Source organism: Rhizobium sp. SU303 (assembly GCF_021052345.1).
Taxonomy (GTDB): domain Bacteria; phylum Pseudomonadota; class Alphaproteobacteria; order Rhizobiales; family Rhizobiaceae; genus Rhizobium; species Rhizobium laguerreae.
In genome coordinates this window covers 3,917,821-4,146,684 of sequence record NZ_CP088095.1, presented here as the reverse complement: position 1 = coordinate 4,146,684, position 228,864 = coordinate 3,917,821, and the positions used below count along the sequence as shown (strand labels likewise).

Here is a 228,864-nt window from a genome sequence, read left to right as displayed (position 1 = left end):
TATCGTCATGGATGTCTAACCGCGGCCCGTCATCCGGGTCCGGGACAGTGTATGGTGGGTAGTTTGACTGGGGCGGTCGCCTCCGAAAGAGTAACGGAGGCGCGCGATGGTGGGCTCAGACCGGTCGGAAATCGGTCGTCGAGTGCAATGGCATAAGCCCGCCTGACTGCGAGACTGACAAGTCGAGCAGAGACGAAAGTCGGTCATAGTGATCCGGTGGTCCCGCGTGGAAGGGCCATCGCTCAACGGATAAAAGGTACGCCGGGGATAACAGGCTGATGACCCCCAAGAGTCCATATCGACGGGGTTGTTTGGCACCTCGATGTCGGCTCATCGCATCCTGGGGCTGGAGCAGGTCCCAAGGGTTTGGCTGTTCGCCAATTAAAGCGGTACGTGAGCTGGGTTCAGAACGTCGTGAGACAGTTCGGTCCCTATCTGCCGTGGGTGTAGGAATATTGACAGGATCTGTCCCTAGTACGAGAGGACCGGGATGGACATATCTCTGGTGGACCTGTTGTCCTGCCAAGGGCATAGCAGGGTAGCTACATATGGACGGGATAACCGCTGAAGGCATCTAAGCGGGAAACCCACCTGAAAACGAGTATTCCCTATCAGAGCCGTGGAAGACGACCACGTTGATAGGCCGGGTGTGGAAGTGCGGCAACGCATGAAGCTTACCGGTACTAATAGCTCGATCGGCTTGATCGTTCTCATTGACTATGCTCATCTCAAGGCGACCGCAAAGCGGTCGTCCTGACAAGGCGAAGGCGTCAGCCTTTGCCCGGTCCCGGCGAACACGAAGTGTTCGTCCGGTTGGAGCTCTAAAACGTGTTCAAAAACGAAGTCATAGGACTTCACCAGCTTCTCAAAACAACAAAGTTGCGCTTTGCCGACCTGGTGGTTATGGCGGGGTGGCTGCACCCGTTCCCTTTCCGAACACGGCCGTGAAACGCCCCTGCGCCCATGGTACTTCGTCTTAAGACGCGGGAGAGTAGGTCGCTGCCAGGTCTGCAAAACGCAACTATGTAAAACAATCTTCTCATTCACAGCCAACGGCCCAAAGCCGAAACAAAGGGCCGCTCACAAAGCGGCCTTTCGTGTTATAATACCGAAGCAAATCTCAAAGATTTGCACATGGCGCGGGGTGGAGCAGCCCGGTAGCTCGTCAGGCTCATAACCTGAAGGCCGCAGGTTCAAATCCTGCCCCCGCAACCAGATACTTCCCAAATAGACAAACAACAAAGCCCCGGACCGCAAAAACGGCCGGGGCTTTGCTGTTTTTGCGAAATGGCATGGCGACGCAAGATTTGACGTTGGGAACCGCTGCGGCAAACTCAGCCTCGTTCCCCAACTGTCGTAAACGCATGCCCGGTCGGTCCATGGCGTCTTTCTGGTCAGAGACACTGCAGCAAAAAAAATCCCAATGGGCGTATGATCAACTTTCAGGCACGAGTAAATAGTTGATAAAAGTATAATATTCTAATATACGTGGAGCCGGCATTTTAATATTTCCATAACAGCACGCAACGTCCCTCCAATTGGCGGGCGCTGGTTATTCTACTCAGCAAGGCTATGCGATTTCATGGAGTAGATCAGAGATTTATGGGGGAATGAATAAATGCGAAAATGGGCATCTTCTTTACTGACGACTTCGCATGGAAGGGGTCGTCTTCCGTTTGCTATCTCGGGATTGCCAGCTCTCTGCGCAGTGGTGCTCTATGCCAGTGTCGCTTGCGCGCAAGCGCCGACTGAGGAGCAGCGCAATGCGATCAGGGCGGAATGCCGCTCCGATTTCATAGCGCAATGCTCAGGGGTGACGCCGGGCGGTATCGAGGCGCTCACTTGCCTGCAACAGCATAGCGCCACGCTTTCGGCTGGCTGTCGGAAGGCGGTGTCGGCGATAAGCAAACCTAAGTCGACATCCGCGGAGCCGGCTCCGGCTGCGCCAGCAACCACTGGGGCGACCAGCCCGGCACCGGCGACGGGTGTACCGGCGCATCAGCCGACCCAGGCGCAACGCAGCGCTGTCAAATCGGCCTGCCAACGCGATTTCATGGCGCAATGCTCCGGCGTCACACCGGGCGGCACTGAGGCACTCAGTTGCCTGCAGCAGCACAATGCCGCTCTATCGGCGCCGTGTCAGCAAGCCGTTGCGGCCTTGGGAGGATCAGCGGGGGGAGGATCAGCCGGATCAACCCCAGCCAGCGGCGCCGCGGCGACGGTCGCGACCACGCCCGCTCCTCGAGCCATGATGCCGGCCTTCTCGCCGCGCGAGGAACTGATGATCCTGCGTGAAACGTGCGGATCGGATTTTCAGGCGTTGTGTCGCATGGTGCCTTTGGGCGGAGGACGGGGTATGGCTTGCCTCCGAGATAATCTGCAACGCGTGTCGCCTGCCTGTCATAGGGTACTGACCTCGGGACTATAGCGTCTTTTCGAACATCCCGCTGTGAAGTGCCCGCCAACAACCCAGTCCCGCAAACCGCAGACGATCGCGCAAAAAGGTTGTTACAACACCCTTACTGTACCTTCGACACCTCCACCTCAGCGACGGCTGCGGTCTTCGTACGTCCTTTCCAATATTCTTCGAAGCGCTGTAGCACGACGTAGAAAGAGGGTACGAAGAGCACGGCGAGGCAGGTCGAGGCGATCATCCCGCTGAAGACCGATATGCCGATCGATTTGCGGGCGGATGCGCCGGCGCCGGTCGCCAGCACGAGCGGCAGGACGCCGAGGATAAAGGCGAAGGACGTCATCAGAATTGGCCGGAAACGCAAGCGGGCGGCCTCGACGGCCGCATCCAGTATTTCCATGCCTTCCGCCCGCCTTTCCCTAGCATATTCGACGATGAGGATGGCATTCTTCGATGCAAGCGCGATCAGCAGGATAAGGCCGATCTGCGTATAGAGGTTGTTGGCGACACCGGCTGCCATAAGCGCTGCCACCGTGCCGAGGAGAGCGAGCGGCACGGCGAGAAGGACTGCCAGCGGCAAGATCCAGCTTTCATACTGGCCCGCGAGCACGAAATAGACGAGGAGCATGGCAAGTGCGAAGATGAAATAGATCTGCCCGCCCACGGCCTTCTCCTGATAGGACAGCGCCGTCCATTCGAAGCCTGTACCCGGCGGCAGTGTCTGATCGGCAATCTGCTCCATGACGTCGAGCGATTGGCCGGAACTGAAGCCGGCGGCAGGCCCGCCAACGATCGTTGCGGACGGGTAGAGATTGTAGAGGCTGATCAGGGAGGGGCCTTGTGTCGTGGTGACATCGACGACCGTGCCGAGCGGCACCATCGTCCCATCGCCGGCTTTGACCTTCAGGTTGCGGATGTCTTCAGCGCTGACCCGGAAGTCGGAAGCGGCTTGCGCATAGACCTGGAAGGTACGGCCAAATTTGTTGAACTGGGTGACATAGCTCGATCCGACATAGCCGGAGAGAGCGGAGAAGACCTGGCCCACCGTAATTCCCAGTGTCTCCGCCTTGATCCGATCGACGGAAACGGCAAGTTGCGGCACGTTCGAGCGAAAAGGCGTGCTCAGCCTTTGCAGCGACGATTGGGCACTGCCGTTCTTGACGATTGTGTCGGCAAGCGATTGCAGCAGCGGGTAGTCGGAAATGCCGTTCCTGATCTCGACCTGCATGGTAAAGCCGCTGGCATTGCCGACGCCCTGGATCGGAGGCGGTACCACCACCAGCGTCTTGGCGGCGAGCACGCTTTGCAGCGCGCCGTTCAAATGCTGGTAGATCGACAGCAGATCCTGCCCCTTTTCCTTGCCGCGCTCGTCCCAATCCTTCAGCACGACATAGGCGACGCCGGCATTCTGCAGGCTGGCATTGTTGTCGAGAACGGAGACGCCGCTGATGGTCAGTACTTGGTCGACGCCAGGTGTGGCTTCGGCGATCTTGCCGACCTCTTCCATCACCGCGTCTGTGCGCTCCTTCGATGCGCCATCTGGCAGCTGCGCACTGATCAGCACATAGCCTTGATCCTCGATGGGCAGAAACGCAGTCGGAAGACGGGCGAGCCCCCAGACTGCGACACCGATCAGCGCAAGTGCTGCTATGACCATGATGCCGCTGTGGCGGGTCATCGATCCGATCAGCCCTGCATAGCTGCGTTCACCCCTGTCATAGACCCTGTTGAAGCCGCGATAGAAGATGTTGCGTTTCTCGGGCGGGACCGGCGGGCGCAGCCAAAGGGCGCATTGCGTCGGTTTCAGCGTGACGGCATTGATGGCGCTGATCAGTGCCGTGGCGGCGATGACGAGGGCGAATTGCCGATAGAGCTGTCCGGTCAGGCCAGGCAGGAAGGCGGCCGGAATGAAAACCGCCATCAGCACAAGCGTGATACCGATGACCGGGCCGAGCAGTTCCTCCATCGCCTTTTCGGCCGCCTTTCGGCCAGACATGCCGGCCTCGATGTGTCGGGCGACACCTTCAACGATGACAATGGCATCATCGACGACGATGCCGATGGCGAGAACGATGGCAAACAGCGTCGACAGGTTGACGGTAAAGCCCAGTGCCGCCATGGCCGCGAAGGCGCCGATGATGGTGACGGGAACTGTGGTCGCCGGCACGAGCATCGCCCGCCAATCCTGCAGGAAAACGAGAATGACGATGAGAACGAGAACGCCCGCCTCGATCAAGGTGACGTAAACTTCGTCGATGGAAGCGTCGACGAATTTCGTCGTGTCGAACGGCACGTGATATTCGAGACTCGGCGGGAAGCTCTTCGAGAGCTCCTGCATTTTTGTATTCACCGCCTGCGCCACCGCAATGGCATTCGCCTCCGGCAGCTGAAAAATGCCGATACCGGCTGCCGGCCGGCCGTTCTGCATGAAGGATTGGCTGTAGGTCTGGGCGCCGAGTTCGACGCGGCCGATATCGCGGATGCGGGTGACGCGGCCGCCCTGTCCGCTCTCGACCTTGACGACGATGTTTTCGTAGTCGGCCGCCTCGTTCAATCGGCCATTGACGTTCAGCGTGTATTGGAAGACCTGCCCCTTCGGCACCGGCGGAATGCCGATCTGGCCGGCGGCAACCTCCTGGCTCTGCTGCTGCACGACGCTGACCACATCCTGCGGCGTCAGGCCGCGTGCCTGCAGTAGGTTCGGATCCATCCAGATGCGCATGGCATATTGGCCGGCACCGAAAACGGTGACGTTGCCGACACCCGGCAGGCGAGCGAGTTCATTCTGCAGATTGATGACGGCGTAGTTCGACAGGAAAAGGCTGTCATAGCGGCTATCGGGCGAGGTCAGGCTGACGAAGCCGAGGATCGCCGTCGATTTCTTTTGCGTCGTCACGCCCTGAAGCTGCACCGCTTCGGGAAGCGATGACATCGCAATGGCAACGCGATTTTGCACCAGAACCTGGGCCTGGTCCGGATCGGTTCCAATGGCAAAGGTCACGGTCAGGGAATAGGTGCCGTCGCTGGCGCTTGTCGACTGCATGTAGAGCATGTCCTGCACGCCGTTGACCTGCTGCTCGATCGGCAGCGCGACGGTGTCGACGAGGGTCTGGGCGCTGGCGCCCGGGAAGCGCGTCGTCACCTGCACCGTCGGCGGAACGACGTTCGGATATTGCGCCACAGGCAGCTGGAACAGGGCGACCGCGCCGATGAGCACGAAAACCAATGCCAGAACATTGGCGAGTATCGGTCGCTCGATGAAGAAACGCGAGATCATGCTGTTGTCCTTAGACGTTCAGATGAAGCATGGCGGCGGATTCATTGCGTGGTGGTCTTGGCCTTGGCATCGCCGGTGGCAGCTGCCGGTGGATTCATTTCGATCTTCTCGGGCGTGACCTTGCTGCCGGGGATGGCCTGCTGGATACCTTGGGTTACGACCCAGTCGGCGGGATCGAGGCCGGAGTCGATGACACGGAGCGCACCTTCGCGTTGGCCGGTCTTGACCTGCTTCTGTTCGACGACGTCGTCCTTGCCGAGAACAAGCAGGTAGCTGCCCAGCTGGTTTGTCCCGATAGCGTCATCGCGCACCAGCAAAGCCTTGTCGTTATGGCCGACCGGCACCCGAACCCGCACGAAGAGACCGGGCAGCATGGCATGGTCCTTGTTGTCGAACAGGGCGCGCACCTGAAGCGTGCCTGTGGAGGCATCGAGCTGCGGCGAGACGTAATCGAGATGTCCCTTATGCGGGTAGCCTTCCTCGGTCTGCAGGCCGAGCTCCGCCGGAATGCTTGGAAGGTCCGTCTGCTTGAAGGTGCGCCCCTGCCTTGCCAGGGTTTCCTTGATCATCAGCACCTGGGTTTCGCTAACGTTGAAATAGGCATAAAGCGGATCTGTCTGAACGATGCTGGCGAGTTTGGTGGGACCGGATACGCCGACAAGAGCGCCGATATCGACGAGGTGATCGGTGACTGTGCCGTCGAAGGGGGCAAACACCTCCGTATATCCGAGGTTGATCGTCGCGAGATCGAGATTGGCCTGGGCATTGAGGATGGACGCATTCGCCTCGTCGAGCGTCGCCTTGGCGCTGTCGACCGCGGTCTGCGTTGTGACCTGTTGCTTCGATAGATTGAGCTGCCGGTCGTATTCCTGCTGTGCGCCGACCTGAGACGCATGTTGCGAGGCAAGGGATGCCTTCGCCTGATCCAGTTGCGCCTGATAGGTGTTGCGCTCAATTCCGAAGAGCTTGGTGCCCTTCATCACCGTCATGCCGTCCTGGTAGTCGATCGATTGGACGTAGCCTTGGACGCGCGCCTCGATATCAACTGAGTTGAGCGGCACCGTATTGCCGGTGAGTTCAAAATAGAGCGTCACCGGTTGCTGGATCGGCTGGGCGACCCGAACCGGAGGTGGAGGAGGGGCGACGTAAGTATTGCCGCTTTTCTCACAGCCAGCGAGAATTGCCATGCCGGCGAGCACCACAGACAGGTGCAGACCCTGATACAATCTCACACGCATTGCCGCCGCCCCGATGTTTACGAGCTCTTTCAAAGGCATACAGCGTCATTTGCGCGTCTGAAAAAGACGCGCGGCGCTGTAGTCTTCATGCATGCCTCGGTGGAGACGAGCCCTCTCCGAAAAGTTCCGGGCATGCGATATTATGTCGCGGCATTGCTAAAAATTGCAATAGCTGTTGGTGCGCAATTCAACTGCGAGTTCGTCCTCGATGGATGCCATGACGCGGCTACGGTTTCCCGAGCCGTTCGATGGCAGATTGTAATGGTGCGTCCGAAACGCGGATCAGCCCGAGATACGGGTTCGCCATGTCCGAAACCAGGAAGATGGCGCCGGCGACGGATAGGGCGCAGACGAGCAGAATTGACAGCACCGTCAGATTGGCCGGCGCCTGCAGCCCGAAGGTCGCAAAGAGCAGCGAGAGCCAACAGACGAGAACGGTGACAAAGGCCCATGGCAGACCCTCTTCTCCGGATTCGACCAGCAGCCAGTGGGCCTCGGCCATCATGCCGCTCACCTCAACAGCACGCGCTTGGAGAGAGTGCTGCACGGCACCCCTCGGCAACAGGGATCGAAGGACGGCCTGAACCGCCTCGATATCCTGATATTCCCCCGGCGCATTGCCGAATGTTTCGTCGGTGGTCTCGGCAGTCCAGCCGCGGCTCAGCCGTCTCTCTATGAGTTCACGCAGCAATTGACGCGCTTTGTCGGTTTCCGGCCCGTATTGCGCCATCACGCGGTCAAGCAGGAGTACCCGTGCCGCGGCCGTTCTCATCTCCACTTCGGCATTGTCATAGGACGACTTGGCGGATGCAATCAGAAGGCCGAGCGTCAGAGCCGACAGCGTTCCCACCACCGCGGTCGCCAGCCTGATGACGTCCTTGGATTCTGCATTGAGATGGTGATCCGGCAAACGGCCGCGCACCACCAATCCTATCGATGTTGCCATCGACAGAAAAACAAAGACAAGCCCGCCAACCAACAGTGAGCCCAAGTCCGGCCTCCGTATCGCCACGTAGGTCCTGCAGCCACCCTGCAAGCTGTGCAATAGCTCCCGTCATCATAGCGGAAGACGGACCAAGCGCGGAACTCTTAACTTCCAGATCTTGTGCGGCCGTAATTGGGCGGATTTCATTGCTGGAAAATGAGCAGCACGTAAGCCAGGAAAAGCACCAGATGGACCGCACCTTGCATGAGATGCGTGCGGCCGCTGGCAAAGGTGATGATGCTGACGGCCAGAGTGAGCAGGAGCATCACCAGATCTCCATGTTCGAGGCCCAGCTTCACCGGGTGCCCGTAAAGACGGCTGATGACAAGCATTGCCGGCACGGTCAGCCCGATCGTTGACAGCACCGAACCAAGGAAGATGTTGACGGAACGCTGAAGATTATTGGCGATGGATGCACGCACGGCGCTGATTGCCTCGGGCGTCGCGACAAGGATGGCCATGACAACACCGCCAAACGCGGTCGGGGCATGCAGGGTTTCGATAATGTAATCGATCGGCCGCGCAAGCTGTTCGACCAGAAAGACGACGGGGCCCATATAGGCTAAAAGCAGAATGGCATGAGGCCAAACCGGCCCGCGGGGAGGAGCATGTTCACCATGATGCTCGTGGCGATTGCTGTCGTCGGCGAAATAGTCCCGATGGCGGCCGGCCTGAAGAAACAGAAACGTAGCGTAAAGACCGACCGATATTATACCCAGTATCAGTTGTCTCGGTGCGGATGGATGCTGTCCGTCCGGGCCTGCAAGAAATGTCGGCATCACCAGGCTCAGGGTCGCCAGCGGCACGATGACCCCGAGATAAGCGTTGGCGCCCTGCAGGTTATGCTGCTGTTCCGGTCGCCGCCATGCGCCCAGCAGCAAGGACAGGCCGACCATGCCGTTCAGGATGATCATGACGACTGCGAACAGCGTGTCGCGCGCGAGCGTGGGATTGTTCTCGCCGTGAAGCATGACGGCTGATATTGCCATCACCTCGATCGAGGTGATGGCAAGCGTCAGAATAAGCGTGCCGTAGGGCTCCTTCAGCCGCTCAGCCAAATGATCCGCGTGCCGCACGACCGACAGTGCGGAGCCGAGGACGACGGCAAACAGCCAGACGAAAACGACACTGAACCATAGCGGATCGGCAAGCCGGCCGAAGAGCTGCTCCTGGAAGGCAAGAAACGCTAAGCTCGTCACGACGCTGACGCCCAGGAACCATTCCTCGCGTATCAGGCTGCTTGGGCCGACAGCGCGCAATGCCGGACCGTCCGTCATCGAAACCACCCGCCTTCTAGCAAATGCCGCCGCAATGCGATCATCAACACCATGGTGTCCGTCCGCTGTTCTTTTGCCTGTCCCATGAGCAGGCACAGACGACGCTGCCTCAAGGCGAACCGAAGCTCAAGTCAGATCGTAAATCACTGATTAAAACTTGTAGGGCTCTGTCGTTCATCACCCACGGATCTCGACAAGGGAGCAGTCGCCGACGGTCGATCACGCCGCGCCTTGGGTTATTCGCGGCCGGTCGCCGGGATTGCCGCGCCGGTGACGACGGCTGCGGCCGGCGAAATCAGGAAGGCGATGAGGCGGGCTATCGATTGCGGCGATACCCAACCGTCCGTCTTCGCATCGGGCATGGCTGCGCGGTTCTCAGGCGTGTCGATCGTCCCGGGCAGGATGCAGTTGGCGGTGATGCGATCGTCGCGGCATTCGGCGGCGATCGCCTCGGTCAGCCGGATGACGGCGGCTTTCGAGGCGGCGTAAGCGGCCTGCTTGGCGCCGGCCTTCAGGCCGGGCGCGGCGGCGATATGAACGATGCGGCCGTAGCCTGCCGCCTTCATGGTCGGGAGAACCGCGGCGCTGATTGTCAGCGCAGTGCGGGCGTTTGCGGTCATCATCGTCTCCCACTGCGCGGGCGCCTCCGGCCCGACCGGTCCCATCTGGAAACCGCCGACGGTGTTGACCAATGCGCTGACGCCGCCAAAGCGCTTGACGGCCCGGGCGACGGCGGCGGCGCAGGAAGCATAATCAGTGAGATCCGTTCCCGCGATCGACAGAAACTCCGTGGAGGCAGGAAGATCGCCGGCCAAGGCTTCCAGCTCACTGCTCGAACGGTTCATGCAGACGAGTTTCGCGCCGGCGCTGGCAAGCTCGCGGACAACGGCGCTGCCGAGGTTGCCGCCGGCTCCCGTGACGATCACGGCTTTCTGGTCGTTCATGGCAATCGATCTCCTGACGGTGCCCGCGTTCGACGGTGCCGCGCATTGTTGATCCAGGCTGAGCGGCAGCACAAGCCCGCCGGCCAAGACAAGGTCAGATGTTTACGAAACGGCCCGCGGAGCGATCCGCGGGCCGTTCGTCTTTGATCGTCTGCCGGACGTGATTTCAGTGATATTTCGCCCGTTCGCGGTCGAGGATGACAGGCGCGTCGAGGCCAGCGATCGGACGGGTGACATCGGCCGGGATGTCGCCGGTGAGCTGCAGGTCGAGATAGCGAGCGCAGCAGACCCGCAGGAAGGACGTGAAGTTGCCGAGATCGTGGCCGGCATCGATCGATTCATGATGCAGCCGGGTGATCAGCTGGACGACATTCATACCGTCGCGCCGGGCGATTTCCTCCAGCTTCGCCCAGAAGAAGTTCTCCAGCCTGACGCTGGTGACCATGCCATCGATGCGCAGCGACCGGGTGGCGCTTTCCCAGAGCCGAGCATCTGCCTTGATGAAGAGTTCACACATATCGTCCTCCCCGGTGCCGCCCTCCTCAGGCGGCGTTGGTTTCGAGCAGTGCTGCGGCATCGAGCACGGCCATGAACTGGCGTAGCCACGACGGATGCGCCGGCCAGGCGGGCGCCGTGACCAGATTGCCGTCCGAGACTGCATCGCTGATTGATATGTCGGCATAAATGCCGCCGGCAAGCTCGACTTCCGGCCGGCAGGCGGGATAGGCCGAGCAGGTGCGGCCCTTCAAAACGCCGGCGGCGGCAAGCAATTGCGCGCCGTGGCAGATGGCGGCAACGGGTTTTCCGGCGTCGAAGAAGTGCCGGACGAATTTGAGGACGTCGGCATTGAGGCGCAGATATTCGGGTGCACGGCCGCCGGGGATGACGAGTGCATCGTAATCTTCGGCGCGCACGCTGTCGAAGGTGGCGTTCAGCGCGAAATTATGGCCGCGTTTTTCGGAGTAGGTCTGGTCGCCTTCGAAATCGTGGATGGCGGTGGCGACGGTGTCGCCGGCCTTCTTGCCGGGGCAGACGGCATCGACCGTGTAGCCGCAGGCGAGCAGCGTCTGGAACGGCACCATCGTTTCGTAATCTTCGGTGAAGTCACCCGTGATCATCAGGATCTTTGAGGCTGGCATCGTTTCCTCCCTTTGAAACCAACTGGCGGAGATTAGCAAAGAGCTGCCGCGAGCAGGTACTATGGGAATACTACAGGCGAAATTCGCACCCGATAAGGCAACAGCATTAGACCGCCCTGACCTTCACATCAGGCACCGCGCAAGCCTCGCCGCCGCCGAAGAGGCGGGAGCGGGTGAGGAAGCGCTTCTCGCGGCCATTGTCGAGCGAGAACATGCCGCCGCGGCCGGGTACGACGTCGATGATCAGCTGCGTATGCTTCCACGCCTCGAACTGGCTGGCGCTAGTATAGACTGATACGCCGCCGATCTCGCCGAGCCTGACGTCGCTGTCGCCGATCATGAATTCGTTAGCCGGATAACACATCGGCGAGGAGCCGTCGCAGCAGCCGCCGGACTGGTGGAAGAGGATATCGGGATGATCCCGCTTGATTTCTGCAATCAAATCGAGAGCTGCGTCGGTTGCGAGAACACGCAGTTCGCCGTTGACGGTGGTGGTTTCCATGGATGCCTCCTCCGAAGACACAAGGACTTCTCCCCGTGTTGGGGAGAAAGCTCAGTCTGTTGACAAACCTCGCTCTTTACTCGGCGTCATCCTCGGCCTTGTGCCGAGGATCTGCTTGATATCAACCGGCTGCAGATGCTCGGGACAAGCCGGAGCATGACGAAAGAGGGGTTGCCGACTCATCAGCAGCCTAGGCCTTCTCCCGTCGCCGGGAGAAGGCTTTTCAGCATATCACTTATGGACGGCTCTCAGAAGAAGCCGAGTGCCTTCGGGCTGTAGCTCACCAGCATGTTCTTGGTCTGCTGGTAGTGGTCGAGCATCATCTTGTGGGTTTCACGACCGATGCCCGACTGCTTGTAGCCGCCGAAGGCGGCATGGGCCGGGTAGGCGTGGTAACAGTTGGTCCAGACGCGGCCGGCCTGGATCTCGCGGCCGAAGCGGTAGCAGCGATTGGCATCGCGGCTCCAGACACCGGCGCCGAGACCGTAGAGCGTGTCGTTGGCGATTTCGAGCGCTTCCTTCTCGTTCTTGAAGGTCGTGACCGAAACCACCGGTCCGAAGATCTCCTCCTGGAACACACGCATCTTGTTGTGGCCCTTGAAGATAGTCGGCTTGACATAATAGCCATTCGCCAGCTCGCCGCCGAGATCGTTGCGCGAGCCGCCGGTCAGCACTTCCGCGCCTTCCTGCTTGCCGATGTCGAGATAGGCGAGGATCTTCTCCAGCTGCTCCGTCGAGGCCTGGGCGCCGATCATCGTCGTACTGTCGAGCGGGTTGCCCTGCTTGATCGCCTCGACGCGTTTGACCGCCTTTTCCATGAAGCGGTCATAGATCGATTCCTGGACGAGGGCGCGGCTCGGGCAGGTGCAGACTTCGCCCTGGTTGAGAGCAAACATCGCAAAGCCTTCGAGCGCCTTGTCGAGGAAATCGTCATCTTCCGCCATCACATCGGCGAAGAAGATGTTCGGCGATTTGCCGCCGAGCTCCAGCGTCACCGGAATGAGGTTCTGGCTGGCATATTGCATGATCAACCGGCCTGTCGTCGTCTCGCCGGTGAAGGCGATCTTGGCGACGCGCTGGCTGGTCGCCAGCGGCTTGCCGGCTTCGAGGCCGAAACCGTTGACAATGTTGAGCACGCCCGGCGGCAGGAGATCGCCGACGATCTCGGCCCAGAGCAGGATCGAGGCCGGTGTCTGCTCGGCGGGCTTCAGCACGACGCAGTTGCCGGCGGCAAGTGCGGGCGCGAGCTTCCAGGTCGCCATCAGGATCGGGAAGTTCCAAGGAATGATCTGGCCGACGACGCCGAGCGGCTCATGGAAGTGATAGGCGACGGTATCGTGGTCGATCTCGCCGATCGAACCTTCCTGGGCGCGAATGCAGGAGGCGAAATAGCGGAAGTGATCGATCGCCAACGGAATGTCGGCCGCCATGGTTTCGCGGATCGGCTTGCCGTTGTCCCAGGTCTCGGCCTGGGCAAGCAATTCCAGCTTGTCCTCCATGCGCTGGGCAATCTTCATGAGGATATTGGAGCGCTCGGCGGCGGAGGTGCGGCCCCATTTTTCCTTCGCCGCATGGGCGGCGTCGAGCGCGAGATTGATGTCCTTTTCATTGGAGCGGGGAATGTCGCAGAGTTTGCCGCCGGTGACGGGCGTGAGGTTTTCAAAGTATTTGCCTTCGACCGGCTCGCGCCATTCGCCGCCGATATAGTTGCCGTATTTCAGCTTGAATGGCGACTCGACGATTTTCTGATGAAGCATGTCATCCTCCCTTGATGATCCAGGTTTCCAAACGAACCAGTGGGAGGAAAATGTGCATGTTTTGGCGGAGGGAACAGGGTGGGTCTTCCATACCGCAGCGCACAGTGTCGCAGACCTGCGACAGCATCGGGTGGCGATTGCTCAGGAGCGGAACCTTTACCGTGATCAGTGGAGATCGAGCTTATTCATCTTCCTGTGCAGCGTGGCGCGGCTGATGCCGAGCGCGATCGCCGCCTGCGAGACATTGCCACTGGCGCGCGACAGCGCCCGCAAGAGTGCCGCCTTCTCTGCCTCGACGATCTCGTCCTGCTGGGAGACGCCAGCCTCGTGCAGGGCATCGGCCGCCGGAATGCCGGCGGCGATACGTTTGTCGTCGAGCTGCAGCGCGATCCGGGCGGCGCGCGTCGCACCGAGCACCAGATCGTGCCTGTCGACGGCCAGCAGGGCGGCGGCGGAATTGGCGCCGGCCGGGACCATCAGGAAACGGGCGCCTGTAAAGGTCGAGCGGAAAAGGTTGAGCTCGATGCGCATCGCCGCATCGCGCACGGTCTGCGTCAGGATCGCCAGCGTCATCTCGTTGACGTCTTCACGGCATGTGGAGATGTCGAGGGCTGCTGCCACCCGCCCACGATGATCGCGGATCGGCGCCGTCGTGCAGCTGAGGCTGGTATTCGAGCAGAAGAAATGCTGGTCGCGGAAAATGGCGACGGCACGCTCGTCGGCAAGTGCGGTGCCGATGCCGTTGGTGCCGATGCTGGCCTCGGTCCAGATCGAGCCGGTCCAGAGGCCGAGTTCTCGGAATTCCTTGTCGTCGCCGGCAGCCCCCCGGCGCTCCAGCGCGATGCCGTTCTTGTCGGTCAGGAGCAGGCAGCAGCCGGCCCTGCCAACGGTGGTAAAGAGACGATCGAGCTCTTCCGTCGCGCTGGCAATCAGCTGTTCGGACTGCTCGCGCGCACGGTGGAATTCCTGGTCGGTGAGGCGCAGTGGAGCCCGCTGGTCCTCGGGGGCGAGCTGGTGCATGGTCATGCACCGCCGCCATGAGGCGACAACAGGAGAACTGGCTGCCGCAGAATCGCGCTGGGCAGACGTGTAGACGTGCTCGGCATGCGCTGAGTGTTCGTGCATCGGCTCCTCCCACCGAAGTTCAGCATAGTCTGATGGAAAAGCGGCCGGTTTGCAATTGCACGTGTCGCCGGCCATCCTCCCCTTCGCCTCAAGCGATCAGGGCACAATGCTGAAAAGTGTCAGCGATCTTTGCACGACATCATCCGCCATTTCATTGATCTAGATCCGGTTCGAGATCATCGGCATCGACCGTGACAGCCAGGCTTCGATACCACGCGCTGCCGCACGGCCGGTCGCCAGGCAGGCGGTGAGGAGATAACCGCCGGTCGGCGCTTCCCAGTCGAGCATTTCGCCGGCGACGAAGGTGCCCGGCAGTGCCTTCAACATGTAGTTGTCGTCGATGCTGCTCCAGCGGATGCCGCCGGCCGAGGAGATCGCCTCGGCGATCGGCCGGGTTTCGATCACCGGCACCGGCAGCGCCTTGATCATGCCGGCGAGACGTTCGGGATCGGTGCGGTCGCGCTCGAGAGTAAGTTCGCGCAGCAGCGCCGCCTTGACGCCGTCGAGGCCGGCGCCCTTGCGCAGGCGGTTTGAAAAGCTCGATTTGGCGTCCTGCCGGGCAAGGTCGCGGCTCAGCCTGGCGATGGTGCGGCCGGGTGCGAGGTCGAGCGTCAGGACGGCGCTGCCATGGTTCAGCAGCCGATCGCGCAACGCGGCCGTATGGGTATAGACGAGGCTACCTTCGATGCCGCTGCCGGTGATGACGAATTCCCCGGGAAAAGTACCGGCCTCGGATGTTGCGGTGACTGATTTTACCGGCTCGCCGGCAAAACGCCCGCTGAAGTTCCCGCTCCATCCGACGACGAAGCCGCAATTGGCGGGTTGAAAAGTGTCAATATCCACACCCCTGCCGGCCAGCCAAGGCACCCAGGCAGCATCGGAGCCGAGGCGTGGCCAGCTGGCTCCGCCGAGCGCCAGCAGGGCTGCGTCGCAATGGACGATGCTGCGCCCTTCGGGAGTTTCGAAAACATAGCCGTCTTCTGCAAAACCGGTCCAGCGGTGGCGGGTGCGCAGTGTGGCGCCCTGTGCCTCCAGCCGCTTGAGCCAGGCGCGCAGCAAAGGCGAGGCCTTCATCACCTTCGGGAAAACCCGCCCGGACGAGCCGACGAAGGTTTCAGTACCGAGCCCTGCTGCCCAATCCCTGATATCATCGGGGGTAAAGGCATCAAGAGCGGGGCGCAGACGGGGGGAGGCCGCTCCGAAGCGCGTGGTGAAACGGGCATAATCCTCGGAATGGGTGATGTTGAGACCGGACTTGCCCGCAAGCAAGAACTTGCGGGCAAAGGTCGGCATGGCGTCGTAGACCGTCACCGCATGTCCGCAACGGGACAGCAGTTCGGCAGCCGCGAGACCCGCCGGGCCGCCGCCGATGATCGCAATCCGCTTCTGGTTCATTGATGTCTTCGCCCGATTCTCTCTGTATGCAGTTTTGGCGCGGGCGCGGACCGCCTGCAAGGGCAGAGATCAGTGGTGCGGATGCGTGCACTGGCCGTGGTCGGCGAGCACCTCGATGACGCGGCATTGGTCGACGCGGCCGTGGCCGCAGCCTTCCACCATGGTTTCCAGCTCGGCCTTCAGCGCCATCAGGCTGCGGATGCGCTGCTCGACCTCGATGAGGCGGGCCTTGGCGATGGCGTCGGCCGAGGCGCAGGACTGGTGCGGATCGTCCTGCAGGGTGAGCAGCGTGCGGATCGCGTCGATCTCGAAACCGAGTTCGCGGGCGTGGCGGATGAAGGCGAGACGGCTGATATCGGCAGGCTCGAAGGAGCGCTGGTTGCCCTCGCTACGGCTCGGGGCCGCGAGCAGGCCGATGCTTTCATAATAACGCACCGTCGGCACCTTGACGCCGCTCTGGCGGGCAGCTTCACCAATGGTGATCTTTTTCATGATTTTCCTCTTGCACCTCTAGTCGCTAGAGGATGTAGGAGGGATGCTTCTATTTGACAAGGAAGCGGATCATGGCTGAGAGCGAGACACGATACCGGGTTGGCGGCATGGATTGCGCCTCCTGCGCAACCAAGATCGATACGGCGGTCAGACGCTTGACGGGTGTCGCCGATGTTTCCGTTTCGGTGATGGCGGGCACGATGACCGTCCGCCACGATGGCAGCAGCGATCTCAAGGCGATCGAGAAGAAGGTGACCGGGCTCGGCTATTCCGTCGCGCCGTTTGCCGGAACCGCTGCGCCTGCGCATACCCAGGGCGCGCAGCATCGTCACGACCATGGACATGATCACCGCGATCACGCGGGCCATGACCACGATCATCCTCACGATCATGGCGAGAAGGAAATCGAGGGGCTGCACGGACACGACCATGCGCCGATGGCCGGTCCCTGGTGGCAGAGCAGGAAGGGCCGGCTGACCATCCTTTCGGGTGCAGCACTCGTTGCCGCCTATACCGTCGGCCATCTCGTGCCGACGATCGCGTCCTATGCCTTCATCGTCGCCGTGCTGATCGGGCTGGTGCCGATCGCGCGGCGCGCCATCATGGCCGCCTTCTCCGGAACACCGTTTTCGATCGAGATGCTGATGACGATCGCCGCCATCGGCGCCGTCATCATCAATGCCGGCGAAGAGGCGGCAACCGTCGTGTTCCTGTTCCTCGTCGGCGAGTTGCTGGAGGGGGTGGCGGCGGGCAAGGCGCGCGAAAGTATCCAGTCGCTGACGGCCTTGGTGCCGAAGAATGCGCTGCTCGAAGACAATGGCCAGACGCGGGAAGTGCCGGCGGAAAGCCTTGCTGTCGGCGCCATTATCATGGTTCGCCCTGGCGACCGTATCTCTGCAGACGGCATCATCATCTCAGGCGAGAGTGCGATCGACGAGGCGCCGGTGACGGGCGAGAGCACGCCGGTGCGCAAGGGCGTCGATGCCGTCGTTTTCGCCGGCACGGTGAATGGCGATGCGGTGTTGAGGGTTCGCGTCACCGCCGCCGCTGCCGACAATACCATCGCCCGCGTCGTCAAGCTGGTGGAGGAGGCACAGGAATCGAAGGCGCCGACCGAACGCTTCATCGATCGGTTCTCGCGCTATTACACGCCCGGCGTGCTCGTGGTCGCAGCACTCGTCGCGGTCGTTCCGCCGCTGCTGTTCGCCGGCCCCTGGGGCGAATGGGTCTATAAGGGCCTTGCCATCCTTTTGATCGGCTGCCCCTGTGCGCTTGTCATCTCGACTCCGGCGGCAATCGCCGCTTCGCTTTCGGCAGGTGCGCGGCGCGGGCTGTTGATGAAGGGCGGCGCGGTGCTGGAAACGCTCGGCAAGGTGACGATGGTCGCCTTCGACAAGACAGGCACGCTGACGGAAGGCAGGCCTCAGGTTACCGATATCATCTCCTTCGGATTGAGCGGGGCGCAGGTGCTGTCGCGCGCGGCGGTACTGGAGCAGGGCTCCAGCCATCCGCTGGCGCTGGCGATCCTCAACCGCGCCAAGTCAGACGGCGTTCCTGTGCCGCCGGCCTTCGAACTGGAAGCGCTGCCGGGCAAGGGCGTCAGCGGCAAAGTCGGCGGCGAGGCGCTGGACCTGCTGTCGCCGCCTGCCGCCCGTGAGCGCGGGGCACTCAGTGCTGAACAGGATGCACGCATCGCGGCGCTGAACGACGAGGGCAAGAGCGTGTCGGTGCTGCTCGTCAATGGTGTTGCGGCCGGCCTGATCGCCATGCGCGACGAGCCGCGCGAGGATGCCGAGGCCGGGCTCGCCGCCCTCAAATCAGCAGGCGTCAAGGCTATGATGTTGACGGGCGACAACAAGCGGACGGCAGCAGCCGTTGCCGGCATGCTCGGCATCGACTGGCGCGGCGAGATGATGCCGGAGGACAAGCAGCGGGTCGTCGGCGAATTGAAGCGCGAAGGCTTCATCGTCGCCAAGGTCGGCGACGGCATCAACGATGCCCCGGCACTGGCAGCGGCCGATATCGGCATCGCCATGGGCGGCGGCACCGATGTGGCGCTGGAGACGGCGGATGCGGCCGTGTTGCACGGACGTGTCGGCGACGTGGCGCGAATGATCGAACTTTCCAAACGCACGATGCGCAACATCCTGCAGAACATCACCATCGCACTCGGGCTGAAGGCGGTGTTTCTGGTGACGACGATCATCGGGATCACCGGGCTTTGGCCGGCGATCCTCGCCGATACCGGCGCCACCGTGCTGGTGACGATCAACGCGCTGCGGCTGCTTCGGATAAAGATATAACATTCCTGACTTCCTCCCTCCGGCGTTCGTCACCGGGGGATGTCCTATCGACGATTCGGGCCTGATCTTGAATCGAAAATCGCGGGACCGGCCATAGGGTCGGCTCTCTTCGTCGAGGCTTTCTCCACAGCCTGCTTTCCTTAAGCTTTCGTTATCCATGTTTTTCACAGGAACGTAGCGATTTCAAACCTGTCGTAACGCAATGCACAAACCATCCGTTGACGCGAATTTGGATTGGCGTACTATATCTAGTGTTCGAGGTTCCATCGATTCGTAGGGATCGATGGCTAAGACGGGAATTCGGTGCGTTTCGCCATCATGGCGCGGCAATGCCGGAGCTGCCCCCGCAACTGTAAGCGGCGAGCAACTGTCCGATTTCAGGTCACTGGAGCATGATGCTCCGGGAAGGCTGGGCAGGCGCTTTGACCCGTGAGCCAGGAGACCTGCCTCGAGCGAAACGTCCACGGGCGGGGTGTCCGGAAGATTGCGTTGCATGGCTGCGGGGAATCTCCGCATCGCGTTTCGCAGGCCCGAACCTCCGCCGCCGAAACCTTCGTATTGAGCCACTTCGGGGTGAAGTCATGTCAGTATCTCAGTTCAGGCCGCCACCCGTGCTAGGTAGAGGGCGGAGTATGCCCAGCGGCTAAACAGCCGCATCGCTCAAATCATCAGAGAATTTTTCGACGGCTATCGACAGATTTCCGATCGATGTCCTGCGCCCAAACACGTCGTCACGAGGAATATCATGTCCATTACCGTTTACAGCAAGCCTGCCTGCGTCCAGTGCACTGCCACGTACCGCGCTCTGGACCGCCTGGGTGTCGATTATGACATCATCGATATCTCGCAGGATGCCGAAGCGCTCGATCGCGTCCGCAGCCTCGGCTACATGCAGGCGCCTGTCGTCATCGCCGGCGAGCAGCATTGGGCGGGCTTCCGTCCCGACATGATCAGCGCGCTCTCCTGAGCTGAGGACAGACGATGGGGCTGATCGTCTATTATTCCAGCCGATCCGAGAATACCCATCGGTTCGTCGCCAAGCTCGGACTGCGCGCGGCGCGCATTCCGCCAATTGGCGCAGACGCGTTCCAAATTCGCGAACCCTTCGTGCTTGTTGTGCCGACCTATAGCGGCGACGGCGGCAAGGGTGCCGTTCCCAAGCAGGTGATCCGTTTCCTCAACGATGCGGAAAACCGAGGACACATCCGCGGCGTGATCGCGGCGGGCAACAGCAATTTCGGCGAGACATACGGGCTCGCGGGCGACGTCATCTCGCGGAAATGCCAAGTGCCTTATCTCTACAGGTTCGAGCTGCTGGGCACGGAAGACGACGTCGCCAACGTCAAACACGGAATGGAACGGTTTTGGACACGGGAACAACTCTGACGCGGGATGCGGGCGCAAAACCGCATAACACTTTTGCTCATCCCGCCGGCGAACGCCCTTTGAAAGCGGCGGAAGCGCTCGACTACCACGCGCTGAATGCGATGCTGAACCTCTATGACGATGAGGGGCGGATCCAGCTCGACAAGGATCGAATGGCTGCCAAGCAGTATTTCCTGCAGCATGTGAACCAGAACACGGTGTTCTTTCACAATCTCCGGGAAAAGCTCGATTACCTCGTGACCGAGGGCTATTACGAGCAGGAGGTTCTCGACCAGTATTCCTTCAATTTCGTGCGGGATCTGTTCGACCAAGCCTATGCCAAGAAATTCCGCTTCCCGACCTTCCTCGGCGCCTTCAAATATTACACCAGCTATACGCTGAAGACCTTCGACGGAAAGCGCTATCTCGAACGCTACGAGGACCGTATCTGCATGGTGGCGCTGGCGCTGGCACGCGGCGACGAGGGCCTTGCCCGGGACATGGTCGACGAGATCATTTCCGGCCGTTTCCAGCCGGCGACGCCGACTTTCCTCAATGCCGGCAAGAGGCAGCGCGGCGAACTGGTTTCCTGCTTCCTGTTGCGTGTCGAGGACAATATGGAATCGATCGGCCGGTCGATCAATTCGGCGCTGCAATTGTCGAAGCGCGGCGGCGGCGTGGCGCTTTCGCTGACGAATATCCGCGAGGCGGGCGCGCCGATCAAGCATATCGAGAACCAGTCCTCGGGGATCATCCCTGTCATGAAGCTACTCGAAGACAGTTTCTCCTATGCCAACCAGCTCGGCGCGCGGCAGGGGGCGGGGGCCGTCTATCTCAATGCCCATCACCCTGACATCATGCGCTTTCTCGACACCAAGCGCGAAAATGCCGACGAGAAGATCCGCATCAAAACGCTGTCGCTCGGTGTCGTCGTGCCCGACATCACCTTCGAACTCGCCAAGAACAATGAGGACATGTACCTGTTCTCGCCCTATGACGTGGAGCGCGTCTATGGCGTGCCCTTCACCGAGATTTCGGTGACGGAAAAGTATCGCGAAATGGCTGATGATGCCCGCATCTCCAAGAAGAAGATCAAGGCGCGCGAATTCTTCCAGGTGCTTGCTGAAATCCAATTCGAGAGCGGCTACCCCTACATCATGTTCGAGGACACGGTGAACCGGGCGAACCCGATCGCCGGGCGTATTTCGATGAGCAATCTATGCTCGGAAATCCTGCAGGTGAGCGAGGCGAGCGAATATAATGACGACCTTTCCTACAAACATCTCGGCAAGGATATTTCCTGCAATCTCGGCTCGCTGAATATCGCGGCGGCAATGGATTCGGCCGATTTCGGCAAGACGATCGAGACCTCGATCCAGGCCCTGACGGCCGTTTCCGACATGAGTCACATTTCCTCGGTTCCCTCGATCGAGAAGGGCAATGACGAGAGCCATGCAATCGGACTCGGCCAGATGAACCTGCACGGCTATCTCGCCCGCGAACGCATCTTCTACGGCTCCGAGGAAGGCGTCGATTTCACCAACATCTATTTCTATACGGTGACCTACCACGCGATCCGCGCCTCGAATCTTTTGGCGGTCGAACGCGGCACAAGCTTCAAGGGCTTCGAGAACTCGAAATATGCCTCCGGCGAATATTTCGACAAATATACGGAGCAGCGCTGGGAGCCGGCGACGGAGACGGTGAGGGCGCTGTTCGAGACGTCAGGCATTCACATTCCGACGCAGGAAGATTGGGTGGCGTTGAAGAAGGCGGTGATGGCCTCCGGCCTCTATAACCAGAACCTGCAGGCGGTGCCGCCGACAGGCTCGATCTCTTATATCAACCACTCGACCTCCTCGATCCATCCGATCGTCTCGAAGATCGAGATCCGCAAGGAAGGCAAGATCGGCCGTGTCTATTATCCGGCGCCGTTCATGACCAACGACAATCTCGACTATTATCAGGATGCCTACGAGATCGGGCCGGAGAAGATCATCGACACCTATGCGGCGGCGACCCAGCATGTCGACCAAGGCCTGTCTCTGACCTTGTTCTTCCGTGATACGGCAACGACGCGTGACATCAACAAGGCGCAGATCCATGCCTGGAAGAAGGGCATCAAGACGATCTACTACATCCGCCTGCGCCAGATGGCGCTGTCCGGCACCGAGGTGCAGGGCTGCGTGTCTTGTACGCTGTGATTTGATATCGGGCCTCGAGCCAGAAGCCCCCTCACCCTAACCCTCTCCCCGCTGGGGAGAGGGGACTTGGTTGGGGATGACGCTGCCACCAGTCTCTTCTCCCCAGCGGGGAGAAGGTGCCGGCAGGCGGATGAGGGGGCGCCCAGACATATTCCTCAAGAGGGACCACCTAATGAACATGCAAATCAAACCCGCTTGCCGCGTGCGCGCCATCAACTGGAACCGCATCGAGGACGACAAGGATCTCGAAGTCTGGAACCGGCTCACCGGCAATTTCTGGCTGCCGGAAAAGGTGCCGCTCTCCAACGACATTCCCTCCTGGGCGACGCTGACGCCGGTCGAGCAGCAGCTGACCATCCGCGTCTTTACCGGATTGACGCTGCTCGATACGATCCAGAATGGCGTCGGTTCCATCCGGCTGATGGAGGATGCGGTGACGCAGCATGAGGAGGCGGTGCTTTCCAACATCTCCTTCATGGAGGCGGTGCATGCGCGCTCCTATTCCTCGATCTTCTCGACGCTGTGCTCGACGCCCGATGTCGATGATGCCTATCGCTGGTCGGAGGAGAACGAATTCCTGCAGCGGAAATCAGCGCTGATCATGGAGCAATATCGCTCCGGCGATCCGTTGAAGAAGAAGGTTGCGAGCGTCTTCCTCGAAAGCTTCCTGTTCTATTCCGGCTTCTACCTGCCGATGTACTGGTCGAGCCGGGCCAAGCTGACCAACACGGCCGACATGATCCGGTTGATCATCCGCGATGAGGCTGTGCACGGCTATTATATCGGCTACAAATTCCAGCGCGGGCTGGAACGCCTCGGCGACGAGCGGAAGCAGGAGATCAAGGATTTCGCCTTCGATCTGCTGCTCGAGCTCTATGACAACGAGGCGAAATATACCGAAGCGCTCTATGACGGTGTCGGGCTGACCGAGGACGTCAAGAAATTCCTGCATTACAATGCCAACAAGGCGCTGATGAACCTCGGCTATGAGGCGCTGTTCCCGGCAGAGGCTTGCAAGGTCAATCCGGCGATCCTGTCAGCGCTTTCGCCGAATGCCGATGAGAACCACGACTTCTTCTCCGGCTCCGGTTCCTCCTATGTGATCGGCAAGGCTGTCGCGACCGAGGACGAGGACTGGGATTTCTGAGGCTTGATCGCTGTCTGCCTCTTATCATTTGCTCTCTCATCGCCCACATTCAGCGGAAACTAAATTTGGTCCTCGCCGATGATGTGGCGTAGCGGGAGTTTTTGATGCAATCCTTTTCGAACAAGGCCGATATTGCGGACGAAGGCGTGTGGCCGATCCGCAGAAGACGGATTCTCGACTGGCTGGTTAACGAGACGCGCGGTGAGCGGTTCATCGACAATATCCTGGTGGACATGTGCGAGAAGCTGCTGGCGGCAGGGGTGCCGGTGGCGCGGGCGACATTGCATTTCAGGACGAACCATCCGCAATGGGTCGGTGCCCGCATCCTCTGGAAAGAAGGCCTGGCGGAGGCGAAGATCGACACATTTGCCTATGGTATCGAAAACACGCCGGAGTTTCTGAACAGTCCCGTCAACGCCATCCATCAGGGTTCGGAGGAGGTGCGCAAACAGCTGGAAGGCACAACCGATGGCGACGAGGATTCATTCTATCAGGAACTGCGCGATGACGGCCTTATGGAGTATATCGCCTGGCCCCTCGAGCATACATTCGGCAAGCGGCACGTCGTGACATTTTCCACCAGCCGCCCGGGCGGTTTTACCAGCGAGCATGTCGATTTCCTGCGCGACCTGCTGCCGGCATTAACTCTCGTCAGCGAAATCCGGCTGAAGAACATCATGGCGCGCACGCTGCTGCAGACCTATGTGGGACCGCATGCGAGCGAACAGATCCTGTCGGGCGTCACGACCCGCGGCAGCGGCGCGACCGTTGGCGCGGCGATCATGATCTGCGACCTGCGCGACTTTACCGCAATCTCCGATCTCTGGCCGCGCGACGATGTCATCCATCTGCTCAACGACTATTTCGATGCCATGTCCGACCCGATCGAACGGCACGGCGGAGAGATCCTGAAGTTCATGGGCGACGGATTGCTGGCGATCTTTCCGTTAGCCAAGGAAACCGCCTGCCTCGATCTGCTGCAGGCGATCCGCGAAGGGCAGACATCGATGGCTGAGCTCAACGAGCAGCACGTGCGCATGGGGCGCGAACCGCTGCGTTATGGCGTCGGCGTGCATGTCGGCGACGTCATGTACGGCAATATCGGCTCGCGCCGGCGGCTGGATTTCACTGTCATCGGCCCGGCGGTCAATGTCGCCTCGCGGCTGGAAAGCCTGACCAAGGAGGTCAAGCGTCCGGTGCTCCTATCACGAGCCTTCGTCGAAATGGCGGGCTGCGCGCAAGACATGGACAGCCTCGGCACCTTCCCGCTGCGCGGGCTTGGAGAGCCCGTCGATGTTTTCGCCTTTCCGGAGCGTATTGCTGCATAATTTTCAGTGCAGGCGGACTCATACGCCTCGTTTGTTTCCCCAGAGCAGCACGTGCAATTGCGGCAGTACGCGGACTGCAAACCATTTGTCGGCCGTCACCCTTTCGACAAGCCAGTGCATCCGATCCATCACGCCGTCGATATCAATGCGCGCATCGCCGTCTTCGGGCGGCGGCGGCGTATGATTGCCCGGCTGTAGGAACAAGGGAATTTGCGGATAGCGCTGACCCGCCTGCTGGGCGAATGCGTAGTCGGGTTCGTCGAAGACGACGATCTTCAATGCGACCTCCGGTCCGCCGGCCGCCAGTTGAAGACAGGTATCGATCTGGTCCCAATCCGTCAGCATTCCGCTCGATGGCGGTTTGGGGCTGACGACCAGGATGTCGAGATCGCGAAACCAGCCCTGGGCTATGCTTCCCTGTGTTTCCAGGGCAAAGCGGTATCCTTGGGAATGGCCGAGTTCGATCAGCGGTCCTAAGGGCTGTATCGCCGGATTGCCTCCGGAAAGGGAAACCGTCAGCGGCTTTCCCCTGGAGAGCTTCATGACCTCGTGCCAGATTGCCTCAGGGGACATGGGAATCCATTGATCCCGGAACGCGCTGTCGACCGCGTGAAGGCTGTCGCACCAGGAACACCTGTAGTCACAGCCGCCTGTCCTCACGAACACCGTCGGCAGCCCGATCAAGGCGCCTTCACCCTGTATGGTCGGGCCAAAGATCTCGCTGACGCGAATGGTTCCACCACTCACGGCCTGTACTCCGCCCAGGTTTTCGGCGTCTCGCTGACGCGAACGGACGATGTCTCCGGGAAGCGCTGCTTGCACCAGTCGTAGAAGTGCCTTGCCAGGAATTCGGAGGTGACTTTCGAATGACCGAAGACGTCGTTCAGGTGACGATGATCGAAAGTTTCGTCGATATAGCGCTTGAGCGGCGAGAGGTCGTGATAGTCACGAACGAAGCCGTCGTCATTCAGGCTTTCCGCAGCCAGTTCGACGACGACGATGTAGTTGTGACCGTGGAGCCGGGCACATTGATGTTCCGCCGGCAGGTGATCCAATTGATGGGAGGCGGAGAGATGAAACTCCTTGGTGATGCGGTACATCAACGCACCTCCGTGGCCGAGTATCGCGACACGGCCGCCTTCCAGAAATCCCGGTCTTCGTACTCCGTGGGATCGGGAACGCCGGCAAGATCGAACGCTTCGCGACGTTCGACGCAGGTACCGCAGCGCCCACAGTGGAGCTTGCCGCCTTTGTAGCAGGACCAGGTTTCCGAGAATGGCGTGCCGTGTTTTTCGCCGTCAACCACGATCGCCGCTTTGGAAACATCGACATAGGGTGCAAGCAGTTTCACGCTGGCATAACCATCCAGCGCTTCGTTCTGCATGCACTGGAAGGCATCGATGAAGCCCGGCCGGCAGTCCGGGTAGATGAAGTGGTCGCCGCCATGCACGGCGACGGCAACGGCATCTGCTTTTTGCGCAGCAGCCAGACCGAACGCGATTGCCAGCATGATGGCGTTGCGGTTGGGCACCACGGTGGCCTTCATGGTCTCCTGGGCGTAGTGGCCATCCGGAACCTCGACATTGTCGGTCAGGGCCGATCCACTGAGATGACCGCCGATGCCGGCGATGTCGATGATATGATGGGGAACGGAGAGCCGAGCGGCACAGCTGGCGGCGAAGTCGAGTTCCTTGCGATGCCGTTGGCCGTAGTCGAAGGAGACGAGACCGACAAGCTGTTTTTCCGCTGCTACCTTGTGGGCAAGCGTAACGGAGTCCAGTCCGCCGGAGCAGACGACGATGGTTTTCATATTTTGGATCCCTTGTTTTGACCGGGTGGGCTGCGACCGGATTACGCGATGCTTCTAGGACAAAACACACGCCATGCAAACAGTTTTAAAACGTCGGCCATCACAGCCGGGCGGCTACCCGACCGGAAAGTTGATCTGCGGTGACAGCAGGAGCTGCAGATCCTCGGCCTCCGGATTGCTGCCGTGGTTCCGTTAGCAATCCAAAAATTCATATGAAATTCAAGCAGATGTCCTAGTAGTCATATTTTTCTCGGGAGTCGAGAAAGGACTTGACGACAGAAGGCTTATAACGCTTTAAATTGTTAACCGCGCGGAGGAGCGCGGCCGCATGTTGACTACTGCAAGGTGGTAAACATCGGGCGGCGGGGAGGGTCCTGCCGCCGATTTTCAATGGGAGGAAATTCATGCGCAAGTTTTTGAGCTCGGCAGCTGTTGCTGTCGTGATGATGGCTGGCCTCAGTGCGGCCCAAGCTGCTGACGTCAAGGAAGTGCAGATGCTGCACTGGTGGACGTCTGGTGGTGAGGCTGCGGCGCTGAACGTCTTGAAGGAGGATCTTTCGAAGGAAGGTTTTGCCTGGAAGGACGTGCCGGTTGCCGGCGGTGGCGGCGATGCGGCGATGACGGCGCTGAAGGCGATGGTGGCGGCCGGCACCTATCCGACAGCCTCGCAGATGCTGGGCTATACCGTGCTCGATTATGCCGAGGCCGGCGTCATGGGCGACCTGACGGAGACGGCCAAGAAGGAAGGCTGGGACAAGTCGGTTCCGGCGGCACTGCAGAAGTTCTCGGTCTATGACGGCAAGTGGGTTGCTGCCCCGGTCAACGTCCACTCGGTCAACTGGCTGTGGATCAACAAGGCTGTGATGGACAAGATCGGCGGCACTGAGCCGAAGACCTTCGAGGATCTGATCGCCCTGCTCGACAAGGCCAAGGCTGCCGGCGTCATCCCGCTGGCGCTTGGCGGCCAGAATTGGCAGGAAGCGACGATGTTTGATTCCATCGTGCTGTCGACCGGCGGGCCGGAGTTCTACAAGAAGGCCTTCAACGATCTCGACGAGGAATCGCTGAAGTCGGAGACGATGAAGAAGTCCTTCGACAATCTGGCGACGATCATCAAATATGTCGACCCGAACTTCTCAGGCCGCGACTGGAACCTGGCGACCGCCATGGTCATCAAGGGGGACGCGCTGGTGCAGGTGATGGGCGACTGGGCCAAGGGCGAATTCGTCGCCGCCAAGAAGACGCCGGACACCGACTTCCTGTGCTACCGCTTCCCCGGCACCGACGGCAGCGTGGTCTACAACTCCGACATGTTCGGCATGTTCAACGTTCCAGACGACCGCAAGGCGGCCCAGGTGGCGTTGGCGACGGCAACGCTGTCGAAGAGCTTCCAGTCGGCCTTCAACGTCGTCAAGGGTTCGGTGCCGGCCCGCACCGACGTTCCCGATACCGATTTCGACGCCTGCGGCAAGAAGGGCATCGCCGACCTGAAGGCAGCGAACGAAGGCGGCACGCTGTTCGGCTCGCTGGCCCAAGGCTACGGTGCACCGCCGGCGATCGCCAATGCCTATAAGGATGTCGTCTCGAAGTTCGTCCACGGCCAGATCAAGACCTCCGACGAAGCCGTCAAGCAGCTCGTCCAGGCGATCGACGACGCCCGCTGAGACCACTGTCGACTAAAAATGCTTCCCCGCGTGCTCCGCGGGGGAGCTTCAGGCTCCGCGCCGATCATGCAGGGATGATCATGCCCGGACAATGAGAGCCGATCATGCCCGATATCATGCGGGGCCGATTGCGGGAAGGAGATGACATTCCATGAGCACCGTTGCGACCACCGATCCGGTTCTGACGCCGAGGCAATCGACGGGGATCTCGTTGAGGGGCCGGCTGCAGGATGCGCTGCCGAAGATCGTGCTGGCGCCGAGCTTCGTCATCACCATCATCTTCGTCTACGGCTTCATCGTCTGGACGGCCTATCTCTCCTTCACCAATTCCAAGACCTTTCCCTCCTATGCGCTGACCGGCGCGCGCGCCTATCAGCGGCTGTGGCGCTGGACCTTCGAGAGCGATCCGCCGTCCTCCTGGTATACCTCGATCACCAACATGGCGATCTTCGGCTTCCTCTATGTCGGCATCTGCCTGGCGCTCGGTCTGTTCCTCGCCATCCTGCTCGACCAGAAGATCCGCGGCGAGAGCGTGTTGCGGCCGATCTTCCTCTATCCGATGGCGCTGTCCTTCATTGTGACAGGCGTTGCCTGGAAATGGTTCCTCGATCCCGGCCTCGGCCTGGAACAGACGCTGCACCACTTCGGCTGGACGAGCTTCCACTTCGACTGGATCAAGAACAAGGACTTCGTCATCTACACCGTCGTCATCGCCGGTGTCTGGCAGGCGTCCGGCTTCGTCATGGCGATGTTCCTGGCGGGCCTGCGCGGCATCGACGGCGAGATCATGAAGGCCGCCCAGATCGATGGCGCCTCACCATTCCAGCTCTATCGGCGCATCGTCATTCCGCTGCTGCGGCCGATCTTTCTGTCCGCCTTCATCGTGCTCGCCCATATGGCGATCAAGTCCTATGACCTGGTGGTGGCGCTGACCTCGGGCGGCCCGGGCGGTTCGGCCTGGCTGCCGTCCAACTTCATGTATGAATACACCTTCAAGCGCAACGAAATGGCCGTCGGCTCGGCCAGCGCCATCATCATGCTGATGACGATCTCGGCGATCATCGTTCCCTATCTCTATTCCGAACTGAAGGAGAAGGCGCGATGAGTGCGATCATCTCACCGACAGCCGACAGGGCGCAGAACAACAACAATACCCGCTGGATCGGCCGCACCGTCATCTACGGCCTGCTGCTGATCTTCGCCGTCCTCTATCTGATGCCGCTCTTCGTCATGCTGACGACCTCGTTCAAGACCATGGACGAGATCCAGAACGGCAACATGCTGGCGCTGCCGCAATCGCCGACCTTCGATCCCTGGATCAAGGCCTGGGGCGAGACCTGCGTCGGGCTGACCTGCGCCGGTATCAAGGGCTACTTCTGGAACTCGATTAAGATGGTGGTGCCGGCTGTGGCAATCTCCACCATCATGGGGGCGCTGAACGGTTATGTGCTGACCAAATGGCGCTTTCCCGGCCACACACTGGTGTTCGGGCTGATGCTGTTTGCCTGCTTCATTCCGTTCCAGTCGGTGCTGTTGCCGATGGCAACGATCCTCGGCAGTCTCGGCCGCTTCGGCATGACGCTGCAGAACGCCACGGGCTTCAACTTCGGCTTCGGCAATCCGACGGTCAATCTGGTCTTCGTGCATGTCGTCTATGGCTTGGGCTTCACCACGCTGTTCTTCCGCAATTTCTACGAGGCCTTTCCGACCGAGCTGGTCAGGGCCGCCCAGGTCGATGGCGCCAGCTTCTTCCAGATCTTCCGCCGCATCATGCTGCCGAACTCGCTGCCGATCATCGTCGTCACGGTGATCTACCAGTTCACCAATATCTGGAACGACTTCCTGTTTGCCTCGGCTTACGCCGGCACCGGGGAATCCATGCCGATGACGGTGGCGCTGAACAATGTCGTCAACACCTCGACGGGCGTCGTCGAATACAATGTCAATATGGCGGCTGCGATGATCGCCGCCGTGCCGACGCTCATCGTCTATATCCTCGCCGGCCGCTACTTCGTGCGCGGTCTGATGGCGGGCGCTGTCAAAGGGTAATCCATGGCCTTCCTCGAAATCTCCGGTCTCAAAAAGCGCTTCGGCGCCGTCGACATTCTCAAGGGGATCGACCTCGAACTCGAAAAGGGCGGCTTTCTCGTGCTGGTCGGCCCGTCCGGCTGCGGCAAGTCCACCCTGCTCAACACCATTGCCGGGCTGGAGACGATCACCTCTGGCGATATCAGGATCGACGGGCGCGACATCAGCGGCCTGCATCCTTCGAAGCGCGACATCGCCATGGTGTTCCAGTCCTATGCGCTCTACCCGAACATGACGGTGGCGGGCAACATCGCCTTCGGCATGGAGATCCGCGGCGTGCCGAAGGAGGAGCGTGCCAGGGCGATCGCCCAGGTCTCCGACATGCTGCAGATCGGCCATCTGCTCGACCGCAAGCCGAGCCAGCTTTCCGGCGGCCAGCGCCAGCGTGTCGCCATGGGGAGGGCGCTGGTGCGCAATCCGCAGGTCTTCCTGTTCGACGAGCCGCTCTCCAATCTCGATGCCAAGCTGCGGGTCGACATGCGCACCGAGATCAAGCGGCTGCATCAGCGCATGGGCACCACCTTCGTCTATGTCACCCACGACCAGATCGAGGCGATGACGCTGGCGACCAAGATCGCCGTGCTCAAGGACGGCGTGCTGCAGCAGTTCGGCACGCCGGCCGAGATCTATAACAGCCCTTCCAACATCTTCGTTGCCGACTTCATGGGATCGCCGGCGATGAACCTCTTGAACGCCACCGTCGAAAACGGCGCCGGCGGGCTGGAAGTCTCGCTGGAGCGGCCGAATGCCGCCCCGCTGAGGCTCCCGGTCGTCTCAGGCAATAACGGCCTGACTGCCTATACCGGCAAGCAGGTGATCTTCGGCATCCGGCCGGAGGCGCTGACCGATCCCGATGGCGCCGACCGCAAGGCGCGCTCGCTGACTGAGGGCGACTGCCTGATCGAGGTGGTGGAACCTGCCGGCTCCGACACCTTCGCCGTCACCAAGCTCGGCGGCAAATCCGTCGTCGCCCGCCTGCGCGCCGATACCGGCATCGCTCCAGGACAAAACACCCGCCTCGCATTCAATCTCGACAAGGCCGTCTTCTTCGATCCCGATAGCCAGGCACGGATCGCTTGACGACCGTTAGAGCGCCGCGCGTCTCTAAAGACGCGCTAAGGACGCTCTAACACTTTGAGTTTGCGCATAATTCCTTTCCGAAAATCGATTTCGATTTTCGGGGTTATGCGCTAGGCAGCCGTCACGCCGAGCGTCACCGGCGCGAAACGCGTGGAAACCGCTTCGACGGTGATCTCGCCGGTGAACCCCGTCGCCTCCAGCCAGAAACCGGCGGTGCCGCCCTGCAGCGGCACGTTGGTCGGGCCGACGACCCTTGCCGGGCCGTGCACCTTCAGCGAAATGCTGTCGTTCATGAAGGGCAGGCGCTGGCCGCACTGGTCGAGGGCGCGGATGATGACGCGCGTGCTGTCGCGTTCGCGGGCTTTCAACGTGGGGCTATCGGCAACCACTTCCAGGGTCGTCGGCAATGGATCGGCCGCCAGCGTCAGGCTGGCCACCGGCTCGCCGCCGATATAACCGGTGAAGGTGCCGTCGATCCATTCGAGACCCCAGGTGCCAAGCTCGTCGGCAGTGAAATGACGATGGTCGAGCACGACGGGCGGATGTGGCAGATGCGGGTAGTTCTCGCGGTCCGGACCGATGCGCTTGCTGAGCACGCCATATTGCAGCTCCACCTCGTCGCAGTTGGTCAGAATGATCAGCGGCAGCACGCCGCCGATATTGCGTTCGCCGCGCGCCCAGAAGGTCACCGGCTTCATGACGATCTCCTCGGAAGGGTCGCACTGGCTGATATAGGCATAGGCCGCGAATTTCGGCTCGCGGAACATGTCCATGACGCCGTGATAGCAGATGCGGTCGCCGGAGCCGAAATCCTTGTGGGTGTTGTAATCGAACATGCACCAGCCGATGGCGCCGGAGATATCGGGATCGCCATAGGCGGCATTCAGCACTTCCAGGTGCCGGCGCACATGCTCGGCCTGACGCTGCTCCTGGTCATAAATCTTCGTCGGGTGCATGTGGCCGTTGAACTCGGTGATGAGGTACGGCACCTTGTGCGACAGTCCGGTATTTTCCTGCTGGGCGCGCAGCGCGGTGCGCGGGCGGTTGGCGCCCGGCAGCTCTTCATTGCCGAGGATGAAGTCGTTCATCGTGTAGACGTCTTCGAGCAGCTCGCTCTCGGTGAGATAACGCACGCCGCCGGTCTGGCGGGTGCTGTCGAGTTCACGGGCGAGGCGATTGGTCTCGGCGTAGAAATCGTGATTATCCTGCGACTCGTTGATGCGCACGCCCCAGATGATGATCGAGGGATGGTTCCAGTCGCGCTCGATCATGCGGCGGACGTTCTCGATCGATTCCTGCTGCCATTCGGCATCGCCGATATGCTGCCAGCCGGGGATCTCCTCGAAAACCAGCAGACCGATTGCGTCGCATCGGTCGAGGAACCATTTCGACTGCGGATAATGCGAGGTGCGGACGATATTGCACTTCAGCACCGTCTTCATGATGTCGGCGTCGCGCTCCTGGGCGGAGCGGCCGGCGGCATAACCGACATAGGGGAAGGCCTGATGACGGTTGAGGCCGCGCAGCTTCAGCGGTTTGGCGTTGAGGAGAAACCCTTCCGGCGTGAATTCGGCGGTGCGGAAGCCGAACCTAGTCGAGACACGGTCGGAGCCGTGTTCGGTCCTGAGCTCGACGGTGACGTCATAGAGCGTGGGATCGGCGATGTCCCAGAGGGCGATGCCGGTGAGGCCGCCAAAGGAGAGCGTGGTGCGGCTGCCGATCGTTTCGGTCGCGGCAGTGGCGACCACCGTGCCGTCGGCCTGTTTCAGCGTGGCGGTGACGGTCGCCGAGAAGTTGCGGCCCTCGGGGTTGGCGATGTCGACGCGTATGGTCGCCGATTTCTCCGGGCGAAGAACGTCAGTGGTTTCGATCTTGAGATTGCGGATCGAGACCGGGTCGGTGACCTTCAGCCAGACGTCGCGGTAGATGCCGGCATAGGTCAGATAATCGATGCGGCCGCCGAAAGGCGGAATGTCGGGGTTCTCGCTGCCGTCGATCTTGACGGTGACGAGGTTCTCGCCCTTGACGAGCTTGCCGGTGAGGCGGGCCTCGAAGGGAGTGTAGCCGTCCTTATGGGCAATGATTTCTTCGCCGTTCAGGTAGACGACGCTGTCAGCCATGGCGGCGTCGAAGACGAGCGAGACCTCGCGGCCCTCGAATTCCGGCAGCCAGCGCAGCACCTTCTGATAGGTGAAGGCGCGCTGATAGCTGGTCTCGTCGAAATAGCTGAAGGGCAGTTCGACGGCGGTATGCGGCAGGCTGACCGACTTGGCCGCATCGAAAGCTTCGAGCAAACGCTGGCCGAAGCCCTCGTGAAAACTCCAGCCTTCGTTGAAGGAAACGACGGAACGCATTTCAGGCTCTCCCGGTTACGGCATCAGGGATGGTGCGGCGCCATTCGGCGCGTGAAAATTGAGTCATGGTATTCCTCCTTGATGCAATGGGTGCGAGCTGTCAGGCGGTTGAGCCCCAGCGGGCGGTGCAGGTGAGCGTGATGCTGTGCGGACCTTCGATCTCGGCGTCATGGCGTTCGATCAATTCGACGACGGCATCGATGAAGGCGACGTGGTCGAGGCTTAGCGTGGTGAGGTCGTTGCAATCCCAGGCAGCCATGGCAATACCGTCCTGGCCGACGATGGCGATATCATCAGGCGTGTTCTTGCCGAGTACCCGGCGGGCCGCATCGCGTGCGCCGATTGCCATGACGTCGTTGCCGCAGATGATGGCATCGACCTTATCCCGGTGCAGCAGGAGCACGGCTTCCTTGAAGCCGGACTCATAGGAGTAGTCACCGAAGGCCTGTGCCTCGAACGCAAAGCCGCGCTTGGCCAACGCATCGGCGAACCATTTGCGCCTGAGCTTGTCGATCCAGCTTGAATTGGTGCCGGAGAGGTAGGCGAAACGCTTTTTGCCGTCGCGGACGATCTTGTCGATGATCTCGTTGGCGGCCTCAACGCCGTCAATGCGGATGCTGGAGACGTTTTCGTTGTCGAGCGGCTCGAAGGAGACGATGATCGGCTTCGTCGTGTGGAAGATATCGACGGCATCCTGCATCGACACCATGTCGGAGAAGACCACGACGTGATCGACCTGATAGGTGGAGGCAAGGCGCATCAACTGCAGCCGGTCGGAATGATCGGCACAGCAGAGGATGATCGGCAGCAATTGTCTCGCCTGCAGACGGTGGACGAGAAGCTGCTGCTCCTCGGCCTCGCAAGGGTTGCCGATCGCATTGACGACCAGGGCGACGAGGCGCGAGCGCTGATTGTTCAGCGAGCGGGCGATCGCGTTCGGCTGGTAGCCATGTTCACGGGCGACGGCGAGGATGCGGTCGCGCGTGGCGCTGCCGATGCGTGAATCCGGCGAGAAGGCGCGGGAAATGGTGGCGGACGAGACGCCGGCGAGTTTCGCCAGTTCCTTCGAGGTGATCCGCCGTCTGCTCATACCGCTCATCTTCGGCGCCTATTGGGCGACGATCCTGACGGAAGCGCCGTCGGCCGCTGCCGATTCCTTAATTGCATCCCATAGCCTAGCGAATCTGAGGCCCATTTCAACGGAGCCGGAGTTTTCCATCTTTCCCTCGCGAATGGCGAGGAAATTCTTCATCGGATTACCGAGAATCTCAGCTTCCTCGCGCGGCTCGGCTGTGCGGCCGACATTGATCTCGCGCCAGCCGCCCCAGGCGTCGATGCGGACGATCGCCTTCGAATAGAAGAAGGTGATGTAGGAGGCGCAGCCCGGAGGTCCTTCGCCGGCGGCCGTCAATGTCGCCAGCGCGCCGTTTTTCAGGCGGGCGGAGACGGCCGTGGTGATATCGACCTGTCTGCCGTGGTTGTTCATATAGGCCGACACGCTGTCGAAATCGGAATTGGCGAGCAGGCAGACCGTGTTCATCATATGGGCGCCGGTATCGAACATGAAGCCGCCACCGGAGATATCAGGCTGCTGCTTCCAGTGGCCGTCGTAGTTGGACGACCAGCTTTCCCAGATCATGCCCGATATGGCGATCAACTCGCCGAACTCGCCGGTGAGAGCCCGCCGGCGCGTGTCGAGCACCAGCGGCGACAGGCCGCCCTGGAAGGCGGTGACGATGGTGACGCCACTCTTTTTCTGCGCGGCGATCAGCCTCTCGGCTTCAGCGACTGTCGTCACCATCGGCTTTTCCAGGAAGAGGTCGAGGCCGCCCTCGGCGACGGCGGTTGCCTGCTCGGCGTGGAAGGCATGCGGGGTGGAGACGTAGACGATATCGAGTTCGCCCCGGCATTCGGCAAGCATCTGGCGATAATCCTCGAAGCCCTTCGGTTCGGGTGTGCCGGCGGCCAGGCAGACGTCGATCAGGCGCTGGCGCGACGCCGCCGTGGTGTCGGCAAGTGCGGCAAATTCGATCTCCGGCATCTTGACCCAGCTCTCGGCATATTCCGCCGCCTTCAAGCCGGCGCCGATGACGCCGAGGCGCAATTTCCTAGTCATGAAAATTCCTCCCCGAATATGTTGTGCACACGATTACACAAACAGCATGACAATGGCAATATCTAAATAAGCAAGTAATATCAGTAAATTAAAGCTCTTGTTCGAATCTTTTCAAAAACCGTCTTGTCAGCATTTGGAATGCGTGTACATTTTCACGACCGGTGCTGGAGGGCGCCGTGTCTCTACAAAAGGGAGGACTTCCGTTGAAGAAAATGGTTCTTGGCGGCCTATGCGCCATTCTGTTGAGCGCGGTTTCGACGCTGGCACAGGCAGAAACAATCCGCATCGCAAATCATGGTCAGGCCGGCATCGATGCGATGAAGTCGACGGTCGAGCGGATCGAAAAGAAATATGGCGTCACCGTCGAGGTCATCGAATATCCGGCACCCGACAAGGATTATCTGACCAAGCTCCTGACCGAGCTTGGCGCCGGCAACGCGCCCGACCTGTTCTCCATCCCGACGACGGCTGCCGTCGCCGACATGGTGGAAGCCGGTTACCTCGCGCCTGTTACCAAGGAGTTCAAGGCCTGGGACGGCTACGCCAACCTCTATGACGTCGCCAAGGAGCTTGCCGTCAGCCCGGATGGTGAAACCTATGTGATGCCGTTCATGCTCGGCATTCAGGAAATCTATTACCGCAAAGACGTTCTCGAAAAAGCCGGCATCTCCACCGAACAGCCGAAGACCTGGCAGGAACTTCTCGACCGCGCGGCGGAGATCAAGCAGAAGACCGGCGCCTACGGCCTGCTCTTTCCGGCCGGCGTCTCCTGGGGAAGCGGCGCCTTCGACGAAGGCTTCCAGCACCTGCTCGTCGGTTCCAAGACGCCGCAGTTGGTCGATGCCGACGGCAAGCTCGATCTGAATGGCGAAGGCATCAAGGATGTCTTCAACGTCTACAAGGAACTGATTGACAAGGATCTGATGCCGACGCAGCCGTTGCTCGGACCAGAGCCCTGGGTCGTGCCGAAGTACCAGATGTTCCCGGAAGGCAAGCTTGCCGCCACCACCTGCGGCTCCTGGTGCTATATTTTCGATTGGGGTCGCGAAAGCAAGAACCCGATCCCTGACGTGACGAAGGTGGTCGGCACCTGGACGGTTCCCGGCCAGAGCAGCGGCCAATACGTACTTGCCAATCTCGCTGCGCCGTGGGCCGTCAATTCCAAGTCGGCCAATACGGAACTGGCAATCAAGGCGCTGATGGAGATCGGCTCGATCGAGACGCAGGTTTCCTACGCCGCCCGTATCGGCAATATCCCGGCCAGCAAGGGTGCGGCTGACAATGCCGAGTTCCAGAAGCTGACGGAACTGGTTCCGATCCATGCCGCGGCCGGGAATGGCGTGTTCCTGAAGCAGGCCTCCGGTTTCGGTACGGTCTCGGAAGGTGTCGCGCGCGCCACCGAAGCGCTGCTGCGCAAGGAAACCGATGCCGCCGGCGCCCAGAAGATCCTTGTCGACTACGTCAAGGAAACGCTCGGCGACGACATGGTCAAGTAAGCTCCGGCACGCTCTCTTCCGCCACCACGGGGACGCGGCGCCAACGCCCGCGTCTTCCCGCTTTCATTCGATAAGCCGGTTCCATCGATAAGGTTTGTGAGCTTCCATGGCCCGAAACTCTCATGAAAAGCGCGCCGAGCGGCAATGGCTGCTGATCCTGCTGCCCTCGCTGGTGCTGCTTCTGGCCTTCGTCATCTATCCGGCCCTCTATTCGATCTATCTGAGCTTCACCAATGAGGCGCTGACCGGGGCCGCGGCCCTTCGGCCCCGTTTCGTTGGTTTCAGGAATTACACGCGGCTCTTCAACGACGCGAAGTTCTGGAATTCGCTGTTCGTCACCTTCGTCTTCGTCATCGGTTCGGCGGTGATCGGCCAGTTCGTGCTCGGCCTGATCTCGGCAATTGCGTTGCGCCGGCCGATCCGCTTTCGGCGGGTGTTTTCGTCGATCATCCTGTTGCCGAATGCAGCCCCTGAAGTCGTCGCCGGTTTCATGTGGATATCGATGCTGGCGGGCGGCGACAATGCCACACTCAGCCGCATCGTCAGTTTTTTCGGCATCACGCCGGCCGACTGGCTGCAGGTCTTCCCGCTGTCGATGATCATCGTCGTCAACACCTGGCGCGGCATCGCCACGGCGATGATCCTGTTAACGGCCGGGCTCAGCACCATTCCGGCGGAGATCTACGAGGCGGCCCGCATGGACGGCGCGACACCGTCGCAGATGTTCCGACGCATCACCCTGCCGCTGATGATGCCGACGATCCTACTCTATATGCTGATCTCGGCCGTCTCCACCATCGCCGTTTTCGGCCTCGTCTATGCGCTGACGCGCGGCGGACCGGGCGGAGCAACCGAGGTGGTCAGCATCTATATCTACAACCAGTCCTTTACGTCGTTCCAGCTGGGTTATGGTGCTGCGGTCGCCGTCGTCGCGCTCGTCATCTCGCTGATATTGGGTATCGCCTATGTCCGGGCCATGAAGGTGGAGGTCTGACATGGCCGTCGTTTCCCCGAGCGAAACTGCAAACAAGGGTCGCTCCGACCTCATCGCCTATGCGACGCTGTCGCTGATCTCGATCTTCTGCGCGGTGCCCTTCTTCTGGGTGCTGCTCGCCTCGCTCGACGGCAATGCCCAGCTCTTCCTGCATTGGCCGGAGCAGTGGACCTTCGCCAACTATATCAGGGTCTTCACTAAGGAGGACGGGGCGAAGTGGCTGTTCAATTCGCTCTTCGTGGTCGCTAGCGCGACCCTGCTCGTCATGGTGCTTTCGGGGCTCGGTGGTTATGCGCTGTCGCGCACCCGGGCATGGTGGAAGCTACCCTTCCTCTACGCGATCCTGCTCATCCGGGTGCTGCCGCCGACGGCGCTGGTCGTGCCGCTCTACAAATTCCTGCTGACGCTGAACAATGCGGAAGCGGCGATGCTCAGGCCGATCTTCGGCAGCTATGCGCGCGACATCATGCGCTGGACCGGTTTCATCGACGGTTATCTCGGGCTGATCCTGGTGCTTGCGACGATGCAATTGCCGCTAGCGCTCTGGATCATGAAGACCTTCTTCGACGGGCTGCCGAGGGACTATGAGGAGGCGGCGCTGATGGATGGGGCGACACTGATACAGCGCATCCGCCGGGTGTTGATCCCGCTGGCTCTGCCCGGACTTGCCGCTGCTGGGCTGTTCGCCTTCATGTCGGCCTGGGGCGATTTCCTCTTGCCGCTGATCTTCCTGTCGTCGCCGGAGCTGCAGACGCTGCCGCTCGGTCTTTTCCGCGCCTTCCTGCGCATCAACGAGATCGATTACGGCCTGCTGACCGCGCTGGCATTCATCTATCTGCTGCCTGCCGTCGTCGCCTTCGGTTTTGCGCGGCGCTTCCTCGTCCAGACGTTTTCGGGCGGCGTGAAGGGCTGAGATCAAGAAAGAGAAACAGATGATCAATCTCAGAAACGTTCGCAAATTCTACGGCGCGCTCGAGGTCATCAAGGGCGTCGACATCATCGTGGAAGACGGAGAATTCGCGGTTTTCGTCGGTCCGTCCGGCTGCGGCAAGTCCACGCTGCTGCGGATGATCGCCGGCCTTGAAGGCATCGATGAGGGCGACCTCATCCTTAACGGCAAGCGCATCAACGACGTGCCGCCGGACAAGCGCGGCATCGCCATGGTGTTCCAGTCCTATGCACTCTATCCGCATATGAGCGTTGCCGAAAACATCGGCTTTTCGCTCAGCCTGAAGAAAGTGCCGGAGGCGGATATCCGCCGGCAGGTGGAAGCTGTCGCCGAAATCCTGCAGCTCACCGATTACCTCGACCGCCGCCCGGCCGCCCTTTCCGGCGGCCAGCGCCAGCGCGTGGCGATCGGCCGCGCCATCATCAAGAAACCGGCGCTGATCCTGTTCGACGAGCCGCTGTCGAACCTCGATTCGGCGCTGCGCGTGCAGATGCGCGCCGAGCTGCAGCGCCTGCACCGCGAGTTGAAGGCGACAGTCGTGTATGTCACGCACGACCAGGTCGAAGCGATGACGATGGCCGACCGCATCGTCGTGCTGAACAAGGGCGTCGTCGCTCAACAGGGCGCGCCGATGGATCTCTACCATCAGCCCGATAACGAGTTTGTCGCAACCTTCATCGGCTCGCCAAAGATGAACGTGCTGCCGATGACGGCGACGCGCCGGGATGCCGGCAAGGTGCATCTGGAAAGCCCGCTCGGCCTTTCCATCGACCTTTCAGACGCCAATGGCGCCGTGCAGCAGGGCGAGGCGAAACTCGGCATTCGGCCGGAGCATCTGAAGCTCGCACCCCAAGGGCAGGGTGATTTTTCGGCCGAGGTCGTCATCGTCGAGCGTTTGGGCGTGGAGACCTATCTGACAGTCGGTTCGCAGCAGCAGCCGATCGTCGTACGCACGGAAGGCGACATGACCATTCGCCCCGGCGATCGCGTGTCGCTCACTGCCGAGCGCGCCGGTTGCCATCTGTTTGATTCCGCCGGCCGGGTAATCCGTTCGGCAACCGCTTGAAACACATCGAGGAATGACATGACAATCAAGGTCACGATCTGGAACGAAGGACGCCACGAGCAGGTCCACAAGGAAGTTCAGGATATCTATCCTGATCGTATCGATGGAGCGATCGCATCAGGCATTGCCCATCCCGATTTCGAAATTCGTCGCGGCACGCTCGATGATCCTGATGAAGGCCTGCCGGACAGCGTGCTCGATGATACCGACGTGCTGCTCTGGTGGGGGCATATGGCGCATGAGGAGGTCAGCGACGGGCTGATCGACCGCGTGCAGCAGCGCGTGCTGAAGGGCATGGGCTTGCTGGTTCTGCATTCCGGCCATCATTCCAAGCTCTTCCGCCGGCTGATGGGCACCAATGCCAACCTTTCCTGGCGTGAGACGCCGGAAGGCGACCTGGAGCGGGTCTGGGTGGTCAATACTTCGCATCCCATCGCCGAGGGGCTGCCGCCTTATTTTGAGGTCAATGCCTCGGAAATGTATGGCGAGCCCTTCGACATCCCGCAGCCGGACGAGCTTGTTTTCATTTCCTGGTATTCCGGTGGGGAAGTATTCCGCAGCGGCTGCACCTTCCAGCGCGGCCGCGGGCGCATCTTCTTTTTCAGCCCCGGCCACGAGACCTATCCGATCTATCACGACAAGACCGTGCATAAGGTGATCTCGAACGGCATCCGCTGGGCGCGGCAGAAACACACCGATGGCCGCATCCTGGAGAACTGGCACCGCGCCGAGCCGCTGCACGGCCGTCCCGATAAGGCGAAGGCCTAATCTATGGATATTGCGCGCCGGTTGTCTTGATATAAATCGAATAGACCGAACGCGTCGCGGTGATGAAAAGCCGGTTTTTCTTGGGGCCGCCGAAGGTGAGGTTGGACACCGTCTGCGGCACCCTGATCTTGCCGAGCAGCGTTCCGTCGGGCGAAAAGCAATGCACGCCATCGGAGGCACTCGTCCAGAGATTGCCGGCGACATCGAAACGGAAGCCGTCGGGATGGCCGACATCGAGGCTGCAGAAATAGCGACTGTTGGCAAGCGCCTTGCCGTCGGTGACGTCGAAAACGCGGATATGGCGCGGCACTTCATGTTTTGCGGAGCCGGAATCGGCAATGTAGAGCTTCGTCTCATCGGGCGAGAAGGCAAGGCCGTTCGGCTGGATGAAATCCTCGACGACGGCATCGATCGCTCCGCTTACGGGGTCGATCCGGTAGACGTTGCGCGTGGGCTGCTCGGGCTCGGCCTTGTGGCCCTCGTAATCCGACAGGATGCCGTAGGTCGGGTCGGTGAACCAGACCCCGCCGTCGGAGTGCACGACGACGTCGTTCGGCGAGTTCAGCCGCTTGCCCTGGTAGCTGTCGGCGAGAACGGTGATGGTGCCGTCCGTCTCGGTGCGGGTGACGCGGCGGCCGCCATGTTCGCAGGAGACCAGCCGGCCCTGCCGGTCGCGGGTGTTGCCGTTGACGTAGTTGGAGGGCGAGCGGAAAACGGAGACCGTACCATCCGGTGTCCAGCGCATCATGCGTTCATTCGGGATATCGCTCCAGAGAAGGCAGTTCAGGTCGGAAAACCAGACCGGGCCTTCCGTCCAGCGGCAGCCGGAATAAAGCTCCTCGAGGCCGGCGCTGCCGATGACCATTGCACCGAAGCGTTCGTCGCGGATCTCATAAATCGGATTGTCGCCCATGCCAGTTTCCTCCCTGAATGCTGCCGTTCTTTTCCTAGCGGCAAAAAGCTGGAGGTGCCAGAGCCCGGCGATGGAAATGCCGGGCTGCGGTTTCGTCAGAGGGCGGCGACCGGATGCGGCGAGCCGTCATAAGCACCCCAGATCGACTGGTCGAAGCAGATGACTGAGCCGGTCATCAGGCCGGATTCGGACGACGACAGGTAGGCGCAGGCGCGCGCCACCTCGTGCGGATCGACAAGACGGCCGAAGGGCTGGCTTGCCGCCGCCTTCTCCAACCAGTCGGCCGGTGCGCCGTGATATTCGCGCTGAATGCGGTCCTCGCCTTCAGAGGCCATCCAACCGATGTTCAGACCATTGACGCGGATGCGGTTGCGCAGGAGCGCATAAGCGGTGTTCTTCGTCAGCGTTTCCAGCGCGCCCTTGGAGGCGCAATAGGCGGCGATGAAGGGCTGGCCGGCTTTGGCCGACATCGAGCCGATATTGACGACCGTACCCTCGATCTTTTCGCGGCGCATGACCTTCACCGCCTCCTGCATCAGGAAAAACGGCGCGCGAACATTGACGGCGAACATTGCGTCGAAGAGTTCCGGGCTGGTATCGAGGATGGTGCCGCGATCGGTGATGGCGGCGGCATTGACCAGCGCGTCGACGCGGCCGAAGGTCTCGTCACAGGCGCGCACGACATTCTGTGCATCCTCGACCTTGCCGAGGTCGGCCTTGACGTAGACGATCCTGGCGCCGGTCGCAGCCGAAATCTCCGCCGCCCTCGCCTTGCCCTTGGCTTCGTTGCGGCCGCAGATGACGATGCCTTCCGCGCCGCGTTCGGCGAAGAGACGGGCGATGGTTGCTCCCAGCCCTTGCGTGCCGCCGGTGACGATGGCGATCTTGCCGTCGAGGCGACCGTGGTCTGTGCTCATGAGGTTCCTCCTTTGTGATGACGTACGAATGGCCTCCCGCGGGTGCGAAAGGCCTTCGTCGGTGTGGATAGGCAGCTTGCTCCGTTGCCCGTCAGCTCAACTTCTTGCCCGCCTGCTCGGTAAGTGCTGTCGTAAAGGCTTCATCGCTCCAGCCTTCCCGCAACGCCTCGTGCATCAGCTGCGCCTGTGTCTTCGGCGCCAGTCCGCCGAGCGGCGGGTCGCGGTCGAGATTGGTCGGGAAGGAGTAGCACTCGGCGCAGGCGGCGACGGCGTTGGCGATTTCGTCTGGCGAGAGCCTGCCCTGCAAGGTCTTCAAGGCGGGAAACAGCCTGGCGCTCATCCTCTCGCGATGGACGGTTTCCATTGCCCGGCCGAAGGCGGAAGAGATCTGCAGCAGGTTGGCGACACGTTTGATGTCGGCCGAGCGGTTGGTGCCGGCGGCATGGAAGAGGGCGGGATTGAAAAAGACGACGTCACCCTTTTCGAGTGGCAGCTGGACATGGTTGGTCTCGAAATAATCCCGGAACTCCTGCCGCTTCAGTGCGAGATAGCCCGGTACATAGGTCTGGCTGTACGGCAGGAAGAGCGTCGGACCGCTTTCGAGCGGCATATCGCAATGGGCAACCGCGCCCTGCAATGTCAGCACCGGCGAGAGCCGATGCACATGTGCCGGGAACTGCTCGATCACCTTTGAGCACTGAAAGCCGAGATGGTAGTCGCGATGCGCCGACTGCGCCGAACCGCCCGGATTGACGCGGTTGACCTGCGCCGTCATCTGGTAGCTCGGGCCGAGCCAGGCTTCGCTGGCCAGCGCGACGATGGCATTGGCGTAATATTCGGCGAAATTTGCCGGATCGGCGAGGCAATGTTTTTCCAGCGAGTTCCAGATACGGTCGTTGGCGCCAGGCTTGGCGAAGTGGTCGCCGCCGCCGGTCGAGGTGCGGTGCTGTTCCTCGATGATCGCATCGAAAATCGTGCTGGCGCGGTCGATGATGCCGGTGTCTTCGTAAGCGCGCTTGAACACGACGACACCGGGCCCCTCGCCGAAGGCCTCGCAGATTTCCGCCAACACGGCGCGTCGGCCTTCAGGCGTTGCAGCCTCCGTCATCACCTTGCGGCTGTCATAGATCAGCACGTTTTTTTCGAGCGCAGATGCCGAGGGGTAATCGGCAAGTGCAGTCGTCTTTTCCGCAAGGGCGCGAAACTCATCGAGATCGCAGGCGTCTTCGCTCAGCCAGACGCGGTCGGCGCGCAGTTTCTGCTGGTTGTCGGTTTTCATGGCGGGCTCCTCCCTCTTTCCAATGGAGGCACTATACGCCGCGATGCCAGGTGATATAGATCAGAAATCCATCAAAAAACCATCAGGCCGGTCGCATGGCACACCTCTTTCTCGTCAAGGATATTGCCTTCCAGGCAGGGCTCAGCACCGCGACCGTCGACCGGGTGCTGAACGGCAGACCGGGTGTGCGCCGGCAGACCGAGATGCGGGTGAAGGCGGCGATCGCAGAGCTGGAGAAGCAGCAGGCCGGCGCGATGGGCAGCGGCCGCACGCTGGCGATTGATATCGTCATGGAGACGCCGCAGCGTTTCAGCGATGCGGTACGGGCCGCCTTCGAGGCGGAGATGGCGACCTTCCTGCCGGGCATCTTCCGCTGCCGGTTCCATTTCGCCGAGGTGATGAAGCCGGCTGAGCTGGTGCAGCTTCTCGATCGCATCCGGCTGCGCGGCACGCACGGCATCGTGCTCAAGGCGCCTGACGTCGCGGAGGTGGCTGCCGCCGTCGCGCGGGCGGATGCCGCCGGCATTCCCGTCGTGACGCTGGTGACCGACCTGCCGAATTCGGCACGCATCGCCTATGCCGGCGCCGACAACCGGGCAGCCGGAGAGACTGCCGCCTATCTGATCGGCGAATTTCTCGGGAGGGATGGCGGCAAGGTGCTGGTGACGCTGTCGAGCGGACGGTTCCGTGGCGAGGAGGAGCGCGAAATCGGCTTTCGCCGCGTCATCCGCGCCCGTTATCCCGACATCGGCATTACCGAAATCAGCGAGGGGCACGGCACCGATGCTGCGACGGGAACGCTTGCCGCGGCAGCGCTTGCGGCCGATCCCGCCATCAACGCCGTCTATTCGATCGGCGGCGGCAACCGGGCGGTGCTTGCGGTCTTCGACATGGCCAAACGTCCCGTCCGCGTTTTCGTCGCCCATGATCTCGACGCGGATAATCGCGCCCTTCTTGCGGCGCGTCGGATCGGCTTCGTGCTGCATCATGATCTCAGAACCGATGCGCGTTCGGCCTTCCGGGCGATCATGAGCCGGGCGACCGCCTTACCGCGCGCGGTTACGCCCTCGCTTTCATCAGTCGAAATCGTCACGCCCTACAATATGCCCGCGGCCGATTGAGCCAATTGACTTTCCTTCGATGCCGAATTCGGGCTACAGCTTTGACACGAGTTTAGGTGAGCGACATGGATTACAGCGACGTCAGCACGATTGCAGCCTGGATTACGGAGCAGGGACTGAAGGGCGTTTCGGAAGCCGAATTGATGACCGGTTTCTGCTCGGCTTGCCGGGATGCCGGCCTACCGCTCGACCGCGGTCTGGCGCTGATGGATACGCTGCATCCGGTGCATGAGGGCCGCGCCTTCCGCTGGGACAGCATCGAGGAAATCCAGACCGAGTTCGAATATGGTCCGACGATCTCGGGGGAGGCGGCGTCGAACTGGCAGCGGTCGGCCTTCTTTCATCTTTGGTCTCGCAACGAGCGGGAGATACGCCGGCGTCTCGGCTTCGGCGATCCCATCGATTTTTCCATGCTCGATACGATCGCCGAAGCCGGTCACACGGATTTCGTGGCGATGATGCATCGTTTTTCCGAGGCCGGCACGATCGGCGAGATGGATTGCTTCTTCTCGCATTTCGCGACGAAACATCCTGAGGGCTTTTCAGATCACGACCTCGCCATCCTGCGCAAGCTGGTGCCGGTGCTGGGGCTGGCGATCAAATGTATCGCGCTCGGGCGTATCGCCCGCACCATCGCCGAGGTCTATCTCGGCGAGGACGCCGCGCGCCAGGTGATGGAAGGCAAGATCAGCCGCGGCAAATCGGAACGGATTTCCGCGGCACTCTGGTTTTCCGATCTGCTGAACTACACCAAGATCTCCGACAGCGTGCCGCCGGAGGAGATCATCCCGCTGCTCAACGACTATAGCGAGGCGGTGATCACGGCGATCCACGAGTCCGGCGGCAACGTGCTGAAGCTGATCGGCGACGGTGTGCTCGCCATCTTTAAGGGCGAGGTGCCGGCGGAGACGTGTCGCGCGGCGCTGAGCGCCGAATCGTTGCTGCGGGAAAAGCTCACTACGCTGAATGCCGCGCGTGCGGCCGACGGCCGGGCGACGACCGACGTCTATATCGGCCTGCATATCGGCGATGTCTTCTACGGCAATATCGGCAGCCAGGACCGGTTGGACTTCACCGTCATCGGACCTGCCGTTAACGAGGTCAGTCGGATCGCCTCGATGTGTCGTTCCGTCGATCTCAACCTGTTGATTTCCTCCGATTTCGCCGCGGCGATACCGGAGCAGCAGCGTACCGCACTCGCCTGCGTCGGACGCTATGCGTTGCGCGGCGTGCAGCGCGCGCAGGAACTGTATACGCTCGACAGCGCCCGGCTGAACGGCTGAGTTCCTGACTGCAAGGCTATCGCAACAGGCCCTGACCGCCGTCGATCCAGATCGGCGTACCGGTGATGTGTCGGGCGCGGCCGGAGGCGAGGAAAAGGATTGTTTCGGCGACGTCCTCGCTCTTGCCTGCCTTTCCCCCGGCGATCGGGATATCGCCCTCCGGCCAGATGACCGGAACCTCCGTCTCCTCGCGATGGCGGCTATCGGTATTGGCACCGATATTGGTCTCGATCTCGCCGGGGCAGACGGCATTGACGCGGATGCCATGGCGCCCGAGTTCGAGGGCGAGCTGCTGGACCATGGCCACCTGCCCCGCCTTGGTCGCGGTGTAGGCGGTGGCGCCCGGCGTCGTGAAGGTACGGGTGCCGTTGATCGAAGAGACGACGATGATCGAACCGCCATGGCGCTTCAGATACGGAACCGTCAGATGCAGGGTCAGATAGGTGCCGCGCAGATTGACGGCGATGGTCTTGTCCCATTCCTCCGGTTTCAGGTCGTCGATCGGCGCCCAGACACCGTTGATCCCAGCATTGGCGACAACGATGTCGAGGCCGCCGAAGGTGTCGGTCAGTTGCGCGACCGCGCTCCGCATTTGAGCTTCGTCGCTGGTATCTGCGGTCAACGCGATCGACTCGCCGCCGCCGGCCTCAATTTCGGCGCAGGTCTTTTCGACCTCGTCGGCGGTGCGGCTCAATGCTGCGACCTTTGCACCTTCGGCAGCGAGCCGCAACGCGGCCGCTTTGCCGATGCCGGAACCGGCGCCTGTTACCAGTGCGATCTTTCCCTTCAGCTCCATGGGCAGGCTCTCCTTGCCGTTTTGCCGCTAAGCCAATGTTCGGAACGGGCTGTTGGTTCCGAAAGGAGAGCGGATCGTTAGAGCCTCCTGAGCAGGCTGTGTTGCAACGCCCATCTCTCCGGCCCGTGGACGGCGGCAAAGAGCAGACCGGCGAGGAAGGTAAAGTGATCGATGAAGAAGCCGAATTCGGCCTGGTTTTGTTGCCAATGGGACGGACCGTGGAAGGCGAAAGCGAGGAAGATCACATAGATGGCTGCCAGCAGGCTGGCCTCGGTGAAGAAGGCCCCTGATATGAAAGCGAGCGCCAGCGCGATCTCGAAGAAGGCGGCGACCCAGGTAAGGAATGTCGCCATCGGAAAGCCGGCAGCGGTGATATAGCCCGCTGTTGCGCCGATATCGGCGAACTTGAAGCCGGCGGCCATGAAGAAGACGAAGCTGAAGATGATGCGGGCGACGATGATTGCGATTGCTCTGGCCATCCTGAAATCTCCTCTTTGAGTTTCCAGTATGACGGATGAGATCCCCGATATCCGACACGGTGAATGAAAAAGGGCCGCTTGCGCGACCCTATCACTTTGAATTGCGCACAATCCTTTCCGAAAATCGGTTCCGATTTTCGGGGTTATGCGCTCTTACCACTCGGCGAAGCTGCCGTCGGCATGTCGCCAGATCGGGTTGCGCCAACGATGGCCCTCCTTGGCGCGTTCGATGACATAGGCCTCGTCGACCTCGATGCCGAGCCCTGGACCCTGCGGGATCGAGACGAAACCATCGGCATACTGGAACACCTCCTTGTTGGAGATGTAGTCGAGGATGTCGTTGCCCTTGTTGTAGTGGATGCCGAGGCTCTGTTCCTGGATGAAGGCATTGTAGCTGACGGCATCGACCTGCAGGCAGGCGGCAAGCGCGATCGGACCCAGCGGGCAATGCGGCGCCAGCGCCACGTCATAGGCTTCGGCCATCGCTGCGATCTTGCGGCATTCGGTGATGCCGCCGGCATGGGAGAGATCCGGCTGGATGATGTCGACGTAGCCGTCCGAAAGGACCTGCTTGAAGTCCCAGCGCGAAAAGAGCCGTTCACCGAGCGCAATCGGCGTCGAGGTGTGGTTGACGATATCGCGCAGCGCTTCCTTGTTTTCGGAAAGCACCGGCTCTTCGATGAACATCAGCTTGTAGGGATCGAGCTCCTTGGCGAGAACCTTCGCCATCGGTTTGTGGACGCGCCCGTGGAAATCGACGCCGATGCCGATATGCGGGCCGATCGCCTCGCGGATGATGGCGATGGTCTCGACCGCCTTTTCCACCTTCTCATTGGTGTCGACGATCTGCATTTCCTCGCAGCCATTGAGCTTGATCGCCTTGAAGCCGCGGGCAACCACCTCCTTGGCATTGTTGGCGACATCCGAGGGACGGTCGCCGCCGATCCAGGAGTAGACCTTGATACGATCACGAAGCTGGCCGCCGAGCAGGGAATGGATCGGCTGACCGAGCGCCTTGCCCTTGATGTCCCACAGCGCCTGGTCGATGCCCGAGATTGCGCTCATGTGGGTGGCGCCGCCGCGATAGAAGCCGCCGCGATACATCACGGTCCAGTGGTCCTCGATCAGGAAGGGATCCTTGCCGATCAGGTAGTCTTCCAGCTCATGGACGGCGGCCTGAACGGTGAGTGCGCGGCCTTCGACGACCGGCTCGCCCCAGCCGACGATGCCTTCATCAGTTTCGACCTTCAAAAACAGCCAGCGCGGGGGGACGATATAGGTGGTGAGTTTGGTGATCTTCATCGCTGTTCTTTCAGTCTCTTCCCGGGTTTGCGATCGTCGGCGCGTCCGCAGATTTGCCGTGATCGGTCATTTCGTTCTGCCGATCGCTTTTTCGGCGGCGGCAAGATCGCGCACCGCAAGATCGAGCATGCGGTTGGCGCATTCGCGGGCGCCAGCCTTGTCGCGCATGCGCAGGGCCTCGACCAGCTGACCGTGGACGAGCACTGCATCCTCGCGATTCTCGACGCCGATATTGGAGGCATGCAGCGCATATTTCAGCGCAGCGTGAATGGCGCTCGACAGGCGGCGAAAGACTTGATTGTGGCTGGCGGTGAGCAGCACCGTGTGGAACATGACGTCGGCATCGGTGAAGCTTTCCGGGTCGCGGGCGCTGTCGCGCATCTGCCGCCAGGCATTGTCGAGATCGGCGATCTCCTGGGCGCTGGCGCGCTCGGCGGCATATTCGGCGGCTGCCGGCTCGATGGTGCGGCGGGCTTCGAGAATGCAGCCGAGCAGGTCGAAATCCTTGATATAGGGACCCATCCATTCAAGCACGTCGGCGTCCAGGATATTCCAGTCGTCCTTGTCGCAGACGGTGGTTCCGATGCGCGGCTTGCCGCGGACAAGGCCTTTGGATTCCAGCACTTTCAGCGATTCGCGAATGACGGTGCGGCTGACGCCGTAGAGCTCGCAGAGATCGTTCTCGCGGGGCAGCGGCGAGCCCGCGGGATAGCGGTCCGCACAGATATCCTGAGCGATCGCCGCCGTGACGTTGCGGCGTACGCGCGGGCGGCGCTCGATGCGGCGGCTTTCGGCCCCGCTCTGTCGCTCGATTGTTTCCAACTCACCTCTCCGCTCTGTCTCGCGTGCTAGGCAACCGAACCTGATTATCCGAATTCGATCCGCTTTGCGACGCTTCCTCCCGGCACCCCGTCAATAATCCTATTATTCCAATCATCATACATTGGCAATTGACTGGTATGATGATTTATCATAATTCAGTGGACGTTGCCTGGGAGGCAGCGGCTTGGTTTTTGAGAGTTAGGGAGAGAGACATGCGCTTGTTCAAAGCAGCCATTCTGGCTGGCACTTTCGCCATTCTGGCAGCCGGCTCGGCATTTTCCGCGGACGTCAAGATAGGGTTCATCGTAAAGCAGCCCGAGGAGCCGTGGTTCCAGGACGAATGGAAATTCGCCGACCAGGCCGCCAAGGAAAAAGGCTTCACCGTCGTCAAAATCGGCGCCGAAGACGGCGAGAAGGTCCAGTCGGCGATCGACAATCTCGGCGCCCAGGGTGCGCAGGGCTTCATCATCTGCACGCCTGACGTCAAGCTCGGCCCGGGCATCGTCGCCAAGGCCGAAGCCAACCAGCTGAAGCTGATGACGGTCGACGACCGCCTCGTCAGCGCCGACGGCAAGCCGCTGGAAGACGTGCCGCATATGGGCATTTCGGCCACCAAGATCGGCGAGACCGTCGCCCAGGCGATCGTCGACGAAATCAAAAAGCGCGGGTGGGACATGAAGAATGTCGGCGCCGTGCGGGTCTCCTATGACCAGCTGCCGACGGCCGTCGACCGCGTCGAAGGCGCGATGTCGGTGCTGAAGTCCGCCGGCTTCCCGGCCGAAAACATCTATGATGCGCCACAGGCGAAGACGGATACGGAAGCGGCGCTCAACGCGGCGACCACCGTTCTCAACAAACATGCCGACGTGAAATACTGGGTCGCCTTCGGCCTCAACGACGAAGCCGTCCTCGGCGCCGTCCGTGCTTCCGAATCGGTCGGCATTCCGGCCGCCAACGTCATCGGCGTCGGCATTGGCGGCGCGGAATCGGCGATCAACGAGTTCAAGAAGCCGGCGGCGACGGGCTTCTTCGGCACCGTCATCATCTCGCCGAAGCGTCACGGCTACGAGACGGCGCTCAACATGTACGACTGGATCGCCAACGACAAGGAGCCGGCAAAGCTGACGCTGACCTCGGGTTCCCTGGCACTGCGCGACGATTATGAAAAGGTCCGCAAGGATCTTGGCATCGAGTGATCGTCCTTCCAAGATGATATCGTCCGGCGGCCGCTCAGCGTGCCGCTGGCTCTTCTCGGCGGAGCGATGATGGCTTTCCTCGAATTCAGCAATATCTCCAAGGGTTATCCCGGCGTGCAGGCGCTGGCGAACGTGTCCTTCACCGTCGAGAAGGGTGCCGTTCACGGCCTGATGGGCGAAAACGGCGCCGGTAAATCGACGCTGATCCGGGTACTGTCAGGCGATCAGGCCGCCGATACCGGCAACATCCTCATCGACGGCGAGGAGCAGAAATATGCGTCCGTCCGTGACGCCTTCCATGCCGGCGTCATCGTCATCCATCAGGAACTGCAACTCGTTCCGGAGTTGACCGTCGCCGAAAATCTCTGGCTCGGACGCTTTCCGGCCAAGGGCGGCGTCATCCATTCGAAGACGCTGATCGAGACGGTGCGGTCGAAGCTCGAGGAGATCGGCATCGATGTCGATCCGTTGGCCAAGGTCGCCTCGCTTTCGATCGGTGCGCGGCAGATGGTCGAGATCGCCAAGGCCGTCATGCTCGATGCACGGGTGATTGCGCTGGACGAGCCGACCTCCTCGCTCTCGTCGCGCGAAAGCGAAATCCTGTTTTCGCTCATCGACAGGCTGAAGGCGCAGGGAACGGTCATTCTCTACGTCTCGCATCGTCTCGACGAGATCTTTCGACTTTGCGACAGCCTGACCGTGCTGCGCGACGGTAAACTTGCCGCCCACCATCCTCAGATCGCCGAAACCACGCGCGAACAGATCATTTCGGAAATGGTCGGACGTGAGATCAGCAATGTCTGGGGATGGCGCGAACGTCCGCTCGGCGGCATACGTCTGGAGGTCAAGGGCCTGTCGGGACCGAGGCTGCGCCATCCGATCAGCTTTTCCGTCCGCCAGGGCGAGATTCTCGGTTTCTTCGGCCTGATCGGCGCCGGCCGCAGCGAGATGGCGCGGCTGCTTTACGGCGCCGACACCAGGCATCAGGGCCAGGTGGCGATCGACGGCGTTGCCGTTTCGCCGAACAATCCGAAGGCGGCGATCAATGCCGGCATGGTGCTCTGCCCCGAGGACCGCAAGTTCGACGGCATCATCCAAGGGCGATCGATCGAAGAAAATATCGCGATCTCATCACGCCGGCATTTTTCGCATTTCGGCGTTCTGAGCCCGAGACGAGAGGCGGCGCTGGCAGACCGGTTCATCGCCAAGCTTCGGGTGCGGACGCCGTCGCGCAAGCAGGACATCATCAACCTCTCCGGTGGCAACCAGCAGAAGGTCATTCTCGGCCGCTGGCTGTCCGAGCAGGGTATCAAGGTCCTCGTAATCGACGAGCCGACGCGCGGCATCGATGTGGGGGCGAAATCGGAAATCTACGAAATCCTCTACGAGCTTGCGGCCGGCGGCATGGCGATCGTGGTGATCTCCAGCGAGCTGCCTGAAGTCATGGGCATTTCCGATCGCATCATGGTGATGTGCCAGGGCAGGGTGGCGGCCAATGTCGCTCGCCAGGATTTCGACGAGCGCAGCATCCTAACGGCAGCACTTCCCGACAAGAACGCCGCAGGCACTATTGAGGACCAGGAATACGGACGATGAATTCGTTGAAAAAAATTCTTCTTGGCGAGCAGGGGCTGGTAGTGATCTTCGCTGCCGCCTTCGTGATCGTCTCGCTCTTCGTTCCGAACTTCCTGACCGAGCGAAACATGCTGGGGCTGCTGCAGTCGGTCGTCACGATCGGCATCGTCGCCTGCACGATGATGTTCTGCCTGGCATCGCGCGATTTCGATCTTTCGGTTGGATCGATCGTCGCCTTCTCCGGCATGATCGCGGTGATGGTCTCGAATGCGACAGGCTCCATTCCCGTCGGGCTGCTCGCCGCCCTGCTGTGCGGCGCCGTCGTCGGTTTCGTCAATGGTATCGTCATTGCGCGGTTCCGCATCAATGCACTGATCACCACGCTTGCGACCATGCAGATCGTGCGCGGGCTGGCGCTGATCGCGTCCGATGGCCGCGCCGTCGGCATCAATGATCCCGATTTCTACCAGCTTGCCCTGTCGCGATTTCTGACTGTGCCGACGCCCATCTGGATCATGCTGATCCTTTTCATCCTCTTTGGTTTCGTGCTCAACCGCACCGTCTTCGGCAAGAACACCCTGGCGATCGGCGGCAATCCCGAGGCCTCGCGGCTTGCCGGCGTCAATGTGGTCAACATGCGGGTCTGGATCTTTGCGCTGCAGGGGCTTGTCTGCGGCGTTGCCGGCATCCTGCTTGCCTCACGTATCACCTCCGGCCAGCCGAATGCGGCGACAGGGCTTGAGCTTTCAGTCATTTCGGCCTGCGTTCTCGGTGGCGTTTCGCTGGCCGGCGGCCGGGCGGCGATGAGCGGCGTCATTGTCGGCGTGCTGATCATGGGCATCGCCGAAAACGTCATGAACCTCTTGAATATCCAGGCGTTCTATCAGTATGTGGTCCGCGGGCTGATCCTGCTGATCGCAGTGTTGCTCGACAATTTGAGGTCTTCGGCTGCGGGACGGCGCGGATGAACCAGGAACAAGCCGGCGATGACATCGAACTGAGGCACGGCGATCTCGCCGTCCGGGTCAGCCGTCGGGGTGCGGCCGTCACCGCCGCGACCTATCGAGGCATCCCCTTTCTCGTGGCGGCCGGCGGGCCGGATGGCGCGATGGCAAATTTCGCGATGGTGCCGTTCGGGAATCGCGTAGAGGGCAACGCCATGTCCTTTGCCGGACAAGTCCATGCCTTCCAAGCGAATGCTTCCGATCCGCTCTATCTCCATGGCGACGGCTGGCTCAGCCTCTGGCAGCTTGAAGATGTTAGCGCGGAGCATGCGCAGTTCTGCTTTTCCCGGAGCGCCGACGGGGTTTCACCCTATGCCTATCTCACCCGGCAAGAGATCCGTCTCGCCGGCGATGCTCTGGTGCTGACACTTTCCGTGGAAAACCGCGGCGAAACCGCTCTTCCCTTCGGGCTCGGTCAACATCCCTTCTTCGCCCGCACGCTAAAGACGCGACTGACGATTGCGGCCGATCGCTACTGGAACGAGCGGCCGGACCATCTGCCGGAGATGCCTGGCCCTGTGCCGGACTATTTCGATTTCAGATCCGAAAAGCTTTTGCCGCAGAGATGGATGAACAATGCCTTCGAGGGCTGGAATGGGCGAGCGGCAATCGCCTGGCCGGAACTTGGAATTCAGGCGGCGCTGGAAGCCGACGGTGCGCTCGATCGCTTCATGCTGTATATGCCGGTCAGCCGGAGCGACTTCTTCTGCCTCGAGCCGATGAGCCACCTGCCGAACGGCCATCACCTAGCTGATTTCGGTGGGCTCAGGCCGCTTGCGCCGGGGGAGGCTCTTGCCGGCACAGTGACGATCCTTATGTCGGCGCTGCCGGTTCGGTCGGAGGAGGGATAGATGAGCGGCCGCCTGCAAGGCAAGAACATCCTGATAACAGGTGCTGCGCAGGGTATCGGCCTTGCGATCGCAAAGGCTTTCATGCGGGAGGATGCCGCGGTCTTTCTCGTCGATCGCGATGCGGCGCTGCTGGCGCGGGCGGCGAAAGAGCTCCAGCGCAGCGGCGGTCGTCTTGGTTATCTGCCGGCCGATATTACCGATGCCGGGACGATCACGACATTGGTCGCTCAGGCGAATGAAGAAATCGGACAGCTGAACGCGCTCGTCAACAATGCCGGGGTCAATGTCTTCGCCGAACCGCTCGACACGACGGACGACGAATGGAACCGCTGCTTCGACATCAATCTGAAGGGCGCATGGAACTGCTGCAAGGCGGTATTGCCGGGCCTCATCGAGCAGGGCGGTGGTGTCATCCTCAACATCGCCTCGACGCACGCTTTCACCATCATCCCGCACACATTTCCCTATCCGTTGGCCAAACACGCCCTGCTCGGAATGACGAAATCCTTAGGGCTGGAATATGCCGCCCGCAATGTCCGCGTGAACGCGTTGGCGCCGGGCTACGTCTCGACGCAGAAGGTGATCGATTACTGGAACGGCTTCCCTGATCCGAAGGCGGCAAAGGCCGAGACGATGAAACTGCATCCCGGCGGGCGCATCGCGACACCGGAGGAGATCGCCATGGCGGCCGTTTTCATGATTTCCGACGAGTGCCCGTTCATCAATGCCACCTGCCTGACAATCGACGGCGGCCTCAGCGTCCTGCAGCATCCCGTTTGAACGGGCTTCGACCCCCCAATTTTTACATGCCTGTCGTCTTCTCGGCATAGAGCATTATATTGCCCATCGGGAAGGCTTTTTGATCTCCCGCAGGCACGGAGCGGCGCCCTGCCGCTTTCTGAAAGCACAATCGAAAACAGGAGGACGGCATGCAGATCAATCGCACGGCTTCGGCCCATTGGACCGGTGGCCTCAAGGACGGCAAAGGCCTGATCTCGACGCAGAGCGGCGCCCTGAAGGACTATCCCTACGGCTTTGCAAGCCGCTTCGAAGGCATCCCCGGCACCAACCCGGAAGAGCTGATCGGTGCCGCCCATGCCGGCTGCTTCACGATGGCGCTGTCGTTGATCCTCGGTGAAGCCGGCTTTACCGCCGAGCATATGGAAACCTCCGCCAAGGTGACGCTCGAAAGCGTCGAGGGCGGCTTTGCCATCACCGCCATCCATCTCTCGCTCTCCGGCCGTATTCCCGGTGCCGATGAAGCGACCTTCACCGAACTTGCCAACAAGGCGAAAGCCGGCTGCCCGGTTTCCAAGGCGCTTGCGTCGGTTCCGATCACACTCGACGTCAAGGTCGTCTGATTCCTGTTGCCTCAACGGAGTGCCGCGCGCTTCTGCGTCGCGGCACTTTCAGTCTCCTGCTGCCTCATGGCCCTCGAGGCGTTTCGCCCAATCCTCGATTCTCCCGCTTTGGAGCCGGCGAGCAGCATAGTCGCGCCAGCTTGAAGCCAGGCGATCAAGCGCCGCTATCCCGGCGAGTTCGTCGCGATTGAACGGATCGATGTAAAATATCCGCCCGATGCGGGCGATGCTCCACTCCGGCGTGGATCGCTCAACCAGCGCCAGACCGTTCCCGGGCTATGCGAAAATGGCGAGACGTTGACAAATGACGTCTGATATTTTACGACTGACGAAATTCACAAATCGTCAGTCGTAACTCGAGGTATCGAAACTCATGAACGACATTGCGGAAAATACGCTCGACGTCACGCGGCAGGAGAATGTGACCCGCATTCTCGACGCGGCCGAGCGGCTGTTTCGGCACTATGGCTACAGCAAGACGACGGTGGCCGACATTGCCCGCGATCTCGGCATGTCGCCAGCCAATATTTATCGTTTCTTCGCCTCCAAAGTCGAAATTCACCAGGCGCTCTGTGGGCGCATGCTCGCCACTGCCTATCAAATCGCTTACGACATCCGTCATCAGCCGATCAGCGCCAGCGAGCGGCTGCGCCGCTATGTCGAGACCCAGCACCAGTTGACGCTGGATCTGATGCTCGACGAGATGAAGGTGCACGAGATGATCATCGTCGCGATCGAACGCGACTGGCATGTCATCGAGAAACATATCGACCGCGTCCATGATCTCATTGCCGAAATCATCGCCGAAGGCATTGCAGCCGGGGAATTCGCCGAGCAGGACCCGGTCGTTGCTTCACGCTGCTTCGGCGCGGCGACGATCAATCTCTGTCACCCGCAGATGGTGGCGCAATGTCTTGCCAAAACGAACCGCGCAAGCGTCGACGAGCTGATCAGTTATGTGATCAGGGCGCTGAAGAAATGATGGACGGCAGCCGCCGCCGAAACCCCAAACGATCCAGGAGTGCGGAAGATGTTTTCGCTCAAGACCCTCAGCCATCGCATGCCGTCCGTCTCCACTCTCGTGCTCTTCGGCGCCATCGGCATCGGCGTTTCCGCCTGCTCGGAAGAGAAGGCTGAGGTCAAGCAAGTCATCCGGCCGGTGAAGGTCGTCGAGATCGCCAAGGCCGGCGACACCCGCAAGCTCGACTATTCGGGCTCGGTCAAGGCGCGCACCGAGATGAACCTCGGGTTTCGCGTCGCCGGCAAGATCACCGAACGCCTCGTCGATATCGGCGATAAGGTGAAGCCGGGCGACGTGCTCGCTCGGATGGACTCCACCGATTACCAGCTGGCGGTCAAGACGGCGGAAGCCAATCTCGCAGCCGCTGAAAAAGGCGTCGAAACCGCCGATCTCGTGAACAAGCGCAATCAGCAGCTGTTCGACAAGAATGTTTCGCCGAAATCCCAGCTCGAGCAAGCGTCGCTCAGCTACGATCAGGCCGTTTCAAGCCGCGATGCCGCCGTCTCGGCGCTCGATCAGGCGAAGAACCAGGTGAGTTATGCGGAGCTGAAGGCCGACCATAACGGGATTGTCACGACGATCAATGCCGATGTCGGCCAGGTCGTTGCGTCCGGCACTCCCGTCGTCGCCGTTGCCGTCGACGGCGAAAAGGAAGTGCAGATTGCGGTTCCGGAAAACGACATTGCCGAATTCAAGCCGGGCAAGACAGTCAAGGCCAGCTTCTGGGCTGACGACAGGCTGGTGCTCGACGGCAAGGTGCGCGAGGTTTCCGGCAGCGCCGACCAGCAGTCGCGTACCTTTGCGGTTCGGGTGAGCCTGCCGAACGATCCGCAGGTGTTGCTCGGCATGACGGCGACGATCGAGGCCGATGTCAGCAACGGCAACAGCTATGTCTCGATCCCACTCAGCGCCCTGGCTGAGAAAGACGGCAAGCAGATGGTCTGGACCGTCGACCGCGACACGGCGACCGTGCATGGCCGCGACATCAAGGTCGCCGACTTCACCGGCGACGGCGTGCATGTGACCGAGGGTCTCGATACCGGCGATCTCGTCGTTTCGGCCGGCACCCAGTTCATGAGCGAGAACCTGAAGGTGAAGGTGCCGGACCAGCAGTCGGCCCTGGCCGCCACGGACCAGACCGTCCGCTGAACGCGCGATAAAGAGAGAACAGGACCATGGACGCCACCACCAACGAAAAGCGGCCCTTCAATCTGTCGCGCTGGGCGATTGGACATCCGAGCATCGCCCGCTTCCTCTTCGGGCTGATCATCATTACCGGCGTGCTCGGCCTGATGCGCATGGGCCAGCGCGAGGATCCCGAATTCACCTTCCGCGTCATGGTCGTTCAGGCGATCTGGCCGGGTGCTTCCATACAGGAAATGGAAGATCAGGTTGTCAACAAGATCGAGCGCAAGCTGCAGGAAACGCCGCATATCGACTGGGTCAAGTCCTATACGCGGGCGGGCAGTGCGATCATTACCCTGCAGGTCAAGGGTGACACGAATTCGGAAGAAGTGGCCGATGCCTTCTATCAGGTGCGCAAGAAGGTCGGCGATATCTCTAGCGAATTGCCGCAGGGCCTGCTCGGCCCCTATTTCAACGACGAGTTCGGCGATACCTTCATCACGCTGCATTCGATCAGCGGCGAAGGCTATTCCTATCCGGAACTGAAGAAATTCGCGATCCAGGCGCGCGACATGCTGCTGACGACGCCGGGCGTTGAGAAAGCCGTCATCATCGGCGACCAGCCTGAGAAGATCTATATCGACGTCTCATCCAAGGCGCTCGCCGAGCGCGGTCTGACGATCCTCGATCTGCAGAACGCCATCAAGGGCCAGAACAATGTCGATCCGGCCGGCTCGGTCGATACCGGCCTGCGCTCGGTGCGCATATCGGTCGAAGGCGACGTGAAGAAGGCGGCCGATATCCGCGAACTCAGCCTTCGCGCCGGCGGCCAGGTGACGCGCCTTGGCGATATCGCCACCGTCAGTTCCGGTCTCGAAGATCCCTACCAGCGCAAGTACCGTTTCAACGGCCACGACAGCGTTCAGGTCGGCGTGGTGATGGCCAAGGGCTTCAATGTGACCGATGTCGGCAAGGGCGTGGAGGCCACCTATCAGCGCTTCGAGGAGGCGCTGCCCTACGGCGTCGCCGTCGATCAGATCGCCAACCAGCCCGACGTGGTGACGGATGCGGTCAGCGAATTCATGCATGCGCTCGGCGAAGCCCTTATCATCGTGCTGGTCGTCTCGTTCGTGTCGATCGGCTGGCGATCGGGCCTTGTCATCGCCATCGCCATTCCACTGGTGCTCGCCGCCACCTTTGCGCTGATGTACGAACTCGGCATCGACCTGCAGCGCATCTCGCTCGGCGCGCTGATCATCGCGCTCGGCCTGCTCGTCGACGATGCGATGATCGTCGTCGAGATGATGGAGCGAAAGCTGGAGGAAGGGCTCGTCAAGATCGAGGCGGCAAGCTTTGCCTATTCCTCGACCGCCTTCCCGATGCTGACGGGCACGCTGATCACCACGGCCGGCTTCATTCCCGTCGGCTTCGCGGCGTCGACGGCCGGCGAATATGTGCGGTCGCTGTTCTACGTCGTCGGCATCGCGCTTGTCACCTCGTGGTTCGTCGCGGTCTACTTCACGCCGTGGCTCGGCTATATGATCCTCAAGCAGCGCCATCACGCCGGCAAGCATCACGACGCCTTCGATACCGGCTTTTACCGTCGGTTGCGCGGCACGGTCGGCTGGGCGGTGCGCCACCGCGTCATCGTGCTGCTGCTGACGCTCGGCACCTTCGTCACCAGCCTCTGGGCCTTCCAGTTCATTCCGCAGAATTTCTTCCCGCAATCCTCGCGGCCGGAAATCCTCGTCGATCTCTGGCTGCCCGAGGGCACCAGCATCAAGGAAGTCGAGGTGCAGGCAAAGGCACTCGAAGCCAAGATGATGGATGATCCCGACAAGCGGTTCATCGCCACCTATATCGGCGAAGGCGCGCCGCGCTTCTTCCTGCCGCTCGACCAGCAGCTGCGCAATCCGAACTTCGCCCAGCTGCTTGTCATGGCCAACGACGAACCGGCACGCGAGCGGCTGATCGTCAAGCTGCGGACGATCCTTGCGGAAGACTTCCCCGACATTCGCGGCAAGGTCGATCGCCTCTTCCTCGGTCCGCCGACCGGCTGGCCGGTGCAGATGCGGGTCATGGGGCCTGACCGCCAGGAAGTTAGGGAGATCGCCGATCAGGTAAAGGCGCGCTTCCAGGCCAATCCGATGCTCGGCGCCATCCATGACGACTGGCTGGAAGAGGTGCCGGGAATGAAGCTGGTGATCGACCAGGACCGCGCCCGAGCACTCGGCGTCACGTCGCAGCGCGTGCGCCAGATGCTGCAGACCGCCATGTCAGGGGCTGCGCTCGACGATTTCCGCGACGGCGAGGAGACGGTCTCGATCGTCGCCCGCGAGCCGGATGCCAGCCGTTCGCTGCTGTCGGCGGTCAACTCGGTCTATGTGCCGACGGATTTCGGCGGCTTCGTGCCGGTCTCGCAAGTCGCCAAGGTCGTGCCCGTCATGGAGCAGGGCATCGAATGGCGGCGCAACCGCCTGCCGACGATCACCGTGCGCGCCACGCTGCCTGACGATGTGCAGCCGAACGACGTGGTAATGAAGATGTATGCCGACATGAAGGGCCTGCGCGACAGCCTGCCTGCCGGCTACAATGTCGAGATCCAGGGCGGCGCCGAAGATGCGGCGGAAAGCCAGATGTCGATCGCCGCCAAGGCGCCGATCATGCTCGCCGTCATCATCGTGCTGTTGATGATACAGCTGCAGCATTTCGGCAAGGCGATGCTGGTGCTCGCCACCGGTCCGCTCGGGATCATCGGTGCTGCTGCCGCATTGCTGATCAGCGGCGCGCCCTTCGGCTTCGTGGCGATCCTCGGCGTCATCGCGCTGCTCGGCATCATCATGCGCAACTCGATCATCCTGGTCGATCAGATCGACCAGGATATCAAGGCCGGCATGCACCGGCAGGAGGCCATCGTCGGCGCGGCCGTACGGCGTTTCCGGCCGATCATGCTGACGGCGCTGACCGCCGTGCTGGCGCTGATCCCGATCTCGCGCGGTGTCTTCTGGGGTCCGCTCGCCTACGCGATGATGGGCGGCATCCTGGTTGCGACCGTACTCACCATTCTGGTTCTGCCCGCCGGTTACGCCCTTTTCTTCGGCCGGGAGCCGAAGACAAAGGACGAGCCAGGCCAGCATGCCGACGCCATCCAGGAAGAGGCGGATGACAGACATCCGCCGGCGTTGGCAGCAGAGTGAGGACGGCGCGGCGAAAGCCGCGCCGTTTTCCTTGCAGGTCACAGCTACCTCATCAAAGCGCGCTGCTGCTTAGCCCCGGCTCGGCAGGCAGCCTTTGAACGGGTCATTGCTGCCCGCTCCGCCTCGGACCCGGGCGCCGATTTCAATGCCGCCTTGAAAAAGCTAAGCTGCGAAAGCATGCCGGGGGACCAACCGTGATCCCGGCCCACTCAGCGACGAGGCAGGGCACGACCATGGCCGATTACCATCTGGAAGCAAGCTGGAGCCCGATCGAGGGCAGTTTCGGGCGCCTCACCTTCACGCTTTTCAATCTTTCGACCGAGCCGCTGTCCGGCTTCTCGCTCGCCTATACGTCAGAGACGCGGGTTGCCGACAAACATGTCTGCGACGGCGGTAGCCTGAAGCGGCAGGTCGCGCATTTCCACGAATTCCTGCCGCCCGAAGAGCTCAGCGTGCCGCCCGGCGGGCGCTGGCGGTTCACCGTCGAGGGGCTGACCAGGGAGCCGAAACATATGACATCAGGCGTCAAATCGGCCTATCTGACACTTGGCGATGGGCGCCACGTTCCGGTTGGTTTCGGCGATTTCATGCTCGAAGGCCGGGATGGCGGCGTGGCGTTACCGCTTCTGCCGCCGGGTCGGGCCGAGGAACCTTATTCGCTGCTGCCCTGGCCGCTGGCGCTCGGACTGAAGGCGGGAGAGCTGCCGGTCGTCCTTTATCCGGCCGAGCGGACGCGGCCCGATGCGGTCAAGGCGCTCTCGCTGGTTCTGGAGCTCTACCAGCGGCTCTATCCGGCCGACAACGTGCCGTTTTCCATCAGTGCCGTCGAAGGCGGGCGGGCCATTCGTTTCGTCACCGAATCGTCGATCGCCGCCTTTGCCTACGAATTGCGTTTTACCGCGCATGAAATCGTGCTTTCGAGTGCGGATGCCGCCGGGCGGCATTACGGGCTGATCAGTCTGGCGCAACTGCTCCACGGCGCCCGCGCCGATCGCGAGCGCTTCAAATTCCCCAGTTTCGGCACGGTCGCCGACCAGCCGCGTTATGACTGGCGCGGCTGCCATCTCGATGTGTCCAGGCAGTTCTATCCGGTGGCAGACGTCGTGCGGCTGATCGATATTCTGGCTTGGAACAAGCTCAACATCTTCCATTGGCATCTGACGGACGACGAAGCGTGGCGGCTGGAGATCAAGGCCTATCCCGCGCTGACGGAGATCGGCGCCCGGCGCGGGCCGGATGAAGTGCTCGTGCCGCAGCTCGGCGACGGGGCGCAAACGCGCTCCGGTCACTACACGCAGGAGGATGCCAGGCGGATCGTTGCGCATGCAGCCTCGCTGCATATCGAGGTGGTGCCGGAAATCGATATTCCAGGCCACAGCATGGCGACGCTGTTCTCATTGCCCGAGCTCGTCGACGGGCAGGAGGCGCCGGGCAGTTACCGCTCGGTGCAGGGTTATCCGAACAACGCCCTCAATCCGGCGGTGGAATTCACCTATGAATTTCTCGGCAAGGTGTTCGACGAAATGGTGACGCTGTTTCCCGGCGAATATCTCCATATCGGCGGCGACGAAGTGGCGCATGGCGCCTGGCTTTCCTCGCCGCTCTGCAAGGCGCTGATGGAGCGGGAGAAACTTGCCGGCACCGCCGAGCTGCAATCCTATTTCCTGAAACGTATCAAAGCCATGCTGTCGGAGCGCGGCAAGAAACTCGTCGGCTGGAACGAGGTCTCGCACGGCGGCGGGGTCGATCGCGACGGCACGCTGCTGATGGCCTGGGAAAAGTCCGAGGTCGGCATCGAGCTCGCGCAAGAAGGTTACGACGTGGTGATGACACCGGGGCAAGCCTATTATCTCGACATGGCGCAGGCAGAGGCCTGGGCCGAGCCCGGCGCCAGCTGGGCGGGCTACGCACCGCCGGAACATACCTACGCTTACGAGGCCGAGGGCGAGCTGCCGGAGGCGCTGCAGGAGAAGATGCGCGGCATCCAGGCCTGCATCTGGACCGAGAACTTCCTCTCGCGCGCCTATTTCAACCGGCTGGTTTTTCCGCGGCTCCCGGCAATCGCCGAGGCTGCCTGGACGCCTTCGGCGCGCAAGGACTGGGATCGGTTCGCAGCGGTCGTGCGGATGTGGCCGATGCTTTAAGGAATCGCAATTCCGGACGGAAAATCGCTTCGCACTTTTCGTGGAACTGCTTCAGGCCGCCTCGGCCTTCAGCCCCAAAAGCGCTGCGCCGATCAGGCCGGGTTCGATGCGGCATTCGCTGCGCACCACCAGCGGGCGGTCGAACTTGCGCAGGATTCGGGCGCGCACCGCGTGGTCGAGCTCGGCAAGCAGCGGCTCGACATTGGAAAGCCCGCCACCGACCGGCACGATGGTCGCGCCGGTGATGTTGATCGTCAGCGCTAAGGGCGAGGCAACGAGATCGACATAGACGTCGATCGTCCGTGTCGCCTTCTCCTCTCCATGGCGCCACTGGGCGATGATCTCCTCGCTGGCAAGGTCGAGATCGTGCAGCGTCTTGTGCAGGCGCTCCAGGCCGCGGGCGCCGCCGACGGTGTCGACGCAGCCCTTCTGGCCGCAGCCGCAGGCATAGGCGGGAATGGCGACGGGCGGATTGCCGGCCGCAGATGCGATGATCGGCCCGTGACCCCATTCGCCGGCAAAGCCGCCGGCTTCGTTGACGAGGCGTCCGTCGGCAACCAGGCCGCCGCCGACGCCGGTGCCGAGGATGGCGCCGAAGACGATGCGGTGGCCGCGGCCGGCGCCGAGACCGGCTTCGGCCATCGCGAAACAGTCGGCGTCGTTGGCGATCAGCACCGGCAGGCCGAGTTCGGCTTCGAGGTCGGCTGCGAGCGTGCGGTCGTGGATGCAGGGAATGTTGGCGCAGATCAGCCGCTGTGTATCGGGATCGACGACGCCGGCGATGGAAAGGACGATGCGGCTCGGCTGCTCACCGGTCTCGGCTACGATGCCGCGCAGGGTCTCGACGAAAGCGGCAAAATCATTGCTGGGCGTCGGGCGGCGGCCGAGGGGAAGGATGTCTGTCTCGGAGCGGGCGATGCCGCCTTTGATGGCGGAGCCGCCGATGTCGAATGAAATGATCATTGCCACTCTGCCGTTTCTCTGGTCTCCCGCGTCTGCTTGCATTGTTGGCGTGAAATTTCAAGCGCTCATTCGGCGGTGGTGTCGCCGGCTTTATGGTCGTGCCCTGTGCCGCCCCCTGTTCTGCCGGACATCTCTCGCACGGGTGGGGAGATCGGATAGGCGAGACGGGTTTCCATCTTCCATTCCGTCATGGCAAGACGTTGGAGAAATCTGGTGAGCTTAAGCCCATCGGCTCCGATCGCAGCCGCAATTTCTAACCCCGCAAGTCATTCAATTGGCATATTGCATCGCCAGAATCCGGCCCTACACTTTCATCAACTGCCGGACCCACGACCATCGATACGAGAGAAAACAGTACCATCCGAAGAGCACGTCCCAAAGGCCGCCGCCTCTCATCCATTTTGCGGCAGATGGCCGCCGATCACAGCCGCGAACGGATCTCGATCGGCGATCTATTCGACACGATGGGTGACAGGGCGATCAGCGCGTTGATGCTGATCTTCGCGCTTCCGAACGCCTTTCCCACTCCGCCGGGCACCTCGGCGGTGCTCGGGGCGCCCTTGGTCTTCCTGGCAGCGCAACTGACCTTCGGGCTGAAACCCTGGCTACCGAAGGTGATTGCCAACCGTTCGATGCGGCGGGAGGATTTCGAGACCATTGTCGGCCGTATCCACCGCTGGCTCGCCTGGGCCGAGCGCATGCTGAAGCCGCGGCTTGCGATCTTCGCCGAACCGCCGGCGGAATATCTTGCCGGGGCGGCATGCCTGCTGCTGTCGATCGTGCTGCTGCTGCCGGTCCCGCTCGGCAATATCCTGCCGGCGGTCACGATCTCGGTCTTCGCGTTCGGGATCTTGGGCCGTGACGGGCTCTTCGCGCTCATCGGCTTCGTGATGACGGCCGTGTCGCTCGTCGTTGCCGGCGGGGTGATTTACGGTCTCGTGAAGGCGGCGATCTATCTCGTCGTGCAATGGTTTGCCTAAACGGAGTTTGCTTGAGTGATGGCGTTATTTGGCCGACCTCTTTGCAACAGGCTCGACATTTGCCGGAATTTTGTTTTGATCTGGCGCGATACAGACTCAAATCATGTTCGGCGGCGGCACGTCGGCTCATTTTGCGCGGTAGGCAATAGATGGTAAAAAGATCCGAGACCCCTGCACGGCTCGACGATGCGGCGCGTGCCGGCTGGCTCTATTACGTCGCCGGGCGTACGCAGGATGAAATCGCCGCTGCGATGGGCATCTCGCGGCAATCGGCGCAGCGGCTGGTGTCGCTGGCGGTCGCCGAGCGCCTGATCAAGGTGCGGCTCGATCATCCGATCGCCGCCTGCCTGGAGCTCGGCAGTCAGCTGCGGCGGAAATTCGGGCTGAAACATGTGGAGGTGGTGCCGAGCGATCCCGCGTCGTCGTCGACGACGGTCGGTATCGCCGAGGCGGCTGCGGCCGAGATCGAGCGGTGGCTGAAACGGCCAGAGCCGATCGTCCTCGCCATTGGGACCGGCCGCACGCTGAAGGCGGCCGTCGACCAGCTGCCGGCGATCGAATGTCCCAATCACCGCATCGTTTCGCTGACCGGCAATATCGCCCCGGACGGATCGGCGGCCTATTACAACGTCATTTTCAGCATGGCCGACGCCGTGAAGGCGCGGCACTATCCGATGCCGTTGCCGGTGCTCGTCACCTCGGCGGAGGAGCGGGAGCTGCTGCATGGCCAGCAACTGGTGCGGTCGACGCTTAATATGAGCGCGCAAGCCGATGTCACCTTCGTCGGCATCGGCGAGCTCGGCATCGATGGACCGCTCTGCGTCGACGGTTTTCTCGAGAAGGACGAGATGATGGAACTGATGCGCGGCGGGGCCGTCGGAGAAATCTGCGGCTGGATCTTCGATGTCGACGGCAGGTTGATCGACAATCCGATCAACGAGCGCGTCGCATCGGCGCCGATCCCGTCCCGCGACGCATCGATGGTCATTGGGTTGGCCAAGGGCAAGCGCAAATTCAAGGCGATCAGAGCTGCCGTTGTCGGCCATCAAATCAATGCTTTGATCACCGATGAAGAGACTGCTGAGTTTTTGCTCAGGAATTGAGCAAAAAATATCCTAGTTTAATCAATTAGATGAATACACTCTTCGGCATCGCAGCAACGATTGCCGATTGACATTCGTTATCGTTTGTTGAGTAATTGCCCATGAGCGAAGCGAATGCTCACACCCCATCTTCTGGGAGGAAGATTATGACATTGAGAACTTTTCTGCTGGGCGCCTGCTCAGCACTGGCGTTTGCCGGTATGGCTTCGGCCGAAACGCTGACAATCGCGACCGTGAACAACGGCGACATGATCCGGATGCAGAAGCTGACGGATGATTTCAAGGCGAAGAATCCCGGCATCGACCTTGAATGGGTAACCCTCGAAGAAAACGTACTGCGCCAGAAGGTCACGACCGACATCGCGACCAAGGGCGGCCAGTACGACGTCTTGACGATCGGCACCTATGAAGTGCCGATCTGGGCAAAGCAGGGCTGGCTGGTGCCGCTCGACAATCTCGGCGCCAATTACGACGTCGACGACCTGCTGCCGGCGATCCGCAGCGGCCTGACTATGGACGGCAAGCTTTATGCGGCGCCGTTTTACGGCGAAAGCTCGATGGTGATGTACCGCAAGGACCTGTTCGACGCTGCCGGCCTGAAGATGCCCGACGCCCCGACCTGGGACTTCATTGCCGACGCTGCCCGCAAGATCACGGACAAGGACAAGGAAGTCTACGGCATCTGCCTGCGCGGCAAGGCCGGCTGGGGCGAGAACATGGCCTTCCTGACGGCCATGTCCAACTCCTTCGGCGCCCGTTGGTTCGATGAGAGCTGGAAGCCGCAGTTCGATCAGCCGGAGTGGAAGGATACGCTCGACTTCTACGTCAAGCTGATGAAGGATGCCGGCCCTCCGGGCGCCTCCTCCAACGGCTTCAACGAGAACCTGGCGCTGTTCCAGACCGGCAAGTGCGGCATGTGGATCGATGCGACCGTTGCCGCATCCTTCGTCAGCAACCCGAAGGAATCGACCGTCGCCGACAAGGTCGGCTTTGCGCTGGCTCCCGACAAGGGTCTCGGCAAACGCGGCAACTGGCTGTGGGCCTGGAGCCTTGCCATCCCGGCAGGTTCGCAGAAGGCCGAAGCCGCCGAGAAGTTTGTCGCCTGGGCCACGAGTAAGGATTACAGCAACCTCGTTGCCGAGAAGGACGGCTGGCTGAACGCACCTCCGGGCACGCGCGCCTCGCTCTATGCGAATGCGGAATACCAGAAGGCCGCTCCGTTTGCGAAGATGACGCTGGATAGCATCAACTCCGCAGACCCGACCAAGCCGACCGTCAAGCCGGTTCCCTATGTCGGCGTCCAGTTCGTGGCGATCCCGGAATTCCAGGGCATCGGCACGGCGATCGGTCAGCAGTTCTCGGCAGCCCTTGCCGGCCAGCTTTCGGTCGACCAGGCCCTGAAGAGCGCACAGCAGCTGGCCACCCGCGAAATGACCAAGGCCGGCTACATTAAGTAAAACCTCCCGAGCAAGAGGCGGATCCTTGACAATCCGCCTCTCTGGGCCGCCGATTGCCCGAACTGCATCGGCGGCCGCTTTTTTCAGACAAAGCTGCCTTGCGGCCGCTCCCCGCTTCAGTCCAGATCGGTGATTGCCATGGCAACCTTACACACCCGCTCCTCCGCGCGCCTGATGATTGCGCCCTCCGTGCTGCGGCTCTTTGCGTGGATGATCGTCCCGCTGGCGATGACGATCTATTTCTCGCTGCTGAACTACAATCTGCTCAGCCCCGGCATGGAAAGCTTCGTCGGTTTTCTGAACTACGAATACTTCCTGACGGATCCGGCCTTCTTCGCCGCGCTGATCAACACGCTGCTGCTCGTCGCCGGCGTGTTGTTGATCACCGTCATCGGCGGCATCGCCTTTGCGCTGCTGCTCGACCAGCCGATGTACGGCCAGGGCATCGTGCGCATCCTGGTGATTGCGCCGTTCTTCGTCATGCCGACGGTGGCGGCGCTGGTCTGGAAGAACATGTTCATGAACCCGGTCAACGGGTTGTTTGCCCATCTTGCCAAAGCGCTCGGCCTGCAGCCGATCGACTGGCTGGCAAATGCGCCGCTGTTTTCCGTCATTCTGATCGTCGCCTGGCAGTGGCTGCCGTTTGCCACCCTCATCATGCTGACGGCGCTGCAGTCGCTCGACGAGGAGCAGAAGGAAGCCTCCGAGATGGACGGCGCCGGGCCGATCTCGAAGTTCATCTACATCATCCTGCCGCACATGGCGCGTGCCATCACCGTGGTGATCCTGATCCAGACGATCTTCCTGCTTTCGGTCTTTGCCGAAATCCTCGTCACCACCAATGGCGGGCCGGGCACCGACAGCACCAACCTCACCTATCTCGTTTATGCCCAGGCGCTGCTGCAGTTCGATATCGGCGGGGCATCGGCCGGCGGGATCGTGGCTGTTATCCTCGCCAATATCGTCGCGATCTTCCTCGTGCGCCTCGTCGGCAAGAATCTGGAGGCTTGAGATGGCCAGAAAAGTCACAACCAAGCGCAAGCTCATCGTCACCGCGATCGCCTGGACGCTCGGCATCCTGATTTTCTTCCCGATTCTGTGGACGTTTCTCACCAGCTTCAAGTCGGAAGCCGACGCCATCGCCTCGCCGCCGCAGTTCCTGTTCTTCCACTGGACGACGGAGAACTACGCGGAGGTGCAGAGCCGGTCGAACTATCTCGGCCACTTCATGAACTCGGTGATCATCTCCTTCGGCTCGACGCTGATCGGCCTGATCATCGCCATTCCTGCCGCCTGGGCGATGGCGTTTTCGCCGACCAAGCGGACCAAGGATGTGCTGATGTGGATGCTGTCGACCAAGATGATGCCGCCGGTCGGCGCGCTGATCCCGATCTATCTGATGTTCCGCAATTTCGGCCTGCTCGACACGCGCACCGGCTTGGTGATCGTGCTGACGCTGATCAACCTGCCGATCATCGTCTGGATGCTCTACACCTATTTCAAGGAAATCCCCGGCGAGATCCTCGAGGCGGCGCGCATGGATGGGGCGTCGCTGATGAAGGAGATCGTCTACGTGCTGACACCGATGGCCGTGCCCGGCATCGCCTCGACGCTGCTCTTGAACATCATCCTTGCCTGGAACGAGGCGTTCTGGACGCTCAACCTCACCGCCTCGAAGGCAGCACCACTGACGGCCTTCATCGCCTCCTATTCCAGCCCCGAAGGCCTGTTTTACGCCAAGCTCTCGGCGGCATCGACGATGGCAATTGCGCCGATCCTGATCCTTGGCTGGTTCAGCCAGAAACAACTCGTCCGCGGCCTGACCTTCGGCGCTGTGAAATAACATAAAAGGGAGAGAAACATGGGCAGTATTACCCTTCAGAAGGTTTCCAAGGTCTTCGGCGAAGCCAAGGTCATCCCTTCGATCGATCTCGACATCAAGGACGGCGAGTTCGTCGTCTTCGTCGGCCCGTCGGGCTGCGGCAAGTCCACGCTGCTCCGGCTGATTGCCGGGCTCGAGGATGTCTCCGGCGGCAAGATCGTCATTGACGGCAGGGACGCCACCGAAAAGGCGCCGTCCGAGCGCGGCCTTGCCATGGTGTTCCAGTCCTATGCGCTTTATCCGCATATGAGCGTGCGCAACAACATCGCCTTCCCGCTGAAGATGGCCGGCATCGACAAGGCAGAGATCGACCGCAAGGTGAGCGATGCCGCCCGGGTGCTTAATCTCACCGATTATCTCGAGCGTAAGCCGCGCCAGCTGTCCGGTGGCCAGCGCCAGCGCGTGGCGATCGGCCGCGCTATCGTGCGCCAGCCTTCGGCCTTCCTGTTCGACGAACCGCTGTCGAACCTCGATGCGGCGCTGCGCGTCAACATGCGCCTCGAAATCAGCGAGTTGCATCAGCAGCTGAAGACGACGATGGTCTACGTCACCCACGACCAGGTCGAGGCGATGACCATGGCCGACAAAATCGTCGTCCTGAACAGGGGCAATATCGAGCAGGTCGGATCGCCGCTCGAACTCTACAGCCACCCCCGCAACCTCTTCGTCGCTGGCTTCATCGGATCGCCGAAGATGAACTTCATCACCGGCCAAAACGCCGCCGCGCTCGACGCTCATACCATCGGCGTCCGGCCAGAACATGTGCTGCTGTCGATGGAGAGCGGCGATTGGAAGGGCAGGGTCGTGGTCGCCGAACATCTCGGTTCCGACACCTTCCTGCATATCGATGCCGATGGCATCGGCATGCTGACGGCGCGCGGAAGCGGCGATTTCGCTGCCAAAGCGGGCGATACGGTCTTCCTGACGCCGGACCGTTCGCGTATTCACAAATTCAACGAGGGCGGCCTTGCCATCTGAAGCAGGCGGCCGGGCGGGGGGCAGGCATGCGAGCCGGACGATGGCGCCCGGCCGTATCGGCAAGACCTTCAAGAGGACTGAAACATGACGTGCAAACTATCGCTGGCAACGCTTTCGGATGTGGCGCGCACTGCTGCCATCCCTGGATATGACAGGGCGTCGCTGAAAGCCGGCATCGTGCACTTCGGCGTCGGCAATTTCCACCGTGCCCATCAGGCGATCTATCTCGACGAACTCTTCAACGCCGGCACGGATCACGACTGGGCGATCGTCGGCGCCGGCGTGCTGCCGTCGGATGCCGCGATGCGCGAAAAGCTTGCGGCGCAGGATTTCCTGACGACGGTGGTCGAGCAGGACAACAACAAGACGGCGGCGCGGGTCACCGCACCGATGATCGACATCCTGCCGGTCGGCGATGCCGCTGCGATCATCGCCAGGCTTGCCGATCCCGAAATCCGCATCGTTTCGATGACGATCACCGAGGGCGGCTATTTCATCGATGCATCAGGCACGTTCAATCCGGCCCATCCGGCGATCGCCGCAGACGGAGAGAACCCCAACGCGCCGAAGACGGTGTTCGGCCTGATCGTCGCCGGCCTGAAGGCGCGCAAGGACAAGGGCATCGGACCCTTCACCGTCATGTCCTGCGACAACATTCCCCATAATGGCATCGTCACCGCCAATGCCGTCGTCGGCACGGCGGCACTTTCGGACCCTGCCTTTGCCGACTGGATCCGAGCGAATGTCGCCTTCCCGAACGCCATGGTCGACCGAATCACGCCGGCGACCAGCCAGCGCGAGATCGATTTCCTCAGGGACAATTTCCAAATCGAAGACAGTTGGCCGGTCTATTGCGAGGAATTCAAGCAATGGGTGCTTGAGGATAAGTTCACCGCCGGCCGGCCGGCGCTGGAAAAGGTCGGCGTCACTTTCGTTGCCGATGTCACGCCTTACGAGCATATGAAGATCCGCATCCTCAACGGCGGACATGCAGCGATCGCCTATCCGGCGGCGCTGATGGACATTCATTTCGTTCATGATTCCATGGAAGACCCGCTGATCCGCGCCTTCCTCGCCAAGCTCGAGAAAGACGAGATCATTCCGATCGTGCCGCCGGTGCCGAACACGTCGCTGACGGATTATTTCGCGCTGATCGAACATCGCCTGCTCAACCCGAAAATAGCCGACACCATTCCGCGTCTGGCGCAGGACGGCTCGAACCGCCAACCGAAATTCATCCTGCCGTCGACGCTCGACAATCTGCGTCAGGGCAGAGACGTCGTCGGTCTGGCGCTGGTTTCAGCACTCTGGTGCCGTTATTTCGCCGGCAAGACCGACAGCGGCAAGGATATCGTCTTTAACGACGCGAGCGCAGAGCGCCTGCATGCGGCAGCGCTGAAAGCCAAGGACGATCCGTCGGCCTTCCTCGTCTTCGACGATATTTTCGGCGAAGTGGCGAAGTCCGAACTTTTCCGCAAGCGTTTCGCCCATGCTCTCAAAACCCTGTGGGAAAAAGGCACGCGGGAGACGCTACAGCTCTATCTCGACGGCAAGCTCGCAGTGTAAGGAATTCGGTGGCGGTCTCTACTGCCGCCATTCATCCGGCCTAGCGAGTGAAGCGGGACGGTAACGCGTCCGAATTGAACTCAGGTTGGGTCTTGCATGGCTGATGCTGAAACACGGCTGGTGATCTTCGATTGCGACGGCGTACTCGTCGACAGCGAGCCGATCTCGATCAGCGTGCTCGTCGGGGCGATGAACGATCTCGGCGTCTCGATCACCGAGGACCAGGCCTATGAGCGTTTTCTCGGCCGCAGCCTGTCGACTCTCATCGATACGCTGGAAACCGAATTCAACGTCCATGCCGACGAGGAATTCCTCGAGCGTATCCGCATCGAACTCTATGCCCGTTTTCGCACGGAACTGAAGCCGATCGACGGTATCGCCGCGGCGATCGACGGGCTTGGCGTTCGCTGTTGCGTTGCCTCCTCCAGCCAGATGGAACGAATCCGGTTGTCGCTGTCGGTGACCGGGCTTCTCGACAGGCTGCCCGACATCTTCAGCGCAACGATGGTCAAGCGCGGCAAGCCGGCGCCCGATCTCTTCCTGCATGCGGCGCGTGAAATGCAGGTCGAGCCGGCTCATTGCCTTGTCGTCGAAGACAGCCCGGCCGGCATTGCCGCCGCCAAGGCGGCGGGCATGACGGTCTTTGCCTTCACCGGCGGATCACATGCCAATTTCACCGGATATCGTGCCGAACTCGACCGCCTTTCGCCTGATGTGGTGTTTGACGCCATGCCGGATTTGATACACCTTGTCCGCAACCATAAGCTGGACGGGACCAAGACTTGATGCGGGATCATGTGGTTGCGGTGGATATCGGCACGGGCAGCGCGCGCGCCGGCGTCTTCGATGCACGTGGCCGTCTGCTTGCCAAGGCCGAGCATCCGATCGTGATGAACCGGCCGCGCGAAAACCATGCCGAGCATGATTCCGAAGATATCTGGTCGGCCGCCTGTACGGCAGTGCGCAGGGCGATGGAGCAATCCGGCATCGCCGCCGCCGCGGTCGGAGCGATCGGCTTCGACGCCACCTGTTCGCTCGTCGTCCGTGACCTCGAGGGCCGGCAGCTCAGCGTTTCCACAGGCGGCGACCGGCGTTTCGACACGATCGTCTGGCTCGATCACCGGGCGCTGAAGGAAGCCGATTTCTGCACGGCGACGGAGCACAGGGTGCTCGAACATTCCGGCCACGTGATGTCGCCGGAGATGGAAATGCCGAAGCTGATGTGGCTGAAGAAAAAGCTGCCCGCCACATGGGAAAAGGCCGGCTTCTTCTTCGATCTCGCCGATTTCATGACGTGGAAATCGACCGGATCGCCCGCCCGTTCGCGCTGCACGCTGACGGCGAAATGGAACTATCTCGCCCATCTCGAAAAGGGCTGGCAGCAGGATTTCCTGGAGCGGATCGGCCTCGAGGACCTTCAGGCGCGCGGCCACTTGCCGGATGAGACCACGGCTGTCGGAGACAGCGTCGGCCGGCTGACTGAGGAAGCGGCGGAAGCGCTGGGGCTGACTGTGGACTGCAGTGTCGCTGCCGGGATGATCGACGCCTATGCCGGCGCACTCGGCGCGCTCGGCGGTTATGCCGCCGATCCTGTCAAACGCGAGCACCAGCTGGCGCTGATTGCCGGCACATCGAGCTGCCTCGTTACCTTCTCGCGGGAGCGCAAGCCGAGCCATGGCATGTGGGGTCCCTATTACGAGGCTGTCTTCCCGCAATCCTGGCTGGTGGAGGCCGGGCAATCGGCGACCGGCGCGCTACTCGACCACATCGTGCGCATGCATGCGGCAGGCGGTGAGCCGACGGCGCCGCTGCATCAGAGGATCGTCGCGCGGATCGCCGAATTGCGGGCCGAGGAGGGCGATGCCTTCGGTGCGCGGATCTTCGTGCTGCCGGATTTCCATGGCAACCGCTCGCCGCTCGCCGATCCGCATGCGGTCGGCGTCGTCAGCGGACTGACGCTCGATACGTCCTTCGACGGGCTCTGCGCGCTTTATTGGCGCTCTGCGGTGGGGATTGCGCTCGGCATCCGCCATATCCTGGAAATGATGAAGGAATACGGCTACATGACCGATACGCTGCATATCGCCGGCGGGCACGTGAAAAACCCGGTACTGATGGAGCTTTATAGCGATGCGACCGGCTGCAAGGTCGTGGTGCCGAAGATGAACGAGGCGGTGCTGCTCGGCACGGCGATCGCAGCATCCGTCGCCTGCGGCTTGTACAAGGATCTGGCGGCCGCCGGCGAGGCGATGTATCCGGGCGCCGACGAACGGCTTCCCGACAAGGCGAAGCAGGCGCTCTACGACCGCGACTACCGCCGTCTTCTCGCCATGCACCGGCACCGCGTCGAATTGGAATCGATGCAATAGATTTTGGTTTTACGCATGTCGTTGTCGCAAAACCGCCGGCCGTTTTGGGCGACATGCTTTAGTGACTGGCGGTCTCGCCGAGGACGGTCGCGAATTCCATCATGCGGCGGCGGCGAAGTGCCGCCTCCTCTCCGACTTGGAGGATGACGGATTCCGACAGGCAATCGAGCAGCGCGATCAGCGGTGGAAGATTGTCGAGATCGGGGGCGCGCGCGGGCGGCAAGGACAGCATGACGTTCGACTGGTCCGCCATCCAGTCCGCCTGCTGCGGCGAAATGAGTACCACCTTATAGCCGTAGCGCCGCGCCGTTCTGGCAAGCAGCCGTGCCTTGGCGAAGCGGCGACAATCGATGATGACGAGCAGTGCGTCGTCGACCGCCAGCCGGGCGAAGAGTTCCGCAAAACGGTTGTCGGCGGCGTCGAGCGTGCGCACGCCGTCGCGGGCTTGCGTCAGCCGCTGGCAGAAATGATTGGCCAGGCTTGCGAGCCGCGCATGCGTGGCGATCGACACTTCGCGGGCAGTGCTGATCAAGCCGACGGCTTCCGACCAGTGCGGCTGCGCCGTCAGATGATAGATATGATGGAGGGCCTGGATCTGTTCGGCAACCAGCACGGCCAGCGGTTTGCCCTCCGCGGCGTCGGCATGCAGCTCGCTCATGGCGCTCTGTAATTGCGCCGGCGATGTCGTCACGGTCTCGCGAATCTCCACCTTGACGCTGTCCAATCCCTGATAACCGAGCGAGCGCAGGAAGCGCCCGACGGTCATCGGCGAGAGATCCAGCCTGTCGGCAACGGACGCAGCCGTCTCGAACGGCAGGTCGTTCAGATGCTCGGTAAAATATTTCGCGATACGGCGCTCGGCCGGTGTGCCGGTTTTTGCGTATTGCCTGAGTTTTTGCACAAAGTCTTCCACGGCAGCCTCCCCATCTTCCTCAGAGGCGTTCCGTGGATGCGCTGTTGCGACCCCTTGTCTTTGCAACTATTTCGGAAGCTGCTTCTCAGGCCCGTGCGTATTTCATGTATGTCACAATATTATATTAGTATTTGGTTTTCGACAAGTTTTCTATTACTGAATGCAATTTTATTCTCTCTTGTCGGTGGCCCGCATCTTCCCTACATCTTCGGCGCAACCGGAGACGCCTGAGACATGATTCTTGACGCCGCTCGACTTTCGCTCGCCAATCTGTTCGCAACGGAAACACGTTCTGTCTTCTGGAAGGTGCTCGGCCTGACGGTTCTCGTGCTTGTCGGCCTCTGGTTCGCGTTGCGCGGGGCCTTCATGGCCTTTCTCTTTCCCTGGCTCACGAGCTTCTTTCCCGATATGCCGGATTGGGCGGGGTGGTTCGCTCTCATCTTCGCAATTTTTGCCGGAATCGGCCTTGCTCTCATGCTGGCGCTGCTGCTGTCGCCGGTCACGGCGCTGATTGCCGGCCTGTTTCTCGACGACGTCGCCGAGGTCATCGAAAAGCGCGACTATCCCAAGGACACGCCGGGCACCGCCATGCCGCTCGGTCCGGCGATGGTAAGCTCGATCAAGTTCCTCGGCGTGGTGATTCTCGGCAATATCGTGGCATTGCTGCTGCTGTTCATACCCGGCGTCAATCTGGTCGCATTCTTTCTGGTGAACGGCTATCTGCTCGGACGCGAGTTCTTCGAATTCGCCGCCATGCGCTTCCGCTCGCCGGATGAGGCGCGGCTCTTCCGCGCCAAGCATGCCTCCACCGTTTTTCTCGGCGGGCTGATGATCGCCCTTTTCCTGGCGATCCCGATCGTCAATCTTCTGACGCCGCTTTTTGCCGCCGGCATGATGGTTCATCTGCACAAGCTGGTTTCCGCTAAGGATCTCGGCTTGCGAGCCTGAGGCTCAAGCGGGCAGGGCGGACGCGTCGTACATCGCCGCGAATTCGGCGCTCGGCGGGATCGGCTTGATGATGTCGATCAGCACGCCGTTCGGATCGGCGGTGATGAAATGCCGCTGGCCGAAATCCTCGTCGCGGATTTCTCTCAGAATTGGCAGGCCGGCGCTCCGGCAGGCTGCATAGATCGCATCGACATCGGCGACCTCGAAATTGAGGAGCAGGCCGGACACCCTGCCGCGGGCTGTGGCCGGGATGGTCTCGTGGCTGCCGTCAAGGATGGCAAGCGCGATATACTCCTCCTCTGCCGATTGCAGGTGAACATACCAGTCGCTTTCGAACAGAGCTTTGAAGCCGAAATGCGTGCAATAAAAGCTGGCGGTGCCGGCAACGTCGTCTGTCATGATGACAGGATAATAGCTTGTCGATTTCATCTCGTTCCTCTTTTTTTACATACAGGCTGTATGTTTTTCACTATTAACATACATTCAGTTTGTATGTAAAGAGGGTGCATGAGCCGCAGCAATCGCGAGAGAACGGAGCAGACGAGACAGGCACTGATCGATGCCGGTCGACGTCTCTTCGTCGAGAAAGGTTATGCCGAAACCGCGACGCCGGAGATCGTCACGGCGGCGGGAGTGACGCGTGGCGCGCTCTACCATCATTTTGAAGACAAGAAGGCGCTTTTTCGGGCGGTTATCGAATGCGAGGCGCGCGCGGTGGCCGCTGCGATCGAGGCGCGCTCGGCGTCCTACGGCGCGCCGCGTGCCATGCTGATCGCCGGTGCCTCGGCCTATTTCGATGCGATGATGGCGCAAGGGCGCACGCGGCTTCTGCTGATCGAGGCACCTGCCGTTCTCGGTCCACTGGCGAGTGCGGCGATCGATGCCGAGAATGCGGAAGCATCGCTGCGGGCAGGGCTCGCAGCGATGCTTCCAGAGGCCGGCGCTATGCTCGAACCGCTGACGTCGCTGCTATCGGCAGCCTTCGATCGCGCGGTGATCGCGATCGAGGCGGGCGCCGAAAGGCGGCATTACGAGCAGGCGATCGCTGTTCTACTCGACGGCCTCGCCGATCATCTGCGGCGGTAGCTCGACCAGCGGCGCCGGCACATCCCAACTCTTCTCCGGCGATTTGCAGAGATCGGCGATGATACAGCGCTCGCATTCGGGCCGGCGCGCCTTGCAGGTGTAGCGCCCGTGCAGGATCAGCCAGTGATGGGCGTGATAGAGGTAATGGCTCGGGATCACCTTCATCAGCCGCGCCTCGACCTCGTCGGGCGTCTTGCCGGGGGCAAGCCTGATGCGATTGGCGATGCGGAAGATGTGCGTGTCGACGGCCATCGTCGCTTGGCCGAAGGCCATGGAAAGCACGACATTGGCGGTCTTGCGACCGACGCCCGGCAACCTCACCAGTTGCTCGCGGGTCTCCGGCACCTTGCCGCCGAACTGGTCGACCAGCATCTGCGAGAGCGCGATGACGTTTTTCGCCTTGTTGCGATAGAGGCCGATCGTCCTGATGTAATCGCGCAGCCGCTCTTCGCCGAGAGCGAGCATCTTTTCCGGCGTATCGGCGACCTTGAAGAGCGCGCGCGTCGCCTTGTTGACGCCAACATCGGTCGCTTGCGCCGAAAGTGCCACGGCGACGACGAGCGTGAAGGGGTTGGTGTGCTCGAGCTCGCCTCTCGGTTCCGGCCGCTGCACCGAGAAGCGGCGGAAGATCTCCTCGCGCTCGGCCAGCGAATAGGCCGTGCGCACCGCGGCCGCCGGCTTGCGGCGGGCGATCACATTCGCGCCCTGCGGCGTCTTGGTAACGGATTTGAGTTTCGGATTCGCCATGGAAACTCTATAATCAGCAGCCATGACGGAAAGCAACGCCGACAGCTTCAATGAGCAGCCTGTTTTCGCTGCCGAGCTCTTTCCCCACCGGTCGCTCGGCCGCCGGGGCTTCAAGGTGCTGCTTGCCCTATCCGGTGCCGTCTGCTTGCTTTACGGCACGTTCTTCATCGCGACGGGGGCCTGGCCGATCGGCTTGTTCTTCGGAGTGGATTTTCTGCTTCTCTACGGCGCCTTCTGGCTGAATTACCGCTCCGGGAAAGCGCGCGAACAGGTGACAGTATCGCGCACGGATGTGTCGGTGCGCAAGTTTGCGCCCTCGGGACGGATGGTGGAGCATCATTTCAATCCGTTCTGGACGCGCTTCCTCGTTCGCCGGCACCAGGAGATCGGCATCCTTTCCATGCATATCTTCGGCGAAGGCCGGCGCACGGATATCGGCTCCTTCCTCAATCCCGATGATCGCGAAAGCTTCGCCAAGGCCTTCAAAGGAGCGCTGGCGACGGTCAAGCAGCGGATCTGAGCTAGAGCGGTTCAGCTTTTCACGGAAGCGCAGAACCGCTCTAGCTTTTGTTTTTACGCAATTCCGGACGGAAAACCGCTTCGCACTTTTCCTGGCATTGCTCTATCCAGCGGATGCGCAAGAATCGGGTGGTTTGCTTATCCCCTATTGACTATCTCCTTGTTACAAGGAGAAAGACGATGAACATGATTGCCAACCTGCAGACAGACATCACGCCTGACGGCCCTGATTATGACATTGTCCGTCGGGTGATCGAGCTCATCACCGAGGATTACCGCGACCAGCCTTCGCTGGAGGCGATCGCGGCGCGGCTCAACCAGTCGCCGACCCAGCTGCAGAAGACCTTCACCCGCTGGGCCGGGCTGTCGCCCAAGGGCTTTCTGCAAGCGGTGACGCTGGATCACGCCAAGCGGCTGCTGCGCAAGGAGGACATGCCGCTGCTCGAGACCTCGATCGAGGTCGGCCTTTCCGGGCCGAGCCGCCTGCACGACCTTTTCGTCACCCATGAGGCGATGTCGCCCGGCGAATGGAAGGCGAAGGGCGGCGGCCTCACCATCCGCTACGGCTTCCACATCTGCCCCTTCGGCGTGGCGCTGATCATGGTGACCGACCGCGGCCTTGCCGGCCTTGCCTTCAGTGATTCTGGCGACGAGAGGGCCTGCCTCGAGGATATGACCTGCCGCTGGCCGAACGCCTGTTATGTCGAAGACCTGCAGGCGACGGTTCCCTATGCCGCCCGCATCTTCGAGCCCGGCAAGTGGTCCTCGGACCAGCCGCTGCGCGTCGTGTTGATCGGCACGGACTTCCAGGTGCGTGTTTGGGAGAGCCTGCTGAAGATCCCGTTCGGCAAGGCCGTCACCTATTCCGATATCGCCAACGATATCGGCCGGCCGACGGCGCAGCGCGCCGTAGGTGCGGCGGTCGGGGCAAACCCGATCTCCTTCGTGGTGCCTTGCCATCGGGCGCTCGGCAAGAACGGGGCACTGACGGGCTACCATTGGGGCCTCACCCGCAAACGGGCGATGCTCGGCTGGGAATCGGCGCACGCCTGAGGGGGTTCCCAGGCGGAGCGGCGTGTCGCCGCTCATCGCTCCGGCACTTCTCCTCGCTGGGGAGAAGAAGCTGGCAGTGATGTCTCGGCCAGTCCCAGCAACGCCCGTGCAGCACTTTCATCGGTGATCAGCGTGTTACAGCCGATGCGCTTGATCGTCGCACGGATCGCCACGGCCCGATGGGCGCCGCCGGAGGAGAGCACGATGTGCTTTGCCTCTTTCAGCGTGTCGAGATCGACGGACATGACGCGCCGATTGATCGAGTGGTCGACCGAATTGCCGTCCTTGTCGAGGAAGTTGAACATCGTGTCGCAGACGCAGCCGGCATCGATCAGTTCCTGCAGCTCGGCCTTCGAGATCCAGCCCTCCGACAGCGAGGTCGAATGCGGGCCGATATCGCCGCAGCTGACGATCGCCAGATCAAGGTTCTCGGCGAGGCGGTAGATCGTATCCAGCCCGCATTTCTCGATCAGATTGCGCTTGGTCTCGATGGAATCGACGAGAAGCGGCGCCAGGAACATGTAGCATTCGGCGCCGAGCTGATTTGCCAGCCGCCATGTGTAATCGATCGGGTTCGTCTGATGGACGGCGACGATGCCGCCGAGCAGCGAGACGACCTTGCAATTGGCGCGGCGCGGCGGCCGGAAGCTCGACAGCGAGGCGGTCATGGTGCGGCCCCAGCCGACGCCGATGGTATAGTCGTCGGGGATGGCTTCGGAGAGGAACTGGCCAAGCGCCAGGCCGACATTTTTAGCCAGCGAATTGACGTCGCCATTGACCGGCGCAGGGACGACGATCGCCTCGTCGAGGCCGTAGGCGCGCTCCAGCTTCACCGAAAGTTCAACGCAGTCGCCGATGGAATCGTTGATCCAGATCTGGACTTCGCTGCGCTTCATCGCCTCGTCGAGCACGCGGATCACCGTCGTGCGGCTGATGCCGAGCTGTTCGGCGACGTCCTTCTGGGTCAGGCCCTCGTTGTAATAGAGCCACGCCGCCCTGAGCCGCAGCGAGGATGCCTCCGAATAGGCCGTGTGCGTGCCGCGTTTGAGCTTGACCACATCTCCTCCGCACGATTTCCTGCCCTAGATCCCTGATGGGATGAAGGCCTTAGCGACGCTTTTGTTGCCGGGGATAATGACGGGTGTGACACTTATGTCAATTGAAATGCACAAATGTCCTTGACTTTTCGCAAGGCGAATGGCGATAGTCCGGGTGACACACGTCGTTCTTGTCCGTCCGAGGAGGACATAGTGCGGGCATGCCGAAAGTCACGACCGGCCTTCCAGCTGCAAGCGGTACCGCTTGCGTTTGAGCAGCCGTTCGTTCGCGGCCGGAACACGGCCACTGTCCTTCACGTTTATGAATCATCCGTGACGGATGCGCGCATTTTCGCCTGCAGCATGCAAACAACCTCTCGGTAGATCACCTTTGCCCGGCGGAACTCGCGCCGGTCGCAGCCCAAGTTCAACAAGGATTATGGACCATGACATCCAAGCTTGACCAACTCCGCGAGATTACCACCGTGGTCGCTGATACCGGCGACATCGAAGCCGTCGCCCGCCTGAAGCCTGTGGATTGCACGACGAACCCGAGCATCGTGCTCAAGGCTCTCGGCACGCCGATGTTTGCCGACGCCATCAAAGAAGCCGTCGCCTGGGGCAAGAAGCAGGGCGGCAATCCCGAAGCCGTTTCATCAGCCGTCGCCGATCGCCTGGCCATCTCCGTCGGAGCAGCCCTGGTGAAGCTCGTCCCGGGCCGCGTCTCGACCGAAGTCGACGCCGATCTTTCCTTCGATACCGAGGCTTCGCTTGCCAAGGCGCGCGCAATCATCGCCGCCTACAAGGATCGCGGCATCGGCCAGGACCGCATCCTCATCAAGCTCGCTTCCACGTGGGAAGGCATCCGCGCCGCGGAAGTGCTGCAGAAGGAAGGCATCGACTGCAACCTGACGCTTCTCTTCAGCAAGGCCCAGGCGATCGCTTGCGCCGACGCCAAAGTGTTCCTGATCTCGCCCTTCGTCGGCCGAATCCTCGACTGGTACAAGAAGTCGACCGGCAAGGACTATACGGCCGAGGAAGATCCGGGCGTCATCTCCGTCCGTGAAATCTACAACTACTACAAGGCGAACGACATCAAGACGATCGTCATGGGCGCCTCCTTCCGCAGCGCCGGCGAAATCGAAGCCCTTGCCGGCTGCGACCGCCTGACCATCAGCCCGAACCTGCTCGACGAGCTCGCCAAGGATGAAGGCAAGCTGGAGCGCAAGCTCTCGCCGGAGAGCCGCAAGCCGGATCCGAAGGTCTCCGTCGACGAGAAGACCTTCCGCTGGATGATGAACGAAGACGCGATGGCGACGGAAAAACTCGCTGAAGGCATCCGCGCCTTCGCCAAGGATCTTGGAACGTTGCGCACCATGGTGCAGAAGGAACTGCAGCTCGCCGCCGCCTGATAAGGCGCGGCATACAATCTGAGGCGCGGCTGCCGGTTGGCAGGCGCGCCTTTTTCATGCTGTTATCAAGGGCATATGTTGCCGGGGACCGATATGGCCGATGAGGAACGGGCAAATTCGCTTGCGGCATTTGCCTACAAGCATGCGAGCTTCATCATCGCCGTTGTTGCCGGACTGGTGGTCTTCCTGGCGCTCACCTCTCGCGAAGTCAGCGCCGGCAATATCCTGTTCGGCTGGAATGTCAGCGCCGGCGTTTTTGTTACGCTCAGTTGGCGCAAGATGCTGCGGGCGACGGTTGAAAGCATCCGGAAACGCTCGGCGGATCTCGATTTCTCCGACACCGTGCTGCTGGCTCTTTCGATCGGTGCCGCACTTGCCAGCATTGCCGGGATCGGCCTCGAGCTTCATTCGATCAAGGAGGCGGCACCAGACGTCGCGCTGGCGCGGGCGGGTGTTGCGGTTCTGACGATCCTGATCTCCTGGATCTTCCTGCATACGCTCTTCACGATCCACTATGCCCATTATTTCTACGGCGGGGCGGACGAGGAGGGCGGTCTCAAGTTTCCCGACGGGATCGAAGAGCCCGGCTACTGGGATTTCCTCTATTTCTCCTTCACCATCGGCGTTGCTGCCCAGACGGCGGATGTCGCGGTCAGTTCGACCAGCATGCGCAAGCTGACGCTGCTGCACGCCGTGCTGTCGTTCCTGTTCAACACGACAATCCTGGCGCTTGCGATCAATGTCGGGGCGAGCCTGTTATAATGCGCCTTGCCATGAGCGGGCTAACCACCTGCTCTTCAAACCGGAGGATATGATGGAAAGCGCCTCAAGCCGGCCCCGACTGGCCGATCTCATTCTTCTCCTCGGCAGGCTTCTGCTGTCGCTGATCTTCCTGCACGAAGGTTGGTCGCTCGCGGCAGATATCACGGCGACCATCGACATTTTCGCAAAACTGGGGTTATCGGCGCCGGTCGCGCTTGCCACCATTGCCCTTCAGATCGGCGCCGGCCTTTCTATCGCGACAGGCTTCTTCTGCCGACTTGGCGCACTGGCACTGGCACTCTTCTGCCTGGCGACCGCCTTGCTCTTCCACACGAATTTTGCGAGCCAGAACGAGTTGCTGCATTTCGAGAAGGACCTGGCGATTGCCGGCGGCATGTTCGTGCTCTCGGCTTCGGGTGCGGGATCGATATCGATCGACAAGCTGCTGAGAACGCGGGCCGGGATGCATCCCTGGCTCAGGGCGGTGTTGTCTTGAAGATGCACCGAGGTCAGGTTTAACTTGGCAAGAGAACGAATGACGATGGCATAGGGAATATGCGGCGGGATCCAAGGGATCGCCGCCCGTTACCGGAACGCCGAGCAGAGGGGCGAGAGGCCGCGCCGCCCCTCCATGTCAACCTCTCTTCCGAATCGTGTGTCGGAAAGAATGTAAAACGCGTCGCGATCATTCAGATCGCTTGCGACGTTCAGGTCTTCACTTTCCACATGTCGTGTTCGCAAAACCGCTCCACAGTTTTGCGCGACACGCTTCAGGCTGCGCGCCGCGGTTCGCGACGGCTCACAAAATCGCTTGGCCGGCCATCAGCGCAAGCACAAGGAAGATCAGGAAGATTACCAGCGCGATGCCGAAGAGAACGCGTGCGATCGTCGCAGTCGCTGCGGAGACGCCTGAGAAACCGAAGAACCCGGCGATGATTGAAATCACGAAAAATATCAGAGCCCATTTCAGCATGACATCATCCTTTGCGTTTGCTTGGGAAAGACGCGGCAACCGGGAAAATGTTCCAGATCGCTTGAATGGAATGGCGATCTCTAGGGAGCACCCTCCCGGTGCTACCGATGGGCATTGCGTCGAAGTTCGTACCCTTGCCTTTCCCGCCGGTCAGCCGTGATTGATCATCACGTGGCGGACGGCGGTATAATCCTCCAGCGCGTAGACAGACATGTCCTTGCCGTAGCCCGACTGTTTGAGGCCGCCATGCGGCATCTCGTTGGTGAGCATGAAATGCGTGTTGATCCAGGTGCAGCCATATTGCAGGCGGGCGGCGGTCTTCATGCCGCGGCCGATATCCTTGGTCCAGACGGAGGAGGCCAGGCCGTAATCGCTGTCGTTTGCCCAGGCGACGGCATCGTCGGCATCGGAAAATCGAGTGACTGATACAACCGGGCCGAAAACCTCGCGGCGGACGATCTCGTCGTCCTGGAGGGCGCCCGCAATGACAGTTGGCGTGAAGAAGAAGCCCTTGTCGCCGGAAACCTTGCCGCCGGCGGTGATCTCCATGTGTTTGTGTTCGGAAGCGCGGGTGACGAAGCTTTCGACGCGGTCGCGCTGGCGCTTGGAGATCAGCGGGCCGATCTCGTTTTCGGTGTCGTCGGCCTGGTTGAAGCGAATGCTCGAGACGGCCGAGGAGAGATCGGCGACGAAATTGTCGTAGACCCTGGCATCGGCATAGATGCGGCAGGCAGCGGTGCAGTCCTGGCCGGCATTGTAATAGCCGAAGGTGCGGATGCCTGCGACGACCGCATCAATATCGGCATCATCGAAGACAATGACCGGCGCCTTGCCGCCGAGTTCCAGGTGGGTGCGCTTGACCGTCTTGGCCGCGGCCTGCAGCACCTTCTTACCGGTCGCAACATCGCCGGTGATCGAGACCATACCGATCTTGGCGTGATTGATCAGGGCGTTACCGACACTTTCACCGCGGCCGAGGATGACGTTGACGACGCCTTCGGGAAGAAGTTCAGAGAGCAGCTTCGCCATCTTCAACGCGGTCAGCGGCGTCTGCTCCGAAGGCTTGAAGACGACGGTATTGCCGCCGGCAATGGCCGGCGCCAGCTTCCAGGCCATCATCATCAGCGGATAGTTCCACGGCGCGATCGAGCCGACGATGCCGATCGGATCGCGGCGGATCATCGAGGTGTGGCCGGGCAGATATTCGCCGGCCGCCGGTGCGTGCAGGTTGCGCACGGCGCCGGCAAAGAAGCGGTAACAATCGACGATCGCCGGGATTTCGTCGTTCAGCACCGCATTGATCGGCTTGCCGCAGTTCAGCGCCTCCAGTGTGGCGAAGCCGACGGCATCCTTCTCGATCGCGTCGGCGATCTTCAATAGGTAGCCGGAGCGCTCGCCCGGCGTCGTCTGCGACCAGCTTGTGAAGGCTTTTTCGGCGGCATCGACGGCGGCGTCGATCTGGGAGAGCGAGGCTTCCGCAAGGTCGATCACCGTCTCGCCCGTCTTCGGGTTCAGAATGTGCTCTTCCGTCTCGGTGCCTTTTTCGAAGCGGGAACCGATCAGCATTTGGATGTCCATGATGTTCTCCCTTTATTTGCCGGCGCCGGCGATCTGGTCGCCATCGCGGGTGAGGTAATAGGCTGCCAGGATCGGCAGGAACGTAACGAGCACCACGACCATGGCGACCACATTGGTGATAGGGCGCTGGCGCGGGCGGATGAGTTCTTCGAGCATCCAGATCGGCAAGGTCGATTGCTGGCCGCCGGTGAAGGTGGTGACGATGACCTCGTCGAAGGACAGGGCGAAGGCAAGCATGCCGCCGGCCAGAAGGGCGGTGCCGATATTCGGCAGGATGACATGACGGAAGGTCTGGAAGCCGTCAGCGCCGAGATCCATCGAGGCCTCGATCAGCGAGCCGGAGGTGCGGCGGAAGCGGGCAACCGCATTGTTGTAGACGACGACCACGCAGAAAGTGGCGTGGCCGAGCACGATGGTCCAGACCGAAAACGGGATGTCGAACAGGCTGAAGGCGGAGCGCAGCGCAATGCCGGTGATGATGCCGGGAAGGGCGATCGGCAGGATGACCAGCAGCGAGATCGCCTCGCGGCCGAAGAATTTCGTCTGGCTGACGGCCGCCGCACAGAGCGTGCCGAGGACCAGCGCGATCGCCGTGGCGATGACGGCGACCTGCACGGAAAGGCTGAGCGCCGACCAGACGTCCGGCCGGTTCCAGGCAACAGTGAACCACTGCAGGGTCAGCCCGGGCGGCGGCCATTGATAGCTCTTTTCCTCCGTCGTAAAGGCGTAGACGAAGATCAGCAGGATCGGCAGGTGCAGGAAGAGCAGCCCGGCGGCAGCGGCGATCTTCAGGGGCAGTGGCGATCTCTTGAGGTCAGAGCGCATCGAAAGCCCCCAATTTTCTGGCGAGCGACAGATAAAGCGCCATGATGACGATCGGCACGACGGAGAAGGCGGCGGCGAGCGGCACATTGCCGGCCGTTCCCTGCTGGGCATAGACGGCCTGGCCGATGAAGAGCCTGGACGAGCCGATGATCTGCGGGATGATGTAATCACCCAATGTCAGCGAGAAGGTGAAGATCGAACCAGCGACGATGCCGGGGAGCGCTAAGGGCAGGAGCACGGTGCGGAAGGTCTGGCGCGGCGTGGCACCGAGGTCCGCCGAGGCCTCGATCAGGTTGCCGGGCACACGCTCGAGGGCCGCCTGCGTCGGCAGGATCATGTAGGGAAGCCAGATATAGACGAAGACGATGAAGGTGCCGAGGTAGCTCACCGAAAGCGAATTGCCGCCGATGACGGGCAGGTTCAGGGTCGCGTCAAGCAGCCAGGAGAGATGGAGCTTCTCGAAGATCCAGGTGAGGATACCTTCCTTGGCGAGGATCAGCTTCCAGGCGTAGATCTTGACGAGATAGCTCGACCAGAGCGGCAGCATGACGCCGAGATAGAAGAGCGCCTTCCATTTGCCTTGCGCATAGCGCGCCGCATAGTAGGCGATCGGGAAGCCGATCAGGGCGGCAGCGAGGGTGACCAGCGCCGACATCACCAGGGTACGGATGATGATATCGAAATTCGCAGGATTCAGCAGCTGGGCATAGGTCGAGAGGGTGAATTCGGTATTCACCAGCCCGGAGAAATCGTCGATCGAGAAGAAGCTCTGCAGAAGCAGGGCGATCAATGAGCCGATATAGATGATGCCGAGCCAGAGCAGCGGCGGCGTCAGCATCAGGAAGAGCAGCAGCTTCGGGTGCCGCCAGAAGGCATCCGACAGCTGGCCGAAGAACCCGCCTCGGCCGGCAAGGATCGACGTCTTGTCGCTTGTGATGGTGAGCGCCGTCATGCCGCATCATCCATGTAGTGGATATCGGCCGGCTGCCAGGCGAGGCGGATACCGGCGCCGAGATCCGGCACCGGCGCGCCGGCCGGCAGCATGACATGCAGCCGGCTGCCCTTGAGATCGACGCTGAGGCGGGTGGCCGCGCCGAGGAAACTTGCATTTTCGACTTTCGCCTCGACGCCGTCGCTTGCCAGTCGGATCGCCTCGGGGCGGAGGCTCGCCCAGCGTTTCTCGCCGCCGAGCAAGGCCATCAGCTCTGGCGCGATGACGTTCGACGAGCCGACGAAATCGGCGACGAAGCGGGTCTTCGGGCAGCGGTAGATGTCCTGCGGCGTGCCTTGCTGGACGATATTGCCATCGTTGAAGACGGCGACGCGGTCGGCCATGGACAGCGCCTCGCCCTGATCGTGGGTAACGAAGACGAAGGTGATGCCGAGCGCGCGCTGCAGGCTCTTCAATTCTTCCTGCATCTGCTCGCGCAGCTTCAGGTCGAGCGCGCCGAGCGGCTCGTCGAGCAGCAGCACCTTCGGCTTGTTGACCAGTGCGCGGGCGAGCGCCACACGCTGGCGCTGGCCACCGGACAGCTGGCCGGGGCGGCGGGCGCCGTAGCCCGGCAGCTTGACGAGCTCGAGGGCATCGCCTGCCGCTTTCATCCGCTCCGCCTTGCCGACGCCCTTGACCATCAGCCCATAGGCAACATTGTCGAGGATATTGAGATGCGGAAAGAGCGCGTAGTCCTGGAACACGGTGTTGACGTTGCGGCGATAGGGCGGAACGCCGTCAGCCGTCTCGCCGAAGATCTGGATATGGCCCGCGGTCGGCTGTTCGAAGCCGGCGATCAATCGCAGGCACGTCGTCTTGCCGGAGCCGGATGGCCCGAGCATGGCAAAGAATTCGCCGGGCGCGATCTCGAGATCGACGCCGTCGACGGCGCGAACCTGGCCGAAATGGCGCGATACCTGCTGGAAACGGACGGCTGACGTCATTGGGGGCTCCGGGTCGTGTGTGTTCAGAGAGGCTCGGTCTTGGCCAACAAAAGACCCCGCCCCAATCCCCTCCCCACAAGGGGGAGGGGCTTAACCTGCCGTACCCCTTCGCAAATACCTTGGTGTTTCAGCAGGATTCGGCGGTGCCACTCAGCGCCCCCTTGTGGGGAGGGGACTTTACCCCAGCGGACCGGCCAGTTTCATCGCCCGCCGATCACGCCGATATAATCCGATACCCAGCGATGATAGGGCACGCATTCGCTCTGCGTCGTGCATTTGGCGACCGGGGTCTTCCAGAACTTGATCTTGTCGAAGTGATCGAAGCCGTTGGTGGCGCAGCCGCTATCGCCCATCAGTTCGTTGCCCTTGCAGGCGGCGGGAACCGAGGGCACGGCGCCGAACCAGGCGGCGGCGTCGCCCTGGACCTTCGCCTTCAGCGAATGCTCCATCCACATATAGGCGCAGTTCGGATGTTCGCTGTCGGCGTGCAGCATGGTGGTGTCGGCCCAGCCGGTGACGCCTTCCTCCGGGAAAGTGGAGGCGATCTTCTGCTTGTCGGCCTGCAGCAAATTCACCTGGAAAGGCCAGGAGCCGGAGGCGACGACGCCTTCGTTCTTGAAGTCGTCGATCTGGATCATCGCATCGTGCCAGTAGCGGGAGACGAGCTTGCGCTGGCCGCGCAACAGGTCGAGGGCAGCCTTGTATTGGTCCTCGGTCAGTTCGTAGGGATCCTTGATGCCGAGATCCGGCTTGTGGGCCATCAGATACATGGCGGCATCGGCGATGTAGATCGCGCCGTCATAGGCCTGGACGCGGCCCTTGTTCGACTTGCCGTCGGGCAGCGTCTGCTCCTCGAAGACGACGTTCCAGCTGGTCGGCGCCTTGTCCTTGAAGGCATCGGTATTGTACATCAGCACGTTCGGCCCCCAGAGATAGGGCACGCCGTAATGCACGTCGCCGACCGTATACCACGGGCCGTTCTGCAGGCGCTCGTCGACGGTCTTGAAGCTCGGGATCAGATCGGTGTTGATCGGCTGGACACGCTTGCCGGCGATGAGACGGAGCGAGGCGTCGCCCGATGCCGTGACAAGATCGAAGCCGCCTTCGTTCATCAGCGACACCATTTCATCCGAGGTGGCGGCGGTCTTGACGGAAACCTTGCAGCCGGTCTCCTTTTCGAAGTCGGTGACCCAATCGTAGTTCTTGTCGGTTTCGCCGCGTTCGATATAGCCGGCCCAGGCGACAATGCTGACCGCACCTTCGCCCTTGCCGAGCGCCTTCAGCGGTTCGGCGGCGATCACCTGCGTCGCGAAGCTCAGGCAGGCGAGCGCTGCCGTGCTGGTTTTCAACAGATTCGTCATCATCCGTCTCCCGGTTTGCCACTTCTGTGGCGGTTTGTTCCCGGATGAAAAGGTGACGCGAAAAAGCCGCTTTCGCAAATTCATTTATCAGAAAGACGGTATCGGAAATTCCGATATCAGCGGATGCGACCGGAGCGCAGGCTTTCGGCAATGCCGACAAAATCGCGCGCCGCCTGCGGCAGGCTGGAGCCCTTGCGCCAGACCATGCCGACCTGGACGACCGGCAGCGAACCGGAGACGTCGCGGCTCTCGATGCGGTCGCCTTCCAACGACCATGGGCGGTAGACAAGATCGGGAAGCAGGGCCACGCCGGCGCCTGTTGCAACCAGGCTGCGCACCGCCTCTACCGAACGGGTGCGGAAGGCGACATGCGGGCGGGCGCCGAGTGCCGAGAGCAGCTTGCCGGTATTCTCCTCGATTTCGTCGACCGTCAGCATGATCAGCGGTTCGCGGGCGATGTCGGCGATCGAGATGATGTCGGCCGACACCAGCGGATGGCCCATCGGCAGCCATAGTCGATAGGGCGAGGTTTCCAAGATCTCCGCCTGCAGCGCCATGCGGTCGCGCAGGTTGGATATCACCATGACGGCGACATCCAATTCGCCGCCGACCAGGAGATGTTCGAGGTAACCACCATTGTCCTCGATGGCGCTGACCTCGATACCCGGACAGGCGCGCCGGTATCGCGCCAGCAGGTCGGAGAGGACGTAGCCGGCGACAAGCGAGGTGACGCCGATGTTCAGCGTGCCGGAGAGGGCGCTTTGCTGGCCGGAGAAACTGGTCCGTGCGTCGGAGACGGAGGCCAGGATCTTCGTCGCGTGACGCAGGAACTGGTGGCCATTATGAGTGATCGTCAGGCCGCGCGGATGGCGCTCGAAGAGCTCGACTCCGAGGTCGGTTTCGAGCTCCTTCAGTGCTTCCGTCACCGAGGATTGCGAGATCGAAAGGTTCTGCGCGGCTCGCGTCACCGAACCCTGTTCGGCGACGGCGACAAAATATTGAACCTGGCGAAGCGTGAAGGCCATGGGCGTTTAGAGCATGGCGGAACAGGCCGTGGCAAGCGGTCGGGAATGCGGACCTTTTTTGGTGTTTTCTCAAAATGGCGCAGGCTTCACACGCCCACTTAAACTTTCGGAAACGTCATTTCTTTAGCATTCTCAGCACTTGTCCTGCGTTGGAGTTTCAGATGGCGGAGCAGTTGGCGTGAAGGCCTTACTGCGCATATTCCGGCCTTCCCGGAAATTGGCAATCATCATTGGCGGAGTCGCTCTTCTCGTGGGCGTTTCTGGCGGTGCGGCGGTCTATGTCGGCAAGGACAGGCTGATCGATGCAACTAGTGGCGGCTACGGGCTCGAATGCAGCGACGTCAACCTGGTGACGATCAGGAAGCAGGATCACGTCTGGGTGCGCAAATACATCAAGACCGAACCGACTGACGGGATGACGCGGGTCAAGACCGCGCTTCGTGTTGCCCAGGCCGTTTATGCCGCGCAGAAGCCGGATCTGGTCCAGGTGGTGGTGCTCGACGAAAACGGCCCGACGTTACGCGCCGACATTCGCGGCCGGGCGATCGGCGCCGACGTCGTCTATATCCCGCATCCCGACAAGACCGTTCCCGGTCTTGATGACAAGCCCTATACAGCGCGCTACTACGACGGAAAGGCCAGCGAAAACGGGCTGTTCTTCGGCGAGCGGATTGAGATGCCGTCCGACGAAATCGCCATGATCAGCGACGCTTTCAAGGACCCCGAGGATTGCGTCGACCCGGTCGCCGTTGCCTCGACCAAAAGCGAGGAAAAGGGCAAGAAGGCCGCAGGCGGCGGGCATGGCGCAGCGACGGCAGCCGAAAGCGAAGCCGCGCCGGCTGCAGGCGGCCACGGCGCAGATGCGCCGGCCGAAGAGCCGCCGGCTGAAGCCGCCAAAACCCACTGAACAGCGGGCATGAAAAAAGCGGAGTGCCCGCCGGCCCCCCGCTTTGTTTTTGTGCGCTTCTTTCTGTCAGTCGGCTTTGCTGCGGCGGGCCGGGAAGAGGATGACGTCGCGGATCGACGGCGCATTGGTCAGAAGCATGATGAGACGGTCGACGCCGATGCCGAGGCCACCTGCCGGCGGCATGCCCTGGTCGATGGCGTCGAGGAATTCCTCGTCCAGCTGCTTTTCCTTTTCGCCGCGGGCATGCGCCTGTTCGAGCTGCTCGACCATGCGGCGGCGCTGCTCCTCGGGATCGTTGAGTTCCGAGAAGGCATTGCCGAGCTCCCAGGCATTGCAATAGGTCTCGAACCGCTCGACGAGGCGCGGCTCGCCCGGCACCTCCTTGGCGAAGGGCGAGATATCCTTCGGAAAATGCGTGACATGGGCAGGCTGGATCAGCGTGGATTCAACCTTCTCCTCGAAGATGAAGGCGAGACATTCGCCCCAGGTCCAATCCTTCTCGACCGCGAAACCGGCAGCCTTGGCGGCGGCGCGCGCTTCTTCATCTGTCTTGATCGCCAGGAAATCGATGCCGGTCGCTTCCTTGACGGCGTCGGGCATCGGCACGCGCCTGAACGGTCCTTTGAAGGAGATGCGCTTGTCGACGAAGTCGAATTCCGTCGTGCCGTGAATGGAAAGCGCCAAGCCCTCGAACAGCCGCTCGACGAGATCCATCATGTCCTCGTAGTCGGCATAGGCCCAGTAGCACTCCATCATGGTGAATTCGGGATTGTGCCGGGTCGAAACGCCTTCGTTGCGGAAGTTGCGGTTGATTTCGAAGACCTTGTCCGTCAGCCCCGAGACCAGCGTGCGCTTGAGGAACAATTCCGGCGCGATGCGCAGGTACATGTCGAGCTTCAGCGTGTTGTGATGCGTCTTGAACGGCTCGGCGGTGGCGCCGCCATAGACCGAATGCAGCATCGGCGTCTCGACTTCCATGAAGCCGTCATCTTCCATGAAACGGCGGATGCCGGAGACGATCTTCGAGCGCTGCTGGAAGCGCAGCTTCGAATCCTCGTTGGTCATGATGTCGAGGTGACGCTTGCGGTAGCGCAGCTCGATGTCGGAGAGACCGTGCCATTTCTCCGGCATCGGCAGCAGCGACTTCGTCAGCACGGTGATCGTCTGCGCGTTGACCGTCAGCTCGCCGCGCTTGGTGCGGCGCACGATGCCGGTGACGCCGATGATGTCGCCGATGTCGATCATCGGCAGCAGCGCGCGGGCTTCTTCCGGGGTCGTGTCCTTGTGACTGAAAATCTGGATCTTGCCGCCGGCATCGTGGATGTCCATGAACATGCCGGAGTTGCGCGACGAGTAGACGCGGCCGGCGACTGTGACGATATCCTGCGTCTCGACGTCAGGTTCCAGGTTCTCATATTTCGCGATGAGCTCGGCATTGGTCATCGTGCGGTGGAAATGCGCCGGATAGACCTCGCCGATCTGCTCGCGCAGCAGCTTCAGCTTCTGGGCGCGCACTTCCGTCGCGTCGGAGGAAAGGGTGTTTTCGGTCTTCTCGTTCATGTGTTTTGCCTCATCGATGCGGCATGAATTCTAAATCAACGTTGGTTGGCTCGAAGCGTGGCGACTGGCTCTGCGCTAACCCTCCCCCTTTGTGGGGAGGGTCGGAGCGAAGCGGAGGGGAGGGGTTTTAGAAAATGCCCCTCCCCAACCCCTCCCCACAAGGGGGAGGGGCTTCCACTGTCATTTCGAGCCGACGAGGGCGGCGACCGCCTGCGAGGCGAGCTTCAGGCGCTGACGCACGACGGACCGGCCGAGGATCGCCATGGAATCGAAGAGCGGCAGCGAGCGCGACGAGCCGGACACGGCGACGAAGAGCGGCGAGACCACGACCTTCAGCTTCTTGCCCATGCGGTCGGCGATCGCGCGCAATTCGGCTTCGATCGTCTCGACATTCCATTCCAGGATCTTTTCGAGATCCGGCTGAACGGTGTTGAGGATCTCCAGGATCTCTTCCGGCGGCGACTTGATCTTGGCGAAGTCGGAAGGCTGCAGGCCAAGATCGGACTTCAGCAGGAAGCCGGCGAGATCGGGCAGTTCGCCGAGCTTGGAAATGCGCGTCTGCGACAAGCGCAGACCTTCCTTCAGGCGGTCGTTTTCCATCGCCCAGGTCAGCACACGTGCCTGGAATTCCTCTTCGGAGAGCTTTTCGCGGATCCAGCGGCCGTTCAGCCAGTCGAGCTTCTGAATGTCGAAGATCGCGCCGGCCTTGGAGAGGTTCTCCGGATCGAACTTCTCGGAGAGCTCGTTGATATCCAGCAGCTCTTCGCCTTCGGCGATTTGCATGAAGAACAGGCCGAGGAAGTTCATCAGTGCCTCGGGAATGTAGCCGAGCGCGGAGTAATAAGAGATCGAGGTCGGGTTCTTGCGCTTCGACAGCTTCGACTTGTCGGCATTGCGCATCAGCGACAGATGCATGAAGACCGGCTGCTCCCAGCCGAAATAGCGATAGAGCAAGATGTGTTTCGGCACCGAAGCCAACCATTCCTCGCCGCGCGCCACATGAGTGATCTTCATCAGATGGTCGTCGATGACGTTAGCCATATGATAAGTAGGCATGCCGTCGGCCTTGACGAGGACCTGCATGTCGACGGAATCCCACGGGATGGAAACATCGCCATAGACGCCGTCGGTGAAGTCGCATGAGCCTTCAGCCGGGATCTTCATGCGGATGACGGTCGTCTCGCCGGCGGCCATGCGCGAGGTGACTTCCTCGGCGGCAAGATTCAGGCAGAGGCCGTCATATTTTGGTGGCTTGCCGGCGGCACGCTGGGTTTCGCGCATCTGTTCCAGGCGCGCGGGCGTGCAGAAACAGCGGAAGGCATGGCCCTTGTCCAGCAGCTCCTGTGCATAGGGCTGGTACATCGGCTTGCGATCGGACTGGCGATAGGGGCCGTAGGGGCCGCCGATATCAGGGCCTTCCTTCCATTCCAGCCCGCACCATTTCAGTGCGTCCAACACCTTCGTTTCGAATTCAGGGGTCGAGCGCGTCGCATCGGTATCCTCGATGCGCAGAATGAACTCGCCGCCGTGCTTCTTGGCGAAAAGGTAGTTGAAGAGAGCGATGTAAGCGGTGCCGACATGCGGCTCGCCGGTCGGCGAGGGAGCGATGCGGACGCGGACGCCGGTGGCTGTCCCGGAAACTGTCATTGTGTGTGCCCGTCAATGAATGCCGGACGGCTTTCATGGGAAAGCGACGTTCGGCCGGAAGGATGCAGATAGCTTCATCGGCAAACCGGCCGGAAAAGGGCATGCGCCCGCACTATCCGCCGATCGTCCGTTCGGCTGGCCTTAGGCCATATTCAACCGGGCGCGTCAAGAAAAACCACGCCTGCAAGGGCTTGATGGCGATGAGGGAGGACGCGCCGTTGCGACGCGCCCTCTCAACCCCAGCCTCAATGAGCGCCGCCTCGTTTCCGCTTGCGGGCGTTGCGCGCGAACATGTTCAGCACCTCGACCAGCGCCGAGAAGGCCATGGCGGCGTAGACGTAGCCCTTCGGCACGTGGAAGCCCATGCCATCGGCGATCAGTGTCGTACCGATCATCAGCAGGAAGGCGAGCGCCAGCATGACGATCGTCGGATTCCGCTCGATGAAGTTGGCAAGCGGCGTCGCGGCGACCAGCATGACGGTGACGGCGGCGACGACTGCGACTACCATGATCGGCAGATGCGGCGTCATGCCGACGGCGGTGATGATGCTGTCGACGGAGAAGACGAGATCGAGCAGCAGGATCTGGCCGATGGCCGATGCAAAGCCTGTCGTGGCCGAACTTGCGATGAAGTCCTCGCCGTGATCTTCCGGATCGACGCTGTGGTGGATTTCCTTGGTGGCCTTCCAGACGAGGAACAGACCGCCGGCAATCAGGATCAGATCCTTCCAGGAGAAGCCGTGGCCGAAGGCTTCAAACAGCGGTTCGGTCAGTTGCACGATCCAGGCGATGGTGCCGAGCAGGACGAGACGCATGACGAGCGCAAGACCGATACCGATCTTGCGGGCCTTCTCCCGGTGCTCGGGCGGCAGTTTGTTGGTGAGAATGGAAATGAAGATCAGGTTGTCGATCCCGAGAACGACTTCCATCACCACCAGCGTGATGAGCGCCACCCAGGCGGCCGGATCCTGAATGAGCGTCATGATTTCCTGCATCAGCATATATCCCTTTTGCGTCAGGTGAGTATTGACGCTCGCAATGTAATGTTGCCGGCCTCTCAGGCAAGCGCCGCAAGGGGGTATACGAAACCGATGTGACTTTTATTCCCTAGAACAGGATGATTTAAGGTCGGGTCGGCCTTAAATTTGAATCCTGTTCTAAATTAAAGAGTTAGAGCATGATGTCGTCTGAAAACCGTTGACGCTTTCCGGCATCATGCTCTGACCGGCAACCAGATTTCGGTGATGCCCATGCCGGTATAGGGGTCGAAGCGCTCGTCGTAGCGTTCGAACATGTCGGGTGTCTCGCCGTGCTCCAGGCCTGAGGTTGGCCACCATGCGCCAAATATCCGGTTCATGGTCGCTGGAATGCCGGAGACATGGCCGCGATGGGCAAAGACGACGTAACGCTGGCCCGGAAGCTTGAGCGTTGCAAAATCCGCCGGCAGATCGCCGGCATCGGAAATTTCGACCGCGGCCATATAGCGGAATTTCTCCGCTTCACCGTCGATATGCGTACAGATGCCGTAGGCGACATTGCCTTTCTGGCCGGAGATATGACCGAAATGGGCGTTGAATTTCTGCCAGAGAGAGGGAATGGCGGCATTGCCGCCATAGGGGTAGGTCTCCTGCAAGCCGGCAAACAGCATCGGTTGGAGGGTTTCGAAACGGGGCGGTTCGAGGTCGTTGAGGTGGGCGGGGTCCATTCTGATCGGCTCCAGCAAGACAAGGTTACGGGCGTGCCCCTGTCTGCGCACCGCATCCGGCGTCATGCCGAACTGGTCGCGGAAGGCACGGGTGAAAGCCTCGTGCGAGCCGTAGCCCGCGCAAAGCGCAACCTCGAGAATGGTGGATGAACCGCCGACCAGTGCCGGGACGGCGCGGCTGAGGCGGCGCCCTCTTATATAGCTGCTGATCGAATGGCCGGTGACGAGCCCGAAGACGCGCGACAGATGGTAGCGCGACAATCCGGCTGCTTCCGATATCTCTTCCAGCGATATATCGCTTTCGAAATGGCTCTCGATGAACCAGATCGCCCGTCCGACGGCGCTCATTTTCACTCCCCTGGTTGCGGCTTCTTCTTTAAAGAAAAGCCGGCAGCCGGGTTTGATCGTAGTTGCGGAATTTTGGCCGATGGAGGACAGCAATCAAGGGTGCAGTCAGGCCTTCTCGTGCCGGCGCACGCCGTAGGCGGCCATGAAGACCCGGATCGCGCCGCGGATGACGCGCTCGATTTCGTCACGCGACGGCGGCTCTTCCATGCTTCCGAACAGGCGCAGCTTGAAGAAACTACCGCTGGCGAGATCGAGGAACTGGCCGGCGGCAAGATCGATGTCGTCGATCTCAAACCTGCCTTCGGCGATGTGGCGTTCCAGGAAGTCGCGCATGATGGTGCGCAGATTGACCGGCCCCTTGAAGAAGCGTTGACAGAGCACCGGCATGCGGTCTCGAACGCCGAGAACGGTGCGCATCGCGCTGATGACCTTTTCATCGGTCATATGGGTAACGAAGCTTATCCCGAATTCGTACAGGCCGGCTTCGGGATCGTCATGTTCGGCAAGCGCCGTGCGCACGGCCGCCACGAAAGCGGCGCGCTCGGTCTCGATCATCGCCGAAAACAGCTCTTCCTTGTTGGTGAAATAGACGTAGAGCGTTCCCTTGGAGACCCCGGCCTCGCGGGTCACGTCATTCATGCTGGCGGCGTCGAACCCCATCTTCATGAAGACGCGCTTGGCGCCCGCGAGGATCTGCTGGCGCTTGGCCGGATCTTCGCCTGCGGCAAATCGGCCTCCGGCAGCGGGAGGACTGAATACGGCGGAGTGGTCGGGTGTCAGCGTCATGTCCTCTTAACTGTGTTGACGGTTTCGGATGTTCTTTAAAAGAAATCGAACCGATTGGTTCTACGCTCTTGATATGACGATAAAACAGGTTTAAGTCAACTGAACCGAACCGTTCAGTTCGATTATTTACTCCAGATCGGTAAAGTGGCCATGTCGAGCAACCAGAAGAGCAATGTCGCGCGTATCGTCAGCGAAAACGCCGGAACCGAAGAGGTAAAGGCCGAGGTCGTGGCCGTAGAAGCTCCGACGGCGGAAGCCCGCGAAGTTCCCTCTGCTCCCGCGCAGTCGGCGCCGGCTTCGGTCGCCGCACCCGCGGCTGCGAAGAAGCGCCGCAGCCTGGTGCTGCCGATCGTCGTGCTCGCCCTTCTCGCGGGCGGCGGCTGGTATGGTTACGAATGGTGGACGAACGGCCGCTTCATGGTGTCGACCGACGACGCCTATATCGAGGGCGATATCGCAACGATTTCGCCGAAGGTCACGGGCTACGTGGCGAAGGTGAACGTTGTCGCCAACCAGGAAGTCAAAGCGGGCGACGTGCTTGCCACGCTTGATAACGGCGACTATCAGAACGCCCTCGACTTGGCCCAGGCCCAAATCGTCACCGAACAGCTTTCTCTGCAGCGTATCGACGCGCAGATCGAAGGCGCGAATGCGAGCCTCGTGCAGGCGCAGGCGCAGAAGGTGGCACTCGAAGCGGCCGTTCGCGGTGCCGAAATCACCCAGAAACGCCAGAGCGACCTTCAGGCGAAATCGGTCGGCACCGCCGCCGATCTCGACAATGCCAATATCGCCCTCGACCAGGCCAAGGCCAATCTTGCCGGCGGCGACGCCAACATCACCGCCGCACAGGCCAACATCACCATCCTCCAGGCCCAGCGCAAGGAAGCCGAAGGCTCGGTCCGTTCGCTTGAGATCTCGCGCGACAAGGCCGTCCGTGACCTTTCCTTCACCGTGCTCAAGGCGCCTTATGACGGCATTGTCGGCAACCGCTCCGTCCAGGAAGGCGACCTCGTCTCTCCCGGCCAGCGCCTGATGGCGCTCGTTCCGGTGCGACAACTCTATATCGACGCCAATTTCAAGGAAACGCAGATCCAGCATCTGGTCCCGGGCTCGAAGGTCAACGTCCATGTCGATGCCTATGACGACCATCCGATCGTCGGCACCGTCGAATCGATCTCGCCGGCTTCCGGCTCGGTCTTTTCGCTGCTGCCGCCGGAAAACGCCACCGGCAACTTCACCAAGGTGATCCAGCGCGTGCCGGTGCGCATCGCGCTGCCGCAGGATGCGCTCGACAGCGGCCTTCTGCGCGCGGGCCTGAGTGTCGTCGTCGACGTCGACACCCGTACTGCGCCGAGCAACTAAGCCTTAAGGAAAGGCAGAGGTGATCTAATGGCCAGGAGCGCGACAGCAACGGCGGGAACGATTCCGGCGGCATCCGCCCATGCCGACGAGCGCATGGATCCGAAGAAGCTCATCGCCTTCTTCGCGATGGTGCTCGGCATGTTCATGTCGATCCTCGACATTCAGATCGTCTCGGCCTCGCTTGCGGAGATCCAGGCCGGCCTTTCGGCCGGCAGCGACGAGATCGGCTGGGTGCAGACGTCCTATCTGATCGCCGAAGTGATCATGATCCCGCTCTCGGGCACGCTGGCGCGCATCATCTCGACGCGTTATCTTTTCGCGATCTCGGCCGCCGGCTTCACCATGGCGAGCGCGCTTGCCGCGACCGCGACAAACATCGACCAGATGATCGTCTACCGGGTGATCCAGGGCTTCATCGGCGGCGGCATGATCCCGTCGGTCTTCGCGGCCGCCTTCACCATCTTCCCGCCGTCGAAGCGCAGCATCGTCTCACCGATCATCGGCTTGATCGCCACGCTGGCGCCGACTATCGGCCCGACCGTCGGCGGCTACCTCAGCCACGCCTTCTCCTGGCACTGGTTGTTCCTCGTCAATATCATTCCGGGTATCATCGTCACGATCGTCACCTGGAACTTCATCGATTTCGACAAGCCGGAATTGTCGCTCTTCAAGAAGTTCGACTGGTGGGGGCTGATCTCGATGGGCGTCTTCCTCGGCGGCCTTGAATATGTGCTCGAAGAGGGCAATTCCAATGACTGGTTCAACGACAGCTACATCACCATAGCGGCCGTCGCTTCCGGCGCTGCAGCCATCGTCTTCTTCTATCGCGCCTTCACGGTGGATTTCCCGGTCGTCGACCTCAAGGCCTTTGCGAACCGGAATTTCTCCTTCGGTTCGGTGTTTTCCTTCGTCATGGGCATCGGCCTCTATGGCCTCACCTATATCTACCCGGTCTATCTCGGGCGCATCCGTGGCTATGACTCATTGATGATCGGCGAGACGATGTTCGTCTCCGGGCTTGCGATGTTCTTCACCGCGCCGATCGCCGGACGGTTGTCGACCAAGATGGACCTGCGCCTGATGATGGTGGTCGGCTTCGTCAGCTTCGCCGCCGGCACTTTCATCATGATGCATCTGACGGCGGATTGGGATTTCTACGAACTCTTCATCCCGCAGATCCTGCGCGGCTTCGGGCTGATGATGTGCATGGTGCCGATCAACAACATCGCGCTCGGCACGATGTCGCCCTCGCGCATCCGCGGCGCGTCCGGCCTGTTCAATCTGACCAGAAACCTCGGCGGCGCCGTCGGCCTCGCGGTGATCAACACAGTGCTCACCAACCGGCAGGACGTGCACTACGAGCGGCTGCGGGAGAATATGGACTGGGGCAATCCGGCGGCGATCGACCAGATGAACAACATGGCCGCCAACTTCAACACCTATGGCATGGATGGCGCCTCGGTTGCGATCAAGCAGATGGTCGGCCTTGCCACCAAACAGGCGATCATTCTTTCCTTCAGTGACGTGTTCCTGATCCTGACCGCACTCTTCCTTGCCATGATCCTCGGCGTCGCCATGATCAAGAAACCCGCGCCGCAAGGCGGGGGAGGCGGTGGCGGCCACTGACCTCCGGCCTGCCGCCCCTTGAAAAGGCCCTCTTCGGAGGGCCTTTTTGTTGCTGTTTTCCGGCCGCTGTGTCATCACGCGGATGATCGTCGGCCGGATCGGTCCGAAGCGAGCAGGAAATGCCGGGAAAACGATGCGGAAACCAGCCCGTTCGATTTTTTGATTTACGTACATCAAAATTGGCGCTAATGGTCTCGTCAGGAGGAATGATGAGGCCAACCGTTCACGATATCGCCGCCGCCGCCGGTGTCAGTCTGGCGACTGTCGACCGGGTTCTCAACCAGCGTCCCGGTGTGCGCCACGTCACGCGGGAAAAGGTCGAGACCGCGATCCGCGAGCTCGGTTATGTCAGAGACGTCGCCGCCGCCAATCTTGCCAAAGGGCGCACCTATCCGCTGGTTTTCATCCTGCCGGCCAGCGACAATTCCTTCATGCACGGTCTCAACGCCGAGATTCGGCAGGCGGTACTCCGCTCGTCGGCCGAACGCACCGACATCCGTACCATTGAGGTGCCGGCCTTCGATCCCGCCGCCCTCGTCTCCGCGCTCGAAGAGCTTTCCCGCGAAAAGCCCTGTGGCATTGCGCTGGTTGCGACCGATGCGCCTGATGTGCGCGCCGCCGTCGACAGGCTGGTGCGCGAGCGCTTTCCCATCGTCACCCTGGTTTCCGATCTCACGGGCTCGCTCCGCCATCACTATGCCGGCGTCGACAACATCGCCGCCGGTCGCACAGCCGCCCGGCTGCTCGGGCGATTTCTTGGGTCGCGAAAGGGCGAAATCGCGGTGCTCGCCGGCTCCATGCTGGTGCGCGACCATCGCGAGCGGCTGGAGGGCTTCGCCGCCGTCATGGCCGAGGAATTCCCGGGTCTTGCGATTCTGCCGGTTCTCGAAGGCCGCGACGACCCCGAGGTCGCCCATATGCTCGTCGCCGACGCGCTTTCAAGGAATGCCGGGATCGTTGGCGTTTACAGCCTCGGCGCCGGCAATCGCGGGTTGATCCGGGCGCTGAAGGAGAAGGCCGTCGACCGCATACTGACCGTGATTGCCCACGAACTGACCGCCCATACGCGCGCAGCACTCATCGACAACACGATCGATGCGATCCTCAATCAGGATGCCGGCCATGAGGTGCGCAGCGCGATCCGCGTGCTGAAAGCCAAGGCGGACGGGCTTGCCGTCATCGAAGCGCAGGAGCGCATCCGCCTCGACATATTCCTGAAGGACAATCTGCCGTAACGGCAAAGGGAGAAATACCACATGTATCTGGGTCTCGATCTCGGAACCTCCGGCGTCAAGGCGATGCTGATCGACGGTGATCAGAAGATCGTCGGTTCGGCCAACGGTTCGCTCGACGTCTCGCGTCCGCATTCCGGCTGGTCGGAGCAGGAGCCGGCCCATTGGGTGCGCGCCACGGAAGAGGCCGTCGCCGGCCTCAAGGCAAAACATCCGAAGGAGTTGGCGGCGGTCAAGGGCATCGGCCTTTCCGGCCAGATGCATGGAGCAACGCTGATCGATGCCACCGACAAGGTGCTGCGCCCGTGCATCCTCTGGAACGACACCCGCAGCTACGTCGAGGCCGCGGCACTCGATGCCGATCCGCGCTTTCGCGCGCTCACCGGCAACATCGTCTTCCCCGGCTTTACGGCGCCGAAGCTCGCCTGGATCGAGAAGCATGAGCCCGATGTCTTCGCCAAGATCGCCAAGGTGCTCTTACCGAAGGACTATCTGCGTCTCTGGCTGACCGGCGACTATATCTCGGAAATGTCGGATTCGGCCGGCACCTCCTGGCTCGACACCGGCAAGCGCGCCTGGTCCTCCGAACTGCTGGCCGCCACCAAGCTTTCCGAGGAGCAGATGCCGGCGCTCGTCGAAGGCACCGAGCAGGCCGGCAAGCTGCGGTCCGAACTGGCGGCGCAATGGGGTATATCAGGTGATGTCGTCGTTGCCGGCGGTGCCGGCGACAATGCGGCCTCGGCCTGCGGCATGGGCACGGTCAGCGACGGCGCCGCCTTCGTCTCGCTCGGCACATCGGGCGTGCTTTTTGCCGCCAACGGTTCCTATCTGCCAAAGCCGGAAAGTGCCGTGCATGCCTTCTGCCACGCGCTGCCGAACACGTGGCACCAGATGGGCGTCATACTGTCGGCCACCGATGCACTCAACTGGCATTCCGGCGTGACCGGCAAGTCAGCCGCCGATCTCACCGGCGAACTCGGCGAGACGCTGAAGGCGCCCACCGGCGTCACCTTCTTGCCCTATCTCTCCGGCGAGCGCACGCCGCACAATGATGCCGTCATCCGCGGCGCCTTCATCGGCCTTGAGCATGAAAGCAGCCGTGTCGTTCTCACGCAGGCGGTGCTCGAAGGCGTCGCTTTTGCCATCCGCGACAATCTCGAAGCGCTGCGTTCGGCCGGCACCGGCATATCCCGCGTCACGGCAATCGGCGGCGGTTCGCGCTCGCGTTACTGGCTGGCGTCGATCGCGACCGCGCTCGGCGTTCCCGTCGACCTGCCGGCCGACGGCGATTTCGGCGCGGCCTTCGGCGCTGCCCGCCTCGGCCTGATCGCGGCAACGGGCGCGGATCCGATTGCCGTCTGCACGCCGCCGGTGACGGCGGGCACGATCGAGCCGGTGGCGTCGTTGAGCGGCGCTTATGAGGATGCGTATACGCGCTACCGCGCACTTTATCCGGCGATCAAATCGCTGGCGCACTGAGAACTGGAGCCAGCGGCCCCCTCATCCGACCCTTCGGGCCACCTTCTCCCCGAGGGGAGAAGGGGAAAGAAGCGCCGCAGCGGGTCTCTTCTCCCCATCGGGGAGAAGGTGCCGGCAGGCGGATGAGGGGGCCCCGGGCGCAGACAAGAATTCGGAACTGCAAACAGATACAAACCCAAGGAGAACCAAAATGAGCACCGGATTTTTCGGCGATATCCAGAAAGTGAAATACGAAGGCCCGGACAGCACCAATCCGCTGGCCTTCCGTCATTACCAGCCGGACGAGATCGTCATGGGCAAGCGCATGGAAGATCATCTGCGCTTTGCGGTGGCCTACTGGCACACCTTCACCTGGCCGGGCGGCGATCCCTTCGGCGGGCAGACCTTCCTGCGTCCCTGGTTCGAGGACACGATGAAGGCCGCCAAGCTCAAGGCCGACGTCGCCTTCGAATTCTTCTCGCTGCTCGGCTCGCCCTATTACTGCTTCCATGACGCCGACGTGCGCCCGGAAGGCAAGACTTTTGCCGAGAACACAAAAAACCTCAACGAGATCGTCGATTATTTCGCCGAGAAGCAGGCCGCAACCGGCACCAAGCTCCTCTGGGGCACGGCGAACCTCTTCTCCCACCGCCGCTATATGTCGGGCGCTGCGACCAATCCGGATCCTGACGTCTTCGCTTTTGCAGCCGCGACGGTAAAGACCTGCATCGATGCCACGCAGAAGCTCGGCGGCGAAAACTACGTGCTCTGGGGCGGCCGCGAAGGTTACGAGACGCTGCTCAACACCGATATTGGCCGCGAGCTCGACCAACTCGGCCGCTTCCTCAACCTCGTCGTCGAATACAAGCACAAGATCGGCTACAAGGGCACAATCCTGATCGAGCCGAAGCCGCAGGAGCCGACCAAGCATCAGTATGATTACGACGTCGCGACTGTCTATGGCTTCCTCAAGAAGCATGGCCTTGAAAACGAGGTGAAGCTCAATATCGAGCAGGGCCACGCGATCCTTGCCGGCCACTCCTTCGAGCACGAGCTGGCGCTTGCCAATGCGCTCGGCATCTTCGGCTCGATCGACATGAACCGCAACGACTACCAGTCCGGCTGGGATACCGACCAGTTCCCGAACAATGTTCCCGAAATGGCGCTCGCCTACTACCATGTTCTGGCAGGCGGCGGCTTCAAGACCGGCGGCACCAACTTCGACTCGAAGCTGCGCCGTCAGTCTCTCGACCCGGCGGACCTGCTGATCGGCCATATCGGCGGCATGGATTGCTGTGCTCGCGGCCTGAAGGCTGCTGCCAGGATGATCGAGGACAAGGCTCTGTCGCAGCCGCTCGCCGATCGTTACGCCGGCTGGGAATCCGCCGAGGCGCAGAAGCTCTTCCGCGGCGAGTACTCGCTGGATGAGATCACCCACTATGTCGAGAGCCACGACGTGAACCCGCAGCCACGGTCGGGCAAGCAGGAACTGCTGGAGAACGTCGTCAACCGTTACGTTTGATAAAGTGCGCCGGCGGTCATCGGCCGTCGGCGCAACCCTCACCGGCGGGGGCGCGGGCAGGAAGCCCTCAGCCTCTATTGGTCAACGTTTCGACCAGGTGCGCGACGGCGCTGAGACGGAGTTTCGAACCACGAGATCCGGCCGCAGCAGGATTTCCGTTTCGGTCGGCCGGCCATCGGACAGGAGTTCCAGCAGCAGCGCCATCGCCTGCTTGCCGATTGCCGTTCTCGGCTGGCGGATCGTGGTCAGCGGTGGGGATATGAAGACGGCCTGCGGCACGTCGTCGAAACCGGTCACCGAGAAATCCCGTGGAATGTCGTAGCCTCGCGCGCCGAGCCCGACCATGACGCCGATCGCCGTCTGGTCGTTCACGCACATGAAGGCGGTTGGAAGCGTGTCGCGCATGAAAAGCTGTTCGACCGCATGCCGCCCGCTTTCGATCGTGCCGTCGCCTTCGAGCACGATCCTGGTGCCGGGCGGGATGCCTGCGGCGTCGAGACCGGCATCGTAACCCATGCGGCGTCTCGTATAGGCAAGCCGGGTGCGCGAATCGCCGATGAAGGCGATCTTGCGATGCCCTTCGGCCAGCAGCAGATCCACCGCTTTGCGAGCGCCCTCGGTATCATCGACGCCGACATAGGGAATGCCGCCGTTAAAGACGGGCTCGAAAACGCCGACGCTCGGCGGCAGCCGCGCTGTCATGGTCTGATGCCCGAAGGGCAAGATGCCGGTGAACAGGATCAATCCGGCCGCCTGGTTGGAATTGAAGAATTTCAGATATTCCAGGCCGCGCTGCGCATCGTTCTGCGTGTGGCCGATCAGGATGCCGTAGCCGTGCGCGCGCGCTTCGTTTTCCAGCCCGACCAGAATGTTGGAGAAATTGGGATCGCCGATATCGGGCGCCACGACGAGGATCATGTTGGAGCGGCCAAGCCTCAGGCTGCGCGCCATGGCATTGGTCGTATAGCCGGTGATGGCGATCGCCTGGTTGACCTTGAGGCGGGTGGAGTTGGCGACCTTCTCCGGCATGTGGATTGCCCGGGAAACCGTCGCGATAGAGACCTCGGCGATCCGGGCGACGTCTTCGATGGTTGCGGGCGTGGAATTCGACACTTGGCTCTGCCTTAGGCTTCTTCGCCGCGACACTACACAGACTTGTCGAGAGGTCAAAGGCAGGCTTCAACTGATCTGTGTAAATCAACGATGTAAACCTTTACACGATGTATGTAAAGGTTTACATACGGCTCCAGAGCGGATGGGATGCCGTTTTGGGAGGACCGGATGACTGTGGAAGCTGCCGACACCGCACCCGTGGTGCTGTCCGCCAGGCGCATATGCAAATCCTTCAGTGGAGTGCAGGTTCTCTTCAGCGTGAACTTCGATCTCCGCGCCGGCGAAATCCATGCGCTCATGGGTGAAAATGGCGCCGGCAAATCCACGCTTGTCAAAGTTTTGTCCGGGTTCGAACAGCCGAGCTCCGGCGAGATCCTGCTCGACGGCAAGCCGGTCGCGCTGCCGCCCAATGGCGCCGCCGAGGCGCTCGGCATCGTCATCATTCACCAGGAATTCAACCTCGCCGAACATTTGACCGTGACGGAGAGCCTTTTTCTCGGGCGCGAAGTCACGCGCTTCGGCGTTCTCGACCGCAAATATATGCGGTCGGAGACACGCAAGGTTCTCGATGTGCTCGGTTCGCATGTCGATGAGAATGCGCTGATCAGCACGCTTTCCATCGCCGACAAGCAGATGGTCGAAATCGCCAAGGCAATCAGCCGCGATGCGCGAGTGGTGTTCATGGACGAACCGACCGCAGTGCTGTCGAGTGAAGAGACCAACATGCTGTTCAAGCAGGTCCGCAAGCTCCGCGACCAGGGTACCAGCTTCGTCTTCGTGTCCCACAAACTCAACGAAGTGATGGAGTTGACCGACCGGGTCACCGTCCTTCGCGATGGCCAATGGATCAAGACTTCGCCGACATCCGTTCTGGACGGGGAATCGATCGCGCAGCTGATGGTCGGCCGCGAACTCTCCAGCCTCTATCCCGCCAAGGTCGAACCTGATGTCGACGAGGAGATTGTCCTCAGGGTCGCATCGTTGTCCACGGGCTATGTGAAGGATGCAAGCTTCGAGGTGCGCAAGGGCGAGATCATCGGTTTTTCAGGCATGATCGGCTCCGGCCGCACCGAGCTGATGGAAGCGATCGCCGGGTTGCGGACCCGTCTCGAGGGCGAGGTGGTCATCAAGGGTGAAACGGTTCCCTCCGGCGATGTCCATGCCGCCAACCGCTGCGGGCTCGCCTATATGACCAAGGACCGCAAGTCGAAAGGCCTCTTGCTGCGCTCCGGCATGGTGACCAATCTGACACTGCAATCGCTCGGAAGGCACGCTCGCCACGGTTATCTCAGCCCGGGCAGCGAGGCGGCCGCGATGGCAAAGGCCAAGCGCCGCTTCGATATCAGGGTTCGCGACAGCAATATCGTCGCCGGCCGGATGTCGGGGGGGAACCAGCAGAAGTTGCTGCTCGCCAAGGTCATGGAGACCGAACCTCAGATCATCATCATCGACGAGCCGACGCGCGGCATCGATGTCGGCACCAAGCAGCAGATCTATCATTTCATCTCGGCACTCGCCCGGGACGGCCGGTCGATCATCGTCGTGTCGTCGGAGATGCCGGAGGTCATCGGCCTCTGCACGAGAGTGGCGGTGATGCGCGAAGGGCGTATCGTCGGCGTGCTCGAGGGCGAGGAGATTTCCGAACAGGAGATCATGCGTTACGCCGCCGGGCTCAAGAAGAAGGCAGCTGCCTGAAGGCTGAAGCAGGGCTTTGCCGATCAGGACGACACATAAGATTCCCAGAAAATATGGGACGGGAGGTTGGTTTTGGAAATGAGTGTCAACGAGGAGACCAGGGAAATCCGGCGCCGATCCTGGCGGGATGTCGACCTGCGTGCGGTCGCGCCCTTCGTCGCCCTGGCGCTGCTGCTGATCGTCGGAGCCTTGGTCAATCCCAATTTCATCGGCATCACCAACCTTGCCAATGTCGCGACACGCAGCGCCTTCATCGCCATCATCGCGGTCGGTGCGACCTTCGTGATATCAGCGGGAGATCTCGACCTATCGGTGGGCTCGATGGTGGCCTTCGTCGCCAGCCTGATGATCCTGCTGATGAATTCGGGCGCCGTCGAAAATCCGGCTTTGATGCTGGTGGTCGCGGTCGTCTTCACCATGATCGCCGGCGCACTTTGCGGCTTGGCGAACGGCCTGATCACGACGGTGGGCAGGATCGAGCCGTTCATCGCGACGCTCGGCACGATGGGCATCTATCGCGGCCTGACGACATGGCTGTCGCAGGGCGGCGCGATCACACTTCGCTCCGCCGATATCCAGACGCTCTATCGCCCTGCTTATTTCGGCAATATCGCCGGCGTGCCCGTGCCGATCGTGGTGATCCTGGCGGTGACGGCGGTTGCTGCCTTCATCCTCTACCGCACCCGCTATGGGCGCCACGTCGTCGCTGTAGGATCAAATAGCGATGTCGCTCGCTATTCGGGCATCGCGGTCAATCGTGTGCGGACGATCGCCTTCGTGATCCAGGGATTGTGCGTCGCTATCGCCGTGCTGCTCTATGTTCCCCGTCTCGGCTCGACCTCGGCGACGACAGGTATCCTGTGGGAACTGCAGGCGATCACCGCTGTCGTCGTCGGCGGCACGGCGCTCAAGGGTGGCGCGGGCAGGGTCTGGGGCACGATCTGCGGCGCCTTCATTCTCGAATTGGTCGGCAACATCATGCTGCTTTCGAATTTCATCAGCGAGTATCTGATCGGCGCCATCCAGGGTGCAATCATCATCATCGCCATGTTCGTCCAGCGCTCGCTGGTGCGCAAAGCTTGAATTGCCAAATCATGAATTGACCGGACTTACAGGGCGTCCGGTCCCGTATGGAAAAGTCCCTGACCTTATTGGGAGGAAATAGCATGCGTAAATTGATGTTGGGCCTGGCGGTTGCGGCGGTGACGTTCGCCGGCGCCGCTCACGCCCAGGACAAGAAATTCACGATCGGCGTATCCATTCCGGCCGCCGACCACGGTTGGACGTCGGGCGTCGTGTTCCATGCCGAACGAGTCGCCAAGCTGCTGATGGCCGAACATCCCGGTCTCAACGTCATCGTCAAGACCTCGCCGGACGCCGCCAGCCAGGCCAACGCCGTGCAGGATCTCGATACGCAAGGCATCGACGCCCTCGTCATCCTGCCGTCGGACCCGGATCCGCTCGTCAACGCCATCAAGGAAGTCAAGGCTAAGGGCAAGTTCGTCGCCCTCGTCGACCGCGCGCCGAGCAACAACGACAATTCCGTGCGCGACCTCTATGTCGCCGGCAACAACCCGGCTCTCGGCGAAGTCGCCGGCAAGTACATCAAGGACACGACGCCGGACGCCGAAGTGGTCATCATCCGCGGTCTGCCGATCCCGATCGATCAGCAGCGCCAGGACGGCTTCGACAAGGGCATTGCCGGCTCGAACGTCAAGGTTCTCGACCGCCAATATGGCAACTGGAACCGCGACGATGCCTTCAAGGTCATGCAGGACTACCTGACCAAGTACCAGAAGATCGACGTCGTATGGTGCCAGGACGACGACATGGCCGTAGGCGTTCTGCAGGCAATCGAGCAGGCCAAACGTACCGACATCAAGTATGTCGTCGCCGGTGCCGGCTCCAAGGACATGGTCAAGAAGGTCATGGACGGCGACAAGATGATCCCCGTCGACGTTCTCTATCCGCCGGCAATGGTCGGCACGGCAATGGAGCTGACGGCTGCGGCCCTCTACGATCAGGTTCCGGTTCATGGCAGCTACATTCTCGATGCGACGCTTGTCACCAAGGAGAATGCCAAGGACTTCTATTTCCCGGATTCGCCGTTCTGATCCATCGACTTGAGATATGCGCCCATTCGAAAGGATGGGCGCATTTTTTATGCTTCCACTACAGCGGCTAGCCGAAAATGCTGCACGTACCTCTTGCCCGCCAAAGCCCATCATGATTAGCTCGCAGCCATATCGCATTTGGCCTCGCGCCAAATTCGACGCAAGGGCGAGGAGGCGCCTTGCTCCCGCCAAATAGCGTGCTACAACACTTCAGAAACGTTTACGGTCGATATTCAGGGAGGAATCTGACATGAAGACGATCAAGGGCCCCGGCCTTTTCCTTGGCCAGTTCGCGGGCGATACTGCTCCTTTCAATTCGTGGGACGCCATCACCAAATGGGCGGCCGACATCGGTTACAAGGGCGTCCAGGTGCCGACCTGGGCCAGCCAGCTGATTGATCTCAAAAAGGCTGCCACATCCAAGGCCTATTGCGACGAATTCGCCGGCAAGGCTCGCGAAAACGGCATCGAGATCACCGAACTCTCCACCCATCTGCAAGGCCAGCTCGTCGCCGTTCATCCGGCCTATGATGAAGCCTTCGACGGGTTTGCGGCACCGGAGGTGCGCGGTAATCCGAAGGCGCGTCAGGAGTGGGCAGTCGAGCAGGTCAAGATGGCTCTGACGGCATCCAAGAACCTCGGGCTTACGGCGCATGCGACCTTCTCCGGCGCACTTGCCTGGCCCTTCATCTATCCCTGGCCGCAGCGTCCTGCCGGCCTGGTCGAGACTGCCTTCGACGAACTCGCCCGCCGCTGGACGCCGATCCTCAACCATGCGGACGAAAACGGTATCGACGTCTGCTACGAGATCCACCCGGGCGAGGACCTGCATGACGGCATCACCTTCGAGATGTTCCTGGAGCGGGTGAAGAACCATCCGCGCGCCAACATGCTCTACGATCCCTCGCACTATGTCCTGCAGTGCCTCGATTATCTCGACAATATCGACATCTACAAGGACCGCATCAAGATGTTCCACGTCAAGGATGCGGAGTTCAATCCGACCGGGCGCCAGGGCGTCTACGGCGGGTATCAGGGCTGGGTCGAACGTGCCGGCCGGTTCCGTTCTCTCGGCGACGGCCAGGTCGATTTCGGCGCGGTGTTTTCGAAGATGACGGCGAATAATTTCGACGGCTGGGCCGTGGTCGAATGGGAATGCGCGCTGAAGCATCCGGAAGACGGCGCCCGCGAAGGCGCCGAATTCGTCGCCGCGCATATCATCCGCGTCACCGAGAAAGCCTTCGACGATTTCGCCGGCAGCGGTACCGACCAGGCGGCGAACCGGCGGATGCTGGGGCTTTAGGCTTTCATTTCCCTTCTCCCCAGCGGGGAGAAGATGCCCGTCAGGGCAGATGAGGGGGATGAGGAGCGATAGCGACGAATGCCTTGAGCGACAAGCGAAAGGTAATATCTGTCGCGAGGCCCCCTCATCCGGCCCTCCGGGCCACCGACCAGGGTCGAGCCACAGGTCTCGACCCGTCCTTCGAACCCCCGAGGGGAGAAGGGAAGAAAAATCAGGAGGACAGAATGGCAATCGAAGCATCATCCGAACAGACTCGCGAGCCCCGCATCCGGCTCGGCATGGTGGGCGGCGGCGCGGGCGCGTTTATCGGCGCGGTGCACCGTATCGCGGCACGCATCGACGATCAGTACGATCTCATCGCCGGCGCGCTGTCGGCTTCGCCGGAAAAGGCGATCGCATCCGGCCGCGACCTCGGCCTCGATCCGTCGCGGACCTATTCCAGCTATCGCGAGATGGCGATCCGCGAGGCGAAGCTGAAAAACGGCATCGAGGCGGTGGCGATCGTCACGCCGAACCATGTGCATTACGATGCGGCCAAAGAATTCCTCAAGCGCGGCATCCACGTCATCTGCGACAAGCCGCTGACGTCCAACCTTGCCGATGCGAAGAAGCTGAAGAAGATCGCCGACGAGAGCGGCGCGCTGTTCGTGCTGACGCATAATTACACCGGCTATCCGATGGTCCGCCAGGCGCGCGAGATGATCGCGAACGGCGAACTCGGTGACATCCGCGTCGTCCAGGCCGAATATCCGCAGGACTGGCTCACGGAAGCGGTCGAGCAAACCGGCCAGAAGCAGGCCGCCTGGCGCACCGATCCGGCGCAGTCCGGCGTCGGCGGCTCGACTGGCGATATCGGCACGCATGCCTATAATCTCGCCGCCTTCATCACGGGCCTGGATCTCGACAGCCTCGCCGCCGATCTCGACAGCTTCGTTCCGGGCCGCCGGCTGGACGACAACGCCCATGTCATGCTGCGCTTCAAGGCGAAGGGCTCTGAGAAGCCGGCCAAGGGCATGCTCTGGTGCAGCCAGGTGGCGCCCGGTCATGAAAATGGCCTGATGGTCCGCGTCTACGGCACCAAGGGCGGGTTGGAATGGACTCAGAAAGACCCGAACTACTTGTGGTACACGCCTTTCGGCGAGCCGAAGCGGCTGATCACCCGGGGCGGCGCCGGTTCAGGCGCGGCTGCCGGCCGTGTCACGCGCGTGCCATCCGGGCATCCGGAAGGTTATCTTGAGGCCTTTGCGACGATCTATACGGAAGCCGCGCATGCGATCAACGCCCGCAAGAAGGGCAAGGCCGCCGACAAGGCGGTGGTCTACCCCACCGTCGATGACGGCGTGAAGGGTGTGGCTTTCGTCGAAGCCTGCGTCGCGTCTTCGAAGAAGAATGGCGCCTGGGTCAAGCTCTGAATCTAATGATCCGCGTCATTGGCGTCGCCCAATGAAAAACGCCGAGGTGGTCTCGCCTGAAGTCGCCTCGGCTTTTTGTTTTATTTCTGATCAGGCCGCAGCAGTGCGGCCGCGCTTCAGAAGGTTATCGACGCTCAACGGTCCGGCACCTGCCGCCACCAGATAAAGAAACACGAAGCAGAACAGGATCGCCGCGACGCCGCCGTTCTGGGCGGGATAGATGCCCTTCGACGCATGGCCGATGAAATAGGCGAAGGCCATCAGGCCCGAGAGCACGAAGGCTGCGATACGGGTCTGGAATCCCACCAGGACCAGGAAGCCGAAGGTGAGTTCGAGCAGCCCGGCAATCCAGGAGAGCGAGCCCGCGGGCGGCACGCTTGCCGCGGCCGGAAAATGCAGGATCTTCTGTGTTCCGTAGCTGAAAAGTACGAGTGACGAGACGATGCGCAACAAGCTCAGCAGATGAGGCTGCAGCGAATGGACCGAAGAGAGCATAGGATTCCTTTCACATTTGTGATTCCATTTCCCGTGTAAGGATCTCCGTCTCAACGGCCAAGTCACGACTGCTGACAATGCCGTTATGAGGGTGGTTGCCGGATAGAGAGCGGCGTTGCAGCTGCTCTGTTTTTCCTACTGCAACGTTGCAGTTTTTCTCGCCGCCAGCCTGTACTTTGCCCGCAGGCTTGGCTAAATCCGGCGCAAACGGCTGAACCTGAGAGATAGGATTTACAGATGATCGATCCGAAGAAACTCGCAGAGCGCTTTCCCGGCGACTTCACCTTCGGCGTTGCCACCGCCGCCTTCCAGATCGAAGGCGCCAGCAAGGCCGATGGCCGCAAGCCATCCATCTGGGATGCTTTCTGCAATATGCCCGGCCGCGTCCATAATCGCGATAACGGCGACGTTGCCTGCGACCACTACAATCGCCTGGAGCAGGACCTCGATCTCATCAAGAAGATGGGTGTCGAAGCCTACCGGTTCTCGATCGCCTGGCCGCGCATTATCCCCGACGGTACGGGTCCGGTGAACGAGGCCGGCCTCGATTTCTACGACCGGCTGGTTGACGGCTGCAAGGCGCGGGGCATCAAGACCTTCGCGACGCTCTACCATTGGGATCTGCCTCTGTTGCTCGCCGGCGAGGGCGGCTGGACTGCGCGCTCGACCGCCTACGCCTATCAGCGCTACGCCAAGACGGTGATGAACCGCCTGGGGGATCGCCTTGACAGTGTCGCCACCTTCAACGAGCCCTGGTGCATCGTCTGGCTCAGCCACCTCTACGGCATTCATGCTCCTGGCGAGCGCAACATGCAGGCCGCCCTTCACGCCATGCATTACATGAACTTGGCACACGGCCTCGGCGTCGAGGCGATCCGCTCGGAAGCCCCCAATGTGCCGGTCGGCCTCGTGCTCAATGCCGCCTCGATCATTCCCGGCTCCGACAGCCCGGCCGATCGCGCCGCCGCCGAGCGTGCACATCAGTTCCACAACGGCGCCTTCTTCGACCCCGTCTTCAAGGGCGAGTATCCCAAGGAATTCGTCGAAGCGCTCGGCGATCGCATGCCCGTCATCGGGGATGGCGACATGAAGCTCATCAGCCAGAAACTCGACTGGTGGGGTCTGAACTACTACAAGCCCGAGCGCGTCACCGACGATGCCGAACGCAAGGGCGATTTCCCCTGGACGGTGGAAGCGCCGCCGGCAAGCGACGTCAAGACCGATATCGGCTGGGAAATCTATGCGCCGGGCCTGAAGCTCTCGGTCGAGGACCTTTACCGCCGCTATGACCTGCCGGAATGCTACATCACCGAGAACGGCGCCTGCGACAATACCGATGTCGTCGACCGCGAGGTCGACGATGTGATGCGTCTCGACTATCTCGGCGATCACCTCGACGTCGTTGCCGGCCTCATAAAGGACGGCTATCCCCTGCGCGGCTATTTCGCCTGGAGCCTGATGGACAATTTCGAATGGGCGGAAGGCTACCGCATGCGCTTCGGCCTCGTGCATGTCGATTATCAGACCCAGTTGCGCACGATAAAGATGAGCGGCAAATGGTATCGCCAACTTGCGGCTCAATTCCCGAAGGGCAATTACAAAGCGAGTTAGCGCGATTACTCCGGCGGGCACCTGATCCAGGGGCCTTTTGAACTTGACCTTGCGGCGGCACGGCAAGCTGACGCTGCTTGCCGTCAATTTTGCGACAGCCGTCGGCACGGACAAAAATCGATCGTCAGACACGTGCGGCAGGCGGTTGTTTAAACGTTTTTGAACTCTTGGCTGGCAAAGTCCACCGGTCAGGGAGCCGTTATGCAGGCAGTCGGGAAGTCGCAGAGCAAGGGATCGGGAATAGGCCGTCACATTACCGTCACCGGCGTACTTTTCTCCTTCGCGATCATCGTCGCCGTCGTCACCATCATGGTGCTGACGGCGCTCGAACGCGTGACCGAAAATGCTAATCTCCTCGATGACGAGCGCTCGCGCGAAACAACGATCGGCGCGGTGAAGACTTTCGAGGATCAGCTCGGCGCGACGCTCGACGATTATGCCGCCTGGGACGATGCCGCCGCCAACGTCTACGCGCCGGACGGTATGGCCTGGACGGTGAGCAATTACGGCGAGATGTCGGTCAACAGCTCGCTGTTCGACATGGCGATCGTCATTGATGACGAGAAGAAGGCGATCATGGCTTATCGCGACGGCAAACCGATGGAGGAGTCGCTCGCGGATTTCTTTGCGCCGTCGCTCTGGATCCTGCTCGACAGGGTGAAGGCGGGCGCCCCGGCCGATCGTCCTCAGGCGGTCGGTTTCGTCACCACCAAACGCGGCATTGCCGCTGTCGGCGTGGCATTGGTGCGGGAAAAGTCCGGTGCGCTGGATGCGCCCGCCGGCCAGCGCCGCTATCTTGTTTTCGCCCGCCATCTCGATGACGACAGGGTGACCGCGCTCGGCGAGACCTATGTCATCGGCGGGCTGAGGCTGGCGCCGCCGAGTTTTGCTGCCGACTATCGCGTACCCATCGTCGATCCGACGGGGGCAACGCTCGGCAAGCTCGTCTGGACCTCGCGTTCACCGGGCGATGGATAGCCATCGAAAGCGGCGACCTGACGCTCGCCTACCAGCCGCTGATCGATGCAAGCACGCATGCGATGACCGGCGTCGAGGCACTGGTGCGCTGGAACCGCCCGGGCCATGGCCCTGTTTCGCCCGAGCTGTTCATCCCGATCGCCGAGACCAGCGGCCTCATCGAATCGCTCGGCCTGTTCGTGCTGCGCAAAGCCTGCGAGACGGCCAAGCAATGGCCGGAACTCAACGTTTCGGTCAACGTCTCGCCCGGCCAGTTCCGCAATCCCGCCTTCACTGACTATGTGCGCTACGTGCTGAAGCAGACGGAGATCGAGGCCGGCCGCATAACACTGGAGATCACCGAAGGCTACATGATCCAGAATCCGCAGCGCACCCGCCAGTCGATCGAACGGCTGAAGGGGCTGGGGGTCAAGGTGGCGCTCGACGATTTCGGTTCCGGCTTCTCCTCGATTGGTTATCTCAGGCAGTTCGGCTTCGACCGCATCAAGATCGACCGTTCGCTGGTCATGGGTGTCAACGACAAACGCCAGCGCGAGATGCTGCAGGCGACGGTAGCGCTCGCCCGCTCGCTCGACATTCCGGTGACGGCCGAAGGCATCGAGACCGAGGAGCAGGCGATCGCCATGCGCCTTTTCGGCTGCGACTGCCTGCAGGGCTATTTGTTCGGAAAGCCTGTGACATCAGACCTTATCACCGAGATGCTGAACGAGCGACGTGAAGCGGAGCCGGAAGCTCGGCGCCGCATCCAGGCGGCAGGCTGATCCAATCAGAATCCTGGCTCAGCTGCCGATATGTCGCTGGCCGCGCTTCTTCGCCAGGGCGATCTGGTGCTGACGCTGACGGTAACGCAGCCGATCTTCCTCCGTGCGCGTGTGGTAGCAATGGCTGCAGGAAACGCCTTCCTCGTAAAGCGGCGAGGTGATCTCCTCGGCGGTGATCGGGTTGCGGCAGGCGTGGCAGAGCCGGTGTTCGCCTTCCTTCAAACCGTGCTCGACGGACACGCGCTCGTCGAAGACGAAGCAGGCGCCATCCCAGAGGCTTTCCTCCTGCGGCACCTCCTCCAGATATTTCAGGATGCCGCCCTTCAGATGATAGACCTCGTCGAAGCCCTCAGCCTTCATGAAGGCGGTGGCCTTCTCGCAGCGTATGCCGCCGGTGCAGTACATGGCGACCTTCGGTTTGTTGTGCAGACCGGGATTCTGACGTACCCATTCCGGAAACTCACGGAAGCTCTTGGTCTTCGGGTCGAGCGCGCCGCGGAAGGTGCCGATCGCCGTCTCGTAGTCGTTGCGGGTGTCGATGACGATGGTGTCGGGATCGGAAATCAGCGTGTTCCAGTCCTTGGCAGCCACATAGGTGCCGACCACCTTGTTGGGGTCGATATCTTCGACGCCCATGGTGACGATTTCCTTCTTCAGCTTCACCTTCATGCGCAGGAAGGGCATTTTGGAGGCGCGGCTTTCCTTGTGCTCCAGGCCCGAAAATTCCGGCTGGGCGCGCAGGAAGTCGAGCACGGCGTGAATGCCGGTATCCGGGCCTGCGATCGTGCCGTTGATGCCTTCATGCGCCAGAAGCAGCGTTCCCTTGACGCTGTTCTGCTCGCAAAGCGTCTGCAGCGGCGCCTGCAGGCTGGCAAAGCGCGGCACGGAAACGAAATGGTAGAGTGCGACCACGAGGAACGGGCTGGTGTGTGTCAGGCTGTCGGTCATAGGCCGGAAATACAGAAAATCGGCGGGCCGCGCAATTGCCTTCGCCAGTGGCGGCCTTCTCTCAGTTTCCAGCCATCAACCAGAGAAGCTCGATGCGCTGGGCTTCCTCGTCGGCATCATCGGCGAACACCGCTTCGGCTTTGACCAGCGCTTGCCGCCGGTCTTCCTGCTGGCGGAAGATGATGATGTCGAGCAGATGCGCCAGGTCGTCATTGCGGGTGAAGAGCTGCGGTTCGGCTTCGACCAGTGCGGAGAGCACGGTGAGATCGTGGATGTGGCCGAGATCCTCGACAAGTTCCTTGGCCGCATCGCGCTTGGCCTTCATCGCGCCCGGCCAGACGTCGCGCAAAAGCGCATGGTAGAGCCGATAGTCATAGGTGCGTTTGCGCAGATCGTGGAAATCGTCGGCCGATGCCTCGCCATGGCAAGCCGCAAGCGCGGTCTTGGCCTTCCGCGCCGTGCGTCGCCAGCTCTTTGCCAGCATGCGTGCATTCTTGCGGTGGCCGCCGTCAAAGGAGACGGCATCCAGGGCGGCGATCGCCTCCTTCAGAATGTCCGAGGTTTCCGCGAGCCGCTGTTCCAGGCCGCTTTCGGCCTGCGCCATCCAGTCACGGCGCCCTTCGAGAATGGTGACGATGCGGCCGAGCGCCTCGCTCTCCTCGTTCCCGCGGGCTGCATGCTGCAGATATTCCGCGGTGCCGATGAGGGCGGCAGCGTCGCGGATCGCCGAAAGCGAGCGTGCGGTATCGCGCAGCCTCGCATTTTCCTGGGCCTGAAAATCCGGCACCTCGCGGGCCACGAGGCGGTAGAGCGAGCGCAGCCGTTTCAGGTTCTTGCGGAAAGAATGGATCGCCTCATGCGCGCCGTCCGGGCGCTCATCGAGAACCGTGACGGCGCGTTCCAGCTGCTCCGTCGCGACGCTGCGGAACGCCCCGGTGAAATCGGCGTCAGGCCGAATGCGATAGGCCATGCCTGTCGTGCCCGTATTCTGTGGCGAGGGCCTGGTTGGAATAGCGGAAATCGCCTGTCACTTCGCGGCCGAGCCAGGTAGGCAGGGGCGGATCATCGGTTTCTGCCGTCATCTCCACCTCGGCGATCACCAGTCCGCGGTGCTCGCCGGTAAAGACGTCGACTTCCCAGACGAAGTCCTCATGCGGAACGCGGTAGCGCGTCTTCTCGATGACGACGCCGATCGCATTCTGCAGCAGCTCTTCGGCGTCGGCGATCGGGATGTCATATTCGAATTCGTCGCGGGTAAGGGTGCTGCGGCCAATCTTGATCGTCAGTTTCGCCTTCCTGCCGTCGAGGATGCGCACCCGGACGGAGCGGTCGTCCATCGAGGCAATATAACCCTGCCTGAGGACAGACTTCGTCTCGACGGCGGAACGCCATCCATCGCTGCGCACAAGAAACTTCCGCTCGATCTCTTTCGCCATACCGGTGAACCTTTTGTGACGATTGCGGCACGGTAGCCCAATTTCCACGCATTTCATACCCTTCTCGGCATGCGGTCCGGTTTTATCTCGACAAGGTTCCGCGGGGGCGTTATTCGGGGTCCGAATTCAATCGTTTCAAGGAGGTCGCGCGACCATGGGCGAGAAAACAGAGAAGCTCCTTTCCATCCTGAAACTCCAGCCTGTCGTTCCGGTCTTGATCGTCGACGATGCGAAGTCGGCGGTGCCGCTGGCCCGGGCGCTCGTCGCCGGCGGCCTGAAGGCGATCGAGATCACCATGCGCACGCCGGCGGCGCTCGAGGCCGTGCGCGCCGTCGCCGCAGAGGTCGAGGGGGCCGAGGTCGGTGCCGGCACGATCCTCAATGTCGCCCATTGGGAAGCCGCGGTCGAGGCCGGTTCGAAGTTCATCGTCAGCCCGGGCACGACACAGGAACTGCTCGATGCCGCCGCCGATTCCGACGTGCCGCTGCTTCCGGGCGCTGCGACCGCCAGCGAAGTCATGGCGCTGCGCGAAGAAGGCTACCAGGTGCTGAAATTCTTCCCGGCCGAGCAAGCCGGCGGCGCTGCCTATCTCAAGGCGCTCTCCTCACCGCTTGCCGGCACCTTGTTCTGCCCGACCGGCGGCATTTCGCTGAAGAACGCCAATGATTATCTCTCGCTGCCGAACGTCATTTGCGTTGGCGGCTCGTGGGTGGCGCCAAAGGAACTGGTCGCGGCCGGCGACTGGGCTGGCATCACCAAGCTCGCGGCAGAGGCGGCGGCGCTAAAGGCCTGAGTTTCGGCAAGGGCGGGTGAGTCTCACGGCTCAATCCCGCTCCCCAAGTTTGTATTTCAGCCGTCGCAAACCTATGTACTCCTCCAGTTTCAACAGGGAGATGACGAGGAATGTTCGACGCAAAAAAGCTTCTCGACCAGTTCTTGGGTTCGCAGGTGCCGGGTCTCGGCGGCTCGGTCCGCGACAGGGCGGGTGATGCCGTTCAGACGGCCAGGAACAATCCGATGAAGACCGGCGCCATTGCTGCCGCGCTGCTGGGCACCAAGACCGGCCGCAGTATTGCCGGCAATGCACTGGCGATCGGCGGTCTTGCCGCGATTGCCGGCCTCGGTTACCAAGCCTACAAGAATTACCAGGCCGGGCAGGCCCCCGCTGCCCCTTCCGATGCACCGTCCGCCAATAATCCGGTGCTTCTGCCGCCGCCTGCCGAATCCGGTTTCGGGCCGACGTCGCCTGCCGGCAGCAATGAATTTGCCCTGGTGCTGATCCGCGCGATGATTGCCGCCGCCAAGGCCGACGGCCATATCGACGATGCCGAACGCGCCCTCATCATGGAGAAGGTCAAGGCCGCCGATGTCAGCGGCGAGGCTGCGGCCTTCATCGAGCATGAACTCGCCTCGCCGACGGATATCGATGCGCTCGTGGCCGCCGCGGTGACGGAAGAACAGCGCGTCGAGCTCTACACCGCCTCGCGGCTCACCATCGAGCCGGATTCACGCGCCGAGCGCGGTTATCTCGACCTGCTCGCAGGCCGCCTCGGCCTCGCCGACCAGCTGGTCGACCATATCGAGGCGACGGTGTCGTCCGCCAAGGTGACCTTGTCACAGTGACATCTAGGCCGGTTGCCTTTGTCGGGCGGCTGGCCTATCCAACTCTTCCGAAAAGGGGAGTGAACATGCGCGATCTTGCAAATTTCAAGGGCTGCCCGGCGCCGAAGCCGGTCACGCTGAAGGGCCGTTTCGTCACGGTAGAACCCTATCGGCGCGCGGAACATCTCGAGGCGCTGTGGGACGGGCTCGGCGGCATGGGCATCAACCCGCTGCTTCTCTATTTTGCCCAGGACGATTTCTCCGGTATCGACGATTTCGCCAACTGGCTGGAAACCGTCAATACCAAGTCCGGCTGGCTCACCCATATCTTCCGCGACAATGCCACCGGCAAGATTGTCGGCATGGCGAACTATATGCGCGCCGACCCGGCAAACGGCGTCGTCGAGATCGGCGGAGTGGCGCACGGGGCCGAGATGAAGCGGTCGCCGCTTTCGACCGAGGCGCATTACCTGATGGCCAAGCACGTCTTCGAGGATCTCGGCTACCGCCGCTACGAATGGAAATGCGACAATAAGAACGGGGCGAGCAAGACGACGGCCGCGCGTTACGGCTTCAGCTTCGAAGGGGTCTTCCGCCAGCATATGATCTCCAAGCATCGCAACCGCGACACCGCCTGGTTCTCGATGATCGATGCCGAATGGCCGATGATCAACGATGCCTTCGAAGCATGGCTTTCCCAGGGGAATTTCGACGCCGAGGGCAACCAGATCCGCCGCCTGCAGGATATCCGCGCCGATCTCGAAAAGGAAAGGCTCGTATGAGCCCGGAAAGCCGCTCGCAGGCGACCGCCGCCGGCATCATCCTGCTTAGCGCTGCCCTCGTCATCTATTTCCTGCCGACCATCGTTCTGTGGATCGGCAACTTCTCGCCGACGTTGGCGATCGTCGTCGGCGTCTGCCTGATCATGGCGTTTTTCGCTGTCTTCTGGTTGCGGGCGCGTTACCAGCGCAGCCGGGGAAAGTAGCTTATCCCTGCAGCGAGGCCCCAAGCAGCAGGGCGCCCATCAGCATGACGAGCACGGCGCCGAGGATTTCGATGGCATTGCCGACCCAGATCGAGGCGGGCGAGCCGCGTCCGGAGAGGCGGACGGCCGCGCTCTTGGCAGTGACGGCAAGTGTGGCAAGCAGGGAAACGGTAATCGCCGTGCCGAGCGACATGGCGACGACCGACAGCACGCCGCCGAGATAGAGCCCGTTCAGCAGTGAGAAGGTCATGACCAGCAAGGCACCGGAACAGGGGCGCAGACCGACGGCAACGATCGCCGACCAGGCCTCGCGGACGCTGAACTTATCGCCGCCGAGCAGGGCCGGGTCGGGCACATGGGCATTGCCGCAGGTCTCGCAGACCATGCCGGGAACGAAGGTGTGGCCGGCTTCGACAGCCTGCGCCTTGCCGTTGAAGGCATAGGCCTGGCGTTCGGCTGCATTATCCTTCCAGTCGAGCATCATGCTGACCGGGCCGACAGGCGTCGCCATCAGCCGGCGCCGTGGCATATTGCCGGCTATCGAGCGCAGTTTGCGAAACAGCAGCCAGCCGCCGAACAGGATGACCATGACGAAGCTTGCGATCTCCATTACGTGGGTCGCCTCCGTCAGCGTGATGCCGGTGCCGCGCAACACCAGCCAGGCGCCGCCGACCAGCGCCACCGCCATCACGCCCTGGACGAAGGCCGAAATGAAGGAAATCACCACGCCGCGCTTCAGCTCGACCTCATTGGCGATCATGTAGGAGGAGATGACCGCCTTGCCGTGGCCTGGGCCGGCGGCATGGAAGACGCCGTAGGCGAAGGAGAGGCCGATCAGCGATGCCAGCTGCCACGGGTCTTGGCGCATCGCCTTCAAGGCGCCGGTCAACGCCCGATAGAAGGCCTGCTGCTCATAGTTCACATAGAGCAAAAGCGGTGCGAACGGCCCGCCGGTCGGCTGGAAGCTCGGCTCCGCCGTGCCGATGCCGATCGGAGATTGCGCATGGGCCAGACTTGCCGCCGCCAGGAGCGTAAGGACGACAGCGGAAAAAATGAGGGGCAGGCGTTTTGTCAGCATGTGACCTCCAGCCGGGTGGCGAAGAGTTTGGACATGTTGGTGCCGGTGGGATCGTTAAAGAAGGCGTCCGTCAGCGACTGTTTGTTTTCCGATATCACCTGGTCGGCATCGGGCCGCACCACCTGATGTTTGCAGGCCTTGAAGCCGTCTCCGACGATCGCAAGCTCACCATCCGTGGGAAAGTCGATCGAGGTATAGAGCGTCGGGTCATAGACGCCGAAGCTGAGCCTGCCCTTGAGTGGCATCTTCTCCACCGGCTTCACCGCAAAGAACATCAGCAGTTGACCTTCCTTGTAGTCGACATGGATGATGTCAGGCTTCTGGACGGTGATGTTCTTCCCGTTGATCGTCAGGTTCATGTAGTAATCGTAGTCGGCAAGCGACTGCTTCACCGTCTTTCCGACCTCTGCGAGCTCGTTCGGCTCCAGCTTCAGGTCGGTGTTCTTGTCGAAATCCATGACGACGGAGGACGAAAAGACCTCGTCGAAGCGCCAGACATTGCGCAGCTCCTCGACACTGCCGTCCTTGCCGGCCACGACTTCGAGGCGCGCTTCCACGAAGATGTGCGGATGGGCAAAGGCGGCGGCCGGCGCCAGCGAAAGAAGCGCCGCCATCAGTATCGTTGAATGTTTCATCTATTCCGCTGCTCTGTTCGGTGACCCTGACTTCTTGCCAGAAATTGGGACGGAATTGGGACGGGCTTCACTGGCGGTTCCCCGATTGTCGCCGTCCGATCGTCTCAGCCATGTGGATCAACATGGAACCTGTTGTCGCATCATGGGTGCTTCTTGAACCAGTTGTGCAGGTAATCGACGAAAATCCTCACCTTGGCCGGCAGGTAGCGCCGGTGTGGGTAAACGGCATAGATGCCGCGGTCGGTCGGGATGTAATCGTTGAACAACGTTACCAGTTCGCCGCTCTCGATTGGCTTGCGGGCGATGAAATCCGGGATGAAGGCTACGCCGATGCCGGCCAGTGCCGCGCGTAATGTCGCATGCGGGCTGTTCACCTCTATCGGTCCGGAAACGGCAACTGCGAACGAGGTGTTGTCGGGATTGTGGAAGCGGATGCTCGCCTGGGTGCGCGCATTGGTATCGACGATGAAGGGGACGCTGGAAAGGGCCGCCGGGTGATCGAGATCGGGATAGCGCTCGAGAAATTCAGGGGTGGCGCAGATATGGATGCGGAAATCCGAGATCTTGCGGGCGATCATGCCGGAATCTTCGAGCTTGGTGATGCGGATCGCCACGTCGAAACCTTCCTCGATCAGATCGACGAACCGGTCGTCGGCGGCGATCTCCAGCGAAAGGTCCGGGTTCTCCTTGGCGAAGTCGATCAGCGACTGGCCGACATCGGCATCGACGAAGGTGCGCGGCACCGAGATGCGCAGCCGTCCCTTGAGCTGCGCATTGTTTTCACGCACGAGATCGGCGAGGTTGTCGATCTCCTTCAGGATATCGGAGGCGGTGCGGTAATAGGTATGGCCGGCCTCGGTCATCGAGAACTGCCGGGTGGTGCGGTTGAGCAGCAGGGCGCCGAGCTCGTCTTCCAATTCGCGCACATATTTGGAGAGCAGCGCCTTGGAGCGACCGGTGCGCCGCGCCGCCGCGGAAAAGCCTTCGGCCTCGACGACATCGATGAAGGCGCGTATGCGGGTCAAGGTATCCATGGCACCCCTCAGGCTGTTTCGGAATGTTGAACAAATTGGCTCGTCTTGTTCAATAATTTTTTTAGCCCGAGATCAAAAAATCGCTTGATTATGAAGGCGAATATTCTTATTTCCCACTCAGCCCAAAGTCGCACGTGCCCATGGGTGTCCGCCGAACCCTCGAATTGGTGAGGAAATCGGTAAGGTACCTGGAATTAACCCCTCCAGTCGCTATTCCGGCCAACCGGAAAATGCGAGGACGCCTGAAGCAACGACGGTGCGGGCCTTTTTGTTCTCTCCCTGCTTTCCATCAGCGGGGGTTACTGAAGAGGCACACCATCATTGCCGGAAGTGCGGTTGGGATTCTCCCTCCAATCCATGGCAGACAAAGCCGAACTTACACCGCATCGCGGCGTTGGTTCACTATCCGCGCATCGAGCGCTTGCTATGGTTCCGGGGTCTCCACCGGCTGGTTCCAATGCGAGCTATCGTATGCCCTTTGTCCTCCGGTTCATGCCGGAGCTCTGGAATTGGAAGAGGGAATCGATATGACCACCCAGCGCATCCGCGACTTTCTCGCAACCCGACGTCCCGATGGTCCCTGCCTCGTGGTTGACCTCGACGTCGTTCGCGATAATTTTCACGCCTTCCGTCACGCCATGCCGGACAGCGCCATCTATTACGCCGTCAAGGCCAACCCGGCCCCGGAAGTGCTGAAGCTGCTCGCAGGCCTCGGCTCCAATTTCGATTGTGCATCCGTTGCCGAAATCGAAATGGCGCTCGAAGCCGGTGCGACCGCCGCCCGCATCTCCTATGGCAACACGATCAAGAAGGAACGTGACGTTGCCCGCGCCCATGCGCTCGGCGTCAGCCTCTTTGCGGTCGACAGCCACGAGGAAGTCGAGAAGATTTCGCGCGCCGCTCCCGGCGCCCGAGTCTTCTGCCGCGTGCTCACGGATGGCGAAGGCGCCGAATGGCCGCTGTCGCGCAAGTTCGGCTGCGTTCCGCAGATGGCTGTCGACGTTCTCGTCTACGCCCATCAGCTTGGCCTTCAGTCCTATGGCGTCTCGTTCCATGTCGGTTCGCAGATGACCAAGGTCGATGCCTGGGATTCGGCGCTCGCCGATGCCAAGCGCGTCTTCGTATCGCTTGCCAAGCAGGGCATCCACCTGCAGATGGTCAACATGGGCGGCGGCTTCCCGACCAAGTATCTGCGTGACGTTCCGTCCGCAGAAGCTTACGGCAAGTCGATCTACCAGGCGCTGCGCACGCATTTCGGCAACCAGATCCCGCAGACGATCATCGAGCCGGGCCGCGGCATGGTCGGCAATGCCGGTGTCATCAAGGCGGAAGTCGTTCTGATTTCGAAGAAGTCGGACAATGACGATGCCCGCTGGGTCTTCCTCGACATCGGCAAGTTCGGCGGTCTCGCCGAGACGATGGACGAAGCGATCCGCTATCCGATCCGCACGGAACACGACGGCGACGAGATGGAACCTTGCGTCATTGCCGGTCCGACCTGCGATTCGGCCGACGTGCTCTACGAGAAGAACCTCTATCCGCTGCCGATCTCCCTTTCGATCGGCGACGAGGTCCTGATCGAAGGCACCGGCGCCTATACGACGACCTATTCGGCGGTCGCTTTCAACGGTTTCGACCCGTTGAAGTCCTACGTCATCTAAGGTCGTTTCCGCCGGCCCCGTAACCAGCCGGGGCGGCAACTTCACAATTTTCCTTCATCGCCGCTGATAACGGTATTGGGTACGGGAGGCCAAGATGGCCGCTGTTCTTGATTCTGTCCGCGCATTCTTTGCGCCTACCACTTTCGCCATCGACGCCGAAAACCCCTCGGATGTCGTTGCGCGTGAAAACCTGCTCGACCGCGTCATGGGCCCGGATCGCCGCAAGAAGTCGTCGGAGAAGATCCGCCGCAACCGCGTCCCGGCCGAGGGCCTTGCGCTCGTCGCGCGCGATCGCGACGGCCATGTCATCGGCTCGGTGCGGCTCTGGAACATCGAGGCCGGCGTCAATGACGAAGGCACGCCGATCAATGCGCTGCTGCTTGGACCGCTCGCCGTTGCGCCCCATCAGGGCGGCAAGGGCATCGGCTCGGCGCTGATGCGTGCGGCGCTTCTCGAAGCGAAGAAGCGCGGGCACGGCGCCGTCCTGCTCGTCGGCGATGCTGCCTATTACGAGCGCTTCGGCTTCTTTGCCGAAAAGGCTCGCCATCTCGTCATGCCGGGTCCGTTCGAACGCTCGCGCTTTCTGGCGCTCGAGCTCACGGAAGGCTGGCTTGGCGGCGCGGCCGGCATGATCGTCCCCTCGGGACGCATGCTGACCGGTGCCCCGGTTCGCCGCGCAGCCTAGAACGGGATTGGGCCGGATCGGCCTGAAACGTCACGCGGAGCCGTAAGGCTGCTCCGACCGGCCGGCCAGGTTGGGAATTTTTCCCCCGGCTGGTAATATCCGCGCCGTTTGACCACGCAGGCAGGCGGGCCTGGTGTAGTTGCGGCGCGGATTGTCTTTCTGGCATCAAGTTTCGAAAAGGCGCCGGCAGCACGCGGAAACACAATCGCGTGAAAAGGGGCGCCGGCCCGCGAACATATCGCGGCGATATCCTATCTTGCGTCGCATGATCCGCCTTCTTTCCCTTCTGCTTTTCTTCTGCCTGCCGCTTGCTGCAACGGGGCCGGCGACTGCCCAGAGCACAGCTTCCGGCGTCGGCGGGCTTGGTCCGCGTCTCGATCGCGCGGCGAGCGACCCCGCGATGAGACCTCTGAAGACGGTGATTGTCGCTCGCGACGGGCGTGTGCTCAGCGAACGTGGGTTTCATGGTCATTCGCCCTCGGAATCGACCAATATCAAATCCGCTTCGAAGTCGATCATTTCGGCGCTGGTCGGTATCGCCATCGACAAAGGCCTGCTCGAGGGGCCGGACCAGAAGATCGCGCCGATCCTGAAGGCCGATCTTCCGGCAGCACCAGACCCGCGCATCAACGACATCACCATCGGCAATCTTCTCTCCATGCAGGCGGGGCTCGATCGCATGTCGGGGGCGAACTACGGCCGCTGGGTCTCCTCGCGCAACTGGGTGCGCTTTGCGCTGTCGCAGCCTTTCGTCGATCAGCCCGGTGGCGAGATGCTCTATTCCACCGCATCCACGCATCTGCTTTCGGCCATTCTCACCAAGGTCGGCCGGCGGCCGACGCTGGTGTTGGCGCGCGAATGGCTGGGTCCTGTCGAAGGTTTCCGCATTGGCGCATGGGAGCGCGATCCGCAGGGCATCTATCTGGGCGGCAATCAGATGGCGATGAGCGCCCGGTCCCTGCTTGCCTTCGGTGAACTCTACCGCAACGGTGGCAAGACCGCCAACGGCCGCCAGATCGTCCCTGCCGACTGGATTGCCCAGTCGTGGCAGCAGCGCACCAACTCGCGTTTCTCTGGCGATGAATATGGCTATGGCTGGTTCACGCGGCAGATCGGCGGCGAGCAGGTGCATTTCGCCTGGGGATATGGCGGGCAGATGCTCTACATCGTGCCGTCGCTTGATCTCACCGTCGTCATGACCTCGGAAGAGAGCGGTCCGTCTGCCCGAAGCGGCTACAGGGACTTGCTGCACGGTCTGTTGGCGGACATCATCGGCTCGGTGCGGGCCGCTTGATGACAGCGCCGCGCGTCTTTCAGACGCGCCAAGGGTCTGTAGCATTTAGAATTATACAGCAGGGAAAAACCCGCGATCGTTAAATTTTTAGCGAAGGCTCCAATCAAACCGCAAAACGCTTCCTGTAAGCTCCGCGAGAATTTCGGGAAAGCGCCATGCTGCTGGATCTCAGGACAATCTATTTCATTGTTGCCGTGAGCTGTTTCGTGCTGGGCGTTCTCCAGCTTGCAGCCTATGCGACGGGTCGCTTCGAGAGGTGGCCGCTCTGGTGGGGTTTGAGCAACCTTCTTGTCGGTGTCGGCTCGTTTCTCGTCGCGCTGCGCAATCTCGTTCCCACCTCCGTCTCGATCGACGGCGGCAATATCGTCACCATCGCCGGCTATATGCTGATGTTCTTTGCCGTGCGCGTCTTTTCGGGACGAGCGCTCGACCAGCGCACTTTCTGGCTTGCGATCTTGCTCATCAGCGTTCCTGTCGTCCTCATCGTCAGCGATCCATCGGCAGTCTCGGCGAGGCTCCTCTACGTCTCCGTCATCTGCTGCCTCTGCGATCTTGCCGTTGCAAGGGAGGCGATCAGCATTGTCCGGCGCGAGAGGCTTTATTCGGCAGCCTTACTTGTCGGCCTCTACGCCTGCACTGCCGCGATCTTTGCGGTTCGCAGCATTCTCGCGGCGACCGGTGAGATCGGAGGGCCGGATCCCTTCGGCGGCAGTGCAATTCACAGCTGGATGGCGGTATCGGCGGTCGCCTTCATCATGCTGCGCAGCATGGCCATGGTGCTGATGGCCGCCGAGCGCAGCCGAAATCAGCTGACGGAACTCGCTCACCACGATCCGCTGACCGGCGCGCTCAATCGCGGCGGCCTTGCCCAGCATCTGCCGGCTCTCGGTTCCCAGCCGGTATCGCTGCTGATCATCGACATCGACCATTTCAAGCAACTGAACGACAGGCATGGCCATGCTGCCGGTGACGACATCCTGCGGCTTTTCGCCAGTGTTTCGAGAGGCATCATGCGCTCCGGCGACCTGCTCGCCCGTCAAGGCGGGGATGAATTCCTGGCGGTGCTGAAAAACGTTTCCCTGGAGGAGACGATGGCGATTGCCGAGCGCATCCGTCTCGCTTTCGCCGCTGCCGTCATGCAGCGGCCGGATCTGGCCGTCTTTCCGACGCTGAGCATCGGCGTTGCCGCTCGTGCGGAAAGCGGTGGAGATTTTGAGCGGTTGACGCAGAAGGCGGACGAGGCGCTCTACCGTTCGAAGCGCGAAGGCCGCAACCGGGTCGAAGCCTTCGGGGAGAATCAGCAGGCCGCGTAGGAACGGGGCGGCCCTAGATATTCTGGTCCATCGTCTCGGCCGGAATTTCGTCGGCGCGGTGGATGCGCACGACCGTTGCCGGCACGCCGGCAACCGTGCAATGCGTGGGAACCGGTTTGAGCACGACGCTGCCGGCGGCGACCTTGCTGAAGGCGCCGATTTCGATATTGCCGAGGATCTTGGCGCCCGCGCCGATCATCACGCCGTGGCGGATCTTCGGGTGGCGGTCGCCGGTCTCCTTGCCGGTGCCGCCGAGCGTGACGTTCTGCAGGATAGACACTTCATCCTCGATGACAGCCGTTTCGCCGATGACGATGCCCGAACCGTGGTCGAGCATGATGGATGCGCCGATCCGTGCCGCCGGATGGATATCCGGGCCGAAGACCAGCGAAACGAGATTGGCGAGCCAACTGGCGATCTCCGGACGGCCGGCGATCCAGAGCGCATGGGCGATGCGATGCGTCTCAAGCGCATGAAAGCCCTTCAGATTGAGAAGCGCGTGCAGAAATGTCGTGCAGGCCGGATCGCGCTCGCGCACGGCGATGAGATCGGCCTCGACCTTCCGCATGATATCGTCATCAAGTGTGGACAGGATGAGATCGAACAAATCACCTGTTTCCACCTGCGCTACGGAGAGCCGCGCGGCCAGCACGCGGGCGATGATCTCACCGTTGTTGGCAGTGTCCGTTACCTGAGCGGCAAGCAGCTGCCGCAATATCGGCTCGCGCGCGGCGAACTCGGCCGCCTCGGCGCGGATCACGGTCCAGATGGATGCGTCGGCCAAAGGCTGCGGCTGTTGCCCGGCTAAACCGAGGCGGGTCGATTTCGACATTTCCGTTTCCTCTGTCAGCCACGGCAGCGCAAAGCGCTTCCTGCTCGTGGTTCATGTTTCGCCCAGGCACGGCGTTTGGCAAGCCCCGATATCCTACGGACTTGAGTCGGATAGCGTATTCTAACCGGATGGCTGCGGGCGAGGAGTCAGCTCCGGAAGCCGGCGCCAATGATAAAGCACATCAGGCTCCCCTTCTTCGTTGTCGGCGCCATCGGTCTCCTTTTCAGCGGTAAAACCGTGCCGTTCGTAGAAGCTGCGAGCGCCTGCATTACGCTTAAACGTCCAGAGCCTGATCTCGTTCATCTCCTCCTTGGCGCAACCGAGGAGGGAAGTGCCGATGCCCCTGCCCTGGAAACCGGGGAGAACGTAAAGCTGCTCTATCCAGTTGTCGCCATAGGCGATGACACCAACGAGCCGGTTTCCCAAGGCAGCGCCGAGGATGGAGCAATTCGGCAGCAAATGCATGCGCCAATACTGCTCTTCCTCATCGGGCGTATGCACATCCGGCAGCCAGGGCAGCCGTTTCCACAGGGCGACGCGTCTGATTGCGGCCGCGGCTTGCATGTGCTCGGCCGTCAGCGCCATGATTTCGGGTTCCGTCAGGGCGTCGTCCATTACCGGCAACAGGCCTCAAGCCGAAATATCGATGACGCCGCAATCGCCGGCTTCCGAGCCGAAGGCGAGCAGCTTGCCGTTTTTGCTCCAGCTCATCGCCGTGACCGCACCCTTGCCGGGCCGGCGCAGCAGGGCTTCCTTGCTGTCGGCGATGCGCACGGCCAGGATCATGCCGTCGATGAAGCCGATGGCGAGGATGTCCTCGAGCGGATGGAATTTCACCGCGGTTGCCATGATATTTGCGCGGGTGCCGAGCTCCAGCGGCGCCTTGCCCATCGGCCCGTCCTTGCCCTGGAAGGGCCAGACGATTGCCGCAGGCGCGCCCGAAGACGCGAGCCACTTGCCCTTGACCGACCAGGAGAGCGATTTCACCTTGGAAGGGTAGCCGGTCATGCGCATGTGGCGGGCTTCGGTGCCGGGCTTGATGTCGAGCTTCCAGCCGTGCAATGCGTTTTCCTGCATCGAGGTGACGAGGAAATTACCATCAGGCGAGAAGGTGACGCCGGTATGCGCACCCTTCCATTCAAGATCGATCGGCTTGGCATTCATGCCGATCCAGTGCAACGACACACCGTTGTAGCGCGCGGCCGCGATGCGCAGGCCTTTCGGTGCAAAGGCAAGACCTTCGACGGTGCGCTCTTCGGGGAATTCCTTGGTCGTGCCATCGACAAGGCGCACGAGCGAACTCTTGCCGTAGGAATAGGCAACGGCGCCCTGCGGGCCGGCTGCCACCTGCGAAATCCACTTGCGCGGCGCGGTCGCGATCTCGCTGACGCTGCCGTCGGCGGCAATGCGCAGCACCTTGCCGTCCTCGCCGCCCGAAATCAGGCTCTCGCTGTAGGGATCGCGGATCGCGGTGAGCATGCCCTGGTGGGCTTCGGAAACCCTGTCGCCGCCGTCCAGCCGGTGGAATGTACCGTTTGCGCTTGCGAAGAAGGGAACATCACCTAAAAATTCGACGGCCAGAACGTGGCCGTCGAGATCAAGCGGTGCAACTGTCGGCATCAGGCGGCTGCCTCGCAAGCCTTGAAGGAGGTTTCGAGCTTCTCGCGGTCGAGTTCGCGGCCGATGAAGACGAGACGGCTCTCGTGCTTTTCGCCTTCCTTCCACGGCCGCTGATGATCACCCTCGATGATCATGTGCACGCCCTGAACGACGTAACGCTCGGGATCGTCCTTGAAGGCGATGATACCCTTGAGACGCAGAATATTCGGCCCCTGCGTCTGGGTGATTTTCTGGATCCAGGGGAAGAAGCGCTCGGGGTTCATCTCGCCGCCGCGCAGCGACACCGACTGCACCGTCACATCGTGGATCGCCGACATCGCGCCATGGTTATGGGCGCCATGGTGATGATGATCGTGATCATGGTCATGATGGTGATGGTCGTGATCGCAATCGGGGCCGCAGACGTGGTCGTCATGGCCGTGCTCCAGGAAATGCGGATCGTTTTCGAGCGCGCGCTCCAGGTTGAAGGCGCCCTGATCGAGCACGCGGGCGAGGTCGACCCCGGAACGGCTGGTCTTGTAGACGCGGGCGGCCGGGTTGATGGCGCGGACGATATCTTCGATCACATCAAGTTCTTCCGGGGTCACCAGGTCGGTCTTGTTGATGATGACGACGTCGGCGAAGGCGATCTGGTCTTCGGCCTCGCGGCTGTCCTTCAGGCGCAGCGGCAGGTGCTTGGCATCGACGAGGGCGACGACGGCGTCGAGCTCGGTCTTGGCGCGCACATCGTCATCCATGAAGAAGGTCTGGGCGACGGGCACCGGATCGGCAAGGCCGGTCGTTTCGACGATGATGCCGTCGAAGCGGCCGGGGCGGCGCATCAGGCCTTCGACGACGCGGATCAGGTCGCCGCGCACCGTGCAGCAGACGCAGCCATTGTTCATCTCGTAGATTTCCTCGTCCGACTCGACGATCAGGTCGTTGTCGATGCCGATTTCGCCGAATTCATTGACGATGACCGCATATTTCTTGCCGTGATTTTCGGAGAGGATGCGGTTGAGCAGCGTCGTCTTGCCGGCACCGAGATAACCGGTGAGCACGGTAACGGGAATAGGCTTCTGGGTGGAGATCGCGTCGGTCATGAGAACCTCTAGGATTAGGCGTGCGGCCGAGCGGCTTGGGATCGGCTGCTTGAACGGTTGGTCTCATATAATGGCTTGAGCGTGGCAGTTCAAAGGGTTTTATAATGTTATAAGATCACATCGTCTGGCCGGTCCAGATGGCCCATATTCACCTGAGTTGCGCGACATCGAATGCATCGATATCACCAAGCAATTCGACCAGTCCTTTTACCGCATGGGCAATCAGCGCCTCGCCTTTCTCTGCCGTCGCAGCTGCGGCATTGCCCGCCACGCCTTCGACATTGAGGTCCGACATCTTCCAGCCGAAGGCGTGCGGCCCGTAGGCGCGCAGATGTTTGAAGCGCTCGGCGAATTCCGTCTGTCGCGAGGGGAAGTCCGCCGCCTTCGCCATATCAACCTTGTCGGGATGAAGGGCCAGCATCACCGAGGTCTCGATATCGCCGCCATGGATACCGATCGCCTTTTCCTCCGGCGTGACCAGGCCATCCGGCACGCCGAAACGGGTCCAGCTCGTCGCCACCGCCAGCATGGCAAAGCGGACCCGCGCCTCGGTGGCGACGATTGATATGACGGGCGAATTGCCGCCATGGGCGTTCAGCATCACGAATTTGCGGATGCCCTGCTTTGCCAGGCCTTCGGCGATGCCGAGCCCGCGGTATACCGCTTCGTCGAAGGCAAGCGTCTTCGTTCCTTCAACATCCATATGCTCTATGGAATAGCCGATGGATTCGGCGGGCAGGAAGGTGACCGGCAGGCCAGCGGGCAGGGCCATCTTCAATCGCCCGGCGATGCCTTCGGCAATCAGTGTGTCGGTTTCGAAGGGCAGGTGAGGGCCGTGTTGTTCATGGGCGCCGAGCGGCAGCACGGCAATCAGATGGCGCCCGTCAGGTGCAAAGTCCGGGTTGCTGTCCTCGAAGCGCGGCGAAGGTGTCATCATCCGGTCGTTGCCTCTTGTTTATGACGAGATCCTGAGCAATGTCATATCGCAGCGGCGTCGGGGCTTAAAGATCAAAGGGATGGCTATGGGAAAGAAGCACAAGGACGGCAAAAAGAACAAGTCCAAGAAGAAGGACCAGACCGAGTATACGCTCGTCGATCTCTCCCCGGCCCTGACCCAGGCAGCGCGTTCCATGCGGACGGTGCTTTCGCGCAACCTGCTTGAAAGCGGGCTCTATGCCGGCCAGGACGGCGTCATTCTCTCGCTTGCCGAGAGCGACGGCATGACGGCAGGCGGTCTTGCCCAGAAGCTCGGGGTCAAGGCGCCGACGATGACGCGCACGATCGGCCGCATGGAGGCGCAGGGATTTCTCGAGCGCAAGCCCGATGCGGAAGATGCGCGCCTGACCAAAGTCTATCTCACCGAACTCGGCCGCGGCAGCGTTCAGGGGATCGAGATGGCGGCCTCGGCCTGCGACAGGCTGGCGACGCAGGAGTTCTCCGAGAAGGAAATTCGCAATCTCGTCCGACTGCTGAAGGCGATCGATGCCAATCTGCAGGCCGAAGCCATTCATATCGAAGAACCGGACGAAGACTGAAATTTCCCCGAAAGACGAATTGCTTCCATCGATTAAATCTTTTAATTAAACATTTTAAGGGCCGCGCCGGTTTGACGGCGGGGTCTTGCTGCTTGCGTGCTGCCTGGAGGAGGACACGTGGTCCAGAAGATCAAGCTTTCGACAATCGCCGAAACGCTCGGCATTTCAACGGCGACCGTATCGCTTGCCTTACGCGACAGTCCGCTCGTCGCCGGCAATACGCGGGAGAAGATCAAGGAACAGGCGCGCGCGCTCGGCTATATCTACAACCGCCGTGCCGCCAGCCTTCGGACCTCCCGCTCCGGCATCATCGGCGTCGTCGTGCACGACATCATGAACCCGTTCTATGGCGAGATCCTCAAGGCGATCGAAAGCGAGCTCGATCGTAGCCGCCACACCTTCATCCTTTCCAATCATTACGACAATGTCGAAAAGCAGCGCACCTTCATCGAGACGCTGCTGCAGCTCGGCGGCGACGGCGTCATCATGTCGCCGGCGATCGGTACGCCGCCGGAGGACGTGCAACTGGCGGAAGACAACGGCATGCCGGCGATCCTGGTCGCCCGCTCGATGGAAGGGCAGGACCTGCCGACCTATCGCGGCGACGACAGCTACGGTATCTCGCTTGCCACCAACCACCTGATCGGCCTCGGTCATCGCTCGATTGCCATGATCGGCGGCACTGACCAGACATCCACCGGCCGCGACCGCTACCAGGGCTATGTCAATTCGCTCCGCAAGGCCGGCATCGAGGTCGATCCGAACCTGCGCATTCCCGGTCCACGCTCGAAACAGGGCGGTTTCGAGGCTGCAGTGCATTTCCTGTCGCTGCCGCAGAAGCCGACCGCAGCCGTCTGCTGGAACGATCTCGTGGCGATCGGCCTGATGAACGGCATTGCGCGCGCCGGCCTGGTGCCGGGACGCGATATTTCCGTCACCGGCTACGACGATCTCGAGGAGGCCTCGATCGCTACGCCTGCGCTAACGACCGTCTGGAACGGTCAGGCCGAGGTCGGGCGCCTGGCCGCCCGGGCGCTGCTCGATCGCCTTGCCGGCAGCCATGAGCCTGACGGCATGCATCTGATCAAGCCGGAAATGCGCATTCGCCAGTCCACCAGTCCCCATCGGCCGCGCGCCTGAACCAAGACCACCATCCAAGAGGAAAAGCCATGTCCCGCATCGCCATTCTCGTTCCTGGGAAGATACACGAGCGTGTTCTCGGCAGGTTGAAGGATCGTTTTGAGATTATCGCCGTCCCGCGCGAGGAGACGCTTGCGCTTGACGGCGAGATTGCCGGCCGCATCCGCGGCGTCGCCGTATCCGGTTCCTTCCCGGGCGCCTGGATGGACCAGCTGCCGCACGCCGAAGTGATCGCCAATTTCGGTGTCGGTTATGATGGCGTCGATGTGAAACATGCCGCCGAAAAAGGCATTGTCGTCACCAATACGCCTGATGTGCTGAACGATGAGGTCGCCGATACGGCGATCGGCTTGCTGCTGAACACGGTCCGCGAATTGCCGCGGGCCGAAGCCTGGCTGCGCGCCGGCAACTGGAAGCCGGGCAACGCCTATCCGCTGTCGCGTTTCTCGCTGAAGGGCCGGCATGTCGGGCTTTACGGCCTTGGCCGCATTGGGCTCGAAATTGCCAAGCGGCTGGAGCCGTTCAAGGTGAAGATCAGTTACCACACACGTTCGCGCCATGCCGATGTGCCCTACGATTATCACCCGACGCTGAAGGGGCTGGCGAATGCTGTGGATACGCTGATCGCCATCGTTCCGAAGACGCCGCAGACGCACAAGACGATCGATGCCGATATTCTGGCAGCACTCGGCCCTGACGGCATTCTCGTCAATGTCGGCCGCGGCTGGACGGTGGACGAGGAGGCGCTGAGTGCCGCGCTTGCTTCCGGCGCGCTCGGCGCTGCCGGTCTCGACGTCTTCTATGAAGAGCCGACCGTGCCGGCCGACCTGTTGGAACCTGCGAATGCCGTGCTGCTGCCGCACGTCGCCTCCGCGTCCGTGCCGACACGCAATGCAATGGCCGATCTCGTCGCCGACAACCTCATTGCCTGGTTCGAGAAGGGTGCGGCGCTGACGCCGGTGCCGGAGACTCCGCAGAAGGCTTAGGCGCGGGGTGGCTCCCCGGGCGATGCTTGCCGAGTAACAGACATAGCGCTTCGCGGGCGCCTGGAGTCAGGCAATCGCCTGCGCGGGGATGACCGGCAGCTTGGCCGCGGCATAGCTGCGGACGGCGTCGCCGAAAGCGGCGAACAGCTGGTTCGAAGACTTGTCGGTTTCAGCCCAATATTCCGGATGCCATTGCACGCCGACGGCAAAGGCCTTGGCGTCGATGACGGAGACGGCCTCCACCGTGCCGTCCTCGGCGATGGCTTCTACCTGCAGGCGTGGGGCAGTCCTGGCGATTGCCTGGCGATGCAGGGAATTCACGCGGATCTCGCCCGGACCGAGAATGCCTGCGATGCAGGAGCCTTCCTTGACGTGGACGGTCTGGCGAATGGCGTACATGCCGTCCCGATCGACGCCTTCCGGCCGGCGGTGGTCCCAGATGCCGGGCTGCTCCTGGATCTCGCTTGCCAGCGAGCCGCCGAGGGCGACGTTCAGCTCCTGGATGCCGCGGCAGATGGCCAGCAACGGGATGGCGCGGTCGATGGCGCGGCGGATGAGCGGCAGGCTGGTGGCGTCGCGGGCGGTGTCGAAGGGGCCATCCTTGTCATCCGCCTCGATACCGTAGAGCGAGGGATGAACATTGCTGGCCGAACCGGACACCAGCAGGCCGTCGACACGGTCGAGGATCGCATCGGTATCGTAGCCTTCCTCGAAGGCGGGAATCATGAAGGCCATGACACCCGCCGCATTCAATGCGGCCCGCAGATATTGATGCTGCACCGCATGCCAGGTCGCGCCGTCGAAGCTGCGGATATCGGCAGGAATGGCAACGATCGGTTTCGTCATATCAGCCCCGGTTAAATCTTTGTGCTTGCCATTTCTGCCGCCAGAACGGCCGTCAAGTCAACGCTTGGCTGCACCGGCTGGCCAAATTACGGCGGAAGCGGTGCCGAGGTTCTCGGGTTTCCGCTAAGCCGCTGATTTTGATGGGCGCGTTTGCGCCGCCTTATTGCCGTTTGATGCCAAAGGCTAATAGACTAAAGCTTGAATCGCGGCCCTCGCCATGCTTAGCTTTGCCCTCGCTGCGAGCAGGGTGAAGATCAGCCGCGCAGTGCCATCTATATGGGAGGTTTTTGATGGATCGTCGTTCGTTTTTCAAGAAGGCGGGAACCGCCGGCGCCGGTGCGGTTGCCGCAACGGCATTGGCAGCGCCTGCGATCGCGCAGGAGAATCCGAAGATCGCGTGGCGCATGACGTCGTCGTTTCCGAAGAGCTTGGATACGATCTATGGCGGAGCCGAGGATATCGCCAAGCATGTTGCCGCCGCGACGGACGGCAATTTCACGATCCAGCCTTTTGCGGCCGGTGAAATCGTGCCCGGCCTGCAGGCCGTCGATGCGGTTGCCGCCGGCACGGTCGAGGCAGCCCACACCACCTCCTATTATTTCGTCGGCAAGGACCCGACCTACGCCATCGGAACGGCCATTCCGTTCGGATTGAACAGCCGCCTGACCAATGCCTGGTACTACGAAGGCAACGGCAACAAGCTGATGAATGAATTTTATGCCACGCAGGGCATGTATGCGCTGCCGGCCGGCAATACCGGTGCGCAGATGGGCGGCTGGTTCCGCAAGGAAATCAATACGCTCGATGACCTCAAGGGCGTCAAGATGCGCATTGCCGGCCTTGCCGGCCGCGTCATGGAGAAGGTCGGCGTCATCCCGCAACAGATCGCCGGCGGCGATATCTACCCGGCGTTGGAAAAAGGTACGATCGATGCGGCGGAATTCGTCGGCCCCTATGACGACCTGAAGCTCGGCTTCCACAAGGTGGCGAAGTACTACTATTATCCGGGCTGGTGGGAAGGTGGCCCGACGGTGCATGGGTTCTTCAATCTCGAAAAATGGAGCAGCCTGCCCAAGCACTATCAGGCAGCGCTGACCGATGCCTGCGCCTTCGCCAACACCAACATGCTGGCGAAGTACGACACGAAGAACCCAACCGCGCTGAAGCAGCTCGTCGCGGAGGGCGCGACGTTGCGCCCGTTCAGCCAGGAGATCATGGAAGCCTGCTTCCAGGCAGCCACGGGCATCTACAGCGAAATCTCGGGCACGAACCAGTATTTCAAGAAGATCTACGACGACCAGGCCGCCTTCAAGCGGGATGCCTATCTCTGGATGCAGCTGTCGGAATACACCTTCGATACGTTCATGATGATCCAGCAGCGGGCCGGAAAGCTTTAAGCTCTCCGTCGACGCTTCAGACGAGCGCAATACAAAACCCCGGATCTCCATCCGGGGTTTTGCTTTTTGCTGGACTAAACATCTATTTGGCCGGTGGCGGCGGTGCTCCCGGCAGGCCGTTCAGCGGCGGCAGGGTCAGGCCTGGGATCTGCGGTGAGCCATTGCCGCCGCCGCCCATCGGCGGCAGGCCGAGCTGGCCGCCGAAGCCCGGGACTTCGATCTTGATCGAGTTCGGGTCGACCTTCGGACCATGATCCAGCCAGTAGGTGACCGATTGCGGCCAGAAGATCACGATCGCCACCAGGATCAGCTGCATACCGACCCAGGGGAGAGCCCCCATGTATATATCCGAGGTCTTGACGTCCTTGCCGGCGATCGAGCGCAGGTAGAAAAGCGCGAAGCCGAAGGGCGGATGCATGAAGCTCGTCTGCATGTTGACGCAGATCAGGACGCCGAACCAGATCAGGTCGATGCCGAGACTGGAGGCGACCGGTGCGAGCATCGGGATGACGATGAAGGCGATCTCGAAGAAATCGAGGAAGAAGGCGAGCACGAAGATGAAGATGTTGACGAAGATCAGGAAACCGACCGGCCCGCCGGGAATGCCCGACAGCATGTGCTCGATCCAGCGCGAGCCGTCCATGCCCTGGAAGACCAGGCTGAAACAGGTGGAGCCGATCAGGATCATCACAACCATGGATGTGATGTGCGTGGTCGATGCCATGGCTTCGCGGATCAGCGGCCAGGTGAGGCGGCGATTCATGGCGGCAAGCACAATGGCGCCGACGACGCCGAGCGCGCCTGCTTCCGTCGGTGTTGCAAGGCCCATGAAGATCGTGCCGAGCACGAGGAAGATCAGCACGATCGAGGGGACCATGCCCATCAGCACCTTCACGAGCAGAGCCCAGTTGAAATCGCCGCGCACCTCTTTCGGCAGCGGCGGCATCGATTTCGGCCGGATAATCGACATCACCAGGATGAAGAGCACGAAGATCGTCACCTGCAGGATCGAGGGGCCGATCGCGCCAAGATACATGTCGCCGACCGACCTGCCGAGCTGATCGGCGAGGACGACGAGCACGAGCGAAGGCGGGATTACCTGGGTGATCGTGCCCGAGGCGGCGATGACGCCGGTGGCAAGGCGCGGATTGTAGCCGTAGCGCAGCATGATCGGCAGCGAAATCACCCCCATGGTGATGACGGAGGCGGCCACCGTGCCGGTGATAGCGCCGAGCACGGCGCCGACGAGGATGACGGCATAGGCGAGGCCCCCGGGTATGCCACCGAAGAGCTTGCCGGTGCCTTCGAGCAGGTCCTCGGCCAGCCCGCAGCGCTCCAGTACCGCGCCCATGAAGGTGAAGAAGGGAATGGCGAGCAGGAGGTCGTTGGAAAGGATGCCGAAGAAGCGCAGCGGCAGAGCCTGCAGGAAGACCTCGCCGAAATGGCCGGTGACGATGCCGATGATGGCGAAAAACAAGCCGACGGCGGCGAGCGAAAAGGCGACCGGAAAGCCGTAGAGCATGAAGATGACCATGCCCAGGAACATGGCCGGCGGGATGATGCCGAAATCAAACAAGTCAGTGTCTCCCAGCCCGCATTACTGCAGCGGCTTTTCGTATTTCGTATCGATGCTGATATGGCCGGTGAGGGCTGCGATCCGCTTGACCAGTTCCGAGAGGCCCTGAAGGGAGAGCAACGCGAAGCCGGCGACGAGGATCAGCTTGACGGGCCAGCGGATCAGCCCGCCGGCATTGCCCGATATTTCCCCCTGATGGTAGGAGAGCGCGAAGAAGGGCCAGCACAGCCAGGTGAGATAGACGCATGCGGGAAGGAGGAGGACGATGAGGCCGACGATGTCGATCCAGATCTTCGCCCTGTCGGAAACCGAACCATAGATCAGATCGACGCGGACATGCTCATTGTTGCGCAGCGCATGCGAAGCGCCGAGCATGACGACGAAGGCGAAGAGATACCACTGGATCTCCAGCCAGCCGTTCGAACTGTAGTTGAAGGCATAGCGGACGATGGCGTTACCGGCGCTGATCAGGCAGCAGAACAGCACCATATATTCGGAAAGTTTGCCCATGAACTGACTGATCGAATCGATCAGCCGGCTTGCGGCCAGAAGTACCGACATTCGCCTCCCCTTATTCTTGTCCCGCCGGTTTTCCGGCAGCTTTTCCCTCGTGCGATCGATGTAGACCACAGCCTTCGAAATTGGAAGGATAAATGCCTCGCGTTGGAGTATAGTCTTAGAGGCATCGGCCCCGCCGTAGGGTCGTCAAATATTTCAACAACCCAGGCGTGGATAAATTATTTCAGTAATCTCGCCGGTAGGCTGCATTAACTCGCGTAGGCTGTGCGGTTCACCCTGTGGTTTTAGAAAATTTGACCAAATGTTTGATTCCATTGAAATCAATTTTTAAAGGGTTGGGCTTAGAATTCCCGCGCACAGGGAAAGTGTGGATGAAGCCAGATAACCCGAACAGGGTCCCAATAGATGTGTATCTGTCGTTTGTGAGTTCCCTCTCCGGGAATCGCATGACGCTTCTTGTTGGCGTGATTGTACATGTTGCGACGTGCCTTGCCGTGGCTGCCAAGACACAATACTCCATCTACATCCTGCTGTCGGTCGCCTTCCTTCTGGTCTTCGGCGCTCGCATGGCCATCTTCCGGCAGTTCGATCGTGTCGACAAGCAGAGCCTGTCGCACGCCGGAATCGAACGGTGGGAGCGGGTTCTCGTTGCCAGTGGGGCCTGCACCACGGCGCTTCTCGGCATCGCCAGCGGCTACGCCATCTTCGTCGTGCGCGATTCCTTTGCGGAGCTTGCCTGCATTTCCGTCACCATGGCAACCATGGTTTCCGTCGTCGGCCGCAACTACGGCTCGCGCTTCGCAGTCGACCTCCAGACGTTCTTCTGCTGCCTGCCGATGATCGTCTGCAGCCTGCTGGTGCTAGATTTCTATCGCGGCGTGCTGTCGATCCTCCTCATTCCTTTCTGGCTAACGACGCGAGCCATGGCAAACGGCGTGCGCGAGTTTCTCTATGAGAACGTCATTGCGCGCCGGGAAATCACCATCATTGCCGACCGTTTCGATACGGCGCTCAACAACATGCCGCACGGCCTCGTCATGGTCGATGCCGAAAACCGCATCCAGGTGGTCAATCGCAAGGCCTGCGAGCTTCTGAAGATCGGTGCTCCGGAGCGGCTGAAGGACCGCGACCTCGGCGCCGTGCTGCGCTACGGCGCGCGCTACAGCTTCATGGATGCCTCGCAGCCGGAGCTCATCCTGCGCCAGCTCACCCAGGTCGCCGAGGGCAGCCTGTCGCGCACGCTCATTCATTTTCCCGAGAGCCTGTCGCTCGAATTCTCCGCCAGCCGCAGGGCCGACGGCGGCGCCGTGCTGATCTTCGAGGACGTGTCAAGCCGGGTGAAGGCGGAGCAGAAGATCCTGCACATGGTGCGCTTCGACGCGCTGACCGGCCTGCCCAACCGGCAATATTTCGGCCAGTTGGTGCAGGAGTATTTTGCGAAGTCTCCGAAGAAGAACGGGCCGCTCGGCTTCATGGTGCTCGATATCGACGAGTTCAAACATGTCAACGACATGCGCGGCCATGTGACCGGCGACCATCTGCTCTGCGCTATCGCCGCCCGCATCAAGCAGGCTTCCGGTAATGCCATCCTCGGCCGGCTGATGGGCGATCAGTTCATTCTGTTCTTCCCGCGTGCGAAGGAGCAGGTCTCGCTCGACCGCGAAATCCGCCGCGTTCATGCCGCGATTCAGGGTAACTACGAGGTCGACGAAGTGACTTTTCTCGTTTCGCTCAGCGCCGGCTACGCGATTCTCGAAAGCGACGCGTTCGCGATGGACGAATGGAGCGTCAAGGCGGATCTTGCCCTGTTCGAAAGCAAGTCGCGCTTCAAGGGCGGCATCTCAGGATTCGAGCGGGAGATGGACGGCCGCTATATCGAGCAACAGAAGCTGAAGGCGGATCTGCGCGACGCGGTCTCGGCGCAGGCGCTGCATCTCGTCTTCCAGCCGATGTTCCGGGCCGACGGCTCGCGGATCGAATGTGCCGAGGCCTTGGCGCGATGGGTGCATCCGGAGAGGGGCTCGATCCCCCCCGATGTCTTCATCCGACTCGCCGAAGATATGGGCATCATCTCCGACATCACCCGCTTCGTGCTGTTCAAGGCGTGCAGCGAATGCATGAACTGGCCGGAACATATCGCCGTTTCGGTCAACCTTTCGGCGCGGGATCTGCGCGATGCCGACATCCTTTCGGTGGTTGCCGAGGCGCTTGCCCATTCCGGCCTCGCCGCGGCACGACTGCATCTCGAAGTCACCGAGAGCTGCCTGATCGACGAGCCGGCGGCGGTGCGCGCCATCCTGGCGGAGCTCAGGTCCCGCGGCATCACCATTGCCATCGACGATTTCGGCACCGGTTTCTCCAGCCTCAGCTATCTCGACACGCTGCCGCTTGATATCGTTAAGATCGACCGGTCCTTCGTGCGCAACATCGTCGAGGATGCGCGCCGCCTCAAGCTCTTGCGCGGCACAGTCAATCTCGCCCGCGAACTGGGCCTGAAGATTGTCATCGAGGGCGTTGAGACCGAGGAGCAGCTGGCGCTGCTCAACAAGCACCGCAGCGCCGATCTCGTGCAGGGTTACGTTTTCTCGCGGCCGGTGCCTTCCCAGAACATCACGCTGCTACAAGAGGGCATCGGCCGCCGCACCGTCCAGCGCCGTCGCAACAAGGTCGCCTGAGCCCCTGCAAGTGACTGGTTATCCCAGCCGAAAATCTGCGCGCCGTTAACCTTAATAGTTTAAATTCAACCCAAGTTTTCAGATTTTCTTGCCTATATATCGGCGGCGTATGATTAATGATCCGTTAACGAGCGGATCGAGAGAATGTCAGACACACTTTTTACGCGTAGCGATTTCAGCAGGAAAATCCTTGAAATTCTAGATCACGTCGAATATCGCCGGGTCGAAAGCAGTGAAGACATGGAGGACGTGGAGCGGCTGCGCTACAAGGCGTACAAAGCCCACGACGCGCTGTCGCTTGCCCCGGAAGGTTTATTGGACGATGTCGATTTCGACAGCCATGCCTATATCTTCGGTCTCTATTATTATGGTGAACTGGTCAGTACGATCCGAATTCACTATGTGACGCCGGAGCATCGTATCAGCCGGTCCGGAGAGGCCTTTCCCGAGGCGATGGATGAGCTTTTGGACGCCGGGCTGACCTTGATCGACCCGGCGCGTTTCGCGGCCGATCCGGAGCTCACCGCCGATCTGCCGTGGGTTCCCTATCTGACGCTGAGACCCGCCATCGTTGCGGCAGCGTATTTCCGAGCTGACCGCGTTATTCAGTCCGTCCGGCCCCCGCATGCCGCCTTCTACAAGCGGGTCTTCTATGCCGATACCATCGTGCCCGGCCGACTGGCGGAGAGTTACGGGGTTGACGTGACGCTGATGGCGACGAATGTGATCGAGGTCGGACGCAAGCTGCTGACGCGCTATCCCTTCTTCATCTCCAGCGCCAGCGAGCAGCGTATGATGTTTTCGCGCACTCCGAACGACACGCTACCGCCGCTCACCATCATTCCGACGGCGCGTTTCGTGCCGCCAGGCGAACTTGGCACCGATCTGCCGCTGTGATTTCCCTTTCTCCGCGATAGAGAGGCGATGCCGTCAGGGCAGATGAGGCGTGGACGACAGGCGAAAACCGCATCTGTCGCCGGACCTCTTTCATCCGACCGTTGAGGTCGTCTTCTCGTCCGGATGAGGTCGCTGCGAGGCGCGCTTGCGGCATTCTCATGCATTGCGCTTTCGCCTGTCATTGTGTAATTCCTGCAGGAAGGGATTTCCCTCGCTCAAGCTAGGGAATCAAGCAGCGCAGAGGCATTTCAGGGAGACGATATTTATGGCCGAACATCATACCGGACCGGTCGAGACCGGCGCGCCGATGGACTACAAGGAACATGAAAAGACCTACGACATGTTCGTCGCCAGCGCGAAATACGGCTCGATGCTTCTCATCGTCCTCCTGCTTGCAATGACCGCCGGTTTCTTCGGCGGCGCCGGCCTTCTCGGCGGTCTCTTCGTCTTCATCATTCTACTCGCTGCCGGCATCTTCCTGCTCCGCTGATCGCGTAGATTCAGAGGGTCAGAGCGCCCTTTGTGCGTCCGAAAGGACGCACGGCGCTCTGAGGGGAGGAGAGCTTCTCCGAAGCTTTTTGAATGAGGTGCTTGGCCCGCGCAGGGAAAGCCTGCGGCGGTCTGGCTGACCCGGAGGAGGGGGCAGTTGGGCAATATCGTTTTCGTTGCAAGGGAAAACACGGGTGAGGAGACGCGCGTCGCGGCCTCCGCCGAGACCGTGAAGAAGATGAAAAGTTTCGGCTTCGACGTCGTCGTCGAAGCCGGTGCCGGTGCGGCTTCGCGCATTCCGGACGGGGAGTTCGAGGCCGCCGGCGCCAGGATCGGCAGTTTTGCAGATGCAGCCTCCGCCGACGTGGTGCTGAAGGTGCGCCGTCCCAGCGGATCGGAAATCTCCGGCTATAAAAGCGGCGCCGTGGTCATCGCCATCATGGACCCCTACGGCAACGACGAAGCGATCGCGGCTCTGGCAAGTGCCGGGCTTTCGGCTTTCGCGATGGAACTGATGCCGCGCATTACCCGCGCCCAGTCCATGGACGTGCTGTCGTCCCAGGCCAATCTCGCCGGTTACCAAGCCGTCATCGAGGCGGCGGCGGTCTATGACCGGGCCATGCCGATGATGATGACGGCGGCCGGCACTGTGCCGGCTGCCAAGATCTTCGTCATGGGCGCGGGCGTCGCCGGTCTTCAGGCGATTGCGACTGCGCGTCGCCTGGGTGCTGCGGTCTCGGCCACCGACGTTCGCCCTGCCGCCAAGGAGCAGGTCGCCTCACTCGGTGCCAAGTTCATCGCCGTCGAGGACGAGGAATTCAAGGCGGCGGAAACGGCCGGCGGCTATGCCAAGGAAATGTCCGCCGACTATCAGGCAAAACAAGCTGCTCTGGTTGCCGAACACATCGCCAAGCAGGATATCGTCATCACCACTGCGCTGATCCCCGGCCGTGCGGCGCCGCGGCTCGTTTCGCGCGCCATGCTCGCCTCGATGAAATCAGGAGCTGTCGCCGTCGACCTTGCGGTCGAGCGCGGCGGCAATATCGACGGCGTTGTCCCCGGCGAGATCGCCGATGTCGAAGGCGTCAGGGTGATCGGTTTCGCCAACATGCCGGGCCGGGTAGCGGCCAGTGCCTCGGCGCTCTACGCCAAGAACCTCGTCACCTTCCTCGAGACCATGGTCAACAAGGAAAGCCGGAGCGTCGTCGTCAATCTCGACGACGAGCTCGTCAAGGCGACGATGCTAACCTATGCCGGCGACGTCGTTCATCCCGCCTTCGGCGGCGCGAAGAAGGGAGACATCTGATGGCCAGTGAAGCAATGGACAGAGCGCTGGAGCAGCTCGACCAGGCGGTGACCGCCGTCATCACGGCGGCGGCCCAGGCACCGGAAGCGGCAAGTGCTGCGACCGGCGGGGCGATCGATCCTTTCGTCTTCCAGCTCGCCATCTTCGTATTGTCGATCTTCGTCGGCTATTACGTCGTGTGGTCGGTGACGCCGGCACTGCATACGCCGCTGATGGCCGTCACCAATGCGATCTCCTCCGTCATCGTCGTCGGCGCGCTTCTGGCGGTCGGCATCTCGACCAGCGGGCTTGCGACCGGCTTCGGCTTCGTCGCCCTCGTGCTCGTCTCGGTCAACATCTTCGGCGGTTTCCTCGTCACGCAGCGGATGCTTTCGATGTACCGCAAGAAGGACCGGTGAGGGACCGATGACCAATATCGCAGCCTTCCTCTACCTCGTCTCCGGCGTGCTCTTCATCCTGGCGCTGCGCGGCCTGTCGCATCCGGCCACCAGCCGCAAGGGCAATCTCTACGGCATGATCGGCATGGGGATCGCGATCCTGACGACGCTGGTGCTGGCGACGCCTGACTTCGGCGGCTTCGTGCTGATCGTCCTTGGTCTTGCCATCGGCGGCAGCGTCGGCGCCTATGTCGCCCGCACCATCCCCATGACCTCGATGCCGCAGCTCGTTGCCGGTTTCCACTCGCTGGTCGGCCTTGCCGCCGTGCTGGTCGCGGCCTCTGCGCTCTACACGCCTGCTTCCTTCGGCATCGGCGAGATCGGTCACATCCACACCGAGGCGCGCGTCGAGATGGCGCTCGGCGTTGCGATCGGGGCGCTGACCTTCACCGGCTCGATCATCGCCTTTCTGAAGCTCGACGGACGCATGTCCGGCAAGCCGATCCTGCTGCCCTACCGGCATGTGATCAATGCGAGCCTGCTGGTGCTGATCGTGCTCTTCATTATCGGGCTTGCCGCCACCGAGAGTCATTTCGACTTCTGGGCCGTCGTCGCGCTGTCGCTGGCGCTCGGCGTTCTGCTGATCGTGCCGATTGGTGGGGCCGATATGCCGGTCGTCGTCTCGATGCTGAACTCCTATTCGGGCTGGGCCGCGGCCGGCATCGGCTTCACGCTCGGCAATCTGGCGCTGATCATCACGGGCGCGCTCGTCGGTTCCTCCGGCGCGATCCTCTCCTACATCATGTGCAAGGGCATGAACCGCTCCTTCGTTTCCGTCATCCTCGGAGGTTTCGGCGGTGAGACGGCGTCCGGCGGACCCGACACATCAGACAGGACGGTCAAGCTCGGCTCGGCCGAGGATGCGGCTTATCTGATGGCCAACGCATCGAAGGTCATTATCGTGCCGGGATACGGCATGGCGGTCGCCCAGGCCCAGCATGCGTTGCGCGAACTCGCCGATAATCTCAAGAAGAACGGCGTCGAGGTGAAATATGCAATCCATCCGGTCGCAGGCCGTATGCCCGGCCACATGAACGTGTTGCTCGCCGAAGCGAATGTTTCCTATGACGAGGTTTTCGAGCTCGAGGACATCAACTCGGAATTCGCCCAGGCCGACGTCGCCTATGTCATCGGCGCCAATGACGTCACCAATCCGGCGGCGCGCGACGACAAGACCTCGCCGATCTACGGCATGCCGATCCTCGACGTCGACCGGGCGAAAACCTGCCTCTTCGTCAAGCGGTCGCTCGGTTCGGGTTATGCCGGTATCGACAATACGCTGTTCTATAAGGATGGTACGATGATGCTGCTCGGCGACGCGAAAAAGATGACCGAGGATATCAACAAGGCGCTCGCACATTGATCGATGCAGCCGCCCTTCGGCGGCTGTTTGATTATGCAAGCAGGCAACTGCTGTCTGACTTGGCCGACATAGCTGCTTTCGTCAGGTCTCGCCCGGTACGAGCGTCATCTTTTCGACGCCGATTGCCAGGTTCAGGCCTTCCTGAGCCTGGACGTTCAGTGGCTGCAGCATGAATGCCTTGTTGGTGCCGCCGGCGATGACCTTGGCGCCGGCGCCTGCACCGATGCTCGCGTCGGCGCCGATCCCGTAATATTCGCCGGCAAGGGCGAACTGCGGGATATCCGTGCCGGTCTTCGCCAGCACCTGCCAGATCATGACGCTCTTGCCGGTCTGGCCGATATCGAGGCCGAATTTCTCAATTCTGCCGGCATAGACCGCCTTGGCACCGCCGGCCGTCGGTGTATAGGTGCAGATAAGGTTCTTCTGCGAGGTGACGATCAGACCTTGGCCGCCATCCGATCCGCAGACCAGACGGCCAAGCGTGATATAATTTTCCGCGCCCGCCGGGCTCGCCCAGGCAACGGCTGTCAACGCCGCGGCTGCGATCATCGTTTGCTTGAACATGGTCTTTCTCCTTTGGAACGACCTGTCCGAAACGGGTGGAGGTAGCGATTGTTCCGGGACTTTTACTCCCGCTCCAGCGTGGCGCGCTGCGCCGTCAGCACCCATAACAGGCCTTCGGGCCGGAAATCGATCTCAACCGTGCCGCGAAAGGCGGAGGCGGCATGAGCCTTGATAACGGTCGTGCCAAAGCCCGAGCGCGATGGCTCGGTGACCGGCGGGCCGCCGCGCTCTTCCCAGGTGAAGCGGAGCAGTGCATCCGGCTTGTCCTCCTCGCTGACGTCGCGCCATTCGAAGCGGACACGGCCTTGCGGTACGGAGAGCGCACCGTATTTCACCGAATTGGTGGCGAGTTCATGCAAGGCGAGGCCGAGATTCTGCACGGCATCCGGTTTCAGCACGAAGTCTTCGCCGCTGATGTCGATCTGCTCGCGCGATTGCGGGAAGGCGTGCAAATGAATGTCGACGACCCGCCGCAGCGATACCCCTCCCCATTGTTCGCTGGTCAGGAGCTCGATCGAACGCACCAATCCCTCGAGGCGGTCGGCGACGGCGGCGCGGAAGGTCTCGACGCTGTCTGACTGCTTGGCGAGTTGGCGCATCATTGCCTGGGCAAGTGTCAGAAGATTCTTGGTGCGGTGGACGAGTTCATGCATGACGAAACGCAGCCGGTCCTCGGTCTGGCTGCGATCGAAAGAGGCATTGGAAAGAGCAATTGCCACCTGGTTCGCCTCGATGACGCTGGTCTCGACCGGCGAGACGATATGGCCTTCGCCCATTCGGTTTGCCATGTCGGCGATATCGCGAATGGTGGTGCGCACCTGTCTTGCGACGGCATAGGCACCCAGCACGGCAACGAGCACCAGCGCCACGCCACCGATGATAAGGAAACGCCAGGTGCTGAGGATCGAAGCCTGGGCGATCGGTCCCCATATCACCGTCTTCCACGACCAGCCGGGAATCTGAGCATAGCCGAGGAGCATGTGCGGGAGGATCGCCTCGTCCTCGAAGACGCCGCGGGACACGCTGAGCGCCGGCAGAATGCGCGGATCGAAGGGTGTGCCGGGTTCGAGATTGGCGGGGCCAGTGGCCGCGACGACGTGGCCGCTCTCATCGATAACGGCGGCCGACCAGCCGGGGGCAAGGCCCTCGGTGGTCACGAGCTTGCGCAGATCCTGGGCGTTCTGCGTGATGATAAGGGCTGCGACCGGCTCATTCTTCCGCGGCAGGGTGACGTTATAGACCCATTCGCCGCTGGTCCGGCCACGAAAGACGTCGGAAGCCTCGATGCGACCGGACGCCATGGCCGCCTCGAGAGCTGGCATGTTCGCCGTCTGGCCGAGCGGCGTGCCGAACGCCCGACGGGTGTTGAGCAGCTGCTGGCCGGTGTGGTCGACGGCGATGACGAAAAGCGTGTTGTCTCTGAGGGCCGTTTCCGTGCGCTCATGGAAGGAGGCGAAATTACCGTTTTCAAGCTCCGGCGAACTCGAAAGCAGCCGCAGGGTCGTCGCCATGTCCTGAAGCTGGCGGTCAATGATGCGTGAAAGGGCAAGCGCATCCTGGGCGGTCTCGCGCTTCAGCGCCGAACGCTGGTTGTCCTCCAGCTGCAGCAGAAGCAGCGCTACGAACGCGAAGATCGGCAGTGCGATTGCCACGGCCATGGCGACGAGGTAGGTGCCGATCGAAGCCTTGGGAAAGAACAGGGTGACGATCTTCATCTGTTGCGCCAGATGGCATGCGCCTGAAAAGACGCGCGGCGCTGTAATGCGCATGGCCCGCAACGGTTTTCGCTTGCGGCCAGGAAAGCAAAGATCCGCATCTCTCGCAAACCGCCCTCAACCCGTGTTCGAACGCCCGATAGCAGGCTATCGAAGCAGGTCCATGTTAGGGGGAGCAAGAGCAGGTTGCAACATACTATGACACGCCGCCGACGATGACAGGCGCTTTTCCGCTTTCTCTTTTCAATGCGGTGCGACCGGCGAAAGTCCGTTGCGGCTGCCCGATGTTCCGGGCCGCCAACTCAAGTCCTTAGCCGGCTGGGGCAACGCCGACGCGGGCAAGGCCATCGCGGGCCGGCTGGTATTTGGGGTCGAGTCCGATTGCGTGGCGATAGGAGCGGGCGGCCTTCGCCTTGTCGCCGCGGCGTTCATAGACGAGCGCTTGGTTAGCCCAGGATTCGGCGATGTTGCCGTTAAGCTCGATCGCATGGTTGAAATCGGCAAAGGCGTTGTCGTCGTCGTTCAGCGCGATATAGGAAATGCCGCGGCCATTATAGGGCTCGGCCGAATTCGGCGCGAGCGAGATCGCTTTCGAGAAATCGTCGATCGCCTTATCCTGCTGATTGCGCTTCTGGTAGATCAGGCCACGATTGTGATAGGCGCGGCCATCGGTGGTGCCGAGCTGGATCGCTCTGTCGAAATCGTTGAAAGCCTGATCGTCCTGGCCGGCCATGCGATAGACATTGCCGCGGCCGATATAGGCGACGTCGTAGCTTGGATTGATCTGCAGGGCGGCATTGTAATCGGCAATCGCCTGGGCCTGCTGGCCCATATTGCGATAGACAAGAGCGCGGTTGGCATAAGCCTGGAAAAACCGCGGATTGATCTGCAATGCCGTGTTGAAATCGTTCAGCGCCGGGCGGAACTGGCCGGCGCGGCCATAGGCGGAACCACGGACGTTGTAGCCTTCGGGATCCCTCGGATTGGCGTTGATAACAGCCGTCAGCGAGGCGATATTCTCTTCCGAACCCTGCGCCTTATCGATGCGGATCACGGCATCGGTGGTATTGGTCGTCTCGCAGCCGGCGAGGCCGAACATTGCCGCCAGCGCCAAAGCGGGCAGGAATGCCGTTTTCTGCAAGCGCAAAGCGCGGGACGGATTAAAGGTGTTGACAGCCATTCGGGCTCGCTTTCCCCATGCGGCATATCCGGTGCGCGGATATGCGATCTTCAGCGGCAAACTAAAAAAGGCGGCGGCGAACCCATCGCCCCCGCCACAATGCATCTGAAAACGTCGAAAAAACGACGGCAACGCTCAGCGTGCTGCGACCAGACCTTCGCGCTGGGCGCGCTTACGGGCCAGCTTGCGAACACGACGAACAGCCTCGGCCTTTTCGCGAGCACGCTTCTGCGACGGCTTCTCGTAATAGTCGCGCATCTTCATTTCGCGGAAAATGCCTTCGCGCTGCATCTTCTTCTTGAGAGCGCGGAGAGCCTGATCAACATTGTTATCGCGGACAAGTACCTGCACGAGAATCACGTTCCTTTGGTTGGTTGATGCCGGAGGCGGCGCAGCGGCCAGAGGCAAAACAATAACGTTCGCGCGGCCGCAGCCTTGCGATTGGTGATGCGGGATAGCAGATTGGGTACGGGAAGTCCAGATGGATATGGAAGGCGGGCGGAAAAATCACGCTTCGCCTGGTCCGGTCATGATCTGGCCGGTTCGGGCGCGGCTTCATCCAGCGCGGCGATTGCCTCCTTGAGAGCCGTCCTGACCCTCAGGCGATCGGCAGGCTCCAGCCGGCTTATGTCCAGATGCAGGTCGAGACCGGAGAGGTGCTCGCTCAGAACGCGGCTCTTGTGGTCCGCGCCGAGCGTCAGCCCATCCACCCCATAGGGCACGATCTCGCGCTGTATGCCCTTCATCGTGATTGGCGGCAAGGGATGAGCGTCGACGATTTCGTTCACCAGCGCATAGGTTTCGTAGCTGATGACGATCTCTCCTCCCTCAGCGATCGATTGCAGCCGGGCTGCCAGATTGGCCTCGGCCCCGATGATCGTATAGTCCATGCGGTCGCTGCTGCCGAAATTGCCGACGTTACAATAACCGCTGTTAATTCCCATGCGGACGACGAAAGGCTCTTCGGTGCCGTTTCTGCGCCATCTGTCCTTGAGTTCGCCGAGACGGCGCTGCATGTCGACGGCCATGCGCAGACATGCTTTTGCGTCCTCCTCCGGCCCCTTGGTGTCGGGGTCGCCGAAGAAGACCAGCATCGCGTCGCCGATGAACTTGTCGACCGTGCCGCCGTGCTCCAGGGCGATGTTCGACATCTCGGTCAAGTATTCGTTGAGCATCTCCGTCAGGGCTTCCGGCTGCAGGCGCTCGGTGGTCGCGGTGAAATCCTTGATGTCGGAGAAGAAAATCGTCAGGCGCTTGCGCTCGGTGTGGACCACGACGTCTTTCTGTCCGCTGAAGATGCTCTTGTAGATCTGCGGCGAGAGATAGCGCGAAATCTTCAGGGAAACGCTCGCCAGGAATTCGTTCGCTGCTTCAAGATCCCGGTTGGCGCTATGGATCGCGCGCGCCTGCTGCCGCTGCAGCAGAATGAAGCTGAGGCCGATGATGGCGACAAAAAGAAAATAGCAGAGCAGATATTTGAACGCGAAGACGTTGCTTACATAGGGCTGCTTGATGACCACTTCCTGAATGCCGCGTACATCGCCGACCTTCCAGTCGGTCTTCGGGCTTTCCGGATGGCTGTTATGGCATGCAACACAGGCTTGCCCCATGAGCACGGGCGTGATGAACCGCACGGTATCAGTCAGTCCGACGCGGGTGAGGTCGTTCAGCGTCTGCTACGGATTGGCGCGCAGCTCGGCCAGCGCTCGTCTCTCGAAATCGTCGAGCTCGTGGGATGCGCGGCTCTTGAACGGCAGGTCGGAGACGAAACGGTAGGTGATATTGGCCTGCTGCTCCTTGATGACGTCGCCGAGCTCCAGGGAAAGCGTGGCCGGCAGCGGAATGGCGCCTGATATATTGGCGTAATTGTGGGAGACGACCGTGCCTGCAGTTGCGCCGCTGGCGTGCGCGGCCAGGACGCGCCCCACGACATTGGCGGAATAATAGGAGCGGATGCTTGATATCAGCGAGCTCATGTCGCGCGCCTGGCGCCTGAGCGTGTTTCCGGAGAGATCGCTGATGTCGAGCCAGACGGCAAGCGGCAGCCCGGCGAGCATTGCCAGCACGACGACAATCAGCCAATAGCCGCTGCGGCGCGCGGCAGTTTCCGAAATCACGGGAGCCTCTCATTATCTCATCTAAAACGCATTCGCCCTTCGATCGTTACAAGAACATTTCGTTCCTCACCCGGCAAGATCGGGCCCTTGTCGTCCAAGCAAAAACGTAGCCGAACTGGCGGCGTCGCCGAATTTGAAGATGCTGTTGCGCCGGTGGACGGAAAGAAAAAGGCGGGAAACCAAAAAGAAACGCCTGGAGCGCAGGTGCGAATGGCGTTCGGGCTGAAAGCGGCGTAGCCTGTCAGCCGGCAGTGCGGGGCCGCTCGAGCGGCCGTGGGAGGGACAGCCGGTGAGATCATGACGCGCGAGCAGCAAATCGGTGTCGTTATCGGTCTGATTATCGTGACTCTGCTGACCATGCTGCGCGCCGGCGATCCCGGGATTTTCAAGCTGATCCGCGGCGTGACGTTCGATGAGTATCAGCGGCTCGTTCCCAGGACCTTCGAGCCGATGCCGGTTCGTGTCATCGACATCGACGAGACTTCGCTCAGCGAATTCGGCCAATGGCCGTGGCCGCGGGATCGGCTGGCCCTGTTGGTGGACCGGCTCTCGGAAATGGGTGCCGCGGCCATCGCCTTCGATGTTCTCTTCTCCGAGCCGGATCGGTTGTCGCCGCGCAATGTCGTCCGTGAGGTGGTCGGGGTCGATCCCTCGCTTGCCGAAAAGCTACCTGACAATGACGAAATATTCGCCCGTTCGATTGCCGACAAGCCCGTCGTGCTGGGCTTCGGCCTCTCCAACGCAGGCAATTACCGGCCGCCCGTAAAAGCGGGCTTCGCGTTCACGGGCGAAAGCCCCATTTCGGCCCCGCCCCGTCTCGGCGCTTCGACGCCGCTCAGACCGCAACTGGAGGCCAACGCGGCGGGCCTCGGCCACATCAGCCTCAACCCGGGAAACCCTTCGCCGGTGGTGCGGGCGGTCCCGCTGTTCCTGACCGATGGGGAACAGCTCTATCCGAATCTCGCGGTCGAGGCGTTGCGCGTCGCGCAGGAAGCATCGACCTACGTGGTGTCGGGCGCGCCCGACCACGCGGGTATCATGACATCGGCTAAGATCGGCGATTTCGTCGTGCCGCTGACGGCGGCGGGCGAGCTCTGGCTCTATGTCACTCCCGACCGGGCCGAGCGGTATATCTCCGTCCGTCAGGTGCTTTCGTCAGGTGGCGCCTCCGCAGAAGTCGAAGCCGCCATCGCCGGAAGCATCGTCTTCGTCGGCACATCGGCGGCCGGCTTGCAGGACATCCGCGTTACCGCACTGGGCGAGAACGTTCCGGGTGTCTCGCTGCATGCGCAAGCGGTGGAGCAGATCCTCTCCGGCCAATTCCTATCTCGGCCCGACTGGGCGGATGGCCTTGAAATCCTCGTCATCGCAGTGCTCGGATGCCTGCTCGTTGTGGTGACGACTTTCGTCAGCCCCGCCGTCGCGCTGGTCTGCGGTTTGCTAATTACCGCTATGGCGCTTGTCGCGTCGTGGCTCGCCTTTCTTTATGCAGGACTTCTCTTCGATCCGCTGGCGCCGATCATCAGCGGATCGATCACCCATTTTGCCGCGACCTCGTTCAAGATCCTGGTGATCGATCGAGAGCGACGCGAGGTGCGGCGCGCCTTCGGACATTATCTTTCCCCGTCGCTGCTCCACCGTATCGAGCATAATCGCGATGCATTGCGTCTCGGCGGAGACGATCGCGAGTTGACGATGATGTTCGTCGACGTCAGGAATTTTACCGAAATGAGCGAGCGGCTGGCGCCGACGGATGTCGTCGCTTTCCTCAACACGCTGCTCGATGCGTTGAGCCGTCATGTCGTGGCGAATGAGGGCACGCTCGACAAGTTCATCGGCGACTCGATCATGGCATTCTGGAATGCGCCCGTCGATGTGGCGGATCATGAAGCCAAGGCTGTTCGCGCAGCGCTTGCCATGCGCGAGACACTCGCTGAATTGAACGCCGGCGACGCCTTTGGCTTCGGGCCTGATCAGGAGGTCAGCATCGGTATCGGCATACATACTGGCCTTGCCTGCGTTGGCAATATGGGCGCCAAGACCCGCTTCAACTATTCGGCTGTCGGAGATGCCGTCAACGTTGCGGCTCGGATCGAGTCCTCCTGCAAGGAGGTCGGCTTCGATATCCTCATCTCCGACAGCACGGCACGGTCAGTGCCGGGAATGGCGCTGATCGAGGCCGGCGCGCTCCCGCTAAAGGGGAAGAGCAGCCGCACACAGATCCTCGCCGTTGTCGGCGATGAGCGGGTCGCAGCATCTCTAGAATTTGCCTCGCTCAAGGTCGTCCATAACCAGTTGATGCAGGCCCTGCAATCACACTCAAGGAATAGCCGGAAGCTTATCGGTACGGCAAAGCTCAGGGCTGTGCAGGTGATCGGCGGTCTGGCTGAATTCTACGAGCGCGTATACCGCAGGGCCGATCATTTCCGCGAGGTGCCGGAGGAGGTCGAAAAAAGCGCCGCAGACTGACAGGCCTCAGCGACCGCGATTGAAATTATGACCCCTGTCGTGGTTCCGATCGTTGTCGTGATCGCGATCTCTATCATGGTGGCGCTCGTGCCCCCGATGATCCAAACCGTGATTTCCGGGCTTGCCGTCATCGTCATGCCGGCCATGGCCATCATGCTTGTCGGGCCTGTCCGGTTTGTCATGATGGGGCTTATCGTGGTGCGGCCTGTCATGATGAGGCTTGTCATGATGCGGCTTGTCGGGCTTGTTCGGTCGCTCCTTTTGCGGCTCGGCCTGTCTCTGTGGCGGATCCTGCCTTTGCGGAGCAGGCGCAACTGCCGGTGGAGGCCGCGTTCTGTCTTTTCTTTCCGGCGCAACGGAGGCCATATTGCAGCCGCCGAGCATGCCGATGCCGCCCGCAAGTCGCTGATTGCCGGAGAGGAAGGGTAGGGCGCGCTGATTTCCGAGCGTCGCGAGGATGCTGGGGTCGACCCGGCGTGCCGCGGACATATCGCCATTCGGCTTGGCCACCACGCAATCGCAGCGTTGCTGCAACTGCCGGCAGCCGCCGGGGCCGCAGAAACGGGCAGCACCATTCAGCAACACGATGGCGGTCGTGCCATCCGGGCCGACGTAGAAATCGAAAGCGGTGCCACGTACGCCGATCGTGCCGGCGGGAGTCAGGATCTGGTAGGCCGAGGAGTTGGAATTGCCGCTGACCCAGCGGAATGTGCCCTTTGCCGCCCTAATCGTCAGTTTCTTGACTGATTGGGAATCATCGAAGACATATTTGTCGATCACGACCGACGAACCCCAGCCGACCGCGAGCTTCGTGCCGTCACGAAACACGAATTGGCCAAGCCCCGATTGCGACGTCTTGATGCGTTCGTTGCGATGAACGCGGGTGTCGACCTCGATCGGCCCGCTCTGTCCCGTCACCTGCGTCTTGACGACGACGGCCTGGCCGACCGGCTCGGCGGCGAGCGCCGGCCATGCGCCGTTTAACGCGATGCAAAGCGTCGCGACTGATACTGAGCGCCAACCCCACATGATACACATACCCCACAACATGTGATTGTTAACATTTTAGTAATTGCTTGTCTTCTAACCCTCTTGGGTTAGGCGGCCGGTCGACGGACAAGCAGAAACGCTGCTGCTTGCGTCATTCGCCTGAAGCGGCATTCTCTTCAGCGTGTCGAAACCAAAGCTCTCGCGCGTCGCAAAAGAACCGTTGTGCCGCATTTGGATTTGCGATTTGTATGAGCGCGGAGAACAAGCCCTTTCCCGAAGGAGAAGAAGGCGGATGCGGAAATATTCGGTTTTTGCCGTGGCACGGGAGGCCCTTCGCGGCCACAGGGGCTGGGAGAAGCAGTGGACGTCACCGGAGCCGCGCGCCGAATACGACGTCGTCATCATCGGTGGCGGCGGCCATGGGCTGGGCGCTGCCTATTATCTCGCCAAGGAGCACGGCATCACCAATGTGGCGGTGATCGAGAAGGGCTGGCTCGGCGGCGGCAATACCGGGCGCAACACCACCATCATCCGCTCGAACTATCTCTACGAAGAGAGCATGCACATCTACGAGCATTCGATGAAGCTCTGGGAGGGGCTTTCCCAGGAGCTCAACTACAATGTGATGTATTCGCCGCGTGGCGTGATGATGCTCTCGCACAATATTCACGACCAGCAGTCCTTCAAGCGGCATATCCATGCCAACCGGCTCTACGGTATCGACAATGAATGGCTGACGCCGGAACAGGCGAAGGCCTATTGTCCGCCGCTCGATATCTCGGCCAGCGCGCGCTACCCGATCAACGGGGCGGCACTGCAGCGGCGCGGCGGCACGGCCAGGCACGACGCGGTTGCCTGGGGTTATGCGCGGGCCGCCTCAGACCGCGGCGTGCACATCATCCAGAATTGCGAAGTGACCGGTATCCGGCGCGGTCCGGATGGACGGGTGACCGGGGTCGAGACCTCGCGTGGCTTCATCGGCGCCAGAAAGATCGCCGTCTCGGCGGCCGGCCACACGACAACCATCATGCAGATGGCTGGCGTGCGCGTACCACTGCAATCCAGCCCACTGCAGGCGCTGGTCTCCGAGCCGCTGAAGCCGATCTTTCCCTGCGTCGTCATGTCGAACACGGTGCATGCCTATATCTCCCAGTCCGACAAGGGAGAGCTCGTCATCGGCGCCGGCACCGACCAGTATAATTCCTATTCCCAGACCGGCGGGCTGCAGATCATCACGCACACGCTCGACGCTATCTGTGAGCTCTTCCCGATGTTCCGGCGCGTCAAGATGATGCGGCAATGGGGCGGCATCGTCGACAATACGCCGGATCGTTCGGCGATCCAGTCGAAGACGCCGGTTCCCGGGCTTTACGTCAATTGCGGCTGGGGCACCGGCGGCTTCAAGGCGACGCCGGGCTCTGCCAATCTCTTCGCGCATCTGATTGCCCGCGACGAGCCGCATAAATTCAATGCCGGGCTGACGCTGGATCGTTTCCGCAGCGGCCGGCTGATCGATGAAGCGGCGGCGGCAGCGGTGGCGCACTGATGTGGACGGCGGCTCTCCTCGCAATCGGGATCGGCGGCGCGGCCATGCCGGCCAGTGACGTCTTTCCCGGCGTTGGAGATTTCCGCCTGCAGAAGATTCACAGGGTTGCCGGCGAAAGCGAATGGCCCTTCGTTGCCGAGAGCGGCATGCTGCTTTGCGCGATGATCCTGCGCCAGCCAGCTGTCTATTTCGTGCCTGAGATCGGCGAAACGCCGGGACGTGCCTTCGTGATCGACAACGATATCGCCAAGATGGCTTTTGCGAATATCGGCATGACCGGTGTGCTGGAGCCCTATGACAATTTCGAACAGCTTCTCAAGCGCCTCATCCCCTATGTGACGATGGGAAAGCGTCTCTGCAATCAACCTCCTGGAACCAATGTTTCCGGATCGGAACTCTAAGACGGGTAACACATGCTGCTGATCTATTGCCCCTACTGTCAGGAAGAGCGCTCCGAGCTCGAATTCCGTGGCGCGGGTGACGCGCATATCGCGCGGCCCGCCGACATCGCCTCGATTTCGGATGAGGAGTTCGAGTCTTATTTCTTTATCCGCGACAATCCGAAAGGGCTGATCTTCGAACGCTGGCGGCACATTCACGGCTGCGGGCGCTTCTTCAACGCGGCGCGCGATACGGTGACCGACAAGTTCATCGTGACCTACAAGGCGGGTGAGCCGAAGCCTGAGATCGGTGCGGCGGCCAAGCAGCATGGGCCTGTCGAGACATATGAAGCCGTGGAAGGAGAGGCGCAATGAGCGGCGCGAACCGTATCGCCGGCAAGGGGCGCCTGACACCGGCCAAGACTGCGCGCTTCAGCTTCGACGGCAAGAACTATACGGCGCTCGAAGGCGATACCGTCGCCTCGGCGCTGATCGCCAATGGTGTGCATCTCATTGGCCGTTCGTTCAAATATCACCGGGCCCGCGGTATTCTGTCGGCGGGGGCCGAGGAGCCGAACGCGCTCATCGACGTTTCCCGCGATACGGCTCGCAAGCAGCCGAACGTACGCGCCACCGTGCAGGAAGTCTTCGACGGCATGATCGTCAGCTCGCAGAACCGCTGGCCCTCGCTTGCCTTCGATGTCGGCGCGGTCAACAATCTGATGTCGCCGTTCTTCGCCGCCGGTTTCTACTACAAGACCTTCATGTGGCCGCGCGCCGCCTGGAAACACGTCTACGAACCGCTCATCCGCCGCGCCGCCGGCCTCGGCGTCGCGCCGACGGAGGAGGATCCGGACCATTATGCCAGCCGCTATGCCCATTGCGACGTGCTGGTGGTCGGCGCCGGCGTGGCCGGGCTTTCGGCAGCGCTGGCCGCGGCCGAGACCGGCGCGCGGGTGATCCTTTGCGACGAGCAGGCGGAAGCGGGCGGCGCATTGCGCTACGATGTCGGGGTAAGGATCGACGGACAGGACGGCAATAGCTGGGCACAGAAGACCGTGGCGCGGCTGAAGGCGATGGACAATGTTGAAGTGCTGGTCCGTACGACCGCCTTCGGCTACTACAACCACAATTTCGTCGGACTTGCCGAGCGCGTCACCGATCATATCGCCAAGCCTACCCGCGATCTGCCGCGCGAGCGGCTTTGGCAGGTCCGGGCGAAGCGCGTGATCCTTGCCACCGGCGCGATCGAGCGGCACATGGTCTTTCCGAACAACGACCGGCCGGGTATCATGCTCGCGTCGGCGGGGCGGATGTATCTCAATCATTACGGCGTTGCGGTCGGCACCAAGGTCGGCATCTACACGACGCATGATTCGGCCTATGAGGCGGCCTTCGATCTGAAACGATCAGGTGTTTCGATCGCCGCCATCGTCGATAGCAGGCAGGCGCCGGGAGCGGCAGTGCTGGCAGAGGCGCGGGCGCTCGGCATCGATGTTCTGGCCGGCCAGTCGGTCGTCAACACGTCGGGGAGGCTGCGCATCTCGTCGATGACGGTGGCGCGCAATGGCGGCGGTTCGCCGCGCAAGATCACAGTCGATGCGCTGCTGGTTTCGGCCGGCTGGACGCCGTCCGTCCATCTGTTCTCGCAGTCGCGCGGCAAAGTGGCCTTCGATGCCGAAAGCCAGCGTTTCCTGCCCGGCTCCTATGCGCAGGACTGCCTCTCGGTCGGCGCCTGCAACGGCACCGACGATCTGCAGCGGACGATCGAGGAATCGCTTGCCGCCGGCGAGCTGATGGCGCAGGCCACCGGCAGAAGCAGCGGCGAGAAGATCGCAATTTCGGCCGAGCAGGCTTATGACTGGACGGGCGGCATGATCGGCGCTGCCGAAGGCGCCGGGCCGAAGACCAACGCCAAGGCCTTCATCGATTTCCAGCACGACGTCTGCGCCAAGGATATTCGCCTTGCCGTGCGCGAGGGCATGCATTCGATCGAGCATATCAAGCGCTTCACGACCAACGGTATGGCCTCGGACCAAGGCAAGCTCTCCAACATGCATGGCCTGGCGATTGCCGCCGAAATGCTCGGCAAGGAAATCCCGCAGGTCGGGCTCACCACTTTCCGTGCGCCCTATACGCCGGTCACCTATGGTACGCTGGTCGGCCATTCGCGCGGAGAGCTGTTCGATCCGACACGCAAGACGCCGCTGCACGGCTGGGAAGAAGCTCATGGCGCGGTCTTCGAGGATGTTGGCAACTGGAAGCGCGCCTGGTTCTATCCGCAGGCCGGCGAGAGCATGCACCAGGCGGTGGCTCGCGAATGCCGGACGGCACGCGAGGCGGCTGGCATCTTCGACGCCTCGACGCTCGGCAAGATCGAGGTGGTGGGGCCGGATGCGGCGGAGTTCCTCAACCTCATCTACACCAATGCCTGGGATACGCTGAAGCCCGGCAAGGCCCGCTACGGCATCATGACCCGCGAGGATGGCTTCGTTTATGACGATGGCGTTGTCGGACGCCTGGCGGACGACCGTTTCCATGTGACGACGACGACCGGCGGCGCGCCGCGCGTTCTCCATCACATGGAAGACTACCTGCAGACGGAATTCCCGCATCTGAAGGTATGGCTGACCTCGGTAACCGAACAATGGGCTGTCATCGCCGTGCAGGGGCCGAAGGCGCGCGAGATCGTCGCGCCGCTGGTCGAAGGCCTCGATCTTTCGAACGAGGCATTCCCGCATATGAGCGTTGCCGAGTGCACGGTCTGCGGCGTGCCGGCGCGGCTCTTCCGCGTCTCTTTCACCGGCGAAACCGGCTTCGAAATCAATGTGCCGGCCGACTACGGCCAGTCGGTACTCGAAGCGGTCTGGTCCAATGCCGAGCCGCTCGGCGCCTGCGTCTACGGAACGGAGACGATGCACGTTCTTCGCGCCGAGAAAGGCTACATCATCGTCGGGCAGGATACGGATGGGACGGTGACGCCCGATGATGCCGGGCTTTCCTGGGCTGTTTCGAAGAAAAAGACGGATTTCGTCGGCATTCGCGGACTGAAGCGGCCGGATCTCGTCAAGGACGGGCGCAAACAGCTCGTCGGCCTCGTCACCAAGGACCCGAAGCTGGTGCTCGAGGAAGGCGCGCAGATCGTCGCGAGCCCGAACGAGCCGAAGCCAATGACCATGCTCGGCCATGTCACATCTGCCTATTGGTCGGAAAATTGCGGCCGGTCGATCGCCTTCGCGCTGGTCGCCGGCGGCCGGGCGCGGATGGGCGAAACGCTCTATGTGCCGATGCCGGATCGGACGATCGCCGTCGAAGTGACGGATCTGGTATTCTTTGACAAGGAAGGGGGCCGCATCCATGGCTGATGTCGCAATTCGCAAACCGGCGCTTGCCGGACGTCTCGGCGGCTCCGCAGCGGTGCGGCTGACGACGGCTCCCACCGCCAGCCGGGTGGCGCTACGCGCGCCAGCGGAATCGCTTGCGGCACTTTCCTCTGCTCTCGGCCTGGCGCTGCCGGATGCCCCAAAGACATCCGGCCGGGCCGGCGCCCGATCGGCGCTCTGGATTGGCCCGGACGAGTGGCTGGTGATCGACGAGGCCGGCTCCGATCTGATGGCGGCGTTTTCCGGCGCCGGCACGCTACATTCGGCGACCGACGTTTCGCATCGCAATGTCGCGATCATCGTCTCGGGACCAGGTGCGGAGGCAACGCTTTCAGCGGGCTGCCCGCAGGATCTGTCACTGTCTTCCTTTCCGATCGGTGCCGCATCGCGCACGGTTTTCGGCAAAGCGGAAATCGTGCTTTTCCGTACGGAAGAAGACACGTTCCGCGTGGAGTGCTGGCGGTCGTTTTCGGATTATGTCTTCGGGCTGCTGAACGAGGCGGCTGAAGACGCGGGGCACTGAGTCTCAGCCATCGCGGGCGTGCGCTCATTCAAGGAGTAAGCAAATGCTGCACCATGCCTCCCTCGGCGTTTCCGACATCGAGCGGTCTGCGGCATTTTACGATGCCGCCCTTGCCGCGCTCGGTTATGTCAGGGTCTGGGACGATATCAGACCGGGACAAACGGGGCAGGCCGTCGGCTACGGCCTTCCCGGCGGCGGAGATAAACTGGCGATCAAGCATCGCCCGGACGGCCAGCGTGCGCCCGGTCCCGGCTTTCATCTCGCATTTGCTGCTCCGAATCGGCAGGCGGTCGATCGGTTTCATGCGGCGGCAATCGCGCATGGCGGCAGTGACAATGGCCGCCCCGGCCTGCGGCCCCATTACGGTGAACACTATTATGCTGCGTTCGTCATGGATCTCGACGGACACGCTCTCGAAGCCGTGTTCAATTCAGCCGAGTAACAAAAGCAGTCTTGTTCAGACGTCCTCGGGACGGTCCTTCGGGTCGAATTGGATGATGGTGATCCATTTTGCCGTCAGCGCCGGCTTCTTCTCGTTTTCGATCTCGATCGTGACGTCATAGGTGGTCATCAGCATGCCGGCGCCGCGGAAGCGGGCTTCGGAAAGCAGGAACCGGCCGCGGACACGGGCGCCGCTTTTCACCGGCGTCATGAAGCGGACGCGATCGAAGCCGTAATTGATGCCGAGGGTCTGTTCGCGCACTTTCGGCAGGCAGTTGTAGTTCATCGTCGACAGCAGAGACAGGGTCAGGAAGCCGTGGGCGATGGTACCGCCGAACGGGCTCTCGGCCGCCGCGCGCTCAGGATCGACGTGGATGAACTGATGGTCGTCGGTCGCCGACGCGAAGGCGTCGATCATCGTCTGGTCGACGGTGACCCAATCCGAAAGGCCCGTCTCCATGCCGATCAATCCCCGCACGTCGGAGAGAGAAATTTCCGTGACCATGAATTCCTCGTGAAATAAGCCGCCGCGGCAAAGCCTTATCGTGCATTTGTGACGATTGCGACAAGGATTTGCGCAAGCGAGGGGAGGCGATCAATTTTCTACGAAAAAGGCAATCGAGCGCGGCCCAACGGTTGCGCGGCCACCGGGTTTCTTCGCTCCATCCGGGGTCAACTGGCGCCAGCCCGGTTCGCCCTCAGAAGGCAGCGTGAAAAATTGGCGGCTTCCCGAGCGGTTGAAAAGCACGCCAAGCCGGGTTTGCCTGCCGCGAGCGGAACGGTCACCGGTCGATAGCAGCATGCCGAGGGTGGAGAGCGACGGCGTCTCCCATTCGGCAACGGTCATCGGCTCGCCGGAGAGCGAAATCCATTCGACATCGCCGTTTCCTGACAGGAAGTCCCTTTCGGAGAAGACGGTGAAGCGGCGCCGCAGCCCCGCAACGAAGGCGGTGTGGGCGATGAGATCCCCGTCCAACGCTTTCCAGTCCAGCCAGGTGATCTCGTTATCCTGGCAATAGGCGTTGTTGTTGCCGTGCTGGCTGCGGCCGCCCTCGTCGCCCGCCGTCAGCATGATGCTGCCGCGGGTGGCAAAAAGCGTTGAGATCAGCGCCATCACATCGTCCCGGCGGCGCTTGCGGATCGTCGGGTAGACGGTTTCGCCTTCGACACCATTGTTCCAGGAATGGTTCTCGTTATGGCCGTCGCGATTGTGTTCGCCGTTGGCGTCGTTGTGCTTTCCGGTATAGGAGACGAGATCGATCAGCGTGAAGCCGTCATGGGCGGCGAGGAAATTGACGCTGCGCGTTTCCCTGCCGTCGTTGCGCGAGAAGATGTCGGAGGAGCCGGCGAGTGCGGTTGCCAGCGCGCCGGTCTTCCAATCGTCGCCGCGCCAGTAGCAGCGCAGGTCGTCGCGAACCCGGTCGTTCCATTCAAGGAAGGGCGGCGGGAAATTGCCGAGCTGGTAACCGCCGGGGCCAATATCCCAGGGTTCGGCGATCATGATCCGGTCGGCAAGCACATCGTCGGAGAGGATCGCGGCAAGCGTTCCGCCGTCGCGCTCGAAGCCAGTCGCGGTACGGCCGAGCACCGGGGCGAGATCGAAGCGAAAACCGTCGACGCCGGCGTTGAGCACGAAATGGCGCAGGCTGTCGATCACGAGGCGGCGGACCTCGGGAAGATCGCAGGCGAGCGTGTTGCCGGTGCCGGTGTCGTTGACGAGTTCGCCCGGGAAATTCTGGGCGTGGCGATAATAATGCAGGTTGTCGAGGCCGCGCAGCGACAGCGTCGCGCCGTAACGGTCGCTCTCGCCGGTATGGTTGAAGACGAGGTCGAGGATGACGGCGATACCTTCGGCATGGAGGGCCGCGACCGTCTCTCTCAACTCGGTCACGCCGCCGGGGACGAGCCGCGGATCGAGCGCCATGAAGGCGACGGGATTGTAGCCCCAGCCGTTGGTGAGGCCGAGCGGCGGCAGATGGCGTTCGTCGATCCAGGCGGTGATCGGCATCAGTTCGACGGCGTCGACACCGATCCGTTTCAAATGCGCGACGACGGAGGGATGGGCAAGCGCTGCGACCGTGCCGCGTTGAGCCTCCGGCACGTCGGGATGAAGAATGGTGAAGGGCCGCACCGCCACCTCATAGATAAAGCCGCCCGGCTTGAACAGCGGCTTGCTGATCGCGGCTCGGGTATCCGTGGTGACGATTGCCTTCGGCGTCAGATCCTGGCTGTCCTCGCCATAGATGCCGAGGCGGGGATCGTAGCGGAACGGCCTGTCGATCTCCTTGGCGTAGGGATCGATCAGCAGTTTGGAAGGATCGTACCAGAGGCCGTTGTCGGGCGCATAGATACCGTCGGCGCGATAGCCGTAGCGCGCGCCCTCCTTCAGTCCGTCGACAAAGAGACGATGGACATAGTTGCTGTCGCGCGCCATCGGCAGGCGCGCGAATTCCCTGTGGCCGTCATCCTCGAAGAGGCAGAGTTCAATCTGTGCGGCATGATGCGACCACACGGCAAATTCGACGCCGGTCTCGAAGACGATCGCGCCGGCCTGCGCCGAACTGTTCCCCCGCATGTTCCCCCCGGATCAGGTGATCACGGTTGGCGCATCGCGTCCCGTGCGTTCACGAATGCTGGCAATGCTTTCGGCGGCGGCGATCAGATCGGCGAGCGCTTCCTGCGTTTCGATGTTGTGGCGAGTCGAATCCGGCTCGTAGCGCTCGATATAGACACGCAAGGTTGCGCCAGACGTGCCGGTGCCGGACAGGCGAAAGACGACGCGCGAGCCGCCCTCGAAGAGCACACGGACACCCTGATGCTCGCTCACCGATTTGTCGATCGGATCGTGATAGGCGAAGTCGTCGGCCTTCTCCACCTTCAGGCTGCCGAAGCTCTTGCCGGGCAGAGTGGGAAGCTGGATGCGGAGATTGTCCACCAGGCCGTTCGCCGCATCGGTGTCGAGGCCTTCGTAATCATGGCGCGAATAATAATTGCGGCCGTAGGTCTGCCAGTGCTGGGTGACGATATCGGCGACGCTCTCGCCGCGCACCGCAAGAATGTTCAGCCATAGCAGCACGGCCCAGAGGCCATCCTTTTCGCGGACGTGACTGGAGCCCGTGCCGGAGCTTTCCTCACCGCAGATTGTCGCCATGCCGGCGTCGAGCAGGTTGCCGAAGAACTTCCAGCCGGTCGGCGTCTCGTACATGCCGATGCCGCGCTTTTCGGCGACGCGGTCGGCAGCACCCGATGTCGGCATCGAACGGGCGATGCCGGCAAGGCCGCCGGAATAGCCGGGCGCGAGATTGGCATTGGCGGCGAGGATCGCCAGGCTGTCGGAAGGCGTGACGAAGATGCCGCGGCCGATGATCAGGTTGCGGTCGCCGTCGCCGTCGGAAGCGGCGCCGAAATCGGGCGCGTCGTCGCCCATCATCTCATCGAAGAGTTCCTTGCAGTGCACCGGGTTCGGGTCCGGGTGATGGCCGCCGAAATCCGGCAGCGGCATGAAATTGCGGACCGAACCCGAGGGAGCGCCGAGACGATTTTCGAAGATTTCCTTGGCATAGGGACCGGTGACGGCGCTCATCCCATCGAAGGCAATGCGGAAGCCGAGGCTGATCAGATTGCGGATGGCGCCGAAATCGAACAGCTCTTCCATCAGCGCGGCATAGTCCTCGACCGGGTCGATGACCGAGAGGATCGTGCCGCCGGGAAGCTCGTCCTTGCCGATGCGGTCGAGATTGACGTCGGCGAAATCGGCGATCTTGTAGCTGTCGATCGTCTTGGAGCGCGCATAGATCGCGTCGGTGATCTTTTCCGGCGCCGGGCCGCCATTGTTGATGTTGTATTTGATGCCGAAGTCTTCGGTCGGGCCGCCGGGATTGTGGCTGGCGGAGAGGATGATGCCGCCGAAAGCCTTGTACTTGCGGATGATGTGGGAAGCGGCCGGCGTCGACAGAATACCGCCCTTGCCGACCATGACCTTGCCGAAGCCATTGGCCGCGGCCATCTTGACCGCCTTCTGGATGACCTCGCGATTGTAGTAGCGTCCGTCGCCGCCGATGACGAGGCACTTGCCCTGGTAGCCTTCCAGCGAATCGAAGATCGACTGGATGAAGTTCTCCGCATAGTTCGGCTGCTGGAAGACCGGAACCTTCTTGCGCAGGCCCGACGTGCCGGGTTTCTGGTCCAGATAGGGCGTGGTGGAGACGGACTTGATCATTTTAGGTCACATGCCTTTCGAGACGAGGCTTGAATAGAGGGCAGCGTAGCGTTCGGCGCTCTTCTCCCAGGAGACATCCGATTTCATGCCCTGCTTTTGCAATTGGGTCCAGAGTTTTCGGTCCTGGTAAAAATGCATCGCACGGCGGATTGCCTGTAGCATGCCTGTTTCGGTCACGGGGGCAAATTGTATGCCGGTTGCGACTTTCGCTGCAAGTGCGGCGTGATTGGCGTCGATCACGGTGTCGTTCAAACCGCCGGTGCGGGCGACGATCGGCACGCAGCCGTAACGCAGGCCGTAAAGCTGGGTCAGGCCGCAGGGCTCAAAACGCGAGGGGATGATGATCGCATCGCAACCGGCCTGCATCAGGTGCGACATCGGCTCGTTATAGCCGATCGAGACGCCGACGCGGCCGGGATGGCGGCTGGCGGAGGCGAGCAGCGCGCCTTCAAGCGCGGCTTCGCCGGAGCCGAGCACGACGAGCTTGCCGCCCATGGCGACGATCTCATCGGCGACGTTGGCGACGATATCCATGCCCTTCTGCCAGGTAAGACGGCTGATGACGCAGAAGATCGGGGCGTCGTCATTGTCGAGATGGAAGAATTCGGCGATTGAGCGCCGATTCTCCTCGCGGTTTTTCAGCGTCGTCGGGCCATAATGGGTGTGGACGACCGGATCGGTCGCCGGGTTCCAGATATCGGTGTCGATGCCGTTGACGATGCCGTGCAGATCGTCGATGCGGCTGGCGATGACGCCCTCGAGCCCCATGCCGAATTCCGACGTCAGGATCTCATCGGCATAGGTCGGGCTGACCGTCGTGATCGCATGGGCAGTCTGCAGGCCGCCCTTGAGGAAGCCGACAGTGCCGTAATATTCAATGCTTTCGGTGGCGAAGGCATGGGCAGGCAGGCGCAGGCCGGGAAAGATCTCGGAACCGAACTGGCCCTGAAAGGCAATGTTGTGGATGGTCAGCACGCTCGGCAGTTCCGGCGTCGGGTAGTAGCGCATATAGACCGACGTCAGCGCCGCCTGCCAGTCATGGGTGTGGACGAGATCCGGCCGCCAGCCGGGCAGCAGGCCGGCGGCGATCTCGGAGGCGGCAAGCGACAGAGCGGCGAAACGGCGCCAGTTGTCGGGATAGTCCTTGCCGAGCGGATCGAGATAGGGCCCGCCCGGCCTGTCGTAATAGGCCGGCGCATCGAGGATGAGCAGATCGAGCCCCTCGTGCTCAACCTCGAGCACGGTCGCCCGCTCACCGAGCAGGTCGGGGAATTCGAGCCTGACGACTGGGTCGCGAATGACCTTCATGACGGCGGGATAGCCGGGCAGCAGGGTCTTGGTCTCGACCCCGAAGGCTTTCAGAGTAATCGGCAGGGCGCCGGACACATCGGCCAGACCCCCTGTCTTGATCAAAGGGAAGACTTCGGACGAAACCGAAAGAACTTTCATACGTCAGATATCCAGCTTGTCGATCATCGGTTGCGTGATCAGGCAGATGCCGCTTTCCGTCCGCCGGAAGCGCTTGGCATCGAGCTCGGGATCCTCGCCGACGACCAGGCCTTCCGGAATGACGACACCATGGTCGATCACCACATTCTTGAGCTGCGCGCGCCGTCCGATCTTCACGTTCGGCAGAATGACCGCACCTTCCATCTTGGAGAAGGAATTGGCCCTGACACCGGTGAAGAGCAGGCTGTTGTTGAGCATGGCGCCAGAGATGATGCAGTCGCCTGACACAACGGAGGAGGTGGCCGAGCCGCGGCGATCCTCGTCGTCATGGACGAATTTCGCCGGCGGGGTGATCTCGGCATAGGTCCAGATCGGCCAGGACTTGTCGTAGATGTCGAGCTCCGGAACGATCGCCGTCAGGTCGATATTGGCCTGCCAATAGGCGTCGATCGTGCCGACGTCGCGCCAGTAGGGTTCGTGCTCGAAATCGGAACGGACGCAGGACTTGGCGAAGCGGTGGGCGACCGCCTTACCGTTCTTGACGATATAGGGGATGATGTCCTTGCCGAAGTCGCGGCTCGAGGCCGGGTCGGCGGCGTCGCGGCGCAGCGCGTCGAGCAGGAACTTGGTGTGGAAGACGTAGATGCCCATCGAGGCGAGGGCGAAATCCGGCTTGTCGGGAATGGGCGGCGGATCGGCCGGTTTCTCGACGAAGGCGATAATCTCGTCCTTCTCGTTGACATGCATGACGCCGAAGCCGACCGCTTCCATGCGCGGCACTTCCAGGCAGCCGATGGTGACGTCGGCGCCGGAATCGACGTGCTGCTGCAGCATCCATTCATAGTCCATCTTATAGACGTGGTCGCCCGCAAGAATGACCATGTATTCGACGCCGTAATCCTGGATGATGTCGATGTTCTGATAGACGGCGTCGGCCGTGCCTTCGTACCATTGCGTCTCGGAGACGCGCTGGCTGGCCGGCAGAATATCGAAGCTCTCGTTGCGCTCGGGGCGGAAGAAGTTCCAGCCGCGCTGCATGTGACGGATCAGCGAATGCGCCTTGTATTGCGTCGCGACGCCAATGCGGCGGATGCCGGAATTCAGGGCGTTCGACAGGGCGAAATCGATGATGCGGGCTTTGCCGCCAAAATAGACGGCCGGCTTGGCACGCCGGTCGGTGAGTTCCTTGAGACGGCTCCCCCTACCGCCCGCCAGAACATAAGCCATTGCATCGCGGGCAAGTGGCTGAACGCGCTTTTCTACCATTTTCTCCTCCCACCAGTCACTAATTTTCAGGTTCAAGCATGATTGTCGCCAAGGGCGGCAAGGTGATCGAGCAGGTGATGTTGCCGCCGGCATCGACGGCCTGCACGCGCCCGCCATTGCCCTTGCCGCTGCCGCCGTAGATGTCGGCATCGGTGTTCAGGATTTCCCGCCAGCGGCCTGCGGACGGCAGGCGGATCGAGTAATTCTCGCGATAGACAGGGGTGAAATTGGTGATGACGGCGACCGGCTTCTGGCCCGGCGCCTTGCGCAGCCAGGCAAAGACGGAATTCTGGTGGTCGTCGGCGACCAGCCATTCGAAACCTTCGCCCTCGCAGTCACGCTCATGCAGCGCCGGCTTGCTGCGATAGGTGAAATTGAGGTCGCGCACCAGGCGCCGCATGCCCTCGTGCATGCGATACTGAAGCAGGTTCCAGTCGAGTGCCTTCTCTTCGCTCCACTCGCTCCACTGGGCGAATTCCTGGCCCATGAACAGCAGCTTCTTGCCGGGATAACCCCACATATAGGCGTAGTAGGCGCGCAGATTGGCAAATTTCTGCCAGTCGTCGCCCGGCATCTTGGCGATCAGCGAGCCTTTCCCGTGCACAACCTCGTCATGCGAAAGAGGCAGGACGAAATTTTCCGAATAGGCGTAGAGCAGGCCGAAGGTGAGTTCGTTGTGATGGTGCCCGCGATAGATGGGGTCGCGGCTCATGTAGCTCAGCGTGTCGTGCATGAAGCCCATGTTCCACTTGAAGCCGAAGCCGAGGCCGCCTTCATGAACGGGTTGCGAGACCTTCGGCCAGGAGGTCGATTCCTCGGCGATGGTCATGACGTTGGAATTTTTGCCGTAGATGCGGATGTTGAGATCCTGCAGAAAACGGACCGCTTCGAGGTTCTCGTTGCCGCCATATTCGTTCGGGATCCATTCGCCGTGCTTGCGCGAATAATCGAGGTAGAGCATCGAGGCAACGGCATCGACACGCAGGCCGTCGAGGTGGAACTTTTCGGCCCAGTAGAGCGCGTTGTTGACGAGATAGGAAACGACCTCGGTGCGGCCGAAATTGTAGATCGCCGTGCTCCAGTCCGGATGGAAGCCCTTGCGCGGGTCTTCGTGCTCATAGAGTGCCGTGCCGTCGAACCAGCCGAGGCCGTGTTCGTCGGTTGGGAAATGCGCCGGCACCCAGTCGAGGATGACGCCGATTCCGACCTTGTGGCAGCCGTTGACGAAACGGGCAAAACCCTCCGGCTCGCCGAAACGGGCGGTCGGAGCGTAGAGGCCGGTCGTCTGGTAACCCCAGGAGGGATCGTAGGGGTACTCGGTGATCGGCAGGAATTCGATATGGGTGAAGCCCATGTCGGCGCAATAGGGGATAAGGCTGGAGGCGAGCTCGTCCCAGGACAGCATCGTGCCGTCCTGCCGGCGCTGCCAAGAGGCGGCATGCACCTCGTAGATCGAGATTGGCTGGCGGCGCTTGTCGGTCTCGCGCCAGTGCTTCAGATGGGCCTCGTCTTCCCACTCCTGCTCCAGCTCGGCGGCGGTGATCGAGGCGGTCTTCGGCCGTAGCTCGCTGCGCCGTGCAAAGGGATCGGCCTTCAGCGGCAGCAATACGCCGTCCTGGCCGCGGATCTCGAACTTGTAGGCAACGCCGATCGGTACATCAGGGGCAAAGATTTCCCAGATGCCGCTGTCGGCACGGAAGCGCATCACGTGGCGGCGGCCGTCCCAATTGTTGAAATCACCGACGACCGAGACGCGCTGCGCGTTCGGCGCCCAGACGGCAAAATGGATGCCCTGGGCGCCGTCATGCTTGATGAGGTGGGCGCCCATCTTGTCGAATAGTCGCAGGTGCGAGCCCTCTCGGGCGAAATAATCGTCCATCGGTCCAAGCACCGGACCGAAGCTGTAGGGATCGGTAACAGCCCATTCGGCATCGCCGCGCCGGGCGCGGTAACGCACCGGCTGGACCTTTGTGAGGGAAACCGGACCGGCGAAGACGCCGTCGGCATGGAGCTGCTTCAGTTCGCCGATGACGCCGCCGTCGAGCGTCATGGCGGTCACCTCCTCCGCGCCCGGGATGAAGCACCGGGCGACGAAGGCGTCGCCGGCCTGGTGCACACCTAGGACGGCAAAGGGATTGGAATGCGAGCCGGCAAGGATTGCCGTGATTTCATCTGCCGAAATTTCCCAGGAAAGCTTTACTTCAGGGACGGTTTTCGGCGTTTTCATCCGGCTCTCCAGATTTCGTCTGCATATTGCCTGATCGTACGGTCGGAAGAGAACCAGCCCATCCGCGCCGTATTGTTGATCGTCTTGGTGTACCAGGCGGACTGATTGGTCCAGATCTGGTCGACTTCGCGCTGGGCCTGGGCGTAGGCGTCGAAATCGGCAGCGACCATGAACCAGTCGTGCGAATAGATGCCGTCGATCAGCGACGTATAGCGGTTGCGGTCATCGGGCGAGAAGACGCCGGAGCCGATGGCGGCAAGCGCCTGGGCGAGTTCGCGCGATCCCTCGATGATGGCGCGCGGATTGTGGCCATCGCTGCGGACCTTCGAGACCTCGTCGGCCTTGAGGCCGAAGATGACGATGTTGTCCTCGCCGACATTGTCGCGCATCTCGACATTGGCGCCATCGAGCGTACCGATCGTCAGCGCGCCATTGAGGCCGAACTTCATGTTGCCGGTGCCGGATGCTTCCATGCCGGCGGTCGAGATCTGCTCAGAGAGGTCGGCGGCCGGAACCATGACTTCGGCGAGCGAGACATTGTAATTCGGGACGAAGACGATCTTCAGCAGACCGCGTACCGACGGGTCGTTGTTAATCGTGCGGGAGACGTCGTTGATCAGCTTGATGATGAGCTTGGCGTTGTAGTAACTCGGCGCCGCCTTGCCGGCGAAGAGTTTCACGCGCGGCACCCAGTCGAGCTCCGGATGCGAGCGGATCTGGTCATAGAGCGCGACGGCCTCGATGATATTCAGCAGCTGGCGCTTGTATTCGTGGATGCGCTTGATCTGGATGTCGAACATCGCCGACGGATCGAGCTTCACGCCCATGCGGCTGGCGACGAGGTTGGAGAGTGCCACCTTGTTGGCGCGTTTTATCGCTGCGAATTTCTGCTGGAAAGCCGGATCGGAGGAATGCACGTCGAGCGCACGCAGCTTCTCGGCATCATCGAGGAATTCGTCGCCGATCGCCTCGCGGATCAGGCCGGTGAGGCCGGGATTGCACTGCTGCAGCCAGCGGCGCGGTGTGATGCCGTTGGTCTTGTTGTTGATGCGGTCGGGATAGAGCTTGTGCAGATCGGCGAAGACCGTGACCTTCATCAGGTCGGTGTGCAGGGCCGAGACGCCGTTGATCGAATGCGAGCCGACGAAAGCGAGGTTGCCCATGCGCACACGGCGGTCGCCGCTTTCATCGATCAGCGAGATCGAGCGGATTTCCCCATCGGAGAAATTCTTGCCCTTACGGGCGTCGATCAGGATCTTGGCATTGATCGCATAGATGATCTGCATGTGGCGCGGCAGCAGACGCTCGAACAGCGGCACCGCCCAGCTTTCCAGCGCTTCGGGCAGAAGCGTGTGGTTAGTATAGGAGAAGGTGCGGCGGGTGATGTCCCAGGCCTGGTCGAAATCCATCCCGTGTACGTCACAGAGCAGACGTACGAGTTCGGCGACCGAGACGGCGGGGTGAGTGTCGTTCAGCTGGATCGCCACCTTGTCCGGCAGCGAAGTGAAATCGTCATATTGCTGCAGATGGCGGCGCAGGATGTCCTGCAGCGAGGCCGACGAGAAGAAAAATTCCTGGCGCAGGCGCAGTTCTTGGCCGGCCGGGGTGGCGTCGGCAGGATAGAGAACCCGGGTCAGGCTTTCGGCCTTGTTGCTTTCGCGCAGCGCCCCGATGTGGTCGCCGGCGTTGAAGGCATCGAGCAGGATCGGATCGATCGGCTGCGCCGACCAGAGGCGCAGCGTGTTGACGCGCTTGCCGCGCCAGCCGACGGCCGGCGTGTCGAAGGCGGCGGCGATGACGCGCTCGGCCGGTTTCCAGACGTAGCGCGGCTGGTCGTCATGGGTGGTAATGAATTCGACGGCGCCGCCGAAGCCGATTTCATAGGAGCTTTCGCGGCGCTCGAATTCCCAGGGATTGCCGTGGGCGAGCCAGTTTTCCGGCAGTTCCACCTGCCAGCCGTCGGCCAGCTGCTGGCGGAAGAGGCCGTGGACATAGCGGATGCCGTAACCATAGGCCGGAACCTCCACCGTCGCCATGCTCTCCATGAAACAGGCAGCCAGTCGGCCGAGGCCGCCGTTGCCGAGTGCGGCGTCCGGCTCCAGGCCGGCAATGACGTTGACGTCGACGCCGAGCGAGGCGAGTGCATCGCGCACCTCCTCCATCAGGCCGAGATTCGAGATGGCGTCGCGCATAAGCCGGCCGATCAGGAATTCGAGAGAAAGATAATAGACGCGCTTGGCACCGGTCGCATAGACCTCGCGGGTGGAGGCCATCCACTTGTCGATGATGCGGTCGCGCACCACCAGGATCGTCGCGGTCAGCCAGTCATGCGGCTTTGCCACCTTGGCATCCTTGCCGATGCGGTAGGTCAGACGTTCGATAATTTCTTCAGCGAGAATTTCCGGCCTTGAGCTGCGAGGGGCGGGGGAGGGGATGATCGGCTTGGAAACAGTGTTCATCGTCAGGTCTCGCCAATTTTAATTTGGTTTCAGGATGTTATGCCTGATTCAATCGATTTTTCGCTTGCACCAGCGACAGTTTATGCATCGTTACTAAGCACTTGCAACAAAGGATTTGGACAAACGAAAAATTTGCGAAACCTTCATATTCACGCGGGTCGAGGGGGTTGATTTCAATCGCTTTTCCCGATCTGATGCGCCGAACGAGCACAACGAAAAGCCGCTCCGGTTTGTTCCGGTGCGGCTTTTTTCCACGTTGAACTTTGGGCTGAGCAATCAGTTGGTCAGCAGTGTGACAGCCTTCGTCGCCTCTTTTGCGATGCTGGTAAAGGACGCCACCAGCTTCTCCATCGTTTCGGCTTCATAATAGTTTCCGCCCGGCGAAGCGCAGTACTGGAGCAACTGCTTGCCCCTGTCCGGTGCCATGAAGGCGACGGTAAAGATCTTGATGCCGGCTGTTTTGGTCGCGTCGCACTGGTTGCGCACGTTCTGGTCGAACGAACTTTGCCATTCGCCTGTGTTGCCGGTCATTTCTCCGTCGGTCATCAGGATGATGTACCGAGATACAATTGTGTTGCCTTTGACAGCATGCGCTTGAGTCTCAACATCCGAGCCGTCGGAGGCTTTGGCAATAGAAAGAGTTGCCTGTCTCATCGGTTCGGTGGCGTCGGTGCCCCCGCTTGCTGCAATTCCGCTCACATAAGTTGCAGTCGTCGCCGTACCCCAGGCCATAGCGCTCATGCTTTTGATCTGGGTCTTTTGCCAATCCTTATAAATCAGACCGTTATTGTAAGAATAGGCACCCGTGCGTACGAGGCCGTGATCCGGATCGGCGGTGTCCAGTGCATCAAAGAGGGCATCGGCAGCCTTTTTGAGCGCTTCGATCTTCGTGACGTAGGTTTTGCATTTATTACCACTATAAGTCGCGCAGGTGGTCGTCTTTTCGCCCATTGAACCCGATTGGTCGAGCACCAGTTCCATCGAGAGAGCGGTCTTGGTATCGCTGGTGCCGCTCGAAGTCGAAGTCGAGGCCCCGATGTTCAGCGTCTTGTAGCCAAGAACGCTCATGAATGGCGTGGCGGCGATCCCATAAGAGGTCGCGACGGTAACCTTATAGCTCTTGCTTGTTGCCGTCGTGCCGACGTCGATGTCGACGCTTGTTCCAGCCTTAATGCTGCTGATGGCGTCGGCGTCGACATAATTGGCCATCTGGCCGCTTACGAAGTCTTTGGCTATGGCCTCGGCGTCAGCAGTGGTCGAAGCCGCCCCACTGGCGAGTGCGGTCGCTGCCGCGAGAGCGGCCGAGTCGGTGGCTTCCTGCAGCTCGCGCTTCGACAGCGCCATGTTCGAATAGTCGATCGCCAGGCCGGCGGCACCGAGCAGGACGGGCATCATGATCGCCGTCATGATTCCGAAATTACCGCCACGGTCGCCAAGCAGGCGACGCAGGCAGGGATGCAAAAAGAAGGTGCTCATCATGTTCACCCAGATAGGAGGCCCTGTGAGATGATTTACGCACGCTCCTCCTTTCCGCCGTCCTTACGGCGTCAATACAGTTTTAACGAATCGTCGGATTTTTCCAGTTTTGGGATTATTTCAGCGGGATCACGTCGACCGCCTGGACGGCGCGGTGGCCGCCATAGCTCTTCAAGACGCCGATGACGGGGACGACGTCGGAATAGTCCCGGCCATAGGCAACGACGATGTGGTCCGTGCCGGCGGGAATGTTGTTGGTCGGGTCCAGCTCGATCCAGCCGATCGTCTCGCCGCACCAGATGCGCACCCAGGCATGCATGGCGTCCGCCCCTTCCAGCCGTTCCTTGCCGGGTGGCGGGATGGTGCGCAGGAAACCGGAGACGTAGCCGGCCGGAATGCCGAGGCTTCTGAGAGCCAGGATCATCACATGGGTGAAATCCTGGCAGACGCCGCGCTTCAGCTTGAACGCCTCGAGCGGCGTGGTGTCCACCGTCGTTGCCTCCGGGTCGTAGGTGAAATCCTTGTTGATGCGGGCGCAGAGCGCATGAGCAATCTGCATGGCCGTCAGATCAGGCGTGGCGCAGCTTCGCGCATAGTCGGCGATCTCGCGCGCTTCGGTGAGGCGCGGACTGTCACCGAGGAAATGGTGCGGCGAATCCGGCGCCAGCGACCACATGCCTGATATCTCCTCCGGCAGGTCGGCAAGCAGCGGCGAGAAATCGGCGGCGATCGGCTGGCTTTCCACCTGCACGCGGGCCTGCATGCGAATGTCGAGCGTTTCGTGCGGCGCGCGCAGCAGGAAGGAGGTAGCGGGATGATGGAAGAAATCGACGAAATGCGACTGCTCGTCCGGCGAGGGCGAAATGGTAATCGAGCCGGCGATCAGCCGCTGCCGATTGGCCAGCGACAGCGGCATCAGGCGCATGATATGGCGGGCGCCGGAGGCCGGCGCGTCGTAGCTGTAACCCATGTGGAGGGAGAGATCGTAGAGCACGGCCATCACCCGAGATAGGTCTGGGCGAGCAGATCGGAGAGCTGCTCCAACTCGCGTTCCAGTCGCTGATAGACCTCGACGCCCATGCCCTCCGGCGTCATCACCGCCAGGCCGGAATGGAGCCGCATCGCCTCGCGGTAGAAGGGCGACATCTGGCCGTTGATCATGGCATTCGGCAGCTGCTCGACCTCGTGATGGATCTCGTTCACCTGGAAGAGGACCGAACGCGGGTTGAGCGGGTCGAGCGCCAAGAGGTCGGTGACAGTCAGCCGTGCGGTGTTGACGTTATAGCGGCGGCGATGAGTCATGACGCTGTCGCCGATCTCCAGCAGCATGTCGAGCGCGCCGTCAGGCGCTTCCGGGCCCGACATGTGGCCGAGCAGGCGCGTCATGTGCAGGCCGCGTTCGATATAACGGCCGAGCGATAGGAACCGCCAGCCGGTGAAGCGGTACATGTTTTCATGCATGAGACCGGCAAAGCCTGCAAGCTTCCGCAAGAGGATCGTCATCGCGTGGCTGGCGTCGTCGCCGGCAGCGACGGTGACGTGGAAGCGGCGGGCGGTCTTGGCGAGATCGTTGAGCGCCAGCCAGCCGTCCGGCGAGAAACGATCGCGGATGTTGCTGGCCGAATAAACGGCGCTGTCGATGTTGCGCAGCAGCGTTTCCGGCACGGCGTCGGCGGTATCGATATCGACGGCGGCAAGATAATCGGAGACGTCGGCGAGCAGTGGCTGGCTCGGATCGGCAGCTTCGGCGAAACGGGCATGCCAGGCGCGCAGGATGCGCAGCGCCCCTTCGGCGCGCTCGATGTAGCGGCCGAGCCAGAACAGGTTGTCGGCCGCCCGGCTCGGCAGGCTGCCCGGCATGTTGCGGGTGAAGCTGCCTTCAGCGGGCAGCAGCGTGTGGCGCTCGACCGGTTTGTCGCTGACGATCCAGACATCGGCGGCGGCACCACCGGACTGCATGGCGATCGCCGCGACATCGGCGCCGGAGCCGATGCGGGCAAAACCGCCGGGCATGATCTGCCAGCCGTTTGCGGTGCGCGCGGCGAAGACGCGCAGCGACATCGGCCGGGGCACGAGCTTGCCGTCCACCCAGGCGGGTGTGGTAGACAGCGTGACAACTTCCTGGCCGACGAGCTTCGGGCCGTCGGAACTCAGCCAGTCGGTTATCGAATCCTTGGCAGCCGCACGCAGCGATGAGCCGAGCACGGATTCGCCGTTATCGTCGAAGAAGGGAGCGCGGGAATAGGCCGGGCCGATTACCATCTTTTCGATGTTTTTTGCCACGTGCTCGCGCTCTTCCTCCTGACCGCACCACCAGGTAGCGATCGAGGGCAATTGCAGATCCTCGCCAAGCAGATGGTGACAGATGGTCGGCATGAAGGCGAGAAGCGCCCGGGTTTCAAGAATGCCGGTGCCGAGCGCATTGACGATGGTGAGGCTTTCGGCGCGCAGCGCTTCCACGAGGCCGGGCGTGCCGATATGCGAATTCTGGTTCAACTCCAGCGGGTCGGCAAAAGCCGAATCGAGACGGCGCCAGAGCACGCCGATCGGCTTCAAGCCGGCGACAGTGCGCACCATGACACGGCCCTTGACGACGGTCAGATCCTCGCCCTCGAGCAGCATGAAGCCGAGATAGCGGGCGATATAGGCGTGTTCGTAGTAGGTCTCGTTGGCGGGGCCAGGTGTCAGCACCGCGATGCGGTCGTCGCCCGAATGTTTCATGCCCTGTAGCGCGTCGCGGAAGGCGCCGAAGAAGGAGGCGAGGCGATGGACCGGGGTTTCAGCATAAATATCCGAGAAGGCACGAGTCGTCGCGACGCGGCTTTCCAGCGCGAAACCAGCGCCTGAGGGAGCCTGCGTCCTGTCGGCGAGCACCCACCAGTTGCCGTCAGGCCCGCGGCCGATCTCGAAGGCGCAGAAATGCAGATAATGGCCGGAGGCCGGCTTGACGCCGGCGAGCGGGCGCTGGAATTCGGGATTGGCGGCGATCAGTGCCGGCGGCAGGAAACCTTCCTCCACCAGTCGGTTTTCGCCGTAGATATCGGCGATGATTGCTTCCAGCAGGTCGGCGCGCTGAACGAGGCCCGCCGACAGCGTCTGCCATTCGCGCTCGTCGATCAGCACCGGGATATGCGAGATCGGCCAGGCTCGCTCGCCGGTGCCCTTGCTGCCATAGGCGCGATAGAAGACGCCGGCATCACGGAGATAGCGGTCGGCGCGGGCGAAGCGCTCGGCGAGATCCTTTTCCGGCATTGCGCTCAGATGCGAGAGGAAATTCTGCCAGACGGGGCGGACGGCGCCGTCGTTGTCGACCATCTCATCGGCGGTATCGGGAAGCGGCGCATAGTCGAAGGCCGCATTCTTGGCGATGCGGTCCTCTGCCTCTTCCCTGCGCTCCACTGCCGGCTTCTTGCCCATCAATACTTAAGCCTCAAATCCTCGGCCTCAAACCCCGGCGGGCCGCCTCAGATCCAGCGTCAGCGGGAATTCCGGCGAACCCGTCTCGACGCGCGGAATGTATCCGCCCGCCGTATGCCCCCACGGCTCGAATCGGGTGAGCCGTCTTGCTTCCGCCTCGTTACCGTTGACCGGGAAGGTGTCATAGGTCCGGCCACCTGGATGAGCAACATGATAGATGCAGCCGCCGATCGAACGCTTCGACCATGTATCATAAATGTCAAAAGTCAAAGGTGTGTTGATCGGCAGGACGGGGTGCAGGCCCGAGGCCGGCTGCCACGCCTTGTAGCGGACGCCGGCGACCGACACGCCCGATGTACCGGTCGGCGTCAGCGGCAAGGTGCGGCCGTTGCAGGTGACGGTATAACGCGAGGCATTGTTGGTTTCGAGTCGCACCTGAAGGCGTTCGACGGAGCTGTCGACGTAGCGGGCGGTGCCGCCCGGCGCGCCTTCCTCACCCATGACATGCCAGGGCTCCAGCGCCTGGCGCAGTTCCAGCTTCGAGCCTTCGTATTCGACTTCGCCACAGAAGGGGAAGCGAAATTCGAGCTGGGCCTTGAACCATTCCGGGCTGACGTCGAAGCCGTTTTCACGAAGGTCGGCAAGCACGTCGAGGAAGTCGGCCCAGACGAAATGCGGCAGCATGAAACGGTCATGCAGGGTCGTACCCCAGCGGACGAACTTGCCGTCGACGGGATTGACCCAGAAGCGAGCGATCAGCGCGCGCACCAGTAATTGCTGGGCAAGCGACATGCGTGCGTTGGGCGGCATCTCGAAACCGCGGAACTCGATGAGACCGAGCCGTCCGGTCGGGCCGTCGGGCGAGAACAGCTTGTCGATGCAGATCTCGGCGCGGTGGGTGTTGCCGGTGACGTCGGTCAGAAGATTACGGAACAGGCGGTCGACGAGCCAGGGCAGCGGCTGCTGACCGCGGCTGGGGTCGATCTGCGCCATGGCGATCTCCAGCTCGTAGAGGCTGTCGCGACGAGCCTCGTCGATGCGCGGGGCCTGGCTGGTTGGGCCGATGAACATGCCGGAGAAGAGGTAGGAGAGCGAGGGGTGGCGCTGCCAGTGGAGGACCACGCTCTTCAGGAGGTCGGGACGGCGCAGGAAGGGGCTGTTGTTCGGATTGGCGCTGCCGACGACGACATGGTTGCCGCCGCCGGTGCCGGTATGGCGGCCGTCGATCATAAACTTGTCGGCGCCGAGCCGGGTGGCGCGCGCTTCCTCGTAGATCGCCGTGGTGATGTCGACGCAGTCCTTCCAGTTGGAGGCCGGATGGATGTTGACCTCGATGACACCGGGATCCGGGGCGACGCGGATGACGTTGATGCGCTCGTCCTGCGGCGGCGGATAACCTTCGATATGGACGGGAAGCTTGAGCTCGGCGGCGGCGTTTTCGGCAGCGGCGATCAGCTCGAGATAATCCTCGATGCGCTCCACCGGCGGCATGAAGATGCAGAGCCTGCCGTCGCGCGGCTCGACCGACATGGCGGTGCGCACGGCGCCGCGGAGTTCGCCGAGCGTCTGTTCGATCCGGCCGCGATTGCTCTCGTCGGCATGGAAAGAGGCTTCCGGCATGGCGCGGCCGGTCGGTACGAAGACATCAGGCAGCGGTTCGCGCGGGATCGTTGGATCGGCGGGGTGGATGTAGGGGTAACGCGCCGGGGGAACATAGGGCAGCGTGCCAAGCGGCAGGCGGTAACCGATCGGACTGTCGCCCGGGACGAGGAAGATCTTGCCGCGGCGGGTGCGCCATTTCTCGCTGACCCAGACTCGGCTTTCCGCTGCCCTGGCATTCCATGCCTGGACCGGAAGGATGTAACCGGTCGGAGTCGTGAGGCCGCGGGCGAAGACGCGGGCGATGCGGCTGCGTTCCTCGGGATCCTTCAGCTTCGAATTCGCCGGATCGACATTTTCGGGAAGGCTGCCTTCCTTGATGATCCAGTCAGCGGGATCCTCATAGGCCGGCTGCACCATATCGGGCTTGATCGCCAGCTCCTTTGCGATCGCCGTCAGGAGCTTTTCGGCATCCTCGGCTTTGACGCCGGTATCCTTGCCTTCGGCGGCGACCAGGTCGAGGTTCTGCCAGACCGGTTTGCCGTCGCGGCGCCAGTAGAGCGAGAAGGTCCAGCGCGGCAGGCTTTCGCCCGGATACCATTTGCCCTGGCCATAATGCAGGAAACCGCCGGGGGCGAAGCGTTCGTGCAGTTTGCGGATCAGGATGTCGGCCTTTTCGCGCTTGGTCGGGCCGACCGCGGCGGTGTTCCACTCCTCGGACTGGAAATCGTCGATCGAAACGAAGGTCGGTTCGCCGCCCATCGTCAGATGCACGTCCTCGGCTTCGAGGACACGATCGACCTTCTCGCCGAGTTCGTTGAGCTCCTCCCAGCTTTCATCGGAGAAGGGTTTGGTGATGCGCGGGTGCTCGGCGACGCGCGAGACCTTCATGTCGAAGGCGAATTCGGTTTCGGCCTCGCCGAAATAACCGCCGGAAATCGGAGCGGCATTGCGATAATGCGGCGTGGCGGCAAGCGGGATGTGGCTTTCGCCGGTCAGCAGGCCAGAAGTCGGATCGAGGCCGACCCAGCCGGCGCCAGGCAGATAGACCTCAGCCCAGGCATGCAGGTCGGTGAAATCGACTTCGGTGCCGGAAGGGCCGTCAAGCGCCTTCAGGTCCGGCGTCAGCTGAATGAGGTAGCCGGAGACGAAGCGGGCGGCGAGGCCGAGATGGCGAAGGATCTGGACGAGCAGCCAGCTGGTGTCGCGGCAGGAACCCTTGGCGCTTTCCAGCGTCTCCTCCGGCGTCTGCACGCCGGTTTCCATGCGGATGACATAGCCGATCTGCCGCTGCAGGCGGGCATTCAGGCCGACGATCATATCGACTGTCGGCTGGTCGGGCGACCAGTCGAGCGTCGGCAGCAGCGCCTTGAGGCGCGGACCGGCCGGCTCCGGCGTCATGTAGATCGACAGATCCTCCTGGATCGTTTCAGGGTATCCGAAGGGCCACTTGGTTGCCTCTTCCTCGACGAAGAAGTCGAAGGGATTGTAGACCGTCATGTCGGCAACGAGATCGACCTCGATCTTGAATTCGGTCACCGGGTCCGGAAAGACGTAGCGGGCAAGGTAATTGCCATAAGGGTCTTGCTGCAGGTTGACGAAATGGTTGGAGGGCGTGACCTTCAGCGAGTGGCTGAGCACCCGTGTCTTCGAATGCGAGGCAGGTTTCAGCCGGATGATCTGTGGGCCGAGGCGGACCGGCTTGTCATAGGTGTAATGCGTCAAATGATAGATGCTGGCTTTGATCGACATATTTCTCTTTTTATCCGGCTCGCATCGTCGTGCGGCTTGCTGTTCCCAAAATCAGTGTGTGCAATGCAGCGAAAGAAAGCAAGGCGGAAAGGTCGACGGCTCTTACGCTGCCTTGGCAAAGGTGACGGCCGCCTTCAGGCCCTTGCCGTCCGAGCCCGGCTCCAGCGTCAGTGCGGCATTGAAAAGATTGGCGATTTCTTCGACGATCGGCAGGCCGAGGCCGGCGCCTGGCGCACCGGAATCATTGCCTCGCGAAAAACGCCAGCGCACCGCCTCCAGCTTCTCGGGCGGAATACCGGGGCCGTTGTCCTCGACTTCGAGGCGGATCGTCTCTGACGCGGCGATGATACGGACGGTGACCTCAGCTCCCTTGCCGGCATAGGCGATGGCATTGCCGGCAAGGTTGCGCAGCATTTCGCCGATCAGCAGCGGCTCGGCGCGGACCATCGCCGGGCTCTCGCCCTCGAAGCCGAGATCGATGCCGGCGACGGCGGCCGTCGGGATCTGTTCGCCGGTGATCTCCTGAGCAATGGCGGCGAGATCGATGGCGGAGGCGGTCAACGCCTCCTTGGCGGTGGCGGCGTCAATCTTGGCCATCAAGAGAAGCTGGGCAAGGATACGCTCGGCATGCGCCACCGCTTGGTCGCCCTTCAGTGCTGCTGCCTGGGCCTCATCGAGCGAGCCGGCACGGGCGGAAAGGGCGAGCTGGGTGCGGATGATCGCCAGCGGGGTGCGCAACTGATGGCTGGCATTGCCGGTGAAATGGCGGAGCGCATCCAGCGCCGACTGTAGTCGGACCATGAAGGAATTTACCGTATCGACCAGCGGCTCGACCTCGCTCGGCACGGTCTGCCTAATCGGATGCAGGTCATCGGGGCTGCGTTCGCCGATGGCGTCGCCGAGCTTGTAGAGCGGGCGCAGAGCCACCGTGACCGAGATCCAGACGATGACCGCCGCGCCCGCGATCATGAAGGCGAGGCGGAGTGCGGAGCGGACGAGGATCGCCTGTGCCAACTGCCGGCGGGCGATGGTGGTTTCGGCGACCGTCACAACGAAGGGCACGGAGCGGATGCCTGTCGAGGCCGAGCGTTCGAGTGTGGCGACGCGGATCGGCTCGCCGCGGAACGTATCGTCGGCGAAGGCGGCCGCATCGCCCGGCGTCTTCTTGAGGACCGGCAGGGACTGGTAGCCGGTGATGAATTGGCCCGGCGGGCCGTCGACGCGGTAGAAGACGCGATCCTGCGCGGCCGAGGTCAGCATTTCAAGTGCGACATAGGGGATATCGACCTGCAGCGTGCCGTCCTCGGCGACGACGACGCGCTCGGCGATCGCCAGCGCGGAACCGGCGAGCACGCGATCGGAGACGATATTGGAGGTCTGGACCGCCTCGCGATAGGTATCGGCGAGTGCCAGCGTGCCGATGACGGCGGTGGAGACGAGCAACCAGAAGAGCAGCCGGCGCCTGAGGGAATAGGCGGCTTTCATGAGGCCTCGGGCAGTTTGTCGAGATAATAGCCGATGCCGCGGGCGGTCTTGACGGTCAGGCCGTGCGGCGACAGGCGCTTACGCAGACGGCTGACATATTGCTCGATGGCGTTTGCCGAAATGTCGTCGTCGAAGGCCGTCAGCGATTGAATGATCGCCTCCTTGGCGACGACCTTGCCGGCCCGCATGAAGAGGATTTCGAGCAGGCCGAGTTCGCGGGCGGGAATATCGAGTGGCGTGGCGCCTGATGAAAAGGTGCGGGAATTGAGATCGAAGGAGATGCCGCCGAAGCCGACGGTCGCCGAGCGCAGCCCGGCCTGGCGGCGCAGCAGCACGCGCACGCGGGCCTCGAATTCGGCGATATCGAAGGGCTTGATCAGATAATCGTCAGCGCCGAGATCGAGCCCCTTCACTCGCTCTTCCGGCGTGCCGCGCGCGGTCAGGATGAGGACGGCCGCCTGGTTCTGTCGGGCGCGCATGGCGCGCAGCACGTCGAGCCCATCCATCTCGGGCAGGTTGAGGTCAAGGATCACCAGATCGAAATTTTCAGCGGCGATGACCGCATTGGCGGACGCTCCGTCATGGACGACATCGACGGCATGGCCCGTGCCGCGCAAGATCGCCGACAGGCCGTCGGCCAGCGCGATATTGTCTTCGGTGAGCAGGATGCGCACGGATGTTTCCCCTGTTTTTCAAGGGAGATTACAGAGATGAAGCAGGGATGTCACAGCGATTTTCAGGCTTACAGCGACGCGCGTCCTTCAGACGCGCAAAGGACGCTGTAACACTTTGAATCTACGCATCGTGCTTTCCGAAAATCGATTCCGATTTTCGGGCCGATGCGCCAGTGAACGGCCGGGAAAAGCTCGACCTCAGCTCCCGGTCCTTTCGATCCGCTCGCGCTGCGTCATCGCGGCGGCGAGGAGTTTCTGGAAGCGGGGATCGTCGCGGATGTTGTCGAGATCGGAATCATTGTCGAACCATTTGATGTGGTAGACGGAGCTGTTCGGCAGCAGCTTCTCCAGCAGATCGATCGCCTGGTCGACGTCGCCGAGGACGGAGTAGACGCAGGCGAGATTATACTGCGCGACGATGTCGTCGGGATCGATGGCGATCGCGCGGTCGGCCCAGTCGCGTGCCCTTGCCGCATCGCCGAGATGGGCAAGCGCCAGCGCGCCGCGATGGGCGGGGCCTGAATTTTCTGGATTGAGGTTGAGGGCGCGTTCGGCGCGCAACAGACCGAGGCGCGCCCAGTTTTCCGTATCCAGCACCCTTCCGAGCGAGCGATAGGCGGACATCAGATGGATCGGCGAGACGTAGTCATCAGAGCGGATTGCGGCGGCGCGGGTGAAATATTGCACGGATTCGGCGAAGTTGCCGTGCATGAAGAAGAACCGGGCATAGTGGAAGTTCGCCTCGAAGAGGTTCGGGTCGAGCGCCAGGGCACGTTCGAAGGCCGCCGCCGCCCTATCGTCATAGCCGCTCTGATGCAGGGCGAGACCATGGGAAGCGTGGGCTTCGGGAAGGTCAGGATCGAGCTCCAGAGCGCGGGCGCTCATCTCGAGGATGCGCCTCAGCGGCACGTCATCAGGCGCCCAATCGCGGATCGCCGCGTCGCAATCGGCGATGCCGGCATAGGCGCGGGCATAGTCCGGATCGAGCTCGACCGCCTTGCAGAACATGCGCCTTGCGAGCTCCAGATAGGATTTGGTCCAGGTGTGAGAGAGCTGGCGGCCTCTGAGATAATAGGTATAGGCCTCGACATTGGCGGTCGGCTCAGTCGCGATCGCCTTCTTCTCCTCCGGCAACAGACGCACCTTCAACTGGCCGACGATCGCATGGGTGATCTCGTCCTGGATGGCGAAGATGTCGGTCATGTCGCGGTCGTAACGCTCGGCCCAGAGATGGTCGCCATTGGCGGTGTCGATCAGCTGGCCGGAAATGCGCACGCGATTGCCGACGATGCGCACACTTCCCTCGAGCACGTAGCGCACGCCAAGCTCCTGAGCGAGCCGCTTCACCTTTACCGATATGCCCTTGTAGGTGAAAATGGTGTTGCGCGGCACGACGTGCAGGCTGGAGATCTTGGAGAGATCGGTGATGATGTCTTCGGTGATACCGTCGGAGAAATAATCCTGGTCGGCATCGCCGCTCATATTGGTGAAGGGCAGCACCGCGATGAAGCAGGTATTGCGGTTCTGCGCGACCAATCTGGCGGAGGAAGGCGGCGCTAAGCTGACGGTATAGACCTGAACGGGCTGCCGGATGTTCTTCAGCATATGTTCGCCAATGAATTCGAAGCCGAGATTGAGGCGCGAGCCGACCTGCTCGCGCACCGAGGCCGACACGGCGATGCCGCCCGGCGCTGCGATGCGCTCGAGCCTGGCGGCGAGATTGACCCCATCTCCGAATATGTCGCCGTTCTCGACCACGACGTCGCCGAGATTGATGCCGATGCGAAATTCGACGCGCTCGTCCTTGGGCACGTTCTCGTTGCGGGCCGCCATGCTGCGCTGGATTTCGGCGGCGCAGGCGACCGCATTCACCACGCTCTGGAATTCGGCAAGGATACCGTCGCCGGTGAGTTTGACGATCCGGCCCTTGTAGTCTGAAATACGAATGTCGACCAGCTCGCAGCGATGGCGGTTCAGCGCCTGCAACGTGCCGGATTCATCGATGCCCATCAGTCGGCTGTAGCCGACGACGTCTGCAGCAAGAATAGCGCTCAGTCGTCGTTCCATGACCCCTCCCATGGATCTTCCCAGTTTAGTCTAGCTTTTTATAGAGTTTTTGTCGCGCAGAGTCGTCCCCCGAATAATAAATTCGGGCGGTCTCGACGTTTTTAACGCGGCAGCGCGACCATATAACGTCGTCGATCTTCATCAATACTCTAAACGGGCGAAGGACGGAGCCAATCCCTAATCCTTTGTGATGAAAAGACAATTCACATCCGAGAAAACGGAGTGTTCTGCTGTGGGCCGACACTTCCCGGGTCGGCATCATAAATCCGATCGCCGATCGATTTAAGGCTTGAGCCGGACCCAGGGCATAGCTTGGAAGAGGAATCGCGAGGGTATCCAACGCGGTATGCAATGTAATTGGCGGTTGCTTCGGCGATTGCGGTGAGCTCACCGAAGGGTATTGTGGCGACGTTTCATGCCTGATGGGGATTTGAATGACAGGTTCGGCCCGGAATTTTCTGGAGTTTCATGATGTTCCGGAGGCCGGGCTTCGGTCGGTCATCGGTCGCGCCAGTGAGCTTGCCAAAGCCTGGGATGAGCGCACGATGCCGCAGAGCCTTGCGGGCAAACGCGTCGCCCTGATTGTCGATGACGGCGGATGGCGCAATACCACCGCCTTTGATCTCGGCATCCAGGCGATGGGCGGCATCTGCGCGCATGTGCCGATCAGCTTCAATGCCAGCGAGGAAACCGGCGATCTCTCCGGGTATCTCGGCAACTGGTTCGACATGCTGGTGATCCGCACGAGGGAATTTGCGACGTTGAAGGCGGTGGCCGCAGCCTTGCCGGTGCCTGTCATCAATGCGCGCACACGCTCCAACCACCCTTGCGAGACGCTCGGCGACCTTGCCTATATCAACAGCCGGCGCGGCTCCATCGACGGGTTGAAGGTGGTTGGCGTGGCGGCGGACGCAAATATCCTTCGCTCCTGGGCCGAAGCGTCGATCGCGTTGCCGATCGAGGTGGTGCAGGTCTATCCTGAACGCTGGCACATCAGCGATGCCGCGCTGCTCAATGGACGCTTCCGTGTGAGCACCGATATGGGCGAACTATCGGATGCCGACGTCGTCATCACCGATTCATGGCCGGCTGACGCTGCCTCGGGCGCGCTCACTGGCTACCGGATCGATACCGATCTCCTCGACCGTTTGCGGGAGGATGCGATCTTCCTGCCGTGCCCGCCGGTTTCGCGCGGCCAGGAGGTAACGGCCGCGGCGATGGAGCATCCGCTCTGCCAAAGTCACGCCGCCAAGGCCTTTTTGCTGCACGCGCAGAATGCCCTGATGGAATGGGCCGGCGCCTAGTCCGGCGCCCTTGCTCCTCTGGGCGCGCTCAGGCATTGTTGCCGCATGAGGAGAGTTTTCATCTTGCTGCTGGCGTTCTGGCCGGGCTTTGCGCTGGCCGATCCGGTCTTCTATCCGGCGAAGTCGGGCAATGCCGATGCGCCGGTGCTGACGGTTTATTCTTCGCTCGACGAGCCCCTGGCGCAGCCGATGATCCGGGGTTTCCAGGACGCCAATCCCGATGTCGCGGTCAAATATGAGGATATGCTGACCGGCGACATCTACGACCGGATCGTCAGGGAGACGGATGCCGGCAAGAAGACGGCGGATTTCGCCTTTTCCTCGGCGATGGACCTGCAAGTGAAACTTTCCAACGACGGATATGCACAGGTCAGCAACCTGCCGATGAGTACTGCATGGCCGAAATGGGCGAATTGGCGCAACACCGCCTATGCGCTCACCTTCGAGCCGGCGGTGTTCGTCTATCACAAGCCGAGCTTTGCGCATGAGGCGGTGCCGAGTTCGCGGGCTGAATTCGTCGACTATCTGAAGCGCAAGGGCAACGAAGTCTACGGGCGGATCGGCACCTACGACATCGAGCGTTCCGGCGTCGGCTTTCTTTTCATGGCGCGCGACCAGGAGCAGTTCGGCGACATCTGGTCGGTGATAGGGGCGATGGGGGCTGCCGGCGTCAAGCTTTATTCGACGAGTTCGGCGATCCTCGAACGCGTTGCCGACGGACGCTTCGTGCTCGGCTACAACATTCTCGGCTCCTATGCGGCCGACTGGGCCTCGCGCTATCCCGACGTCGGCATCGTGCTGCCGAAGGATTATACCGTGGTGATGTCGCGGATCGGGCTGGTGCCGCAGGCCGCCGCCGAGCCGGAGCTCGGTCGGCGTTACCTTACCTTTTTCATGTCGAGGGAAGGGCAGACGATCATGGCGCGCGAGCTGCAGATCCCGGCCGTCAGCCCCGAGGTCGCGGGGGAGAATACCGCCAATACGCTGCAGGAACTGCTCGGCGCCCAACTGCGGCCGGTGCCGGTCAGCCCCGGGCTGATGGTCTATCTCGACCAGGTGAAGCGGGCGCGGCTGATCGCGCACTGGAACGAGGTTCTGCGGACGCAGTGAAGGCGTCAGCTTTCAGCCTGTTCGCCCTCTTTACAGAGCTTTGGGTCGCCGCCCGTAGCTCTCGTCGGATGAGGCTCGCAGCCGTACTTCGGCGGCGGGTAATGCATTCGCCATCGGCAGTGACGGACCAGGATTTAGATCGGCACCTGCCAATTACGGCAAAAAAGTGTCTTCTCCTTCTGGATATCTCGCCGATGTCAGCTAAATGACAGGTTGTTGTGGTCGCTTTGGCTACTTCTTCTCCGTGGAGGCGGAGAGCTGAAGCCTTGGGAGGTATTCCGCTCGTCATTCAGGACGCTTACGTCCGCTGGCCGGCCATTCCTCCCGATTCCCAGAGAACAACAGGCGGTCTGCTCAGCCGCCACGGAGGACACATCGTGAAGCATACGTTCATCGCAACCCTTCTTGCCGCGACCATCGCGCTGCCGGCCTATGCGGCCGATTACACCATCATCGCGCCGGCCGCTCCCGGCGGCGGCTGGGACCAGACGGCCCGTTCGCTGCAGACCGCGTTGCAGCAGGAGAAGATCTCCGGCAACGTGCAAGTCCAGAACGTTCCGGGCGCCGGCGGCACCATCGGCCTTGCGCAGTTCAGCAGCCAGGCTGCCGGCAACCCGAATTCGCTGATCGTCGGCGGCTATGTCATGGTCGGCGCGATTCTCACCAACAAGTCGCCGGTGACGCTCAAGGACGTTACGCCGATCGCCCGCCTGACCGGCGAATATGAGGCCGTCGTCGTTCCCGCTGCATCCGAGATCAAGACCATGGCTGATCTCGTTGCGGCGCTGAAGAAGGATCCGGGTTCGGTTTCCTGGGGCGGCGGCTCTGCCGGCGGCACCGACCATATCACCGTTGGCCTGATCGCCAAGGCCTCCGGTGTCGATCCGACCAAGATCAACTATGTCGCCTTCTCCGGCGGCGGTGAAGCGCTCGCCGCAATTCTCGGCGGCCAGGTCACGGCCGGCGTCTCGAGCTATAGCGAGTTCGAATCGCAGGTGAAGTCAGGCACGCTCCGCCTTCTCGCCGTCTCCAGCGAAAAGCGTATCGACGGCGTCGATGCGCCGACGCTGAAGGAAGCCGGCACCGACGTCACCATCCAGAACTGGCGCATGGTCGCCGCTGCTCCCGGCCTGTCGGCAGAACAGGTGGCAAGCGTCACCGCCGATTTCGAGAAGCTGCACAGCTCCGCCACCTGGCAGGAAACGCTGAAGACCAAGGGCTGGGCCGACACCTATCTGTCCGGCGATGCCTTCAAGGCGCAGCTCGAAAAGGATATCTCGGCCACTGAGAGCATTCTCAAAGACATCGGACTTGTTCAATGAGCGAGGATAACACCTCCTCGGCAACCGAACGCCGCCCTGATTGGGCGGCGTTCATCATTGCCGTTTTCCTCTTTGTCGTCGCCGGCGTGATGGCCTGGGATGCCTTGCATCTGAAAACGATCGCGCAATACGATCGCATCGGTCCGGCGACAGCGCCTCAAATGGTGGCATTTGGCCTCTTCTGTCTCGGGATTTGGACTGCCTTCGAAGCCTGGCGCGGCGATTTTCCGGAGCGTGACCGGCAGGAAGTCGCACCCGTCATCTGGATCGTCGCCGGTCTTGCCGGCCAGATGCTGCTCCTGCGCGTCGCCGGCTTCTCGATCGCAACAGGCATCCTCTTCGCGCTGACGGCACGCGGCTTCGGCAAACGCAAGCTCTGGATCTCGCTGCCGCTTGGTATCGTCTTCAGCTTCGTCGTCTGGGCGATCTTCTCGCAGCTGCTGCAGCTGACGCTGCCGGCCGGGCCGCTGGAACATCTGTTCTTCTGACCGCGCGGGACGCGCTGTCAGCTCTTTTGATTTTGCGCGGCGCCCGGTTGCGAAACGCACGGCCGGGAATGCCGCTTGGGACACCAAGATGAGCACATTCGAATTTCTATGGCAGGGTATCCTGGTTGCGATGCAGCCGATGAACCTGGTTTATGCGCTGGTCGGCGTGACGCTCGGCACCGCCGTCGGCGTGCTTCCCGGCATCGGCCCGGCACTCACCGTGGCGCTGCTGCTGCCCGTCACCTACAAGCTCGATCCCGGCGGCTCGCTGATCATGTTCGCCGGCATCTATTACGGCGGCATGTATGGCGGTTCGACGACCTCGATCCTGCTCAACACGCCGGGTGAAAGCGCTTCGATCGTCACCGCGCTCGAGGGCAACAAGATGGCGCGCGCCGGGCGCGGCGGGCCGGCGCTGGCGACAGCTGCGATCGGCTCCTTCGTCGCCGGCCTGATCGCCACGCTCGGACTCGCCTTCATCGCTCCCTATATCGTCAAGCTGGCGCTGGTCTTCGGGCCGCGCGAATATTTCGCGCTGATGGTGCTCGCCTTCGTCACCGTCTCCTCGGCCTTCGGCGATTCGGCATTGAGGGGTCTGACCTCGCTGTTCATCGGCTTTGCGCTCGCCATGGTCGGCATCGACCAGCAGACGGGGCAGGCCAGGCTTACCTTCGGCATTCCCGATCTGCTCGACGGTGTCGAGGTAACGACGCTTGCCGTGGCGATGTTTGCGATCGGCGAGACGCTCTATATAGCCGCGCAGGGCAACCGGATCGCGGAGAAGGTCGAGGCGGTCAAGGGTTCGCTCTGGATGAATGCGCAGGACTGGTCACGTTCGTGGAAGCCGTGGCTGCGCGGCACGCTGATCGGTTTCCCGATCGGCGCAATGCCGGCGGGCGGCGCCGAAATCGGTACCTTCCTCTCCTATGCCACCGAAAAGCGGCTGGCCAAAAACCCGGAAGAGTTCGGCCATGGCGCGATCGAAGGTGTCGCCGGCCCTGAAGCGGCGAACAACGCATCGGCCGCCGGCACACTGGTGCCGCTTCTGACGCTCGGCCTGCCGACGACGGCGACGGCGGCGATCATGCTTGCCGGCTTCCAGCAATACGGGCTACAGCCGGGGCCGCTGCTGTTTGCCACCAATCCGCAGCTCGTCTGGGGGCTGATCGCTAGCCTGCTCATCGCCAATGCGATGCTCTTGGTGCTGAACCTGCCGATGATCGGGCTCTGGGTGCGGCTGCTGACCGTTCCGAAGCCGTGGCTCTATGCCGGCATCCTGCTGTTTGCGACGCTCGGGACGATCGGCGCCAATCCGTCGGTGTTCGAGCTCGGCATGCTGCTCGCCTTCGGCCTGCTCGGCTATGTGATGCGGCTCTTCGGCTACCCGATCGCGCCTGCCGTCGTCGGCCTGATCCTCGGGCCGCTTGCCGAACAGCAGCTGCGCCGGGCGCTGGCGATCAGCCAGGGCGATGTGACGACGCTGGTGATGTCGCCGATCGCGGCAGGCCTGCTCATCGTTGCAGCCGCCGCCTTCCTCATCCCGCTGATCCTGCGGCTGCGCGGCAGGGGCCAGGTGCTCTCGCAACTGGCGGCAAACGAAGACTAAAAGGAAAAGACCACCCACCCCTCCCTCGAGGTCGGCCATGGAGACATGCGCCGGCCTCCTGTTTTTGCATGGCTGAGGTGATTTTCTGAGCATTGTGGAGGTCTGCGCGCGATGCCATCTATGAGTGGTCAATCATAGAGCAAGAGGAAAAGGACGATGTCCGCAGTTCGCAATTCAGTCCGTACCGGCTTCTTTGGCCGCGCATTCGCCGTGCTTGGTGCCGCAAACGCCGTCAGCGCTGCTGTCGAAGCCGGTCGCCGCCCGCGCGCTAACGACCTCACCACACTCGGTATCGACCCGGCCTCCTTCGGTCAGGTCTCCCGCTAAGACCTTCAAGTTATGCATGAATGAATTAGCCCGCAACCGGATGGTCGCGGGCTTTATTTCTAGCTGCAAGGGTGGCGCACCGCGGCTTCTTGCATCGTCAGGCGTGAAGTTCCTCCTGCCGGGCGCGGTGATCCTCCACCCTTTCGCGCCTGTTGTGGCGGATGGACGACCAGAGGGACAGGCCGATCAAGGCTGCGCCGCCGAGCCCGGTGATGACCTCGGGGATGTGGACCAGGGTCTGCGCATACATGATCACCGAGAGGATCAGGATGGCGTAGAAGGCGCCATGCTCGAGATAGCGGTATTCGGCAAGTGTTCCCTTCTCCACCAGCATGATCGTCATCGAGCGCACGTACATGGCGCCGATGCCGAGACCGATCGCGATGACGAAGAGGTTCTGCGTCAAGGCGAAGGCGCCGATGACGCCGTCGAAGGAGAAGCTGGCATCCAGCACCTCCAGATAGATGAAGGCGCCGAGGCCGCCCTTGGCGGCAGCACTCATCGTCTGCTGCGACGCATCGAGCAGCTCACCGACAACCTCGACCGCGAGGAAGGTGAGCAGGCCGTAGATGGCGCAATGGACGAAGACACTGGCTTCCTCGCCACCGATCAACCAGGAGAACACAAGCATCAGTGCGAGCACGAAGGCGATCTCGATGCCCCTGATGGTGGCCGACCGCGCCATCACCTTTTCCAGGCCGCGAAGCCAATGGATTTTCTTCTCGTGGTCGAAGAAATAGCTGAGGCCGACCATCATCAGGAAGGTACCGCCGAAGGCCGCGATCGGCAGATGCGCATCGTTCATGATGCGGGCATATTCCTCGGGTTCGCGTGCGGCAAGCACCAGAGCATCCCAGGGGCCGATCCGTGCCGCGATCGCGACGATTGCCAGCGGGAAGACGATGCGCATGCCGAAGACGGCGATGATGATGCCCCAGGTGAGGAAGCGCTGCTGCCAGACCGGCGTCATCTCCTTCAGCTTGTTGGCGTTGACGATGGCATTATCGAAGGAGAGCGAGATCTCCAGCACCGCAAGCACCGTGCAGATGAAGAAGACGGTCGCCATGCCGCCGATCGTACCGGTCGTCTGCCAGCCGAGCACCGCGCCGAGAACGAGGCCGAGGGCAGTGACGATGAAAGCCCAGCGGAAATAGCTGAGCGAAGAGTTATGGGTCACGGGTTGATTCATGGCCGCACCTCGCGGCCGCAAATCGTGTTGAAGAGAGTCGATGTATGGGAAAAACGCGGCACGCCACAACGGGCACGCGGGTCAGGCATGGTGAGCTTGTTCATCGATGAAAAATCCGCCGGCTAAGCTGCAGGCGGTACCGACATCACGAGAGCGCCGTAAAAACTCTCGCCAGAGGGGCCCGGCACCAAAGTTCCCCGTCAGCCGATGTCTGGAAGGCTGCGGGATAGGCTCTAGGTAATGAACTTCGCGGGCCAGTCAAGGCCGGTCGTCACACCGGGATTGGGTGATTTTTTTTGGAACCATCCCGACGCCCGCCCGTTAGGCTCTGGTTGAGCTTAAAAAGGAGGCCGATGATGCACACTTCGACCCATCTTCCCGACAAACGCACGGAGGCGTCCGACCGCATGAAGCGGGCGAAGCCGAACCGCATGCAGAAGGCGCAGGTGCTGCCGCCGCATCATGTCGACCTGACACTGACGCCCGGCATCTACCACGACATTCACGTGCCGGCCCATGTTACCGGCGCCGATCTTTCCAAGGGCGGCCCCGACATCAAGGGCAATGCAGGGACCAAGAAATAACGGGTATTCCGGAAGCCTCCGGCGCGAACGGTAGATTTGAAACAGGGTGAGAAACATATGACGATCAACTTTGTGCCCCGCGAGATCTTCATCCGGCACGAAAATGAATGGCAGGCCATACGCGAGGCGGCGGACGAACGCATCAATATCGGCAAACGCCAGAAGCCGCTCTCCGTCGGCGGCACGGCATTGGTTGGTAAAGGCGATCCTTCGGACACACGCGCTGAACGACCAACAGCCGAATGACCAACTGAAGCACAGGTGACACGAGCGCACGGCGTGATGCCGGGCGCTTTGTTTTTCTATTTGTGTTCATCGCGATCGACACGCTGGCCGGAATTATAGCCGAACCATTTTTCGAGCTTGCCGAAGGCGAAGAGCACGCAGATGGCAGCGAGCGTGGTGAAGAAGGCGATCGGCCAATAGCCGAAGCCCATGGCGAGGCCGATCGCGCCGGAGAGCCACATGCCGGCGCCCGTCGTCAGCCCGTGCACCCGACCTCTTGCAAAGACGATCATGCCGGCGGCGAGGAAGGCGACGCCGGCGGTGACGGCTTCTATGACGCGCAGCGGATCGATGCGCACCTGATCGTCATCGGTAAAACCCGGCATGTGCACTGCCTCGATCGAGATGATGGCAAAGAGGGCAGCGGCAAGACTGATCAGAATATGGGTGCGGAAGCCCGCCGGGCGGTCGCGGGCCTCACGTTCGAAACCGATCAGCCCGCCGAAAACGATGGCGCCGAAGAGGCGGGCGAAGATGACGGGATAGTGGATACGCGACGCCGGTATTATGTCGGCGATAATCAGATCCATGGATTTTTCCCCCAGAACAGATGAAATTTTTCGCTGGCTAACGTCTGAGCCCGGAATTTGTTCAGCTTTTTTCCCCCGTGCGTTTCGATGGGCCCGTTGGTCTCTCCGGTGCGCACCGGCGCGTTCATGTCATTGGATTGAAAGTTCGGCGAACCAGGCATCATCCTGTCGCCGCGCCAACCTTTCGGAAAGGATTGGGCAGCGATAATCCCGGCCTCACGGGAATCGGATAGATGGCCAAGACAGCGACACGCGGCCGCCGCAAGGCGCCGGCCAGAGGAAAGAGCAAAGCGCGCAGCAGCGGTGGCGGATTGCTGCCCTGGGCGGTGATCGGCATTGCCGCAATCGGCGGCATCGTCGCCCACGACCATTGGAAGAGCATCCAGCCGATGCTTGCAAGGCAATCGCCGCCGATCACACGGGACACGGTAGAGCCGAGGCCTGTCGTCAGGAAGGACGCGCCGCCGAAGGAGGTGGCGCTTGCCGCACCCACGCCGAAAGTCCCAGTACCGCAGTTGCTGCCACAGCCGCAGCCGCTGCCGCTGCCGCCGGCCGCGATCCCGACGCCGATGATCCAGCCGATAAAGGCAGTGCCGTCGCCGGCCTCCGCTGCCGTTTCGGAAGCCAGGACAGTCGCCTTCGGCTATTGCGGGCAGGGCGCCCATATCAATTGCGTCGGCGACGGTGGCGTCTTCTGGTACAAGGGCGAGAAGATTGTGATTGCCGACATGGCAAGCCCGGCGGTCGACCGGGCGCGCTGTGACGGCGAGCGCCGGGTGGCCTTTGCCGCCAAGTCGCGGCTGCTGGCGCTTCTGAACGCCGGGCCTTTCACCATGAATGCGGCGGGTAAGGCCGAGTCCTCCGGCGCGCCGCGCGTCGTCTCGCGCGACGGGCGCTCTTTCGGCGCGCAGCTGATCAATGAGGGCCTGGCACGCAAGCCAGGGGCCGCCGGCAGCGCCTGGTGCGCTTGAGCGGGAGCATTTCCATTCTCGAATGCACGGAACCGCTCTCATTTTGTTTTCACGCGAGTCCGGACGCAAAACCGCTGCGCACTTTTGCTGGAATTGCTCTGGCTACTTACCCTTCTTCACCAGCTTGCCGCCGGTGCGGAAGCTGCCGGTGAAGGAGGAGTCCTTGCTTTCGGCGGTGCATTCGATCGCGATCGGCTTGCCGGCATAGGGGTTGCCGAAGGTGCAGAAGCCGGCGACCTTGACCTCTCCGGTCATCTTGTTGCCGACACCCGTGGTGACGAGGCTGAGCGGCAGGCGGGCATTGCCGTTGGAGGCAGGCTTGATGCCGCTGCCGTCGCCCTGGAAGCCCAGCGCCTTGCCATCCGAGGTGAAGATGAAGGTCACCACGCCATTGGCCAGCGTGACGCTGGCAAGCTCGTTCTTGCAGCCCTTGGTGGCGTCGAACTTGGCGACGACCAGCTTGGCGCATTTGCCGGAAAGCGTAATGACGCCGGGCGCACCAGGAAAGGTCTCGGCGGGCGCGGGCGGCGCAGCGGAGGCCGGCAAGGCGAGGACGGCGGAAAAAAAGGCGGCAGCGGCAAGCGCGTATAACTTCATTTCGATCTCAAACCCCATGTCGCGGCGAGGCGAATCACTACCTCACCCTCGGTTCGCCATGGCATGGCTCTGTGTCCGAATTTGGCGCGCCGTTATTGCTGAGGTGAAAAAATTTTGTCGGCCGCGGGGCTCGCTCGACGATCGGCGGCAGATCAGTAAAAAAGCTGGTTGCGCTTGCTGGTTACAAGATCCGGCAACGACATAGACTGCCGGACATCGGCAACGAACCGATGTGACACGACAATGGCAAGGCACTCATCGAGGTGCCGTCTTGGACGCACGTCTGGTCAAGGGGAATGGGCCCAGGCAGGGAAGTCCAGGCCCATTCTTTCCCGATCGGAGGTCAGTCAGATCAGGAATTTGTAGCTGCCGGTCCAGAGCATGATGCCGAAAAGTGTGAACGGTTTTCGGATGACATCCTGTTTTAGCCGGCAGCCTTTTATCAGAACGCGCGCTGCAGGCGGAAGAAGCCCGAGGTAACGTCGCTAGCATTGTCCGGATCGAGGTACTGAACCGAAATCTTGGTGGAGAGGTTGTCGACGATCTGGTAATCAACCGTCAGACCGACCTTCCAGGCATCAACGTCGTCGTTGAACTCGCCAGCAGTGATGCCGTAGTTGTTGTAGTACTGAACAGCCGGGGTGATCTTCAGCTTGTCAGTCGCCTTGATGGCGTATTCAGCAGCGACCGCCCATTCAGCCTTGTTGTAGTAGGCGTTCGGGTTGCTTGCGTAGACAACTGCGAGGCCGAGCGTGCCCGGACCGACAGCAACCGTACCCATAGCGCGGACGGCGCCTTCTTCGTTGTCGGTGTCGTAACCGGCAGTGATCTGGTAGCTGAATGCACCAGCCTTGCCGCCGAGACCGACTGCAACGCCGACGTTGTTGGCGGTTTCGCCATTGTAGAACGGGCTGTCTTCCAGCTCGTCAACGCTGATGCCAGCGTAGAAGGCGTCGGTTTCGTACTGATAACGGATGGAGTTATGCAGCGTGACCGGAGAACCGATATCGTCCGTTTCGCCGGAGAGACCATCGTCCCACCAGCTGTAGAACAGACCAGCGCGGAAGCCGGCAATGTCGATGTAGGCCGAGTCGAGGATGGCCTTCTGAGCCGAAGCGTTGTCAGCATTGAACTGCATGACGATGACGCCGGTCAGCGGACCATATTCGGTGTCGCTCTTGGCCGTAAACTGAACCTGACCACGCGTACGGGCATCCCAGTCCGAGTCGTTGGCGACGGAACCGCCGCCGCCGGCGCCGATCGAGCTGGCGTTCGGAGCAACGTCAACCTGGAAACGGATATAACCGTTGATCTTGAGGCAGGTTTCGGTGCCCGGGATGTAGAAGTAGCCGGTGCCGTAGGCGTCGCAGACGCGAACGTATTCAACCGGTTCCGGCTCGGCAGCAACGATTGCGTCGGCAGCCTGAGCGCCGGATACTGCTGCAAGTGCTGCAGCGGAGCCGAGAAGAAGGCTCTTAATGTTCATGGAATAACCTCCAGTTCAGATGCAGAAGGATGAAGACCGTTGCCATCGGCAGTCCCTACGTATCTTCAACCCGTGTGAGCGAAGCGGCGCCTTTTGACCCGGTGCCTGCCTCGCCGCGGTAGTTACACAGCGGTATGTTGCGTCGCAATAACGATGTCGATCATGACAGCAGGGCGTGGCTGCTATGTTGCTGAAATAACACGATTTTTGTCATAAACTCGTCATCTATCCGTCACAAAACCGGCAGCTCTGGATGCTTGACCAACGAGGGGCTGAAACTTGAATACGCTAATGCAAGTGACGAGCGCGTGAGCATGTTCTCATATGCGATCGCGCCGTCGCTGCAATGCGCGCGAGCCGACCGCAATCCGTTAGCGACGACGATGTGGCAAGCAGATCTGGAGCTTTGGTGCTGCCCGGAACGGGCTTCGGACGCTCGACGCAATTTTACGGCAAGGATATAGTTGCATTAGGGATGGAAGCGGGACGCAGGGATGCATCCAAAATGTTGTTTCACCGAAACTCGGCATTTCGGGTACTTGCCGCACGCACTATGAGGACGGTGCAGATCGGAAAATCTAAAAAGCAAACGGCCTCTCGATTTTTCGAAAGGCCGTTTTCTTTTTAGTGAATTAGGATGGTGGGCGTGACAGGGATTGAACCTGTGACCCCTACGATGTCAACGTAGTGCTCTCCCGCTGAGCTACACGCCCATCCGATGGCGGCGCATAGATCACAAAACCTTCGGAGCCGTCAATAGGCTTTTTTCAGTTTTGTGACGCGCCGCCCGCAGGCCTTACGCGGCAAGCATCTTGTTGACCTCGTCGACGAGGTCGCGCAGGTGGAAAGGCTTGGAAAGGACCTTTGCATCCTTCGGCGCCTTCGAATCAGGGTTCAGCGCCACCGCGGCAAAACCGGTGATGAACATCACCTTCAGGTCGGGGTCGAGCTCGGTGGCGCGGCGCGCCAGCTCGATGCCGTCCATCTCGGGCATGACGATATCGGTCAGCAGCAGGGAAAACGGCTCCTCGCGCAGCCGGTCATAGGCGCTAGCGCCATTGTCGTAGGAAAGGACCTTGTAGCCGGCCTTTTCGAGCGCTTTCACCAGGAAGCGGCGCATGTCATTGTCGTCTTCGGCGAGAAGTATCTTCTGAGTCATCAATCCAGACCGCGATCCATAGGTTTTTGGTGGGCTGCCAGCCGTTTACACTAGTCTCGCTCCGGTAAACAACCGGTGAATTGCCTGTGCGTGACCGCCATCCCTTCTACATAGTATGGACTTGCGGCCGGGCAACTGGCAACATACGCGAAGCAGTCAGTTCATGACATGGTAAAGAGGGCCGAAAGTGCCGGAAATACGCGAATACGAGCTTTTTGAGGTCCATGAGCCCGTGTCGCAGACCATTCCCTTCGTCTACAACTCCCCCCATAGCGGCCGCATTTATCCACCGGAATTTATCGCTCAGTCCAGGCTGGAAGGCATCGCCATCCGCCGTTCCGAGGATCATTACGTCGACGAGCTCTTCAGCTCGGCCGTCGCACTCGGTGCGCCGCTTTTGGCGGCCAACTTCCCGCGCGCCTATCTCGACGTCAATCGCGAACCCTACGAACTCGATCCGCGGATGTTCGACGGGTTGCTGCCGCCCTATGCCAACGTCAATTCGCTCAGGGTCGCCGGCGGGCTCGGCACCATTCCGCGCATCGTCGCCGAGAACATGGAGATCTATGCGCGGCGCCTGCCGGTGCAGGAGGGGCTCGACCGCGTCGAAGCGGTCTACAAACCCTATCATGCGGCGCTCCGCCGGCTGATCGCGCGAACGCATGTGCAATTCGGCTTCGGCGTGCTGATCGACTGCCACTCGATGCCCGGCAATGTGCGCGTTGCCGGCAGCACTGCACGACCTGATTTCATCATCGGTGATCGCTACGGCACCAGCGCTTCGGCCGAACTTTCGCGCGCGGCCATCGCTATCCTCGAGGAAATGGGTTTTGCGGCGATCCGCAACAAGCCCTATGCCGGCGGCTTCATTACCGAACATTACGGCCGGCCCTCGCGCGGACTGCATGCGCTGCAGATCGAGGTGAACCGGGCGATCTATGTCGATGAGCTGACGCTGGAGAAACGCGACGATTTCGCCGCGGTGGCCGATGCCGTCGCGGACTTCATGCAGCAGATGGCGGACTATGTCGAGAAATTCGCCGGCGAGCGGGCGCTGGCCGCCGAATAGATCCGTTTTTCGATTTTGCTGACGTGTGGCCTTCCCCGGCCAAAAAAAACCGCGCTTGTGAGCGCGGCTAAGTCTAGGGAGGAAACACCCAAGGAGGGTATTTACAGTCAGAAGACTGTAGGAAGACACTACTATTGCATTGCACAAATGTCAAGCAATTTATTGCGCTGCGATATCTTTGTGCAACTAAACTCAATTTGCCTGCTGCGTTTGCATTCCCGTTGCTTTTCGCTATGAAAAGCGCCACTCCCGCCAGCCAAACGGATCCAACATGTTTCCTGACCGTTCGTTCTTCAATCGCCTGGCGGAGGCTGCCCGAGCCGAAACGCTGCCGCGCTTCCGCTCCGGCCTCGATGTCACGAACAAGCTTTCTTCCGGTTTCGATCCGGTGACGGAGGGCGACCGGGCGGCCGAACTCGCCATCCGGGCGCTGATCGAAGAGAATTTCCCCGACCACGGCATTCTCGGCGAGGAACATGGCGATGTCGGGCTCGACCGCGAATATGTCTGGGTGATTGATCCGATCGACGGCACCCGCGCCTTCATCTCCGGCGTGCCGGTGTGGGGAACGCTGATCGGCCTGCAGAAAGCGGGCCGGGCGATCATGGGCATGATCGAGCAACCCTTTACCGGCGAGCGCTATTTCGCCGACCAGAACGGCTCGATCTATACCGGGCCGGAGGGCGAGCGACGGCTGGCGACGCGCCAGTGCGACACGCTTTCGAACGCTATCCTGTTCACCACCTCACCGCATCTCTTTGCCGGCGAGGAAATGGAGAAATACCGCGAAATCGAGAGCCAGGTGCGGCTCTTCCGCTATGGCTGCGACTGCTATGCCTATGCGCTGCTTGCCGCCGGCCATATCGATCTGGTCGTCGAAAACAGCCTGAAGCCCTATGACGTCGGCGGCATCATTCCCGTCATCGAGGGGGCGGGCGGCATCATCACCACCTGGGACGGCGGACGGCCGGAAAACGGCGGCTCGATCATCGCCGCCGGCAGCCAGGCGGTCTACGAACAGGCAATCGCCATCCTGCAACGCTGATCCCAGGGTCAGCAGCGCTGATCCCTCGGTCAGCAACGCTGATCCCCCGGTCGGCAAAGCCGATCCGGCTCACGTGCCGAGGGCGGCGACGTCCTGGTTTTCTTCGGCATCGCTGCCGGGAATGAAGGCGTGGAAGGCGGCAAGGGCGGCAGCGCGATAGATATCGCGCTCCTGGAAGATCTCGTGACGGGCACCGTTGATCGGCACCAGCTGGCCGGCGCGGAAGTAACGCGAGAGCCGCTCCTGCGCCGTGTAGGGCACGACACCGTCACGCGTCGGGGCGATGACGATGGTCGGGATGGTGATCGAGAAGAGATGGTAGGGTGAGGTGACCCGGTCCATCGTGCGGAAAGCCTCGATCAGCCAGCGGGCCGTCGGCGGCCCGAGCGTCAATTCCGGATGAGCCTTCATCATTGCAACATTGCGCTCGAAGCGGTGTTCGTCCGAGGTCAGCGGGTTGTCGCTGAAGTTCGGCTCCTTCAGTTTCGATGTGAGCGGCAGAAAGCCGAGGCCGACGGCGGTCAGCGTGCCGGCGAGCGCGCGGATGACGCGGGGCGAGGCCGCCTGGCCGGTCAGGCCGATGAAGGGCGCCGACAGCACCATGCGATCGATACGGGTGGTGAGATAGGGGGCGGCCGAGAGTGCGATCAGGCCGCCTGTGGAATGCGCGAGCAGATAGAAGGGCAGGCGGGTATCCGGCAGCACTACCTTTTCGAGGAAGGTGTCGAGATCACGCTCGTAATCGGCGAAGCGGCGGATGTGGCCGTGGTTGCGGCGCTTCATGAGTCGTGACGAACGGCCCTGGCCGCGCAGGTCGAAGGTCGCGACCCAGAGGCCTTTGGCCGTCAGGTCGCGGATCGTCTCGAAATATTTCTCGATATATTCGTTGCGGCCGTGCAGGATGACGACGGTGCCCTTGGCAATCTGGCCACTCGAGCGGAAGACGGCGTAACGCAGTTGGTGGCCGTCATGGGTTTCGAAGAACCCCTCCGTGCGGTTTTCCGGGGCGGGATTATCGGGCGTCGAATAGAGAACCTGATCCATGACTTTGCCAATGCGCCGCTGCTGACTGCTTCGCATCAGGGATAGCGCATGGCATCCGGCTTGGAAAGCGGTGGGGAAAAGGGCCGGCAGGAGCATGAGGGTGCTCGCGGCCGGCCGAAGTTGAGGCTGAAGAAGAAGGGACGATGCACTTCAGCCATCGGGACCAGATTCACCCGACGCCTAAATTCCTAGGCGAATGCGCCTGAACGTGCTCCGAACCGGTCGTTCATGCGGGGTTCACGGGCCGATCAAGGCGATTGCAAAAGGTCTTGAACTCCTCGAATCCCATCACCATTTCCTTTCTGCGGGTGCCGAACAGGGCCTGCGCAACCGTCCCAAGGCCGCCAATGATGGGGTCTCAGGGGCATTTCATCGCAACACGTCGCTTCCACAGGAGGACATCATGCGTCACGTAGACTTCTCTCCCCTTTATCGTTCGACCGTCGGTTTCGACCGGCTCTTCACCATGCTCGACAGCCTTGCCCAGCCGGAGCAGGCGCAGACCTATCCGCCCTATAATATCGAGCGCACCGGTGAAAACACCTATCGCATCACCATGGCCGTTGCGGGTTTCGACGAGACCGAACTTTCGATCGAAGCCCATGCCCATGTGCTGTCGGTGAAGGGTGAAAAGAACGAGGAACCTGCCGAAAGCGGCGAATTCCTCTATCGAGGCATTGCCAAGCGCGCCTTCGAGCGCCGCTTCCAGCTTGCCGACCATGTCGAGGTCACGGCCGCTTCGCTGAAGAACGGCCTGCTGCACATCGATCTTCTGCGCAATATTCCCGAGGCTATGAAGCCCCGCAAGATCGCGATTGCCGCAGAACCGGTCGAGGCTCCGAAGGCCATCGAAGCGCAGATCATCAACGGCTGATTGATCCCCCTTACGGGTAAAACGGACGGCGCTCCTATGGGGCGCCGTTTTTTATTTCGGCTCAGGCCGGGCTGGTTGCCTCGTCGATTTCCTTGTCCGTTGCGCGGCGGGCGGCGGCGGCGGCGTATTTCTGGGCAATGACGGCGCAGACCATCAGCTGGATCTGATGGAACAGCATCAGCGGCAGCACGATCGCGCCGATCGACTGGCCGGCGAAGATGACGTTCGCCATCGGCACGCCGCTTGCGAGGCTCTTCTTCGAGCCGCAGAAGGTGATGGTGATCTGGTCGGCCTTGTTGAAGCCCAGCCACCGGCTGCCGAACATCGTCAGCACCAGAACAACTGCCAGCAGAACCATGTCGGCGACGATGACGACGGCGATATCGGCGATCGAGAAGGTGTGCCACAGGCCCTCGACGACAGCCGTGCTGAAGGCGAGATAGACGACCATCAGGATCGAGCCGCGGTCGACAGGCATCAGGATCTTCTTCTTGGCGCGGATCCAGTCGCCGATCCAGGGCTGCAGAACCTGGCCGATGATGAAGGGGGCAAGCAGCTGCAGCAGGATCTGTTCCAATGCGTCGAAGGAGAAGCCGCCATGGCCGCCGACGGAAAACAGCAGGCCGACGAGCAGCGGCGTCAGGAACATGCCGAAGATGTTGGATGCCGAGGCCGAGCAGATGGCGGCGGGCACGTTGCCGCCCGCCATCGAGGTAAAGGCGATCGACGACTGCACCGTCGACGGCAGCACGCAGAGGAAGAGGATGCCGAGATAAAGCGGCTGCGGCAGGATCGTGTCGGGGATCAGCCCGAGCGCCATGCCGAGTAGCGGGAAGATGCCGAAGGTCGTCAGCAGGATGACGATATGCAGGCGCCAGTGCAGCAGGCCTGATATGACGACGTCGCGCGACAGGCGGGCGCCGTGCAGGAAAAACAGCAGCGCGATAGCAAGGTCGGTGGCGATGCCGAAATAGTCCGCAAACGTGCCACGCGCCGGCAGCAACGAGGCAAGGATGACGGTGCAGACGAGCAGGATGGTGAATGTATCGGGCAGAAAGCGGCGCATGGCGGTCTCGCGGCTTGATAAAACAGTCATTGTTATGTCATCCATTATGATCCAGGATGCAAGGAATAACAGTTATCGAGAAGCTGGATCATGTTGGACCTTTCGCAATTGCGCAGTTTCGTCGCCGTCGAACAGATGGGCAGTTTCACGCTCGCCGCAGAAAGGCTGGGTCTCGGGCAGTCGACGGTCAGCCAGCACATCCAGCGGCTGGAGGCAGCACTCGGGCGCAGGCTGCTGGCGCGCGACACGCATAAGGTGATGCTGACCGGTGATGGCGAGGCGCTGCTGTCGCATGCGCGCGCCATGCTTTCGATCGAGGGGCAGGTGCAGTCGTTGTTTAAGAACAACAGCCTGCGCGGCAGCCTGCGGCTCGGCGTGTCGGAGGATTTCGTCACCAGCCAGCTGCCGGCGGTGCTTGAGGATTTCGTTCGTTCGCACCCGTCCGTCGACCTCGAACTGACAGTGGCGCTGTCTGGCGTTCTTTACGAAATGCAGGATAATGGCGAAATCGATCTGGTGCTCGCCAAGCGCCGGCTCGGCGATGCGCGCGGAAAGCTCGTCTATCGCGAGCCGCTCGTCTGGCTGGCGCGCGATCCTGAGCGTGTGCTTGCCTCTGGCCCTTTGCCGCTGATCGCCTTTCCGCCGCCGAGCGTCACACGGGTGATCGCGCTGGAAGCGCTCGGGCGAAACGGCGTACCCTGGCGGATCGTCTGCACCTGCGGCAGCCTGAGCGGCCTGACGGCGGCGGCGCGGGCCGGGATGGGCGTGCTGGTGCAGCCGCGCAGCATGGCGCCGTCCGGCCTGAAGGAGATCGCTGCGGGAAAACTTCCGGTGCTGGAGGACGTGGAATTCGTGCTGGTGCCGCGTAAGGGCGCCGACCAAGCACTGGTTTCAGCACTGTCGGAGGATATTCTGCAAAAGGTGAGGGGACTGAGGTCGGCGTGAATCCTTGCCCGTCACCTTTCCGGCAGGCGATCAGGCGGCCAGGCACTTCAGGAAACCATCCACGTCCGCTTCGGTGGTCGCGAAGCTGGTGACGAGGCGGATCAGGGTTTCGCTTTCGGAAACGAGCTCGGGCGTTGCCGCCGGGACCGGCCATTCGTAAAATTTCGCGCCCTTTTCCTCCGCGATTTTTGCGGCACTTTTGCTGACGACGGCAAAGACCTCGTTGGACGCGGTCGGCCAGGCGAGGCGGGCGGAGTTGCTGGTGGCGATGCCGGCGCGCAGCCTGTCGGCCATGCCGTTCGAATGGCGGGCAAGATCGAGCCAGAGACCGTTTTCGAAATAGGCATCGAACTGGGCGGCAATGAAACGCGACTTGGAGAAGAGCTGGGCGGCGCGCTTGCGGATAAAGGGCATTTCCCGGGCTTGATCCGGATTGAAGAAGACAATCGCTTCGGCACACCAGCAGCCGTTCTTGGTGCCGCCGAAGGACAGCATGTCGACGCCGCGCTTCCAGGTCATTTCGGCCGGGGTGGCGCCGAGTGCGACCAGGGCGTTGGCAAAGCGGGCGCCGTCCATGTGGAGCGGCAGATTGCGCTTCCTTGATATGGCGGCGATCTCGCCGATCTCCGGCAGGGAATAGACGGTGCCGATCTCGGTCGCCTGGGTAATGGTCACCGCGCTGGCACGGCCGTGATGGACGGCGTCCTCGGGAAAACTTGCGATCTTCGCCGAAAGCTTTTCCGGGTCGATCTTGCCGGCTTCGCCGTCAACGGCAACGAGGCGGGCCGAGCCGGAGAAAAATTCCGGCGCGCCGCATTCATCCTCGATCACATGGGCCTCCGAGTGGCAGAAGGTGATGCCGCCGGGGCGCTGGACGCTTGCCAGCGACAGGGAGTTGGCGGCCGTGCCGGTGGCGACGAAGAAGATCGAAACCTCACGCTCGAAGATCTCGGAAAAACGGGCCTCGACCTTCCTGTCGAGATCGCCGGCCCCATAGGCCGCGGCAAAGCCGGTCGATTCCGTCAGCAGACGTTCGGCAATGGATTTGTGGGCACCGGCCCAGTTATCGGAAGCAAAGAACATGGGGAAACCGTGGGAAAGGAAGGGGTTGGCAAAGTCCGCAGCGGACATTACGCCAAAGCTTCACAGGATCAAGGTTGTCGCCCGCGACACATCACAGAAATTGAACTACGCAATCAATAAACAAAATAGTACTGCTTGACGTAATTTTATTTCGTCATCACCGCTACACAGGCAATCTTCCGTCGCAAATTGACGTTTTTTAGCCGAGCGCTCTTGCAGAGCCGAATGCTTTCTGGCATAGAACTGATGAATTAGGACAGTGTTGCTGTCCTATTTTGGCCTTTATGACCGAAGAGGCGCCGAAAGCCCTGGAACAGACCGGCTTTCACGCTATAGTTCTTCCGAGCGTCAAGCTTCAAGGGGCGGCGCGCGGAGGCGAATGGCAGGCGCGGAACGCGACGGTTTGCTTTCCTTCAAAGCAGGTGTCTGCGGCCGATCTTCACAATGCAACAGCGCTGTCATGCGCCGAACCTATCTTCGGGTTGCGGCGCGGGACGAAAAGCCGCCCGCGGCCCCGCGGGCTTCGACAGGAGGAAAGATGATGACGAAGACGCCATCCGTGGAAGTTGACCGGTTAGCTGCTGCTGAGCTGCGCGCGACGGCCAATATCTCCAAATCCGCCTCCGGCCTGCCGAAGAAACAGGGACTCTACGATCCGCGCAACGAGCATGATGCCTGCGGCGTCGGCTTCGTCGCCCATATGAAGGGTGAGAAGTCGCACCAGATCGTCAAGGATGGCCTGTTCATCCTCGAGAACCTGACGCATCGCGGCGCCGTCGGCGCCGATCCGCTGATGGGTGACGGCGCCGGCATCCTGGTGCAGATCCCCGACCGTTTCTTCCGCGAGGAGATGGCCGAGCAGGGCATCACCCTGCCGCCGGTCGGCGAGTATGGCGTCGGCCATATCTTCATGCCGCGCGATGAAAAGCAGATCGAGCATTTCAAGAAGGTGATCAAGGACGTCATCACCGAGGAAGGCCAGGTCTTCATCGGCTTTCGCGACGTGCCGGTCGACAATTCCTCGCTCTCCAAGGCGCCGGCCATTGCCGCAACCGAGCCGCATCATGTACAGGTCTTCATCGGCGCCGGCGAGGATGCCGAAAACAACGACGAGTTCGAGCGCCGGCTGTTCACGCTGCGCAAGGTGATCTCCAACCGTATCTATGACGAGTTCGACGGCGAGGAGAGCAATTTCTATCCAGTGTCGCTGTCGTCGGCGACGGTGGTCTATAAGGGCATGTTCCTGGCCTATCAGGTCGGCGTCTATTACAAGGACCTGTCGGATCCGCGTTTCGAAAGCGCGGTCGCCTTGGTACACCAGCGCTTCTCGACCAACACCTTCCCGTCATGGAAGCTCGCGCATCCCTACCGCATGGTCGCCCATAACGGCGAGATCAACACGTTGCGCGGCAACGTCAACTGGATGGCGGCCCGCCAGGCGTCGGTCTCCTCGCCGCTGTTCGGTGAGGACATCTCCAAGCTCTGGCCGATCTCCTACGAGGGGCAGTCGGACACGGCCTGCTTCGACAACGCGCTCGAATTCCTGGTGCGCGGCGGTTATTCGATGGCGCATGCGGTAATGATGCTGATCCCGGAAGCCTGGGCCGGCAACCAGTCGATGGCCGCCGAACGCAAGGCCTTCTACGAATATCATGCGGCGCTGATGGAGCCCTGGGACGGGCCAGCTGCCGTTGCCTTCACCGACGGCAAGCAGATCGGCGCGACGCTCGACCGCAACGGCCTGCGTCCGGCGCGCTACCTCGTCACCGATGACGACCGCGTCATCATGGCGTCCGAAGCCGGCGTGCTGCCGGTTCCGGAGGAGAAGATCATCCAGAAGTGGCGCCTGCAGCCGGGCAAGATGCTGCTGATCGATATGGAAGAAGGCCGCATCATCTCCGACGACGAGGTGAAGTCGCAGTTGGCGACGGCGCATCCCTATCGCAGCTGGCTCAACCGCACCCAGCTCATCCTTGAAGACCTGAAGCCGGTGGAGCCGCGGGCGCTGCGCCGCGACGTGTCGCTGCTCGACCGCCAGCAGGCCTTCGGCTACACGCTCGAGGATACACGCATCCTGATGTCGCCGATGGCGACGACGGGCCAGGAAGCGATCGGCTCGATGGGCACGGATACGCCGATCTCGGCGATGTCGGAAAAGCCGAAGCTGCTCTACACCTATTTCAAGCAGAACTTCGCGCAGGTGACCAACCCGCCGATCGACCCGATCCGCGAGGAACTGGTCATGAGCCTGGTTTCCTTCATCGGGCCGCGGCCGAACATTCTCGACCATGAGGGGGCGGCGAACGCCAAGCGGCTCGAGGTTCGTCAGCCGATCCTGACCAATGGCGATCTCGAGAAGATCCGCTCGATCGGCCACACGGAAGACCGTTTCGACACCAAGACGCTCGATTTCACCTATGATATCGAGCGTGGCGCCGAAGGCATGCCCGAGATGCTCGACCGGCTCTGCGAGCGCGCGGAAGCGGCCGTCAAGGGCGGCTATAACATCATCGTGCTCTCCGACCGCCAGATCGGGCCGGACCGGATCGCCATTCCCGCGCTGCTCGCCACAGCTGCCGTGCATCACCATCTGATCCGCAAGGGGCTGCGCACCTCGGTCGGTCTCGTCGTCGAGACCGGAGAGCCGCGCGAAGTCCATCATTTCTGCCTGCTCGCCGGCTATGGCGCCGAGGCGATCAACCCCTATCTCGCCTTCGACACGCTGCTCGACATGCATGCCAAGGGCGAATTCCCGAAGGAAGTGGATGCCTCCGAAATCGTCTACCGCTACATCAAGGCGGTCGGCAAAGGCATCCTCAAGGTCATGTCGAAGATGGGCATCTCGACCTACCAGTCCTATTGCGGCGCGCAGATCTTCGATGCGATCGGCCTGCAGTCGGAATTGATCGACAAGTATTTCTTCGGCACCGCGACGATGATCGAAGGCGTTGGCCTCGAAGCGATCGCCGCAGAAACCGTCGCCCGCCATAATGCGGCCTTCGGCACGGATCCGCTTCTTGCCACGACACTCGACATCGGCGGCGAATATGCCTACCGCATGCGCGGCGAAAGCCATGCCTGGACGCCGGATGCGGTTGCCGCCCTTCAGCATGCCGTGCGCGGCAATGCCGAGGACCGCTACCGCGAATTCGCCGATATGGTGAACAATTCGGCGCTGCGCATGAACACGATCCGCGGTCTCTTCAAGATGAAGAGCGCCGAGGCGCTCGGCCGTACGCCGGTATCGATCGACGAGGTCGAGCCGGCGGCCGATATCGTCAAGCGTTTCTCGACGGGGGCGATGTCCTTCGGCTCGATTTCCAGGGAGGCGCATACGACGCTGGCGATCGCCATGAACCGGATCGGCGGCAAGTCGAACACCGGCGAGGGCGGCGAAGAATCCGACCGCTACATACCGCTGGCCAATGGTTCGATGAACCCGGAACGTTCGGCGATCAAGCAGATCGCCTCGGGCCGCTTCGGCGTCACCACCGAATATCTCGTCAATGCCGACGTGTTGCAGATCAAGGTGGCGCAAGGCGCCAAGCCTGGCGAAGGCGGCCAGCTGCCGGGTCACAAGGTTGACGCGACTGTTGCCAAGACCCGCCATTCGACACCGGGCGTCGGCCTGATTTCGCCGCCGCCGCACCACGACATCTATTCGATCGAAGATCTGGCGCAGCTGATCTACGATCTGAAGAACGTCAACCCGACTGCCGATGTTTCGGTCAAGCTCGTCTCGGAAGTCGGCGTCGGCACGGTTGCCGCCGGTGTCGCCAAGGCGCGCGCGGACCATATCACCGTCGCCGGCTTCGACGGCGGCACGGGTGCGTCGCCGCTGACCTCGCTCAAACATGCCGGCAGCCCTTGGGAAATCGGCCTTGCCGAGACCCAGCAGACGCTGGTGCTGAACGGCTTGCGTTCGCGCGTCGCCCTGCAGGTGGACGGCGGCCTGAAGACCGGCCGCGACGTTATCATCGGGGCGCTGCTTGGAGCCGACGAGTTCGGCTTTGCTACCGCGCCGCTGATTGCCGCCGGCTGCATCATGATGCGCAAGTGCCATCTCAACACCTGTCCGGTGGGTGTGGCGACCCAGGATCCGGTGCTGCGCAAGCGTTTCAAGGGCGCGCCGGAGCACGTCATCAACTATTTCTTCTTCGTCGCCAACGAAGTGCGCGAAATCCTCGCCTCGCTCGGCTTCACCCGGCTTGACCAGATCATCGGCGCCTCGGAGCTGCTGGAGAAGGATGAGATGCTGAACCACTGGAAGGCGAAGGGCCTCGACTTCAGCCGTATCTTCCACAAGGTCGACGCTCCCAAGGAAGAGACATTCTGGACGAGCCGGCAGAAGCACCCGATCGACGACATTCTCGACCGCGTGCTGATCGAACAGGCGCAGCCGGCACTGACGGCCAAGACACCCGTCGCCTTCGAGGTCGGCATCAAGAACGTCGACCGTTCGGTGGGCGCTATGCTTTCCGGCGAGGTCGCCAAGCGTTATCGCCATCGCGGTCTGAAGGAGGACACGATCAATGTGACGCTTCGCGGCACGGCGGGACAGAGCTTCGGCGCCTTCCTGGCACGCGGCGTCACCTTCAACCTGATCGGCGACGGCAACGACTATGTCGGCAAGGGGCTTTCTGGCGGCAAGATCATCATCCGGCCGCCGGAGAATTCGAGGATCGTGGCCGAGGACTCGATCATCGTCGGTAACACCGTGCTCTATGGTGCGACCGAGGGCGAATGCTATTTCCGCGGCGTGGCGGGCGAACGTTTCGCCGTGCGCAATTCGGGGGCGATCGCCATCGTCGAGGGTGTCGGCGACCATGGCTGCGAATACATGACCGGTGGCGTCGTCGTCGTGCTCGGTGCCACGGGCCGCAACTTCGCGGCCGGCATGTCCGGCGGTGTCGCCTACGTGCTCGATGAAACCGGTGATTTCGCCAGCCGCTGCAACATGGCGATGGTCGAGCTCGAGCCGGTGCCCGAGGAGGACGACATGCTGGAGAAGCTGCATCATCACGGCGGTGATCTCATGCACAAGGGACGCGTCGACGTCTCTGGCGACATGACGCGCCATGACGAGGAGCGCCTTTACCAGCTGATCTCCAACCATCTGCATTATACGGGCTCGGCCCGCGCCACTGAGATCCTCGACAACTGGGCCGATTATCGCCCGAAATTCCGCAAGGTCATGCCGGTCGAATACCGGCGTGCGCTCGAGGAAATGGAGCGCAGCCGGATGGGCATCGCCGCGGAATGAATTGCACCGGACATCCGTCACCTGACGACTGCAGGTGACGGGTGACGAAAATATCTCGATGACCCGTGACGACCGACGGCGAAAGCTGTTCAGATCGCCGGATGTCTTTCAGGGGATATGGTCCAATGACGGTCAAGACAAGCAACTTGCCCCGGGTACCGGGACTGACGATAGACAGATTGGCTGCGGTGAGGCGGTCATGAGGGTAAGGGACGAAAATATGGGTAAGGTAACAGGGTTTCTGGAAATCGACCGGCAGGTGGCAAAGTACCAGCCGGCGTCGGATCGTATCCGTCATTTCCGCGAGTTCACGATCCCGATGTCGGACCCGGAAGTGCAGAAACAGGCCGCGCGCTGCATGGACTGTGGCATCCCTTATTGCCACGGCCCGACCGGCTGCCCGGTTCACAACCAGATTCCCGATTGGAACGACCTCGTCTACAACAACAACTGGGAAGCGGCGATCCAGAACCTGCATTCGACCAACAACTTCCCTGAGTTCACCGGTCGCGTCTGCCCGGCGCCTTGCGAGGAAGCTTGCACGTTGAACCTCGAGGATGCGCCGGTCGCCATCAAGACGGTCGAGCAGGCGATCGCCGACAAGGCTTATGAACTCGGCTTCATCCGGCCGCAGCCGGCAACGGTCCATACCGGCAAGAAGGTCGCCGTCATCGGCTCCGGCCCCGCCGGCATGGCGGCCGCCCAGCAGCTCGGCCGCGCCGGCCACGAGGTGCATCTCTATGAGCGCGAGACCAAGCCGGGCGGACTGCTGCGGTACGGCATTCCCGACTTCAAAATGGAGAAGAACTTCATCGACCGTCGCGTCGAGCAGATGAAGGGTGAGGGCGTCACCTTCCATTGCGGCGTCAATATCGGCGTCGACGTCAAGGTCGAGCAGTTGCTCGCCGATCACGACGCCGTGCTTTACTGCGGCGGCTCCGAGACGCCGCGCGAGGCAGGCATTCCGGGCACCGACCTTGCGGGCGTGCATGATGCGATGCCCTATCTGGTGCAGCAGAACCGCCGCGTCGGGCGCGAGAACATCGACAGCGTCGGCTGGCCGTCGGACCCGATCCTTGCCGGCGCCAAACATATCGTCGTCGTCGGCGGCGGGGATACGGCTTCGGACTGCGTCGGCACGGCCTTCCGCCAGGGCGCCGTCAGGGTCACCCAGCTCGACATCCGGCCACAGCCGCCGGAGAAGGAAGACAAGCTTGCCGTCTGGCCCTTCTGGGCGACGAAGATGCGCACCTCCTCCTCGCAGGCCGAGGGCGCCGTGCGTGAATTCCAGGTGGCCACTCTTGAATTCGTCGGCGAAGACGGTGTGCTGACCGGCGTCAAGTGCTGCGAGGTCGACGAGCGCCGGCGGCCGGTTCCAGGCACGGAATTCGTCATCCGGGCCGATCTCGCCTTCATCGCCATCGGTTTCCGCGGCCCGTTCACCGGCAGCGTGCTGAAGGAACTCGAGGGCAAGCTGACGCTCAACACCGATAAGCGCGGCTCGACCAACGTCGTCGCCAACGACCGCGACTATAAGACTTCGATCGACAAATTCTGGACGGCGGGTGACGTGCGCCGCGGTCAATCGCTGGTGGTCTGGGCGATCCGTGAAGGCCGCCAGGCAGCGCGCGCCATCGACGAGGAATTGATGGGCTCGACCGTCCTGCCGAACTGACCATCGGCCGCACGGACCTCCGAAGACACGAACTCCGCCCCTCCGGCGGAGTTTTGGTGCGCTGCGCTGTAGTGCGACCGCTTGACGCGGAGGCTCTGCGCCGCAAGCCCCAAGCAATGCCGGGAAGCGAGATTTTCCGCCGGACGCGGGCTCAGAAGGAGCCGCTGCGACCGAAGCGGAGGTGCCTTGCCGTTTTGGCCACAGCACATTTCACTATCGGTCGCGACGCAAGGCCGCGAATGATCGACAAGGATTTTCAAATGGTTTCTGCACTTGACAGCACGCGGCTGGTTTCGGCCCAATATGCCCTGAAAAGCCTTCGTGGCTCCGACGACAGCGCGCAGGATACGCAGACTTCGTCGGCCGCCAGCATTCTGAGCAGCTACGGGCTCGATCCGAGCTCTTCCTCGCTTCTTTCCAACCAGGCCCTTTCCGGGCTGCTCGACAGGCTTTCGGCCCAAAGCGACACGTCGGACGAATCCGACACGACGGGTGACGGCGCCGAGGTCACCAGTGCGTCGTTCATGTCGATGCTGAAGCAGCAGCTGCAGGATGCGGCGGCGGCTGAAGGCGAGAGCGGCAAGGCCCACGACATGCTGGCCGCCCTCGAAGCGGGCACGCTCACCATCACCGATCCGACACAGGGCGTATCGATAACCGCCTGGGATGTCGACGATCCCGATGAGGCGGACACTGAGAGCAAGGCTGGCAAGGATATCGATGTCAGCGGCTGGAGCGACTTTCTCGACGCACATCTGGAGCGCGGCGCCGATGGCGCCTTCGTCAAGGAAAATGGCAGCTATGTCGACCAGACAAACGATAGCAACGCTTTCTTCGGCCTGATCGGCTCGAAATATTATTATCTGAGCTGGCCGCAGGCGACGGCGAAGTAAATACGAACGAAGCGAAAGGCAGCCTAGGTCGGTCGCGCGGAACGGATCTTCGGTTTGCGCGTTTGCGGGCTTAGAGAAGTCGGCGTGGCCGAGGAGGTCCCTCGGGTCCTCTACAACGCGCGCCGCGATCCGAAATGCACTCCGCGCAATAGGCACGATGTCCGGTGCTTGCGTGAAGTCGTCCCAAAAGAGGGTACATGCATGCGCGCGTTCTCTATTTCGGATGGAAAACTTGCAATTGCAGCGAGCGAGACCTCGTCCAAAAATGATTTCGATTATTTGGTTGGTAACTGGAAGATCAAGAATCGTACATTGAAAGAACACCTGACCGGCAGCGACGAATGGGAGGAATTTGACGCGACCCAGGAATTCCGCCTGGTATTGCTGGGCTTAGGCAATGTGGATATTTTCCACACGGAGCTTGATGGAAAGCCATTCGAAGGCCTCACGGTGCGATTGTTCGATCCGCAGACGCGCCTATGGACGATCTACTGGGCCGACAGCAACGCGGTGAAACTCGACGGCGGAAAGGTCGGTTCGTTCGATGGCGACATCGGTGAATTCTTCGGTCGTGAAGTTGTTGGCGGCAAAGACGTTATCGTGAAATTCCACTGGGATAAGCGTAACTCGAAAGCCCCGATTTATAGCCGGGCGTTCTCCGCTGATGCAGGCCAGACGTGGGAGTGGAATTGGTACTCGAACTTTTCACCACGTGATTGACTGAGCTGGTTGACATACGCACGCCGCCGACGTTCCAGAGTCCGTTGGGCCGTGTTGAGCCGCCGGTGCGTTAGCGCTTGTGCGTTTGTGGCCTCTCCAGCCAACCTGCGCTCGCTATCATCGTAGCGCTATAGCGTGGACATCGTGCTCATCATCGTCAGGCGTCATTTGCCACCGATTGCGCGATATTCTGCGAGATAGCTGCCTAAACCGCCGATCACCGCACGAAAATACCCGTTACTTCAGTATGCCTTTAGGCACCCAATAGCCGCCGTAGCCCCTTTGACTTGCAAACCGGCGCCAGCAGGTGCAAAATCACGCGTGGAGCGAAAAAGGGACGTCGCAGAAGCGTCCTGGAATCCGGCGTTACGGTGCCGGTCCCCCGAACTCAATGAAGCTGCCGCATGTCGCGGCGGCCGTGAGAAAGGGTGACCAGAATGTCCTCGCAATCCATTTCCCGTTTCGTTGTCGTTCACGAAGACGACGTCGGAGTCAGCCACGGCGCCAACACCGCTTTCCTCGAGCTCACTCGCCTGGGGCTCTGCACCGCCGGCTCGGTGATGGTGCCGTGCCCGTGGTTTCCGGAAATTGCTGCCATTGCCCGCGACAATCCGGAGCTCGATCTCGATCTCGGCGTGCACCTGACCCTCAACTCGGACATGAAGCCCTATCGCTGGCGTCCGGTGACCGGTGTTTCGGACAAGGGCCTCACCGATCCGGACGGCTATTTCTGGGCCGAGGTAACCGACGTGCGCAGCAACGCCGATCCGGCGGCGGTGGAGCGCGAGCTGCGCGCCCAGATCGACGCCGCGCTTGCTGCGGGCATTGATGTGACCCACCTCGATTGCCACATGGGTACGGCGATGATGCCCGAGTTCGTTAACAATCTATGAGCGGCTGGGTGCCGACTACCGCCTGCCGATCCTCATGATGAAGGACTACATGACGTTCTCCGTCATGGACTATGTGGGGCCAGTGACGACTACGGAATTCGACGCAGCATCGGTGAGGGCGCGGCAGCGCGGGAATCCGATTGTCGACTTGCAGCTGGAAACGCCCTGGGAGTGGCCGCAAGGCATCGAGGCGGCCTACCGCGACCTGTTCTCGCGCGTGCCCGAAGGCGTGAGCTGGCTTGCCCTGCATTTCAATGCATCCGGCGAGATCGAGCTCATGGCGAGCGATGCGGCGTTCCGGACGGGAGAATATGAGTTTTTCCGCAGCGGAAGGGCCGCAGAGCTGATGGCCGAATTCGGCATCGTGCCGATCGGCGTGCGGGATTGGCGGGACCGGATGCGGGGATAGGAGACGCCCATTGCCCAACCGATGCGGAAACGATCCATCGACATTTCATGGTCCTTTTTTGAGGTGATGGAAAGCCCGGCTGGGCCGGCTGCTGGTGTGGCTTCACATACAAAAAAGCCTCGCTGGCGCCGTTGGTCCTCGCGGCTGCGCCCGCGTAGACGCGTCATCTTCGCCGTGACTGTCCGAAAACCGCGGACACTTTTCGGTATCATGCTCTAAATTAGCGGCCTTTTCATTTGACCGAGACTTCGGCCGGCGCCTTGACCACAGGCAGGCGGTAATCATCGACGCGGCCGGGAGGCGCCGGCGTCATTTCGCCCTGTTCGACCAGGAGGTCCCGCGGCGATCTCGTCAAGGCCATGGGCGGCGGCCTGGCGCCGAGAAGTTCGGCGCCGCCGTCGAGATTGGGATCGGAGAGACTGATCGGCACGGTATGTTCGACCGGATTGGCGGGAAGGCCGAGACCGGGCAGATTGCTGGAGTCGAGGCGGACCAGATCGGGGCTTGCCTGCGTGCCGAGAAGACGCCGCGCCGGTTTTTCCACGTAAAAGGCAAGCTTGCGCCGGCCGGCCTGGGTCAGGTTGATGCCGTCGGAGGTGCGCAGGCGCACCTGCTGGCCGTTCACATCCGAACCGGTGACGACGAAGGTGCCGTTTTCATCGACGAAACCGTCCCAGATATCGACGAATTCGCCGCCGACGCTTTCGACCTGGTTGCGGTAGAGCTGGTTCATCTGCACGGCATCGGCCGTCATCTGATCGGATTCGAAGGCGGGAAGGCCGACCCAGAGCAGCGGGATCTTGCGGTCGGTGACCTCCTTGCCGAAGGAAAGCACGCGGCGGCGATATTCGCTGAACCAGCCATCGGTGCGGAATTTTTCCTTGGCGGTGTCGGTCACCATCTGCTGGCGGTCGTTGGCGCCGATCATGACGACGACCATTGCCGGCTTCAGCTCGTCGATCATCTTCGGCAGTTGTTCCGGCCAGTCGTAATAATCGTCGCGGACAAGGCCTGAGGAGACGTTGCCGCGGGCTTCGATGACGACACCCGGCGAGGTCTCGAAGGCGGCGGTGAGGCCGTCGCCGAGGCCGCTGGCCAGGAAATCGCCGACGATCAGGATCTTTCGGGCGTCGCCGAGCTTCTGTACGGCCGGCTCCTCCTCCTGTACGGGAGCGCGGACCGGCGGTGCAGTGCGGGTATTGACGATGGCTTTCTGCGCCGGCGGGCGTTTGCGCTGCTGGCGTCTCGGCTGCTGCACGTCAGGGGCCTGCGGGCCGTCGTCGAGATAGCGCCGGCCAAGGAAGAAATCGAAGATCGACCGGCGCTGATAGCGCTGCTCCTGGGCTTCGGCGACATGCACCGGCGCAGACACGCCAAGGCACAGCGAAGCCGCCGCCAAGGCGAACACGAGCCAACGGATTTTACGGGTCCGATCAGTTTTCTTCGTCATGGGCAGTTCCGCATCTGCCGGCATCTTGCACGCAGGGCAGGCCAGCGTCCACTCCCACTAATATCTAGGTCGCGGTTCTGCCGCTTCCAATGCGGGTTCGCCAAAACCCTGCGGCAGGACGGGGCGACCTGCATGAGACAAAGACTTGAAGCGCCCTGCATGATTCCCGAACCGACGCGAACTCTAGCGGCGCAGGGCGTTCAGAAGCGGTAGCGAGGGCTCGCCGTCCGGCTGCATGCCGATGCGCGACTGCACGGCCGATATCGCCGCCTTCGAACCCGAGCCGAAATTGCCGTCGACCTCGCCATTGTAATAGCCGAGCGTCTTCAGACGGGTCTGCAGCTCGAATTTCTCGGTGATGTCGAGTGCGCCGTTCGGGCGGGGCCAACGCTGCTGCATGCCGCCGTAGCCTGCGATCTGGTCGGCCAGCAGGCCGACAGCAAGCGCGTAGCTGTCCGAGGCATTATAGTTCTTGATGGTGAAGAAGTTGGCGGTCATCAGGAAGCCCGGGCCGCCGGCTCCGGCCGGCATCTTCAATACGGCTTTGGTGCCGCTCTCGCGGAAGGCCTTGCCATTCGGGCGTGTCAGGCCGAGTGCCGCCCATTGGGCCAGTGTATGGGTCTTGCCAGCCTGCTTGGCGACTGCGGCGGGAACGACGACCTCGTAGCCCCAGGTCTTGCCGGTGTCCCAGCCGTTCTTCATCAAGAGATTGGCCGAGGTCGCCAGCGCGTCGGGGATCGAGTTCCAGATGTCGCGATGGCCGTTGCCGTCGGCATCGATGGCATAAAGCAGGTAACTTGTCGGAATGAACTGGGTGTGGCCCATGGCGCCGGCCCAGGAGCCGGTCATCTCGCGTGCCGGCACATCGCCATTCTGCAGGATCTTCAGCGCGGCGACCAGCTGTTTCTTGGCGAATTTGGCACGGCTGGGATCGGCATAGGCAAGCGTTGCCAGGGCGCGCGGCACGTAATGCAGTCGGTCGTCCTTGTCGAGAACCGCGCCGTAATTCGATTCCATCGACCAGATAGCCAGCAGTATGGTCTTGTCGACGCCGAAGCGCTGCTCGATCGCAGCGAGCGTTCTTGCGTGCTTGGCGGCCATCTCGCGGCCGATCTTGACCGTATAGGGATTGACGCGACTATCGACATAGTCCCAGATCTTCGAGGTGAATTCCGGCTGGTAGGCCGCCTTTTCGAGCACGGTCGGATCGGGCTCGCTCACCCCGGAAAAGGCCTTTTGATAGGTTGCCTTACTGATGCCACTCTGAGCGGCAGTTTGGTAAAAATCCGCGATCCATTTCTGGAACCGGGAATCAGCTTTCGCGTTGTCGGGGACCAGTCCTACCTGGGCTGCGACAATGAGCGCGAGAGCAAGACCACGAAGGGAGTTTTTGTGATTCTGGGTCATCGACAGTCGTATCCCACATCTTCAGTTTCAGGCGTAGCAGGGCGTCATGTCCGCCCAGACCCGAGACTACAGGAACGGAGTCAACAAAATCTTTACCATGACCGTCCGCTGAGGTCACCAGTTGCAAAACAGTTGCAATTCTATACTAGTCAGACGTGAACGGCTTTATTTAAAAGGCGATATAGTCAAAGCAGGAGGCCTGTGTGGCGCATCACAATAAAGTTCGTAAGGCAGTTTTCCCGGTAGCAGGGTTGGGGACGCGGTTCCTGCCGGCAACAAAGGCTGTTCCGAAGGAAATGTTGACCGTGGTCGACAAGCCGATCATTCAATATGTCGTCGATGAGGCGATCGAAGCCGGGATCGAGCATCTGGTTTTCGTCACCGGGCGCAACAAGCACGTCATCGAAGATTATTTCGACATTCATTTCGAACTCGAGCAGACGCTCAAGGAGCGCGCCAAGAAGGCGGAAATCACGCTCCTGCAGCAGCAGCTTCCCAAGGCAGGTACGGTGAGCTTTACCCGCCAGCAGGAACCGCTCGGCCTCGGCCACGCCGTATGGTGCGCCCGCGAGATCGTCGGCGACGAGCCCTTCGCTCTGCTGCTGCCCGATATGATCATGAAGGGCGAAAAGGGCTGCATGAAGGGCATGATCGACCTTTACGGCCAGAGCGGCGGCAATATCATCGCCGTCGAGGAATGCGCGCCCGACCAGGCGCATAAATACGGCATCGTCGGCGTCGGCGAAGCGATCGGCGACGGATTCCGCATTACCGGCATGGTGGAAAAGCCCGCCAAGGGCACGGCGCCTTCCAACTTCTTCATCAACGGCCGCTATATCCTGCAGCCGGAGATCTTCAAGATCCTCGAAACCCAGGAGCGCGGCGCCGGCAACGAGATCCAGCTCACCGACGGCATGCTGAAGCTGCTGAAGGAACAGGATTTCGCCGGTTACCACTTCCGCGGCGCGACTTACGACTGCGGCGCCAAGGACGGCTTCATCCTGGCGAACGTCGCCTTCGCCCTCGAACGCGCCGATATCCGCCCCTCCGTCGAAGGCGGTTTCAGGGAACTGCTTGCCGGCCTGAAATAAGTCGCAGATTCAATGTGATAGAGCGCCGCGTGTCCTAACGGATACGCGGCGCTCTATTTTGGTCGACATGCATTAGAGCGTGCGTCCTTTCGGACGCACCAAGGACGCTCCAACACTTTCGAATCTACGCATCGTGCTTTCCGAAAATCGATTCCGATTTTCGGGCCGATGCGCTAGCGTTTCAGCTTGAGACCAACGCCGGCTCGCCATTGCTGCGAGTCGCTGCCTTCCTTGCGCGTCGTCAGCTCGTAGCCGAGCGTGCTGGTCAGATCGAGATAGCGGTTGATGTTCCAGGTCAGGCCGGTCGCGGCGGTATAGACGAGCTCGTCGTTGATGGTGCTGTCCGTGGGATAATCGCGCCATATGACCCCGCCGATCATCGTCCCGACCAGGTTGTCGCGCAGCTGGTGGGTGACGGTCGTCGTCAGCGCGTGCGAGACGTAGCCGCTTTCGCCTGCCGTGGTCGAGGGTTGGATGCTCGTCTGCAGGTCGAGATTGACATCGGTGCCGCGGATCGGCGACCAGAGCAGGCTCGCATCAAGCGTGGCGGTATCGATCGAGGACAGGCGGCTGTCTTCGAAATCCGCCATCTCGTAGCCGACACCGACTTCACCCTTCAGCTTTTCGCCGAGATCGACCTCGACGCCTGCCTTGGCGCCATAGCTATGGCCGGAACGCTCGTAACCGGCAGAATCGCGTGTTTCATCATAGACCGAACGACCGATCGTCGCCTCGATGAAGGGGATGAGCGCGGGAGACAGCTCGTAGCCGACGCGGCCGCGCAGCGTGCCCGTCGTCTGGTTACGGTCGCTGAGAGCGACGGTGGTGCCGTTCGCAAGCTTGGCATCCGAATAGATCGAGCGGGTCAGTGCCAGTGCCGTCGTGCCGCGCAGGATGCCGAAATCGCGTTGGACGGAGGCGCCTGCCGAAAATTCCTGAACGTCCGACTGCTGCGCGGCGTCGGCGATGGCGTCGGGATCGTCCGTATCCTCGCGATAGAAATTATAACCGGCGGTGAGGTGCGCGACAGTCTCGTCGGCAAGATCCAGCCTGAGATCGCCGTCGACTTTAAAGGAAGGCTGCTCCTCGCCCTCGCCGCTGATATTCCTCTGCCAGGCGCCTTCCGAGGTCACGGTGAGCTGGTGCCGACCCCAGTCGGACGTCAGTGTCGCTGCCGCATCCGTTTCGAGGAAGGCGCGCCGCTGCCTGGTATTGCCGTCCTTGGTGGTCTCGGTGTTGATGCTCTGGGTGACGCTCGGACGGAGCACAAAAGTGCCGATCGGAATTCCTGGCGTTTCCTCTGTCGAGGCGCTCTCGGCAGCCCTGCGGCGCGGCAGCGTCTCGTCGATCGGCGCCTCGCGGGTGTTCAGCCGGCGTATGTCCTCGTCGAGGATGGAGCCGGTAATGTCGTCGCCGGCCTGTGCATCCGGTATGGCGGGCCGCTGCTGGGCATCGTCCGCGGTCGCAGTCGTGCCGTTTGCCTCAGGAGTGGTGGTATCGCCGGTCTCGTCATCGAAACCGGTGGCGGATGTGGCATTGTTGGTGGCGCGGTAATCCTGAGAGGCGGCGGAGCGGCTGTTTGCCGGCTGTGTCGAGGCGGATTGCGCGAAGGCTGCCGTCTGGCTGAGAAGCATGCTACCAAGCACGGCAAAAGAGACGGCACGGCTCATGGCGCGGAGCGGCGTCACACTGCTCGTCTGTTTTGGCTGGCCCATGCAATTCGCGCCTGACATGCTTTCGGTTCTTACCCAAAGGTAAAGCCTTGTGGTTAACCATTCGTTGCCGGCGGCGGGCGAAAGAATGCGGGGTGGACTTGGAAAGTGAAAAGGTCTAACGCAATTTCATGAACAGAAGAGCGATCAACCTCGTTGAAAACAGCGTGCTCGAATCGGGAAAACGCACGATAGAGACCGAAAGACGCGGTCTTGAAGCGCTCGAACAGGCTTTTGACAATGGATTGGCCGGTCCTTTCACACGGGCCGTCGAAGTCATCGGCGACATCTCCGGCCGCGTGATCGTCACCGGCGTCGGCAAGAGCGGGCATATCGGCGCCAAGCTCGCCGCGACATTCGCGTCAACCGGGACGCCCGCCTTTTTCGTACATGCGGCGGAGGCCAATCACGGCGATCTCGGGATGATCGCGCGCGACGACGTCGTGCTGGCGATTTCCAAGGGCGGCGAGAGCGCCGAGCTCAAGAGCATCATTTCCTTCACGCGGCGCTTCTCCATTCCGCTGATCGCGATCACCTGCAGCGAAGGTTCCTCGCTCGCGGCCGCCGCCGATATCGTCCTTCTGATGCCGAACGAACAGGAGGCCTGCCCCAATGGGCTGGCGCCGACGACCTCGACGCTGATGCAGCTTGCGATTGGCGACGCTCTGGCGGTGGCGCTTTTGGAGGCGCGCGGCTTTACCGCCACGGATTTCCACGTCTTCCATCCCGGCGGCAAGCTGGGCGCGAGCCTGATGCATGTCGCCGATGTCATGCATACAGGCGAGCGGCTGCCGCTCGTTGCCACGGGTACACCGATGCCGGAGGCGATCACGGTGCTGTCGCGCAAGCACTTCGGCTGCGTCGGCGTGCTTGATGAGGATGGGCGGCTCTGCGGCATCGTCACCGAAGGCGACATGGCGCGCAACCTGACGCGCAATCTCTCTGAACTTGCCGTCGACGACATCATGACGAAGACGCCGAAGACGGTGAGGCCGACGGTGCTGGCGACCGCGGCCCTGGCTCTGCTCAACCAGCACCACATCGGCGCGCTGATCGTCATTGACGACGACCGCCGGCCGGTCGGGCTGGTGCATTTCCACGATCTGCTGCGGATCGGCGTCGCCTGACCAGCTTCGTCTGATCAGAATTATTTTGATCAGACGGGCTCGACCGTCAGGTCGCGGCCGTTGCTCGAAACCACTTTCACCTGTGTTCCGACGGGCAGGTCCGGTCCCATCACCTGCCATAGCGTGTCGTCGAGGCGGATGCGGCCACGACCTTCGCGGATCGGTTCGTGCAGCGTCGCCGTGCGGCCGACGAGGCTGGCGCCGCGCTGATTGAGAAAGGGCTCGTCAGTCGTCGCATTGCGCAGCGTCAGCCGGCGGCCCGCGAAGGTCGTGGCAACGGCGAGCAGCGCAAAAAGGACCGCCTGCAACTCCCACACCCAGAAGGCACTGTCCCAGAAGAGCAGCGACAGCGCGCCGACGATCAAGGCGGCAAGGCCGATCCAGACCAGAAAGAAGCCGGGAACGATCATTTCCGCGGCGAGCAGCACGAGGCCTGCGACCCACCAGCTCCACGGACCGAGTTCGGCTGCGATCTTCGCCAGCATGGCTTAGCGCTCCTGCTCGGGGTTGAAAGGATTAGGGGTCAACGGATTGATCGGCGGCGTCGAGCGCGCCGGAGCGGGACGCGGACGCGGCGGTACCGGCAGCGGCGTTGACGGGCTGTTGCCGGCATCGCCGAAGACTTCGCGGGCAATGGCGCCGATACCACCGAGCGAGCTCAGGATGGAAGAGGCTTCCATCGGCATCATCACGATCTTGGAATTGGGCGCCGAACCGATCGAGGTCAGCGCTTCGGTGTATTTCTGGGCGACGAAATAGTTGATCGCCTGGATGTCGCCGGCGGCGATCGCCTCGGAGACCATCTTCGTCGCCTTGGCTTCGGCCTCGGCCAGACGTTCGCGGGCTTCAGCGTTGCGGAAAGCGGCCTCGCGCTGGCCTTCGGCCTGCAGGATGGCGGATTGCTTGGCGCCTTCGGCCCTCAAGATCTGCGCGTTGCGCGAGCCTTCGGCTTCCAGCACCTGGGCGCGTTTCTCGCGCTCGGCTTTCATCTGGCGGGCCATCGCATCGACGAGGTCGCGCGGCGGCTGGATGTCCTTGATCTCGACGCGGGTGACCTTGATGCCCCAAGGATGCACGGCCTCGTCGACGACGCGCAGCAGCCGGTCGTTGATCGCATCGCGGTTGGAAAGTAGTTCATCCAGATCCATCGAACCCATGACCGAGCGGATGTTGGTCATGGTGAGATTGAGGATGGCGTTTTCGAGGTTGGAGACTTGATAGGCAGCCTGAGCGGCGTTCAGCACCTGATAGAAGGAAACGGCATCGGCCGAAACCGAGGCATTGTCCTTGGTGATCACCTCCTGGGTCGGCACGTTCAGCACCTGCTCCATCACGTTCAACTTGGCGCCGACGCGCTCGATGAAGGGGGTGATGAGGTTAAGGCCCGGCTCCAGCGTGCGGGTATAACGCCCGAAGCGCTCGATTGTATAGCGGTAGCCCTGCGGCACGGTCTTGATCCCGGCAAAGAGCACCAGGATGACGAAGATGACCAGCACGATCACGACGATGTCGAAGCCGCCGAACAGCATGAAGAATTCCTCCTATCGGCGCGTGCGCGCCTGCCCAACTGATGTGGTGGGGTAGCATGTTCTTTGCGAGGAAGAAATGCCACACGGATGCCACACATCCGCATGAGAGGGAGGTTTCATCTCGGTTGAGTTATTCGGGCCTTCGCCAGCTATCCGCGCGGCGCCGCTTGCTGAAAAAGTTTCTCAGATCCAGCCCTGCAATTCGCGGCGGACGACCTTTTCCAGCACCTTCATGCCGTCCTCGCCGTCGTTGAGGCAGGGAATATGCGCGAACTTCTCGCCGCCGTTCTCGTGGAAGGAATGGGCGGCCTGTTCGGCGATCTCCTCCAGCGTCTCCAGACAGTCGGAGACGAAGCCGGGATTGATGACGGCGATGCGCTTGACGCCGTCCTTTGCGAGCTTTTCCACGGTCTTGTCGGTATAGGGCTGCAGCCATTCCTCCGGCCCGAAGCGGGACTGGAAGGTGACCATGAAGTTTTCCTTGGTGAGCCCGAGCCGGTCGCGCAGCAGCCTGCCGGTCTTCTGGCATTGACAGTAGTAGGGATCGCCCTGCTTGAAATAGGACATCGGAATGCCGTGGAAGGAGGCGAGCAGCATCTCGGGCTTCCAGTCGAGGGTCGAAAGATGCTTTTCGACGGAGGTGGCGAGCGCTTCGATATAGGTCTCGTCGTCATGGTAGGCGGGAACGGTGCGCAGCGCCGGCTGCCAGCGCATCGAAAGCAGCTTCTGAAACGCTTTGTCGTTGACCGTGGCGGTGGTCGCCGCCGCATATTGCGGATAGAGCGGGAAGAGCACGATACGATCGCAGCCCTCTTCTTTCAGCGCCTCGATGCGCGAGGCGATCGACGGCGTGCCGTAGCGCATCGCCCAGTCGACCTTGACTTTGGCAAGATCCTTCAGGCGCTCTGCCATCAGGTCGGACTGGTTGCGCGTGTAGGTACGGAGATAACTTTCGTTCCTCTCCTTGTTCCAGATCAGCTCATAGGCCTTGCCGACCTTCTGCGGACGGGTGTTGAGCACGATGCCGAACAGGATCGGATACCACTTCCAGGGCGACCATTCGATGACGCGGCGATCGGTCAGGAATTCCCTGAGATAACGGCGCATCGAGGTATAATCGGTGCCGTCAGGCGTGCCGAGATTGACCAGCAGCACACCCACCTTACCAAATTTGACGGCCGGATGGTCGGCCGGGCGGAGTGAAATATCTGCTGTCATTCTGACCCCAACGTTCATTTGTCCCATCGGCTCATACGCAGCCCGGAGATCGTGGTTCACCCTATAGAAAGAAAAGCCGGCCCGGAAAACCCCGGACCGGCCAGTGGCATCGAGACAAATCGTCTTACTTGGCGGGGACCTGAATTTCCTCGCCGATCCTGAGATGGCGCGGGTTCGGGCTGCCATTGGCTTCCGAGAGTTTGCGCCATTCGGCGCCATCGCCATAGAAAGTTTCGGCCAGATCCCAGAACGTATCGCCGGCAACGATGACATGGGTCGATGGTGTTGCAGGTGCTGACGTTGCCGGAGCCGGTGCGGGCTCGGTCGAAGGCGCCGGTGTGGCGGGTGCCGGAGCCGGTTCTGCGGATGGGGCAGGTGCTGCCGGAGTCGGGCTGGGCTCTGCAGATGGGGCTGGAGCTGCAGGGGCCGGAGCTGCAGGGGCCGGAGCCGGCTCTGCAGACGGAGCGGGAGCAACGGGTGCAGCAGGCGCTGGCTCGGAAGCGGAGGGAGCAGGCGCTGCCTGCGCCAGTTCGGTGACGCGGCCGTCCGTGTAGGGCTTGTAGGGCGAATGTGCTGCGACATATTCGGCGGTCACGTCGGCAAGGTCCGGACCGTAATCGTAGGCGTTCTTGCCGTCCTTGAAGATCGAATAGCCATCGCCGCCGGCCCGCATGAAGTTATTGGTGGCGACTTTGTAGGTCTTGGCCGGGTCGATCGGAGCGAAGCTGTCGCCCTCCTTCACCTGGACATCGCTGACACGGCTGCCGACGGGCTTCGACTGATCAAACGAGAACTTCAGGCCGGCGACCTGCGGGAAGCGCCCGGCTCCCTGGTCGATCTGGCTGACACCATTTTCGAGCGCTTTGACGACATCTGCGCCGGTCGTCTCAAACGTCGCGAGCGTGTTCTGGAAAGGCAGGACGGTGATGACCTCACCCTGGGTGACCTCGCCGCCGTCGATCGAAGCGCGTAGGCCACCGCCGTTCTGGACGGCGATGGTGACGCCCTGGTTCTTGGTGCGATCGAGCATGGCGTCGGCCACCAGATTGCCCATCGAGCATTCCTTGACGCGGCAGACCTTGCGGTCGCCTTCGATCGGACTTTCGGAGGAGCCGATCACCTTCTTGCGCAGTTCCTCGATCGGCTTTGCCAGTTCGGCAATGCGGGCAATGACGGCGGGATCGGGCGTGAAGGCGGAGTCGATCAGGATCGGATCGCCCTTGGCATCCTTGACGACGCCGCTATCGTCGAAATTGACGACGAGATCGCCGAGATACTTGCTGTAGGAGGCAGCCTGGACGACCGGCACCTTGTAGCCGCCGGGATTGTCGACCATCGTCGGATAGGGGCCTTCTGCCTTCGGATCGGTATTCGAGAGCAGGCTGTGGGAATGGCCGCCGACGACGATGTCGACATCCGGGATCTTGGCGATTAGGGCGAGATCGCGGGGATAGCCGACATGGGTCAGCGCGAGGATCTTGTTGACGCCCTGGCCCTTCAGATCCTGAACGGCTGCCGTGATGGTCTGGACATCATCTTCAATCGTAACGTTCGGGCCGGGGGAGGAAAGCTCTGCCGTATCATTGGTGACGGCGCCGACGATGCCGATCTTCTGGCCGCCGACATCGAGCACCAGCGACGGTTTGATGCGGTCGCCGAGCTTGGAGGCGGCTGTCGCCTTGACGTTCGCCGTCACGACAGGGAACTGCACCTTGTCGAGGAAGGTCGCGAGCCCGTCCTCGCTGTCGTCGAATTCATGGTTGCCGACGGTCATGGCGTCGAACTTCATCAGGTTCAGGAATTCGGCTTCGGCTGCTCCCTTATAGGTCGTGTAAAAGAGCGAGCCCTGGAAATT

196 protein-coding genes, 2 tRNA genes, 2 rRNA genes, 2 pseudogenes and 1 riboswitch (2 of these 203 cut by a window edge) are annotated in these 228,864 nt (G+C 61.6%); of the genes and pseudogenes, 107 read left to right on the top strand and 95 right to left on the bottom strand.

Annotated features, from left to right (window positions below; genetic code table 11):
* The 4 genes from RlegSU303_RS20455 to RlegSU303_RS20440 form a co-directional block, all read left to right on the top strand.
* Positions 1-708: ribosomal RNA gene (locus RlegSU303_RS20455) — 23S ribosomal RNA — on the top strand (it extends 2,233 nt beyond the left edge of the window).
* 185 nt (positions 709-893) lie between these two features.
* Positions 894-1,008, top strand: a 5S ribosomal RNA gene (gene rrf / locus RlegSU303_RS20450).
* Positions 1,009-1,138: 130 nt separating this feature from the next.
* A tRNA-Met gene (locus tag RlegSU303_RS20445) sits at positions 1,139-1,215 on the top strand.
* 403 nt (positions 1,216-1,618) lie between these two features.
* Positions 1,619-2,428 carry a hypothetical protein gene (locus RlegSU303_RS20440; protein ID WP_131643086.1) on the top strand — a complete coding sequence of 270 codons (810 nt, stop codon included), beginning with the start codon at positions 1,619-1,621 and terminating at the stop codon, positions 2,426-2,428.
* 91 nt (positions 2,429-2,519) lie between these two features.
* Here RlegSU303_RS20440 and RlegSU303_RS20435 read toward each other — a convergent pair whose 3' ends face one another.
* The 12 genes from RlegSU303_RS20435 to RlegSU303_RS20380 all read right to left on the bottom strand — a co-directional run bounded on the left by RlegSU303_RS20435 (position 2,520) and on the right by RlegSU303_RS20380 (position 16,544).
* The gene (locus tag RlegSU303_RS20435) at positions 2,520-5,690 is read right to left on the bottom strand and encodes an efflux RND transporter permease subunit (RefSeq protein WP_231283300.1); all 3,171 of its coding nucleotides are present in this window, start codon (positions 5,688-5,690) and stop codon (positions 2,520-2,522) included.
* A gap of 41 nt (positions 5,691-5,731) precedes the next feature.
* Positions 5,732-6,928 carry an efflux RND transporter periplasmic adaptor subunit gene (locus RlegSU303_RS20430; protein WP_131718772.1) on the bottom strand — a complete coding sequence of 399 codons (1,197 nt, stop codon included), beginning with the start codon at positions 6,926-6,928 and terminating at the stop codon, positions 5,732-5,734.
* 226 nt (positions 6,929-7,154) lie between these two features.
* Positions 7,155-7,919: a bestrophin-like domain gene (locus RlegSU303_RS20425; RefSeq protein ID WP_131644665.1), complete on the bottom strand. Its 765-nt coding sequence runs from the start codon at positions 7,917-7,919 to the stop codon at positions 7,155-7,157.
* Positions 7,920-8,056: 137 nt separating this feature from the next.
* Positions 8,057-9,190 (bottom strand): calcium:proton antiporter, encoded by a 1,134-nt coding sequence (locus RlegSU303_RS20420; RefSeq protein ID WP_131718773.1) that lies wholly within the window; start codon positions 9,188-9,190, stop codon positions 8,057-8,059.
* Between the two features lie 236 nt (positions 9,191-9,426).
* Positions 9,427-10,134 (bottom strand): SDR family NAD(P)-dependent oxidoreductase, encoded by a 708-nt coding sequence (locus tag RlegSU303_RS20415; RefSeq protein ID WP_131718774.1) that lies wholly within the window; start codon positions 10,132-10,134, stop codon positions 9,427-9,429.
* Positions 10,135-10,300: 166 nt separating this feature from the next.
* Positions 10,301-10,651 (bottom strand): ribbon-helix-helix domain-containing protein, encoded by a 351-nt coding sequence (locus tag RlegSU303_RS20410; protein WP_012759119.1) that lies wholly within the window; start codon positions 10,649-10,651, stop codon positions 10,301-10,303.
* Between the two features lie 25 nt (positions 10,652-10,676).
* Positions 10,677-11,273 carry a DJ-1/PfpI family protein gene (locus tag RlegSU303_RS20405; protein WP_131710379.1) on the bottom strand — a complete coding sequence of 199 codons (597 nt, stop codon included), beginning with the start codon at positions 11,271-11,273 and terminating at the stop codon, positions 10,677-10,679.
* A gap of 106 nt (positions 11,274-11,379) precedes the next feature.
* Positions 11,380-11,775 carry a DUF779 domain-containing protein gene (locus RlegSU303_RS20400; RefSeq protein WP_131718775.1) on the bottom strand — a complete coding sequence of 132 codons (396 nt, stop codon included), beginning with the start codon at positions 11,773-11,775 and terminating at the stop codon, positions 11,380-11,382.
* 248 nt (positions 11,776-12,023) lie between these two features.
* Positions 12,024-13,532, bottom strand: coding sequence for an aldehyde dehydrogenase (gene adh / locus RlegSU303_RS20395; RefSeq protein ID WP_131629380.1), 1,509 nt, complete (start codon positions 13,530-13,532; stop codon positions 12,024-12,026).
* A gap of 165 nt (positions 13,533-13,697) precedes the next feature.
* Positions 13,698-14,657: a helix-turn-helix domain-containing protein gene (locus tag RlegSU303_RS20390; RefSeq protein WP_017962240.1), complete on the bottom strand. Its 960-nt coding sequence runs from the start codon at positions 14,655-14,657 to the stop codon at positions 13,698-13,700.
* A gap of 159 nt (positions 14,658-14,816) precedes the next feature.
* On the bottom strand, positions 14,817-16,052 hold the full coding sequence (locus tag RlegSU303_RS20385) for a TIGR03862 family flavoprotein (RefSeq protein WP_017962238.1): 1,236 nt from the start codon (positions 16,050-16,052) through the stop codon (positions 14,817-14,819).
* A gap of 69 nt (positions 16,053-16,121) precedes the next feature.
* The gene (locus tag RlegSU303_RS20380; RefSeq protein ID WP_012759112.1) at positions 16,122-16,544 is read right to left on the bottom strand and encodes a MerR family transcriptional regulator; all 423 of its coding nucleotides are present in this window, start codon (positions 16,542-16,544) and stop codon (positions 16,122-16,124) included.
* A gap of 71 nt (positions 16,545-16,615) precedes the next feature.
* Between RlegSU303_RS20380 and RlegSU303_RS20375 the strand changes: the two genes are divergently transcribed.
* From RlegSU303_RS20375 to RlegSU303_RS20350, 6 genes are all read left to right on the top strand, one after another.
* The gene (locus RlegSU303_RS20375; RefSeq protein WP_017962236.1) at positions 16,616-18,847 is read left to right on the top strand and encodes a heavy metal translocating P-type ATPase; all 2,232 of its coding nucleotides are present in this window, start codon (positions 16,616-16,618) and stop codon (positions 18,845-18,847) included.
* Positions 18,848-19,088: 241 nt separating this feature from the next.
* A riboswitch (cobalamin riboswitch) is annotated at positions 19,089-19,312 on the top strand.
* Between the two features lie 280 nt (positions 19,313-19,592).
* A complete protein-coding gene (gene nrdH, locus RlegSU303_RS20370) occupies positions 19,593-19,814 on the top strand; it encodes a glutaredoxin-like protein NrdH (protein WP_017962235.1) in 222 nt (73 codons plus the stop codon).
* Between the two features lie 14 nt (positions 19,815-19,828).
* Positions 19,829-20,233, top strand: a complete 405-nt coding sequence (gene nrdI, locus RlegSU303_RS20365; protein ID WP_017962234.1) for a class Ib ribonucleoside-diphosphate reductase assembly flavoprotein NrdI — start codon at positions 19,829-19,831, stop codon at positions 20,231-20,233.
* A complete protein-coding gene (gene nrdE, locus RlegSU303_RS20360) occupies positions 20,212-22,416 on the top strand; it encodes a class 1b ribonucleoside-diphosphate reductase subunit alpha (RefSeq protein ID WP_131718776.1) in 2,205 nt (734 codons plus the stop codon). Before nrdI ends, nrdE begins: the two co-directional genes overlap by 22 nt.
* Before the next feature lie 172 nt (positions 22,417-22,588).
* Positions 22,589-23,563: a class 1b ribonucleoside-diphosphate reductase subunit beta gene (nrdF, locus tag RlegSU303_RS20355; protein WP_131718777.1), complete on the top strand. Its 975-nt coding sequence runs from the start codon at positions 22,589-22,591 to the stop codon at positions 23,561-23,563.
* A gap of 104 nt (positions 23,564-23,667) precedes the next feature.
* Positions 23,668-24,891 carry an adenylate/guanylate cyclase domain-containing protein gene (locus RlegSU303_RS20350; protein WP_094087351.1) on the top strand — a complete coding sequence of 408 codons (1,224 nt, stop codon included), beginning with the start codon at positions 23,668-23,670 and terminating at the stop codon, positions 24,889-24,891.
* A gap of 18 nt (positions 24,892-24,909) precedes the next feature.
* Here RlegSU303_RS20350 and queE read toward each other — a convergent pair whose 3' ends face one another.
* Genes queE through queC form a run of 3 tightly spaced genes read right to left on the bottom strand, consistent with a single transcriptional unit; the run spans position 24,910 to position 26,701 of the window.
* Complete coding sequence (gene queE / locus RlegSU303_RS20345; RefSeq protein ID WP_131624423.1) at positions 24,910-25,638, bottom strand: 7-carboxy-7-deazaguanine synthase QueE; 729 nt, start codon at positions 25,636-25,638, stop codon at positions 24,910-24,912.
* Positions 25,635-25,991, bottom strand: coding sequence for a 6-carboxytetrahydropterin synthase QueD (gene queD / locus RlegSU303_RS20340; RefSeq protein WP_025396142.1), 357 nt, complete (start codon positions 25,989-25,991; stop codon positions 25,635-25,637). The genes queE and queD overlap by 4 nt, the downstream gene beginning before the upstream one ends.
* A complete protein-coding gene (gene queC, locus RlegSU303_RS20335) occupies positions 25,991-26,701 on the bottom strand; it encodes a 7-cyano-7-deazaguanine synthase QueC (RefSeq protein ID WP_017962228.1) in 711 nt (236 codons plus the stop codon). The genes queD and queC overlap by 1 nt, the downstream gene beginning before the upstream one ends.
* A gap of 404 nt (positions 26,702-27,105) precedes the next feature.
* Here queC and RlegSU303_RS20330 point away from each other — a divergent pair, with 404 nt between their 5' ends.
* The 4 genes from RlegSU303_RS20330 to RlegSU303_RS20315 all read left to right on the top strand — a co-directional run bounded on the left by RlegSU303_RS20330 (position 27,106) and on the right by RlegSU303_RS20315 (position 31,533).
* Entirely contained in the window at positions 27,106-28,365 is a 1,260-nt protein-coding gene (locus RlegSU303_RS20330; RefSeq protein WP_131718778.1) for an ABC transporter substrate-binding protein, read from the top strand.
* 151 nt (positions 28,366-28,516) lie between these two features.
* Positions 28,517-29,470: a carbohydrate ABC transporter permease gene (locus tag RlegSU303_RS20325; protein WP_017960063.1), complete on the top strand. Its 954-nt coding sequence runs from the start codon at positions 28,517-28,519 to the stop codon at positions 29,468-29,470.
* On the top strand, positions 29,467-30,414 hold the full coding sequence (locus RlegSU303_RS20320; RefSeq protein WP_131710449.1) for a carbohydrate ABC transporter permease: 948 nt from the start codon (positions 29,467-29,469) through the stop codon (positions 30,412-30,414). The genes RlegSU303_RS20325 and RlegSU303_RS20320 overlap by 4 nt, the downstream gene beginning before the upstream one ends.
* Positions 30,415-30,417: 3 nt before the next feature.
* A complete protein-coding gene (locus RlegSU303_RS20315; RefSeq protein ID WP_131718779.1) occupies positions 30,418-31,533 on the top strand; it encodes an ABC transporter ATP-binding protein in 1,116 nt (371 codons plus the stop codon).
* Positions 31,534-31,643: 110 nt separating this feature from the next.
* Here RlegSU303_RS20315 and RlegSU303_RS20310 read toward each other — a convergent pair whose 3' ends face one another.
* From RlegSU303_RS20310 to RlegSU303_RS20300, 3 genes are all read right to left on the bottom strand, one after another.
* The gene (locus RlegSU303_RS20310; RefSeq protein ID WP_131623663.1) at positions 31,644-33,887 is read right to left on the bottom strand and encodes a glycoside hydrolase family 2 protein; all 2,244 of its coding nucleotides are present in this window, start codon (positions 33,885-33,887) and stop codon (positions 31,644-31,646) included.
* A 100-nt stretch (positions 33,888-33,987) separates the two neighbouring features.
* Complete coding sequence (locus tag RlegSU303_RS20305) at positions 33,988-34,986, bottom strand: LacI family DNA-binding transcriptional regulator (RefSeq protein ID WP_017962223.1); 999 nt, start codon at positions 34,984-34,986, stop codon at positions 33,988-33,990.
* Positions 34,987-34,995: 9 nt separating this feature from the next.
* Complete coding sequence (locus tag RlegSU303_RS20300; RefSeq protein ID WP_131710230.1) at positions 34,996-36,003, bottom strand: Gfo/Idh/MocA family protein; 1,008 nt, start codon at positions 36,001-36,003, stop codon at positions 34,996-34,998.
* 203 nt (positions 36,004-36,206) lie between these two features.
* Between RlegSU303_RS20300 and RlegSU303_RS20295 the strand changes: the two genes are divergently transcribed.
* The 5 genes from RlegSU303_RS20295 (at position 36,207) to RlegSU303_RS20275 (ending at position 41,276) form a co-directional block, all read left to right on the top strand.
* A complete protein-coding gene (locus RlegSU303_RS20295) occupies positions 36,207-37,499 on the top strand; it encodes an ABC transporter substrate-binding protein (protein WP_028742366.1) in 1,293 nt (430 codons plus the stop codon).
* Between the two features lie 106 nt (positions 37,500-37,605).
* Positions 37,606-38,493: a carbohydrate ABC transporter permease gene (locus RlegSU303_RS20290; protein ID WP_003543165.1), complete on the top strand. Its 888-nt coding sequence runs from the start codon at positions 37,606-37,608 to the stop codon at positions 38,491-38,493.
* Between the two features lies 1 nt (position 38,494).
* Positions 38,495-39,406, top strand: coding sequence for a carbohydrate ABC transporter permease (locus RlegSU303_RS20285; protein ID WP_131644645.1), 912 nt, complete (start codon positions 38,495-38,497; stop codon positions 39,404-39,406).
* Between the two features lie 19 nt (positions 39,407-39,425).
* Positions 39,426-40,508 (top strand): ABC transporter ATP-binding protein, encoded by a 1,083-nt coding sequence (locus tag RlegSU303_RS20280; RefSeq protein WP_131629364.1) that lies wholly within the window; start codon positions 39,426-39,428, stop codon positions 40,506-40,508.
* An 18-nt stretch (positions 40,509-40,526) separates the two neighbouring features.
* Positions 40,527-41,276, top strand: coding sequence for a ThuA domain-containing protein (locus tag RlegSU303_RS20275; RefSeq protein WP_131718780.1), 750 nt, complete (start codon positions 40,527-40,529; stop codon positions 41,274-41,276).
* 1 nt (position 41,277) lies between these two features.
* Here the strand turns inward: RlegSU303_RS20275 and RlegSU303_RS20270 are convergent, their stop codons facing one another.
* The 3 genes from RlegSU303_RS20270 to RlegSU303_RS20260 all read right to left on the bottom strand — a co-directional run bounded on the left by RlegSU303_RS20270 (position 41,278) and on the right by RlegSU303_RS20260 (position 44,385).
* On the bottom strand, positions 41,278-42,189 hold the full coding sequence (locus RlegSU303_RS20270) for an SMP-30/gluconolactonase/LRE family protein (RefSeq protein WP_131710231.1): 912 nt from the start codon (positions 42,187-42,189) through the stop codon (positions 41,278-41,280).
* 95 nt (positions 42,190-42,284) lie between these two features.
* Positions 42,285-43,106 (bottom strand): SDR family oxidoreductase, encoded by an 822-nt coding sequence (locus RlegSU303_RS20265; protein ID WP_131718781.1) that lies wholly within the window; start codon positions 43,104-43,106, stop codon positions 42,285-42,287.
* 91 nt (positions 43,107-43,197) lie between these two features.
* Positions 43,198-44,385 (bottom strand): phytanoyl-CoA dioxygenase family protein, encoded by a 1,188-nt coding sequence (locus RlegSU303_RS20260; RefSeq protein ID WP_131718782.1) that lies wholly within the window; start codon positions 44,383-44,385, stop codon positions 43,198-43,200.
* 95 nt (positions 44,386-44,480) lie between these two features.
* On the opposite strand from RlegSU303_RS20260, the gene RlegSU303_RS20255 reads away from it, so the two are divergent.
* Entirely contained in the window at positions 44,481-45,506 is a 1,026-nt protein-coding gene (locus tag RlegSU303_RS20255) for a LacI family DNA-binding transcriptional regulator (RefSeq protein ID WP_168276016.1), read from the top strand.
* Between the two features lie 65 nt (positions 45,507-45,571).
* Positions 45,572-46,789, top strand: a complete 1,218-nt coding sequence (locus RlegSU303_RS20250; protein WP_131718784.1) for an adenylate/guanylate cyclase domain-containing protein — start codon at positions 45,572-45,574, stop codon at positions 46,787-46,789.
* A 16-nt stretch (positions 46,790-46,805) separates the two neighbouring features.
* On the opposite strand, the gene RlegSU303_RS20245 is transcribed toward RlegSU303_RS20250, so the two are convergent.
* From RlegSU303_RS20245 to RlegSU303_RS20230, 4 genes are all read right to left on the bottom strand, one after another.
* Positions 46,806-47,585, bottom strand: coding sequence for an SDR family oxidoreductase (locus RlegSU303_RS20245; protein WP_131718785.1), 780 nt, complete (start codon positions 47,583-47,585; stop codon positions 46,806-46,808).
* Between the two features lie 77 nt (positions 47,586-47,662).
* On the bottom strand, positions 47,663-48,064 hold the full coding sequence (locus RlegSU303_RS20240; protein ID WP_072640486.1) for a DoxX family protein: 402 nt from the start codon (positions 48,062-48,064) through the stop codon (positions 47,663-47,665).
* Between the two features lie 153 nt (positions 48,065-48,217).
* Positions 48,218-49,366 carry a galactonate dehydratase gene (dgoD, locus tag RlegSU303_RS20235; RefSeq protein WP_131718786.1) on the bottom strand — a complete coding sequence of 383 codons (1,149 nt, stop codon included), beginning with the start codon at positions 49,364-49,366 and terminating at the stop codon, positions 48,218-48,220.
* Positions 49,367-49,432: 66 nt separating this feature from the next.
* On the bottom strand, positions 49,433-50,188 hold the full coding sequence (locus tag RlegSU303_RS20230; protein ID WP_003543153.1) for a FadR/GntR family transcriptional regulator: 756 nt from the start codon (positions 50,186-50,188) through the stop codon (positions 49,433-49,435).
* Positions 50,189-50,400: 212 nt separating this feature from the next.
* Here RlegSU303_RS20230 and RlegSU303_RS20225 point away from each other — a divergent pair, with 212 nt between their 5' ends.
* The 6 genes from RlegSU303_RS20225 (at position 50,401) to RlegSU303_RS20200 (ending at position 56,175) form a co-directional block, all read left to right on the top strand.
* The gene (locus RlegSU303_RS20225) at positions 50,401-51,384 is read left to right on the top strand and encodes an arabinose ABC transporter substrate-binding protein (RefSeq protein WP_131718787.1); all 984 of its coding nucleotides are present in this window, start codon (positions 50,401-50,403) and stop codon (positions 51,382-51,384) included.
* Positions 51,385-51,453: 69 nt separating this feature from the next.
* Positions 51,454-52,980 carry an L-arabinose ABC transporter ATP-binding protein AraG gene (araG, locus tag RlegSU303_RS20220; protein ID WP_131718788.1) on the top strand — a complete coding sequence of 509 codons (1,527 nt, stop codon included), beginning with the start codon at positions 51,454-51,456 and terminating at the stop codon, positions 52,978-52,980.
* Positions 52,977-53,927: an L-arabinose ABC transporter permease AraH gene (araH, locus tag RlegSU303_RS20215; RefSeq protein ID WP_131718789.1), complete on the top strand. Its 951-nt coding sequence runs from the start codon at positions 52,977-52,979 to the stop codon at positions 53,925-53,927. The genes araG and araH overlap by 4 nt, the downstream gene beginning before the upstream one ends.
* Positions 53,924-54,814 carry an aldose 1-epimerase gene (locus RlegSU303_RS20210; protein ID WP_131718790.1) on the top strand — a complete coding sequence of 297 codons (891 nt, stop codon included), beginning with the start codon at positions 53,924-53,926 and terminating at the stop codon, positions 54,812-54,814. Before araH ends, RlegSU303_RS20210 begins: the two co-directional genes overlap by 4 nt.
* Positions 54,815-55,594 (top strand): SDR family oxidoreductase, encoded by a 780-nt coding sequence (locus RlegSU303_RS20205; protein ID WP_131718791.1) that lies wholly within the window; start codon positions 54,815-54,817, stop codon positions 55,592-55,594. It abuts the gene before it with no gap.
* Between the two features lie 149 nt (positions 55,595-55,743).
* Positions 55,744-56,175: an OsmC family protein gene (locus RlegSU303_RS20200; protein ID WP_017962203.1), complete on the top strand. Its 432-nt coding sequence runs from the start codon at positions 55,744-55,746 to the stop codon at positions 56,173-56,175.
* Between the two features lie 48 nt (positions 56,176-56,223).
* Here the strand turns inward: RlegSU303_RS20200 and RlegSU303_RS34565 are convergent, their stop codons facing one another.
* Entirely contained in the window at positions 56,224-56,403 is a 180-nt protein-coding gene (locus RlegSU303_RS34565; protein WP_432431545.1) for a 3-alpha domain-containing protein, read from the bottom strand.
* 145 nt (positions 56,404-56,548) lie between these two features.
* On the opposite strand from RlegSU303_RS34565, the gene RlegSU303_RS20195 reads away from it, so the two are divergent.
* The 4 genes from RlegSU303_RS20195 to RlegSU303_RS20180 all read left to right on the top strand — a co-directional run bounded on the left by RlegSU303_RS20195 (position 56,549) and on the right by RlegSU303_RS20180 (position 63,662).
* The gene (locus tag RlegSU303_RS20195; protein WP_131710238.1) at positions 56,549-57,157 is read left to right on the top strand and encodes a TetR family transcriptional regulator; all 609 of its coding nucleotides are present in this window, start codon (positions 56,549-56,551) and stop codon (positions 57,155-57,157) included.
* A gap of 48 nt (positions 57,158-57,205) precedes the next feature.
* The gene (locus tag RlegSU303_RS20190) at positions 57,206-58,345 is read left to right on the top strand and encodes an efflux RND transporter periplasmic adaptor subunit (RefSeq protein WP_131713441.1); all 1,140 of its coding nucleotides are present in this window, start codon (positions 57,206-57,208) and stop codon (positions 58,343-58,345) included.
* Between the two features lie 26 nt (positions 58,346-58,371).
* Entirely contained in the window at positions 58,372-61,518 is a 3,147-nt protein-coding gene (locus RlegSU303_RS20185; RefSeq protein ID WP_131718792.1) for an efflux RND transporter permease subunit, read from the top strand.
* A 233-nt stretch (positions 61,519-61,751) separates the two neighbouring features.
* Positions 61,752-63,662 carry a beta-N-acetylhexosaminidase gene (locus RlegSU303_RS20180; protein WP_131718793.1) on the top strand — a complete coding sequence of 637 codons (1,911 nt, stop codon included), beginning with the start codon at positions 61,752-61,754 and terminating at the stop codon, positions 63,660-63,662.
* Positions 63,663-63,713: 51 nt separating this feature from the next.
* Here RlegSU303_RS20180 and RlegSU303_RS20175 read toward each other — a convergent pair whose 3' ends face one another.
* The gene (locus RlegSU303_RS20175; protein WP_094087368.1) at positions 63,714-64,625 is read right to left on the bottom strand and encodes an ROK family protein; all 912 of its coding nucleotides are present in this window, start codon (positions 64,623-64,625) and stop codon (positions 63,714-63,716) included.
* A gap of 410 nt (positions 64,626-65,035) precedes the next feature.
* Here RlegSU303_RS20175 and RlegSU303_RS20170 point away from each other — a divergent pair, with 410 nt between their 5' ends.
* The 9 genes from RlegSU303_RS20170 (at position 65,036) to RlegSU303_RS20130 (ending at position 74,960) form a co-directional block, all read left to right on the top strand.
* Complete coding sequence (locus RlegSU303_RS20170) at positions 65,036-65,605, top strand: exopolysaccharide biosynthesis protein (protein WP_231283299.1); 570 nt, start codon at positions 65,036-65,038, stop codon at positions 65,603-65,605.
* Positions 65,606-65,754: 149 nt separating this feature from the next.
* On the top strand, positions 65,755-66,708 hold the full coding sequence (locus tag RlegSU303_RS20165; protein WP_003543131.1) for a sugar-binding transcriptional regulator: 954 nt from the start codon (positions 65,755-65,757) through the stop codon (positions 66,706-66,708).
* 146 nt (positions 66,709-66,854) lie between these two features.
* A complete protein-coding gene (locus RlegSU303_RS20160) occupies positions 66,855-68,165 on the top strand; it encodes an ABC transporter substrate-binding protein (RefSeq protein WP_131623707.1) in 1,311 nt (436 codons plus the stop codon).
* 138 nt (positions 68,166-68,303) lie between these two features.
* Positions 68,304-69,176: a carbohydrate ABC transporter permease gene (locus tag RlegSU303_RS20155; protein ID WP_231283298.1), complete on the top strand. Its 873-nt coding sequence runs from the start codon at positions 68,304-68,306 to the stop codon at positions 69,174-69,176.
* Between the two features lies 1 nt (position 69,177).
* Positions 69,178-70,008, top strand: a complete 831-nt coding sequence (locus RlegSU303_RS20150; protein ID WP_017989488.1) for a carbohydrate ABC transporter permease — start codon at positions 69,178-69,180, stop codon at positions 70,006-70,008.
* 18 nt (positions 70,009-70,026) lie between these two features.
* Positions 70,027-71,025, top strand: coding sequence for an ABC transporter ATP-binding protein (locus RlegSU303_RS20145; protein WP_131718794.1), 999 nt, complete (start codon positions 70,027-70,029; stop codon positions 71,023-71,025).
* Positions 71,026-71,109: 84 nt separating this feature from the next.
* Positions 71,110-72,591 carry a mannitol dehydrogenase family protein gene (locus tag RlegSU303_RS20140; RefSeq protein WP_131718795.1) on the top strand — a complete coding sequence of 494 codons (1,482 nt, stop codon included), beginning with the start codon at positions 71,110-71,112 and terminating at the stop codon, positions 72,589-72,591.
* 96 nt (positions 72,592-72,687) lie between these two features.
* A complete protein-coding gene (locus tag RlegSU303_RS20135; protein ID WP_017995242.1) occupies positions 72,688-73,377 on the top strand; it encodes an HAD family hydrolase in 690 nt (229 codons plus the stop codon).
* Positions 73,377-74,960, top strand: coding sequence for an FGGY-family carbohydrate kinase (locus RlegSU303_RS20130; protein WP_131718796.1), 1,584 nt, complete (start codon positions 73,377-73,379; stop codon positions 74,958-74,960). The genes RlegSU303_RS20135 and RlegSU303_RS20130 overlap by 1 nt, the downstream gene beginning before the upstream one ends.
* Positions 74,961-75,018: 58 nt before the next feature.
* Here the strand turns inward: RlegSU303_RS20130 and RlegSU303_RS20125 are convergent, their stop codons facing one another.
* A complete protein-coding gene (locus tag RlegSU303_RS20125) occupies positions 75,019-75,873 on the bottom strand; it encodes a MurR/RpiR family transcriptional regulator (protein WP_025396105.1) in 855 nt (284 codons plus the stop codon).
* A 234-nt stretch (positions 75,874-76,107) separates the two neighbouring features.
* Between RlegSU303_RS20125 and RlegSU303_RS20120 the strand changes: the two genes are divergently transcribed.
* A complete protein-coding gene (locus RlegSU303_RS20120; RefSeq protein WP_094087374.1) occupies positions 76,108-76,821 on the top strand; it encodes a sulfate transporter family protein in 714 nt (237 codons plus the stop codon).
* A 3-nt stretch (positions 76,822-76,824) separates the two neighbouring features.
* On the opposite strand, the gene RlegSU303_RS20115 is transcribed toward RlegSU303_RS20120, so the two are convergent.
* Entirely contained in the window at positions 76,825-77,250 is a 426-nt protein-coding gene (locus RlegSU303_RS20115; protein ID WP_094087375.1) for a VOC family protein, read from the bottom strand.
* A gap of 78 nt (positions 77,251-77,328) precedes the next feature.
* On the opposite strand from RlegSU303_RS20115, the gene RlegSU303_RS20110 reads away from it, so the two are divergent.
* A complete protein-coding gene (locus RlegSU303_RS20110; RefSeq protein ID WP_131718797.1) occupies positions 77,329-77,907 on the top strand; it encodes a TetR family transcriptional regulator in 579 nt (192 codons plus the stop codon).
* Here RlegSU303_RS20110 and nth read toward each other — a convergent pair.
* On the bottom strand, positions 77,872-78,678 hold the full coding sequence (nth, locus tag RlegSU303_RS20105) for an endonuclease III (RefSeq protein WP_181018239.1): 807 nt from the start codon (positions 78,676-78,678) through the stop codon (positions 77,872-77,874). The two genes, RlegSU303_RS20110 and nth, sit on opposite strands and share 36 nt — an antisense overlap.
* Here nth and RlegSU303_RS20100 point away from each other — a divergent pair.
* Positions 78,677-79,174, top strand: coding sequence for a DUF2244 domain-containing protein (locus RlegSU303_RS20100; protein WP_017962185.1), 498 nt, complete (start codon positions 78,677-78,679; stop codon positions 79,172-79,174). The genes nth and RlegSU303_RS20100 overlap by 2 nt on opposite strands.
* 179 nt (positions 79,175-79,353) lie before the next feature.
* The gene (locus RlegSU303_RS20095; protein WP_026158894.1) at positions 79,354-80,226 is read left to right on the top strand and encodes a methylated-DNA--[protein]-cysteine S-methyltransferase; all 873 of its coding nucleotides are present in this window, start codon (positions 79,354-79,356) and stop codon (positions 80,224-80,226) included.
* Positions 80,227-80,258: 32 nt separating this feature from the next.
* Here the strand turns inward: RlegSU303_RS20095 and RlegSU303_RS20090 are convergent, their stop codons facing one another.
* Positions 80,259-81,284: a sugar-binding transcriptional regulator gene (locus RlegSU303_RS20090; protein ID WP_131718799.1), complete on the bottom strand. Its 1,026-nt coding sequence runs from the start codon at positions 81,282-81,284 to the stop codon at positions 80,259-80,261.
* Positions 81,285-81,709: 425 nt separating this feature from the next.
* Between RlegSU303_RS20090 and tal the strand changes: the two genes are divergently transcribed.
* The 3 genes from tal to RlegSU303_RS20075 all read left to right on the top strand — a co-directional run bounded on the left by tal (position 81,710) and on the right by RlegSU303_RS20075 (position 83,933).
* Complete coding sequence (gene tal / locus RlegSU303_RS20085; protein WP_003543075.1) at positions 81,710-82,675, top strand: transaldolase; 966 nt, start codon at positions 81,710-81,712, stop codon at positions 82,673-82,675.
* Between the two features lie 93 nt (positions 82,676-82,768).
* On the top strand, positions 82,769-83,437 hold the full coding sequence (locus RlegSU303_RS20080; protein ID WP_026158893.1) for a DUF1345 domain-containing protein: 669 nt from the start codon (positions 82,769-82,771) through the stop codon (positions 83,435-83,437).
* A 49-nt stretch (positions 83,438-83,486) separates the two neighbouring features.
* Positions 83,487-83,933: a DoxX family protein gene (locus RlegSU303_RS20075; RefSeq protein ID WP_017962181.1), complete on the top strand. Its 447-nt coding sequence runs from the start codon at positions 83,487-83,489 to the stop codon at positions 83,931-83,933.
* Positions 83,934-84,236: 303 nt separating this feature from the next.
* Here the strand turns inward: RlegSU303_RS20075 and RlegSU303_RS20070 are convergent, their stop codons facing one another.
* The 7 genes from RlegSU303_RS20070 to RlegSU303_RS20040 form a co-directional block, all read right to left on the bottom strand.
* Positions 84,237-84,410 (bottom strand): DUF1328 domain-containing protein, encoded by a 174-nt coding sequence (locus RlegSU303_RS20070; protein ID WP_003552965.1) that lies wholly within the window; start codon positions 84,408-84,410, stop codon positions 84,237-84,239.
* A 150-nt stretch (positions 84,411-84,560) separates the two neighbouring features.
* The gene (locus RlegSU303_RS20065; protein WP_131718800.1) at positions 84,561-85,988 is read right to left on the bottom strand and encodes a gamma-aminobutyraldehyde dehydrogenase; all 1,428 of its coding nucleotides are present in this window, start codon (positions 85,986-85,988) and stop codon (positions 84,561-84,563) included.
* Between the two features lie 12 nt (positions 85,989-86,000).
* The gene (locus RlegSU303_RS20060; protein WP_131710254.1) at positions 86,001-86,813 is read right to left on the bottom strand and encodes an ABC transporter permease; all 813 of its coding nucleotides are present in this window, start codon (positions 86,811-86,813) and stop codon (positions 86,001-86,003) included.
* Positions 86,803-87,765, bottom strand: coding sequence for an ABC transporter permease (locus RlegSU303_RS20055; RefSeq protein WP_131629338.1), 963 nt, complete (start codon positions 87,763-87,765; stop codon positions 86,803-86,805). The genes RlegSU303_RS20060 and RlegSU303_RS20055 overlap by 11 nt, the downstream gene beginning before the upstream one ends.
* Complete coding sequence (locus RlegSU303_RS20050) at positions 87,762-88,748, bottom strand: ABC transporter ATP-binding protein (RefSeq protein WP_017962177.1); 987 nt, start codon at positions 88,746-88,748, stop codon at positions 87,762-87,764. Before RlegSU303_RS20050 ends, RlegSU303_RS20055 begins: the two co-directional genes overlap by 4 nt.
* A 200-nt stretch (positions 88,749-88,948) precedes the next feature.
* Positions 88,949-90,109 carry an ABC transporter substrate-binding protein gene (locus tag RlegSU303_RS20045; protein WP_131718801.1) on the bottom strand — a complete coding sequence of 387 codons (1,161 nt, stop codon included), beginning with the start codon at positions 90,107-90,109 and terminating at the stop codon, positions 88,949-88,951.
* A gap of 116 nt (positions 90,110-90,225) precedes the next feature.
* Entirely contained in the window at positions 90,226-91,134 is a 909-nt protein-coding gene (locus RlegSU303_RS20040) for a LysR family transcriptional regulator (RefSeq protein ID WP_017962175.1), read from the bottom strand.
* A 178-nt stretch (positions 91,135-91,312) separates the two neighbouring features.
* Here RlegSU303_RS20040 and RlegSU303_RS20035 point away from each other — a divergent pair, with 178 nt between their 5' ends.
* Positions 91,313-92,041, top strand: a complete 729-nt coding sequence (locus tag RlegSU303_RS20035; RefSeq protein WP_131718802.1) for a hypothetical protein — start codon at positions 91,313-91,315, stop codon at positions 92,039-92,041.
* 66 nt (positions 92,042-92,107) lie between these two features.
* Here the strand turns inward: RlegSU303_RS20035 and lysS are convergent, their stop codons facing one another.
* The 5 genes from lysS to RlegSU303_RS20010 all read right to left on the bottom strand — a co-directional run bounded on the left by lysS (position 92,108) and on the right by RlegSU303_RS20010 (position 98,087).
* Positions 92,108-93,601 carry a lysine--tRNA ligase gene (lysS, locus tag RlegSU303_RS20030; protein WP_131718803.1) on the bottom strand — a complete coding sequence of 498 codons (1,494 nt, stop codon included), beginning with the start codon at positions 93,599-93,601 and terminating at the stop codon, positions 92,108-92,110.
* Positions 93,602-93,781: 180 nt separating this feature from the next.
* Positions 93,782-95,248, bottom strand: coding sequence for a glutamate--tRNA ligase (gltX, locus tag RlegSU303_RS20025; protein ID WP_131718804.1), 1,467 nt, complete (start codon positions 95,246-95,248; stop codon positions 93,782-93,784).
* A gap of 245 nt (positions 95,249-95,493) precedes the next feature.
* Complete coding sequence (locus RlegSU303_RS20020; protein ID WP_171605453.1) at positions 95,494-96,249, bottom strand: TerC family protein; 756 nt, start codon at positions 96,247-96,249, stop codon at positions 95,494-95,496.
* 212 nt (positions 96,250-96,461) lie between these two features.
* Positions 96,462-97,301 (bottom strand): AraC family transcriptional regulator, encoded by an 840-nt coding sequence (locus RlegSU303_RS20015; protein WP_131718806.1) that lies wholly within the window; start codon positions 97,299-97,301, stop codon positions 96,462-96,464.
* Positions 97,302-97,406: 105 nt separating this feature from the next.
* On the bottom strand, positions 97,407-98,087 hold the full coding sequence (locus RlegSU303_RS20010; protein WP_131718807.1) for a TetR/AcrR family transcriptional regulator: 681 nt from the start codon (positions 98,085-98,087) through the stop codon (positions 97,407-97,409).
* A 150-nt stretch (positions 98,088-98,237) separates the two neighbouring features.
* On the opposite strand from RlegSU303_RS20010, the gene RlegSU303_RS20005 reads away from it, so the two are divergent.
* The 5 genes from RlegSU303_RS20005 (at position 98,238) to xylA (ending at position 105,287) form a co-directional block, all read left to right on the top strand.
* Entirely contained in the window at positions 98,238-99,449 is a 1,212-nt protein-coding gene (locus tag RlegSU303_RS20005) for an HlyD family secretion protein (RefSeq protein WP_017962167.1), read from the top strand.
* A 27-nt stretch (positions 99,450-99,476) separates the two neighbouring features.
* Positions 99,477-101,075, top strand: coding sequence for a DHA2 family efflux MFS transporter permease subunit (locus tag RlegSU303_RS20000; protein ID WP_131718808.1), 1,599 nt, complete (start codon positions 99,477-99,479; stop codon positions 101,073-101,075).
* Between the two features lie 209 nt (positions 101,076-101,284).
* Positions 101,285-102,310, top strand: a complete 1,026-nt coding sequence (locus RlegSU303_RS19995) for a LacI family DNA-binding transcriptional regulator (RefSeq protein ID WP_131629329.1) — start codon at positions 101,285-101,287, stop codon at positions 102,308-102,310.
* A gap of 21 nt (positions 102,311-102,331) precedes the next feature.
* Positions 102,332-103,786 carry a xylulokinase gene (gene xylB / locus RlegSU303_RS19990; protein ID WP_131718809.1) on the top strand — a complete coding sequence of 485 codons (1,455 nt, stop codon included), beginning with the start codon at positions 102,332-102,334 and terminating at the stop codon, positions 103,784-103,786.
* Between the two features lie 190 nt (positions 103,787-103,976).
* The gene (xylA, locus tag RlegSU303_RS19985; protein ID WP_017989459.1) at positions 103,977-105,287 is read left to right on the top strand and encodes a xylose isomerase; all 1,311 of its coding nucleotides are present in this window, start codon (positions 103,977-103,979) and stop codon (positions 105,285-105,287) included.
* Positions 105,288-105,368: 81 nt separating this feature from the next.
* On the opposite strand, the gene RlegSU303_RS19980 is transcribed toward xylA, so the two are convergent.
* Positions 105,369-106,400, bottom strand: a complete 1,032-nt coding sequence (locus RlegSU303_RS19980) for a LacI family DNA-binding transcriptional regulator (protein WP_131710430.1) — start codon at positions 106,398-106,400, stop codon at positions 105,369-105,371.
* Between the two features lie 168 nt (positions 106,401-106,568).
* Between RlegSU303_RS19980 and RlegSU303_RS19975 the strand changes: the two genes are divergently transcribed.
* The 5 genes from RlegSU303_RS19975 (at position 106,569) to RlegSU303_RS19955 (ending at position 112,924) form a co-directional block, all read left to right on the top strand.
* Complete coding sequence (locus RlegSU303_RS19975; RefSeq protein ID WP_131718810.1) at positions 106,569-108,095, top strand: sugar ABC transporter ATP-binding protein; 1,527 nt, start codon at positions 106,569-106,571, stop codon at positions 108,093-108,095.
* A 78-nt stretch (positions 108,096-108,173) separates the two neighbouring features.
* Positions 108,174-109,178 carry an ABC transporter permease gene (locus tag RlegSU303_RS19970; RefSeq protein WP_131718811.1) on the top strand — a complete coding sequence of 335 codons (1,005 nt, stop codon included), beginning with the start codon at positions 108,174-108,176 and terminating at the stop codon, positions 109,176-109,178.
* An 83-nt stretch (positions 109,179-109,261) separates the two neighbouring features.
* Positions 109,262-110,209 (top strand): substrate-binding domain-containing protein, encoded by a 948-nt coding sequence (locus RlegSU303_RS19965; RefSeq protein WP_025396077.1) that lies wholly within the window; start codon positions 109,262-109,264, stop codon positions 110,207-110,209.
* Positions 110,210-110,459: 250 nt separating this feature from the next.
* The gene (locus RlegSU303_RS19960; RefSeq protein ID WP_020051689.1) at positions 110,460-111,512 is read left to right on the top strand and encodes a sugar phosphate isomerase/epimerase family protein; all 1,053 of its coding nucleotides are present in this window, start codon (positions 110,460-110,462) and stop codon (positions 111,510-111,512) included.
* A 224-nt stretch (positions 111,513-111,736) separates the two neighbouring features.
* Positions 111,737-112,924: a Gfo/Idh/MocA family protein gene (locus RlegSU303_RS19955; RefSeq protein ID WP_094087388.1), complete on the top strand. Its 1,188-nt coding sequence runs from the start codon at positions 111,737-111,739 to the stop codon at positions 112,922-112,924.
* Between the two features lie 90 nt (positions 112,925-113,014).
* Here RlegSU303_RS19955 and RlegSU303_RS19950 read toward each other — a convergent pair whose 3' ends face one another.
* A complete protein-coding gene (locus RlegSU303_RS19950; protein WP_017962155.1) occupies positions 113,015-113,419 on the bottom strand; it encodes a DoxX family protein in 405 nt (134 codons plus the stop codon).
* Between the two features lie 237 nt (positions 113,420-113,656).
* Between RlegSU303_RS19950 and RlegSU303_RS19945 the strand changes: the two genes are divergently transcribed.
* Both RlegSU303_RS19945 and RlegSU303_RS19940 read left to right on the top strand, forming a co-directional pair.
* Entirely contained in the window at positions 113,657-115,030 is a 1,374-nt protein-coding gene (locus RlegSU303_RS19945; RefSeq protein WP_017962154.1) for a GH1 family beta-glucosidase, read from the top strand.
* 201 nt (positions 115,031-115,231) lie between these two features.
* Positions 115,232-116,769, top strand: a pseudogene (locus tag RlegSU303_RS19940) (EAL domain-containing protein).
* Between the two features lie 18 nt (positions 116,770-116,787).
* On the opposite strand, the gene trhO reads toward RlegSU303_RS19940, so the two are convergent.
* The 3 genes from trhO to RlegSU303_RS19925 all read right to left on the bottom strand — a co-directional run bounded on the left by trhO (position 116,788) and on the right by RlegSU303_RS19925 (position 119,153).
* A complete protein-coding gene (trhO, locus tag RlegSU303_RS19935; RefSeq protein WP_131718812.1) occupies positions 116,788-117,717 on the bottom strand; it encodes an oxygen-dependent tRNA uridine(34) hydroxylase TrhO in 930 nt (309 codons plus the stop codon).
* A gap of 61 nt (positions 117,718-117,778) precedes the next feature.
* The gene (locus RlegSU303_RS19930; protein WP_131718813.1) at positions 117,779-118,687 is read right to left on the bottom strand and encodes a CHAD domain-containing protein; all 909 of its coding nucleotides are present in this window, start codon (positions 118,685-118,687) and stop codon (positions 117,779-117,781) included.
* Positions 118,665-119,153, bottom strand: coding sequence for a CYTH domain-containing protein (locus RlegSU303_RS19925; RefSeq protein ID WP_131718814.1), 489 nt, complete (start codon positions 119,151-119,153; stop codon positions 118,665-118,667). The genes RlegSU303_RS19930 and RlegSU303_RS19925 overlap by 23 nt, the downstream gene beginning before the upstream one ends.
* 154 nt (positions 119,154-119,307) lie before the next feature.
* On the opposite strand from RlegSU303_RS19925, the gene RlegSU303_RS19920 reads away from it, so the two are divergent.
* The 4 genes from RlegSU303_RS19920 (at position 119,308) to RlegSU303_RS19905 (ending at position 121,740) form a co-directional block, all read left to right on the top strand.
* Entirely contained in the window at positions 119,308-119,946 is a 639-nt protein-coding gene (locus RlegSU303_RS19920; RefSeq protein WP_131718815.1) for a 2-dehydro-3-deoxy-phosphogluconate aldolase, read from the top strand.
* Positions 119,947-120,056: 110 nt separating this feature from the next.
* Positions 120,057-120,776, top strand: a complete 720-nt coding sequence (locus RlegSU303_RS19915) for a tellurite resistance TerB family protein (protein WP_020051681.1) — start codon at positions 120,057-120,059, stop codon at positions 120,774-120,776.
* Positions 120,777-120,841: 65 nt separating this feature from the next.
* A complete protein-coding gene (locus tag RlegSU303_RS19910; RefSeq protein WP_131718816.1) occupies positions 120,842-121,537 on the top strand; it encodes a GNAT family N-acetyltransferase in 696 nt (231 codons plus the stop codon).
* Positions 121,534-121,740, top strand: coding sequence for a hypothetical protein (locus RlegSU303_RS19905; protein ID WP_017962148.1), 207 nt, complete (start codon positions 121,534-121,536; stop codon positions 121,738-121,740). The genes RlegSU303_RS19910 and RlegSU303_RS19905 overlap by 4 nt, the downstream gene beginning before the upstream one ends.
* Position 121,741: 1 nt before the next feature.
* Here RlegSU303_RS19905 and RlegSU303_RS19900 read toward each other — a convergent pair whose 3' ends face one another.
* The 3 genes from RlegSU303_RS19900 to RlegSU303_RS19890 form a co-directional block, all read right to left on the bottom strand.
* Positions 121,742-122,818, bottom strand: a complete 1,077-nt coding sequence (locus tag RlegSU303_RS19900; protein ID WP_131718817.1) for a nickel/cobalt transporter — start codon at positions 122,816-122,818, stop codon at positions 121,742-121,744.
* Positions 122,812-123,453 (bottom strand): DUF1007 family protein, encoded by a 642-nt coding sequence (locus RlegSU303_RS19895; RefSeq protein ID WP_065281302.1) that lies wholly within the window; start codon positions 123,451-123,453, stop codon positions 122,812-122,814. The genes RlegSU303_RS19900 and RlegSU303_RS19895 overlap by 7 nt, the downstream gene beginning before the upstream one ends.
* A 140-nt stretch (positions 123,454-123,593) precedes the next feature.
* Positions 123,594-124,487 (bottom strand): LysR family transcriptional regulator, encoded by an 894-nt coding sequence (locus RlegSU303_RS19890; protein ID WP_077979456.1) that lies wholly within the window; start codon positions 124,485-124,487, stop codon positions 123,594-123,596.
* A gap of 527 nt (positions 124,488-125,014) precedes the next feature.
* Here RlegSU303_RS19890 and odc2 point away from each other — a divergent pair.
* From odc2 to RlegSU303_RS19870, 4 genes are all read left to right on the top strand, one after another.
* The gene (odc2, locus tag RlegSU303_RS19885) at positions 125,015-126,148 is read left to right on the top strand and encodes an ornithine/lysine decarboxylase (RefSeq protein ID WP_025396064.1); all 1,134 of its coding nucleotides are present in this window, start codon (positions 125,015-125,017) and stop codon (positions 126,146-126,148) included.
* A 94-nt stretch (positions 126,149-126,242) separates the two neighbouring features.
* Positions 126,243-126,833 (top strand): GNAT family N-acetyltransferase, encoded by a 591-nt coding sequence (locus RlegSU303_RS19880; protein WP_094087400.1) that lies wholly within the window; start codon positions 126,243-126,245, stop codon positions 126,831-126,833.
* A 265-nt stretch (positions 126,834-127,098) separates the two neighbouring features.
* Positions 127,099-128,127 (top strand): serine hydrolase domain-containing protein, encoded by a 1,029-nt coding sequence (locus RlegSU303_RS19875; RefSeq protein WP_077979458.1) that lies wholly within the window; start codon positions 127,099-127,101, stop codon positions 128,125-128,127.
* A gap of 155 nt (positions 128,128-128,282) precedes the next feature.
* Positions 128,283-129,440, top strand: coding sequence for a GGDEF domain-containing protein (locus RlegSU303_RS19870; RefSeq protein WP_231283295.1), 1,158 nt, complete (start codon positions 128,283-128,285; stop codon positions 129,438-129,440).
* 13 nt (positions 129,441-129,453) lie between these two features.
* On the opposite strand, the gene cysE is transcribed toward RlegSU303_RS19870, so the two are convergent.
* The 5 genes from cysE to RlegSU303_RS19845 all read right to left on the bottom strand — a co-directional run bounded on the left by cysE (position 129,454) and on the right by RlegSU303_RS19845 (position 133,911).
* Positions 129,454-130,272 carry a serine O-acetyltransferase gene (cysE, locus tag RlegSU303_RS19865; RefSeq protein WP_017962141.1) on the bottom strand — a complete coding sequence of 273 codons (819 nt, stop codon included), beginning with the start codon at positions 130,270-130,272 and terminating at the stop codon, positions 129,454-129,456.
* A gap of 120 nt (positions 130,273-130,392) precedes the next feature.
* The gene (locus RlegSU303_RS19860; RefSeq protein WP_026158889.1) at positions 130,393-130,887 is read right to left on the bottom strand and encodes a GNAT family N-acetyltransferase; all 495 of its coding nucleotides are present in this window, start codon (positions 130,885-130,887) and stop codon (positions 130,393-130,395) included.
* Between the two features lie 15 nt (positions 130,888-130,902).
* Positions 130,903-131,892, bottom strand: a complete 990-nt coding sequence (locus tag RlegSU303_RS19855) for a WD40 repeat domain-containing protein (protein ID WP_026158888.1) — start codon at positions 131,890-131,892, stop codon at positions 130,903-130,905.
* On the bottom strand, positions 131,892-132,974 hold the full coding sequence (locus RlegSU303_RS19850) for a CobW family GTP-binding protein (RefSeq protein ID WP_017962138.1): 1,083 nt from the start codon (positions 132,972-132,974) through the stop codon (positions 131,892-131,894). The genes RlegSU303_RS19855 and RlegSU303_RS19850 overlap by 1 nt, the downstream gene beginning before the upstream one ends.
* 148 nt (positions 132,975-133,122) lie before the next feature.
* The gene (locus RlegSU303_RS19845) at positions 133,123-133,911 is read right to left on the bottom strand and encodes a creatininase family protein (RefSeq protein WP_131718818.1); all 789 of its coding nucleotides are present in this window, start codon (positions 133,909-133,911) and stop codon (positions 133,123-133,125) included.
* Positions 133,912-133,996: 85 nt separating this feature from the next.
* Between RlegSU303_RS19845 and RlegSU303_RS19840 the strand changes: the two genes are divergently transcribed.
* From RlegSU303_RS19840 to RlegSU303_RS19830, 3 genes are all read left to right on the top strand, one after another.
* Positions 133,997-134,509: a MarR family winged helix-turn-helix transcriptional regulator gene (locus tag RlegSU303_RS19840; RefSeq protein ID WP_025396056.1), complete on the top strand. Its 513-nt coding sequence runs from the start codon at positions 133,997-133,999 to the stop codon at positions 134,507-134,509.
* A 117-nt stretch (positions 134,510-134,626) separates the two neighbouring features.
* The gene (locus RlegSU303_RS19835; RefSeq protein WP_003542973.1) at positions 134,627-135,649 is read left to right on the top strand and encodes a LacI family DNA-binding transcriptional regulator; all 1,023 of its coding nucleotides are present in this window, start codon (positions 134,627-134,629) and stop codon (positions 135,647-135,649) included.
* Between the two features lie 29 nt (positions 135,650-135,678).
* A complete protein-coding gene (locus tag RlegSU303_RS19830; RefSeq protein WP_131623747.1) occupies positions 135,679-136,635 on the top strand; it encodes a 2-hydroxyacid dehydrogenase in 957 nt (318 codons plus the stop codon).
* A gap of 66 nt (positions 136,636-136,701) precedes the next feature.
* Here RlegSU303_RS19830 and RlegSU303_RS19825 read toward each other — a convergent pair whose 3' ends face one another.
* The gene (locus RlegSU303_RS19825; protein WP_131718819.1) at positions 136,702-137,481 is read right to left on the bottom strand and encodes a gamma-glutamyl-gamma-aminobutyrate hydrolase family protein; all 780 of its coding nucleotides are present in this window, start codon (positions 137,479-137,481) and stop codon (positions 136,702-136,704) included.
* Between the two features lie 290 nt (positions 137,482-137,771).
* On the opposite strand from RlegSU303_RS19825, the gene RlegSU303_RS19820 reads away from it, so the two are divergent.
* Positions 137,772-138,878, top strand: coding sequence for a TRAP transporter substrate-binding protein (locus RlegSU303_RS19820; protein WP_027667804.1), 1,107 nt, complete (start codon positions 137,772-137,774; stop codon positions 138,876-138,878).
* 82 nt (positions 138,879-138,960) lie between these two features.
* Here RlegSU303_RS19820 and RlegSU303_RS19815 read toward each other — a convergent pair whose 3' ends face one another.
* Both RlegSU303_RS19815 and RlegSU303_RS19810 read right to left on the bottom strand, forming a co-directional pair.
* Positions 138,961-140,454 carry a TRAP transporter large permease gene (locus RlegSU303_RS19815; RefSeq protein WP_131718820.1) on the bottom strand — a complete coding sequence of 498 codons (1,494 nt, stop codon included), beginning with the start codon at positions 140,452-140,454 and terminating at the stop codon, positions 138,961-138,963.
* A 21-nt stretch (positions 140,455-140,475) separates the two neighbouring features.
* Positions 140,476-141,015: a TRAP transporter small permease subunit gene (locus RlegSU303_RS19810; RefSeq protein ID WP_026158887.1), complete on the bottom strand. Its 540-nt coding sequence runs from the start codon at positions 141,013-141,015 to the stop codon at positions 140,476-140,478.
* A 329-nt stretch (positions 141,016-141,344) separates the two neighbouring features.
* Here RlegSU303_RS19810 and RlegSU303_RS19805 point away from each other — a divergent pair, with 329 nt between their 5' ends.
* The 6 genes from RlegSU303_RS19805 to RlegSU303_RS19780 all read left to right on the top strand — a co-directional run bounded on the left by RlegSU303_RS19805 (position 141,345) and on the right by RlegSU303_RS19780 (position 148,140).
* On the top strand, positions 141,345-143,648 hold the full coding sequence (locus tag RlegSU303_RS19805; protein ID WP_094087411.1) for a putative bifunctional diguanylate cyclase/phosphodiesterase: 2,304 nt from the start codon (positions 141,345-141,347) through the stop codon (positions 143,646-143,648).
* A gap of 144 nt (positions 143,649-143,792) precedes the next feature.
* Positions 143,793-144,545: an N-acyl amino acid synthase FeeM domain-containing protein gene (locus tag RlegSU303_RS19800; RefSeq protein WP_017962130.1), complete on the top strand. Its 753-nt coding sequence runs from the start codon at positions 143,793-143,795 to the stop codon at positions 144,543-144,545.
* A 265-nt stretch (positions 144,546-144,810) separates the two neighbouring features.
* Positions 144,811-145,035, top strand: coding sequence for an aa3-type cytochrome c oxidase subunit IV (locus tag RlegSU303_RS19795; protein WP_017962129.1), 225 nt, complete (start codon positions 144,811-144,813; stop codon positions 145,033-145,035).
* A 156-nt stretch (positions 145,036-145,191) separates the two neighbouring features.
* Positions 145,192-146,340 (top strand): Re/Si-specific NAD(P)(+) transhydrogenase subunit alpha, encoded by a 1,149-nt coding sequence (locus RlegSU303_RS19790; protein WP_017962128.1) that lies wholly within the window; start codon positions 145,192-145,194, stop codon positions 146,338-146,340.
* The gene (locus RlegSU303_RS19785; RefSeq protein WP_003542949.1) at positions 146,340-146,738 is read left to right on the top strand and encodes a proton-translocating transhydrogenase family protein; all 399 of its coding nucleotides are present in this window, start codon (positions 146,340-146,342) and stop codon (positions 146,736-146,738) included. Before RlegSU303_RS19790 ends, RlegSU303_RS19785 begins: the two co-directional genes overlap by 1 nt.
* A 7-nt stretch (positions 146,739-146,745) precedes the next feature.
* The gene (locus tag RlegSU303_RS19780) at positions 146,746-148,140 is read left to right on the top strand and encodes an NAD(P)(+) transhydrogenase (Re/Si-specific) subunit beta (RefSeq protein WP_017962127.1); all 1,395 of its coding nucleotides are present in this window, start codon (positions 146,746-146,748) and stop codon (positions 148,138-148,140) included.
* An 81-nt stretch (positions 148,141-148,221) separates the two neighbouring features.
* On the opposite strand, the gene RlegSU303_RS19775 is transcribed toward RlegSU303_RS19780, so the two are convergent.
* From RlegSU303_RS19775 to RlegSU303_RS19755, 5 genes and pseudogenes are all read right to left on the bottom strand, one after another.
* Entirely contained in the window at positions 148,222-148,704 is a 483-nt protein-coding gene (locus RlegSU303_RS19775; protein WP_017962126.1) for a DUF992 domain-containing protein, read from the bottom strand.
* A gap of 62 nt (positions 148,705-148,766) precedes the next feature.
* Positions 148,767-150,419: a sensor histidine kinase gene (locus tag RlegSU303_RS19770; protein WP_026158886.1), complete on the bottom strand. Its 1,653-nt coding sequence runs from the start codon at positions 150,417-150,419 to the stop codon at positions 148,767-148,769.
* 310 nt (positions 150,420-150,729) lie between these two features.
* Positions 150,730-151,599, bottom strand: coding sequence for a tetratricopeptide repeat protein (locus RlegSU303_RS19765; RefSeq protein WP_017962124.1), 870 nt, complete (start codon positions 151,597-151,599; stop codon positions 150,730-150,732).
* Between the two features lie 135 nt (positions 151,600-151,734).
* Complete coding sequence (gene rpsU, locus RlegSU303_RS19760; protein ID WP_003542939.1) at positions 151,735-151,950, bottom strand: 30S ribosomal protein S21; 216 nt, start codon at positions 151,948-151,950, stop codon at positions 151,735-151,737.
* 176 nt (positions 151,951-152,126) lie between these two features.
* Positions 152,127-153,656, bottom strand: a pseudogene (locus RlegSU303_RS19755) (adenylate/guanylate cyclase domain-containing protein).
* Positions 153,657-153,803: 147 nt separating this feature from the next.
* Here RlegSU303_RS19755 and RlegSU303_RS19750 point away from each other — a divergent pair.
* Complete coding sequence (locus RlegSU303_RS19750) at positions 153,804-153,953, top strand: hypothetical protein (RefSeq protein WP_165504146.1); 150 nt, start codon at positions 153,804-153,806, stop codon at positions 153,951-153,953.
* A gap of 60 nt (positions 153,954-154,013) precedes the next feature.
* Positions 154,014-156,185, top strand: a complete 2,172-nt coding sequence (locus tag RlegSU303_RS19745; RefSeq protein WP_131709754.1) for a CHASE2 domain-containing protein — start codon at positions 154,014-154,016, stop codon at positions 156,183-156,185.
* Positions 156,186-156,191: 6 nt separating this feature from the next.
* On the opposite strand, the gene RlegSU303_RS19740 is transcribed toward RlegSU303_RS19745, so the two are convergent.
* Positions 156,192-157,214, bottom strand: coding sequence for a FecR family protein (locus RlegSU303_RS19740; RefSeq protein ID WP_017962120.1), 1,023 nt, complete (start codon positions 157,212-157,214; stop codon positions 156,192-156,194).
* Between the two features lie 253 nt (positions 157,215-157,467).
* Here RlegSU303_RS19740 and RlegSU303_RS19735 point away from each other — a divergent pair, with 253 nt between their 5' ends.
* Genes RlegSU303_RS19735 through RlegSU303_RS19710 form a run of 6 tightly spaced genes read left to right on the top strand, consistent with a single transcriptional unit; the run spans position 157,468 to position 163,449 of the window.
* Positions 157,468-158,721, top strand: coding sequence for a sarcosine oxidase subunit beta family protein (locus RlegSU303_RS19735; protein WP_131621717.1), 1,254 nt, complete (start codon positions 157,468-157,470; stop codon positions 158,719-158,721).
* On the top strand, positions 158,721-159,122 hold the full coding sequence (locus RlegSU303_RS19730; protein ID WP_094087419.1) for a hypothetical protein: 402 nt from the start codon (positions 158,721-158,723) through the stop codon (positions 159,120-159,122). The genes RlegSU303_RS19735 and RlegSU303_RS19730 overlap by 1 nt, the downstream gene beginning before the upstream one ends.
* Positions 159,123-159,134: 12 nt before the next feature.
* Positions 159,135-159,476 (top strand): sarcosine oxidase subunit delta, encoded by a 342-nt coding sequence (locus RlegSU303_RS19725; protein ID WP_094087420.1) that lies wholly within the window; start codon positions 159,135-159,137, stop codon positions 159,474-159,476.
* Positions 159,473-162,466, top strand: a complete 2,994-nt coding sequence (locus tag RlegSU303_RS19720) for a sarcosine oxidase subunit alpha (RefSeq protein WP_231283293.1) — start codon at positions 159,473-159,475, stop codon at positions 162,464-162,466. Before RlegSU303_RS19725 ends, RlegSU303_RS19720 begins: the two co-directional genes overlap by 4 nt.
* A complete protein-coding gene (locus tag RlegSU303_RS19715; RefSeq protein ID WP_094087422.1) occupies positions 162,459-163,007 on the top strand; it encodes a sarcosine oxidase subunit gamma in 549 nt (182 codons plus the stop codon). The genes RlegSU303_RS19720 and RlegSU303_RS19715 overlap by 8 nt, the downstream gene beginning before the upstream one ends.
* A 43-nt stretch (positions 163,008-163,050) precedes the next feature.
* On the top strand, positions 163,051-163,449 hold the full coding sequence (locus RlegSU303_RS19710; protein ID WP_017962114.1) for a VOC family protein: 399 nt from the start codon (positions 163,051-163,053) through the stop codon (positions 163,447-163,449).
* A 15-nt stretch (positions 163,450-163,464) separates the two neighbouring features.
* Here the strand turns inward: RlegSU303_RS19710 and RlegSU303_RS19705 are convergent, their stop codons facing one another.
* The 14 genes from RlegSU303_RS19705 to RlegSU303_RS19640 all read right to left on the bottom strand — a co-directional run bounded on the left by RlegSU303_RS19705 (position 163,465) and on the right by RlegSU303_RS19640 (position 187,538).
* Positions 163,465-163,953: a MaoC family dehydratase gene (locus RlegSU303_RS19705; protein WP_027667785.1), complete on the bottom strand. Its 489-nt coding sequence runs from the start codon at positions 163,951-163,953 to the stop codon at positions 163,465-163,467.
* Between the two features lie 90 nt (positions 163,954-164,043).
* Positions 164,044-166,023 (bottom strand): glycogen debranching protein GlgX, encoded by a 1,980-nt coding sequence (gene glgX / locus RlegSU303_RS19700; RefSeq protein WP_094087424.1) that lies wholly within the window; start codon positions 166,021-166,023, stop codon positions 164,044-164,046.
* A 12-nt stretch (positions 166,024-166,035) separates the two neighbouring features.
* Entirely contained in the window at positions 166,036-167,667 is a 1,632-nt protein-coding gene (locus RlegSU303_RS19695) for an alpha-D-glucose phosphate-specific phosphoglucomutase (protein WP_131718821.1), read from the bottom strand.
* A gap of 6 nt (positions 167,668-167,673) precedes the next feature.
* On the bottom strand, positions 167,674-169,116 hold the full coding sequence (gene glgA, locus RlegSU303_RS19690) for a glycogen synthase GlgA (protein ID WP_027667782.1): 1,443 nt from the start codon (positions 169,114-169,116) through the stop codon (positions 167,674-167,676).
* Positions 169,117-169,119: 3 nt separating this feature from the next.
* Positions 169,120-170,382, bottom strand: a complete 1,263-nt coding sequence (gene glgC / locus RlegSU303_RS19685; RefSeq protein ID WP_027667781.1) for a glucose-1-phosphate adenylyltransferase — start codon at positions 170,380-170,382, stop codon at positions 169,120-169,122.
* Between the two features lie 19 nt (positions 170,383-170,401).
* Positions 170,402-172,609 (bottom strand): 1,4-alpha-glucan branching protein GlgB, encoded by a 2,208-nt coding sequence (gene glgB, locus RlegSU303_RS19680; RefSeq protein WP_065281271.1) that lies wholly within the window; start codon positions 172,607-172,609, stop codon positions 170,402-170,404.
* The gene (locus tag RlegSU303_RS19675) at positions 172,606-175,068 is read right to left on the bottom strand and encodes a glycogen/starch/alpha-glucan phosphorylase (protein WP_072640561.1); all 2,463 of its coding nucleotides are present in this window, start codon (positions 175,066-175,068) and stop codon (positions 172,606-172,608) included. The genes glgB and RlegSU303_RS19675 overlap by 4 nt, the downstream gene beginning before the upstream one ends.
* A gap of 276 nt (positions 175,069-175,344) precedes the next feature.
* Complete coding sequence (locus tag RlegSU303_RS19670) at positions 175,345-176,544, bottom strand: TadE/TadG family type IV pilus assembly protein (RefSeq protein WP_094087727.1); 1,200 nt, start codon at positions 176,542-176,544, stop codon at positions 175,345-175,347.
* Positions 176,545-176,659: 115 nt separating this feature from the next.
* Positions 176,660-177,538 carry a transglutaminase family protein gene (locus RlegSU303_RS19665; protein WP_094087728.1) on the bottom strand — a complete coding sequence of 293 codons (879 nt, stop codon included), beginning with the start codon at positions 177,536-177,538 and terminating at the stop codon, positions 176,660-176,662.
* A gap of 5 nt (positions 177,539-177,543) precedes the next feature.
* Positions 177,544-179,961, bottom strand: coding sequence for a circularly permuted type 2 ATP-grasp protein (locus tag RlegSU303_RS19660; protein ID WP_017962104.1), 2,418 nt, complete (start codon positions 179,959-179,961; stop codon positions 177,544-177,546).
* 27 nt (positions 179,962-179,988) lie between these two features.
* Positions 179,989-183,312, bottom strand: a complete 3,324-nt coding sequence (locus RlegSU303_RS19655; RefSeq protein ID WP_231283291.1) for a transglutaminase family protein — start codon at positions 183,310-183,312, stop codon at positions 179,989-179,991.
* Positions 183,313-183,414: 102 nt separating this feature from the next.
* Positions 183,415-184,797, bottom strand: a complete 1,383-nt coding sequence (locus RlegSU303_RS19650; protein WP_131718822.1) for a sensor histidine kinase — start codon at positions 184,795-184,797, stop codon at positions 183,415-183,417.
* Positions 184,794-185,471, bottom strand: a complete 678-nt coding sequence (locus tag RlegSU303_RS19645) for a response regulator (protein ID WP_003542898.1) — start codon at positions 185,469-185,471, stop codon at positions 184,794-184,796. Before RlegSU303_RS19645 ends, RlegSU303_RS19650 begins: the two co-directional genes overlap by 4 nt.
* 198 nt (positions 185,472-185,669) lie before the next feature.
* Positions 185,670-187,538, bottom strand: a complete 1,869-nt coding sequence (locus tag RlegSU303_RS19640) for an adenylate/guanylate cyclase domain-containing protein (RefSeq protein WP_017962101.1) — start codon at positions 187,536-187,538, stop codon at positions 185,670-185,672.
* 434 nt (positions 187,539-187,972) lie between these two features.
* On the opposite strand from RlegSU303_RS19640, the gene RlegSU303_RS19635 reads away from it, so the two are divergent.
* From RlegSU303_RS19635 to RlegSU303_RS19610, 6 genes are all read left to right on the top strand, one after another.
* Positions 187,973-188,842: an ornithine carbamoyltransferase gene (locus tag RlegSU303_RS19635; protein ID WP_131718823.1), complete on the top strand. Its 870-nt coding sequence runs from the start codon at positions 187,973-187,975 to the stop codon at positions 188,840-188,842.
* Positions 188,843-188,905: 63 nt separating this feature from the next.
* Complete coding sequence (locus RlegSU303_RS19630; RefSeq protein WP_131718824.1) at positions 188,906-189,952, top strand: ABC transporter substrate-binding protein; 1,047 nt, start codon at positions 188,906-188,908, stop codon at positions 189,950-189,952.
* 377 nt (positions 189,953-190,329) lie between these two features.
* Entirely contained in the window at positions 190,330-191,274 is a 945-nt protein-coding gene (locus RlegSU303_RS19625; protein ID WP_026158883.1) for a Bug family tripartite tricarboxylate transporter substrate binding protein, read from the top strand.
* Complete coding sequence (locus tag RlegSU303_RS19620) at positions 191,271-191,762, top strand: tripartite tricarboxylate transporter TctB family protein (protein WP_017962097.1); 492 nt, start codon at positions 191,271-191,273, stop codon at positions 191,760-191,762. The genes RlegSU303_RS19625 and RlegSU303_RS19620 overlap by 4 nt, the downstream gene beginning before the upstream one ends.
* Before the next feature lie 88 nt (positions 191,763-191,850).
* Positions 191,851-193,368: a tripartite tricarboxylate transporter permease gene (locus tag RlegSU303_RS19615; RefSeq protein ID WP_027667767.1), complete on the top strand. Its 1,518-nt coding sequence runs from the start codon at positions 191,851-191,853 to the stop codon at positions 193,366-193,368.
* Between the two features lie 156 nt (positions 193,369-193,524).
* Positions 193,525-193,695 carry a hypothetical protein gene (locus tag RlegSU303_RS19610; protein WP_017962095.1) on the top strand — a complete coding sequence of 57 codons (171 nt, stop codon included), beginning with the start codon at positions 193,525-193,527 and terminating at the stop codon, positions 193,693-193,695.
* 97 nt (positions 193,696-193,792) lie between these two features.
* On the opposite strand, the gene RlegSU303_RS19605 is transcribed toward RlegSU303_RS19610, so the two are convergent.
* Positions 193,793-194,884, bottom strand: coding sequence for a DUF475 domain-containing protein (locus RlegSU303_RS19605; protein WP_017962094.1), 1,092 nt, complete (start codon positions 194,882-194,884; stop codon positions 193,793-193,795).
* A gap of 353 nt (positions 194,885-195,237) precedes the next feature.
* Here RlegSU303_RS19605 and RlegSU303_RS19600 point away from each other — a divergent pair, with 353 nt between their 5' ends.
* Positions 195,238-195,468, top strand: a complete 231-nt coding sequence (locus RlegSU303_RS19600; protein WP_017962093.1) for a hypothetical protein — start codon at positions 195,238-195,240, stop codon at positions 195,466-195,468.
* A gap of 57 nt (positions 195,469-195,525) precedes the next feature.
* Positions 195,526-195,714 (top strand): hypothetical protein, encoded by a 189-nt coding sequence (locus RlegSU303_RS19595; protein ID WP_026158882.1) that lies wholly within the window; start codon positions 195,526-195,528, stop codon positions 195,712-195,714.
* A 56-nt stretch (positions 195,715-195,770) separates the two neighbouring features.
* Here the strand turns inward: RlegSU303_RS19595 and RlegSU303_RS19590 are convergent, their stop codons facing one another.
* Positions 195,771-196,283: an MgtC/SapB family protein gene (locus RlegSU303_RS19590; RefSeq protein ID WP_017962091.1), complete on the bottom strand. Its 513-nt coding sequence runs from the start codon at positions 196,281-196,283 to the stop codon at positions 195,771-195,773.
* 233 nt (positions 196,284-196,516) lie between these two features.
* Here RlegSU303_RS19590 and RlegSU303_RS19585 point away from each other — a divergent pair, with 233 nt between their 5' ends.
* The gene (locus tag RlegSU303_RS19585; protein ID WP_131621742.1) at positions 196,517-197,254 is read left to right on the top strand and encodes a hypothetical protein; all 738 of its coding nucleotides are present in this window, start codon (positions 196,517-196,519) and stop codon (positions 197,252-197,254) included.
* A gap of 102 nt (positions 197,255-197,356) precedes the next feature.
* Here RlegSU303_RS19585 and RlegSU303_RS19580 read toward each other — a convergent pair whose 3' ends face one another.
* From RlegSU303_RS19580 to cpdR1, 4 genes are all read right to left on the bottom strand, one after another.
* Entirely contained in the window at positions 197,357-197,851 is a 495-nt protein-coding gene (locus RlegSU303_RS19580; protein ID WP_170269171.1) for a hypothetical protein, read from the bottom strand.
* Positions 197,852-198,293: 442 nt separating this feature from the next.
* Positions 198,294-199,337 carry a porin gene (locus RlegSU303_RS19575; protein ID WP_094087429.1) on the bottom strand — a complete coding sequence of 348 codons (1,044 nt, stop codon included), beginning with the start codon at positions 199,335-199,337 and terminating at the stop codon, positions 198,294-198,296.
* A 638-nt stretch (positions 199,338-199,975) separates the two neighbouring features.
* Positions 199,976-200,050, bottom strand: a tRNA-Val gene (locus RlegSU303_RS19570).
* Between the two features lie 83 nt (positions 200,051-200,133).
* The gene (gene cpdR1 / locus RlegSU303_RS19565) at positions 200,134-200,496 is read right to left on the bottom strand and encodes a response regulator CpdR1 (protein WP_003542883.1); all 363 of its coding nucleotides are present in this window, start codon (positions 200,494-200,496) and stop codon (positions 200,134-200,136) included.
* A gap of 187 nt (positions 200,497-200,683) precedes the next feature.
* Between cpdR1 and RlegSU303_RS19560 the strand changes: the two genes are divergently transcribed.
* Both RlegSU303_RS19560 and hisN read left to right on the top strand, forming a co-directional pair.
* Positions 200,684-201,565, top strand: coding sequence for an N-formylglutamate amidohydrolase (locus RlegSU303_RS19560; RefSeq protein ID WP_131621744.1), 882 nt, complete (start codon positions 200,684-200,686; stop codon positions 201,563-201,565).
* Positions 201,566-201,836: 271 nt separating this feature from the next.
* The gene (gene hisN, locus RlegSU303_RS19555) at positions 201,837-202,610 is read left to right on the top strand and encodes a histidinol-phosphatase (protein WP_065281248.1); all 774 of its coding nucleotides are present in this window, start codon (positions 201,837-201,839) and stop codon (positions 202,608-202,610) included.
* A 69-nt stretch (positions 202,611-202,679) separates the two neighbouring features.
* Here the strand turns inward: hisN and RlegSU303_RS19550 are convergent, their stop codons facing one another.
* Complete coding sequence (locus tag RlegSU303_RS19550; RefSeq protein WP_026158880.1) at positions 202,680-203,654, bottom strand: alpha/beta fold hydrolase; 975 nt, start codon at positions 203,652-203,654, stop codon at positions 202,680-202,682.
* Between the two features lie 403 nt (positions 203,655-204,057).
* Here RlegSU303_RS19550 and RlegSU303_RS19545 point away from each other — a divergent pair, with 403 nt between their 5' ends.
* Complete coding sequence (locus tag RlegSU303_RS19545; RefSeq protein WP_003542878.1) at positions 204,058-204,528, top strand: Hsp20 family protein; 471 nt, start codon at positions 204,058-204,060, stop codon at positions 204,526-204,528.
* A gap of 61 nt (positions 204,529-204,589) precedes the next feature.
* Here RlegSU303_RS19545 and RlegSU303_RS19540 read toward each other — a convergent pair whose 3' ends face one another.
* Positions 204,590-205,639: a bile acid:sodium symporter family protein gene (locus tag RlegSU303_RS19540; RefSeq protein WP_131621746.1), complete on the bottom strand. Its 1,050-nt coding sequence runs from the start codon at positions 205,637-205,639 to the stop codon at positions 204,590-204,592.
* Between the two features lie 45 nt (positions 205,640-205,684).
* On the opposite strand from RlegSU303_RS19540, the gene RlegSU303_RS19535 reads away from it, so the two are divergent.
* The gene (locus RlegSU303_RS19535; protein ID WP_131621748.1) at positions 205,685-206,539 is read left to right on the top strand and encodes a LysR substrate-binding domain-containing protein; all 855 of its coding nucleotides are present in this window, start codon (positions 205,685-205,687) and stop codon (positions 206,537-206,539) included.
* 30 nt (positions 206,540-206,569) lie between these two features.
* Here RlegSU303_RS19535 and RlegSU303_RS19530 read toward each other — a convergent pair whose 3' ends face one another.
* A complete protein-coding gene (locus RlegSU303_RS19530; RefSeq protein WP_131621895.1) occupies positions 206,570-207,622 on the bottom strand; it encodes a threonine aldolase family protein in 1,053 nt (350 codons plus the stop codon).
* Between the two features lie 538 nt (positions 207,623-208,160).
* Here RlegSU303_RS19530 and gltB point away from each other — a divergent pair.
* The 6 genes from gltB (at position 208,161) to RlegSU303_RS19500 (ending at position 217,475) form a co-directional block, all read left to right on the top strand.
* Entirely contained in the window at positions 208,161-212,885 is a 4,725-nt protein-coding gene (gene gltB / locus RlegSU303_RS19525) for a glutamate synthase large subunit (protein ID WP_181018238.1), read from the top strand.
* A gap of 220 nt (positions 212,886-213,105) precedes the next feature.
* Complete coding sequence (locus RlegSU303_RS19520; RefSeq protein WP_131644602.1) at positions 213,106-214,560, top strand: glutamate synthase subunit beta; 1,455 nt, start codon at positions 213,106-213,108, stop codon at positions 214,558-214,560.
* 260 nt (positions 214,561-214,820) lie between these two features.
* A complete protein-coding gene (locus RlegSU303_RS19515; RefSeq protein WP_131644601.1) occupies positions 214,821-215,453 on the top strand; it encodes a hypothetical protein in 633 nt (210 codons plus the stop codon).
* Positions 215,454-215,654: 201 nt separating this feature from the next.
* Entirely contained in the window at positions 215,655-216,173 is a 519-nt protein-coding gene (locus RlegSU303_RS19510; RefSeq protein WP_231283289.1) for a DUF1579 domain-containing protein, read from the top strand.
* A 437-nt stretch (positions 216,174-216,610) separates the two neighbouring features.
* Positions 216,611-217,066 carry a ChbG/HpnK family deacetylase gene (locus RlegSU303_RS19505; RefSeq protein WP_131718825.1) on the top strand — a complete coding sequence of 152 codons (456 nt, stop codon included), beginning with the start codon at positions 216,611-216,613 and terminating at the stop codon, positions 217,064-217,066.
* A 34-nt stretch (positions 217,067-217,100) separates the two neighbouring features.
* On the top strand, positions 217,101-217,475 hold the full coding sequence (locus RlegSU303_RS19500) for a hypothetical protein (RefSeq protein ID WP_165507515.1): 375 nt from the start codon (positions 217,101-217,103) through the stop codon (positions 217,473-217,475).
* A 232-nt stretch (positions 217,476-217,707) separates the two neighbouring features.
* On the opposite strand, the gene RlegSU303_RS19495 is transcribed toward RlegSU303_RS19500, so the two are convergent.
* Positions 217,708-218,949, bottom strand: a complete 1,242-nt coding sequence (locus RlegSU303_RS19495; RefSeq protein ID WP_205928050.1) for an SGNH/GDSL hydrolase family protein — start codon at positions 218,947-218,949, stop codon at positions 217,708-217,710.
* Positions 218,950-219,108: 159 nt separating this feature from the next.
* Positions 219,109-220,332 (bottom strand): lytic murein transglycosylase, encoded by a 1,224-nt coding sequence (locus RlegSU303_RS19490; RefSeq protein ID WP_062941549.1) that lies wholly within the window; start codon positions 220,330-220,332, stop codon positions 219,109-219,111.
* A 203-nt stretch (positions 220,333-220,535) separates the two neighbouring features.
* On the opposite strand from RlegSU303_RS19490, the gene galU reads away from it, so the two are divergent.
* Positions 220,536-221,423, top strand: a complete 888-nt coding sequence (galU, locus tag RlegSU303_RS19485; protein ID WP_131629291.1) for a UTP--glucose-1-phosphate uridylyltransferase GalU — start codon at positions 220,536-220,538, stop codon at positions 221,421-221,423.
* Positions 221,424-221,596: 173 nt separating this feature from the next.
* Here the strand turns inward: galU and RlegSU303_RS19480 are convergent, their stop codons facing one another.
* On the bottom strand, positions 221,597-223,138 hold the full coding sequence (locus RlegSU303_RS19480; RefSeq protein ID WP_131644598.1) for an outer membrane beta-barrel protein: 1,542 nt from the start codon (positions 223,136-223,138) through the stop codon (positions 221,597-221,599).
* A 128-nt stretch (positions 223,139-223,266) separates the two neighbouring features.
* Between RlegSU303_RS19480 and RlegSU303_RS19475 the strand changes: the two genes are divergently transcribed.
* Positions 223,267-224,262 (top strand): KpsF/GutQ family sugar-phosphate isomerase, encoded by a 996-nt coding sequence (locus RlegSU303_RS19475; protein WP_131629289.1) that lies wholly within the window; start codon positions 223,267-223,269, stop codon positions 224,260-224,262.
* Between the two features lie 29 nt (positions 224,263-224,291).
* On the opposite strand, the gene RlegSU303_RS19470 is transcribed toward RlegSU303_RS19475, so the two are convergent.
* The 4 genes from RlegSU303_RS19470 to RlegSU303_RS19455 all read right to left on the bottom strand — a co-directional run.
* Positions 224,292-224,747, bottom strand: a complete 456-nt coding sequence (locus RlegSU303_RS19470) for an NfeD family protein (protein WP_131629288.1) — start codon at positions 224,745-224,747, stop codon at positions 224,292-224,294.
* Positions 224,748-224,750: 3 nt separating this feature from the next.
* A complete protein-coding gene (locus RlegSU303_RS19465; protein WP_017962072.1) occupies positions 224,751-225,791 on the bottom strand; it encodes an SPFH domain-containing protein in 1,041 nt (346 codons plus the stop codon).
* Positions 225,792-225,974: 183 nt separating this feature from the next.
* The gene (hemH, locus tag RlegSU303_RS19460) at positions 225,975-227,009 is read right to left on the bottom strand and encodes a ferrochelatase (RefSeq protein ID WP_131621764.1); all 1,035 of its coding nucleotides are present in this window, start codon (positions 227,007-227,009) and stop codon (positions 225,975-225,977) included.
* Positions 227,010-227,133: 124 nt separating this feature from the next.
* Positions 227,134-228,864: the 3' portion of a bifunctional metallophosphatase/5'-nucleotidase gene (locus tag RlegSU303_RS19455; RefSeq protein ID WP_131718827.1), read on the bottom strand. Its footprint extends 270 nt past the window's final position; only the last 1,731 of its 2,001 coding nucleotides appear in the window; its start codon lies beyond the right edge, outside the window; its stop codon occupies positions 227,134-227,136.

What these genes read in the sequence shown, in the direction of transcription:
- RlegSU303_RS20415 (WP_131718774.1), bottom strand. Translation starts at nt 10,134, where the DNA reads ATGAACGACCAGAAAGCCGTGATCGTCACGGGAGCCGGCGGCAACCTC.
- RlegSU303_RS20310 (WP_131623663.1), bottom strand. Translation starts at nt 33,887, where the DNA reads ATGCGTTCCGTCGTTTCCTTCAACGAAGGCTGGAGTTTTCACGAGGGC.
- RlegSU303_RS19635 (WP_131718823.1), top strand. Translation starts at nt 187,973, where the DNA reads ATGACAGGTTCGGCCCGGAATTTTCTGGAGTTTCATGATGTTCCGGAG.
- RlegSU303_RS19945 (WP_017962154.1), top strand. Translation starts at nt 113,657, where the DNA reads ATGATCGATCCGAAGAAACTCGCAGAGCGCTTTCCCGGCGACTTCACC.
- RlegSU303_RS20375 (WP_017962236.1), top strand. Translation starts at nt 16,616, where the DNA reads ATGGCTGAGAGCGAGACACGATACCGGGTTGGCGGCATGGATTGCGCC.
- araG (WP_131718788.1), top strand. Translation starts at nt 51,454, where the DNA reads ATGGCTTTCCTCGAATTCAGCAATATCTCCAAGGGTTATCCCGGCGTG.
- RlegSU303_RS19715 (WP_094087422.1), top strand. Translation starts at nt 162,459, where the DNA reads ATGGCTGATGTCGCAATTCGCAAACCGGCGCTTGCCGGACGTCTCGGC.
- hemH (WP_131621764.1), bottom strand. Translation starts at nt 227,009, where the DNA reads ATGACAGCAGATATTTCACTCCGCCCGGCCGACCATCCGGCCGTCAAA.
- glgA (WP_027667782.1), bottom strand. Translation starts at nt 169,116, where the DNA reads ATGAAAGTTCTTTCGGTTTCGTCCGAAGTCTTCCCTTTGATCAAGACA.
- RlegSU303_RS19925 (WP_131718814.1), bottom strand. Translation starts at nt 119,153, where the DNA reads ATGGCGAAAGAGATCGAGCGGAAGTTTCTTGTGCGCAGCGATGGATGG.
- RlegSU303_RS19805 (WP_094087411.1), top strand. Translation starts at nt 141,345, where the DNA reads ATGAAGCCAGATAACCCGAACAGGGTCCCAATAGATGTGTATCTGTCG.
- RlegSU303_RS19640 (WP_017962101.1), bottom strand. Translation starts at nt 187,538, where the DNA reads ATGGAACGACGACTGAGCGCTATTCTTGCTGCAGACGTCGTCGGCTAC.
- RlegSU303_RS19515 (WP_131644601.1), top strand. Translation starts at nt 214,821, where the DNA reads ATGGTTTCTGCACTTGACAGCACGCGGCTGGTTTCGGCCCAATATGCC.
- RlegSU303_RS20005 (WP_017962167.1), top strand. Translation starts at nt 98,238, where the DNA reads ATGTCGAGCAACCAGAAGAGCAATGTCGCGCGTATCGTCAGCGAAAAC.
- RlegSU303_RS20330 (WP_131718778.1), top strand. Translation starts at nt 27,106, where the DNA reads ATGCGCAAGTTTTTGAGCTCGGCAGCTGTTGCTGTCGTGATGATGGCT.
- xylB (WP_131718809.1), top strand. Translation starts at nt 102,332, where the DNA reads ATGTATCTGGGTCTCGATCTCGGAACCTCCGGCGTCAAGGCGATGCTG.
- RlegSU303_RS20140 (WP_131718795.1), top strand. Translation starts at nt 71,110, where the DNA reads ATGACGTGCAAACTATCGCTGGCAACGCTTTCGGATGTGGCGCGCACT.
- RlegSU303_RS20170 (WP_231283299.1), top strand. Translation starts at nt 65,036, where the DNA reads ATGGCCGCCGATCACAGCCGCGAACGGATCTCGATCGGCGATCTATTC.
- RlegSU303_RS19730 (WP_094087419.1), top strand. Translation starts at nt 158,721, where the DNA reads ATGTGGACGGCGGCTCTCCTCGCAATCGGGATCGGCGGCGCGGCCATG.
- RlegSU303_RS20350 (WP_094087351.1), top strand. Translation starts at nt 23,668, where the DNA reads ATGCAATCCTTTTCGAACAAGGCCGATATTGCGGACGAAGGCGTGTGG.
- nth (WP_181018239.1), bottom strand. Translation starts at nt 78,678, where the DNA reads ATGGCTGCTGATTATAGAGTTTCCATGGCGAATCCGAAACTCAAATCC.
- RlegSU303_RS19810 (WP_026158887.1), bottom strand. Translation starts at nt 141,015, where the DNA reads ATGTCGGTACTTCTGGCCGCAAGCCGGCTGATCGATTCGATCAGTCAG.
- RlegSU303_RS20285 (WP_131644645.1), top strand. Translation starts at nt 38,495, where the DNA reads ATGGCCGTCGTTTCCCCGAGCGAAACTGCAAACAAGGGTCGCTCCGAC.
- RlegSU303_RS19830 (WP_131623747.1), top strand. Translation starts at nt 135,679, where the DNA reads ATGTCCCGCATCGCCATTCTCGTTCCTGGGAAGATACACGAGCGTGTT.
- RlegSU303_RS19725 (WP_094087420.1), top strand. Translation starts at nt 159,135, where the DNA reads ATGCTGCTGATCTATTGCCCCTACTGTCAGGAAGAGCGCTCCGAGCTC.
- RlegSU303_RS19620 (WP_017962097.1), top strand. Translation starts at nt 191,271, where the DNA reads ATGAGCGAGGATAACACCTCCTCGGCAACCGAACGCCGCCCTGATTGG.
- RlegSU303_RS20195 (WP_131710238.1), top strand. Translation starts at nt 56,549, where the DNA reads ATGAACGACATTGCGGAAAATACGCTCGACGTCACGCGGCAGGAGAAT.
- RlegSU303_RS19695 (WP_131718821.1), bottom strand. Translation starts at nt 167,667, where the DNA reads ATGATCAAGTCCGTCTCCACCACGCCCTATCTGGACCAGAAACCCGGC.
- RlegSU303_RS19975 (WP_131718810.1), top strand. Translation starts at nt 106,569, where the DNA reads ATGACTGTGGAAGCTGCCGACACCGCACCCGTGGTGCTGTCCGCCAGG.
- RlegSU303_RS19825 (WP_131718819.1), bottom strand. Translation starts at nt 137,481, where the DNA reads ATGACGAAACCGATCGTTGCCATTCCTGCCGATATCCGCAGCTTCGAC.
- RlegSU303_RS20435 (WP_231283300.1), bottom strand. Translation starts at nt 5,690, where the DNA reads ATGATCTCGCGTTTCTTCATCGAGCGACCGATACTCGCCAATGTTCTG.
- RlegSU303_RS19795 (WP_017962129.1), top strand. Translation starts at nt 144,811, where the DNA reads ATGGCCGAACATCATACCGGACCGGTCGAGACCGGCGCGCCGATGGAC.
- RlegSU303_RS19530 (WP_131621895.1), bottom strand. Translation starts at nt 207,622, where the DNA reads ATGTTCTTTGCTTCCGATAACTGGGCCGGTGCCCACAAATCCATTGCC.
- RlegSU303_RS19995 (WP_131629329.1), top strand. Translation starts at nt 101,285, where the DNA reads ATGAGGCCAACCGTTCACGATATCGCCGCCGCCGCCGGTGTCAGTCTG.
- hisN (WP_065281248.1), top strand. Translation starts at nt 201,837, where the DNA reads ATGTTTCCTGACCGTTCGTTCTTCAATCGCCTGGCGGAGGCTGCCCGA.
- RlegSU303_RS19475 (WP_131629289.1), top strand. Translation starts at nt 223,267, where the DNA reads ATGAACAGAAGAGCGATCAACCTCGTTGAAAACAGCGTGCTCGAATCG.
- RlegSU303_RS19650 (WP_131718822.1), bottom strand. Translation starts at nt 184,797, where the DNA reads ATGAAAGCCGCCTATTCCCTCAGGCGCCGGCTGCTCTTCTGGTTGCTC.
- RlegSU303_RS19470 (WP_131629288.1), bottom strand. Translation starts at nt 224,747, where the DNA reads ATGCTGGCGAAGATCGCAGCCGAACTCGGTCCGTGGAGCTGGTGGGTC.
- RlegSU303_RS19615 (WP_027667767.1), top strand. Translation starts at nt 191,851, where the DNA reads ATGAGCACATTCGAATTTCTATGGCAGGGTATCCTGGTTGCGATGCAG.
- RlegSU303_RS20015 (WP_131718806.1), bottom strand. Translation starts at nt 97,301, where the DNA reads ATGAGCGCCGTCGGACGGGCGATCTGGTTCATCGAGAGCCATTTCGAA.
- RlegSU303_RS19580 (WP_170269171.1), bottom strand. Translation starts at nt 197,851, where the DNA reads ATGAAGTTATACGCGCTTGCCGCTGCCGCCTTTTTTTCCGCCGTCCTC.
- RlegSU303_RS20280 (WP_131629364.1), top strand. Translation starts at nt 39,426, where the DNA reads ATGATCAATCTCAGAAACGTTCGCAAATTCTACGGCGCGCTCGAGGTC.
- RlegSU303_RS20065 (WP_131718800.1), bottom strand. Translation starts at nt 85,988, where the DNA reads ATGGACATCCAAATGCTGATCGGTTCCCGCTTCGAAAAAGGCACCGAG.
- RlegSU303_RS19705 (WP_027667785.1), bottom strand. Translation starts at nt 163,953, where the DNA reads ATGGTCACGGAAATTTCTCTCTCCGACGTGCGGGGATTGATCGGCATG.
- RlegSU303_RS19575 (WP_094087429.1), bottom strand. Translation starts at nt 199,337, where the DNA reads ATGAACATTAAGAGCCTTCTTCTCGGCTCCGCTGCAGCACTTGCAGCA.
- RlegSU303_RS20135 (WP_017995242.1), top strand. Translation starts at nt 72,688, where the DNA reads ATGGCTGATGCTGAAACACGGCTGGTGATCTTCGATTGCGACGGCGTA.
- dgoD (WP_131718786.1), bottom strand. Translation starts at nt 49,366, where the DNA reads ATGAAGATCACCAAACTCACCACCTATATCGTCCCCCCGCGCTGGCTG.
- nrdF (WP_131718777.1), top strand. Translation starts at nt 22,589, where the DNA reads ATGAACATGCAAATCAAACCCGCTTGCCGCGTGCGCGCCATCAACTGG.
- RlegSU303_RS19745 (WP_131709754.1), top strand. Translation starts at nt 154,014, where the DNA reads ATGACGCGCGAGCAGCAAATCGGTGTCGTTATCGGTCTGATTATCGTG.
- RlegSU303_RS20110 (WP_131718797.1), top strand. Translation starts at nt 77,329, where the DNA reads ATGAGCCGCAGCAATCGCGAGAGAACGGAGCAGACGAGACAGGCACTG.
- RlegSU303_RS20255 (WP_168276016.1), top strand. Translation starts at nt 44,481, where the DNA reads ATGGCACACCTCTTTCTCGTCAAGGATATTGCCTTCCAGGCAGGGCTC.
- RlegSU303_RS20100 (WP_017962185.1), top strand. Translation starts at nt 78,677, where the DNA reads ATGACGGAAAGCAACGCCGACAGCTTCAATGAGCAGCCTGTTTTCGCT.
- cpdR1 (WP_003542883.1), bottom strand. Translation starts at nt 200,496, where the DNA reads ATGACTCAGAAGATACTTCTCGCCGAAGACGACAATGACATGCGCCGC.
- RlegSU303_RS20385 (WP_017962238.1), bottom strand. Translation starts at nt 16,052, where the DNA reads ATGAACCAGAAGCGGATTGCGATCATCGGCGGCGGCCCGGCGGGTCTC.
- RlegSU303_RS19765 (WP_017962124.1), bottom strand. Translation starts at nt 151,599, where the DNA reads ATGGCTGTCAACACCTTTAATCCGTCCCGCGCTTTGCGCTTGCAGAAA.
- RlegSU303_RS20270 (WP_131710231.1), bottom strand. Translation starts at nt 42,189, where the DNA reads ATGGGCGACAATCCGATTTATGAGATCCGCGACGAACGCTTCGGTGCA.
- RlegSU303_RS19710 (WP_017962114.1), top strand. Translation starts at nt 163,051, where the DNA reads ATGCTGCACCATGCCTCCCTCGGCGTTTCCGACATCGAGCGGTCTGCG.
- RlegSU303_RS20290 (WP_003543165.1), top strand. Translation starts at nt 37,606, where the DNA reads ATGGCCCGAAACTCTCATGAAAAGCGCGCCGAGCGGCAATGGCTGCTG.
- RlegSU303_RS19720 (WP_231283293.1), top strand. Translation starts at nt 159,473, where the DNA reads ATGAGCGGCGCGAACCGTATCGCCGGCAAGGGGCGCCTGACACCGGCC.
- RlegSU303_RS19660 (WP_017962104.1), bottom strand. Translation starts at nt 179,961, where the DNA reads ATGGGCAAGAAGCCGGCAGTGGAGCGCAGGGAAGAGGCAGAGGACCGC.
- RlegSU303_RS19495 (WP_205928050.1), bottom strand. Translation starts at nt 218,949, where the DNA reads ATGCCGGCAGATGCGGAACTGCCCATGACGAAGAAAACTGATCGGACC.
- RlegSU303_RS19490 (WP_062941549.1), bottom strand. Translation starts at nt 220,332, where the DNA reads ATGACCCAGAATCACAAAAACTCCCTTCGTGGTCTTGCTCTCGCGCTC.
- RlegSU303_RS20275 (WP_131718780.1), top strand. Translation starts at nt 40,527, where the DNA reads ATGACAATCAAGGTCACGATCTGGAACGAAGGACGCCACGAGCAGGTC.
- RlegSU303_RS19840 (WP_025396056.1), top strand. Translation starts at nt 133,997, where the DNA reads ATGGGAAAGAAGCACAAGGACGGCAAAAAGAACAAGTCCAAGAAGAAG.
- RlegSU303_RS20265 (WP_131718781.1), bottom strand. Translation starts at nt 43,106, where the DNA reads ATGAGCACAGACCACGGTCGCCTCGACGGCAAGATCGCCATCGTCACC.
- RlegSU303_RS20045 (WP_131718801.1), bottom strand. Translation starts at nt 90,109, where the DNA reads ATGACGAATCTGTTGAAAACCAGCACGGCAGCGCTCGCCTGCCTGAGC.
- RlegSU303_RS20165 (WP_003543131.1), top strand. Translation starts at nt 65,755, where the DNA reads ATGGTAAAAAGATCCGAGACCCCTGCACGGCTCGACGATGCGGCGCGT.
- tal (WP_003543075.1), top strand. Translation starts at nt 81,710, where the DNA reads ATGACATCCAAGCTTGACCAACTCCGCGAGATTACCACCGTGGTCGCT.
- RlegSU303_RS20380 (WP_012759112.1), bottom strand. Translation starts at nt 16,544, where the DNA reads ATGAAAAAGATCACCATTGGTGAAGCTGCCCGCCAGAGCGGCGTCAAG.
- gltX (WP_131718804.1), bottom strand. Translation starts at nt 95,248, where the DNA reads ATGACAGTTTCCGGGACAGCCACCGGCGTCCGCGTCCGCATCGCTCCC.
- RlegSU303_RS20440 (WP_131643086.1), top strand. Translation starts at nt 1,619, where the DNA reads ATGCGAAAATGGGCATCTTCTTTACTGACGACTTCGCATGGAAGGGGT.
- RlegSU303_RS20050 (WP_017962177.1), bottom strand. Translation starts at nt 88,748, where the DNA reads ATGACGTCAGCCGTCCGTTTCCAGCAGGTATCGCGCCATTTCGGCCAG.
- RlegSU303_RS20180 (WP_131718793.1), top strand. Translation starts at nt 61,752, where the DNA reads ATGGCCGATTACCATCTGGAAGCAAGCTGGAGCCCGATCGAGGGCAGT.
- RlegSU303_RS19910 (WP_131718816.1), top strand. Translation starts at nt 120,842, where the DNA reads ATGCGCGATCTTGCAAATTTCAAGGGCTGCCCGGCGCCGAAGCCGGTC.
- RlegSU303_RS19915 (WP_020051681.1), top strand. Translation starts at nt 120,057, where the DNA reads ATGTTCGACGCAAAAAAGCTTCTCGACCAGTTCTTGGGTTCGCAGGTG.
- RlegSU303_RS19655 (WP_231283291.1), bottom strand. Translation starts at nt 183,312, where the DNA reads ATGTCGATCAAAGCCAGCATCTATCATTTGACGCATTACACCTATGAC.
- glgC (WP_027667781.1), bottom strand. Translation starts at nt 170,382, where the DNA reads ATGGTAGAAAAGCGCGTTCAGCCACTTGCCCGCGATGCAATGGCTTAT.
- RlegSU303_RS20300 (WP_131710230.1), bottom strand. Translation starts at nt 36,003, where the DNA reads ATGACTAGGAAATTGCGCCTCGGCGTCATCGGCGCCGGCTTGAAGGCG.
- RlegSU303_RS19595 (WP_026158882.1), top strand. Translation starts at nt 195,526, where the DNA reads ATGACGATCAACTTTGTGCCCCGCGAGATCTTCATCCGGCACGAAAAT.
- RlegSU303_RS20405 (WP_131710379.1), bottom strand. Translation starts at nt 11,273, where the DNA reads ATGCCAGCCTCAAAGATCCTGATGATCACGGGTGACTTCACCGAAGAT.
- RlegSU303_RS19675 (WP_072640561.1), bottom strand. Translation starts at nt 175,068, where the DNA reads ATGAACACTGTTTCCAAGCCGATCATCCCCTCCCCCGCCCCTCGCAGC.
- xylA (WP_017989459.1), top strand. Translation starts at nt 103,977, where the DNA reads ATGAGCACCGGATTTTTCGGCGATATCCAGAAAGTGAAATACGAAGGC.
- RlegSU303_RS19770 (WP_026158886.1), bottom strand. Translation starts at nt 150,419, where the DNA reads ATGAAGATCGTCACCCTGTTCTTTCCCAAGGCTTCGATCGGCACCTAC.
- RlegSU303_RS19505 (WP_131718825.1), top strand. Translation starts at nt 216,611, where the DNA reads ATGTCCTCGCAATCCATTTCCCGTTTCGTTGTCGTTCACGAAGACGAC.
- RlegSU303_RS20315 (WP_131718779.1), top strand. Translation starts at nt 30,418, where the DNA reads ATGGCCTTCCTCGAAATCTCCGGTCTCAAAAAGCGCTTCGGCGCCGTC.
- glgB (WP_065281271.1), bottom strand. Translation starts at nt 172,609, where the DNA reads ATGAAAACGCCGAAAACCGTCCCTGAAGTAAAGCTTTCCTGGGAAATT.
- RlegSU303_RS19605 (WP_017962094.1), bottom strand. Translation starts at nt 194,884, where the DNA reads ATGAATCAACCCGTGACCCATAACTCTTCGCTCAGCTATTTCCGCTGG.
- glgX (WP_094087424.1), bottom strand. Translation starts at nt 166,023, where the DNA reads ATGCGGGGGAACAGTTCGGCGCAGGCCGGCGCGATCGTCTTCGAGACC.
- RlegSU303_RS20010 (WP_131718807.1), bottom strand. Translation starts at nt 98,087, where the DNA reads ATGACGCTGACACCCGACCACTCCGCCGTATTCAGTCCTCCCGCTGCC.
- RlegSU303_RS20320 (WP_131710449.1), top strand. Translation starts at nt 29,467, where the DNA reads ATGAGTGCGATCATCTCACCGACAGCCGACAGGGCGCAGAACAACAAC.
- RlegSU303_RS20020 (WP_171605453.1), bottom strand. Translation starts at nt 96,249, where the DNA reads ATGCTGATGCAGGAAATCATGACGCTCATTCAGGATCCGGCCGCCTGG.
- trhO (WP_131718812.1), bottom strand. Translation starts at nt 117,717, where the DNA reads ATGACCGACAGCCTGACACACACCAGCCCGTTCCTCGTGGTCGCACTC.
- RlegSU303_RS19670 (WP_094087727.1), bottom strand. Translation starts at nt 176,544, where the DNA reads ATGAGCACCTTCTTTTTGCATCCCTGCCTGCGTCGCCTGCTTGGCGAC.
- RlegSU303_RS20185 (WP_131718792.1), top strand. Translation starts at nt 58,372, where the DNA reads ATGGACGCCACCACCAACGAAAAGCGGCCCTTCAATCTGTCGCGCTGG.
- RlegSU303_RS20150 (WP_017989488.1), top strand. Translation starts at nt 69,178, where the DNA reads ATGGCCAGAAAAGTCACAACCAAGCGCAAGCTCATCGTCACCGCGATC.
- RlegSU303_RS20060 (WP_131710254.1), bottom strand. Translation starts at nt 86,813, where the DNA reads ATGCGCTCTGACCTCAAGAGATCGCCACTGCCCCTGAAGATCGCCGCT.
- RlegSU303_RS20160 (WP_131623707.1), top strand. Translation starts at nt 66,855, where the DNA reads ATGACATTGAGAACTTTTCTGCTGGGCGCCTGCTCAGCACTGGCGTTT.
- RlegSU303_RS19845 (WP_131718818.1), bottom strand. Translation starts at nt 133,911, where the DNA reads ATGATGACACCTTCGCCGCGCTTCGAGGACAGCAACCCGGACTTTGCA.
- RlegSU303_RS20115 (WP_094087375.1), bottom strand. Translation starts at nt 77,250, where the DNA reads ATGAAATCGACAAGCTATTATCCTGTCATCATGACAGACGACGTTGCC.
- RlegSU303_RS19480 (WP_131644598.1), bottom strand. Translation starts at nt 223,138, where the DNA reads ATGGGCCAGCCAAAACAGACGAGCAGTGTGACGCCGCTCCGCGCCATG.
- RlegSU303_RS20420 (WP_131718773.1), bottom strand. Translation starts at nt 9,190, where the DNA reads ATGACGGACGGTCCGGCATTGCGCGCTGTCGGCCCAAGCAGCCTGATA.
- adh (WP_131629380.1), bottom strand. Translation starts at nt 13,532, where the DNA reads ATGCTTCATCAGAAAATCGTCGAGTCGCCATTCAAGCTGAAATACGGC.
- RlegSU303_RS19870 (WP_231283295.1), top strand. Translation starts at nt 128,283, where the DNA reads ATGCTGCTGGATCTCAGGACAATCTATTTCATTGTTGCCGTGAGCTGT.
- RlegSU303_RS20240 (WP_072640486.1), bottom strand. Translation starts at nt 48,064, where the DNA reads ATGGCCAGAGCAATCGCAATCATCGTCGCCCGCATCATCTTCAGCTTC.
- RlegSU303_RS20070 (WP_003552965.1), bottom strand. Translation starts at nt 84,410, where the DNA reads ATGCTGAAATGGGCTCTGATATTTTTCGTGATTTCAATCATCGCCGGG.
- queD (WP_025396142.1), bottom strand. Translation starts at nt 25,991, where the DNA reads ATGTACCGCATCACCAAGGAGTTTCATCTCTCCGCCTCCCATCAATTG.
- RlegSU303_RS19880 (WP_094087400.1), top strand. Translation starts at nt 126,243, where the DNA reads ATGGCCGCTGTTCTTGATTCTGTCCGCGCATTCTTTGCGCCTACCACT.
- RlegSU303_RS19955 (WP_094087388.1), top strand. Translation starts at nt 111,737, where the DNA reads ATGGCAATCGAAGCATCATCCGAACAGACTCGCGAGCCCCGCATCCGG.
- RlegSU303_RS20325 (WP_017960063.1), top strand. Translation starts at nt 28,517, where the DNA reads ATGAGCACCGTTGCGACCACCGATCCGGTTCTGACGCCGAGGCAATCG.
- RlegSU303_RS20095 (WP_026158894.1), top strand. Translation starts at nt 79,354, where the DNA reads ATGAACATGATTGCCAACCTGCAGACAGACATCACGCCTGACGGCCCT.
- RlegSU303_RS19930 (WP_131718813.1), bottom strand. Translation starts at nt 118,687, where the DNA reads ATGGCCTATCGCATTCGGCCTGACGCCGATTTCACCGGGGCGTTCCGC.
- RlegSU303_RS19960 (WP_020051689.1), top strand. Translation starts at nt 110,460, where the DNA reads ATGAAGACGATCAAGGGCCCCGGCCTTTTCCTTGGCCAGTTCGCGGGC.
- RlegSU303_RS19970 (WP_131718811.1), top strand. Translation starts at nt 108,174, where the DNA reads ATGAGTGTCAACGAGGAGACCAGGGAAATCCGGCGCCGATCCTGGCGG.
- RlegSU303_RS20245 (WP_131718785.1), bottom strand. Translation starts at nt 47,585, where the DNA reads ATGGAGCTGAAGGGAAAGATCGCACTGGTAACAGGCGCCGGTTCCGGC.
- RlegSU303_RS19860 (WP_026158889.1), bottom strand. Translation starts at nt 130,887, where the DNA reads ATGGACGACGCCCTGACGGAACCCGAAATCATGGCGCTGACGGCCGAG.
- RlegSU303_RS19600 (WP_017962093.1), top strand. Translation starts at nt 195,238, where the DNA reads ATGATGCACACTTCGACCCATCTTCCCGACAAACGCACGGAGGCGTCC.
- RlegSU303_RS20260 (WP_131718782.1), bottom strand. Translation starts at nt 44,385, where the DNA reads ATGAAAACCGACAACCAGCAGAAACTGCGCGCCGACCGCGTCTGGCTG.
- RlegSU303_RS20410 (WP_012759119.1), bottom strand. Translation starts at nt 10,651, where the DNA reads ATGTGTGAACTCTTCATCAAGGCAGATGCTCGGCTCTGGGAAAGCGCC.
- araH (WP_131718789.1), top strand. Translation starts at nt 52,977, where the DNA reads ATGAATTCGTTGAAAAAAATTCTTCTTGGCGAGCAGGGGCTGGTAGTG.
- RlegSU303_RS19895 (WP_065281302.1), bottom strand. Translation starts at nt 123,453, where the DNA reads ATGAAACATTCAACGATACTGATGGCGGCGCTTCTTTCGCTGGCGCCG.
- nrdI (WP_017962234.1), top strand. Translation starts at nt 19,829, where the DNA reads ATGGGGCTGATCGTCTATTATTCCAGCCGATCCGAGAATACCCATCGG.
- RlegSU303_RS20055 (WP_131629338.1), bottom strand. Translation starts at nt 87,765, where the DNA reads ATGACGGCGCTCACCATCACAAGCGACAAGACGTCGATCCTTGCCGGC.
- RlegSU303_RS20390 (WP_017962240.1), bottom strand. Translation starts at nt 14,657, where the DNA reads ATGCACGAACACTCAGCGCATGCCGAGCACGTCTACACGTCTGCCCAG.
- RlegSU303_RS19820 (WP_027667804.1), top strand. Translation starts at nt 137,772, where the DNA reads ATGGATCGTCGTTCGTTTTTCAAGAAGGCGGGAACCGCCGGCGCCGGT.
- RlegSU303_RS19740 (WP_017962120.1), bottom strand. Translation starts at nt 157,214, where the DNA reads ATGTGGGGTTGGCGCTCAGTATCAGTCGCGACGCTTTGCATCGCGTTA.
- RlegSU303_RS20040 (WP_017962175.1), bottom strand. Translation starts at nt 91,134, where the DNA reads ATGGCCTTCACGCTTCGCCAGGTTCAATATTTTGTCGCCGTCGCCGAA.
- nrdH (WP_017962235.1), top strand. Translation starts at nt 19,593, where the DNA reads ATGTCCATTACCGTTTACAGCAAGCCTGCCTGCGTCCAGTGCACTGCC.
- RlegSU303_RS19535 (WP_131621748.1), top strand. Translation starts at nt 205,685, where the DNA reads ATGTTGGACCTTTCGCAATTGCGCAGTTTCGTCGCCGTCGAACAGATG.
- odc2 (WP_025396064.1), top strand. Translation starts at nt 125,015, where the DNA reads ATGACCACCCAGCGCATCCGCGACTTTCTCGCAACCCGACGTCCCGAT.
- RlegSU303_RS19540 (WP_131621746.1), bottom strand. Translation starts at nt 205,639, where the DNA reads ATGGATGACATAACAATGACTGTTTTATCAAGCCGCGAGACCGCCATG.
- RlegSU303_RS19500 (WP_165507515.1), top strand. Translation starts at nt 217,101, where the DNA reads ATGATGAAGGACTACATGACGTTCTCCGTCATGGACTATGTGGGGCCA.
- RlegSU303_RS19735 (WP_131621717.1), top strand. Translation starts at nt 157,468, where the DNA reads ATGCGGAAATATTCGGTTTTTGCCGTGGCACGGGAGGCCCTTCGCGGC.
- lysS (WP_131718803.1), bottom strand. Translation starts at nt 93,601, where the DNA reads ATGAACGAGAAGACCGAAAACACCCTTTCCTCCGACGCGACGGAAGTG.
- RlegSU303_RS19950 (WP_017962155.1), bottom strand. Translation starts at nt 113,419, where the DNA reads ATGCTCTCTTCGGTCCATTCGCTGCAGCCTCATCTGCTGAGCTTGTTG.
- RlegSU303_RS19585 (WP_131621742.1), top strand. Translation starts at nt 196,517, where the DNA reads ATGGCCAAGACAGCGACACGCGGCCGCCGCAAGGCGCCGGCCAGAGGA.
- RlegSU303_RS20145 (WP_131718794.1), top strand. Translation starts at nt 70,027, where the DNA reads ATGGGCAGTATTACCCTTCAGAAGGTTTCCAAGGTCTTCGGCGAAGCC.
- RlegSU303_RS20200 (WP_017962203.1), top strand. Translation starts at nt 55,744, where the DNA reads ATGCAGATCAATCGCACGGCTTCGGCCCATTGGACCGGTGGCCTCAAG.
- RlegSU303_RS19855 (WP_026158888.1), bottom strand. Translation starts at nt 131,892, where the DNA reads ATGCCGACAGTTGCACCGCTTGATCTCGACGGCCACGTTCTGGCCGTC.
- RlegSU303_RS19905 (WP_017962148.1), top strand. Translation starts at nt 121,534, where the DNA reads ATGAGCCCGGAAAGCCGCTCGCAGGCGACCGCCGCCGGCATCATCCTG.
- RlegSU303_RS20190 (WP_131713441.1), top strand. Translation starts at nt 57,206, where the DNA reads ATGTTTTCGCTCAAGACCCTCAGCCATCGCATGCCGTCCGTCTCCACT.
- RlegSU303_RS20130 (WP_131718796.1), top strand. Translation starts at nt 73,377, where the DNA reads ATGCGGGATCATGTGGTTGCGGTGGATATCGGCACGGGCAGCGCGCGC.
- RlegSU303_RS20175 (WP_094087368.1), bottom strand. Translation starts at nt 64,625, where the DNA reads ATGATCATTTCATTCGACATCGGCGGCTCCGCCATCAAAGGCGGCATC.
- RlegSU303_RS20120 (WP_094087374.1), top strand. Translation starts at nt 76,108, where the DNA reads ATGATTCTTGACGCCGCTCGACTTTCGCTCGCCAATCTGTTCGCAACG.
- RlegSU303_RS19965 (WP_025396077.1), top strand. Translation starts at nt 109,262, where the DNA reads ATGCGTAAATTGATGTTGGGCCTGGCGGTTGCGGCGGTGACGTTCGCC.
- RlegSU303_RS20225 (WP_131718787.1), top strand. Translation starts at nt 50,401, where the DNA reads ATGCGCTTGTTCAAAGCAGCCATTCTGGCTGGCACTTTCGCCATTCTG.
- RlegSU303_RS19800 (WP_017962130.1), top strand. Translation starts at nt 143,793, where the DNA reads ATGTCAGACACACTTTTTACGCGTAGCGATTTCAGCAGGAAAATCCTT.
- RlegSU303_RS19465 (WP_017962072.1), bottom strand. Translation starts at nt 225,791, where the DNA reads ATGCTGTTCGGCGGCTTCGACATCGTCGTGATCGTGCTGGTCATCTTC.
- RlegSU303_RS20155 (WP_231283298.1), top strand. Translation starts at nt 68,304, where the DNA reads ATGGCAACCTTACACACCCGCTCCTCCGCGCGCCTGATGATTGCGCCC.
- RlegSU303_RS19920 (WP_131718815.1), top strand. Translation starts at nt 119,308, where the DNA reads ATGGGCGAGAAAACAGAGAAGCTCCTTTCCATCCTGAAACTCCAGCCT.
- RlegSU303_RS20210 (WP_131718790.1), top strand. Translation starts at nt 53,924, where the DNA reads ATGAACCAGGAACAAGCCGGCGATGACATCGAACTGAGGCACGGCGAT.
- RlegSU303_RS19590 (WP_017962091.1), bottom strand. Translation starts at nt 196,283, where the DNA reads ATGGATCTGATTATCGCCGACATAATACCGGCGTCGCGTATCCACTAT.
- RlegSU303_RS20430 (WP_131718772.1), bottom strand. Translation starts at nt 6,928, where the DNA reads ATGCGTGTGAGATTGTATCAGGGTCTGCACCTGTCTGTGGTGCTCGCC.
- RlegSU303_RS19545 (WP_003542878.1), top strand. Translation starts at nt 204,058, where the DNA reads ATGCGTCACGTAGACTTCTCTCCCCTTTATCGTTCGACCGTCGGTTTC.
- cysE (WP_017962141.1), bottom strand. Translation starts at nt 130,272, where the DNA reads ATGTCGAAATCGACCCGCCTCGGTTTAGCCGGGCAACAGCCGCAGCCT.
- RlegSU303_RS19850 (WP_017962138.1), bottom strand. Translation starts at nt 132,974, where the DNA reads ATGACCGACGCGATCTCCACCCAGAAGCCTATTCCCGTTACCGTGCTC.
- RlegSU303_RS19520 (WP_131644602.1), top strand. Translation starts at nt 213,106, where the DNA reads ATGGGTAAGGTAACAGGGTTTCTGGAAATCGACCGGCAGGTGGCAAAG.
- RlegSU303_RS19550 (WP_026158880.1), bottom strand. Translation starts at nt 203,654, where the DNA reads ATGGATCAGGTTCTCTATTCGACGCCCGATAATCCCGCCCCGGAAAAC.
- RlegSU303_RS19510 (WP_231283289.1), top strand. Translation starts at nt 215,655, where the DNA reads ATGCGCGCGTTCTCTATTTCGGATGGAAAACTTGCAATTGCAGCGAGC.
- gltB (WP_181018238.1), top strand. Translation starts at nt 208,161, where the DNA reads ATGATGACGAAGACGCCATCCGTGGAAGTTGACCGGTTAGCTGCTGCT.
- RlegSU303_RS20000 (WP_131718808.1), top strand. Translation starts at nt 99,477, where the DNA reads ATGGCCAGGAGCGCGACAGCAACGGCGGGAACGATTCCGGCGGCATCC.
- RlegSU303_RS20250 (WP_131718784.1), top strand. Translation starts at nt 45,572, where the DNA reads ATGGATTACAGCGACGTCAGCACGATTGCAGCCTGGATTACGGAGCAG.
- queC (WP_017962228.1), bottom strand. Translation starts at nt 26,701, where the DNA reads ATGAAAACCATCGTCGTCTGCTCCGGCGGACTGGACTCCGTTACGCTT.
- RlegSU303_RS19875 (WP_077979458.1), top strand. Translation starts at nt 127,099, where the DNA reads ATGATCCGCCTTCTTTCCCTTCTGCTTTTCTTCTGCCTGCCGCTTGCT.
- RlegSU303_RS19900 (WP_131718817.1), bottom strand. Translation starts at nt 122,818, where the DNA reads ATGCTGACAAAACGCCTGCCCCTCATTTTTTCCGCTGTCGTCCTTACG.
- RlegSU303_RS19610 (WP_017962095.1), top strand. Translation starts at nt 193,525, where the DNA reads ATGTCCGCAGTTCGCAATTCAGTCCGTACCGGCTTCTTTGGCCGCGCA.
- RlegSU303_RS20400 (WP_131718775.1), bottom strand. Translation starts at nt 11,775, where the DNA reads ATGGAAACCACCACCGTCAACGGCGAACTGCGTGTTCTCGCAACCGAC.
- RlegSU303_RS19775 (WP_017962126.1), bottom strand. Translation starts at nt 148,704, where the DNA reads ATGTTCAAGCAAACGATGATCGCAGCCGCGGCGTTGACAGCCGTTGCC.
- RlegSU303_RS20080 (WP_026158893.1), top strand. Translation starts at nt 82,769, where the DNA reads ATGGCCGATGAGGAACGGGCAAATTCGCTTGCGGCATTTGCCTACAAG.
- RlegSU303_RS19785 (WP_003542949.1), top strand. Translation starts at nt 146,340, where the DNA reads ATGGCCAGTGAAGCAATGGACAGAGCGCTGGAGCAGCTCGACCAGGCG.
- RlegSU303_RS20075 (WP_017962181.1), top strand. Translation starts at nt 83,487, where the DNA reads ATGATGGAAAGCGCCTCAAGCCGGCCCCGACTGGCCGATCTCATTCTT.
- RlegSU303_RS20305 (WP_017962223.1), bottom strand. Translation starts at nt 34,986, where the DNA reads ATGAGCGGTATGAGCAGACGGCGGATCACCTCGAAGGAACTGGCGAAA.
- RlegSU303_RS19780 (WP_017962127.1), top strand. Translation starts at nt 146,746, where the DNA reads ATGACCAATATCGCAGCCTTCCTCTACCTCGTCTCCGGCGTGCTCTTC.
- RlegSU303_RS19890 (WP_077979456.1), bottom strand. Translation starts at nt 124,487, where the DNA reads ATGGATACCTTGACCCGCATACGCGCCTTCATCGATGTCGTCGAGGCC.
- RlegSU303_RS20205 (WP_131718791.1), top strand. Translation starts at nt 54,815, where the DNA reads ATGAGCGGCCGCCTGCAAGGCAAGAACATCCTGATAACAGGTGCTGCG.